The sequence below is a fragment of the Mesorhizobium sp. BR1-1-16 genome, assembly GCF_020165495.1.
Taxonomy (GTDB): Bacteria; Pseudomonadota; Alphaproteobacteria; order Rhizobiales; family Kaistiaceae; genus Kaistia.
In genome coordinates, this window is the sequence record NZ_JAIUIE010000005.1 from 1 (window position 1) to 230,686 (window position 230,686).

The window sequence follows — 230,686 nt, forward strand, 5'->3', positions numbered from 1 at the left end:
GATGCAAGCGGCGTGCAGAGGGAAGTATTTCGCACGATTGCGCCGGCCGCCGCATGAACCGGCTATCACCCGAGGCGATAACGTGGAATCGTCGGTGGATTGGTTCTTTGGGGGAAGAACTTAGTTCCCCGGTGGAGATCCATGATCAGCTGGGGGGCTCTATGCATATTCTGCGCACATTGCGGCGGCAGTTGCGTGCCGTCGGCGGCCACGACTTCTTCGAAAAGCCGGACATTCAGATCCCAAACCAGCATTACGGCTCGGCCTATGGCGGCTGGTGCATCATTCCGGAGGGGATCAAGCCAGATTCCGTCGTTTATTCGTTCGGGATCGGCCACGACGCGTCTTTCGACATCGCCATCATCGAGCAGCTCGGCGTCACCGTCGAGGCGTTCGATCCCACGCCGTCATCGGTGGAATGGGTCGAGGCGCAGCATTTTTCCCCGAACTTCCACATGCATGCCTATGGCCTGGCCGATATCGACGGCCTCGTGACCTTCAACCCGCCAGAAGATGCCCATCACGTCTCGCACACGATGCTGGACCGGCCGTCGACGGCGGCGCACGCGGTGACTGTGCCGGTGAAGCGGCTGGCGACGATCACCCACGAACTCGGCCATGACCACGTTGACATCCTCAAGATGGACATCGAGGGCGCCGAATATCAGGTCGTCACCGACCTCCTCGCCTCGACGATCAGGCCGAGCCAGTTGCTGGTCGAATATCACCACCGCTTCCCGGGTGTCGGCATCGCAAGGAGCAAGGCGTCCATCGCTGCGCTGCGTGCCGCCGGTTATGCCCTGTTCGCCGTCTCGGCCACGGGTGAGGAATACAGCTTCGTGTTCCGGGGCTTGAAGTCGCTGCACTGAGCGCGGCGCGCGCTTCCATCGCCGATTACACTGCCGACGCCTGCGACGACCTCGCCGGTCGCGACAGGCGCATGCGGCTTTGACCACGTCTTGCTATGGGGGTAGAACCGCTCTAGTTCAGAGAAGCGCGACACTTACGTGAACGTAAGCGGCAGGAGGATTGAACCCATGTCGAACGCCGAGGCGAAGACGAGCCGGCCGCTCTCTCCGCACCTGCAGATCTATCGCTGGCCGATCACGATGCTGATGTCGATCCTGCATCGCGCCACCGGGATCGCCCTTTATGCCGGCACCCTGCTGCTGGCCTGGTGGGTCATCGCCGCGGCCGCCGGCCCCACTTATTTCGATGTCGCCAGCGGCGTGCTCGGATCATGGATCGGGCGCCTCGTGCTGTTCGGATACACCTGGGCGCTCGTGCATCACTTGCTCGGCGGCATCCGGCATTTCATCTGGGATGTCGGCGCGGGCTTCTCCAAGCCCGCCCGCGACAATCTTGCCCGCGCCAACATCATCGGCTCCGTCGTCTTGACGATCCTGATCTGGATCGTCGGCCTCGCGGTCAGCTGAGGAACAACGCCCATGTCGATGCGAACTCCGCTTTCCCGCGTCCGCGGCCTCGGCTCGGCCCGCGAAGGCACCGGTCATTTCTGGTATCAGCGCCTCACGGGCCTCGCCCTCGCCTTCCTGACGACAGCTTTCATCGTGCTGGTCATAGTGCTCGCCGGAAGGCCCTATCCGGAGGTCGCGCATGCGCTCGGCAATCCGTTTGTCGCGCTGCTGATGATTCTCATGGTCGGCGCCGGGGCCTGGCACATGAAGATCGGCATGCAGGTGATCATCGAGGATTATTTTCATGGCAACGCCAGGCTGATCGCCCAGATCGCCAATACATTCTTCTCGGTCGCCATCGCCGTTGCATCGGCGGTCGCCCTTCTCAAGCTCAGCTTCGGAGTCTGACATGGCTGAGGCCAATGGCAGCGCGCCGGCCACCAATGGCCGCGCCTATCCCTTTATCGACCATACGTTCGACGTGATCGTCGTCGGCGCCGGCGGCGCAGGCCTCCGCGCCGCGCTCGGCGCCAGCGAGGGCGGTCTCAAGACCGCCTGCATCACCAAGGTGTTCCCGACCCGCAGCCACACCGTGGCGGCGCAGGGCGGCATCTCGGCCGCGCTCGGCAATATGGGCGAGGACGACTGGCGCTTCCACATGTACGACACCGTCAAGGGGTCGGACTGGCTCGGCGATCAGGACGCGATCGAATATCTCGTTCGCAACGCGCCAGCCGCCGTCTATGAACTCGAGCATTTCGGCGTGCCGTTCTCGCGCACCGAGGCCGGCAAGATCTACCAGCGCCCGTTCGGCGGCATGACGACGAATTTCGGCAAGGGCATCGCGCAGCGCACCTGCGCCGCTGCCGATCGCACAGGCCACGCGATCCTGCACACGCTCTACGGACAGTCGCTCCGCCATTCCTGCGAGTTCTTCATCGAATATTTCGCCATCGACCTGATCATGGAGGATGGCGCCTGCCGCGGCGTGGTCGCGCTCTCGATGGAAGACGGCACGCTGCATCGCTTCCGCGCGGCGAAGACCATCCTCGCCACCGGCGGCTACGGCCGTGCCTACTTCTCGGCGACCTCGGCCCATACCTGCACCGGCGATGGCGGCGGCATGGTGCTGCGCGCCGGGCTGCCGCTGCAGGACATGGAATTCGTGCAGTTCCATCCGACCGGCATCTACGGCGCCGGCTGCCTGATCACCGAGGGTGCCCGCGGTGAAGGCGGCTATCTCACCAATTCCGAAGGTGAGCGCTTCATGGAGCGCTACGCGCCCTCGGCCAAGGATCTCGCCTCACGCGACGTCGTTTCGCGCGCGATGACGATGGAGATCCGCGAAGGGCGCGGCGTCGGCAAGGCGAACGATCATATTCACCTTCATCTCGACCATCTCGATCCGGCGCTGCTGCATGAGCGGCTGCCCGGCATTTCCGAGAGCGCCAAGATCTTCGCCGGCGTCGACCTGACCAAGGAGCCGATCCCGGTCTTGCCGACGGTCCATTACAACATGGGCGGCATCCCGACCAACTATCACGGCGAAGTGCTGACCAAGGTTGGCGGCGATCCCGACAGCGTCGTCCCGGGCCTGATGGCTGTCGGCGAGGCGGCCTGTGTCTCCGTGCATGGTGCCAACCGTCTCGGTTCCAATTCGCTCACTGATCTCGTCGTGTTCGGCCGCGCCGCGGCGCTCCGTGCGATCGAGACCGTTCAGCCGGGCGAGAAGCAGCCGGAGTTCGCGAAGGAGGCGGGGGCGGCGGCGATGGCCCGCTTCGATCGCCTGCGCTATGCCGACGGCGCGACGCCGACGGCGGCGCTGCGTCTCCGGATGCAGAAGGTGATGCAGTCGAACTGCGCTGTCTTCCGAACCGGCGAAGTCCTTGATGAGGGTCACGAGCTGATCCACGACGTGTGGCGCGATGCGAATGACGTCCGTGTCACCGATCGCTCGCTGATCTGGAATTCCGACCTCATCGAGACGCTCGAATTCGAGAACCTGATCGTTCAGGCGGTCGCGACGATGGACTCGGCCCAGAACCGTCAGGAATCGCGCGGCGCCCATGCCCGCGAGGATTTCCCGAACCGTGACGACGTCAACTGGATGAAGCACTCCCTCGCCTTCGTCGACACCGTGGCAAAGACCGTGACGCTCGAGGACCGGCCGGTGCACACCTACACGATGTCGAACGACATCGCCTATATCGAGCCGAAGGCCCGCGTCTACTAGGCACGCCCGGACCAGCATCGTGAGCGAAATCCAGCCAGCAGCCGGCTATTCGAAGCGCTCCCTGCCCGAGAAGCTTGGCTTCAAGGTGGGCATGGAGATCGCATTCGTGGCGCTGCCGGAGGGTCTCGCAACGCTCGCCGATGCGGCACCGTTCAAGCGGGTCGTCCAGACCGGCACATGGTCAGCCAATCTCGGCGCGCCGCGATCCTTCGATGCGATCCACGCCTTCACGATCGCCCGCGCCGAGATGGAGATGCACCTGCCGAGACTGCAGGAAGCCATCCGCCGCGACGGCATGATCTGGGTGTCCTGGCCGAAAAAGGCGTCGAAAGTCGCCACCGACGTGACCGAGGATGCCGTTCGCGACGCGGCGCTGGCGTTTGATCTCGTCGACGTCAAGGTCGCGGCCATCGATCCTATCTGGTCCGGGCTCAAGCTGATGATCCGCAAGGATCGGCGATGAGCAGAAGTCCTCTCCCCGCCCGCAACCTTGGAGCCGCCAAAAATACTCTTCCTTCGAGCGCGTTTTGGTCAAATGCACGCAGGATCGGCGTCAAGACTCCTCGTCATACGTCGCGGATGATCTATGGTTGTGCGGCCATGCCAGTCGTCGACGGGCGTGCAGTGCACGGGGATGCCTCGACCAAGAGAAAACAAACAAACGCTGATCGAGCGCATCGCCACGACGAAGGGAGAGACGTCGTGCATGCCATATCGAGTTTCAGTCAACGGATGCGGCCGGAGCGAGCAGCGGGCGGCTTTCCGCGGGACGATGGGTCGCTGGATTTCTACATCCGCATCGATGCGCTGCTGACGCCGGACATGGTGGTGCTCGATCTCGGCGCCGGTCGTGGCGCGCAGTTTGATCGCGACACCTATGTCAGCCGCAAGAGCCGGCTGCGCGGGCGGGTCGCGCGCCTCGTCGGCTGCGATGTCGACCCGGTGGTCATGAGCAATCCGGGCCTCGATGAGGCGCATGTCATCGAACCGGGCAAGCCGCTGCCTTTTGCCGACGCCTCGTTCGATCTCGTTTATTCAGACTGGGTACTGGAGCATATCGAAGATCCGGCAGGCTTCGCCGCGGAGGTCGATCGTATCCTGAAGCCCGGCGGCTGGTTCTGCGCCCGAACCCCCAACAAATGGGGCTATGTCGCCATGGCCGCGCGGCTGTCGCCGGACAAGGTGCAATCGGCGCTCCTCAAGATGGTGCAGCAAAACCGTCTCGAGCATGACGTGTTTCCCAAATACTACCGCGTGAATACGCTGGCCGCGCTTGAACAACACTTCCCGCCCGGCCGTTTCCTCCACGCCAGCCACACGGGCAATCCCGAGCCCGCTTATCATGGCGGCCGCGTCTGGATGTATCGCCTCATCGAACTGTTCCAGGGGCTGCCTCTGCGGACATTCGACACCGTCATCTTCGCCTTTCTTAAAAAGACTGACTCGAATGCCTCGGCGCATGCCGGGAGGCCAAAGGATTAGCGCATGGTCCAGCTCACGCTCCCCAAGAACTCGACGATCAACGAAGGCAAGGCCTGGCCGCGCCCGGCCGGCTCCAACAATGTCCGCGAGTTTCGGATCTATCGCTGGAATCCTGATGACGGCGCCAATCCGCATGTCGACAGCTATTTCGTCGATCTCGACGATTGTGGGCCGATGGTCCTCGACGCGCTGATCAAGATCAAGAACGAGGTCGACCCATCGCTGACGTTCCGTCGCTCCTGCCGCGAGGGTATCTGCGGCTCGTGCGCGATGAATATCGACGGCTCCAACACGCTCGCCTGCACCAAGGGCATCGAGGATGTGAAGGGCGCGGTGAAGATCTATCCGCTGCCGCATATGGAGGTGATCAAGGACCTCGTCCCCGACCTCACCCATTTCTATGCGCAGCACCGCTCGATCGAGCCTTGGCTGAAGACCGCGACGCCGGTGCCCGAGAAGGAATGGCTGCAGAGCCATGCCGACCGCGAGAAGCTGGACGGGCTCTATGAGTGCATCCTCTGCGCCTGCTGCTCGACCTCCTGCCCGAGCTACTGGTGGACTGGCGACCGCTATCTCGGCCCGGCCGTGCTGCTGCAGGCCTATCGCTGGCTGATCGACAGCCGCGACGAGGCGACCGGCGACCGGCTCGATAATCTCGAGGATCCGTTCCGCCTCTATCGTTGCCACACGATCATGAACTGCGCGCAGACCTGCCCGAAGGGCCTCAATCCGGCGAAGGCGATCGCCGAGATCAAGAAGATGATGGTGGAGCGACGCGTCTAGGCAGGACCAAGCCGCAGGCGCGGCGGGAACCTTCGTCGGCCATCGGTCATTTCCTCCGAGGACGGGAAGCGGAGGAGGACGCCATGACCAATCTCGGCAATACTCATGTCAGCGATGCGGCGCCGCGCTGGACGGTCGAGGCGATCGGCCGGTTGCGCGAACTGGCCGGGGAAGGTGTTCCGGCCGAAGTGATCGCGCAGGCGATGCACCGGCCGATCGGCGAGATCATCGGCAAGGCGGCCGAACTGGGGCTTGCCATAGAGCCGGAGCCGAAAACGAATTGACCGGTGCATGCCGCGCCGGCTGCACGGGGGACGCAGCATGGCGGGGACGATCGATCATTTCGGCTTTCAGGTCAGCGACTTTTCGAGGTTGCTGGCCTTTTATGAGCCTGTGCTGGCGGCACTCGGGATCACCAAGGTGATGGATATTCCCGCGGAAGCCGGCTTCAAGGGCGCCGGCTTCGGTGCTGGCGGCAAACCTGATTTCTGGATCTGGGAAGGCGGCAGGACGGCCCCACACCTGCATGTGGCCTTCTCGGCACCCCATCGTGCGGCTGTCGACGCATTCTACGCGGCCGCCTTGGCAGCCGGCGCCCGCGACAATGGAGCGCCCGGCATCCGGGCGCATTACCACCCGAATTACTATGCGGCCTTCGTGCTCGACCCGGACGGCCACAACATCGAAGCCTGCTGCCACGGCGCCGAGTGACGGACTGGCAGGCGCGGTTTTTCTGCGACTGTTGCTTCCTGTGCCTTGTCGATGCCGGCGAGATGCCGTAATGCGCCAACGAAACCCGCCGACTTCAGGCGCAGCGAAGCAGGCCACCAACGGAGAGATCCGGCAACAGGGATGGTCCGCCTTCAAAGCGGCCTGATTTCATGGCCAGCTTGGCGATGGCCAACTCCGCCGAGGCCAGATTGAGCCCGCGACCGATGAAGGAGAATGCAATGCGTCTCAGCCGTCTTGCGCCGATCATGCTGACTGCGGCGCTCGCCGGCTGCGGCTCGTTCGGCGCTGTTGGGCTTGGCCCGATGGATCAGCCGCGGCCCGTCGACAACGACACGCTGCCCCCCGTGGCTTCCGCCCCGGTCGAGAAGAGCGCTCTGCCGCCGCCCCCGGTCGACCCGAACGCCCAGACATTGCCGCCAAGCCCGCCGTCAAGCGCCACGCTGCCGCCCGCCGACGCTGCGAGCCTGCCGGCCACCACCGCACCACAGGGCGCACCCGGCGCGACGGTGGCGCGGGCTGAGCTTGGCCGGACCGATCTGCTCGGCGGCTGGTCGCTGCGGTCCGGCTCCGAGAGCTGCCAGCTCTTCATGACATTGACCTCCTGGACCGGCGGCTATCGGGCCTCGACCCGCGGCTGCCAGTCGCCGACGCTGAAGGGCATTTCGGCATGGAGCCTCAATGGCTCGCAGGTCGTTCTCGCCGGCGCGGGTGGTGCCCCGGTGGCTCATCTCAATGCGGCCGGCACCAATTCATTCGCTGGAACGGCTGATTCGGGCCAGCCGATCGCCTTCTCGCGCTAGGCATCAAGCGACTTCGGGAGCAAGCGCGTGAGCGAGGGGCTGCCGGTTCGCGCCAGCGTCGCCGAGGCGTATGAGCGCCTCGTCACCGATGGCGAGATCGAGGGCGATCCGGCGCAGCGCGCGCTGGTCGCCAAGCTCGACCGCCTCAACGAGCATCTCGCGACACGACGCCTCGCCCATAAAGGCAGCTCGCTCGGCTGGCTGTTCGGCAAGCGCCAGCGCGAACGCGAAACGGTGCGTGGCCTCTATGTCCATGGCGCGGTCGGCCGCGGCAAGACCATGCTGATGGACCTCTTCTTCGCCGAGGCGGTGCCCGAGCGGAAGCGTCGCGCGCATTTCAACGACTTCATGGCCGACGTTCATGCCCGCGTCTTTCGCGTGCGCGAGGCCATCAAGGCCGGCACGCTTAAAGCCGACGATCCGATCGTCCCCGTCGCGGAGGACATCGTCCGCGAGACCGAACTCATCTGTTTCGACGAATTCAGCGTCACCGACATCGCCGATGCGATGATCCTTGGCCGTCTGTTCACGCGACTGTTCGAAGCCGGCGTCGTGATGGTGGCGACCTCGAATGTCGCGCCGGACGACCTTTATCGCGGCGGCCTCAACCGCGATCATTTCTTGCCGTTCATCAAGCTCCTGAAGGCGCAGACCGAGGTCGTCGAGCTCGGTGCGCGCACCGATTATCGGCGCGAGAAGCTGGAGCAACTGCCCGTCTATCTGACGCCCCTCGGCCCGGAAGCCGACGCGGCGATCGACACGGCCTTCGCGCGTCTGACGGCAGGCGGCACGCCGCAGCCGACGACGCTTTCCGTGCTCGGAAGGGATCTCCAGGTACCGGCAGCAGCGCAGGGTGTCGCCCGCTTCGATTTCGTGGATCTCTGCGCACGGCCGCTCGGCCCGAGCGATTTTCTGGCCATCGCGCATGCATTCAACACGGTGGTGATCGATCACATCCCGGTGATGGACGAGAGCCGCCGCAACGAGGCCAAGCGCTTCATCACGCTGGTCGATGCGCTCTATGACGGCCATGTCCGGATCATCGTCTCCGCTGCAGCCGAGCCGGACGAACTCTATCGGGCGAGCGAGGGAACCGAGGCATTCGAGTTCGCGCGCACGGCCTCGCGGCTGACCGAGATGCGATCGCTCGATTACCAGAAGGCGCCTCACAAAGGGTTCATCGTCGAGACATGACGCGCACGTAAGCTCTCGGCATCGATGGCGGAATTGTGCGGCTCATGGCTTTTGTTCGACTTGCGCCCGCGACCCAATCGCGCTATGCCGCCCCCGTTCCGGCAGCCATCCGACTGTGGACCTTACGTTTAGGTAAACCTCTCCCGGGAGACCTTGCACATGGCTCGAGCCAAGATTGCCCTGATCGGTTCCGGTCAGATCGGCGGCACCCTCGCACTTCTCGCCGGCCTTAAGGAGCTCGGCGACATCGTCCTGTTCGACATTGCCGACGGCGTGCCGCAGGGCAAGGCGCTCGACATCGCCGAGGCCTCGCCGGTCATCGGCTTCGACTCGGCGCTGTCAGGCGCATCGTCCTATGCCGCGATCGAAGGTGCCGATGTCGTCATCGTCACGGCCGGCGTGCCGCGCAAGCCTGGCATGAGCCGCGACGACCTGCTCGGCATCAATCTTCAAGTGATGGAACAGGTCGGCGCCGGCATCAAAAAATATGCCCCGAACGCCTTCGTCATCTGCATCACCAACCCGCTCGACGCGATGGTCTGGGCGCTGCAGAAGTTTTCGGGCTTGCCGGCGAACAAGGTGGTCGGCATGGCCGGCGTGCTCGACAGCGCCCGCTTCCGCTATTTCCTCGCCGAAGAATTCAAGGTCTCGGTCGAGGACATTACCGCCTTTGTGCTTGGCGGCCACGGCGACACGATGGTGCCGCTCATCCGTTACTCGACAGTCGCCGGCATCCCGCTTCCCGATCTCGTCAAGCTCGGCTGGATCGAGAAGGACCGCCTTGAGCAGATCGTGCAGCGCACCCGCGACGGCGGCGCCGAGATCGTCAACCTCCTGAAGACCGGCTCGGCCTTCTATGCCCCGGCGGCCTCGGCCATCGAAATGGCGGAGAGCTACCTCAAGGATAAGAAGCGCGTTCTCCCGGCAGCCGCGATGCTGGACGGGCAGTACGGCATCAAGGGCCGCTACATCGGCGTTCCCATCGTCATTGGCGAAGGCGGCGTCGAGCGCATCATCGAGATCAGCCTCGACAAGTCCGAACAGGCCATGCTCGACAAGTCGGTTGCTTCGGTCGAAAGCCTGGTCGAGGCCTGCGTCAAGATCGTCCCGGCGCTCGGCGCCTGATCACCGGCCGTCTCGGCTCCGATCCCCAGAAGGCGGAACGCACTCCATGAACATTCATGAATACCAGGCCAAGGCCCTCCTGAAGGGCTTCGGCGCGCCGGTCTCGAACGGTGTCGCGATCTTCACGGCAGCCGAGGCGGAAGCTGCGGCGCGCGAGCTTGGCGGCCCGCTCTGGGTCGTCAAGTCGCAGATCCATGCCGGTGGCCGCGGCAAGGGCAAGTTCAAGGAAGAAACCGCCGGCGAGAAGGGCGGCGTCCGCCTCGCCAAGTCGATCGACGAGGTCAAGGCCTTCGCGGGCCAGATGCTCGGCTCGACGCTGGTGACTGTGCAGACCGGCCCGGCCGGCAAGCAGGTCAACCGCCTCTATATCGAGGATGGCTCGGACATCGAGAAGGAGTTCTACCTCTCGATCCTCGTCGACCGCGCTACCTCGCGCATCGCCTTCGTCGTTTCGACCGAAGGCGGCATGGATATCGAGGAAGTCGCTCATTCGGCGCCTGAGAAGATCAAGACCTTCTCCGTAGACCCGGCCACCGGCATCATGCCGCATCATGGCCTGACGGTCGCCAAGGCGCTCGGCCTTTCCGGCGCGCTTGCCAAGGAAGCCTATGACGTCGCTTCCAAGCTCTATGCGGCCTTCGTCGCCAAGGATATGGCGATGCTCGAGGTCAACCCGCTGATCGTCACCAAGGACGGCCACCTCAAGGTGCTCGACGCCAAGGTGTCGTTCGATTCGAACTCGCTCTACCGTCATCCCGATGTCGTCGCGCTGCGCGACGAGACCGAGGAAGACCAGAAGGAAATCGAGGCCTCGAAGTTCGACCTCGCCTATATCGCGCTCGACGGCACGATCGGCTGCATGGTCAACGGCGCCGGCCTCGCGATGGCGACGCTCGACATCATCCAGCTCTATGGCGAAAGCCCTGCCAACTTCCTCGACGTTGGCGGCGGCGCCAGCGAAGAGAAGGTGACGGCGGCCTTCAAGATCATCACATCTGATCCGAAGGTGAAGGGCATCCTCGTCAACATCTTCGGCGGCATCATGAAATGCGACGTCATCGCGCGAGGCGTCATCGCCGCCGTGAAGGCCGTCGGCCTCCAGGTGCCGCTCGTTGTCCGGCTCGAGGGCACGAATGTCGAGCTCGGCAAGCAGATCATCCGCGAGAGCGGCTTGAACGTCATCCCCGCCGACGATCTCGACGACGCCGCCCAGAAGATCGTCAAGGCCGTGAAGGAAGCCGTCTGATGTCCATCCTGATCGACGCAAACACCAAGCTCATCACCCAGGGCTTCACCGGCAAGAACGGCACGTTCCATTCCGAGCAGGCGCTCGCTTATGGCACCAAGCTCGTCGGCGGCACGTCGCCCGGCAAGGGCGGCCAGACGCATCTCGGTCTGCCGGTCTTCGACACCGTGGCCGAAGCGCGCGCGGCGACCGGCGCCGATGCCTCCGTGATCTATGTGCCGCCGCCCGGCGCCGCTGATGCGATCTGCGAGGCGATCGACGCCGAGATCCCGCTGATCGTCTGCATCACCGAGGGCATCCCCGTTCTGGATATGGTGCGGGTCAAGCGCTCGCTCTCGGGCTCCAAGTCGCGGCTGATCGGGCCGAACTGCCCGGGCGTCGTGACAGCAGGCGCTTCGAAGATCGGCATCATGCCGGCCAATATCTTCAAGACCGGCAGCGTCGGCATCGTTTCGCGCTCGGGAACGTTGACCTACGAAGCTGTATTCCAGACGACGAATGAAGGCCTTGGCCAGACGACCGCTGTCGGAATTGGCGGTGATCCGGTCAAGGGAACCGAATTCATCGACATTTTGGAAATGTTCTTGGCCGATGATGCCACCACGTCGATCGTCATGATCGGCGAGATCGGCGGTTCGGCGGAGGAAGAGGCGGCCGAGTTCATCAAGGACGAAGCGAAGCGTGGCCGCAAGAAGCCGATGGTTGGCTTTATCGCGGGCCGCACCGCTCCGCCCGGACGGCGCATGGGCCATGCCGGCGCGATCATCTCCGGCGGCAAGGGTGGCGCCGAGGACAAGATCGCGGCCATGGAATCGGCCGGTATCAAGGTGTCGCCCTCCCCCGCGCGCCTTGGAAAGACCTTGGTTGAGGTCTTGAAGGGGTGAGGGCAAAGACCGACATTCCGGGGCAGGAATGACGGGGAAAATGTAACGGCGCGGCGTCCTTGCCGCGCGATCAGGGAGAGAGGAGCCAAGGGGCTCCTCGCTTGGACCATGTCACGCGAACAAGCCAACGCGGCCTTTCAATCGTCTTCGTTTCTCTATGGCGGCAATGCCGCCTATATCGAAGACCTCTACGGACGCTACGAGAAGGACCCCGCCTCGGTCGAAGCCGAATGGCGGGATTTCTTTTCTGCGCTGAAGGACGATCCGGCCACGGTAGCGGCCGAGGCGCGCGGCGCGACATGGGAACGATCCGACTGGCCGGTGCATGCGAATGGCGAACTCGTCTCCGCCATGGACGGCAACTGGGGCCAGATCGAACGTATCGTCACCGACAAGCTGAAGGCCAAGGCCGAGGGCGCCGCCAGCAAGGCGCCGGCCGGCGCAGCTGCGGCCCAGCCGGTCTCGGAAGCGGCGCTGCAACAGGCCGCGCGCGACTCGGTGCGTGCGATCATGATGATCCGCGCTTACCGGATGCGCGGACATCTTCACGCCGATCTCGATCCGCTCCATCTCGCCACCGCCGGCGACCATGAGGAACTGCACCCGTCGAGCTACGGCTTCACCGAGGCCGATTACGACCGCAAGATCTTCATCGACCACGTGCTCGGGCTCGAATTCGCCACCATCCCGGAGATGCTGGCGATCCTGAAGCGCACCTATTGCTCGACGCTCGGCGTCGAGTTCATGCATATCTCCGATCCGGCCGAAAAGGCCTGGATCCAGGCTCGGATTGAGGGGCCGGACAAGGCGATCTCCTTCACCAATGAAGGCAAGAAGGCGATCCTCAACAAGCTGATCGAGGCCGAAGGCTTCGAGAAGTTCCTCGACGTCAAGTTCACCGGCACCAAGCGCTTCGGCCTTGATGGCGGCGAGGCGCTGGTTCCTGCGCTCGAGCAGATCATCAAGCGCGGCGGCAATCTCGGCGTGCACGAGATCGTGCTGGGCATGGCGCATCGCGGCCGCCTCAATGTGCTGACGCAGGTGCTGGCCAAGCCGCACCGCGCGCTCTTCCACGAATTCAAGGGCGGCTCCTATGCGCCCGACGACGTCGAGGGCTCGGGTGACGTCAAGTATCACCTCGGTGCCTCGTCTGACCGCGAGTTCGACGGCAACAAGGTCCACCTGTCGCTGACGGCCAACCCCTCGCATCTCGAGATCGTCGATCCGGTGGTGCTCGGCAAGGCGCGCGCCAAGCAGGACCTGCGCAAGGACTATGTGCGCTCCGAGGTTCTGCCGCTGCTGATCCACGGCGACGCGGCCTTTGCCGGCCAGGGCGTCGTGGCGGAATGCTTCGGCCTGTCCGGCCTCAAGGGCCATCGCACGGGCGGCTCGGTGCATTTCATCGTCAACAACCAGATTGGCTTCACCACCAATCCGCGCTTCTCGCGCTCCTCGCCCTATCCCTCCGACGTCGCCAAGATGATCGAGGCGCCGATCTTCCATGTGAATGGCGATGATCCGGAAGCGGTCGTCTACGCCGCCAAGATCGCGATCGAATTCCGGCAGAAGTTCCACAAGCCGGTCGTCATCGACATGTTCTGCTATCGCCGGTTCGGTCACAACGAGGGCGACGAGCCGGCGTTCACACAGCCGCTGATGTACCGCACGATCCGTAGCCATCCGGCGATCGTCGACATCTATGCCGGCAAGCTGGTTGCCGAGGGGCTTGTCTCCGCCGCCGAGGTCGACACGCTGAAGGCCGAGTGGCGCGCCAAGCTCGAGACCGAGTTCGAAGCCGGGCAGTCCTACAAGCCGAACAAGGCCGATTGGCTCGACGGCGCCTGGGCCGGCCTCAAGGCCGCTCAGCAGGACGACGAGCCGCGCCGCGGCAAGACCGGCCTCGAAATCGACGAACTGAAGCGCATCGGCGAGCGGCTCACCGCCGTTCCCGCCGATTTCCGCGTACACAAGACCGTCCAGCGCTTCATCGACAATCGCAAGAAGGCGATCGAGACCGGCGTCGGCATCGACTGGGCGACCGCCGAGGCGCTCGCCTTTGCCTCGCTCGCCGTCGAGGGCCATCACATCCGCCTGTCCGGCCAAGATGTCGAGCGCGGCACGTTCTCGCAGCGCCATTCTGTGCTCTACGACCAGGAGAGCGAGGAGCGCTTCATCCCGCTCAACAACATCCAGGAAGGCCAGGGCAATTTCGAGGTCATCAATTCGATGCTCTCGGAAGAGGCCGTGCTCGGCTTCGAATATGGCTACTCGCTGTCGGAGCCCAACACGCTGACGCTCTGGGAAGCGCAGTTCGGCGATTTCGCCAACGGCGCCCAGGTGGTGTTCGATCAGTTCCTGTCGTCGGGCGAGCGCAAGTGGCTGCGCATGTCGGGCCTCGTCTGCCTGCTGCCGCATGGCTATGAGGGCCAGGGCCCCGAGCACTCCTCGGCCCGCCTCGAGCGCTGGCTGCAGATGTGCGCCGAGGACAACATGCAGGTGGCGAATGTCACCACGCCGTCCAACTACTTCCACATCCTGCGCCGCCAGCTGAAGCGCGACATCCGCAAGCCGCTGATCCTGATGACGCCGAAGTCGCTCCTGCGCCACAAGCGCGCCGTCTCGCACATCGCGCAGTTCGGGCCGATCTCCTCGTTCCATCGTCTCCTGTGGGACGATGCCGAGTTCCTCAAGGACCAGGTGATCAAGCTCGCGCCGGACGACAAGATCCGCCGCGTCGTCGTCTGTTCCGGCAAGGTCTATTACGACCTCTATGAGGAGCGCGAGAAGCGCGGCATCGACGACGTCTATCTGATGCGCGTCGAGCAGCTCTATCCCTTCCCGCTCAAGGCGCTCGTCGGCGAATTCGGCCGCTTCAAGAATGCCGAAGTCGTCTGGTGCCAGGAAGAGCCGAAGAACATGGGCTCGTGGAGCTTCGTCGAGCCCAATCTCGAATGGGTGCTCGCCCAGGCCGGCGGCGCCGCCAAGCGGGCGCGCTATGTCGGCCGCCCCGCCTCCGCCGCAACGGCGACGGGCCTGATGTCGAAGCATCTTGCCCAGCTCGCCGCCTTCCTGGATGAAGCCTTCGCCTGATCGGGCGGCGCTCTGGCGCCGTCCCTCACATCCACACGATCCGCGTCCCTAGACCAGAACCGCAGAGACCCCGTCATGGCAACCGAAATCCGCGTACCCACCCTCGGCGAATCCGTGACAGAGGCCACGATCGGACGCTGGTTCAAGAAGATCGGCGAGGCGGTGGCGGTCGACGAGCCGCTCGTCGAGCTCGAAACCGACAAGGTGACGATCGAGGTCCCCGCGCCGGCCGCAGGCGTGCTCGAGGCCTTCGCTGCCAATGACGGCGATACCGTCGGCGTCGGCGCCCTGCTCGGCACCATTGCCGAAGCCGGCGCCGCGGCTGCCAAGCCCGCCGCAAAGGCAGAACCGCAGAAGAGCGAAGCGCCGAAGGCCGAGCCGGCCAAGGCAGAACAGGCCAGGCCCGCGCCGGTTGCAGCGCCTGAAAAGCCCGTCGCCGCCGACGCGAATGGCCCGGCTGTGGCCAAGCTCGCTGCCGAGAACGGCGTCGATGTCGGCGGAGTGCCGGGATCGGGCAAGGACGGCCGCGTCACCAAGGGCGACCTGATTGCCGCGATCGAGCGGGGCCCCGCCCCGGCGGCGCCCGCCGCGCCGGTCCAGATGCGCGCGCCCTCGCCGGCTGACGACGCTGCGCGTGAGGAACGCGTGCGGATGACCAAGCTGCGCCAGACGATCGCGCGCCGCCTGAAGGATGCGCAGAACACCGCCGCCATGCTGACGACCTTCAACGAGGTCGACATGGGCGCGGTGATGGCGCTCCGCGCACAATACAAGGACGTGTTCGAGAAGAAGCACGGCGCCAAGCTCGGCTTCATGGGCTTCTTCGTGAAGGCCGTCATCGCGGCGCTGAAGGACATCCCGGCGGTCAATGCCGAGATCGACGGCACCGACCTCGTCTACAAGAATTTCTACCACATCGGCATCGCTGTCGGCACGGACAAGGGCCTCGTGGTCCCGGTGGTGCGCGATGCCGACCAGCTGTCGCTCGCCGGCATCGAGAAGACGATCGCCAGCTATGGCAAGCGCGCCCGCGACGGCCAGCTCAAGATCGACGAGATGCAGGGCGGCACCTTCACGATCACCAATGGCGGCATCTACGGTTCGCTGATGTCGACGCCGATCCTGAACGCGCCGCAGTCCGGCATTCTCGGCATGCACAAGATCCAGGAGCGGCCGATGGTCGTCGGCGGCAAGATCGAGATCCGCCCGATGATGTATCTGGCGCTCTCCTATGATCACCGTGTCGTCGACGGCAAGGAGGCTGTCACCTTCCTCGTCCGCGTCAAGGAAAGCCTGGAAGACCCGCAGCGCCTGATCCTCGATCTCTAAGCGCCGCGTTCCGGGCGCCGCCCCGGCGGCGCTCGCGATGCCCGCCAGCCGCCGAGCCAAGAGTAACAAGCGAATGTCCTACGATCTCATCGTCATCGGTTCCGGTCCGGGCGGCTATGTCTGCGCGATCAAGGCGGCCCAGCTCGGGCTGAAGGTCGCCGTGATCGAGAAGCGGGTCACTTATGGCGGCACCTGCCTCAATATCGGCTGCATTCCTTCCAAGGCGCTGCTCTATGCCTCGGAACAGTTCGATCATGTCGGGCATCTGGCGCCGCTCGGCGTCAAGGTCGGCGCGGCGGAGCTCGACCTGCCGGCGATGCTGGCGCACAAGGACGCGACGGTGAAGTCGAATGTCGACGGCGTCGCCTATCTGTTCAAGAAGAACAAGATCGACGGCATCATCGGCACCGGCGCGATCCTCGCCCCCGGCAAGGTGCAGGTGACGAAGGACGACGGCTCGGCCGAAACGCTGGAGACCAAGGCGATCGTCATCGCCACCGGTTCAGACTCGACGCCGCTGCCAGGCGTCGAGATCGACGAGAAGCGCATCGTCACCTCGACCGGTGCGCTTGAGCTGCAGAGCGTGCCGAAGAAGCTGATCGTCGTCGGCGCGGGCGTCATCGGGCTCGAACTCGGCTCCGTCTGGCGCCGCCTTGGCGCCGAGGTGACCGTAGTCGAGTTCCTTGACCGCATCCTCCCCGGCATGGACGGCGACGTCGCCAAGCAGTTCCAGCGCATGCTGCAGAAGCAGGGCCTCGTCTTCAAGCTCGGCGCGAAGGTCACGGGCGTCGACACCTCCGGCGAAACGCTCAAGGTCAGCGTCGCGCCGGCGAAAGACGGTGCCGGCGAAACCGAGACGCTCGAAGCCGACGTCGTTCTCGTCGCGATCGGTCGCCGTCCCTATACCGAGGGCCTCGGCCTTGAGGCCGTCGGTGTCGCGCTCGACGAGCGCCGCCGCGTCAAGGTTGATGCGCATTATCAGACGACCGTACCGGGCATCTATGCGATCGGCGATGTCATCGCCGGTCCGATGCTGGCGCACAAGGCCGAGGACGAGGGCGTCGCCATCGCCGAGATCCTTGCCGGTCAAGCGGGTCATGTGAACTACGGCGCCATCCCCTCCGTCGTCTACACCAACCCGGAAATCGCCACGGTCGGACGGACCGAAGAGGAACTGAAGGCGGCTGGCATCGAATACAAGGTCGGCAAGTTCCCGTTCTCGGCCAATGGCCGCGCGCGGGCGATGCTGGCGACCGAAGGCTTCGTCAAGATCTTGGCAGATGCCAAGACCGACCGCGTGCTTGGCGGCCATATTGTCGGCGTTGGTGCTGGCGAGATGATCCACGAGATCGTCGTGCTGATGGAGTTCGCCGGCTCGGCCGAGGACCTCGGCCGCACGACGCATGCCCATCCGACCATGTCGGAGAGCGTCAAGGAAGCCGCGCTCGGCGCCTGGTTCAAGTCGATCCATTTCTGATCGGGCGGGCGCCCTCGCTCAGGCGAGCGGCGCCCCCTTCGTCTCGACATCGATCAGCGCGGCGCAGACCGCTCCGATGAGCAACAGCGCCGCGAACATCGCCAGCGCCACGTTGAAGCTGTAACCGACCACGATCCCGACCAAGGTCGGCGCCAGCAATCCGCCGAGCCGCGCCATCGCGCCCGCGATTCCCATGCCGCTGGCCCGGAGCGTCGTCGGATAGAGCTCAGGCGTGAAGGCATAAAGCGCGCCCCAGGTGCCAAGCAGCGCGAAGCTCATCAGCAGCATGGCGCCGGCGATCGGGCCCGGATCACTCAAGACCGCGTAGAGGAAGCAGCCGGCTGCCGACAGCAGCAGGAACGCGATCAAGGTCGGTTTGCGGCCGAAGCGCTCGACGCCCCAGGCCGCCAGCGCATAGCCGGGCAGCTGCGCGATCGCGAGCAGCACCAGGAAGCCATAGCCGCGCACGAAGCCGTGCCCTTCGCTCACCAGCTTGCCCGGCAGCCAGGTGAAGACACCGTAATAGGCGACCGAGACCAGCAGCCAGGCGGCGAGGATGAGAGCGCTGCGGCGACCGATCGGCGCAGCGAACAGCGCCGAGAAAGGCGGCTTGGCGACGGGCTCGACCGTCAGCCGGCCGGGCAGCACACGCCCGCCATTGGCAAGCGCCATGCGATCGAGCACGGCCTTCGCCTCGCTCTCGCGGCCGCTGCGGGCGAGGTAATAGGGCGATTCGGGAATGAGCAGGCGAAGACCGACGCCGACGAGAGCCGGCAGCGCGGTGATGATGAAGATGAACCGCCAGGGCTCCGCGAAGCCGGCGCTGGCCGCGTACCAGGCGGCGAGCGCGACGACGAGCGTGCCGAGCGCCCAGAAGCCTTCGAGCGCCACCAGCCAGCGGCCACGGCGCCGCGTCGGCAGGAACTCGGCCATCATCGCGTAATCGACCGGCAGCGTGCCGCCGACGGCAAGGCCGGTCATGAAGCGGAAGGCGGCCAGCACGATGAAATTCGGCGCGAAGGCCGAGGCGAGACCGAAGATCGCATCGATCAACACCGTGACGATGAGGAGATTCCGCCGCCCGATTCGGTCCGCGAGCCGGCCGAAGGCAGCAGCCCCGATCAGCATGCCGACGAAGAACAGCGTGCCGGCCTGAAGCGCCTGCGGAACCGTCATGCCGAAGCTCGCAGCGATCGATGGCGCCGTGAAGCCAATCGCGAGGACCTGCATCGCGTCCGCGGCCCAGACGAGCCCGAAGATCGCCAGCAGACGGCGCTGGAAGGCGCCGGTGCCGGCGGCGTCCAGCGCCGCATCGATGGTGATTCCGCCTGGCCGTGTTGTCGCCATTGCCATCCGCCCCGTCCTCCGCCTGCCATTTCGCCCGCACAACAGCATCAATGCGCGCGGAGCGAAAGTCGTTACGCCCGATGACGCGCATTCGGGCTTGATCTCGGCTCTCGATGCCACTAACCAGACCAGCCCTTTTCCCGAGAGATCGGTTCCCCGACAGGAGCGACGCCATGACAGCGTGCGGCCTCGATTTCGGCACGTCCAATTCGACGCTCGGTCTCGCCTCCGCGACGCCGGCCCTCGTCGCCCTCGAAGGCGACGACGTCACGCTGCCAAGTGCCATCTTCTATGCCCGCGACGCCGCCCCGCTGGTCGGCCGCGCGGCGATCGCTGCCTATGTCGACGGGCATGACGGGCGTCTCATGCGCAGCCTCAAGGCCGTGCTCGGCAACCCGCTCATCAACGAGACGACGCAGGTCGGCCGCGCCCGCGTCGGCTTCCGTTCCGTGATCGCCCATTTCATCGCCGTGGCGAAGCGCCGGGCCGAGGCGCGAACCGGCTATCAGCTCGAACAGGTGGTGCATGGCCGCCCCGTGCATTTCGTTGATGGCGACGCGGAGGGCGACCGCAAGGCCGAGGGCGTGCTCGCCGAGATCGCCCGAGAGGTCGGCTTCTCCGAAATCTCGTTCCAGTACGAGCCGATCGCCGCCGCGCTCGATTACGAGCGCCAGGTGAATGGCGAGGAAATCGCGCTCATCGCCGATATCGGCGGCGGAACGTCCGACTTCTCGATCGTCCGGCTTGGCCCGGAGCGTCGCGGCCGCGCCGAGCGCGCCGACGACATCCTCGCCAATGACGGCGTGCGCATCGGCGGCACGGATTTCGACCGCCAGCTCAATCTCGGCACGGTGATGCCGATGCTCGGCTATCGGAGCGCCATGAAGCGCGCTGGCCTGCCGGTGCCCTCGGGCTATTTCCACGACCTCGCAACGTGGTCGACGATCAACCGGCTTTATGAGCGCGGCGTGATGCAGCAACTGAGCGAGGTGCGCCGCGAGGCCCGCCATCCCGAGATGATCGAGCGTCTGATCCGCGTCGTCGACGAGCGCGGCGGCCACCGTCTGGCGATCGAAGTCGAGGCGGCGAAGATCGCGCTGTCCGACACGCCGGCCGCCGATATTCCGCTCGACTGGATCGAGCAGGGCCTCGAAGCTCGGGTGACCCGCGACACGCTGGTCATGGAGACGGCGGCGCTGGCCGCCGCCATCGCTGATCGGATTAAGGGCTGCCTCGCCGCGGCCGGCCTCAAGGCCGAGGCGATCGACGCGGTGTTCCTGACCGGCGGCTCGACGCGGCTCGCGCATGTCCGCAAGGCCATCCTCGCGGCGGTGCCGGAGGCGCGTCCCGCCGAGGGCGACACGTTCGGCTCGGTCGGCATGGGCCTCACCATCGAGGCGGCGAACCGCTACGGCGCCGCCTGAGCCGCTTCGATCGGTTCCAGAACGACCAGCTTCCATTCGGGATGGCGCGCCGGCTGCAGCGTCGTCTGGCGAAAGGCGATCCGCCCATCCGCCGGATGATCGAACAGCCGCAGCCCGCCTTCGCGCTCGACGACGGCATGCGCTTCCCAGGCCTCAGCGAAAAGCGGGCTGCCCTCGGCAAGCTGCCCGACGAGAGCGCGCATTTCCGGCGCTGCCAGATGGCGGCTGTAATCGGCGCGGAATTCGGCCGCGACCCGCCGCGCGCGGATGTCCCAATCGGCGATCAGCCGCCGCGCCGCCGGATCGAGAAAGATGAAGCGGAGCAGATTGCGTTCGCCCGCCCCGTCGAGCCAGCCTGTGAAGAGCCGTGCCGCGGGGCCATTCCAGGCCCGCGCCGTCCACGCGCGATCGATGAGATAGGCCGGCATCGCGAGCGCCGCGACGATCGGCGCCAATTCCTCCGGCATCGCGTCGTCGTGGGCTTCCGCCTGTTCCGGATCGGCCCGCCCCGCGACGGCGAAGAGATAGGACCGCTCAGCCGGCGACAGCCGCATCACCCGCGCCAGCCGCACCAGCGCCGATGGCGAGACGGAGAGTTCGCGGCCCTGTTCGATCCAGGCGATCCAGGTCGCGCTGACACCGGCGAGCCCCGCCAGTTCCTCGCGCCGGAGGCCCGGCGTGCGGCGACGGCTGCCGGGATCGAGACCAAACATCGCCGGCCGCAGCCGCTCGCGATGCGCGCGTACGAATTCGCCGAGCTCGCGCCGCCTTGTATCGTCGCTGGTCATCATGGTGAGCTTTATACCAGGATAAGATCGGAACTGGTAACAGGGTATTATGCGCAGCTATCCAGAGAGCCGGCGCCCTGTCGCGCCCTCACCACGGGATCACCACCATGACCGATACATTGAAAGAGACCACGCTCGGCGGCCAGGCAAGCTTGGCCGAGCGCCAGTTCGGCAGCCAGGCCAATGCCTATGTGACGAGCCGCGTCCATGCCGAGGGCGAGGATATCGCCGAGCTCGCCGGACTGGCCGCGACGATCCCCGGGGCGCGCGTGCTCGATCTCGGCTGCGGCGGCGGCCATGTCAGCTATGCCGCGGCGAAGGTCGCGCCGTCGGTCACAGCCTATGATCTCTCGGCCGACATGGTGGCCGCTGTCGCGCGCGAAGCGGCGGCGCGCGGCCTCACAGGCATTGAAACCGTGCAGGGGCCGGCCGAGCGCCTGCCTTTTGCCGATGCGAGCTTTGACGTCGTCTTGTGCCGCTTCACGGCGCATCACTGGCAGGATGTTCGGGCCGGCCTCCGCGAGGCGCGGCGCGTTTTGAAGCCATCGGGCGTTGCCGGCTTTGCCGACGTCGTGGCCCCCGAACTGCCGGTATTCGACACGTTCCTGCAGACCTTCGAAATGCTGCGCGACCCCTCGCATGTCCGCAACTATGCGGTCGCGGAATGGATCGAGATCGCGGGAGAAGCCGGGTTCAAGGCAACCGCCCTGACACGCCGCCGCCTGCCGCTCGGTTTCAAGAGCTGGATCGAGCGGATGCGCACGCCGCAGGTGTTCGCCGAGGCGATCCGCGCCTTGCAGAGCGCGGTCTCGGACGATGTTCGGCGCTATTTCGAGATCGATGCGGACGGGAACTTCGTCATCGACACGATGGTGGTGACGCTGAAACCGCTCTGATCAGCCTGGCCGGCGTCGCGCGCGCGGATGCGTTTCCTCGAACACGGCGAAGAGGCGCTCCGTGTCGACGCCGGTATAGATCTGCGTCGTCGAGAGGCTGGCATGGCCGAGCAGTTCCTGGATGGCGCGGAGATCGCCACCACCAGCCAGGAGATGCGTCGCGAAGGAATGGCGGAGCGCATGCGGCGTCGCGCTGTCCGGCAGGCCGAGCGCACCGCGCATTTTCGCCATCGCAAGCTGGACAATGCGTGGCCGGAGCGGCCCGCCGCGCACGCCGATGAAGAGCGGGCCGTCCGCTTTCGGCGCGAACGGCGCGAGGCGAAGGTAATCGGCGATCGCTTGGGCGACCACGGGAAGCACGGGCACCAGCCGCGTCTTGCCACCCTTGCCGGTGACGCGAAGTACCCCCTCGCCCGAAAGCGGCGCATCGGCGCGGCGGATGCCGAGCGCCTCGGAAATACGAAGGCCTGAGCCATAGCAGAGCGCCAGCACAGCCGCGTTACGCGCCGCGACCCAGGGCTCGTCGTCGAGTTGCTCCTCGGCTTCCGTGACGCGCACGGCGAGCGTCGGCGACAAGGGCTTCGGCAATGTCTTCGGCTGCCGCGGCGTTCGCATGGCACGGAAGGCGGCGCCATTGGCCAGTCCCTCCCGTTCAAGGAAGGAAATGAAGGAGCGAATCCCGGCAAGCCCCCGCGCCAGCGTCCGCGCGCCGGCGCCGCCCTGCCGGCGGCTCGCCATGAAGCCGCGAATGTCGCCCATGCGGAGATCGGCCAGATCGGCGATCGTCGGCGGATTGCCGATATGCAGCGTGATGAAGGAGAGAAACTGCGCGAGATCGCGGCCATAGGCCTCGAGCGTCTTCGGCGACAGCCGCCGCTCACCCCGCAGATGCTCCTCCCAGGCATCGATCATGGCGATCGTGTCGGGCGCGGCGAGGATCAGGGGCGGCGCAGCGGTCATGCCAAAGGATAGCGATCGGCGCGGTTAACGAAGGCTTAAGCCGCTAGAGCAGCGTTCCCAGCGCATTGCCGGCCTGCAGCGCGATGGCTGGCCACAGACTGCCGGAGACGAAGCGGAGAATGCCGGCCAGAAGACTGAGCAGCAGGATGCTGTAGAGCATCACCGGCTCGATCCCCGTTGAGTCCGCCACGAAGAAACTCGGCATGCGGAAAGCCAGCACGACGACGGCGGTCAAGGGGATTGCGACCTTGGGCCCGAACAGCTCGGTCAGCCGCGTCTGCAGGATGCCGTGGAAGAGGACTTCGTTGAGCAGGATCCCGCCAAGCATGAAGACATAGATCTCGACTGGCAACACGGAGAGCAGGCCGCTCGGCGGACGGCCGAGCGCGACGCGGAGCGCATGCCAGCCGAAGATCGCGATGAAGGTCGCAGCCGTGATCGCGAGCGCCCGATGGCCGATCGGCAGAAGACCGACAAAGGTGAGCAGCTTCGGCTTCTGCCAGACGGCCCAGAGCGCGATCGCCCCGATCCACAACAGCAGCGGAAAGATCTGCCGCGCCCACCCATCGGAGGGCGGCAGCTGCCGCAGCCAGAAGATTGAGCCGGCCCAGACGAGGAACAGCCCACCGAACAGCGCCGCGAGCGGCAGCATGGCGGCGAGCGATGGAGCGGTTGGCAGGCTGCGCTTCGATTCGGTCATGCGCGAAGCTAATCCGGCCACGACCCACCGGCAATCCGCCGTCGATATAGCCAAAGCCGCGTTCGGGAGGCATAGTCCGCCGCATGTCCGAACCGAGCACGTCCGCACCCGCCGCCGCCCCTTCCCGCCCGATCGGGCCGGGAAGCCATGTCTTCCTGGTCGATGGCTCGTCTTATATCTTCCGCGCCTACCATGCGCTGCCGCCCCTGACGCGCAAATCGGACGGCCTGCCGGTCGGCGCCGTTGCCGGCTTCTCCAACATGCTGTGGAAGCTGCTGAAGGAGGCCAACGAGGTCGGTGTCCGGCCGACCCATCTCGCGGTGGTGCTCGACCATTCGGCCACTACCTTTCGCAACGAGATCTACAATCTCTACAAGGCACAGCGCCCTGAACCGCCGGAGGACCTGCGCCCGCAATTCGGCCTGATCCGCAAGGCGGTGCATGCCTTCAACGTCGCCTGCATCGAGCAGCAGGGCTTCGAGGCCGATGACCTGATCGCGACCTATACCGGGCAGGCAGTCGCCGCCGGCGCCGACGTCACGATCGTCGCATCCGACAAGGACCTGATGCAGCTCATCCGGCCCGGCGTCCTGATGCTCGATACGATGAAGGGCAAGACGATCGGCCGCGACGAGGTGATCGAGAAATTCGGCGTGCCGCCGGAAAAGGTCGTCGACGTGCAATCGCTGGCCGGCGACAGCGTCGACAATGTTCCGGGCGTGCCCGGCATCGGCGTCAAGACCGCCGCGCAGCTCATCGAGACCTATGGCAGCCTCGAGGCGCTGCTTGAGAACGCCGCCGAAATCAAGCAGCCGAAGCGGCGCGAGGCACTGATCAATTTCGCCGAGCAGGCGAGAATCTCGATGCGCCTCGTGACGCTCGACCAGAACGTGCCGCTCGCAACGCCGATCGAAGAGCTCGCCGTGCGCGCGATCGAGGGCGAACGGCTGATCCGCTTCCTGAAGGCGATGGAATTCACCACGCTGACCGGCCGTGTCGCTGCCGCGACCGGCGTCGAGCAAGCCTCGGTTGCGCCCGACGCGGAGCTTTCCTCGCCCGCGGCCGCCGCCATGCTGTCGCAGTCGCTGTTCGGCGACCAGCAGAACCCGCCGCCGCCGGCCGAAGCCGCCGCCGTGATGGCGGTGCCGGAAACACGGACATCAGCGCCAAGCGGCGGACTTTCACCGGCCGCGCTGGTCGAGGCCCGTGCGCGGGAGGCTCGCGAAACGCCCGTCGACCGATCGACCTATGAGACCGTGACGACGGTGGACAGGCTGATGGCCTGGACGGCGGAAGCGATGGAGCGTGGCCTCGTCGCTGTCGACACCGAGACGACCTCGCTCGATCCGATGCAGGCCGATCTCGTCGGCGTTTCGCTGGCGCTGGCGCCGGGCAAGGCCTGCTATATCCCGCTCGCCCATCGTGGCGATGGTGACGGCCTTTTCAATGAAGGCCTGCTCGATGGCCAGATTCCGATCCCCGAGGCGCTGGCGGTCCTGAAGCCGATGCTGGAGGATCGATCGGTCCTCAAAGTGGCGCAGAACCTCAAATATGACTGGCTGGTGCTGGCCCGTTACGGCATCGAAGTGGCGCCTTTCGACGACACAATGCTGATCTCCTATGTGCTGGACGCCGGGCGCGGACCGCATGGCATGGATCCGCTTTCGGAAAAATGGCTCGGTCACACGCCGATCACGTTCGATGATGTCACCGGCAAGGGCAAGGCGCGCATCACCTTCGACCGCGTGGCGATCGACCGCGCCACCCAATATGCCGCCGAGGACGCCGACGTCACGCTGCGCCTGTGGCTGGCCCTGAAGCCGCGCCTGGCCGCTGAGGGCATGGCGAATGTCTACGAGACGCTGGAACGGCCGATGGTGCCGGTTCTCTCCGCGATGGAGCGGCGCGGCATTTCCATCGACCGCAACATGCTCTCGCGCCTCTCGGGCGATTTCGCGCAGGCCGCCGCCGGGCTCGAAGCCGAAATTCACCAGCTTGCCGGCCAGCCATTCAATATCGGCTCGCCCAAGCAGCTCGGCGACATTCTCTTCGGCGTGATGGGTCTGCCGGGGGCGTCGAAGACCGCCACAGGCGCATGGGCGACCGGCGCCAGCATCCTCGAAGAGCTTGCCGAGCAGGGCTACGAGCTGCCGCAGCGCATCCTCGAATGGCGCCAGCTCACCAAGCTGCGCTCGACCTATACCGACGCGCTGCCGTCCTATCAGCACAAGGAAACCGAGCGCGTCCACACCTCCTATGCGCTCGCGGCGACGACGACCGGCCGCCTCTCCTCATCCGAGCCCAACCTGCAGAACATTCCGGTCCGCACCGAGGCCGGCCGCAAGATCCGCAAGGCCTTTATCGCCGCGCCGGGCACCAAGCTCGTCTCGGCCGACTATTCGCAGATCGAACTGCGCCTGCTGGCCGAGATCGCCGATATCCCGGCGCTCCGCCAGGCCTTTCGCGACGGGCTCGACATCCACGCGCTCACCGCCTCGGAAATGTTCGGCGTCCCGGTGGAAGGCATGCCGTCCGAAGTGCGCCGGCGCGCCAAGGCGATCAATTTCGGCATCATCTACGGCATCTCGGCCTTCGGCCTCGCCAATCAACTCGGCATCGGCCGCGAGGAAGCCGGCGCCTATATCAAGCGCTACTTCGAGCGCTTCCCCGGCATCCGCGCCTATATGGAAGAGACGAAGCGCATCTGCCGCGACAAGGGCTACGTCACGACGCTGTTCGGACGGCGCTGCCATTATCCCGAGATCGCGTCGAAGAACGCGTCTGTCCGCGCCTTCAACGAGCGCGCCGCGATCAATGCCCGCCTGCAGGGCAGCGCCGCCGATATCATCCGCCGCGCCATGATCCGTGTCGCACCGGCGCTTTCGGATGAGCGGCTCAATGCCCGCATGCTGCTGCAGGTGCATGACGAATTGATCTTCGAAGTGCCGGATGACGAGGTCGAGCGGACCCTGCCGCTCGTCACATCCATCATGGAGCGAGCGCCCGAGCCTGCCGTTGCCCTCTCCGTCCCGCTGAAGGTCGACGCCCGCGCAGCCGACAACTGGGACGAGGCGCACTAGGTCTTGAGGACTCCCGGCGGCGCCCTCTGTGCGCGCGCGCGGAGGGAATCGTAGATCGGCGGATTGCCAAGCACGGTCGTCACCAGCATGGCGCAGAAGGTGGCGCCGAGCATCGGCACCAGCAGCGTCGTGCTCGCCGTCATCTCGGCCACGAGAACCAGTCCGGTGAGCGGGGCGCGCACCACGCCAGCGAAGAAGGCCGCCATGCCGACAAGCGCAAAGCCGCGCGGATCGATCCCCAGGCCGGGCAAGAGCGTGGAGGCGACGAGCCCCACGCCGAGGCCGAGATCGGCGCCGAGCACCAGCATTGGCGCGAACAGGCCGCCGGGCGTTCCAGCCGCATAGGAAACGGCGCCAAGGACGAAGCGGATCGCGAAGATGAGCGCCGTTCCGGCAAGGGTTCCCTCGCCGAGCAGCGCGTTCTGCGTCAGCGGATCGCCGCCACCGACGAGTTCGGGCGCGAACCAGGCGATCAGGCCGACCAGCACGCCGACCAGCGCCGCCTTGACGACGACGGGAACGCCGCTGAAACGATCGAAGGTGTTGAGCGCGCCGAGGATGCTCCGGTTATAGGCGATCGCGACCAGGCCTGCGATGCCGCCGAAGATCACATAGATCGGGAAACTGGCGGTCGAGGGCGGCGCCAGGGCGGCTATCGTGAAATCGTGCTGGTCGCCGAGGATGGCACGCGAAACGGCGATGGCCGTCGCCGATGCCCCAAGCGCCGCAATGGCGATCCGCGTCTCGAAGCGGCGCACCAGCTCCTCCAGCACGAAGATGGCGCCGCCGATCGGCGCATTGAATGCGGTGGCAAGGCCGGCGCCGGCACCGGCCGCGAGTAGCATGCGGCAGTCGTCCCAGTCGCAGCGAAACCATTTCCCGATCAGATGAGCCAGCGTCGCGCCCATCTGCACGCTCGGTCCCTCGCGACCGAGCGCCAGACCGGAGCCGATGGCGAGCCAGCCACCGATGAATTTCACCGGGATGAGGCGGAACGTTCCCTGCTGCGCCTTGCCCTGCAGGACGAGTTCGACATGCGGAATGCCGCTGCCGGAGGCCTCGCGGGCGAAGCGCTGGACGAGAAAGGCTGCAACCGCCGCCGCCAGCGCAGCGAGAAGAATGATGCCGAGGAAGCCGGCGAGCGGTATGCCGTGCGCCGCCGAAATAACGACGCCGCGCCACGTATCGGCCTGATCGAGCCCGGCCCGGAACAGCGCCCCGAGCGCCCCAGCCAAGGCTCCCGCCAGCGGGGCGAGCAAAGCAATGGCGAAAAGACTGCCTTTTGGCTCATCCTCGCCGGCTTCGAGGTCGGTTTCGTTCATGCGCTTTCAGCCCGATTCACGTGTCCGCAATCATGTGTCGAAAAAGGATGGATCGAAACAGGCAGAGCGCGCTAAAGTCGAACCGTGCACCAACAGCACGCGGATGCGTATGTCGATCACCACCGAGCATAGCGGCTACCAGATTCTTTATGTCGAGGCAGACAATATCTGGCGCTGTCCGCAACTAGGACTCGCTGCCTCTTCGCTGTCCGACCTTCGCCAGGAGATCGACGCCGCCGATGCAGCGACCCGGCAGCTGAACATTCCGGCCTTCCTGCTCGATCACTCAGGCTTCTCGATCACGCCCGTGCTCGTTGTTCGAGCGGACCGTGACGGGGAGCATGTTTGGGTGATCAACAAGGTCGAGGACCCGCGCAACGAGCGGCGCGAAAAGGTCAGCCTCCACCGCCTTGTGGAGGACACCATGGAAAATCGCCGATTGCTGCTCGACTGGCGCGACGCGTCGCGCTCGGTCTATGAGGAAGGCCAGCGCGTGTCGCAGCGGCGCGACGCCATTCCGCGCATGGATGCCCTCATCCTGGGACCGGCGGCGGGAAGCCGCGACAAGGTCGAGTAAGGCCAGACGAGGCCAGCGGTAAGCCGCCAGCCTCGTTCGCTGGCTTATTGGGCCGGAGCAGGCGCCGAGACCAGCGTCACGGTGGTCACGCCCGCGGCGAGGTTGAAGCCTGATTCGCCTTCAACGGTGAAGGGCTGCAGGGCAATCGACTTGTCATTGCCACCCACCAGCACATTGGCGCCGAGACCCTTGACGATCGCGACATCCGCGCCCGCGCCGGCAAAGTCACCCGCGAGCGTGCCCGGGCCGGGAACGGTGTTGGTGGCGGTGATCACACCCCAGATCAGGACGCCCTGCTTCACTTCACCGAGCGCGAGACCGTATTCGGCGATCTTGCCGGTGTAGTAGTCCTTCGCCGATCCGTCCTGCGGCGTGAAAACACACTTCATCGTCTGCTTTTCGACGACGAAGAAACCGACGCCCGCTGAAACGTCGCATTCGAGCTTGCCGACGGCCGCCTGCTGGGCGAACGCCGGGGTGGCGGCGGCGAGGACGAGCGGCGCGGTGGCCAACACCGCAGCCAGCACGAAACGGGATGCAGACATTCTGTGTCTCCTTCTCGAAGGGAATTTGCGAATCACGGCATCGCCGGGCGCGCCCAAGCTAGCAAACTTCAGCAACACCCGCGAAGGCCGCGCCGGTCAACGCTCGTTGGCCGGCCCGACCCGCTGCATCATCGAGAACAGGAAGGCGACCGTCAGCCCGAACATCATGACGCCGACCAGCGCCTCGAGCGCGCCGAGCATCTGCCAATGCGGCGCCAGGAAGAACGCGTCATGAGCGAAGCTCGTCTGCGCCTCCATGGAGAACAGCATCGCCGTGCGCGGGTCCGGCAATGCGCCGAGCGCCACATAGGCAATCGCCCAGAACATCGCTTCGGCCGCATGCAGCAGCACGGCCAAGAGCACGGCGCCGCTCATCACGAGAATGAAGCCGAGCCGCGCCCGAACCGCGAACCAGGGCAGCCGGGCGACACGCACCAGGTTGCGATCGAAGATGCCGAGCCAGACAACGTGGGCGACGAGCGTAATCACGGTCAGGGGCACGCCCCAGACCCAGTCGACGCTCCACGCGCTGATATCGGCGATGGCGCCGTTATTCACGGTGCGATTCGAGGAACCACAATGCCTTGTCGAGCGAGCGCGACGCCGCGGTGAAGATGTCCGCGGTATCGGCGTCGCCGGCCTCGTCCGAGGTGTCGATTGCGCTGCGCACCGCGTTGGCCGTGGCGGCATAGCGCTCGATCAGCGCATCGAGATGATCCGGGATCTTGCTGATATCGGTCGGATAGGGCTTCAGCGACGTGTCCTCGGCAACGACCTGCGAGGTTCCGAGCGCGATGCCGCCAAGCTGGGCGACGCGTTCGGCGATCGTGTCGGTATGGACATCGAGATCCGCGCGGAACGTATCGAGCATTTCGTGGATGGCGATGAACTGGATGCCCTTCAGGTTCCAGTGCGCCTGCTTGGTGATGAGCGAAAGGTCGATCGCATCTGCGAGACGGGCGTTGAGCAGCTCGATCATCGCCGTTTTGGTGTTGGAAGCGAGGTCGATGCGCGAGGAGAGTTTGGTCACGGCGATCATCCTTCTATTGACCTTGGGAGCGGGCGCGAAGGCGCGCGCCTGTCATAGGCGAACGGGCGCCGCCGGTCCATGTCCGCCTGCAGCGCCCAAGCTTATGTAATGCTCCGGGCAGCTGAGCGTTCCGCGCGACGCCTCGCCGCAGGCGGCGACGGCAAGGCTGGACAGCGGCGGCGGCCGGGCGGAAAGTCGGGTTTGCAGACAAGGAGCATTCGATGACGAAAGTGAAGTTGCCGCCCGATCCCTGGCAGCGGACGACGACCGAACACGGCTTTGCCGCCGACGAGGTGATCTCGGCCCTGCAGAAATCGCTGCGTCGCGGCCTGCTCGACAATGCCCTGCTGCTCGGCTGGGAGATGTTCCTGACCAGCCTGGAGATGGAGGAGAAGCTCTGGTCGCGACTCTGCGTGATCTCGGTCGAGGATGTCGGCTTCGGCAACCGCGACGCCCCGGTCATCGTCGAGACGCTCTATCAGATGCATCATCGCTATCCGCGCCCGGTGGGCGACCGTTTCCTCTTCGCAGCGCATGCGATCCGCCTGATCGCGACGAGCCCGAAGGAGCGCTCCTCCGACGACATGGTCAACTGGGCGATGCGGGGCACGGCGCTCGGCGAGCTCAAGCCCGAGATCATCGATCCCGCCCTCGACATGCATACGCTGAAGGGACAGGAAATGGGCCGCGACTATCTCTATTTCATGCAGGAAGCATCGAAGGTCGAACCGCAGAGCAATGAGCGCGAGCCGAAATACCGCGAATGGATTCTCGCTGCGCTGGCGGACGGCCGGCTGAGTTGAGCAGCCCACGCTGATGTGACCGCCGGCACGTCGACAGCATCGCGGCCGGCGGCTAGAAGCGGACGGCCTGACCGGGACAACAGCCTCGGTCAGCCCGGCACCTGGTATGCACCGGCGACCCATAGACCCGAAACGACCGACCTGGACCAAAGCATGGCCGACGGCAAACGCCTCTTCTACGCAGGACTGGGCTTCCTTCTCGGCCTCGCGGCCATCGCGGGCGCCTGGGCCTTCCAGCTCATCGGCGGCTATGTGCCCTGCAAGCTCTGCCTCGAGCAGCGTATTCCCTATTATGTTGGCCTGCCGCTCTTTGCCATCGCGATCGTGCTGATGATCCGCGACACGCAGATCGCGCTGGCGCGGACACTGCTGCTGCTCGCCGGCCTCGCCTTCCTGATCGGTCTCGGCCTCGGCATCTATCATTCCGGCGTTGAGTGGCATTACTGGCTCGGGCCGGCCGATTGCGGCGGGGGCGTCGCGACAACAGGCAATGCCGGCGATCTCCTCGCCCAGATCGGCCATACCAAGGTGGTGAGTTGCACCGATGCGGCCTGGCGCCTGTTCGGCCTCTCCTTCGCCGGCTGGAATGCCGTCGTTTCGGCGCTCGTCGCGTTGCTCGCGCTCACCGCCGCGCTCGGCAGCGTCCGCCGCTGAGTCAGTCGCGGCCTGCGGTCAGGTGATGCAGCACGATGCCGCTGGTCGTCGCGACATTGAGCGAATCGACGCCTTCGGCCATGCGGATGCGCACGGTCTCAGCGCGCTCCATCAGCGCCTCCGCAAGGCCGGGTCCCTCGGCGCCCAGCATCAGCGCGACGCGCCCGCCGCGTGGGACGTCATGCAGATCCGTTGCGCCTGAAGGCGACAGCGCCAGCATGCGGAAACCGGCAGCCGCCAGCATCGCGGCCATGTCGGCGCCCCGCGGCAATCGCACGAAAGGCAGCGTCAGGCTGGTGCCGACCGAGACGCGGATCGCCTTGCGATAGAGCGGATCGCAGCAATCCGCATCCAGCACCACGCCAGCCGCGCGGAAGGCCGCCGCATTGCGGAAAATGCCGCCCATATTGTCGTGATTGGCGATCGCCGAGAGCGCGACGATGACAGCATCAGCCGGCGCGTCCCCGAGCAGCCGCTCCGGCGCAAGCGGCGGCGCCGCAATGCCATGGGCGAGGATTCCGCGATGAAGCGGAAAGCCGGCAATCGCGTCGATCACGGCCTGCGTGGCGGCATAGATGGGCACATCGGGCGCAAGCTTTGCCAGCAGCGGGCCGAGGCTCTCGACCCGCTTGGCATCGATCAGCAGCGAGGCGGCACGGTGTCGCTTTGAACGAACCAGCATCGACAGCACCACCTCGCCCTCGGCGATGAACTGGCCCTGCCGGCCGACGAGATCGCGCTCGCGGATATCGCGATAGGCGGCGATGCGCGGATCGGCGTGGTCGTCGATAGGGATGGCAGCGATCATGGCAAGGCGGGCTCGGCCCGCCAGAGGCAGGCATCACTACGGATCGAGTTCGGTATCCCAATAGAGATAGTCGAGCCAGCTGTCGTGCAGATAGTTCGGCGGGAATGCGCGGCCGTTATTGTGCAAGTCAGAGACCGATGGCTGGAACGGCATTTGATGCGGCCACATATGCGCGTCGGCCGGATGCAGGCTGCCTTTCCGCAAATTGCAGGGTGAACAGGCCGCGACGACATTTTCCCATGTCGTTTGTCCACCGCGCGAACGGGGGATGACATGGTCGAAGGTCAGATCCTCGCGCGCGCCGCAATATTGGCACTGGAAGCGATCGCGCAGGAACACGTTGAACCGCGTGAAAGCCGGATTCCGTGCCGGCTTCACATAGTTCTTCAGACAGACGACGCTCGGCAGCCGCATATGGAAGGACGGGCTGCGGACATCGACATCATATTCCGAGACGATGGTGACCCGATCGAGAAACACCGCCTTGATCGTGTCCTGCCAGGACCAGAGCGAGAGCGGGTAATAGCTCAGCGGCCGATAATCGGCATTGAGCACAAGGGCGGGATTTGCACCAGCAGGCAACGCTATCGTCAAGACTGGCTTCTCCGGTGAGCAGCGCCGAACCTCGAGATAAGTCCGATTAGTCTATAGGCTGTGTGTCACCCTTGTGAAGCCATTGCAGCGTCGCGCCAGAACACCCGGCAATCAGACCGTGACGTCGGCGAAAACCTGTCGCAGAAATGCCGCGCCAGCCTTGAGCCCGACCGCGTCGATGCCATGGCCGAGGCCCGGCCGCTCGATCGTCTCGACGGTGAAACCGGCAGCGCGCAGCGCCGCAGCCGTCTCGACCACAGCCGCGACGGGAATCACCTCATCGAGAACGCCATGCACCAAAAGGACCGGTGCCCGGCTGACCGTCTCGCTGGCCAGTCGCTCCACCCCTGCGATGCGGCCGGAATAGCCGATGATCGCAGCCGGCGGGTGCGGTCGCCGCGGCGCGACCTGCAACGCCATCATGGTGCCCTGGCTGAAGCCGACGATCGCCAGATCCGAATCGGCGAGCCCAAGTCGCGCCAGTTCGGCATCGATGAAGGCATCGAGCTTCGGCGCCGCGGCTGCCGCCCCCTGCCAATATTCATGCGGATCACGGACTGTCAGGCGAAACCACTGATAGCGGGTCGGGTCCCAGTCACACGGATCCGGAGCATTCGGGGCGACAAAGGCCGTATCGGGGAAGAGCGGCGCCCAGTGGCGGCCGATATCGATGAGATCCTGTCCATCCGCGCCGACGCCATGCAGCAGCACGACCAGCTTCGTGGCGGGGCGCCCGGAGAGGGGTTCGATGCGAGGACCGTCGAGCATGGCATAGGTTCCGGGTGAGGTGGCGAATCGTACGCCATGCTAGCAATGCCGCCGCAGGTTCCGCCATCGCGGCATGAGCGGGCGGCCCGAACGTCAGCGCGTCGCGGCGACCAGCAGGAACATCGGCCTGTCGCGCTCTTCTTCAAGTTCGGGGCGCGCGGCGATCTGCGCCTCGGTCGGACAGAATTCCTCGACGTGATCGAGCCGGAATCCGGCGGCGATCAGGAGGTTCAGCGTCGTGCCGAGCGTGCGATGATGCTTGATGACGCCATCCGCGAGCCAGTCGGTTGTTCGCGGACCTTCGACGAGATAGCGATCGAGCGGCCAGATCCGCCGTCCCTCGCCGTCCGATGTGAAGCCAGGCCGTGACGGCGCCATATAGATCGGGTGTTCCGTCGAGAAGACGAGCCGCCCGCCAGGCTTGAGGCTCCGATGAATCTCGGCCAGCAGGCGCCCTGCATCCTCGACATAGTGCAGCGCCAGCGAAGAATAGACGAGGTCGAACGCCGCGGCGGGGAGTTCGAGCCTGTCGAGATCGCCGCGCTCATAGCGCATGGACGCGCTGACACCTTCGGCGCGGGCCCGATCCAGCATGCGTTCGGAGAGATCGATACCGAGAACCGAGCGCGCGCCCTCGCCGGCTGCAAAGCGGCAGAACCAGCCATAGCCGCAGCCGAGATCGGCGATGTCCAGACCTGCAAGCGGCGGCAGCAGGGCCCGCATCGCCGGCCACTCGGTCGCGCCGTCCAACCCCTCGACGGATCGGGGGAGCTTGCTGTAGCCCTCGAAGAAGGTGGGTTGATCGTAGATATTCTGGGCCATGGCTCGGGATGCTCCTCTCCCGCCGAGATAGAACCGGTCATCGACGGTGACAACGGCCCACGCATGAAAACCTTCCGCTTCGCCCCGAGCCCGAACGGTCCGCTGCATCTCGGCCACGCTTATTCGGCGCTGCTGAACGCCGATCTGGCCAAGGCGAGTGGCGGCCGCCTGCTGGTGCGGATCGAGGATATCGACCAGGAGCGCTGCCGCCCGGAATTCGAGACCGCGATCCTCGCCGATCTTGATCGGCTCGGCATCGCTTATGCACGCCCCGTGCGGCGGCAGTCGGAGCATTTCGAGGATTATCGCGATGCGCTCGCAAGGCTTGAGGCGATGGGCCTCGTCTATCCGGCCTTCCTGACCCGCGCCGAGATCCGCGCCCGAACGGACGATCCGGACTGGCCGCGCGACCCCGATGGCGCGCCGCTCTATCCGGGCGATGATCGTGCGCTGCCGCACGCCGAGGCGCTGGGGCGCATCGCTTCAGGGACGCCCTATGCGCTTCGTTTGAGGATGGATGAAGCGGTGCGCCGCATGGGCGAACTCCGCTTCGAGGAGGCCGGCGCCGGGCCCGATGGCAAGGCCGGCCTTCTCACGGCCGAACCCGGCCGCTGGGGCGATGTCATCCTGGCGCGCAAGGACACGCCGACCAGCTATCACCTCTCCGTCGTCGTCGACGACGCGCTGCAGGGCGTCACCGATGTGGTGCGCGGCGCCGATCTCTTTCATGCCACCACCGTCCACCGCCTGTTGCAGGCGCTGCTCGGCTTCGACGCGCCGCGCTATCATCACCACCCTCTGGTCCGTGACGCGCACGGCCGCAAGCTCTCGAAATCGGAGGGCGATACCGGCCTTTCGGAGTTGATGGCAGGGGGTGCGAGCACGAATGATATCCGCCGCCGCGTCGGCTTGCCGCCCGCTCAGCCAACGCCGAGTACATAGAGCCAGATCGTGATGGTGAAGAGGCTGATCAGCGTCGAGAGCGAGACAGAGCTCGCGGCACTGGCAACGCCAGCTCTATAGTGGCTCGCCAGAAGATAGGCGTTGACGCCGCAAGGCATCGCCGCGAACACAACCGCCACGCCGGCCCAGACCGGCGGCATCGGCAGAACCCGCGTCAGCCCGAACACGAGCAGCGGATGAACCACCAGCTTCAGCGTGCTGATCGTGAGCGAAGCTGCGAGATCGCCGGCAAAACCGTAGCGTCGCAGCGCGAGACCCATCGACACCAGCGCGCAGGGTACGGAGGACGCGGCGACCATGCCGACCACCTGGCCGGATACCCCTGTCGCCTGGAAGCCCGTAAGCTTGGCGATGGCGCCGGCATAGATGCCGATGAGGATCGGATTGCGCGCCAGGGCCTTGCCGAGACGGATGAGCGTCGCGCGGGAAACGCCGGATTCGGCGCCTTCGGCGAGGATCGTAGCCGCGGTCGTCATGATCGGCAGGTGAATGGCGATCAGCAGGAACAACGGCACGGCGCCCGCCTCGCCAAACGCCTTCAGGATGATCGGCACGCCGACAAAGACGGTATTGGCCTGCGCGCCCGTGAAACCCTGCATCACCGCTTCGAGATGGCTGCGACGGAAGACCCTGACCGCGAGCAGGAAGCCGATTGCGAACACGATGAAGGCGCCGGTGAAATAGGCGATCCAGTAGCCCCAGGGCTGCCCGTCCGCCGGAAGCTTTGCTTCCGACAGCGTCTTGAAGATCAGGACCGGCACGGCCAGCCCGAAGACATATTCCGAGAGGCCATCGGCGGCGCGCTCGCCAAGATGCTTCGTCCAGCCGGCGAGATAGCCGACGCCGATCAGCGCGAAGATCGGCAGCACGATGAAGGCGATGTCGGCGAGACGCCCGATCACGGCAGGCGACCCTGACGAGGCAGTGAGGGCGAGGAAAGAGATGGAGATGGCATGGGCGAATCCGCTGGTGCCACCGACCATAGACCGGAGTTCGCCGGTGTGCGAACCGTGCCGGGCGGCAGCATCGAGGTTTTCCGCAGCGGTCTTTGCGAGCGTCGCTCCCCTGTCCGGCCAAGAGCACGTCCATTCCGCGGCATCAAATCTGTCTGGTGTCCAAAGTCGTTGCAGCTATGCTGTTCGCGGGTGATGGAGGTCCGCATGATGCTTCCGGTTCGTTTTCAGTAACCGTCCTTAAGCATTGCGGCCGCCGACACGCACTTGATTTCGAAGTCCTCTCCTGGAACCAGATAGGAAGCTGAATTGGCCGGCTTGAGCTGCGTGCGACTGTTCTGCCGCGTCCTGATTTTGTGGGTTCTGGTCCTCAGCGGCACGCCAGCCGCATGGGCCGAGGCCGTGCCGACTGGCGCGATCGACGAATCTTTCCCGCTTCGAGCCGCCGACACGACGAGCCCGCGCGATGCCTTGACCACATTTCTGCGCGACTTCCGCAACAGCGCCGAAGCCTGGCGGGCGGGCAAAAGCCGGGACGTGATCGACCGCGCGTTGGCCCGCGCACGCGACACCATCGACTTCAGCGACGTTCCCGCACTTGGCTATGGTGCCGCGACCCTCATCGACATGGCGCTCCTCAGCGAAGTGCTCGATCGGGTGGCGCTTCCGCCTTTGGCCGATATTCCCGGCGACGCCGATCTCAAGACCGGCAGTGACGACGAACTCACGCGCTGGGTGATCCCCAATACCCGGCTTGAGATCGTGAAGATTACCGACGGGCCGCGCGCCGGCGAATATCTGTTCTCGAAGGAATCGGTCGCGGACCTTCGCAGCTATTACAGCCTCGTGAAGGACATTCCCTACCAGCCCGGCGCTCTCGCCGGCATCTATGAAGACGTTCTGTCGAGCCCTGGGGACTGGGTGCCGGAGAGGTTCCGCGACACGCTGCCGGCATGGGCGCTCTCGGTCGCCGCCGGCCGTGCTATCTGGCAATGGATCGCACTGGCGGTCCTGATGGCCATAGCCCTGCCGCTCGTCCCCCTGATCATCCGGGCTGGCATGCACTGGGATGCCAGACGACGCTCGGCCAGCCCGTGGCTCCGTTTCGGAACGCCGGTCGCGCTGATCCTTGTCGTCGCTTTGGCCGGCCTCTTTCAGAATCTCGCCGAGAAGGTGATCGGGCTTCTCGAATTGCCGATGGAAATCATCAGCTTCATGGTGCTCGCCGTCCAGGCGGTGGGCCTCGCCTGGCTGGTGTTCGTGGTGTCCAACAGGCTCGCCGATGCGATCGGTGGGATCAAATACGGGGCCGACGGACAGTCTCATCTCGACGCGGCGATGACGAGAATGCTGTTTCGCCTCATCAGCCTCGGCATCATGATCCTTCTGGCCGCTTTTGCCGCCAGCAGGATCGGCATTCCGGTCGCGCCACTCGTGGCGGGCCTCGGCGCAGGTGGTCTCGCGATCGCACTGGCAGTGCGGCCGACGCTGGAAAACATCATCGGCGGACTGACGCTTTTTGCCGACCGGCCGGTACGGGTTGGCGATTTCTGCCGCTATGGCGACGATGTCGGCACCGTCGAGCAGATCGGACTGCGCTCCACGCGCATCCGCACCTTGGAGCAGAGCCTCGTTACCGTTCCCAACAGCGAATTCTCGCAGATGCATCTCGACAATTTCACGGCGCGCCCAACGCGCCTGTTGCAGACGCTGCTGCATATCCGCCATGGAACCACGCCCGATCAGATGCGCCTCCTACTCACAGAGATCCGCAATCTTCTCGATGCCAATCCGCTGGTGACGCCCGATTCCTCCTATGTCCGCTTCGTTGGCTACGGCGCCTTCTCCAAGGATATCGAAGTTTTCGCCTATCTGCGCTGCGAGGACGAGCGCGCCTTCCTGGCGACCCGGGAAGAGCTCCTTCTCAACATCGAGGAAATCGTCCAGCGGGCCGATGCAGGCTTCGCCGTCCGGACCGGAACTCCATAACCGCTGCAGCAAAGACCGCGAACACACCGCTGTTCGGCGACGGGAATGAGGCTGCGGGCGCCATGCCTGACTCCGCGCTCCATCATCACCGGCATGGCCATGCGAAGTCATGATAGCGGCGCCCCTCGGGGCGCCCCTCGACGCGGGAACGGGATCAGCAGGCAGACCATCCGCTGGCCCATGACGGGTTCTGAATCGTCAACCCACAAGCGAGGGCTAACCCCGATGTGGCGCCGACTGCACGACGCGCCCCGAGCCATGAATTTCTGCAATCCCTGCTCGCAACCCGGTGATATTTGCCGCCATTCGTGTTTTCCTACCACAGGGATTCGGGTTAATGCCTGTGGGTGGGGGACTCTACACGGCAGGCGCGCAGTGTTCGCGAGGGGGGCCGCGTGAAGTCCAGGGGAATTGTCGGGCTGCTTGCTGCAGCCGTTCCAGCGCTCGCTTGGCCAGGGGTCGCTTGCGCCGGGAGCTTTCTGGAGCCTGCGGGGCCGATCGCCGCGGGACAGATCGCGCATTTTGGCGTGATCAGCACGCTGATGCTGATCGTCATCGTGCCGATGTTCGTCGCGTTGCCGATCGTGCTGCTGCGTTACCGTCGCGGCGGCAGGGGCGCCTATCGGCCGGACTGGGAGTTCAACTGGGTCCTGGAGATTCTCATCTGGGGTGTCCCGGTCGTGCTTGCATTCGCCCTTGGCACGGCCCTTTGGAAACATACGCTGCAACATGACCCCTATCGTCCGCTCGGTCCCGAGCCGCTGGTGGTCGAGGTCGTGGCGCTGGACTGGAAATTCCTGTTCCTCTACCCCGAGCAAGGCGTGGCGACGCTCGATCTGCTCGCTTTGCCTGAAAACCGTCCGGTCACCTTGAAACTGACCAGCGGCACGGTGATGCAGTCCTTCATCATTCCCAGTCTCGCCGGCCAGATCTATGCGATGGCGGGCATGCAGACGCAGCTCAATGTGCTTGCCGACAAGACCGGCGACCTCGTCGGCCGCAACACCCAGTATAACGGCCTCGGCTTTGCCACCCAGTCCTTCAAGACCAGTGTGATGAGCCAGGAAGCGTTCGAGGCCTGGGTCGAGGCGACGAAGGCTCAGACGGCCGCGCTCGATGCCGCCGGATATCAGGCCCTGCTCAAGCCCTCGGTGGTCAGCGAACCGGTGCTCTATGGCAATTTCACGCCAGGCCTGTTCGACCAGGTGATCGCAAGCTTCTCACCCGGCATGGCACAAGGGCACGCCCATGCGGGAATGTCCGCCTCGACGCCGCCCCACCACGACCATGATCACATGCAGGAGGCTGGCCGATGAACTGGGAGCTGATATTCGGCCAGATCACCTGGAACTCCTTTGTTTTCGCCGGGGCGATCGAGAACCCCTCGCTCAGCGAGTTCATCGCCTCGGGCGCGGGAACGGTCGCGGTGCTGGGGGCGCTTGCCAGCGTCATCCTGTTGACCGTCAAGCGATGGTGGGTGCCGCTGTGGCGGGACTGGCTGACCAGCGTCGACCACAAGAAGGTCGGCATCATGTACATCGTCACAGCGCTGGTGATGTTCGCCCGCGCGGTCATCGAGGGCGCGCTGATGCGCGCCCAGCAGCTATCTGCCGTCGACAACAGCGGTTTCCTGTCGGCGGACCATTTCGGGCAGCTCTTCAGCACCCATGGCACGATCATGATCTTCTTCGTGGCCATGCCTTTCATCACCGGGCTGATGAACTACGTGATGCCGCTGCAGATCGGCGCACGCGACGTGTCCTTCCCGCTGCTCAACGCCATCTCGCTGATGCTGACGATCGCCGGCGCGATCCTGATCATGGTCTCGCTGGTGATCGGCCAGTTTTCCACCGGCGGCTGGACGGCCTATCCGCCCTTTACCGGAATCCATTTCAGTCCCGGCGAGGGTGTCGACTACTGGATCTGGGCGGTGTCGCTGGGCTCGATCGGCTCGACGCTGACGGGCCTCAACTTCGCCGTGACGATCTACAAGAAGCGCTGCCCCGGCATGACGCTGTTCCGCATGCCGCTGTTCTGCTGGACGACGCTGTGCACCTCGATCCTCATGATCTTCGCGATGGCGCCGCTCACCGTCGCGACGGTCATGCTCGCCCTCGACCGCTATGCCGGCTTTCACTTCTTCACCAACGGCGCCGGCGGCAACATGATGAACTATGCGAACCTCTTCTGGCTGTTCGGCCATCCCGAGGTCTACATTCTCATCCTGCCGGCCTTCGGCGTCTGGTCCGAGGTGGTCTCCACCTTCTCCAGCAAGCGCATCTACGGCTACACCTCGCTGGTCTACGCCACGATGTGCATCGCCGTACTCTCGTTTGCAGTGTGGCTGCATCACTTCTTCACCATGGGCCAGAGCGCCGATGTGAATGCCGTCTTCGGTATCGCCACGATGGTGATCGGCGTGCCAACGGGTGTGAAAGTCTATGACTGGCTGCTGACCATGGTGGGCGGGCGCATCCGCTTCACCACGTCGATGCTGTTCCATATCAACTTCCTGCTCACCTTCATTCTCGGCGGCATGACCGGCGTGCTGCTGGCCAATCCGGGCATCGACTTCCAGGTTCACAACACGCTGTTCCTGGTGGCCCACTTCCACAACATGATCATTCCCGGCGTGTTGTTCGGGATGTTCGCAGCCGTGCAGTTCTGGTTCCCGAAAGCGTTCGGCTTCCGGCTGCATGAAGGTCTGGGACGAGCCTCGTTCTGGTGCTTCGCGCCGGGCTTCCTGCTGGCGTTCTTCCCGCTCTACTGGCTCGGAATGATGGGCGCCACGCGACGCACCTATATGTGGACGGATCCGGCCTATCTGCCCTGGCTCGCACTCGCCATGGCCGGCGCCGTCCTGATCCTCACCGGCTTCGGGCTCATGGTGACGCAGATCGTGGTGTCGGTTCGCCGGCGCGCGGAGCTCGCCGCGCCGCTCGGCGACCCATGGGACGGGCGAGCGCTCGAATGGTCGATCCCCTCCCCGCCGCCGGCCTGGAACTTCGCCGTGCTGCCGGATGTGTCCTCGCGGGATCCGTTCTACGAGGCCAAGAAGGCCGGCACCGCCTATCGCTCGCCAGAGGCCTATGAGGATATCGAAGTGCCGCGCAACACCGCGACGGCGCCGCTGATCGGCCTGTTCGCCTGCGCCTGGGCCTTCGGGCTCGTCTGGCACATCTGGTGGCTGGTGGTGGTGTCCTTCGTGCTGATGTGGGCCGTGGTCATCGCGCGCTCCTTCGCGAGCGACACCGAGGAGACCGTTCCGGCCGCCATGGTGAAGGCGGCGAACGAGGCATTCCTCGCCGCTGTGCGTGCCACCCCTGGCGTGACACGCGACCAGGAGATGACCGCTGCCAATCGGGGCCGGGCCATCCCGGAAGGTTGGGAGGGCGGCGCCAGCATCCTGACCTCCGGCGCTGCCGTGGGGGTGTCGCGATGAGCCTTTCCGACCGCCTCCATCCCGGCATCAACCTCGCCGGAACAGATCCCGAAAGCCATGAAGCCGCGGAAGAGGTCCTGTTCGGCTTCTGGATCTTCCTGATGAGCGATCTGGTGCTGTTCGCAGTGCTGTTCGCGACCTATGCCGCGATGAGCGTCCAGGGCATCGCCGCAGGTCCCGGTCCCGCGGAGGTCTTCGACCTGACCGCCGCCTTCCTGGAAACGCTGCTGCTGCTGCTCTCCAGCTTCGCCTTCGGTTTCGCTTTGCTGGCGATGAAATATCGTGAAAACCGGCGCAGCGTTCTGGCCTGGCTCCTCGTCACCGGGATACTCGGCCTCGCCTTTGTCGGCATGGAACTGCACGACTATTATGTGATGGTCACCGCGCATGGCGCGACCCCGCAGGTGAGCGGCTTCCTCTCGGCCTATTATCTCCTGACCGGCACGCACGCGCTGCATGTGTCATCGGGGCTCGTATGGATGGCGATCATGGCGATCCAGGTCGCGATGTTCGGCTTCGACAAGCGGGTAAAACTGCGCCTGATGCGGCTCGCTCTGTTCTGGCACATGCTCGACGTGGTCTGGATCGGCATCTTCACCTTTGTCTACCTGTTCGGGGTCACGTCATGAGCAACCGGGTTCCCGCCGACATCGTACCGGGCGCCTATGCGGAGGAGCGCCGCGAGCGGCTCAGCTATGTGATCGGCCTCGTCCTGGCGCTGGCGCTGACGGCCGGCGCCTTCGCGGTGGTCGGGCTGGGCCTGCTGAGCGGAGGCGCCGCGCTCGCCGTGCTGGGGCTGCTCGCCTTCATCCAGGCGGTCGTGCACCTGCGCTTCTTCCTGCATATCGATCTCGAGCGCTCGCATCGCGACGACCTGATGCTGATCCTGTTCACAGTGCTGATCCTGCTCATCATGGTGTCGGGCACGGTCTGGATCCTCTACGATCAGCACGTCCGAATGATGCCCTGAGTGTCGCGCTTCTAGCCTCGGCCAAAAAGCGGATCACCCTGGATTGACGGGCAAAGTCGATCTGGTAACGTTTGGCTCTACCGAGTTCAACGACGGCCATTGGGGCCAGACACCTCCGGGATATCTGGAGGGGTCACCCCATGTCGTTCAACGTTCCCACCATAGACATCAGCGCTTATGTCGAGCATCGCTCCGAAGATGAGCGGGCTGCCGTCGCTGCAGCGCTTGACGTGGCCTGTCGGGAAGTCGGGTTCATGCAGGTCGTCGGCCACGGGGTTGCACCTGCGGTGCAAGCCGGCCTCGCATCGGCGCTGGACGACTTCTTCGGCCTGACGCTCGACGAGAAGAAGCAATATCGGGTGCCGGATTCGAACCGCGGCTACAGCCCACCCAAGAGCGAGTCCCTGTCGCTGAGCCTCGGGGTGGAATCGGCGAGCCGGATGAACGACTTCTTCGAAGCGTTCAACATCGGCGCGGAAGCCCGGTCCTTTCCCCATCTCGCTCTCGACGAGCGCGACTATGGCATCAACCTGTGGCCGCGCCTGCCGGATTTCGAGGCCCGCGTCAGCAGCTATTTCGGCGAGGCCCAACGGGTCGCGCGCACCCTGACCAGGATCTTCGCCGATGCGCTGGGGGCTGGGCCGCATTACTTCGACGCCCTCACCGACCATTCGATCGATGTGCTGCGCATGAACAACTATGCCCTGCCGCCGGGCACCGACATCAGCCTGGACGGCGACCTGACCGGCATGGGCGAACACACCGATTTCGGCATCGTCACCGTCCTCTGGGCCGATCAGGTGGCGGGGCTGCAGGTGCTGGACCGGGATGGCCTGTGGCACGACGTCATGCCGGCCGAAGGCGCACTGCTGGTCAATCTCGGCGATCTGACCGCCCGCATGACCAATGACCGCTGGATGTCGACGCTGCACCGCGTCAAGCCGCCTGTGGTGAACGGCACCATCAGGCGGCGCCGCTCCGTCGCATTCTTCCACGACGGCAATGCCGATGCAGTGGTCAGCACGCTCGATCGCCTGCTGGATCTTGGCGACGGCCTCGCCTATGAGCCCATCACCGTGCGCGACCACGTGGCCGCCAAGCTGGCCGGCTCGCGCCAGGGCCGCAAAAACCTCGCCGCTGTCCGCGAAGCGGCGCGCGTCCTCGCCTCGGCAGGGCGACAGGCATGAGCCGCCCCGCCTTTCTGCTGCTGCATGGCGCCTGGGCTGGCCGGTGGGTGTGGGATGCCGTGGCGCCGCTTCTCGGCGCGGCCGGCCATGCCGTTATTGCGCCGGACCTGCCCGGAAGGGCTCCCTGGGCCGATGGCGACGGCGTCACGGTAAGCGACATGGTGGACCATGCGCTGGCGGCGCTCTCCGGGATGGAGGGCCCCCTTATCGTCGTCGGCCATTCTGGGGGTGGCATCGTCGCCACCATGGTCGCGGAACGGCTGGTAGCCCGGCAACCCGGCAGCGCGGCCGGGCTGGTCTACCTCGCCGGAATGATGCTGCCGAGCGGCATGGCATTCCCCGAAGCGTGCACGATAGCCGGCGCGCCGCCTCCGCAGGGCATCGAGCCGTTCCTGACGCCCACGGCCGACGGCTTGGGGACGTGGGTGCCCCCGGATGCCGCCGAGGACATCTTCTTCCAATGCGCCGATCCTGCCGCCGCCCGCGCCGCGGCCTCCCGGCTCAATGCGCAGCTGAATACCAGCTGGATGATCGCGCCGCACTGGACCGCCGAGGGCGCGGGAACGGTGCAGCGCCTCTATATCGAAGCGCTGCAGGACCGCTCCGTGCCCATAACCGTTCAGCGCACCATGCAGCGCCTCGTGCCGGGGGCGCGGATCGCCACCCTCGACACCGACCATGCGCCGCAACTGTCCTGCACGGATCGCGTGGCAGCGATATTGCGCGATTTTGCCGGCAGCCACTTGGAATGAGGCAACCTCCTCCCGACGCGGCAAACGAACGCGGCGCAATTTGCTCGATCAATCAGACCTGGGCCTGGCCGCCGTTGACAAAGTCAGATTGGGCGCTCGTGATTGATCGCGATGGAGATAGCATCGGCGGATGAGTACCGGTTTGTGCCCAGTCTACCTTTTTAGGCGCTCCGGCTTCGCTCCGTCTGGCGATACCGTGGTCAGTGTTGCCCCTTTGGACCGGGTTGTTGCGGTCTATGGTAAAGGAGGCGTCGTTGGCGAAGGCGGCCTGTCTTCCTCGTTCGGCGGTGCAGCGGTCTTCAAGAACGATGCCTCTGGAGCATGCTTCATCGGCGTATGGGGAGCGCGTAACGCTTCTCGGTTTCGCAGTGAACTTCGCGCTCACATGCCAATCGATGTCATCAAGGAAGCGCCAGACGCCCGACTTGCTTTCTGGGGCGTGCGATCGCGCCATCGTCCTGTTGGCGGTCCTTCTTGAGGTTTCGAAGCACAGGTCAACCTATTGACCCTCCCTTTGGGCAGCGGATGCATGCGCCCGAGAGTAGGTCATCGGAGGCGTTCCCACGCTTCTGGCAAACGCGACGCTGAATGTGCTCTGCGAGCTGTAGCCTACACGCGCCGCGATCTGTCCAACGTTAAGCTTGTCGTTGCGCAGATGGTCTTTGGCGAGTGCCATGCGCCAGTTGAGCAGATACTCCATCGGCGCAACGCCGACCTCGCGCTTGAAGCGATCGAAAAATGTGGATCGCGAGAGCGCGGCCTCCTTAGCTAAGTCGCCGACCGTCCACGCTTTCGCGGGCTCGCCGTGAATGCAGCGCAACGCCGCCGCGACGCGCTCGTCCGCCAGTCCACGTAGAAGCCCGGGCGTTGCGATCCCTCCGGTCATCGTGCGAAACGCCTCGATCAGCAGAACCTCGAGAAGTCGCATGAGGACGATGTCGCGACCGGGACGAGCGGCGCGGGCTTCATCGCTCAAGAGCTGCACCAGTGTCGTCAGACGCTGCTCGCCGCGCACAACGACCAGCCTTGGCAGCAGCGAAACGAGCAGAGCCGCGTCGTTGGCACCAAACGTACAGTAACCGATCAGCATGCGCGTATCGGGTTCGCCCGGCTCGCCCAGATGAAATACCCCCGGACGGACCTCGGTTGGCACCAGTGCCAAAATATCGGAAGGCGTGTTTGGACCGGCGACTGTGAATTCGTAGGTCGCCGGGATCAGCACGAAGTCCCCGGCAGACATCGTCACCGGCGGGGAGCCGACCACCGTCAGCTCTACTTCACCCTCAAGCAGGGCCGCATAAAAAGGGCCCTCGCGGGGTGGAGAGACGGCCCACGGGCGTCTGGCAGTGACGAACTTCGAGAAAGAGGCGCGCGGCTGCAGCAGGCCGACTATTTGGGCAAGGGGGTCGATCAATGTCGGACGATCTCAAACGATGTGCGGACAGAAGCACATAGCACGTCTGGCACCCTAGGCCTAATCTCCTTAAGACAATCAAAGGAGACTTGCTATGAAAACCGTTCTCATCACCGGGGCATCGACTGGCTTCGGCCGCGAGACCGCAGCCTATTTCCTCGCGCAAGGGTGGAACGTCATCGCCACGATGCGCGATCCTGCCACCAACGCACTGCCTGCTTCTGATCGACTGCGCGTCCTGCCGCTGGATGTCACCGATGCGACCAGTATTCGCGATGCGGTCGCCGAAGCGGGGCCTATTGACGTCCTGGTGAACAATGCGGGTATTGGCTGGCTGAACACCGTCGAAGGCACCTCAATGCAGATGGTGCGCCACATATTCGAGACGAACACTTTCTCGACGATCGCAATGATGCAGGCTGTACTGCCCGGCATGCGCGAGCGTCGCCGGGGAGTGATCATCAACGTCAGTTCCAGCGTGACGATCAAGCCGCTGCCTCTTCTTTCCGTTTACCGGGCGAGCAAGGCGGCGGTGAACGCGTTCAGCGAGGCGGCCGCGCTGGAACTGGCGGAATTCGGTATCCGGATATCGACGATCCTGCCCGGTGCGGCCCCCACTACGCATTTCGGTAGCACCGCGCGGGCGCGGATCGAGGAGAATGGCGGGTTTCCCGATGCCTATGCGCATTTCGCCGAACAGACGATCGCTGGCATGCAGCAGGCCGCGAGCGGCCCGGTAACGACCGCGCAGGATGTTGCCGAAGCGGTGTTCCAGGCCGCCACCGATACTCAATCGCCGGCAACACTACCGGCCGGCGCAGATGCAAAGAGCTGGTTCGCTGGGCGCTGAGCCTGCGACTTCCGGGCGCGCTGTGACGTTAGGAGGCCCAAAACCAGGCCGGACAGACAAACTTGCGCAGCGCCGGCCGAGAACCGCGGCTTGCCGCCGACCGTTGCCCCGAACCGGACCGTCCGGTCGCGGCTTCGGTCCGCGAGCCCGCACGGGCAGCCATGCTCACGGCCCTCATGGACGGTCGCGCATTGACGGCGAGCGAACTGGCACCAGTCGCCATCACTTGGCGGGCCAGCCCGCAGGCCGTTACCGTGGCCGATCGGTCAGTTACCGGATGGGCCGGCTTGAAACGCTTGAAAGATGCCGCGTCGAGTCGGAGCGCGAGAACGAGCGGCGCGTCGTCCATCCGGTCGCCGACAGAGTGTCGAACTCCGCCCCCCAGACGCACGCGGTCCGAAAGTTGCTGCGGATGGCGCGCGCCGTGCCGCGCGATCGGCTGCCGTGCCGCTTGGTCGCAAGGCCGGCGGCGAACTCATCAGCGCAGTAGGCCGTCCAGATCGAAATCGTCCCAGCCTTTCAGCGGCGTCTTCTCCTGGCCAGCGCGGCCCTCAGCCTTCGCGTTATCCGGCAGCTTGCCGGACTTCTTCAGCGCGGCCTTCTGCCGGCCGCGCCGGCGGTTCTCGGCCGCCGCCAGCGCGTCCTCCTCGCGCCAGATGTCCGGCAGGTTGCGGTCGAGGATGTCTTCGATGTGGCGCGGCTCGAAGACATGGAAGGTGATCTTTCGCGCGCGGCCGCGCAGCTTCACCGTCCGGGTGCCGGCGCTCTGCAGCCGACCGTCCTTCAGCCAGCGGTGTCGCTCGGCCGTCTTGATTGAAAGGATGTCTTCGATCTCGCGCGGGATGATCGGCAGATCCTCGATGCCGGACAGTGTTCGAATGATGATGGCGGCCGTGGCCGCATGAGGATCGGGATCGTCTTCCGGGACGCGCAGCACAAGTGCGCCGGCTTCCACGTCGACCAGTCTCCGCTCGATAAACGACAGCTGAGCCCGCACCTCGAGCAGGATACCCCGCGTCCGGACAGCGGATCCCAACGTAGCCGCCGTCGACAAAGGCCATTGCTGGACAAGTCGGGTGGGGACTTTCGGCTTGGACGAGCGCGGCATGGACTTGAAATGGCGATGCACATCGACCCCTTCAACCAGTTCGGCCGCGCTCCGCCTACTGCGGGAGGGTCTTCCAGCAAGGTCGAGTTGGGAAGGAGGCTACGGCAGCACTCGGGCGTCCAGATGCGGCTCGGTCGCTCGCAGACCGGGAACGCAGTGCGCGATAGCGAGGTCGCACGCTTGGCGCACCATTCTCGCAGCCGCTTCTTCGCATGGAAACTGCTGCTTTATGCCGATCGTGGACAGGGCCGCGAGATAGAAAGCATCAGATCTCCATCTAGGCGGTGGGCAGCATGCCGCCATCCAGCCGCAGGTTGGACCCGGTTATGTACCCGGCCCTGGGGCTTACCAGGAACGCAATTGCATCGGCGATCTCCTCCAATGTCCCAACCCGGCCCAGTGGCACCTGTGCAAATATTGGCAACACCGTCTGCTCGATTTCGTCCCAGGGCGCATCCTCGGCGATACCGTTGGCGAGCGCTACCGTTCGAAATCCGGTTTCGAGACTGATGCTACGAATGGTTCCGGGCGATACGGTGTTGACGGTAATGCCGTCGAGCGCGACAGCCTTTGCCATTGATGCGGTCATCGCAATCATGGCTGCCTTCGCCGCCGAATAATCGGGCCTCGCGGCGGGCGGCATCATGCCGGCCAGACTGGAGATGTTGATGACCCGTCCCCATTTAGTCGCTCGCATATGCGGCAGCAACAATGACGTCACCCGCACCGCTGCCAGCACGTTGCGATCGAAGGAGGATGCCCAGGTGGCCGCATGTGTCGTCGACTAGTCCTCGGCTCCGCCCGAGCCGCCCGCATTATTGACCACGATATCGATCGGACCGACCAGGGCCTGAGCTTCGGCCACGAGGCGCTCAACGTCGGCGTCCAGCGTCAGATCGCCGACAACCGCATGGGCACGCCCACCATCGGCGACGATTTCCTTGGCGACCTGCTCCGCCTTGAAGCGGTCACGCCCATGCACGATGACGATAGCCTTCTCCCGAGCGAGCCCGCGGGCCACAGCTTCGCCGATACCCTTGCTGCTCCCGGTGATGAGTGCGGTCTTGCCGTCTAGTTTCAAATCCATGCCCTGGCACCTATCTTGAGGTCTCAGCGCATAGATCGGACTTGCGGATGGCCCAGGCAATTACGCACTTAAAAGTGCCTACTCGGCATCAGGACCGGTCGGAGTGCCTGGGGCCGGACGGCTCAGCGGCTCAGGTCATCAGAGTGCTGGCCATGGTCAGCGGGCGCTGGAAACTGCCCATCCTGTTCCGTCTTTATGAGCAGCCGAAACTGCGAAACGCCGAACTCAAACGAGACATGCCGAACGTCTCGCAGAAGATGTTGACGCAACATTTGCGGGAACTGGAGGAAGACGGATTGATCAGCCGATTGGATTTCGGTGAGCCGCGGCCTCGCGTTGAATACAGCCTCACGCCTGGTGGACTGGCGCTCATACCCGTGCTGGCGGCGGCCAAGCGATTCTCGGAAAGCCATCAGAGCAGCCGGCTGTAGTTCCAGAGTTGATGTCTTCCTCGCTGCCGTCTGCATCGCTGCTACCGAAAGAAGCTGAAAATCCAGCAGTTATCGGACATCGCTCCCGTCTGGATATCGCCTCGCTGGTGCTGTATAGGACCTTCCGTCTATCCTCAGGGGGTTGGCAGCCAAGGGGATCAGCACCGTGCGGGTGTGGTGGAACTGGTAGACGCGCCGGACTCAAAATCCGGTTCCGAAAGGAGTGTCGGTTCGATTCCGACCACCCGCACCACCTCTTCAACAGTTGCAGGGCTCGTCAGAGAGCCTTCTCTCCGACTTTATGTTCGCGAAGTCGGTTGAAAGGGTCAGAGCCTCCGAGTCGGGCGTTTGCCATTCGGGCGGCCGCCTTCCCGTGAAGAACAGACTGGCTTCCAAACTCGACCGGCAGTTCTTCCAGCGCGACAAGTGTCAGAATTGCACCCGCGCATGTCACGAACCGCCGATCGGCGGCTGGGTGTCGGTATGGAGCCTTGCCTGATACCGAATCAAGAGCCTCCCGGCTGGGCTCTGGCCGGCATGTTTTGGACGAGCGGCCCGCAGCGCAGGCCGGCGGCGAGGCGATGCCACGCCCCCCTTCGGCGCCTGCGCACCACCTCTCGGCCGCACTCGGCGCGCGGTCGGTCATCGCACCGTTGCCGGCGCCGAACAGCCGCATTGGAAACGACACTCGGCCCGGCTACCCGGCCCGGTCCGCTACTCCATCACGCCCGCGGCGCGCGCGACCTTCTTGATGTGGGCGAGGCCGCGGCGATAGCCCTCCACGTCGAAATGCTCGAGCATCAGCGGAACCTCGCCGCTGAGACCGGCAATCGCTGTCACATAAGCGGTGTAGTCGAGATTGCCCTCGCCCGGCACGACCTCATCGAGATGGAACGAGATCCGCCCCGGGCCGCCCTTCATCACGAGATCCTTGGCATGGCACGAAACGATCCACGGCCCCAGCAGGGCGAAGGCATCGCGGATCATCTTGCCGGTATTGAAATAGAGCCGTGGCGTGATGATCAGGTTGGCGGCGTCGATATGGGCCCCGAACTGCGGCCGGTCGATCGCCTTCAGCAGCTTCAGATAGTTCTCGGGCGTATCGGTCACCAGCCAGGGGACCATCTCGAGCGAGAAACGGGTGCGCTTCGGCTTGACGGCGTCGATGACATAACGGGCGGTATCGACTGCGCGCTGGAAGCCCGCCTCGCTCTGGTTATCCGGATGAGGGCCATAGTCGTAGTTGTCGCTGAGCTGCCAGGGATCCCCGGGATGCCCGACTGTGCCGTGAAACGCGACGCAGGCGCGCGCGCCCAGCTCGTCGGCCAGCGCCAGCTGGTGCACGGCATAGTCGAGATTGGCCTTCCGCTTGTCCTCGTCATGGGCGATGAGGTTCTTCCAGGCGCCGCCCTCGGCGAAGATCACGTCGGCGGCGGCGGCCGCATCGACGAGCCCTGCGATCTCCTCGCGGCTGTCGAGACTGATATTCGGCATGTAGGCGGCGTTGTAGCCGAACTCCACATGCGCACGGATATAGGCGTCCGGGTCGCCCTTGTATTCGATGCCGTAGCCGCCGAGCCTGAAGGTCATGTCAGTTTCCTTGCTTGATCTGCAACCGGCGCCGCCGCGTCGCGCGGCAGCGCCTCCCATCCTCAACCGTGGTCAGCGCGGCTCGGCCGCGCCCGGATAGAGCAGCACCTTGCCGCAGTTGCAGGATTCCTGCAGCGCGAAGGCGCTCGCCACATCCGACATCGGGAAGCGGTGCGTAATCAGCTTGTCGAGCAGCGGGCGCGCCTCGCGCACGCGCTGCATCATCTCCGCGCCATGCGCCTCGTGGTTCCAGTGCCAGCAGCCGAAGATATCGACACCCTTGCCGGTGATGCGGTTCACCGGAAGCGAGCCGCTCCACGTCACGAAGGAGAGCCGGCCCCGCGCCCGCACAAGCTCCAGCACCACGGGCGGGGCCGCCTCGTTGTTGCTGGTGTCGAGCGCGGCATCGGCGCCATATCCGCCGGTGGCGGCGCGCACCTGCTCGATCAGGTCCGGCGCCCGCGGGTCGATCACCAGCTCGGCGCCCAGTTCCCGGGCCAGCTCGGCCCGATAGGGCTGCAATTCAAGCGCGATGACGCGGGCACCGATGGTTCGGGCATTGACGATCGCCCCGAGCCCGACGGCGCCGCAGCCGGAGATCAGCACCGTCTCGCCCGCCGTCACCTGCATGCGCTTCATCGCCGTGAAGCTCGGCCCGAGACCGCAGATCGCCATTGCGGCGTGATGCGTCTCGATATCGTCGGGCACGAGTTCCAGCAGATAGTCGGGCTTCAGCAGATAGTCGGAATAACAGCCGATGCCGCTGCCGGAGCTGGTCTCGGCCAGCAGGTTTCGCTGTTCCGTGCAGTGGATATGTTCGCCCGACCGGCAGGCCGGGCAGATGCCGCAACCGGCATGCGGCATCACCACGACGCGGTCTCCCGCCTTCAGCCGCTTGGACTGCGCGGCGTCGACGACGACGCCGACGGCCTCGTGGCCTAGCTCATGCGACTGTTTTCCAGCCCGCCACGATTGCCACTCGGTGCACATCGGTGCCACCAGGACCTGGATCTTGACGATGTCGCCCGCAGCCTGGGGCTCGGGCTGCTGCGACAGCTGCGCCTCGCGCGGCCCAAAGATCTCTACGCTGAGAATTTTCTGAACTCCTGATGATGCCGGCACGAAATCGGGGGGATCAACCCTTGAGCGCGCCCAGGGAGAAGCCGGTCTGAAGATGCTTCCTGAACGCAAGATAGAGGATGAGCAGTGGCAAGCTGGCGATCACGACGGCCGCGAAAAGGAAGCCGAAATTGAACGAGAGCTGCCCCTTGAGCAGGCTGAGGCCCACTTGTACCGTCCGGATCGACGAGTCCGACGACATCATGTAGACGAGAACATATTCGACCCAGCAGGCATGAAATGTAAAAATCGCGATCGTCGTTATGATCGGCCGCGACATTGGCAGAACAATCAGCCTGTAGACCTGAAGATAGTTCGCACCATCTATCTTGGCGGCCTCGATGACTTCATTGGGAATTGACCGCACGAATGAAGCGGCGAGATAGACGGCGAAGGATATGTTGAACGCCACATAGGGAATGAGGATGCCGAGATAGGTATTCGTCAGCCCGAGATAGTTGGCGGCGATGAAGAGCGGCACGATGGAAGACGAGATCGTGACGAGCAGGCCAAGCCCGATGAAGGAGAACCAGAGCCGCGTCCATCGCGACGGAATCTTCGTGAAGGCAAAGGCCGCCGAGAGCGACAGCAGCACGACCACAACCGTCGTCACGACGCAGAAGATGAGGCTGTTGACGAAGAGATGGCCGAACTCGCCAAGCTGCCAGGCCTGGACATAATTGCGGACGGTCCAGTTGACCGGCAGCGCCACCATATTGGCGACGATTTCCTGCTCCGGCTTGAACGACGTATAGCCAAGCCAGATCAGCGGGAACAAGGTGAAGACTGTGAAGAAGGCCAGGACGACATAGGAAACGATGGTAAAGGGCAAGGGCACGCGGGCGCGGCCAGATTTCCATTCGTGATCCGCCATGTCACGTCGCTCCCTGTTCAAAGCGGCGCGAGAAGCGGGCGGCGATCGATGACAGGATCAGGATCATGAACACGCTGAGCAGGATCACGACGATGGCGATCGCGCTGCCGAAGCCGTATTTATAGAACGAGAACGTGTTCTGGATCATGTAGAGGCCGAGTACATTGCTGTAATAACTCGGACCGCCATTTGTCATGATCCACAGGATCTCGAAGCTCTTCAGGCTTCCGGCCACCGCATAGATCGCCGAGGTCAGGAAGACCGGGATCTGTTGCGGCACAATGAGCGATTTCAGGATGTTCCACTCGCTCGCGCCATCGAGAACGGCCGCCTCGAGCATTTCGGGGCTGGTCTTCTGCAGGTTGGCGAGGAAGATGATGAAATAGATGCCCGTATACATCCACAGCAGCACGATCAGATAGGGGATGATCGCGGTGTTCTTGGTGTTGAAGATGGTCAGCGAGAACATCGGGTTGCCGGTCGCACGGCCGATCATCTCCGCCACGAGCCCGCTCGGTGCAAAGACGACGCCGAACAGCAGTGCAACCACCACGGGGCTCATCAGGGCAGGAAAGAAGATCACCGCCTCGAAGAAACCAGAATGCCGGACCAGCCGCCGGTAGATGACATAGGCAAGGAAAAAGCCGAGCGGGATCTGACCGATCAGCGAGACCAGCACGACGAGGCCATTGTTGCGCAGGCCCCACCAGAAGATCGGATCGGAGAACATCACGACGTAATTGGTGAAGCCGACGAAATTCGGCACACCCATGCCGGCCCAGTCCGTGAAGCTCAGCACGAGGCTGTACAGCACCGGCACGACGATCACGAGGCCGTAGATGACGATGGCCGGTCCTGCGAGCAGCGCGTAGCTGGCGCGGTTGGATCTGGCTGCGAGAACCACTTCAGTCTCCCTTGCCGACCTCTATCGCCGGCTCCCGGGTGTCGCGTGAAATCGGGGCCAGCGCCGATTGGGGTCGGCGCTGGCCGGCAGCCGCAAGGGGGAGGAACCGTCGCGGCCGCTCGCTGTGCCGATGGGCTTATTTGGCCTTCCGGTTGCTGTCGTTCGCAGCCACCCAGGCCTCATATTTGGCCGCGAGGTCCTGCGGCGTGACGGAGCCGAGGACGAGCTCCTGCAAGCCGGCATTGATGACCTGCGTCACGCCCTCGGCATCGAGACGATCGTCGAGCACAGGAAGCACATCCTTGATCGACGAGGAGAAGGCATAGCTCGACTTCGCCAGCGGGTCGGTCAGCATGTCGGAAATACCGACATCGGACGTATAGATCGGCAGCATTCCGTATTTGACGTCGATGTCCTTGTTGGACGGATCGAGATTGAACTTGATCCACTTCCAGGCGGCCTCCGCCTTGTCGTCGTCGAGCTTAGCCGACATGCCGAAGCCGGTCGCCGGCTGGCCGGAGGACGAATCGACGCCGGCAAGCGCAGCACCCGCCACGGCCGGAAGCGGATGCATCTCGACGGCATCCTTCATGTCAGCCGGCAGAGCCGAAGTGAGGTTCACCACCTCCCAGATTCCGCCGATCAAATAGACGCTGCGACCGCTGACGAAGGTCGACAGCGCCTGCTCGCGCGTCGTCGACGGCTCGCTGACATCGATGAAACCGGCATCGACCATGTCCCGGATCTTCTGAAGTGCGTTCACGAAGGGCGGATCGGTGAAGCCGGCGCCGTCCTTGCCCGCAAGCGCATTTGCAAACCATTCCGGCGTGCCAAGGCGGCCCACCAGGACGGAGAGCAGGCAGGACTGCAGCACCCAGTTCGACTGATCGCCGAATACCGCCGGCCGATAACCGGCCTCACGAATGGCCTTGGACTGGCCCATCAGTTCCTCGAGCGTCGCCGGGTACTTGAGCCCGAGCTGGTCGAGAAGCTTGCGGTTCACATAGACGACATTGGTGAAATTCACATAGGGGACGCCGATCTCGTAGACATCGCCCGACGGAGCCTGCGCCTGTGTGAAGACGGGGCGCAGCATCTTGTCGACGCCATCGCGCTGGATGAACGGGCGCAGATCCTTGGCATAGCCGCGATTGGTCAGATAGCCGGTGCGCTTGCCGGGCCAAAGGGTCAGGACGTCTGGCAGGTTGCCGGAGATCGCCAGCGCCTGCATCTTGTTGTGATAAGCGTCGTGATCGAGATAATCGAAGTTGATCGTGATATCGGGATTGGCTGCGTGGAACCGTTCATAGGTTTCCTGAAGGCGGCCATAGTCCGGGTCGATCTTCGTGTAAGGAACGATCGCCGACAGCGTGACATCTGCATAGGCCAATGCTGTCGAACCGAAGCTCAAAGCTGCGGCGACTGCCATGGTCGATACGCGGCAGGCCAGCCTGCCAAGCGGGAACGTTTTCCCAAGCGGGGAATTCATTGTTATCTCCTCTCAAATTGGCGTTTCGCCCGAATTCAGACCGAATTGTTCTGCCCCCGAAGCGGGCCGGCCTGCCTAGCAACGGGATTCGAAAGTCAAAAGCTGGTTGCTGATGGCGCGACCCTTCCGGTCACGGCCCTCCATGCGCCCGCCCGGCAGCGCAAACGTCAGCGCAGGCCAAGGCAGCGACCGTGATCGATCCTCTCCTCTCCTTCCGGCTTAGTTCTCCCCACCCCGGCGGATGCGCATCTTCACGCGATCCGTAACGTTAAGAATGCGAGTTCTGAAACAGTTGTCAATCGCAAATTGTCAGAGATGCGCCCTTTAATGCGCATTGCTGCCGGCGCGATCCCAAACGTTACGGATCAGAGTTCAGGGCTTGAGGATATGGCTGCCATGGTCGATGAAGTCGGCCTGGACGACCTGACGCAGCCCAGCATAATCCTCGCCATCGATCGCGCGCACGAGCATGTCGGCCAGAAGGTCCGCGATCTCGAAATGCGAATAATAGAACGCGCTAGTTGGCGGGCTGAGGAAGTCGTGCAGCCGGGCACCGCCATAGGTGACAACGCCGAAATCCTTGCCGATCTGGCGCCCCGCCTGGTGCATGGTGGTGATGAAGCCGAGGCCGGCCTCGTCGGACGCCACGAAAGCGCCCGTCGCCTCCGGGTGTCGGCGCAGCACGTCGCGCGCCATCTCGACACCGCTTTGCGGCGTGGTCGCCGAGAAATGGATGAGTTCGTCCGGCACCGTGATGTTGCGGGCGTTGAAAGTCTTCGTCCATCCTTTGACGAACTGCAGGCTGTAGCTGAACTGGCTCGAGGGCGCGAACAGAAGCGGCGCCGGATGACCGTTGTCGAGCAGCAGCCGCGCCGCCTCGGCCCCGATCTGCTCATGGTCGAGATCAACATGGGGATGAGGACTGAGCAGTTCCGTTCGCCCGAAAGTGACGAAGGGCACGCCGACTTCGAGCAGATATTTGACGCGATCGTCCTGCGGCCTCGTATGGGTGATGATGACGCCGTCGACCGAGCCCTCGCGGACAAGATTGCGGACGATCTCGACCGGATCGTCATGCTCGAGATGTGGCACAATGCCGGTGCGATAGCCCCGCGCCTTCATCGCGGTCGAGACGCCGACAAGCAGCGAGGCCGTCACGATGTTGAGCTGGTCCTGCCGCTCGAACGAGAGCACCATGGCCACGGATTGCGAGCGCCCCGTGCGCAGGTTCACGCCGCCCATATTGGGTCGGTAGCCGAGCATCTCGGCCGCGCGCTTCACGCGGTCGATTGTCTCGGCATTCACTTCCGGGCCATCCTTGAGGGCGCGGCTGACGGTCGTGGCAGAAATCCCCAGATGCTTTGCCACCGTATGCAGCGTGGTTCTGCGACTGCGCTTGTTCATGTGGAGGCACCGGCGGGCAAGGGGCGGATCGGCAGCGTCGTTCGGCGTGAGCACTGCTCCCGCCTGCTGCCGGTTTCGCCCAATCAGCCGGAATATACAATCGGTGACCGCCGATCGGCCTCGAAATCGCACCGGCCACGGCTCTGGCGGGACCGAATCCCGGGTAAGCCGCCCCTCCGGTGCTCCCGAGGCCCCTTCAACGCCTGAAGCGCCGCCGCTTCAGCATATAGGCATCAACCGCCAGCGCGCAGAGCAGGACCATGCCCTTCACCACCATCTGCAGGAACGACGAGACGTTCAGGATGCTCATGCCATTGTCGATCGTGGCGAGCAGGACCGCGCCGGCAATGGCTCTCCCCACCGTGCCGACGCCGCCGCGCAGCGATGTCCCGCCGATAACGGCGCCTGCAATGGCGTCGAGTTCGAGGAAGAGGCCCGAGCTCGCGGTGGCGGCGCCGAGGCGGGCCGTGATCAGGACGGCCGAGACGCCGTAGAGAAAGCCCATGAGCACGAAGCCGAGGAAGAGCTGGCGGCCGAGCGCGATGCCAGCCAGCACGGAGGCCTCCCGGTTGGAGCCCACGAGATAGGCGTTGCGGCCGAATTTCGTTCGCATCATCAAGACGGAGAGGACCAGCCCGACCGCCGCCACCCAGACGAGCGCCATCGGGATGCCCAGAAAGCCTCCAAAGGCCCAGGCGAGGATCGCCGTCGCAAGCAGCAGAACGCCGAGGCGCACAAGCGTCTGCACCAGATCAGCATTCCCGGCGCGCGCCCGACGCCAGTGCCCGCGCAAGATGAAGGCAGCGGCCACGACCAGAACCACAGCAAGGATCGCCATCGAGACGGGCTTCGGGATGAAGCCTTCGCTGAGAAAGCTGAACGACTTCGTGACCGGCGAGATCGTTTGCGCGTTGCTTGCCCAATAGCCGATGCCGCGAAAGGCGAGCAGGCCCGAAAGCGTCACGACGAAGGATGGCACGGAGATGCCCACCACCCAGACGCCTTGCCATGCGCCCAGCGCCATGCCAACCGCCAGCGTCGCCGCAACGGTGAGCCCGGTGCCGACGCCGTAATAGCTCTGCAATCCCGCCGCGACCACGCTGCACAGATAGACTGCGCTGCCGATCGACAGGTCGATCTCGCCCATGATGATCAGGATGGAGACGCCGGAGGCGGCGACGGCCACGATCGACGCCTGGCGCAGCAGCAGCGAGACATTGCGGGGGCTGAAGAAGATGCCGTTCGAGGCGATGTTGAAATAGACCACCAGCAGCACGAAAACCACCAGCAGCGACAGTGTCCGCGTGTCGCCGATACGCCCGAGGAGCGAGGCCCTGCCGCTCCGGTCTGCGGTGGAGGGTGCAAGCCGCGCGGCGGCGGCCTTCGGCGATGTTTGGTCGCTCATGTCAATCTCCCCTGCCGGTAGCGGCGGCCATCAGGGCATGTCGCGACGCCCCCTGTTCGAAGGAGCCGTTGAGCCGGCCCTTGTACATCACCAGAATTCGATCGCATTCGTCCGCAACCTCGTTCAGATCGCTGGAGATCATCAGGATTGCGTGTCCCTCGTCGGCCATTTCGCGAATGATCCGATAGATCTCGAAGCGCGCGCCGACATCGACGCCCAGCGTCGGTTCGTCGAGGATGAGCACCCGCGGATCGATGGCCAGCCAGCGCGCCAGCAGGATCTTCTGCTGGTTGCCGCCGCTGAAGGCCTCGACCGGGAAATCGAGACGCGGCGGCCTGACATCCAGCTTCGTCGCGAGCGCCGCATTGCGACTTCGTTCCTTGGATGGATCGATAAAGACCCGGCCGCTCACGCCGTCGAGGCTCGCGGCGCTGATATTCGAAAGCACCGTCTGGCCCTCGATCAGGCCCGTCTGCTTGCGGTCTTCCGTCAGCATGCCGATACCGCGGTCAATCGCCTCACGCGGCGACCGCGGCCATCCGCTGCGGCCGTCGATCTGCAATTCACCTTCGACCGATCCCTCCCAAGCGCCGAAGATCGCCTGTGCCAGCTCGGTTCGGCCGGCGCCGACCAGGCCGAACAGCCCGAGAATCTCGCCTCGCCTGAGCTCGAGATCGACATTGTCGACGCGCACGCGCTCGGTATTGGTCGGATCGCGCAGCCGCGCGTTCCGAAGCGACAACGCGACACCGGCGCCGGGTTTCGGCGCGCGCTTCTCGGCCCGCTCGGGATCGCGTCCGATCATCGCGCGCACGATCTCGGCACGGTTGCCCTGCGCGGTGTCGAGGCGCTCGACCACGCTGCCGTTGCGCATGACGACGACACGGTCGGCAATCCGCTCGATCTCGTCCAACCGATGCGAGATATAGAGGCATCCGACGCCCTCGGCCTTGATGCGCCTGACATGGACGAACAGCTGTTCCGCCTCCTGGTCGGTCAGCGCCGCCGTCGGCTCATCGAGGATCATCAATCGCGCCGACTTGGCGAGCGCCGCCGCGATCGTCACCAGCCGCTGCTCGGACGGGCTCAGCATCGCGGCGGGGGCTTCCGGCCGGATCTCGATGCCGAAAAAGCGCAGCCGCTCCAGAGCGAGCGCGCGCAGCTGCTCATCGTCAACGAAGCCGAACCGGCCGGGCAGCCGCCCCATGAACATGTTCTCGGCAACACTGAGCCGCGGTGCAATGTGCAGCTCCTGCGGCACCAACACGATGCCGGCCGCCTCGGCGTCGCGGACAGTGCGGAAGTCGCGCCGCTGTCCATCGACGACCACGGTGCCGTCAAACGTCCCGGCAGCATAGATTCCGGACACGATCTTCATCAGCGTCGACTTGCCGGCGCCGTTCTCCCCGACCAGCCCCACCACCTCGCCGGGCCTTACGACGAGATCGACATCCTTCACCGCCAATACGCCGGCAAAGGACTTGCTGATGTTGCTCATTGCCAGAATCGGCGTGGGGAGGTCGGCCGTGCCATCTCCCACCGGGGGGAGATCGCGGGTCAAGGGATCGATAGACATCTGGAGTGCCTCACTGCGATCATGACGGGCACTGGGATGCGCCGGGCGGGCAGGCCCGCCCGGCGCATCACAGCCAGGCTGCGTCGCGCGTGCGCCTATTTGCAGGCGTCCGGATTGTCCGGCCAGACCTCGCTGATTTCAGCCCAGCCCTTCGGAGCGAGCTTGGTGACGAATTCGCAGAGATTGTCCTTGTTCACCTCCGAGACCGCTACCTGATAGGCGGGATAGGGGCCGGCGCCATCATCGACCATCACGGTCGGCATGTCGGGCTTCTGGCCAAGCGCCAGCGCCACCGCGGCATCGATTGCCGCCTTGTCCTGCGTGGCGAGATCGCTCCAGACGGTCATGGTCTGTGCCCCGTCGGCGATCAGCTGCAGGCTCGCCGCTTCGGCATCGAGACCGGAGATGAACACCTTGCCTTCGAGGTTGCGGCCGCGCACGGCCTGGGCGACGCCGGTCGCCATGCCGTCATTCGACACCACGAACGCGTCGACCTTGTCGCTCTGGGCGCTCAGGACGTTTTCGGCGACGGATTGCGCGGTCTTCGGATCCCAGTTGGTCGTGTACTGGTCGTAGACGATCTTGATGTCCTTGTTCGTCCCCAGCACCTTGGCATAGGCGTCGGCGATCGAATGGGCGACATTGTTGGCCGGATCGCCCTTGATCAGGGCATACGTGCCTTTCGGCGAGAACTTCAGAGCCGCATTCGCTTGCACCACGCCGACCTGATAGTTGTCGCGCGTCACCTTGAAATCGAGCTTGGCGCCGGGAATGTCCACGTCATAGCTGATGACCGGGACATTCTGCTGATGCGCCTCATCCACCAGCTTCGCCGCCGCGGCGGCGTCGACCGGAACCATGATGATCGCATCGACATTCTGGCTGAGCAGGTTCTCGAACTGCGAGGCCTGGTCGGTCGGGCTGTCATTCGCCCATTGGAAGATCAGCTTCACGCCGAGCCGATCCGCCTCGGCCTGCATCTGCGCCTCGTCGAGCGCCCAGCGGCGTTGCGCGCGCGTCTTCATCGACAAGCCGATGACGACATCCTTGACCTCCTTGGCCAGCGCCGGCGCGGGCACCGCACCAAGGAGACCGAGCGCGAAGATGGCGGCCGTGCTGCCAAGGGCCAGCCGCCGGATGGTCAACCGGCTGCTGCCGGTCTTTGAAAAGCCGAACATCATTCCATTCCTCCCTGAGTTATTCATTCTACCTCTCCTCCGAACGCCCCTCGTCAGACGAGCGCTTCAACTCCCCGGTCGAGACCGTTGATGGAATCCCTCTCCCGCTCAGGCGAAATGCCCCGGCTTCGTCGCGGCGGCGATGGGCTCCGGCCGCGCGGCGCGGCTCTTGATGGCGATCGCCTGCCCCTGCGATCGCTCCAGCGCCGTCATGATCTCGAGCGCGTGCAGCGCCAGTTCGGCCGAGACGCGGTGCGGCCTTCCGGATCGATAGGCGTCGACCATTTCCGCGGCCCCGAGGCCGCGCAGGCCGAGACGGCCGGGAACGCCTTCGACATAGGGATGATCGACGGGGCAGTGCTGCCAACCGGCACCGCCGCGCCGGAAGATCTCGACGTCGCCTGTGAACATGTTCGGATCGGGCGTGATCATCGAGCCTTCCGACCCGTAGATCTCGATCTGGTTATGCTTGTGGGCGACGATGTCGAAACTGGCGATGATCGTGACCGTCGTGCCGTTTTCAAACTCGATCACGCCGGTCGTATGCGTGGGTACGTCGACCTTGATGATCTCGCCGCGCCGCGGCTCGCTGAGGACCGGGCGCTCGGCGCGGGTCCGCTTGGCCATGCCGACGACACGCGTCGCCGAGCCGAACAGCGCGATCAGGTTGGTGACATAATACGGCCCGACATCCAGCATCGGCCCGCCGCCGCGCGCATAGAAGAAGGCCGGGTTGGGATGCCAATGCTCGTGACCCGGCTTCAGCAGCAGGGCAGTGGCGGCGACAGGCTGGCCGATCGCGCCCTCGTCCAGAAGCCGGCGCGTCAGCTGGTGGCCACCGCCGAGAAACGTATCCGGCGCGCAGCCAAGGCGAAGCCCGCTGCGGCTGGCGATCGCCACCAGCTCCTCGGCCTCCTCCATGGTGATGCCGAGCGGCTTCTCAGAATAGACATGCTTGCCGGCCAGCAGCGCCTTCCGGCTGATCGCCGCATGCGCAACCGGCGTCGTGAGGTTGATGACGAGTTCGATCTCCGGATCGTCGATCAGCGCGTCGAGCCCGACGGCATCGATGCCGAATTCGCCCGCAAGCCCTGCCGCCGCGGCGCCGTTCAGATCGGTGACAGCCTTGACGCGAACGAAGTCGAACATGTGCAGCGTGGCGACATAGGTGGCCGAGATATTGCCGGTGCCGACGATGCCGACCTGCACGGGTCTTTCCGAATGCGTCATGTCCCGCCTTTCCTGATATCGCGTGCGGCGTCGGAATCGCGCCCCGCCGAGGGGCGCCAACGTGACGGCGCCTTGCCCTGCCCGCTCCCCGCCGACCATCGCCGGAACCGCGAGCCATGAATTCGTAACGTTACAAATCCCTCTCTCGATCATCCTGTCAAGAGCGAAGCGTATGACCGTTTATCAATGATTTTCGTCGCCTTCGAAACGAAATGCCGCTCCAGCGCGCCAAACGCAACGTTACGATTTTTGCTGCATCGCGGTGGCTGTTTGGACAAGTCCGCCAGCCGGCTCGCAAAAGTCGCCGCGTGCGACGCACAAAGTGCGGCCGCCAACGGGCCGACCGGGCCCTGCGCGAAGTGACCGCTGCATCGGAGACGGGTTGGCGGGTCGTAGGCTAGGCGACCTTGCCGGGACGTCGGTCCGGCAGCACGCCCGGCGCCAAATGGCTCTGGTGGTCGACGAACACGGCCTCGGCGACCTCGCCGAGCCCCACGGCCGATTCGCCCTGGATCGACCGCATCAACAGGGCCGCCAGCCGCTCGCCCGTTTCGAAATTGGAATGAATGAACGCGCTGAGCGGCGGTGTGACGAAGCCATGCAGCTGCGTGCCACCATAGGTCACGATCCCGAAGTCACGTCCGACCACGCAGCCGGCGGCATAGAGGCCCGCCACGACGCCCATGGCCGACTCTTCGCCAGCGATGAAGGCTCCGGTCGCTGCCAGTTCGGGTCGTAGCAGCAAGCCAGCGACGTCGCGGCCGCTGTTTGGCGTCACGGCCGAAAAGAAGACGTGGCTTTCGCTGTAGTCGCGGTTCGCGTCGAAGTGTGCCGCCCGCCATCCGCGCAGGAACTGCTGGCTGTAGGTCTGCTGCCGGGGTGGCGCGACCAGGATCGGCTGCCGATGACCGGCGTCGAACAAGAGCTTCGCGGCGCGGTAGCCGATCGATTCATGATCGATATCGAAAAAGGGATGCGGCGTGAACAGCTCGGTCCGTCCGAAGGTCACGAATGGAAAGCCAACCTCGAGCAGATACCGGACCCGCTCATCCTGGGGCAGCGTGTTCTTGATGATGATGCCGTCGACCGACTTTTCGCGGACGATGTCCTGCACGGCCCTGAGCGCGCTGGTCTTCTCAAGGACGGGAACAACGGTCGTCCGATAGGAAACCCCGGTCAGATAGGCGGATACGCCTTCGATCAGCGCGCCGCCCAGATTGTTGATTTCGCCGGATCGTTCGAGCGGCAGAAAGACGCCGACGGCATGCGTCCGCCCCGTCCGCAGGTTGATGCCCGCCAGATGCGGCCGATAGCCGAGCGCCTCGGCCGCCGAGGCGACCTTTTCGCGCGTTGCAAGCTGAACCTCCGGGCCATTCTTGAGCGCTCGCGACACCGTGGTCACCGATAGGCCGAGATGGCGGGCAACCGTCCGCAGCGTCACTTTCGACGCCGGGTCACCGGCTGTCTGCTGCGCCGGACCAGCGGCCGGATTGGACAGGCCGCCAGCATTTCGATTCTTGCTCATGTCCCGTCCCAGGAGCGATTGATCATGCGCCGCGATGGAAAGCGACCGCGACACGGATGCGCTCGATGCCGCCCTGCATCCCGGATCCAGATCACCGCGTGGCTTCATCATGGGCAGGACCGCCGCCGGCCACAAGGGGCTCCTCGACTTGACAGCCCTCGGCCAGCCGATATTTGTAACGTTACGATTTTGGCAGCTGGATCGTGATGACGTGACAAGAGACGGCCGGGCCGACATGCCTCCAATCGTGGATCCGCATCATCACCTGCAGGATCTCGACATGTTCTGCTATCCGTGGCTCTCCCCCGCGATCGCGCCACCGGCGATCTTCGGTGACGGCTTCGCGCGGTTGCGGCGGAGCTATGGGATCGCGGACTATCTGGCGGAATTCGGCGGCCTCGACGTCGTCAAATCGGTTCACATCCAGAACGGCTGCCTGCCGGAGCAAGCCATCGCGGAGACGCGCTGGCTGCAGGCCATCGCCGACCGACATGGCTTCCCGCACGGCATCGTGGCGCATGTGGCGCTGCAGCACGAGAGCGCCGACGAGCAGCTGGCGGAGCATTGCCGCAGCGCCAACATGCGCGGCATCCGCCAGATCCTCAACGCGCATCCTGATCCGGCGCTCGGCTTCATCGCCGAGCGTGATCTGATGGCGAATGCCGCCTGGCGCCGCGGCTTCGCGGCCCTCGCGCGGCGGGGCCTGAGCTTCGATCTGCAGATCTATCCCCACCAGATGGCGGAAGCGCTCGAAGTCGCCCGCGCCTTCCCCGGAACCTCGATCATCCTCGACCACGCCGGAATGCCGCTGCGCCGCGATCGCGACGAGATTGATCGATGGCGCGGGGCGATGACGGATCTTGCCGCTGCCGACAATGTCGCGGTCAAGATCTCCGGCCTGGCGCTTGGCCAGGGCGGCTGGTCGGCCGAGACCATCCGCCCGATCGCGCTGGCGACGATCGAGATCTTCGGCATCGACCGCTGCATGTTCGCCAGCAATTTCCCTGTTGACGGCCTGTTCTCCTCATATCGCGCCCTGTTCGACGCGTTCGGCGCCGTCACGCAGGAGCTGACGGCCGGTGAACGCGCCGCGCTCTTCTCGAAGAACGCCGAACGCCTCTATCGCATCTGAGCGCCGCACGCGACCAGCCAACCGAAGCCGACAGGATCCCACCCATGACTGCCTTGCCGAAACGTCACCTCGGACCGGTCGCGGTCACCTCGCTCGGGCTTGGCACCGGCGCGCTCGGCGGTTTCGGCCGCGCCTTCAGCTATGATGAATTCGAGCGGGTGGTGCTTGAGGCCTTCGATGACGGCATCCGCCATTTCGACACCGCGCCGATGTATGGCTACGGCAAGTCCGAGCACTATCTGGGGCATGTTCTGCGCGTGCACGGGCTGCGCGACGAGGTCACCCTCAGCACGAAGGCCGGGCGGATCCTGCGGCCCGCCGCCCCATCGGCCGGCACCGGCGCCGAGCGCATCGCCTGGGTCGACAGCCTGCCTTTCCGTGACCGGTTCGACTATTCTTATGACGGCATCATGCGGTCGTTCGAGGACAGTCAGCAGCGACTAGGGCTGGATGTGATCGACATCCTGTTCGTGCATGATCTCGGGCGTGCCTGGCATCAGGAAGCCGGCGATTTCCATCTCGGGCAGATGCGCAGCGGCGGGTACCGGGCACTGGACGCGCTCCGCGCCGGCGGCGCCATCGCGGCGGTCGGCCTCGGCGTCAACGAGACGGAGTCCGTGCTGACGGTTTCGAGCGAGTTCAAGCTCGATTGCGCCTTGATCGCAGGACGCTACTCGCTGCTCAACCATGCCCCGATGCACGATGCCTTCCCCGCGCTGCAGGAAAGGGGTGTCGGCATCGTCGCCGCCGGTATCTTCAATTCCGGCATCCTGGCGGCCGGAGCCCGGAACGGCACCGGCAACTACGATTACGCGCGGGCACCCGAAACCATCGTGCGACAGGTGCGCCGGATCGAGGCCGTCTGCGAGGAGTTCGGCGTGCCTCTGGCGACCGCCGCCATCCAGTTTGTCCATGCCCATCCGTCCGTCACATCTGTTCTCATCGGCGCTGAATCGGTCGCCGAGGTTCGGCAGAACGTCGCCGCCCTTGATGCCGCCATACCGGAGGCGTTCTGGGATGCTCTCAGGACTGCCGAGCTGATTCCGGCCGATGCGCCGACGCCATCGTCCTCGCTGTGACGGGAACATTACTTCGTTCCGGTTGCAGTCACGTCTTCACGCCGATGTTCTCGCCCCCGCAACCCAGGTCTCGCTGACCTTGATTGCTGAGATCTGCTCGGGGGCCGTCGTGTATGGATCGCTCTCGAGAAGGGTCAAGTCTGCCTCCTTGCCCGTCTCCAGCGTACCGATCATGGCGCCCATGCCGAGCTGACGGGCTGCATGGACCGTGATGCCGCGCAGCGCCTCATCCACGGTGAGCGCCAGATCCGCGCCGAGCACGGAATTGTCGGTCATGCAGCGCCGCGTCACGGCCGTCTCGACCAGACGCAAGGGATTGAGCGGCAGGCCGGCCGCCGGATTATCGGTGTGGAGCGAATAGCCGATCCCTGCCTTGGCCGCGGCGCCGACCGGCACCATGAAATCGGCCCGGGCTGCGCCGAAGAGCTTGTCGCGATAGTCAGCGCCGTAGAGATGAATGAAGTCTGTCATGAAGCTCGGCTCGCATCCGAGCGTCTTCATCCGCGCGATCTGGTCGGCGCGGGCCATGGTGGCGTGCTCTACCCTGTTGAGACCGGTGACCGGATGGGTGCCGTAGACTGTTTCGATGGCGTCGAGAATCTGATCGATGGCGGCATCGCCCTGGCTGTGGACAAGGATGGTCCAGCCCGCTTCCTTCGCCTTGGTGCAGAGGGCGACCGCCTGCGCCGCCGTGTAGCCGAGGCTGCCGCGCTTGTCGGTTCCGAGATAGGGCTCTGTCTGGGCCGCCGTCTCGGCCTGATTTGAGCCATCACCCCAGTATTTCATGCCGTAGAGCGAGAACCGGCTGCCGGGAACAATGCGCGCCTCGCTGGACGGTCCGAGCGCCGCGAAGGCCTTGCTCTCGTCCCCCATATCGGTGCTGAAGCTGGCGCTGTAGCGGATCGGCAGACTGTTCGAGAGCTTCGCCAGCATCTCCACCCATTCCGGCTTCACGGTGCCGGGTTCATGGAGGGTTGTGAGGCCAGCGGCGGCAGCCTGCCGCGCATAGGCCGCAACGGCCTTGGCGAGGTCCTCGGGCTTCGGCTTTGGAACCGCGATGTCGAGGAATTTCAAGAGCGCCGGCTCGTTGTAGATCATGCCGTTCAACGAGCCGTCGGCGCTGCGGCCGAAGAAGCCGCCTCCCGGCAGATCCCCGGTCGCCGCTGTCACGCCGGCGCGCTGGAAAGCCAGCGTGTTGGCTGCGCCGACATGGCCATTCACATAAAGCAGGAAGAGCGGGTTGGCGGGGGCCACGGCATCGAGCTCCGCCATCGAGACGTCGCCGCCCTGGAGCAGGTTGTCATAGAAGCCGAAGGCGAGCCATTCGCCGGGCTTCGCCTTCGCAGCGGCCGCCTTCATCGCCGCCACCGCCTCCGCTCTGGTCCGGTATCGCGCGAAACCGACGTCGATCAGCAGCATCGCGAGCAGTGCCGTGAGTGAGACGTGATTGTGCGGATCGATGAGGCCCGGCAGCAAAGTGCGGCCTCGGAGGTCGACAACCTGAGTGGCGGCGCCCCGGAACGCCATCACGTCGCTCTCGCTGCCGACAGCGATGATCTTGCCGGAGGCGACGGCGATCGCTTCGACCTTCGCTCCCGGCGACGACATCGGATAGATCGGGCCATTGTGGAAGATGGTGTCGGCGGTTCCGGTGGCCGCAAGCGCGCGCACATCCAATCCCGCCACCGCCGCGATCGCCGCGGTAAAGGCAAGGAACTCGCGGCGATTGGCTGTCAGCCCCGCTGTGATGCGGTCCGCTACGGCGGAACGATTGCACCACCGACACATGCTCTTCCCCCAATGATCGCGATACCGATCTTAGCGCATCGGCGAGGAGAATGTCTTCTGTCCGCCGGCGGTCAGGCTTGCTGCTTGTCCCCGCAGACGCATCTGACGCTCGACGGGGCTTCATCGAGAGCGGGCGAAGCTATGTGGCGCTTCGCCGACCGCATCAGCACAGGATTTCGAAGGACGCCGACGGACTGCGCCCATCAGGTCAATGGCTCTGAAGCATCCGTCATTCGGGCGGAGGCGTTGCTGACGCCGAATCGTATCGCAAAAGGTTGGTGATTTGCCGCAGCGCGATCAGCGACGAACAGGCAACCGATCTGCTAGTCTTTCGACGATCGAGGGAGGAATCGTGAGCGGCACATCACCGAAAGCCCGGTGGTTTGCAGCGCTGGCTTTGACGCTGGCGTTGGCGCTTCAGGCCGTCTTCACCTCACTCGCGCTCGGCAAGACCGACGAACAGCCGAGGCTCGATCCGTTCGGACATGTGCTCTGCCTCAGCGGGGGCGAGGCCTCGGATGAAGGCGGCAGCAGCCCGCATGGTCACGGCAATCTGCCCGATTGCTGCACCTTCGCCTGCAGCATGTTCTGGCCGCAGCTTCCAAGCCCCGATGGCCAGTTGGCCTTCCGCCTGCCGCTGGTCATTGAGACAGTGGCGCTTGCGGTTCCCAACGAGCGCGTCTCCTCGTCATTTCTCGACCATCGCCGCAGCTATCCCCGTGCGCCCCCGATGACGGCCTGATCCGCGGCTCGCCGCGTCTCCAGCTGATTCATCACACCGGTCATCCGCCGCCTCGCGGCGTGGTTGCCTATGGGGAGCTTTCCTATGTCTGTCTCTGTTCACGGCGCGTCTCCGCGCGCCCTTTCGCATTCGATCGCGCTTGCGCGCCGCCTCGCAAGGCCGCGCTCTCTCGAGGAGTGCCTTGGCCTGGCCATGCTGGCTGTCGCCTTCACCGTAGTCTTCGGCCAAAGCGCCTTCGCACATGAGTCCAAGGCCGGAGATATCGAGATCGTCCATCCCTGGTCGCGCGCGACGCCTGCCAATGCCGAGGTGGCCGCCGGCTATCTCACGCTGAAGAACGAGGGCAAGACGGCCGACCGCCTGATCGCGGCGACTGGCACGATCGCCAATGTCACGCAGGTCCACGAGATGAAGGTCGACGACAAGGGCCTCATGACCATGAAGGAAGTGCCCGGCGGCCTCGAGATCCCGGCCGGCGGCGAGGTGACGCTGAAGCCCGGCTCCTACCACATCATGTTCATGAAGCTGAAGGAACCGGCCAAGGAGGGCCAGAGCTTCGAGGGCACGCTGACCTTCGAGAAAGCCGGCACGGTGACCGTCGAATACACCGTCGAAGCGATGGGCAAGGACATGGAGATGGGAGGCGGACATGACGACCACGCCAAGTGATGGTCGCCCTCCGGTCTGGCGGCGGCTCCTCTTCCCGGCCGTCGTGGCCGTGATCGCCATCGGCGCCGCAGTGGCGACACTCGCCTATCTTCGACCCGGCAGCAGCGATGCGATCGCATCGATTGGCGGGCCGTTCACGCTGACCACGCAGACGGGTGCCAAGCTTTCCGACACGGATCTGAAGGGCAAGCCGTTCGGCGTGTTCTTCGGCTTCACCCATTGCCCGGAGGTCTGCCCGACGACGCTCACCGAGATGACGCAGTCGCTGAAGGAACTCGGCCCCGAGGCCGACAATCTGAAGCTCCTTTTCATTTCGGTCGATCCGACGCGCGATACGCCCGAGTTCCTCTCGCTCTACCTGCAGTCCTTCGATCCGCGCATCGTCGGGCTCACGGGCACCGAGGCGGAGATTGCGGCGGTCGGCAAGGAATACCGCGCCTTCTGGGAGAAGGTCCCGCTCGCCGATGGCGACTACACCATGAACCACACGGCCACGATCTTCCTGATGGATGCCAAGGGCCGGTTCACGGGCACGATCGCCTATGGCGAGGACGTGAAGACGCGCGTCGCCAAGCTGAAGCGGCTGGTCGTCGGCAGCGCCTGAGACGGCAGCACTGCCGCCGCAGTTGCCCATTCCTCCGAAGAACGCGGCCGCCCGTGCGGCGGCCGCGCGGACCTTTTCATCCCTTTGCTCGGGCGCCGACGCGGCCGCCCCGGAGAAAACACGATGTCGACGACAACCTTTGCGCCGAGCGCGCCGCAGGATGCGGCAGCCGGTATCCGCCTCTATCGCGCCGTCTGGCGTTGGCACTTCTATGCCGGCCTGTTCGTGGCGCCCTTCCTGCTGGTGCTCGCCTGCACCGGCCTGATCATGGTCTATGGCAACTCGGTCGAGACCTTCCTCGGCGCCAAATACTATGTCGCGCCCGGCGGCGAGCGGACGTCGCTCGTCGATCAGGCCGCTGCTGCAGCGGCCTCGGTTCCGGGCAGCATGGTGAAGTTGATGGTGAGCCCGGAGAGCCCAGACCGTGCCACCGTTTTCGTGCTCTCAGATGAAGGCGTCGAGCGCGTCGTCTCCGTCGATCCGCACGGGGCCCGCGTTGTTGGCGACATCGTGAAGGATGACACCTGGTTCTATTGGGCCAATCACATCCATGGAACGCTGCTTGCCGGCGACTTCGGCGACCGGCTGCTGGAGATCGCCGCCGGCCTCGGCATCGTCATGATCCTCTCCGGCCTCTATCTCTGGTGGCCGCGCGGGGACAGAGGCTTCCTGCGATCCTTCATCCCCAATCTCACGGCGCACGGCCGCGGCTTCTGGAAGGAGATCCACGGCGCGCTCGGATTCTCGATCTCGATCGTCCTGCTCTTCTTCCTGATCTCCGGCCTCGCCTGGACCGGCATCTGGGGCACGAAGATCGTGCAGGCGTGGAGCACCTTCCCGGCGGCGAAGTTCGACAATGTCCCGCTCTCGGACAAGACACATGCCAGCATGAACCATGGTGCCATGAAGGAAGTGCCCTGGGCGCTGGAGCAGACGCCGATGCCGGCCTCGGGCTCGATGGCTGGCATGACAGGACTGCCCATGGGCAGCCCCGTCAATCTCGACACGGTCGCAGCCTTCGCGCGGCAGATCGGCTTCGATGGCCAGTTCCGGGTGAACCTGCCGCATGGCGACGACGGGGTCTTCACGATCTCGGCCGATTCGATGGACGGCGACACCCACAATCCGGCCGGTGACCGGACCGTCCATGTCGATCGCTTCACCGGCAAGATCCTCGCCGATGTCCGCTTCGCGGATTACAGCCTTCCCGGCAAGGCGATGGCGGTCGGCATCGCCTTGCACCAGGCCAATCTCGGCTGGTGGAACACGCTGCTCAACCTCGCCTTCTGCCTCTCCGTCATCACGATGGTGATCTCGGGCGTCGTGATGTGGTGGAAGCGCCGGCCGGCCGGCAAGGTCGGCGTGCCGCTCTATCCGCGCGACTGGCGCGCGCCGGTCGCGATCATCGTCATCGCGCTCGCCGTCTCCATCGTCTTCCCGCTGACCGGCATCGCCATCATCGCCTTCGCTGTGATCGATTTCCTGCTGCCGAAACGCTGGAAGGAAGCGAGCGGCCGTACCGCCACGACCTGAACCAGTCTGCCCGGCCGGTCATGTCGGCTGGCCGGGCAGGACACGGGTCTTCGTCGCGGCGATCGCCCGCCTCGATCGTCCAACCACCAGAGGAACACTCATCATGCATCGCCTTTTCGTCACCCTGGCCTTCGGCCTCGGTCTCCTTGTCCTGCTCCCGGCCGCGCCGTCTTTCGCCGATGAGGCGGCCGATGCTACGACGGTAAAAACGCTCCTGAACGACATGTTCGCCAAGCCCGACCAGCCGGTATCGGTCGATCCCGTCACGGTTTCCGGCGATATCGCCATTGCCGGCTGGTCGCAGGGCGACATGGCGGGACGCGCGCTGCTGAAGAAGAAGGACGGCCAGTGGGTCTTGACCCTCTGCAGCGGTGACTCGCTGAAGGAAGCGAGCGGCCTCAAGACGTTCGGCCTGCCGGCGGAACAGGCCGAGGCGCTCGCCGCCGCGGTCGTGGTCGCCGAAGCGCAGCTCGATCCGGCCCGCGTCGCCAAATTCGCATCGTTCGATGGCGTCGTGCGGATGGACGGCGCGCCCGAGCAGCCGGCGAAGTAGAGCTCACAAGCACGCCATGCGCCGCCGCCAAGACCCGGCGGCGGCGCATCGGCGCCTTCATCCGCCGGGGTCCATCATGCCGAAGATCGCCACGAGCAGTATGGCCGCGAGGCCGAGCCCGATCTCGACGATCGTGCCGATCGCGATCGCCCGAACCGCCCTGTCCTTGTCGGCGCCGATCCGCGGCACGAACCCGTAGCGATTGAGAAGTGCGATCGCGGTCATCGTCGCGACGACCGCAAGTTTCGCCGTCAGCAAAGCGCGGTAGGGCGGCGACAGGCCGAGCGGCCAGCCAACGATCATGAAGCTGTTGAAGATCCCCGTGACGACGACGAGTGCGACCGCGATGTGGCCACCGGTCGAGAAGCGCTTCAGCGCAAGCGCGGCATCGGCGCGCCAGCCGGCGGTGGAGAGTCGCGCGAGGATCGGCAGCAGCGGAACAAGGGCGCCGAGCCAGGCGCCGGCCGCGAGCCCATGCAGGGCATCATTCGCCGGATGGATGACCGCCTGCCAACCTTCGTTCATCCGCGCATGCCCGCCAGCAGCGAGCGCCACGACCGCCATCCCGGCCAGCAGCGCGGTCGCGCCTGAATGGAAGCGGCACCGGGGGCCCAGCGTCAGCAGTAGCGCAGCGGAGGGAATGGCCTGCCACAGCCAGGCAGTTCCGACGCTCGTCCCCGTGACGACATCGCGCAGCATCGCGCCATCGAAGGCATCCGCCCAGCCGTCGCCGATAAGCGCGGTCTGGATTGGCAGCGCAGCGAACACGGTGGCAGCGGCGACAAGGATGGCAGCAGTCCGGAGCCCGGATAGCCGGCCGGCAATATCGTCGGCGAGGCGGCACGGGACGAGGAGGACCAGATAGCCGAAGGCGCCCCAGAGCAGCATCGCCGCTGCATCATGGAGGAAGCGGCAGGCCGAAAGCGCAAGTTCGGGTGTCATTTCGTCGTTCCGACGATGAACGGGTGCCGGCGGCGCGGTCCGCCGGCAGTCGGGATGGCGGGCCGCTCGGCGCGACCCGCCGCGCCCTCAGGGCTTCACGGTGAAGCTATAGGAGCCGTGCGTCTTGTGGCCGTCCTGCGAGAGGGCATGCCACTCGACCGTGTAGGTTCCGGCGGCGAGGCCGGCCGGCAGCGACACCATGAAGGTCTTGTCGCCGCCCATCAGCATGGCGTCATCGGTCTTGACTTCCTTCTTGTCGGGACCGGTCACCTTGACGCCGGTGAACTTCAGATTGAGTTCCTCGCTGAACTTCAGATCAAGCTCTGTCGGCGCTTTCGCGACCGTGCCGTTGATGGCGGGAAGCGCCGCTTCGAGATGGGCATGCGCATAGGCGCTGGCGGGAAGGGCGAGCATGGAGGCGGCCACAAGGGCGGCCAGTCGGATCGTCTTCATGATAGAATCCCTTTGCCCTGCAGGTCCTGTCGACCCGGGGCGGAAAATTGTCGGCTTGGTCGCGGGAACGGGTTCGCCGCGCGTCAGGACATGAGGGGCGGCGGGCCGCGCGGTCGCACGGGAAGCCAATCCGGCCGCGCGATGCGCAGGCTGACCAGCATCGGAGCGGCATTGCTGAGAGCATGCGGCGCCGAGCGCGCCGCGGGCGGCAGGGGCGCAAGGAGAACTGCCGCATCGAGAGATGTGCAGCAGAGGCAGCAGGCACAGCCGAGCGGATCGCCGCCGCCATCGGGCCGGTGCCCGTCGGGGTGGCTCGTACAGATGATGCGGCCGAACGCATCACGAGGCGCCGCCGAGGCAGCATCCGCCGTCGAGACGACGGCAACAAGGCTCTGCAGCAGCAGGAAGAGCGCTGCGAGCACTGTCACGCCGATGGGGAAGCGTCTCAGCATGCGATGCCTGGCCCGCTGCTTCTAGTCCCGATGCTCATAGCATGACAAACCAGGAGCCGGGAGGCCCCGCAGGACGTCGGCGGCGCGGCAATGGGAGGCATGGCGCCGGTCGCCCGGATTGGAAGCGCCCTTCCTTGCAGCCCCTAGAATCCGGTCGCGACCCGCAGATGGCTGTGGGCATGGCTCGGCTGCTCGTCATGCGCATGATGCGCCGCGTCTTCCGTGACGGGCACGAGGCTCAGCGATCCGTGCATCACGCCGCGCTCCAGAAAGAGCGCTTCGGCATAGGCGGAAACCTCACCGACCTGACCGCGCATGACGGTGACGTCGATCGATGTTCGGTGATCGATCGGCACCGACAGCGCCGAGACGATCTTGTCGTGCCGATCGAGCCGTCCCTGCGGCACGCGGACCGCGAGATTGCGGACGGATTGATCGACGGCACAGCTGAGGATTCCGAAGCAGCGTGCGTCGGCCGGCGCATCAGGAAGCGCCGACAGGCCACGCCTGACGAGGTCGCGGATGACCTCGGAACGACTCATCGCTCCGGTCGCGCTCATATAGGCGTCCACCTTGGCGGCAAGGTCGTCGTCGATGGAGATCGTGATCCGTTGCATCCAGACGCTCCCTTCAGTGATCGCAGTGCCGACTGTAAGGGCCCGCCCAGAATTTCACCAGCGTGGCGAACCTATGCCTCTTGAACAGGTGTCCGGCGGGTGCGTATGCTGATTTTGTCATTTCTTCATACGGAGTGGATGCTTGTCCCGCCTCGCTGCTGCCGTCTCGATTGGCCTTGCGGGCCTCGTTGGACTTGCAGGCCTCGTGGGGCTCGCCAAGCCGGCTTTCGCGCATTTCCAGGAGATCATTCCCTCAGCCGATGTGCTGCCGGACGGAGGCACGGTCACGGTCGACCTCGTCTTCACGCACCCGGTCGAGGGTCAGCCGGTCATGGAGATGAAGAAGCCCGTCGCGGTCGGCGTGCTTTCGGGCGGCAAGAAGACCGATCTCACCGCGTCAATCAGCGAGAAGCCCGTTTCCGGCAAGAGGGCGTGGACGTTCAGCTATGACCTTCCCGAACCCGGCGCCGCCATCTTCTATGTCGAGCCACAGCCTTACTGGGAGCCAGCCGAGAACAAATACATCGTCCACTACGCGAAGGTGCTCGTCGACAGCTACGCTTCGGGCGAAGGCTGGGACGAGCTGGTCGGCCTCCCCGTCGAGATCCGGCCGCTGACACGGCCGACCGGGCTGTGGACCGGCAATCTCTTCTCGGGCGTGGTGCTGAAGGATGGCAAGCCGCTTCCCTTCGCCGAGATCGAAGTCGAATTCATCAATGATGGCCGCGTGACGCCGCCGAACGACGCCTTCATCACGCAGGTGCTCAAAGCCGACGCCAGCGGGACGTTCTCCTATGCGATCCCTCTGTCGGGATGGTGGGGCTTCGCAGCCCTCACCGAGGCCGACAAGCCGATGAAATCGCCTGATGGCAAGGACGTGCCGGTCGAGGCCGGCGGCCTGATCTGGGTCAAGGCCACCGATATGGCGGCGAAGAAGTAGCGGATCGGGTCCGGGCAAACCATGGCGCATATTCCTGACGGCATCCTGTCCGCGCCTGTCCTGATCGGCGGGGGCGTCGTCGCGGCCGGCGGTGTCGCCCTGGCGCTGCGCCAGCTGGATGACCGGCTGATCCCGCGCATCGCCGTTCTGTCGGCGGTCTTCTTCGCCGGCTCGCTGATCGCCGTACCGGTCGGCCCGTCCAGCGTCCATCTGCTGCTCGGCGGCCTGATGGGGATCATGCTCGGCACGGGAACCTTCCTCGCGGTCCTGGTGGCGCTGATCCTGCAACTGACGCTGTTCGGCTTCGGCGGGCTGACGACGCTTGGCGTCAACACCATGAACATGGCGCTGCCCGGCGTGCTGCTGGCCATCGCCTTCGGCCCGGTCATCCGCCAGACGACGAAGCCGGCCGTCCGCGCTGTGCTGGCGGGCCTCGTCGGCGCGCTCGCCGTCCTAGGCACCGGCGGCATGGTCAGCCTCTCGCTCGGTCTTTCGTCGCCGCACTATGTCCCGATCGCGAGCGTCGTTATCGCGACCTACCTGCCGCTCGCGCTCGGCGAGGCCTTTGTCACCGCCGCCATTGTCGCCTTCCTCGCGCGCGTCCAGCCTGACGCCCTGAAGCCGGCCCTCTCATGAAACGCTTCTTGCTGTCGCTGGCGCTGCTCCTTGCCGTCCTCGGTCCGGCCGAGGCGCACAAGCTCAAGGTCTTCGCGGCGGTCGAGGGCAATTCCATCCATGGCTATGCCTTCTTCATCGGTGGCGGCCGCGCCGAGAACACGTCCTACCTCGCCAGGGACGCTGACGGAGCGCAACTCGCCGATGGCCTGACCGACGACAACGGCGCCTTCGCCTTCGATCTCTCCAAACCGCCGGCCTCCGACGTGACGATCACTGTCGACACGCATGAGGGGCACATCGCCTCGGCGACGCTGGCCGCCTCAAGGTTCGGCGTGACCACCTTGCCTGCAGCGGCGTCCATGCCCGCGACGAAGGGGCCGCAGCCGGAAACCGCGCCGGCGCCTGCCGCTGCTCCCGGCAATGCGGAGATCGCTGCGCTGGTCGACGCCGCCGTCCAGCGGCAGGTCGAGCCGTTGATGGAGCAGATCGACCAGATGGATTCGCGCCTTCGCCTGACCGACGTGGTCTCGGGCGTCTTCCTGATCCTCGGGCTTGCCGGCATGGCGAGCTGGGCACTGGGTCGCCGGAAGTGACGGCGCCGCGCGACCTGCGACTGCGCGTAGTGGCGGCCTTTGTCCTGATCTTCTGCATCTCGCAGGTCCATTGGCTGCCGGTCGCGGTGGCGGTGCTTGCCTGGACGGCAGTGGCTGCATGGTTCGCGGGCCTGGAAAGGCATCTCTGGCATCGGCTGCTGCATGTCGAGGGCTTCATGCTGCTGCTCTTCTTGACGCTGCCGCTGACGATGCCGGGACAGCCGATCTTCTCGATCGGCGTCGTCTCGGCCAGCCTCGAGGGGCTCGGCCGGGCCACGCTCATCGCCTCTAAGGTTTCCGCCTGCGTTCTCGTGCTCATGGTGATGCTCGGGGACGTCGAGCCAGTGCGCCTCGGCGCGGCGCTGCGCGATCTTGGCCTGCCGGAGCCGATCGCGCGGCTCATCGCCATGACAGCGCGCTATCTCCAGCTGATCCGGGATGAAGCCCGCCGGCTGCACGACGCCATGCGCGCGCGCGGCTTTCGCGCCGGCTCCAACCGTCACACATGGCGGAGCTACGGCAATCTGATCGGCATGCTCCTGGTGCGCGCGCTCGAAAGGTCGCGCCGCATCGAGGAGGCGATGCTGTGCCGCGGCTATGGCGGACGCTTTCCGCGCCGCGCGCAAGCGCCGCCGTCCAGATCGGACTGGATGCGCTTCGCCGCGCTCGCCGTCTTCGGGATCGCTGTGATCGGGGCAGACAGATTGTGAGCGCGCTCATCGCCTTGGAGGATATCCGCGTCGCGCGCGACGGCACCGCCGTGCTGCACGGCGCCACCCTCAGCCTTGTCGCCGGCGAGCGCCTCGCGATCGTCGGCCCCAACGGCGCCGGCAAGACGACGCTGCTGCGCACGATCGTCGGCCTCGAAACGCCGGCGAGCGGCACGGTGCGGCTGTTCGGAGCTGCCTGCGCCGAAGAACGCCAGTTCCGGCAGTACCGGCCGCGGATCGGCTATCTGTTCCAGGACAGCGACGATCAGCTCTTCTGCCCGACGGTGATCGAGGACGTCGCCTTCGGGCCGCTCAATACCGGTTGCGACGAGAGGGAGGCGGAACGACGCGCCGCGACGGCGCTTGCCGATCTCGGCATCGGCCATCTCGCCGAGCGCGTCAGCCATCGTCTGTCAGGCGGCGAGAAGCGCCTCGTCTGCCTCGCCGGCCTCTTGGCCATGAAGCCGGACGTGCTGCTGCTCGACGAGCCGACCAATGGCGTCGACAACGAGAACGGCCGTCGCCTGCGCGACGCGCTTCGCGCCTTTCCTGGCGCGATGTTGCTCGTCTCACACGACGCCGCCTTCGTGGCCGACCTCGCCACGCGCGCCATGATCATCGACAAAGGTGCGCTCCAGCCAGCCGAGATTCACGCACACACGCACGCGCACACCCATCCGCATCTGCACCCGATCTCGTCATCGGCCTGACAAGCAGGAGCTTCGGACGACCATGAACCCAACGAAGATCCCGTAGAACCGACATTGATGGTTCTACCGCACCAGCACGCCGTCCGCCGTCATTGCCGGGTTAGCCCGGCAATGACGGAAGAAAATGACAGCGATCGGCTGACTGTCGATCGGTCCTAGCCGATCACGACGACCTCATGATCGAGGAGCTTCTCGACGGTGAAGACGAGTTCATCGCCCTCTTGCGTGGCGGGAACGGCCTTGCCGCTGACACGCAGATCGACGGTGGACGCGGATTGTCCGGTGCGCAGGCGTATCTCGATCGGCCCGATCGGCACGAGGTCATACTGGCGGCCCGGTACACGAGACAGCTGGAGCCGATTGTTCAAATGCAGGATATGGCGGTCGCCCTGCCGGTAGTGTTCGGCCGTCACGACGCCATGGCCACCCGATATCGAGACCGTGACCCGATCGCCCAGCGACCAGCGCACGGCATTGGCCAGCAACAACGCATGCTCGAAGGACTCGTCGCGGGCAAAGCAGCGGTCGAGATCGGCGACGAACCAGATCAGCTTGCCGCCTGATGGCGCGGTCTTGACCGTGATGGCCGGAAGGTCGGTCCTCGGTTCGCGCATCCACGATGTTTCGGGCGGAAAGATCGGGAAGTCACGGATATAGGTCGCCAGGACCTCCACATCCTCGTCCGCACTCATGACAGGCAGATAGCCGCCGAAGGGCAGCGTGTCGGTCCGCTCGAGACCCTTCAGGATCGGGTGTCGCTCAGACTCGCTCGCAGGCGCCGTGGCATCCCCCGGACCATAAACGCCGGCTCGGTTTTCCGGCGACAGCCGCAAATAGCTGTGCCGCGACCAGTTTTCGATATTGGCGTCGATCTCGCCCGTTGCGCCGTGGCTTCCTTCCCCGCGGCGCAGGCCGAAGAGCTTGGCCAATGCCAGATCGCCGCGCGCATCGCCATAGGTCGATACGGCGGACGTCTCGCCCGTCGCGATCACCGAGCCGCCTGCGGCGACATAGTCTTCGACGTGACGGAGCTGATCGTCGCTGAGGGCGCCGACATTGGGCAGGACGATGACGCCGACACGCTCGATAGCCCCGGCGATATCATCGGCGTGGAGCGGCAAATAAGGGATGCCCGAGCGATCCATCGCTTTCACCACGCCCCGATAGGGCGCCATGGTCTTTTCCCTGGCGTCGTCGCGCCCATAATAGTCATGGTTCTGCTGCGACCAGACGATACCGACATCGGGCCGGATCTCGCGGTCTACCAGAATATCCTGGTTGGCCTCGTGCCACAGGAACAACGGCTCGGCGCTCCTGTATTGCCGGCGGTCTTCGTGCAGCGAACCGATATGGTGCCACCAGGGCTGGATACCGCCGGCAAAGCCGGATGTCGCCCACAGGCGCACTTCGGGTTCAGGCATGCTCGACAGGCGGAACGCAGGTTGGCCCAGCTGATATTGCGGCATGGATTCCGGTATCAACTTGTCCCAGCCTGCCATTTCATGAAGACGTTTGCCGGCTTCGGTATTCTGCTCGAAGCCATCAAAGGGGTTTCGGCGCTGGTGGTCGAGCATCACGATCGCGCACTGGGCCAGGATCTGCTGCAGGTCGATGAAGCGCTGCGAGTTGTGCAGCACCTCGCCGCTGATCATGCCCATCCAGGCGCAATCCGGCCCCCCGGCCGCCGTCGTAACGCGATTGTTGAGGGCCCAAAGATCGGTCCGGCGCTGGAAGTTCCAGCGGATCCAGTCGCGATAGCCCTCATCGGACCAATCCCGACGAGATGGCAGCTCACGCTGCGCAAAGTCGTTGAACTGGGCCCGGCAGTGTTGGCAGTAGCAGATCTTGTCGCGTGAAAGGCCGGCCCAACTATTGTCGGCAAAGCCATCGGGCTGGCTTCGCTCGATGATCTCTTCCATCACGCCGGGAAGATATTCCGTGTAGTAGGGCGAGCCGATGCAGGTGACGAATTTGTCGCCTTGCGTATAGGGCTCCCCATCGATTTTCCGGCAGATCCAGTCCGGATGGGCTTCGAAGAAGTCCTGCGCCACGCGGTTGGAATCCATGCGGGCGATGACCTTGAGCCCCTCTTCGCGGGCGGCGGCGACCACCTCGCCATAGAGGTCGCGCTCGCCCAGTTTCTCGGCGCGATGGTGCAGTTCGAACTTGGACGGGTAGTAGGCGACGATGCCCCCGGCATTGACGATGACCCCTTCAACGCGGGTCTTGCGCCAGTGTTCGCGCCACCATTCCTTGTCGTAGCGCGCGGGGTCGCATTCCACGAGATTGGTCTGACCCCAGCGCATCGTCGTCTTGTACCAAGGCTCGGCGGGCATCGAATTCCTCCGTTCAAAGTTCGCATTCGAACCGAAGGCCTAGCGCAATCGCGCGGGCCGAGGAGGACGTCCAGTTCGGTCTTTCCGCGATGCGGAAGGATTTTCGTGGCGCCGGGCCAAGACTTCCACGATGCGGAAAACGAGGCAGAGCTTGCCTTGACCGATTTTTTTACCGGGCGCTACCGTCGCGGGATACGTGGCAGCTGCATGCTCATCAAGAGGCCGTCAAGGCAGGAGGCAGCGGAAGCGACGCGCGCAACGGGAGGATGAAAATGCGGGTCACCAGACGAAATTTCATCGGAGGAACGGCTGCCGCCATCGCAGGCATGAGCCTGACGTCGGTCTTGACCGGCAAGGCTTTCGCCCAGGGCAGCGATACGCTGAGGGTCGGGTTTGCAGCGCGCGGCCTGCGCACCATCGACCCGCACAAATCCATTCAGGGCGTCGACAACTGGGCGATCATCGCCCTTTACGACAAGCTGGTCGATCTGCCGCGCTGGAATTTTCCCGCGAGCCAGGATGAACTTGTGCCGCGCCTCGCGACCAGCTGGCAAGGCTCGGAAGATGCGAAGACCTGGACCATCCAGCTGCGCGAGGGCGTCCAGTTTCACAAAGGTTATGGCGAGATGACGTCCGAGGACGTCAAATACACCTTTGACCGCGTGACCGATGCGAAGCGTATCGGCGGCGTACGGGCCAAGTTCACCAACATCGCCAGTGTCGAGACCAAAGGCCCGCACACGGTCATCTTCCATCTGGAACAACCGGACCCGTTGTTCATGCTCGGCGCCCTCAGCGACTATGACGGCGCCATCATGAGCAAGAAGGCAATCGAGGAGAAGGGCGACGAGGCGATCGGCACCGACCCGATCGGGACGGGTGTCTATGTCCTCGAAAAGGTGGCGACCGACCCCTCGCAGGGGATCACCCTGGCGGCCAATCCCGATTATTGGGATACCAAGGCCGCCACGCCGAAACTGCAGTTCCTCTACATTGCAGACACTACGGCCCGCACCCTGGCCATTCTCTCGGGCGACGTGCACATCATTGAGGGCGTTCGTGCGCCTGGTTGGGCCGATTCGATGGCCCAGCGCGATCCGAACCTCATCTTCGACGTGGTGAGCCCGGGCAGCTTCTTTACCATCCAGTTCAATCTCACCAAACCGCCGTTCGACGACATCCGTGTCCGCCAGGCGCTGTTCTATGGGATTGACCGCGACGAGATCACTACGGCCATCGCGCCGATTTCCAAGCGCACCTACGGGCTCAATCCGCCCTCGTTCCCCGGCGGTTTCACAGCGGAAACCATCCCGCCGGAAGTTGCCTACAAATACGATCCGGAGAAGGCGAAGGCATTGCTCGCGGAAGCCGGCTTCGCCAATGGCCTTACCTTCACCAACGCCACATCCCAGCGCGAGGATTTCTCGGCGATCATGCTGATGATCCAGGACCAGTTGCGTCGCATCAACGTCAACATGGAACTCAGCATCAAGGACCACACGGCCTTCCATGCCGACCAGAATATCGGCACCAACACGCTGAGCCAGCAGTCCTCAGCCATGCCGCCGGTACCGACCCAGGTCATCCTGACCTACCTGCCATCAGAGGCAGAGGTCAGAGCTGACGGCAATGGCGGCGCCAACATGAGTCATTATGGCGTGGCGATTCCCGGCATCGACGATCTGCTCGCGAAGGCCTTGGCCGAGCCGGATCTGGAAAAGCGTATCGCCATCGTCCAGCAGATCGAAGTCAAGGCGCTGTCGGACGCGGTGATCCTGCCGGTGTCGGACAACGGCTTCATGATGGTGCGATCCAACAAGGTTGATCTCGGATTCCCTGTCGTGTCCGGCTACGTCAACTGGCCGCTTTCCCAGGCGAAATTCAACTGATCGCCACAGATCTCGCGGCTTCGGCCGCGAGCTCGAACGACTTTTTTCCGCTCGAAAGGCATGTGAACAATGAGCGCGGTCCGTACCGTTTCCATCATCATCCCGACAGCGCTCAGCGACGCCGACGGCCCCGTTGCCTGGGCCGCGAGCGAGTTGATCGAGGCCCTTCGGCAGCGCGACGTCACGGCGGCGATAGGGGAAGCCCCCTCCTCCGGCCTGACCGTCGAGGTCGCCGGCAACGGCTCTGGAAACGACCCGTACCCGCAAGTGGCCGAAGCCATGGCCCTCGTGCGCGATGGCGAGCACATCCTGGCATGGGGTTATGACATCAGGGGCATCGTCTATGCCCTGACGGAACTCGCCGATCGCGTGCGCAACAGCCTCGGCGATGACCTGTTCGAGGGTACGTTCCCGCTTGTCGAGCAGCCGACTGCCCGCATTCGCTCCATGGCCCGCCTGTTCTGCGCCGAAGAAGAGGATAAGGTTTGGTTCTATGATAAACAGCAGTGGCGGGATTACCTGACCATGCTGGCGTCGAACCGCTTCAACCGCTTCTCGCTCACCTTGGGCATGGGCTACAATTATCCCTATCACAACCCATGGATCACCGACGTCTACTTCTATTTTCCGTATCCTTTTCTGCTGAAGCTCGATGGCTATGACATCGACGTCAAGGAGCTCAGCGCCGAGGAACGCGACGACAATCTCGAGATGGTGCGCTTTATCGGCAGGGAAGCGGCCAAGCGCGGACTTGAGTTCCAGCTGGCATTGTGGACCCAGCGCTATGATTTCGACGACGTCCCGCGGGCCAACTACACGGTGCGCGGCGTTACTGACGAAAACCTCGCGCCCTATTGCCGGGACGCGATCACCGCGCTGCTGAAGCACGTCCCCGAGATCACCGGCCTGACTTTCCGCGTCCATGTGGAAGGCGGCATTGCCGAAGGCGAATATGGCTTCTGGGAAGAGGCCTTCGCCGGCGTCGCCGCAGCCGGCCGCCCGGTCGAGATCGACATGCACGGCAAGGGTCTCGATCACAAGATGATCGACATCGCCCGAAAGTCAGGCATGCCCGTTGCTGCGTCGCCTAAATACCTCGCCGAACATATGGGACCGCCCTATCACCAGTCGGCCATCCGCGAAAAAGAATATCCGCCGGAGACAGCGCGCAGCGAACGCGAGCAGTTGAGCGAAGGCTCGCGCAAGTTCCTCCGCTATTCCTATGGTGACCTGCTCTCCAAGGACAAGGACTACAAGGTCATCTATCGCATCTGGGCGGGCACCCAGCGCGTTCTGCTTTGGGGCGATCCGGTATTTGCCGCCGGATATGGCAAGAGCTCGATGTTCGCCGGTTCGGACGGCGTTGAATGGTGCGAGCCGCAGAGCTTCAAGGGACGCATGGGCACCGGCATGCCGGGGCAGCGCTTCAATTATCAGAAGCATGGCCTCGCCACCCGGCAGGACTGGCGGAAATACGACTACCAATACCGCGTCTGGGGCCGGCTGCTTTATAATCCGGAAGCGCCGCGCCAAAGCTGGATGCGCTGGCTGGACCGCGAATGCGGCGACGTCGCGGAGGCTTGTGAACAAGGTCTCTCCTTCGCCAGCCGCGTCCTTCCGCTGATTACCCTCGCCCACGGACCATCGGCGTCCAACAACCATTATTGGCCAGAGATCTACACCAATCTCGCTTTGGTCGAGGGCTCCGGCAAGCGGGCTTACGGCTTCGACATGGAAGGCCCGACGCGCTTCGGAAATGCACCAACCTTCGACTCCGCGCTGTTCGCATCTCCCCGGGAATATGCGGAGCTGCTGCTCGCGGGAAAGCCAAGCCACCGCTACACGCCGATCGACGTCGCCAACTGGCTGGACGAGATGGCCAGGGGCTGCGAAGAGGCCCTTGCCGAGGCGCGCAGCGCCGAGGACTTTGGACGTGCCGAGCCGCAGCGGATTCTCACGGACGTGGAAATCCTCGGTGGCATTGCCCGGCACTTCGCCGAAAAGTTCCGGGCGGCCTGCTGGGCGGAACTGTTCATCGCCAGCAAGGCCTCCGTCCTGATCGAGCCCATGCTTGACCATGCGAGGCGTTCGGTCGCTGCGTGGCAGCGGCTGTCGGCTGTGTCCCGCGGCGTCTACCACGACGATCTGACCTATGGCCCGCAGTCATGGTTGCGCGGGTCCTGGCATGCGCGCCTGCCGGAGATGGAGGCGGAACTGCTGGACCTGGAGGCGCTCCGCGGCTTTGGCGGCACCGAGTCGGTGCCTGCCACGCCGGCCGTCGAGAAGGCCATGTCGGCGCTCCGGGCCCAACGCCCGACAATGGCTGATCCTGACACAGGAGCGGTTATCGCGAGCTTCACCGGCGGTGAGCCTCTGACGATATCGGTGCCGACGGAAGCGGATGAGCCGCCGATCCTGCATTTTCGCCACGTCAATCAGGCGGAGCGGTGGCAGTCCATGCCGCTTGAAAGCGGCCCCGATGGTTATGTCGGGACAATCCCGTCCGCCTACACGCGCTCAGACTTTCACTTGCAGTATTTCATAAGCCTTAAGCGCGATGGCCAGTCCGTGCTGGTGCCAGGGCTGCAGGCAGACCTCGCGAACGAGCCATATTTCACAGCACTGCAACGATGATCGACAGCAGCGCACCCGCCATGCGTAGCGCTGCTGGACACAGATGATCGGTGGGAGGCGAGAATGTCGCGATACCTTTTGTTCCGACTGGCCGACGCGGTGCCCACCGTATTTCTGGTGCTGTTGCTGGTGTTCATCGCCATGCGGATTTTGCCTGGTGACCCGGCGATCGCTGCACTGGGCGATATGGCCACGGCCGAACAACTGGCCCTGTTTCGCGAGCGCATGGGCCTGAACGATCCGCTTTGGCTGCAGTTCATCATGTTCGTCAAAGGCGTGCTCACCCTCGACCTGGGCAACTCGATGATGAGCAACCAGAGCGTGGTTGGCCTCATCCTCTATAATCTGCCCTACACGATCGAACTGACCATCGTCGCGATGCTGATGGGCCTCGCTGCCGGCGTGCCGCTGGGCGTCCTCGCGGCGACCCATCGCAACAAGCTGCCCGATAGCGGAGTCAGGGTGTTCTCGCTCGTGGGCTATGCCATCCCCGACTTCTATCTTGGCGCTCTGCTGCTCATCACCTTCGCGCTCAATCTGGGCTGGTTCCCGATCAATGGCGGCGGCACCGACTTCGCCAGCCGCATGTACCATGTCTTCCTCCCGGCGCTGACCCTCGCCTTCGTCAAGGCCGCCTTCATCGGCCGATTGACGCGAACCTCGCTGCTCGAGGTGCTGAGCAAGGACTATGTCCGCACAGCGCGCGCCAAGGGCGTCCAGGAAAGACGGGTGATCTATCGGCACGGGCTGCGCAATGCGCTGCTGCCGCTCACCACCGGCCTTGGACTGAGCATGCTGGCCACCCTGTCAGGCTCGGTGGCGATCGAAATGGTGTTCAACCGCCCCGGGATTGGCAAGCTCTTGATCAACGCCATCGCAGAGCGCGACTACGCCGTCATCCAGGGGGGCATCGTTGTGTTCGCCATGTTCGTGGTGGTGATCAACCTGCTGATGGACCTCCTCTACATCGTCGTCGATCCCCGCATCAGGATGAATTGATGAGCTCGATTTACGAGACCTCCTCGCAGCTGCTGCCGCCGGAGCCGTCCCTGCTGCGAGCCATCAAGGGCGTGATGTTCGGACGGCCTGGCACGATTGCCGCCGTCGTCATCATCGCGATGCTCGTCATCGTCGCCGTGCTCGCTCCCGTGCTCGCGCCCTATGATCCGCTGTCCCAATCCATGCTCAAGATCAATCGCCCGCCGAGCTGGGCCAATTGGCTGGGCACCGATCAGTTCGGCCGCGATGTGCTCTCCCGCATGATCTACGGCTCGCGCAATTCCTTGATCTTCGGATTGATTTCGCCGTTCAGCGCGGCGCTGATCGGCACCACGCTCGGCGTGATAGCGGGCTATTTCGGCGGCATCATCGACCGGGTCATTTCACGCGTGGTCGACCTTCTACTTGCCTTTCCCGAGCTGCTGCTGGCCATCATGATCGCGGCCGTGCTCGGCGGCGGCTTCTGGAACGTGATCATCGTGATCACCATCGCCTTCGTGCCCGGCTTTGCCCGGGTGGCCCGCGCGCAGACGCTGTCCATCAAGCACGAACCCTATGTGGAAGCCGCAATTTCGGTTGGCGTCCGGACGCCGGTCATCATCTTCCGGCACATCGTGCCCAACATCATGGCGCCGATCGTCGTGTTGATGATGCTGTGGGTGGCCTCTGCCATCCGCCTCGAAGCGTCGCTCAGCTTCCTGGGAATAGGCACACAGGCTCCCAATCCGAGCTGGGGCAACATCATCAAGGACGGTCTGAACAATATCTTCGGCTCGCCGTGGCCGATCATCGGGGCCGGGACGGCCATAACGCTGGTGGTGCTGGCTTTCAATCTGGTCGGCGACGCCGTGCGCGATGCGCTCGACCCGTCCACTTCGCAATAGCGATCCTCACAGGAGCACAGCCATGACTGACATCGGCAGCGCCCCGATAGCCGATCGCGAGCCAGTCCTCAGCGTGCGGGACCTCAGGACCTCGTTTCAGACCAAGTCGGGCTGGATCGAAATCGTGAAGGGAATCTCCTTCGCGATCGGCGCCGAGGAAACGCTCTGCGTGGTCGGCGAATCCGGCTCCGGAAAGAGCGTGACGGCGCTCACCATCATGCGTCTCCTCGACCCGGCGCAGAGCCGGGTAGAAGGATCCGTCAAGCTCGGCGGCCGCGAATTGCTGACGCTTCCAGAATCGCAAATGCGCACGGTCCGCGGGCGCCAGATCGGAATGATCTTCCAGGAGGCGCTGACCAGCCTCAACCCACTGGTGAGCATCGGCGATCAGATCGCAGAGACGCTCATCGTCCATGGCCAGATGAACGGCGCCGCCGCGAAGGCAGAGGCCGTCCGGATGTTGGAGAAGGTCCGCATCCCCGGCGCCAAGTCCCGCGCCAGCGAACTGCCGCACAATCTCTCGGGAGGAATGCGCCAGCGCGTGATGATCGCCATGGCGCTCGCCTGCAAACCGCAGCTTCTGATTGCCGACGAGCCGACCACCGCTCTCGATGTGACCATCCAGGCCCAGATCCTGCAACTGATCAAGCAGTTGCAGAAAGAAGAGGGCATGGGCGTGCTTTTCATCACCCATGACATGGGTGTCGTCGCCGAGATTGCCGACCGCACGGTCGTGATGCTGGGTGGGCAGGTGGTGGAGCAGGGCCCGACGGCAGCCATCTTCAACAACGCGCAAAGCGCCTATACCAGATCGTTGATCGCCGCCGTTCCGCGCCTCGGTTCCATGACGGGAAACGGGCAACCCGAGCATTTCCCGGTGGTCGATCGCAAGACCGGGGTGCTGCGGGTGGCCGAGCCTCGCCCCGATACGGTCGATCACGCCAGCCAGCCGGCGCTGTCGGTGAGGAACCTGGTCAAGCGGTACGACCTGATCAGCGGGCTGTTCGGAAGCGTGCATCGGCGGGTGCATGCCGTCGAAAATGTCTCCTTCGATATCCAGCCGGGTGAAACGCTCTCGCTGGTGGGAGAATCGGGCTGCGGCAAGTCGACCACGGGTCGCGCGATCATGCGGCTGACCGAACCGCAGGCCGGGCAGATCTCGCTTGGCGGGACCGACATCATGGCGCTCGACCGCGAGCGGATGCGCGACATGCGGCGCCACATCCAGATGATCTTCCAGGACCCGTTTGCCAGCCTCAATCCGCGCATTCGGGTCGGCGAGGCGGTGGCCGAACCTTACCTGACGCACCGGCTGGGCACCAAGCGGCAGGCCCGCGAAAAGGTGGCGGAACTCCTGGAGCAGGTCGGCCTCGATCCTGATGTCGCCAACCGTTATCCGGCGCAGTTTTCCGGTGGCCAGCGGCAGCGCATCTGCGTCGCTCGCGCATTGTCGCTGGGACCCAAGGTCATCGTGGCGGACGAGTCGGTGTCGGGGCTTGATGTCTCGATCAAGGCACAGGTGATCAACCTGATGCTCGACCTGCAGCAGAAATTCGGCCTCTCCTATTTGTTCATTTCCCACGACATGGCCGTTGTCGAGCGCATGAGCCACAAGGTTGCCGTGATGTATCTCGGCGAGATCGTCGAAATGGGACCCGCCGCGATGGTGTTCAAGAACCCGCAGCATCCCTACACCAAACGCCTGATCGCCGCCGTGCCGATCCCCGATCCTTCCCGGCGCAATCAGGTGCGCCAGATCGCGACCGAGGAAATCAAGAGCCCGATCCGCGCATCGGACTATGAGCCGCCACAACGGACCTACACGACCGTGTCGCCGGGGCATGTGGTGCAGGACTGGGACCTGAATTGGGGGGTCTAGAGCGTTTCGTCGAGCGAAGTGGGTTTCCGGTTCGCGTGAAGAAACCGCGTTCAAGCAATAACCAAGAGCCTGTCCGACGATCCGGACAGGGTCTGACCTAGCTGAGGCTCAACGCGGCTTCGGGCTGCCGGGCCGCCTGCAGCGTGCCATGGCGGTCGGTGCTTGCCCGCCGCATGATCTCGAAGCCGAGATCGACCACCGGCGGGCCAACGTCGCCCCCGTCCAGTTGGTGACGGACAGCCATCATGGCTTCGTTGCCGCATTTCCAGCGGTGGATGCGCACGCTGCTCAGCGCAGGATAAGCAGCCTCCATATAGTCGAAATCGTTGAACCCTGCGATGCCGATGCGTTCGGGCACCGGCACGTTGCGGGAGTGCAGCGCAAAGAGCGCCCCAATCGATAGCACGTCGTTATTGCAGAAGACGGCCTCCACATCGGGTCTGCGATCCAGCATGTCGAGCATCAGTTCTCGCCCCATCACGGCGGTCGAGAACTGGTGAAAGTCCTTGATGGAGCCCCGGCTCGCATGCGGGTTTTCATTGCCCATCTGCCCGATCAGGTCCGGGTCGAACAGGTTCGCATTCTCGAGCGCCGTCCTGTAGCCCAGCAAACGCTGCTTTGACCGCGCATTCATCCAGCCGGAAAAAAACGCGACGCGACGGTAGCCTGAATCGATCAGGTGCTGCGTCATATCCAGCCCCGCCCGGAAATGCGAGAACCCGATAACCTTCTGGATCGGATCGTCGCAGAGATCCATGATCTGGATCACCGGACATCCCGCATTGGCGAGCATCGTCCGCGTAGCAGGTGTCTGTTCAGTTCCCGAAATGATGATGGCGGCAGGCCCGTGCCTCAGGGCTGCATGAACCTGCTGTTCTTCGATCGCGCTGCTGTAGCGCGTATTGTTCAGTTCGATCCGAAGCCCGCTGTCCTCCACCCCGTCATAGATGCCGCGCAGCACGTCGGAAAAAATGTTCTGGGTGAGGGATGGGACCAGGACGACGACGATATCGGTTCGCCTGGACGCGAGGGCGCGCGCATTGAGATCCGGCACATAATTGAGTTCGCGCACCGCCGCGGCGATCGACGCCCCGAGCGCCTCCGAAACCTTCTCTGGCTGCCGGAGGAAGCGGGACACCGTAATGGCCCCGACGCCCGCGCGCGCCGCGACGTCGGCGATGGTCGGGCGACCGGTTGAAATGCGTTTTGCCATGGGCGTCTATCCACTTGCTCGTTTTGGCCGTCCCGACGCCAATGTTGCGATCATATCCAAACATAGCCGATTGACCAGCATCCTTGGTAGCGCTACCATAACTGTCGCAGAGTGTGTTGTCGAGTTGAGGAGCGCGACAACGCCAGTGATCTGCCAGTCTTGAGGAGGGACTGACATGACCAAGTCACTCGATGGGCGCGTTCAATCCGTTGACCGGGCGATGCTGTTGATGGAGTCATTGAGCGATGCTGAAGGCGGCCTGCGACTAACCGAATTGGCGCGCCGCACAAAGCTATCGCTCACCACAGTGCACCGACTTCTGACTACGCTGGAGCAGCGTCACTTCGTTCGGTTTCTCCCCAAGGACAATCTCTGGCATATCGGCCAACAGGCCTTCACCATCGGCAATGCTTTCGTGCGCGATCGCAGTTTCGTGGCGCCTGCTCAGCCCTATCTGCGACTGCTGCGTGAACACACCAAGGAAACGGCGAATCTCGGCGTCGTGGACAAGGGCGAGATTGTTCTCGTCGACCAGCTGGAAAGCCGCGAAATCACCCGCGCCCTGTCCCGCGTGGGTGGCCGCACGCCGATGACAGCGTCAGGGATGGGCAAGTCGATCCTCGCGACCTATTCCGGCAGCGAAGTCAATTCCCACCTGAATCGCCATGGCATGCGGCGGGCGACCGTCAAATCCTTGACCTGCAAGGATGCCCTGAATACGCAGTTGGCCAAGATCCGCAGCGACGGCTATGCGGTTGACGACGAAGAGTATGTGACGGGCCTCCGCTGCGTGGCGGCGCCTGTCTATAATCAGCATGCGGACGTGGTCTGCGCGATCTCCGTCTCCGGCACCGTCTTGCGCATGAACACGACCCGCCTTCCGGTCATCGGCCGTCTGGTTGCCGAGACGGCCGCGGCGATCACACAGGCCATTGCCGGCAATCCTGCCCATTAGGGAGCCGGGAGCCATCAGCGACACGGCTAGGACTCGGTCTCGCGCTATCGCGCCATAGAGCCGCCGCACGTCCTCGGCGAGCGGCTTCCATGCAAGGCGGCATCGAGATGAGACAGGGGAGGTAGCGCTCGTCAGCAGCGGTTGCGTGAACGCGGCCTAGCGGAGCTTGGCGATCCCGATGCCGTCCAGTTTGGCGCGGTCCTTGATGGATTCCTCGCTGCGCGTCATGGCTTTGGAAATCGCCTTCAGCGCCATGCCCTTCCCGGCGAGCAGCTTCAGCTTCTGGAGTTCTTCAGCGGTCCAGGCTTGGCGATGCCGTTCAAATCGTTCGGTCACGGTGGTGTCCTGCTCGGTCTTGAGATTCGGGCGTTGGTGCCGCTTTTTACGATGATCGCGACGAGCCGGCCGGGGCGTTTCATGCGCTGATCCCGGCCCGCCGCCCACCCCGAGGCGGCGCTGGATTGCCGCCGAATAGAGGACATTCGGCTTCACACCGCAAGCGGCGATCAGTTTCCCACGCTACAACAGACCGTCGAGGCGCTTCAAAGGCTGCAGAATGATATCGGCGATTGCTGATTGTCCAACCTTGAACGCAACCTGGTATTCGGGATCAGCAACCATCGCCGCGAATGCGGATCGGCGCGGATACTGAACGAGGACGACGGCGTCCCACCCCTCTGCCTCACCGGTCGTGAGCACCGGCAGGCCATCGCCGCCCAACAGGATCTTGGCGCCAAAGCGAGCCAGGATCGGCTCCGCCATTTCCAGGTATTTCAAATATCTCTCGCGGCCGCCATCAGGCGCGAAGCGCAAGAGATTCAACATGACAACGGCTGTGTCGTCGTCTTCCTTGAGGAAGGCATCGAACGCGACAGGCGAAAATGAAACCATTTGTCGTTCCTTTGACAGGGCACCAGCAGTGAGTGCGGCCGTCGTCAGATAACGTCGCGTGGTGTCAGAAACTGTCAGGATCAAACGCCGGTCCCGATGACGTCTCGGCCATCGGCGGCTCTTGCCGCCATGATGGCTCCGTTGCGGCTCTCAGAACTGGATCGAAAGGGGCTTGCCGGTCTCCAGCAGCGTCTTGATGCTGGACACGATCATCGGCCAGCCATTGCGGCTGTCCTCCAGCGAGGCGTCCGGTAACCGCTCCTGGTATTCGCCATGCTCGACGGTGAACTTCACCATGTCTTCCGACGGTTCGATCCGGAAGGTCAGCAGCGAGGGCGGCAGCTTGCGCATCTCCTCATGCCATTCGACATGCCAGGTCAAGGAAAGGAGCCGCTCGGTCTCGACGGCGATCACCTCGCCGAGCACATCGAGCACGCCGCCTTGCATGAAGACGCGCATCTCGTCGCCCTTCTCGAAGCCGGATTGAATGCGGCGCCCGCCGAAATAGAGCGCCATGCGGTCCGCGTCGGTGATGGCCCGCCAGGCCTCGGCCGGCGTCGTGGCGATAAAGGCCGTGTAGGAGACGGAACGGGGCGAGAATGACGACATGAAGGGGTTTCCAAACGGAGTTGAACAGTCGGCCCTTGACCGCACCGGCGGCGGGGCCTGAACCATGAAGCGCTGCACGATGAAGCCAAGCGCGACGATCGGCGGCCCAGCCGATCGACCGCCTCAGCTCGCCGCCTAGCGAAACCGGCTCTCCCTGGTGTTCATCCACATGTCCGGGTTCGGACCCAGCTTCAGCTTCACGGCCTCAGCGATCGCCGTCATGCGGTCCAGCGTTTCTGAACTGGCCTTGCGGTCGAGCGCCGCGGCGTTCTCGGTGATCTCCTGCGGCGTCCGCGCACCGGTCAGCACGACATCAATGCCGGGCTGAGCCAGCGCCCACTGGATGGAGAGATCGGCAAGGCTCTGCCCTTCGGCCTTTGCGAGTTCCCGTAGCTCAGCAATCGCGGCGAAGACCTCGTCCTCAGCCCCGGACTCGCCGTGGCCACCGTCGCTGTAGAAGCGGGTGACGTGCAGGCCCTTGGGCACATCGCTGGCCGAACCGTAGCGACCGGTCAGGAGGCCCTGCGCCAGCACCGAATAGGCAACGCCGGTCGCCCCCAATTCCCGCGTCTTCGGCAGGATCTCGTATTCGCAGGCGCGCCAGAACAGGCTGTAGGGAATCTGGTGCAGCGAGAGGACGGGCTTGCCCTTGACCTGCTCCAGTTCCGAAAGCGTCACCGGTCCCGCATTGCAGATGCCGGCCGAGCGGATCTTGCCGGCCTGAAGGAGCCGGTCGAGCCCCTCCACCGATTCCGCCACAGGAATCTCCGGATTGGGCCAATGAATGTAGAAGCTGTCGATATAATCGGTGCCAAGCCGCTTCAGGCTTGCCTCGCAACCGCGGACGACCCCTTCCCGGCTGCGGTCGCTATAGACCTTGGTCGCGATGATGGCCTTGTCGCGCCGTCCCTTGAGCGCACGGCCGAGCACTTCCTCGGAACGGCCATCGGCATAGCCTTCCGCGGTGTCAATGAAATCGATTCCGTGCTCCAGCGACGCCGAAACGGTGTCGATCGAGGCTTTCTCGTCCTGCTCGCCCCAGACCGGGTCGTTGCCGAAGGCCCAGGTTCCGAGCGACAGCCGCGATACGGATATATCGGTGCCGAAGAGTGTGGTTCGTTCCATTCCGAGAATGTCTCCAGTCGCGCCGGTGATTGCGCACGGCCTAATTTGGCTAGATGAGTTCAATGACGAGGATGGACCGACGCAGCCAAAGCGAATTGCGACGATCGCAAAGGGAACCGGCTGGTATCCAGAGCCGCGCCGATCGGTTATGCGCCGTTGCTCGGCGCCTCAAAGCGCCAGCTCAGTGAAATGTCGCGGATGACGGGGGGCGCCTCGAGGCGATCTCGACAGCGGCGATCGATGGCCAGCACGCGCAGAACTCTGACACGAGCCTCGTCTTCACGTTGATTTCCCCTCCCGGGCATAGCCTCATATGGCTATTTTCTTTTTCAACGCGATCTTAGTGCAAAAGGGACGTGCAGCGCTGACCATATTTTGGCAATTAGGTCAAAGGTAGCCGACAGCGCCAAATACCAATGCTAGGCGAATCGCCGGATTTTGTCATGGAAAATCAAATGCTTTACTAGAGTGCCGCTTAGGTGAAACACGTTGGCGGTCTAAATTAATCGGGCTAACATCTAGCCTAATTAGCGCGTGAGAGCGGCATGGCCGAGCGTCAGTCACTGACGGATTTCATCTACGAGCAGATCACCAACCGCATCCTTTCGGGCAACTATGTCGCCGGCTCGAAGCTGCCGACCGAGGAGGCTGTCGCTCAGGAATTCGACGTCTCACGCGCAGTCGTTCGCAACGCCTTCGCCCGGATGAAGCGCGAGAAGATCCTCCAGTCCAGGCGCGGCTCCGGTACGACCGTGATCGGCATGTCCGGCGCGCGCCGCCACAGCTTCGGTCCGGTCGACAGCGTCGAGGACATCTGGAAGTGCTTCGAATTCCGCCTGGTATTCGAGCCGGGGACGGCCGCCATCGCGGCCCTTCAGCGCCTTGACCATGACATTGCGGCCATCGAGACGGCGCTCCAGAAGCTCCGCATCTTCCGCAGTTCGGACATGCTCGAGACAGTGGAGCTCGACATGGAGTTCCACCGCGCCGTCGTGGCCAGCAGCCACAACCGCTATGTCGAGGGCACCTACGCCGCCTGGGAACCGCAGATCCGCTTCACCAGTTCCATGTCGGCAAATCTCTCCCAAGCAGCCTCGCTGCAGCGCCAAAGGCGCATCGTCCATGATCACGAGAGGGTGCTGCAGGCGATCGTCAGCGGCGATCCCAAGGCGAGCGCGGAGGCGATGCGGCAGCATATAGAGGCTGCGCGCGACACCATCTTCCGCAGTCGCTTCGGCGGCGGACCGGCGCCAACCCTTCAGACGATGCACATGCCGCCATCGGCGACGACGCCTGTGCCGACGAAATAGCGCGCTTCCGGCGAGACGAGATAGGCCGCGATGGCGCCGATTTCGGCCGGCTCGGCGATCCTGTCGGTCAACTGCAGCGCGCGAACCTCGTCCTCGGTGATGACGCCGCGCGCAATCGAATCCGCCGTGATCGGTGTCCGCGTCGGGCCGGGACAGATCGCGAGGACGCGGATATTGCGCGGCGCCAGCGCAACGGCCATGTCGCGCGTCATCGCCATCACCGCCCCCTTCGAGGCGACATAGGCCGTGTTCATGCCCATCAGGGGCCGAAAGCTCGCTACCGAAGCGCAATTGAGGATCACGCCGCCGCCCTGCCGCTCCATCTCGGGAATGGCTGCCTTCGAGCACAGGAACATGCCCTTCACATTGATCGCGAACAGGCGATCCCATTCCTCCTCGGATGTGTCCTCCATCGCCTTGTCATATTGGATGCCCGCATTGTTGAAGAGGATGTCGAGCCGTCCGAAGCGCTGGATCGCGGCACCGACCATCGCATCGACCTCGCCCTTGCGCGCAACATCGGCGGCGACGGCCAGCGCTTCACCACCGGCGGCGCGAATGGCGCTGGCGCAATGCTCCGCCGAGGCGTGGTGAACATCGGCTACCACGACCGATGCCCCGCGTGCCGCCATTGCCGAGGCCGAAGCGGCGCCGATTCCCCCGCCGCCGCCGGTCACGATCGCCACCTTGTCCTGCAGATCTTTCAACGCAAAGCTCCTCCATCAAACGGAGATGCAGCATTTGCGTCGGCAGGCGTCGGGTCAATCACTCATTTGGCCTAATTTGGCTACTTCGCCTTGAGGCGACGAGCAGCTTGCGACGCTGTCCGCGCCTCGTCGGCGTGATCGTGCTGCCGGACGTGCCCGACAGGGCCGGCGCGCCGTCAGCGGTAGTGGCGGCCCTCCGCCCGACCATCCTCCACAGCCTCGAGAACAATGCCGCGACAGATCGTGGCGACATTGTCGAATCCGAGCGTGCCACTGCGAATTTCACCGGCCGAATCGACCAGATTTTGCGGATCGGACCGAAGTTTGAAGATCGCGATATCGGCCTCGGAGCCGACATCCAGCCGTCCGAGGTCGTTTCGGCGGACGATGGAGGCAGGCGCAAAAGTCACGCGGGTAAGCACCTCATGCATGTCCATGCCGAGCGCGATGAATTTGGCCATCACCGTCGGCAAATCGAACACCGGCCCGTCGACATTGTGTGCGTGCAGGTCGGTGCTGATCGCGTCGGGTAGCAATCCCTGATCCATGGCGATCTCCGCCACACGGAACGAAAAGCTTCCGGCGCCATGTCCGACGTCCATCTTGACGCCACGCGCCATGGCATCCCTCACCGAGGCTTTGAGCTTGCCCGCCCCATCGAGAACGCACCCGCCAACGCTCTGATTGTAGATATGCGTCAGGATATCGCCCTCATGCAGGAATGGCAGGACCTCGTCGATGGTCGGCGGAGCGGTGCCGACATGCACCATGAGCGGCACGCCGAGCATGTCTGCCGCTTCGCGAGCGAGCGGCAGGGCGAGGGCCGAATGGGCGCCGGTGGCATTGTTGCTGGCGCGCAGCTTGACGCCGACGATCTCGGAGGCAAATGCCGAACCGACCCGCTTGAGTTCGCCAAGATCGGCGAAGCGCCAGTCGAACAATTCCCCGACATCGATGCTGAGATTGCCGGCCGCCGTCAGGCCGATATAGGACAGGTTGATGAAGGGCAGGATCCTGACGCGGCTTCGCCGGATCACGTGGTGATAAAACCCCTCGAAGGTCGCCGCGCCGCTCGTGCCGCAGTCGACCCAGGTGGTGACGCCGGTGCGCGGGCCGATCTTGTCAGCATTGACGCCGAGCAGCGCCCCGCCCCAATAGGCGTGCGTATGCAGGTCGACGAGCCCCGGAACCACCAGCATTCCCGCCGCGTCGATGATGCGACTACCACCCGGCGCGAGATCGCGGCCGATCGCGACGACCTTCCCGTCGGCGATCGCCAGATCGGCCGGCTGGTCAAACCCTGAGGCAGGGTCGATCACCCGGCCGTTCCTGATCAGCAAAGATCCGTTCATCGCGTTCGCCCTCGGGTCGCCTGATCGGCCTCAGCGCAGCACGACGCTGTGCCTGCGACCGATCGCGGCCGGCGCCCGTTGCTAGCGCCCGCGCGGAGCATAAGCGTCCGCCAGCCAGTCCATCGTCTCATCCTTGGCGGAATCGACGATCTTCCATTTCGGGTTGGCATCGAACCAGGCCATGATCTCGCGCGCACCCTCGGCGAACGGCGTCGTGCAGATGAATTCCGGCACCAGCGACTTGAGCTTGCTGTTGTCGAAATAGATGCTGTGCGCCATGTCGCCGAGCAGGGCATCGCCCCAGGCCCGATCGACCATCGCGATGGCGTCGGACGGCACATGCACGATCTTCGGATCGTCGACGCCGGCGGCTCTGGCGAGGGTCCTGACGATGGCGTTCCAGTTCGGCGCCTCGTCCGAGGTGATGTGGAAGGCTTCGCCATAGGCATAGGGATTGGCCAGCAGACCGGCGAAGCCCTTGGCGAAATCGCGGGCATGGGTCAGCGTCCATAGCGAGGAGCCATCACCATGCACGATCACTGGCTTGCCGGCGCGCATGCGCGCGATCGAGGTCCACTGACCGATCATGGGCACAGAGCCCTGATCATAGGTGTGCGACGGCCGCACGATGGTGATCGGGAAGTTCTCCTCGCGATAGGCTTTGACCAGCACATCCTCTGCAGCGATCTTGTCCTGCGAATAACGCCAGACCGGATTGTGCAGCGGCGTCGATTCAAGCACCGGCAGCCGGGCTGGCGGCGTCTGGTAGGCCGAAGCCGAACTGATGAAGACATACTGCCCCGCATGGCCGCGGAAGATCTCGAGATCTGACGTCACGTCGGCAGCCGTATAGGCGACGAAATTGACGACGACGTCGAAATCGAGGCCCTTCACCGCGGCACGCACGGAGGCCGGATCGCGCGCATCGCCCTTCAGATATTGCGCGCCGCCGGCGACCGGCCGCATCGCGGTCTGCCCCCGGTTGAGCACAAAGACCTCGAACCCCTTCGCAAGGGCGCTGTCGACGCAATGGGCGCTGATCCGGCCCGTGCCGCCGATGAACAGAACTTTCTGCCGAGACACTCGATTCACTCCTTGATCATGTCGGGTTTGGCTACTCGCCGTGCAGCCGTCCGGCGCACCAGTCCTCGAAGCCGTTCTCGGTCACGCCGATCAGGATGTCTTCCTTGCGGATGCCGATCGCGACGAGCCGGGTGACGATTGCCCTGTAGAGGCCGCGCTTCTGGTCTGCGCTGTACCTGTGGACCATCAAGATCTGGATGAGCACCAGGTTCTGGCGGTTGCCGAGGCCGTAATCCGGGTCGAACACCAGCTCGCCCTCATCGCGCGGCCGGAAGACCTGGAATTTGTCGAGAGGATTGACGTCGAGCGCTTCGATGAAAGCCTGCTGCAGTTCCACGCTCATCTGCTTGGCGTGGGCCTCATACATCTTGCGCGACATGTCAACTTGGACGAGGGGCATGAAAACTCCGGATGTCAGGAATGGGGCGGACAGGGGCATCCGCTTCAGGCGGATGCCGACGGATTCCGGCAGCGTCTAGTCCTGGTCGTCCCAGACCGGCGATTTGGCAGGATCGATGCGGCGATGGCCGCGATTGAGGGCACGCATCCGGTCCATCTCCTCGGGCGTCAGCGTCACGCCGAGAGCGGCGAAATTCGCGCGAAGATTGGCCTCGCTGCCCGAAGCTGGGATCACGATGTGCCCTTCGCCCATCAGGAAGGCCAACGCGATGGCTGACGGCCCGACGCCATGCGCCGCCGCGATGGCACTGATCGTTGGATCGTCGTTGACCATGCCCTTAGCGAGCGGCTGATAGGCGGTCAACGGCATGCCCATGTCGCGCGCATAGTCGCGAAGCTTCGGTGTCTGCAGGAAGGGATGGATCTCCATCTGGTTGGTGGCAATCGCACCCTCGCCCAGCAATTGGCGGCTGCGCTCCAGATCGGCGATCGGGAAATTCGAAACGCCGATCAGCCGTGTCAGCCCCCGTGCCTTGGCCTCCGCCAGCTCAAGCATATACTCGGCGAACGGCACCTGGTCGTTCTGGCTCGGCCAATGGATCAGCAGGAGATCGACCTGATCGACGCCGATCGCGGCAAGGCTGCGCTCGACGCTCGGGAGAAAATTCGCCTTTTCGAGCATCGTGTCGGCGACCTTGGTGGTGACGAACAGATCGCCGCGCGAAAGCCCGGAACGGCGCATCGCCTCGCCGACCTGCTTCTCCGTATCGTAGGTCTGCGCCGTATCGAGATGGCGGTAGCCGATCTCGATCGCCTTCAGGATCGCTTCGGTGCCGGCATCGCCGGTGCGTCCGAAGGTGCCGAGCCCGAGTTGCGGAATAGGTCCGGAATAGATCATCTTCACCCCTTCGTGGCACCGGCGGTCAGTCCGCCGACAAACATCTTCTGGAATACGAGGAAGAGCAGCGCGATCGGCACGGTCATCACCACCGAGGCAGCCATGACCGCGCCCCAGTCGGTGTTGAACTCAGTCGAGAATTCGGCAAGCCCGATCGGCAATGTCTTGACCGAACTATCCGTGGCGAAGCAGAGCGCGAAAATGAACTCGTTCCAGGTCGTGACGAAGGCATAGACGATCACCGCGACCAGCCCCGGCAGTGACAGTGGCAGCGTGATCCGGAAGAGGACGCCGAGGCGTGAGGCGCCATCGAGGATCGCCGCCTCTTCCACTTCGACAGGAACCGCTCGGAAATAGCTGGTCAGCATCCAGACGCTGAGCGGCAGCGTCACGATCATATAGACCAGAATCAAACCCCAATAGGTATTGACGAGGCCCAATACCCGCAACGTGATGAACAGCGGAACGATGATCGCCGCTGTTGGCAGCAATTGCCCGACCAGGATGAAGGCCTGCAGGTATGGCTTGCCCTTGAAGTCGAAGCGGGCAAAGCCGTAGCTCGCGAAGATCGCCAGAATCAGCGCCAGCCCCGTCGATCCGACCGAGATGATGACGCTGTTGAGGAAGTATCTCGGAATGTTACTTTCGAACAAGACCTTGTAATAATTGTCGAAGGTCGGGACAGCCGGCCACCAGATCGGTGGCACCGAATAAAGCTCCTTCAGCGTCTTGATCGACGACAGCCCCATCCAGACGAACGGGAACATGCAGACGACAAGGACAAGGATCGAGCCGATCAGGATGATGGGCCAGCTGAGGCCGGGTTTCTTCATCTTCGGCTGCGCTATGACCCGCGTTGCTGATGCGGTCATTTCGCCTCTCCCGGCTGCGCCGACAGCACCTTGATGTAGATAAAGACCACCACGATGGCGACGCCGAAGAAGATAACAGACAGCGCCGCCGCCTGATTGAACTGGAAGCTCTCGAATGCCAGACGGAAGATCTGGATCGGTGTGATCAGCGTCTTGTTCGCCGGCCCGCCGCGAGTGATCGCATAAATGATGGTGATCGAATTCAGGCCCCAGATCACCAGGAGCAGCGTTACCGCCGTGATCACCGGACGCACCGAGGGCAGCATGACGTACCAGACCTCTTCCCAGAAGCTGGCGCCATCGACGCGGGCGGCCTCATAGAGATCGTTGGGAATCGACTGCAGCCCGGCCAGCACCATGATCGCTACGAACGGGAACAGCTTCCATACATTGATGGCGATCAGGACCGGCATGACCGTGTCCTTGTTGGTCAGCCAGCCGATCGGGCTCTGCAGCACGCCGGAGCCCGTCATCATGTAATTGATGATGCCGAACTCGGTATGGAACATCCAGGCCCAGGTCGTCGCCGCGACGATGCCCGGCACCACCCACGGGATCAGCGTGATCGCCCGCAACGCCCCACGGCCGAAGAAGCTCTGGTTGAGCAGGATCGCCGTCAGCGTGCCCAGCACGACCTGGAAGACGATCGAGCCGAACACCCAGTAGATCGTGTTGATGAATGCCTGCGTCGTCACCCGCGGCTTCAGCACCGCTGCGAAATTCTTGAACCCGACGAGGTGGCCATTGCCATCGGTGACGCTGAGCAGCCCCGTATAGGCCACCGGATAGGCAATCAGCATGAACAGGACAATCAGCGCCGGCAGGACGAACAGCAATCCGGTCTGCGATTTCATGGGGGCCTTCCTGATCTGCCGAGGCTTGGCAATGCGCGCCGCAATGCGACGCGACGCGAGCCGTGGCGAAGACGAACGTCCGGGGACGGCTCCCCCAGGCACGGATGCCCAGAGGAGCCGCGGGAGGACCGTGTCAGCTGTCGAGAAGCGCCTGGATCTCTTCGTTAGCCTGATCCATGGCTTCCTGCGGGGTCTGGTCGCCAAGCATGATCCGCTGCAGGCCGTCGAAATAGGCCTGACTGATCTGGACCCAATTCTTGTGGATCGGCACTGGCCGAGCAAAAGGCAGCATCGACTTGAAGACGGCCAGGATCGGATCGTTGAAGCGCGGCTGCGCCTGAGACGAGATGCGGACCGGGAACGTATCCGTAAAGAAGCCCTGGTTTTCCGAAGTGTTCATAAACTGCAGGAACTTTTTGGCCTCGCCCGGATTCTTTGCGTCCTTCGGAATGATATAGCTCCAGCCGCCCAGAACACCCGCCGTTTCCTTGCCATCGGGATGCGGCGTCTGGAAGATGCCGATGTCGATGGCGGGATTCTCGGTCCGGATCGAGGGAATATCGAACTGGCCGCCGAGATAGGAGGAAACGGCGCCGGCAATGAACAGGCGCCTCGCGGCGGTGCCGTCATTCTCGAGCGTTGACGCCGGCGACAGGCCCTTTTTCAGGAAGTCGGTATAGAAGGTCACCGCTTCGACTGCCGCCGGCTGGTTGACCGTCGCCGTGGTCATGTCGTCGGAGATGATGCTGCCGCCATTCATCCAGATATAGGGCAACGAGCCAGTGATCGTGTTGCCCATCTCGCCGCCGCCGGTGATGGCGAAGCCCGACTTGCCGTTACCGGTCAGCTTGGTCGCGGCGTCGACGAACTCCTTCCAGGTCTGCGGCGGATGGTCAGGATCGAGGCCGGCGGCCTTGAAGTCGGCCTTGTTGAAGACGACCGCGCGGGTTTCCATCCGATACGGAATCGCCCAAAGCTTGCCGTCCCAGCTGACATAGTCGATCGCAGCCTTGGCGTAGTCGTCCTTGTCCTGGATCGTGTCGTCGAGCGGAATGATCAGCCCGTTCTGGGCATAGCCGTTCACCCAGCCATGCTGGACTTCGATGATGTCGGGCGCCCCTCCAGACTGCAGGGCCGTCAGCACGCGCTGCGGCAGGCCGTCCGAGGTCGTGACTTCCATCTTGATGGTGATGCCGGGATTGGCGGCCTCAAACTTGCCCGCCAGTTCCTTGGCGCGCGCCTCACCCCAATTGGGCGTCCACCATACCACTTCGCCAGCAAAGGCCGCCGTGCTCAGCGTCAGCGCCGAGACGGTCAAGGCAAGCAGGGCTGCTGTTCTCTTGGATCGCATGTCATCCTCCCATAAGGCCTCAGAGCCGTCCTCCCCGAGACGAATACGCGACCACGCTTCCCGAAGATCCGGGCAGGGTCACGCTTCCTCTCGCCGCGGCGAGGACATGAGTCTTTCGAAAATTTCGAAGCTCATGTTGTGATTTTCGGGAAGGCTACCGAACCACCTCCGAAGCGTCAAGGCTGATATCCTGGCAATTTCGCTCGGATATGCCGGTCTTGCCAAGTGGTTCGACATTGGCTATCTCGAAACTGCGAGATCGACTTACGACATCTTTCGCAATATTTTCGGTGTATTTCGAGGATTGAGGCGGGGCTTGCGCGGCGTCGCGGAGAGGCTCGATATAGGTCGCAGGACGGCGCGGTCGCCGTGTCGGCAAAGTGGCGGGACTGGAATGACGCGAAGCCCGAGTCTTCGTAAGGGGCAGCAGGACGGAAGCCGGCGCGTGACCATGGCGGAGGTCGCAGCCGCCGCCGCCGTTTCGGTGCCAACAGTGTCCAAGGTGCTGAACGGCCGCTTCGACGTTGCCCTTGAAACGCGCGAGCGGGTGGAAGCGGTCCTCAACCAGTCGGGCTACGCCCGCGGCAAGCGCAAGAGAGATGACGCGCCGTGGCTGATCGACCTCGTCTTCCCGGAATTCGGCCCCTACGCGATCGAGATCATCAGAGGCGCGGAAGAGGCGGCGCTGCTGAACAAATGCCGCATCGCGGTCTCGGCCCTCTCCGATGATCCCAAGGAGACGCGGTGGCTCAGCAATATCGGCTCGAGCCGCACCGATGGCGTCATTCTCGTCTTCGCCGAATTGACACCCCTGCATCGCGAGCGCCTGAAGGCGCTGGCCGTGCCGGTCGTGATCGTTGATCCGCTCGGCCATCCTGACCCCAGGACGCCGTCCATCGGCGTCACCAACTGGGCCGGGGGGATGACGGCGACCGACCATTTGATCGGCCTTGGTCACAAGCGCATCGGCATCATCGCCGGCCGCCCGGCGATGCTCTGCAACCAGCAACGCCTCGACGGCTATCGCGCTGCTCTGATGAGAGCCGGCATTCCGGTCGATCCGGCGCTGATCTTCACGGGCGCCCATCACCACCCGACGGCCCTCAATGCCGCCTCGGCGATGCTCGACCTGGCCGATCCGCCGACCGCCATCTTCGCAACCAACGATCTTCACGCCATGGGTGTCTATGAGGCGGCGCGGCTGCATGGCCTGCGGCTGCCGGACGATCTCAGCGTCGTCGGCTTCGACGATATCCCGATGGCAGAATGGGTCTCCCCACCCCTGACGACCATGCGCCAGCCGCTCGCCGAAATGGCCGCGCTCGCAATCAACATGCTGCTTGGCAAGGAATCGTCCGAACTCAGCCACCGGATCGAGTTGGCGACCAGCCTGGTCGTCCGCTCGAGCACCACGCCGCGACAGGATCGAAGCTAGCTCCGGCTTGGCGGGACAGTCGCCGCGCAAACCCGCGAACAATCGAGAACATTCCAATGAACGATCGCTTCCTGACCGTCAGCGGCACGAAGATCCTGGATGGCACGAGCAAGGCCGTGTCGCTGCGCGGATACAATATCGGCGGCTTCATGAACATGGAGAACTTCCTCACCGGGTTCCCCTCCACCGAAACACTGCAGCGAGAGGCGCTGCTGCGCGCGCTCGGGCCCGATCGCTATGCCCTCTTTTTCGAGCGTTTCATGGCATCGTTCTTTTCCGACGAGGACGCCCGTTATTTGGCCTCGCTCGGCATGAACCACGTGCGCATTCCGTTCAGCTACCGGCATTTCGAGGATGACGATCGCCCCTTCGAAATGAAGGAGGCCGGATTCACGCTGCTCGACAGCGTCATTGCCATGTGCGAGCGCCATGGCCTCTATGCCATTCTCGATCTGCATGCGCTGCCAGGCGCGCAGAACATGCACTGGCACAGCGACAACGCCACCCACAAGGCGCTGTTCTGGCAGCACCGGCATTTCCAGGACCGCGTCGTCAATCTGTGGACCCAGCTGGCGCTGCGCTACAAAGGCAATGCGACCGTCGCCGGCTACAACATCATGAACGAGCCCGGCGACGCCTCCAACGCCAGGATCAAGCCGTTCTACGACCGCGCCATCGACGCCATTCGCGCCATCGATCCCGACCACATCATCTTCCTCGACGGCAATCGCTATGGCCAGGATTTCAGCGCCTTCGAGGGTTTCGAGCCCTATCCGAACACCGTCTATGCCGCGCATGACTACAAGCTGCCGGGTTATTCCTATGGTGGTCCCTATCCGGGCATCACCCGCGGCGTCTATGTGGATCGCGCCAATATCGAGGAGACCTTCCTGAAGCGCACCGAGTTCATGCGCAAGACAGGGACGCCGATCTGGATCGGCGAGTTCGGCCCTGTCTTCACCGGCGATCTCGACCGCGATGCCGACCGTTACCACCTGCTCGAAGACCAGCTCGACATCTACAACGAACACGACGCCCACTGGTCGCTCTGGGCCTACAAGGATATCGGCGGCCAGGGCCTCGTCTACGCGGCTGCGGAATCGCCCTGGCGGACGCGCATCAAGCCGGTGACCGACAAGAAGGCTCGGCTCGGCGTCGATAGCTGGGGCTCGAGTGATGCCGATGTCCGCTACATCATGGGACCGGTCGAGGAAACGATCGCCAAGGAATATCCGGCCTTCGACCCGTTTCCGTTCGGACAGCAGAACTGGGCCCAGCAGCTCGTTCGCAGCATCCTGCTCGGCGAACCGATGGCCGAGGATTTTGGCAGGCTTTTTGCTGATATCGACGATGACGCGACCGTCATCGCGCTCGCCGAATCCTTCGCGCTTGGAAACTGCGTCCGCCGCCAGCGCCTCGCCGATCTGATCGCGGCGCGAACCGGTGATGCGTCGGCGACGCCCTGATCGAGGAGCCGCTTCTTGGACATCCTGATCCTTGCCGACGATCTCCCCGGCGGTGCCGACTTCACGGCGGCGAGCAACTGGGGCTGGTCGCGCCGTCCTGGCTCGAGCGAGGCCGGACGCTCATCGATGCGTTCGCCACGCTGCATGGTGGCGGACGCGACGCCCCCTCATCCCTCCAGATCCCGCATGGATCCATGACCCTTCCCACGATTGCCATCACCATGGGCGATGCCGCCGGCGTCGGGCCGGAAATCATCATGAAGAGCCTCGCGCATCGCGCGCTGTTCGAGGAATGCCGGCCGATCGTCATCGGCGACGCCGCCCGACTGCGCAAGGCGAGGGCTCTGCTCGGCAGTCAGTTGGCGGTGCAGGCGATCGCTTCGGTCGAGGAAGCCGATATTCGCCCCGGCATCGTCGCGGTGATCGACCTTCCGCTCATCCCCGATGATCTCGTCTGGGGCGCGCTCTCCGGGGTAGCCGGCGATGCGGCGTTCCAGTTCATCCGCAAGGCTGTGGAATTGATGACCGCAGGCGAAGTGGATGCCATCTGCACCGCCCCCTTGAACAAGGAGGCGCTCCACGCCGGCGGGCATGCCTTTCCCGGCCATACCGAGATGCTGGCGGCGCTGACCGGCACCGAGGAAGTGTCGATGATGCTGATGACGCCGAAGCTGCGCGTCATCCATGTGACCACGCATATCGGCCTGGTCGATGCCATTGCCCGGATCGAGCCGGGTCTGGTCGAGCGCACCATCATGCGTGGCCACGCGGCGCTTGTCCGTGCCGGCATCCCGAAGCCGCGCATCGGCGTTTGCGGCATCAATCCGCATGCCGGCGAACACGGCCTGTTCGGTCATGGCGAAGAGGAAAGCAAGATCATCCCCGCGGTCGAGGCCCTGCAGGCGCGCGGCATCGATGTCGAAGGGCCGCTGCCCGCCGACACGCTGTTTTTCCGCGCCCAACGCGGCGACTTCGATCTGGTGGTGGCCATGTATCACGACCAGGGCCATGGGCCGGTCAAGGTGCTTGGCATCGAGGACGGCGTAAACGTCACCGTGGGACTGCCAGTCATTCGCACCTCGGTCGATCATGGCACGGCCTTCGATATCGCCGGGACCGGCAAGGCCGACGAGCGTAGCCTGCTCGCGGCGCTGAACCAGGCGATCGTGCTGGCGCGCCGCGGCTAATTCCAGGAGGAGGAGAGAGTGCCATGGCTGAGGATCTGCGCATCAAGCGGTTGAGCGTGCACCAATACAAATGGCGCGCCCGCGAACTCGGCGCTGACTACAACGGCTTCAACCACATCTATCTGCAAGGTTCGACCGCCGAGCAGGTCGGCTATGTCTTCACGATCGAAACCGAAGCCGGCATCACGGGGGAATATGTCGGCGGCAATGGCGTCTCCTATGCACAGGTGGCCATGGTCGCGCATTATCTGATCGGCAGGAACGCGCTCGAGCGCGAGCTGATCTGGAACGATCTGAAGCGGGCGCTGCGCAAGCAGGATCGCTTCGGCATGGCGCCGATCGACGTTGCGCTGTGGGATATTGCGGGCAAGGCGGCGGGCTTGCCAATCTATGCGCTGCTCGGCGGCTGGCGCAAACGCTTGCCGGCCTATGCCTCGACCTATCATGGCGACGAAAACGGCGGCCTCGACAGCCCCGAGGCCTTTGGCGACTTCGCCCAGCAATGCAAGGAAATGGGCTATCCGGCCTTCAAGATCCATGGCTGGGGCAACGGACCGATCGAGCGCGAAGTGGCCACGGTGCTGCAGACACGCAAAGCGGTCGGCGACAGTATGGACCTGATGATCGATCCGGCCTGCGAATATGAGACCTGGGCCGATGCGCTCAAGGTCGGCAGGGCCTGCGACGAGGCGGGCTATTTCTGGCTCGAAGACCCCTACAAGGATGGCGGTCAGTCGGCCTTCGCCCACAAGAAGCTGCGCCAGATCATCAAGACCCCGATCCTGCTCGGCGAGCATGTGCGCGGCATGGAATTACGCGTCGACCAGATCATCGCCGAGGGAACCGACTATGTCCGTGCCGACGTCGACTATGACGGCGGCATCACCGGCGTTATGAAGCTGGCGCATGTGGCGGAAGGCTTTGGCCTCGATTGCGAGATCCACGCGCCGGGTCCCGCCCCGCGCCACTGCATGGCCTCGATCCGCAATACCAACTACTATGAACTCGGCCTGGTACATCCCAAGGTTCCGGGGCCTTCGACCCAGTGCCGCATCTTTGCCGACGGCTATTCGGACGATCTCGACGCGGTCGACGCAAATGGCTGCGTGGCCGTACCGGAGGGTCCCGGCCTCGGCGTCACCATCGATTGGGATTGGCTGCAGAGGCACGAAACCGGAAAGACGGTCTACGAATAGGCCATTCTTTGCCGGCGAAGCGTCGGGGCGGAGCGCCGCCCCGCCAAGCCACATGGCAGATGTAAGGTCGAGGCGTCAACGCCTGCCAGATGCCACCGGCAGGCGAGCGTCATCATCACGGACTGCCCGGCGCCGCGATCAACATTGTGCCGGAACAGACTGCCGTCCTCCCGGCGGCGACCTCAGGCCCCCAAGGATGAGCGTTGGATATCGACATGCATAGAATCGGAATTCTCGGCGCCGCCGGCATTGCGCCACGCTCGATCATTGCCCCGGCGCGGCGCCGCAGCGACGCGATCATCCATGCCGTGGCTTCGCGCCGCCCCGGCGCGGCCGACGCCTATGCCAAGATCCACGGCATCGAAGCAGCCTATGAGAGCTACGAGGCGCTGCTTGCCGATCCGGCGATCGACATCGTCTACAACGCCCTGCCGCCGGCCGGCCACGCGGAATGGACCGAGAAGGCGCTGGCGCATGGCAAGCATGTCCTCTGCGAGAAGCCGCTCGCCATGAATGCGACCGAGGCCGCGGGCATGGTGGCCGCTGCCGCACGTCATGATCGCGTGCTCGCCGAAGCCTTTCACGACCGCTATCATCCGGTCTTCCTGCATCTGCTGCAGCTCAAGGACGCCGGCGCGTTCGGCGCCATCCGTTCACTCCGCGCCGAGTTTCATGTCGATATCCCGTTCGACCCAAAGTCCATCCGCCATGATCCCGGCCAGGGCGGGGGTGCTATGATGGATCTCGGGTGCTATCCGGTTCATTGGCTGCGCGCCTTCATGGCCGAGGAACCCGCCGTGATCTCGGCGGTGGCCGAGCCAAACCCGCTCGGCACGGACCAGCGCATGGTGGCCGAACTCATGTTCCCCGGCCGTGTAACGGCTCACCTCGTGGCCGATATCGCCAGCCCGCCATTTCGGGGATTGCTGCGCATCGAGGGCGAAAGCGGCACAGTGGAACTGGATAATCCCTGCCTGCCGCACCGCGGCCATTCGCTGCGCGAGTGGTTCGGTACCAGCTATCGCGAGCACACGATGGCCGGGGGAACGACCTATGACTATCAGCTCGAAGCCTTCATAGCCGCGGTCGACCAAGGGACACCGCTGCCTACTGGCGGCGCCGACTCGATCGGCAATATGAGCACGGTGGACGCTGTCTACGACAAGGCGATCGCGGCGGGCACACTCGCGTCGCGGCCCGCCAGGGGCGTGGCCACCCAGCCGTGACCGAAGCCTCTGACGCGCGGGTCCGCCGTCACAGCGGACCTTGCGCGTCGGCGCCGATCAGTCCCGGAGAGCCGGGACGGCTTCGGCGATGCCCTTCAGCGGCACTTTGAGGGCGATCGCCTGCCCGGTGGTCGCAACGAATGTCACGGTCGCCTCGCTAGCCGCGCCCAGTTCGCGGGACAGCGCATTGTCAAACGCGCCGGCGGCTTCGCAGCCCTGCGGGTCGCAAAGGACAAAGTCGATCTTGTGAGGCTTGCCGCCAGCGACCGTCAGCACGATCCCCGGCCGGGTCAGGATGCCGAGCGGCACGCGGAGCGCGAAGGTCGGCTTGCCGGCCGCGTCGTTACCGATCTCCCAGACCAGCAGGTTCTGCTGCGTCTTGTTGTTGACGATCCTGAGATTGGCCGCGCAGGTGCGCTTGGCATCCTTTGACAGGGTGTCGTTGCAGGTCACGGTCCAGTTGTCATAGACCACTGTCTCCGTCCGCTTGGGAGCGCTGACCTCGGGCTTTGGCGCAGGGGTCTGCGCCGAAGACGACGAGACGATCAGGCCGGCACAGAGAGCGATTGCGACGCCGGCCAAGCGGGCCGGATGAACGAAACCAAGCGCGCGTTGCATCTGAACTTCCTTGTTTACGCGAGACCGGCGGTCGCGAGCGGAAACGACGCCGTCGATGGAGGGCGGGCCAACCTCGAAAGGTCGGCCCGCTGTCTGCCGTCATGAGGGGCGCTGAACTACCAGTTGTAGCGCACGCCCGTCAGCGTCGTACCCGAGGTGAACTCGTTGCTGAACTTCACATCCGCGTTCAGGAAGCCGCTCCAGCCGCTGTCCTTGCCGAAGAGGTTGAGGCTGCCGCCAACTTCGCCGAAGGCACCGCCGAAATTATCCGTAGCCGTGAACGGCGTGCCGGCGTTGAGGATCGTGGCGCTGTTGTCGCCATCGAACTCGTACCACAGGCGCCCGACAGCCGACGCTTCGATCCAGTAGCTCTCGGCGTCATAGACCCGTCCGCCGAAGCGAGCTCCGATGGCACCGCGCAGGCTTTCCCCATCATTGAACTCAACGACGCTGTTCGAAACGCTGGCCATATTGTCGATGCTCGCATTGACATAGGCGAGCGTGGCGACCGGCTCGAAGAAGATCTGCGGCGTCCACTGGACGCGGTAGCCCGAGTCGATGACGAAGCCGAGCGATGTCACGTCGGACGACCCGCTCGACGCTCCGTAGCCCGACAGCGTCGGCGCGGTGTAGTCGAGATTGAGGAAGTCCGCCTTGACGAGGCCGTCGAGGAAGAAGCCGCCATTGATGTAGGTGCCGTAGACACCGACCGTGCCGCCGCTGTAGTCGCCCGATGTCGGTGACTGGCCGAAATCGAGCTGCGAGGTGACATAGCCACCGAGGACACCGAACAGCAGCGCCGACTTGTCGGTGACGTTGCCGCCGATATCGGCGCCGGCCATGAAGCCATAGGTGTTCTGGTTGTAGGACGTGTCGAAATCGAAGTTCTTGTCGAACACGCTGTAGCCGGTATTGCTGTCCCGGTTCATCCAGCTGCCGACGGCCTTTGCCCATACGCCCGGCGTCAGGCTCTTCTGAGACGCGGCGACCGCTCCCGTTCCGAGCTTGGACGACCCATCATCCGGCGTCGCCGGAGGCGGGTTGATGAAATAGGAGCGAAGGTCGGCCTGGCGATCGAGCCAGAGGCCCGCGGTCTCATGCCAGATCGTCTGCGCACCGGTGACGAAGGACGGGAATTCCAGAGCTTCCTGATCCGGCAGACCGACAAGAAGCTGCGTCGTCCCGGTCGCCGTCGGCGCCGTCGCGAGATCGTAGAAGAACAACCCCTTGTCGATGATGCCGCCAAACCGGCTCGAATAATTGGCCGAATTGGGATCGATCACGAAATTGCCGGGAGCGATCGTACCGTTCTGGGACTGGACTACTGCGATACCCGTCGGGTTGAACGCGCCGGGTCCTGAATTGACGTCATTGACCAGGATCTGCGTCGTTCCGTACGCCACCTGACCGGCGATCGGATTGCCGTTCACATCGAGGCCGCCGATCAGCAGCGTATCGGACGTCGAGCCGGGACCGGCGAGATAGGCATCGACGGCCAGCGTGCTGTTTCCAACGCCGGTGAACGTCCCGCTGGTATAGGTGACGTCACGGTTGGCATTGTAGGCAAGCTGGCCAGCCGTCTCGTCGCTGAGGGTCACCAGACCGACGCCGGCGCCGGATGGATCGCCATTCACAAAGCTTTCCAGCGAGGAAAGGTTGGTCTGCTCAGCGACAGCGCCGTTGAGGGCCGTCTGGATCCGCCCGGGATTGTTGAGCGTGTCCGAACCGCCGCCGAAGCTGTTGTCGCCGACGACGACCCAGGTATTCGAGCTGTAGTTGTTGAAGATATCGGCGTTGTCGGTGAGGCCGATCCGGCCGACCAGCGTGCCGTAGTTATTGATTGTGGTCGCGCCGCCATCTGTGTCGATGGCGATGCGGCTCGCGGCGGTTGCGAGATCGTTGTTCGCCGGGCTGCTGCCATCGAAAGCCCACGAGGTGACAAGCGCCCCGGTAGCGATTTCGATGCTCGTCGCAGTGTTGCTCGTGACAGAGAGCACGGCATTGCCCCAGTCCGTGCCCGAGCCAGACACCACGGCGTTGGCGCCGACGCTGACGGAGGCGACATCACTGCTGGTGATGGCGATGCCTCGGCCCGTGCCGGTCTCGCCGCTGTCGCCACGCAGATAGCTGCCGCTGCCGACGGAGACGGTGGCGTTATCGGCGCTGGAGACCGAGACGGCGTCGGTACCGGCCTTGACGGAGGCGTTGCTGCCGACCGTCACGAATGCATCGTCGCTGCCCCCGCCCACGGCGTTGGTCGCGACGATACCCGTGCCGCCCGAAACGACTGTGCTCTGCGAGCCGGTGGTGACGGAGACAATGCCAGAACCGCCGGACAGCTTCGTCGCAGCGATGCCGGTGCCGGCAGCCGAAACCGTCGTTCCCGCCGCCGTGGCAATGGTCGCATCGCCATCCTGCGCTTCGCCATAGGCGATCAGGCCGTCCTGTCCGTAGACATTGGCGTTGGTGACGATGGAAATGTCACCCGCTCCGTCCGTCTTGGACACGGTCACGCCGGCTGCACCGGCATTGATCGTCGCCCACGTCGTCACGAGAAGATCGCCATCGCCGGACTGATGGTCGACGCTGATGCCATTGCCGCCCGCCGTGATGGCGCCGGCCGCATCGACGATCACCGCGTTGGTGCCGTCGCCGTCGCCATAGGACTTGCCGACCGAGATGCCGTCACCCGACGAGACGATCGTTCCGTTGACGGTGCTCGTCACCTGGACGAGGCCCGCCCCGCCGACATTGACCACCGACACGCCGTCGCTGCCCGTTGCCGCACCCGAACGGCCGCTGATCGGGCCATCGAGATTGATGGTTGTGTTGCCGTTGCCGCCGTTGAACGCGAATACGCCCAGCCCGTCGGACTGCACAGAGCCGAGAACGTCGATGTTGACGTCACCGCTCCCGATACTCGCCCCGACGACGCCGATGAGGTCAGCCGCCACGGTGCCCGTGGTGGTGACATTGACCGTGTTGCCGTCGCCATAGCTGGCGCCGGCGACACCGACAACACCAGCCATGACCGTGCCGTTGTTGACGACATCGATATCGCTGTCATCGCCAACGCCGACACCAATCAAGCCAGCAAGACCAGCAGTGACCGTCGCGTCGTTGGTGACATCGACAGAGTTGCCGTTGCCGACAGCAAGGCCGCCGACACCAATCTGACCGGCCGCGACCATGCCCTCGTTGTCGACCTGGAGGTCGTTGTCATCGCCGATGCCAACGCCGAGCACGCCGGCAAAGTCCGCATTGACCGTGCCATTGCTGTCGTTCAGCACGGCCACGGAATTGTCATTGCCGACGGCGAGGCCGCCGACGCCAACCAGGCCCGCAGTCACCGCACCGCTATTGGTGCTGCTGATGACGTTGTTGTCACCAATGCCGATGCTGAAGACGCCAGCAATGTCCGGATCAACCGTGCCGTAATTCGTCGTCGTGACAATGTTATCGTTGCCGACTGCAAGGCCACCGACACCGAAGAGACCGGCAGTCACCGTGCCCTTGTTGGTAGTGGTGACCGTGTTGTCATCGCCGATGCCGACGCCAATCACACCCGCGACGCCGGCGTTGACCATGCCAGAACTGTCGTTCAGCACCGTCACCTGGTTATCGTCGCCATAAGCGATACCGCCGACGCCAACGAGGCCGGCTGTGACCATACCGCTGTTGCTGGCGGCGACCGTGTTGTCGTCGCCTGCGCCCATGGCGAGGACTCCGGCGACGTCCGAGCCGACCGTGCCATAGTTGATCGCGTTGACGATGTTGTCGTCGCCGATGACGAGACCGCCAACGCCGACCAGGCCAGCTGTCACCGTGCCGCTGTTGCCGATCCCGACGACATTGCCGTCACCGACGCCAACGCCGATCACCCCGGCAAGACCCGCATCGACTGCGCCTGAATTGGAATTCAGCACCAGGACCGAGTTGTCGTCGCCGATGGCGAGACCGCCGACACCGACGACGCCGGCTGTCACGGTCCCAATATTGGTGGTGCCGATCACATTGCCGTCGCCAATGGCCATGCCGATGACACCGGCAGTGTCTGCATCGACGTCGCCGCGGTTCCGCACATCGATGGCGTTGCCATCGCCAACAGCGAGCCCGCCGACGCCAACAAGACCGGCCGTCACCACACCGCTGTTCCCGACGCCGATCGTGTTGTCGTCGCCGATAGCAACGCTCATCACGCCGGCGATATCCGCATCGACCGTGCCGTGGTTTCTGGTCTCGACAATGTTGTCATCGCCTACGACCAAGCCGCCGACACCGACAAGGCCCGCCGTGACCGCGCCGTTATTGCCGACGCCGACGATGTTGCCGTCACCAGAAGCAACCCCGATCACGCCAGCGATGTCCGCGTTGACCGTGCCGTGGTTCCTGACATCGACGGTGCTGTCATCGCCAACGGCGAGGCCACCGACTCCGACCAGACCCGCCGTCACCGTGCCATCGTTGCGGACATCGATCGCGTTGTCGTCGCCGATAGCGACGCCCATCACGCCCGCGACATCCGCCGTCACGCTGCCGTTCCAGGCATTGTTCACCGTCACATAGCTGTCGTTGCCATTGGCGAGACCGCCGACGCCGACGAGACCCGCCGTTACTGTGCCGAAATTGCTCGCGCTGACAAAGTTGTCATCGCCGGCACCGACCGCGATCAACCCGGCAACATCCGCGTCGATGCTGCCGCTGTTCCTCACGCTGACGCTATTGTCGTCACCGACGACAAGACCACCGACGCCGACCAGGCCGGCCGTGACCGTGCCACTGTTTCCAACGCGCACCCGGTTGTCATCGCCAATACCGACGCCGATGACGCCAGCGAGACCGGCGTTGACCGTGCCATCGCCGCCATTCGCCACCGTCACCCGGCTGTTATCGCCGACGGCAAGGCCGCCGACGCCGAAGAGGCTAGCCGTGACCGCGCCATTGTTGCCGACATCAATGACATTGTCGTCGCCGACGCCGACGCCGATCAGACCGGCAACCCCAGCATTGATCGTGCCGAAATTCGTCGCATCGACGCGGTTGTCATCGCCGACCGCTAGACCACCGACGCCGACAAGACCGGCCGTCACCGCACCGCTGTTCCCGACAGCGATCGTGTCGTCGTCGCCGATGGCGACGCCCATCACACCCGCGACATCGGCCGTTACAGTACCGTTCCAGGCATTGTTCGCCGTCACATGGCTGTCGTCGCCATAGGCAAGACCGCCGACGCCGACGAGACCAGCCGTGACCGTCCCGAAATTGCGGGCGCTGACAAAGTTATCATCACCGACACCGACCGCGATCAAGCCGGCAACATCAGCGTCGATCGTGCCGCTATTCTTGACGCTGACGCCATTGTCGTCACCGACGACGAGACCGCCGACGCCGACCAGACCGGCCGTGACCGTGCCGCTGTTTCCAACGCGCACCCAGTTGTCATCGCCAATGCCGACGCCGATCACGCCAGCGAGGCCGGCATTGACCGTGCCATAGCTGTCATTCGTCACCGTCACCCGGCTGTCATCACCAACGGCAAGACCGCCAACACCGACGAGGCCAGCTGTGACCGTGCCATTGTTGCCGGCATCGATAACATTGCCGTCGCCGATGCCGACGCCAAGCACGCCAGCGATGTCCGCATTGACCGTGCCGAAATACTCGTTCTGAGCGCTGACCGAATTATCGTCGCCGACACCGAGCGCACCGACGCCGACAAGCCCGGCCGTGACCGTGCCGCTGCTGGTGGCCGAGACGGTGTTGTTGTCGCCGATGCCGATCCCGAAGACGCCGGCGATGGCCGGATCGACTGTGCCGGAATTGGTCGTCGTAACCGTGTTGCCGTCGCCGACGGCGAGGCCGCCAACGCCAAAGAGACCCGCCGTTACGGTGCCCTTGTTGGTGGTCGTGACCGTGTTGTCATCACCGATGCCGACGCCGATCACACCGGCGAGGCCAGCGTTGACATTGCCGAAGCCGTCATTCGTCACCGTGACCGAATTGTCGTCGCCAACGGCAAGACCGCCGACGCCGACGAGGCCGGCCGTGACGTTGCCGATATTACCGGCCGAGATGGTGTTGCCGTCGCCGATGCCGACGCCGAGCACGCCAGCGATGTCCGCATTGACCGTGCCGAAATACTCGTTCTGAGCGCTGACCGAATTATCGTCGCCGACACCGAGCGCACCGACGCCGACAAGCCCGGCCGTGACCGTGCCGCTGCTGGTGGCCGAGACGGTGTTGTTGTCGCCGATGCCAACGCCAATCACGCCAGCAAGGTCCGCATTGACCGTGCCGGAATTGATTGTCGTAACCGAGTTGCCGTCGCCGACGGCGAGGCCGCCGACACCGACCAGGCCGGCCGTGACGTTGCCGATATTACCGGCCGAGACGGTGTTGCCGTCGCCGATGCCGACGCCGAGCACGCCAGCGATGTCCGCATTGACCGTGCCGAAATACTCGTTCTGAGCGCTGACCGAATTATCGTCGCCGACACCGAGCGCACCGACGCCGACAAGCCCGGCCGTGACCGTGCCGCTGCTGGTGGCCGAGACGGTGTTGTTGTCGCCGATGCCAACGCCAATCACGCCAGCAAGGTCCGCATTGACCGTGCCGGAATTGATTGTCGTAACTGTGTTGCCGTCGCCGACGGCGAGGCCGCCGACACCAATGAGACCCGCGGTAACGGTGCCCCTGTTGGTGGTGGTGATCGTGTTGCCGTCACCGATGCCGACGCCGAGGACACCGGCGAGGTCGGCATTGACGTTGCCATAGCTGTCGTTCAGCACCGTCACGGAGCTGTCGTCGCCATAGGCAAGACCGCCGACGCCGACGAGGCCGGCGGTGACCGTGTCATTGTTGCCAGCGGAAATGGTATTGTTGTCACCGACGCCGACACCGAGCACGCCAGCAACGTCGGCATTGACCGTGCCGAAATACTCGTTCTGCGCGCTGACCGAATTACCGTCACCGACACCGAGCGCACCGACGCCGACCAGGCCAGCCGTGACTGTGCCGCTGCTGGTGGCCGAGATGGTGTTGTCGTCGCCGATGCCAACGCCGAGCACGCCGGCGAGGCCAGCGTTGACATTGCCGAAGCCGTCATTCGTCACAGTGACCGAATTGTCGTCGCCAACGGCAAGACCGCCGACGCCGACCAGGCCGGCCGTGACATTGCCGTTGTTGCCGGCCGAGACGGTGTTGCCGTCGCCAATGCCGACGCCAAGCACGCCGGCGATATCGGCATTGACCGTACCGAAATACTCGTTCTGGGCGCTGACCGAATTATCGTCACCGACACCGAGCGCGCCGACGCCGACAAGCCCGGCCGTGACCGTGCCGCTGCTGGTGGCCGAGACGGTGTTGTTGTCACCGATGCCAACGCCGATCACGCCAGCAAGGTCGGCATTGACCGTGCCGGAATTGATCGTCGTAACTGTGTTGCCGTCGCCGACGGCGAGGCCGCCGACACCAATGAGACCCGCGGTGACCGTGCCCTTGTTGGTGGTCGTGACCGTGTTCTCATCACCGATGCCGACGCCGAGGACACCGGCGAGGCCAGCGTTGACATTGCCGAAGCCGTCATTCGTCACAGTGACGGTGTTGTCGTCGCCGACGGCGAGCCCGCCAACACCGACCAGGCCGGCCGTGACGTTGCCGATATTACCGGCCGAGACGGTGTTGCCGTCGCCAATGCCGACGCCAAGCACGCCGGCGATATCGGCATTGACCGTACCGAAATACTCGTTCTGAGCGCTGACAGAATTATCGTCACCAACGCCGAGCGCACCGACGCCGACAAGCCCGGCCGTGACCGTGCCGCTGCTGGTGGCCGAGACGGTGTTGCCGTCGCCGATGCCGACTCCGAGCACGCCGGCAAGGTCCGCATTGACCGTGCCGGAATTGATCGTCGTAACCGTGTCGCCATCGCCGACGGCGAGGCCGCCGACACCAATGAGACCCGCGGTAACGGTGCCCCTGTTGGTGGTGGTGATCGTGTTGCCGTCACCGATGCCGACGCCGATCACACCGGCGAGGTCGGCATTGACGTTGCCATAGCTGTCGTTCAGCACCGTCACGGAGCTGTCGTCACCATAGGCAAGACCGCCGACGCCGACGAGGCCAGCCGTGACCGTGCCGTTGTTGCCAGCGGAAATGGTATTGTTGTCACCGACGCCGACACCGAGCACGCCAGCAACGTCGGCATTGACCGTGCCGAAATACTCGTTCTGCGCGCTGACCGAATTACCGTCACCGACACCGAGCGCACCGACGCCGACCAGGCCAGCCGTGACTGTGCCGCTGCTGGTGGCCGAGATGGTGTTGTCGTCGCCGATGCCAACGCCGAGCACGCCGGCGAGGCCAGCGTTGACATTGCCGAAGCCGTCATTCGTCACAGTGACCGAATTGTCGTCGCCAACGGCAAGACCGCCGACGCCGACCAGGCCGGCCGTGACATTGCCGTTGTTGCCAGCGGAGATGGCGTTGTTGTCACCGACGCCGACGCCGAGCACGCCAGCAACGTCGGCATTGACCGTGCCGAAATACTCGTTCTGGGCGGAAACGGTGTTGCCGTCGCCATAGGCAAGACCGCCGATACCGACGAGTCCAGCCGAGACGGTGCCGCTGTTGGTCAGCACCATCTCATTGTTGTCGCCAACGCTGAGGCCCCCGACGCCAATCAGATAATTGTCGATCGTCCCAGTGTTCTTGACGTCGACGTCTGGCAACGCCGAGGCGTTGCCGTCGCCAACCTTGACCGCGCCGACACCGAGCAGCGCCGTCGCCGAACTGGAGCTGACATCACCATTATTGTTCACGACGGCCCGGCCGTCGCCGATATTCGCGGAGATGACGCCGATGACATCCGCGTCGACCGTGCTGCCGGCCGCCGTATTGGTGGTTGCCGTACCATTGCCAATCGTCAGCGCGGCCATGCCGATGAGCGGCGGATCGATATCGCCGTTCAGCGTCGCCGTTGCGTCGCCCTGGTTGGAGATCGCGGCGACGCCAACGAGGCCGCCCGAGATCTTGCCATTGGCGGTGACATTGGTATTGCCGTAGGTGTTGAAGCCGACGACGCCGGCATAGCTGCCGGAGACATCGCCAGTGGTGACGTCGACGGTACCGGGCGTTCCCCCCGTCGCAAGCGAACCGGCGAGCACGCCGAAGCCGTTGTTGCCGACAACGGCACCACCGGTGGTGTCGACGCTGACCTCGTTGCCGCCATTGCCGATACCGAGCGCAATCACGCCGCTGCCATTGGTGCCGGTGATGTCGCCCGACGTATTGACGTCGACGATCGCCTTGCCATTGCCAAGCGGGAGCCTCGAGGGATCGGAAATATCGAGCGAGCCGAGATCGAGCGCGGTCGGGTCGACTGCCACGCTGCCGGCAATCGCCAACACGCCGACATCGTTGCCGGTGATATCGGCGGAGCCGGTCACGTTGGTCTCGGCGATGCCAGGCGTGCCGCTGAGCGCGCCGCTCGCCGCGATGGCGGAAATGCCGATACCATTGGTGCCGGTCACGGACGTGCCGTCGGCATTCACCGTCGTCCGCGCATCCATGTTGGCGCCGAGGGCCAGCGCGTTGATGCCGTTCTCATTGCCGAGAACCGTCGAGGTGCCCGTGGTGGTGATATTCGTAGCGCCACCGAAACCGAGGGCCCCAGTCGAGGTCGCCGCGATGCCATCACCGGATTGACCCGTCACGGCGCCGTTGTTGACGTAGACATTGGCGCCACCGCCCACCGTGAGCGCGTTGATGCCATTGTCTCCGCCGGTGACAATGGTCCCATGGGTCGTGATGTCGGCAGCAACGCCATTCACATTGATGCCGTTGCCGGTCGTGCCCGTGACCGAGCCACCCGTCAGGTCGAACGTATTGGTCCCGCCGAGCGCGTTGATGCCGTTGCTGCCGCCGACAACGGTCGTTCCATTGGTGGTGACGTTGTTGAGGAGGCCGTTGGTGACAATGCCGTCACCGGCGGTGCCGGTCACAGTGCCGCCCTTGAGATTCAGCGTGTTGGACGTGCTGAGGGCATTGATGCCGTTCTGGCCGCCCGTGATGTCGGTTCCGTCTGTCGTGATGTTGGCGGAGACGCCGCTGACATTGATGCCGCTGCCGGTCGTGCCCGTGACCGACCCGCCCGTCAGCTTGACAGTGCTCACGCCGACAAGCGCATCGATGCCGTTAGTCCCGCCGACAACGGTCGTTCCGTTGGTGGTGACATTGTTGATGAGGCCGTTGGCGACGATGCCGCTGCCAGCGGTGCCGGTCACGGTCCCGCCCGTCAGATTGAGCGTGTTCGTCGCACTGAGAGCGCTGATGCCGTTCTGGCCACCGGTAACGTTGGTCCCGTTGGTCGTGATGGAGGTGCTGACGTCCAGAGCGCCACCATCGGACAGGATTCCGTCGCCGGTCGTACCGGTAACGGATCCGCCCGTCAGATTGGCGCTGTTGATGGCGCCATTGAGCCGGATTCCGTTGTTTGAGCCAACGACGACAGTATTTGTCGTCGTGACATTTGCTGAACCGATGACGGGCACAGTCGAACGGACGCTGATGCCATCGCCATTGTTGCCCCTGACGGTCGTGGTGCCGCCGAGCGCGCCGTTGATCGTGACGGATGCGCTGGTGCCGACGGCATTGATGCCCGTATTGGCGCCCGTGACGGTCGAGCCCGATCCGCCCGTATAGGTAGCCGAGCCGAGCGTTGCGCCAAGGACATCGACGCCGTTCTGGCCGGAAATCGTGCTCGTCACCGAGCCGTTGTTCTTGAAGGCGGCGATCGGCGCCAGGGTTCCACCCTGAACACCCGCGCCAGCCCCCGTCACCGAGACCCCGCTGTTGACGGTCACGGTCACGGTGCCCAACTGCAGGCCGGCCGGCGATGTGAGGCGATTGCCCGTCGTCGTGGCGACACTGCTGCTGTAGGTTTTGTCCGCGCGGGCCGGCCCGGCGCCGCCGATCATCAAGGCAAGCGCGAATGTGGTGGCAATGCCCGTCGAGCATAAAAGCCGGGCCCGAGAATCGGCTAGCCGACCAGTTCTCGGCGCCACACTCGAGACAACGCTTTTCGCCCGTGCAGAATCCACCATTCCATCCCCCCACGCATCCAATCAGCCGCTGACTACCCAGCACCCGACGATGCCTAATTGAGAGGCGGACGGTGATGTTCGGTACGGCAGCGGCGAGCCTATCTCTGATTGCATCTTAACCGAAAGTGGTAGGCTGGACGAATTGCATCACAACGGTGGCATAGTTTGGCACTGTGGCGATTACGCAACAGACATTGCCTGAAGCGGCACCGCCAGCGGACAGCGAACGGTCTTTCAAATTCGACGTTGCCGCTTTCATCACTTGCTGGCCAAGGCTGAAAGCTCATTCGTCGATATCGAAAAAGCCAGTATAATCAATATTTTATACCAACGACGACTTGGTTGAGATCGAGGCGGCATGATCGAGCAATGGGCAGGCGTCGAGTGAGATGAAAGCTTGGCGAGGATGGCCGGCGCCACCTGGAATCAGCGATGCCCTTGGTGAGACCAAGGGTTTGTATTCGAAAGTGGTAGACGGTTGCACGGCAGGATTGGGGCGCACCTGCGGCCGGTAATCGAGGGGCCATCGACGACGATGGGGCGCGATTTCGCGCCGCCCTAAGCGGCGGTAGCGCGATACCGTTGGTACTGACCCCGATCGTCGATCTCGCCTTAGTCGAGCGGCGATCTCGGCCCGCGCAGCGCCGGGCCGGCCGGCGCGCGCCGGCTGGCAAGCTCTTCATCTGGCCGTGAGCGTAGCGGTGGGGCGTCGTTCGCCTGTTCAGCTCGGACGCCCCGCCGGGGGATCATCGGACCTGTACGTGGACCGCTGCGCCCGAATAGCTGACCGCCTGGCCGCTGTCGGCGGTCATCGGCGACACGCCTGGCCCAACGCGGTGCACGACGAAGCGTCGCTCGCCATGCATGCCCGGAAAGCTGCCGCGACGCTCGCCAACCGTGAGTTGGCCGGCCTTGTCGTCCCATGTCAGGGGGATGATCGAGGACGACCCGGTCTCATAGCCATTGTCGAGCCCCTGATCCTCATAGAGATCAAGCGTCGCATCGCGTCCCGGGAAGACATAGAGATCGATCGTGTCGTTTCCGGCATCGGCGGTCGACTGCAGCACCGGCCCGACGGGAAGAATGCTTCCTGCCCTGCCATGCAGCGGGATCCTGTCGAGCGGCGTCGGAACGAGATGCTCCTGCCCGCCGGCCCTCCGCTCGCCCGTCCACAGATCGAACCATCCGCCCTCGCTTTCCGGCAGGTAAACGGACCATTCGTCGACACCGGGCTCGAAGACCGGCGCGACATGCAGAGCACGGCCGAACATGTAGCTGTGCGCCTGGTCGAGCGCGCGCGGATCATGCGCGAAATCGAAGACCAGCGGTCGCATCAAGGGCACGCCGGTGCGCGACGTCTCGGCTGCCATGGCATAGATATAGGGTAGCAGCCGGTAGCGCAGTTCGAGATACTGGCGCGAGACCGTCTCCACGTCCTCGCCATAGCGCCAGAACTCGGTGTTCGTCTGGTAGCCGTGCACGCGCAGCATCGGCAGGAAGGTCGCGTACTGGAACCAGCGCAGGAATCGCTCCTGATAGGCGGGATCGGTGTATTGGCCGTCGCCAGGCCGAAAGAAGCCGCCCGCATCGACGGTCCAGTAGGGATAGCCGGCCGCCGCCATGTTGAGGCCGGCCGGAATCTGCCGCTTCAGCGTCTCCCAGTCGTGGCCGACATCGCCCGACCATGTGACCGCGCCATACCGCTGCTGTCCGAGGAAGGCGCAGCGCGTGAGGATCATCGCCCGCTCGTCTGGAACGATCGCCCGCCGTGACTCCCAGACCGCCCTGGTCACCTGCAGCGGATAAATGAGGCGGATACGCTCGCCACGACCCGCGGCGGTCATCCGGCCGTCGAGATCGTCATTCTCCGGTTCGGTCGCGTCCTGCCACCACGCGTCGACCCCATATTGTCCTAGCCCTTCCTCCTGCGAGGCGCAGTAGAACGCGACGGCCTCGGGATTGAAGAAATCGACCCATTCGGTATCGGGAATATAGAAGCCGCGCCGCGCGATCTCCTTGCCGAGTTCGGTATCGCGGCCGACACGCGACCAGACCGACAGCATCAGGCGGGCCTGACGATTGTGCAGTTCACGAACGAGGAACGCCGGATCCGGATAGTGGTCCTCGTCGAAGCGCATCGCGTTCCAGCCATGCTTGCCCCAGTACTGCCAGTCCTGGACCATGACGTCGACAGGGAGACGGCGCCGGCGGAACTCATCAAGCGTCTCGATGATCTCGTCCGTGGAATGAAAGCGCTCGCGACAATGAACATAGCCATAGGCGTAGCGCGGCAGCACCGGCGTCGCGCCGAGCAGGTCGCGATAAGTGCCCATGACGTCGCCGGCGGCCGGTCCGGCGATGACGATATAGTCGATCGCATCGGCGACGGGCGCGCGCCACACCGTCTGATCCGCCGCGGGGCCGAAGAAAAGCGACGGCGCATCGGTGTCGTTCGCCTCGACCGTCACGCGGTGCTCGCCCGGGGCGAGATCGGCGAAGAAGCTCATCGTCGGCGGCAGCCAGAGATTGGTGAAGTCGACACAGGTGACGCCGTCAATGTCGACCCGGTAGCGCGATCCCATCTTGCGGCCGATATCGAGGAGGAAGGCATGCCGGCCGCCGGTCTCGACGGTCAGCGTGCCTTCGAAGGTCGCGAGACGACGGGTCACCTCGGCGTTGCCCGAGATGGTGGTGACATTGTCGACCTGCGAGCCGCCCTTCGAAACCTCAGCCAGTGCCAACCGATTGGCCGGCATGTTGAATTCGGCCATGCCTCGGTTGTGCCAGAGCAGTCCATAGCCGCGGCTCGACAGGATGAATGGCAGGCTGATCTGGCTGTTGACCTGGGTCAACCGGCGCGGCAAGCGGCGAATGTCGAGGGCACCGTCCTGGAAACAGCCTGTGCCATAGATCCGCTCGTCGGCGGGAGATTCGAAGCGCTGTTCGGCGATATATACGATCTCGTCGCCGAGGCGGCTCTCGCTGAGGTCGCGCCCCGCGACGGCTTCGGCCAGGAGCAGCCGGCCTTCGCTATCGAAGAACCGCAACCGGCCGGAGGCCGTGTCGAGCTCGCATTTTATGAAGGGCAGGGCAAGACCGACAACACCGTCCCCGCGGAATGTCGACAGACCCGCTGGTGGCGGGCTGTCGAACAGGATGTTGCTCGGCGGCACGTGGTCGTCGCCGCCGGATGGCTGGAAGCGAACCCGGAACGCACGGTCGCCCAATGCGATTACCTGGAGCTGTCCATCGGGAAAAGCTTCTGAAAGATCGGGCCGGCGGCCGGCGCTGCTGTTCGACGCTGAGGTCAAGTCGCACTCCATGGCGTGGTTCGGGCGGAAGGGAACAGAACTGCCGCTAGGGCAGGTCGGGAGAAAGTGGCGCGGGCCGAGCCCCGCACTGACAGTCAAGCACCTCGCGTCCGAGAACGCCCTCGACCAGCGCAGTTCGGCTCAATATGGATGAACGGCCGTCTTGCCGGCGGTCGCCGGAATCACAAGCGCCAACGGCAGGGGCTGTCGTGTTGCGCATTATGCTCGACCATCTCGATGGGATGATATATCAAATGGATGGTTCTACTAGACCAGCCTTGTCGTGGGGATCAAGAGGTGGGCGGTAAGATTCCGCGCAAGACGGCGCAGGAAGCCGGAAACGGGCGCCTCCTGAGCGATGTCGCCTATGCGCGCATCCTACAGGTTCTGTTTGAGCGTCGGCTGCCGGCAGGCGCTTTCGTTTCGCAGGCAGATCTGGTGGCGCTGACGGGGATCCAGACCGGCCCGCTGCGTGACGCGCTTCGCATCCTCGAAGTCGAAGGCGTCGTCACGATCCATCCGCGGACCGGGATCCAATTCGTGAAGCCGGGCCTCGAGCTTGCGCGGTCGACCTATCAATTCCGTGAGTTGATCGAGATCGCGGCCCTCGAGGCGTTCATCGCGTCGGTATCGGATACAGAGGTCGATGCCCTGATCGAGCGACACCGCGAGGTCATGGACCAGCTCGAACGGGACGGGCTGACCGATGCGGTCATCGATGAGGTGGAGCGCCTCGAACAGCTCTTTCACGGCACCATCGTGGCCAGCCTCGAGAACAGGCTGATCGATTCAAGCTATCGCCGCATCGACAACTATGTCCGCCTGCTTCGGCTGGAGCGGCGGCTCACACCGAAGCTGGTCCTGCATTCCCTGCGGGAACATGTCGAGGTCCTCAAGGCGACCCGCCAGCGTAAGCCAACAGCCGCGATAGCCGCCATGCGGGCCCATTTCTCGGCCGCATTGCAGCGCAGCCTCGGCGTCTATCGCGCTTGAGGTGACGAGCGCTGAACACCCCGCCGCAGCCCTCACCAAGCCGTTTTCAGCATCGCCTTTGAAAGATCATCTATCGAATTAAATCGATCATCCCGCCGGATTGATCGACTAGTCTTGCTTGAATGGATCTCTCCTATATCATCCCGCCAAGCCCGAGCGGGCGCACGGAGGAGAGATGGATATGAGGAAACATGTTCTCGCGGGCGGGCTGGCGGTGGCCATGGCCGCGCTCGCCACGGCCCCTGGCCAGGCGCAGGAGCCGGTCACGCTGACCTATCTCACCAGCCAGGGCTGGTCTCTCGACGCCCATCAGGCGCTCGCCGAGAAGTTCAAGCAGGAGACGGGGATCACGATCGACACCCAGATCGTCCCGGCGGACCAGTATGCGAGTGTCCTCAAGGCGAAGCTCAATTCCGGCGAAGGTCCGGACATCTTCGGAAGCCAGAGCGGCGGCACCGAATTCCTGAACTACAATGTGGAGAAGAATGCCGTCGATCTTTCCGGGGAAGCGTGGGCCAAGCTGGAGGATCCGCTGGTCGCTGCCCAGGCAACCGTCAACGGCAAGCTCTACGGCCTCACATTCTGGGATTCGCTCGGCCTCGTCTGGGTGGTGAACTACAGCAAGCCCATCTTCGCCAAATACGGCCTCACGGTCCCCAAGACCTATGAGGACCTGAAGGGCACCTGCAAGACCCTGCTCGATAACGGCATCCAGCCGATCTTCGAGCCGTTTTCGAATGGTTGGCACCACGTGCTCTGGTTCGCCGAAGTCGGCCCGCGTTACGAGCAGTTGCAGCCTGGACTCGCCGCCGAATTGAACGCCAACAAGGCGACATTCGCGGGCAACGAGGCCATGCGCGCAAACCTGACACAGTTCAAGGAACTCTACGACCTCGGCTGCATGGGTCCAAATGCCCTCTCGGACAGCTGGGCCGACAACACAAAGATGCTCGGCACCGGTGCCGCGGCCATGGTGGTGGCACCCCTGGCCTTCCCGATGGCGGTCAAGCGCGACTATCCCGACTTCAACCCCGATGACGTCGGCTTCTTCGTGATGCCGCTCAGCGACAATCAGATCCTGAACGTCAATCCGGCCGGCCCGACGATGCTGATCTACAAGAATTCGCCGCATATCGCCGAGGCCAAGAAGTATTTCGACTTCCTGACGCGCCCTGAGAACATCCAGTTCTTTCTCGACAACGCGCCGGAAGCCCTGACGATGCCGTTCCCGAACGTCAAGGACAAGTTCAGCCCTGCGCAGAAGGCCTTCATGGAGGCCTATAAGGACAATCGCGGCACGGTTTATCAGACGGCGGTCACCTATGTGGTTCCGCAGTGGATGGACATGGGCAAGGACATCACGGCGCTCGTCACCGAAGCGATGTCGCCCGACGACGTTCTCGACAGCGTGGACAAGCGGCGCAGCGAACTCGCCGCCGCCGCTCGCGATCCCGCCTGGAAATAGCCCCGGGCGCTGTTGATCGAAGAATGGCCCCAGCCTGCTTGGCCGGCTGGGGCTGAACTGGTTATCGAGGACAGGTGGAGACAGTGAGCAGTAGCCGATACCCCGTCTATTTTGTTCTGCCTGCCATTGCGCTTTATATCATATTTTTCATCATACCAAGCATCTCGGGCATTGCTTATTCGTTCACCGACTGGAGCAGCTATTCCGACGAAATAAACTATGTCGGCTGGCAGAACTTTCAGAAGATATTCTCGCCCAGTGAGAGATATCTGACCTATATCTGGAACACGCTCGTCTTCACCGGATTGACGATCGTACTCAAGACGGTCTTCGGCCTCGGCCTCGCGCTGCTCCTGAATGAAGGGGTGCGCCGCTTCGTCAATCTCTATCGCGTCCTGATCTATCTGCCGGCGATCCTGCCGACCCTTGTGGTCGCGCTGATCTTTCGTTCCATCCTCAATCCCGCCACGGGCCTGCTCAACAACGTTTTGCGCTTCGTCGGCCTCGATGCTCTGGCGCTGCGCTGGCTGGTCGATCCGCATATCGCGATGCTGTCGGTCGTGGCCGTCGATACCTGGAAGGGCATCGGCTATATCATGGTCATCCTGTTGGCCGGCCTGCAGACCATTCCGAGGGATTACTATGAGGCGGCGCAGATCGACGGCGCCAATGCCTGGTCCCGCTTCCGGTATATCACGCTGCCGCTGCTGATGCCGGCGATCATGGTCGTCACGGTCTTGAATGTCCTCTATGGCCTGCGCGTTTTCGACATCGTCTACGCCTTGACCAATGGCGGGCCGGGCTACGCGACCGAGGTCATCTCGACGGAGATCTTTAAGGCGTTTTCCAAGGGCCAGTATGGCCTCGGCACTGCCGTGTCGAGCATTCTGTTCGTCATCCTGCTTGTGGCCGGCTACTTCGTCATCCGCCTGCTCGAACGCGACCGAAACAAAGAGGAAGCATCGTGATGCAGGGCGGGAGACTGCAAGCTGCGGGAGCTCACATCCTGGCAATCGCGGCCAGCCTGATCATGTTCGTCCCGGTCTATCTCATCGGCGTCAACGCGCTCAAGTCGCGGGCGCAGGCGAGTTCGATGGGGCTCGAATTCCCGACTGAGCTCAATTGGGAGAATTTCCTCGTCGCCATCGAAAAGGGCAAACTGGCGAGCGGCTTCATCAACAGCGTTCTCTATTCGTCGCTGTCGACGATCATCGGAACGTTCATCGCCGCCATGGCCGCATTCGTCCTGTCGCGGCGGCGCACCAGGATGAACCGTTTCCTCTATCTCTTCCTGATCATGGGCATCGCGCTGCCGATCAACTTCTTCACGCTCACCACGATCATGCAGGTGACACATCTCATAAACACCAGGACGGGCATGGTTGTACTTTATTCCGCCATGCAGGTGCCGTTTGCCGTGTTCCTCATCTATGGCTTTGTGGAATCGATTCCGCGCGAACTGGACGAGGCCGCGATCATCGACGGCTGTGGCCCGTTCCAGCTGTTCTTCCGCATCATCCTGCCGCTGCTGACCCCCGTACTGGTGACCGTGGGAATCCTCAATTTCCTCGGCACGTGGAACGACTTCCTCTTCCCGCTCTACTACCTCAGCAGCAGCGCAAACTGGCCGATGACACTCTCCGTCTACAATTTCTTCGGCCAGTACCAGCAAAGCTGGAACCTGGTCTCCGCCGACATCCTGCTGACCGTCGTTCCCGTCATCGTCGTCTATCTTGCCGGCCAGCGCTTCATCCTCTCCGGCCTGACAAGCGGATCGGTGAAGGGCTAAAGCGCGCGGGGGCGGCCGAGGCGTCCTTGTTCGCAATGCGCGACGGACGGACCGGCCTCCCCTCAGGCGAGGCTCAATAAAGGCCGAGGCTTCGTTGCAGGGCGGCTGAAAAATGCGCCTGCAGCGCCGCGACCGCCTCGGCCGGGTTGCGACGTCTGCACGCATCGAGGATCGCGGCGTGCTCGCGCAGCGAGCGCAAGACCAGTGGTCCTGTCATCCGCCGGTCCAGCCGCAGCAAGCGCAGATAATTGCGGACACGGCGATAGCTTGAATCGATCAGGACATTGTCGAGACTGGCGACAATGGAGCCATGCAGCAGATTCTCCAGCGCCTCGAGCTCCGCGACGAATGCAGGCGCAAAGCCTTCCGTCTCTATCTGCGCGATGACCTTGAGATGACGCGACTCGAGCTCCGCAATGTCCGCGTCAGATGCGGTATCGGCGAAGGTCGCCACCGCCGCGGACTCGATGATGCCCCGGAACTGGTACGTCGAGCGCGTCAGCTCCATCCCCGGCTTCACGAACTGGATGCCCGTGCGCGGGTGGATGGTCACCACACCCTCGCCTTCGAGCACGCGCAGGGCATCTCGTAGCGGGCCTACCGGGACGCCCGTGAGCTCCACGAGATCGGACTGGGAGACGAACGCGCCGGCAGGAATGCGGCGTTCGAAGAGCGTCTCGAGGATGCGGGCATACGCGACGTCGCTGAGCCGCGAACCTTCACCCGGGGCCGCGACTGTCTTTCGCGGATTTTTGTTTGCCACCCTCTTCCGTCGCCCCCGTTACTGGTCTAGTACAACTGATGTTTGATATATCAATGAGCGCATAATGTCGATCAATACCCGGCTCGCCTCCTTTGAGATAACCCGCTTCCAGTTCGCACGCGATCGCGTGATCGGCGACAGTCAGGTACGCACCGACACTGTCAATATCGCTGCTCTGGAACTTTGCACCGACAGCGGTCTGAAGGGTCTTGGATTCATCCAGACCCTGTTTCATCCCCTGCCGGATCAGGATGAGATCCGGCGCGTCTTCGAGGACGAAGCGTGGCCGGCACTTGTGGGACAGGAGCCGATGGCGCTGATCCACCGGGTTCATCGTCCCCGCGGCGGCAACCAGCGCGCCTACACACTGCCATTTCACGAGGCTCTGCAGGTCGCGCTCTGGGACCTCGCCTCCAAGCAGGTTGACCTGCCGCTGCACCAGTTCCTCGGCAGTCGTCGCAGCCGTGTCCGCGCCTACGCGTCGGGCCTCGACTATCATCTAAGCGATTCCGAGTTCGAGGCCTTGTTCGCCCATGCCGATTCGCTCGGCTACAATGCCTTCAAGATCAAGGTCGGCCACCCCGATTTCGATCGCGATCTCGCACGGCTTCGGCTCCTCGCCGGAGCGGTCCGTCCTGGCGCACAGATCATGATCGATTCCAACGAGGCCTGGGGCGCCAAGGAGGCCGTGGTCAAGCTCGAAGCGATCCGGCGCGCCGGCTACGATCTGCTTTGGGTCGAGGATCCCATCCTTCGAAACGACTTCGAGGGTCTGCGGCTGCTGCGCGAAAGCGCGCCATGGACGCTCATCAATTCGGGCGAATATCTCGATGCCGCCGGAAAGCGCCAGCTGATGCTGGCCGGCGGCACCGACATTCTCAACGTGCATGGACAAGTCACCGATGTGATGCGCATCGGCTGGCTGGCTGCCGAGATGGGCATCCCCGTCACGCTGGGAAATACCTTCCTCGAAGTCGGCGTGCATATGGCCTGCGCCCTGCCCGAAGTGGAATGGCTCGAATACTCGTTCCAGAACTTCGATCATTTGGTCGAGCAGCCCATGGAGATCCGCGACGGCTGGATCTACGCCCCCGATCGTCCCGGGCATGGCCTCGTCCTGTCGGAGGCGGCGCGTCGCGAATGGGCGCGGCCAAATGTACTGCCACGCGCCGAACTCGGCGCCGCGCCCCACAATCCGAGGCTTCGCCTCGAGGCACCGTAGGTCGAACCCCAACAACAATCGGTCGGCCGCAAACAATCGCGATAGGAGGACACGATGAAGACACTGCGCATAGCCTTGCTGCTCGCTACAGGGCTGGTTGCCGGTCCGGCCATGGCCGCGGACGCCAGCAAAGAGATCACCGTATGGGTCGACGCAACCCGTCAGCCGGCGGTCGAGGTCTTCCAGAAGGCTCACCCGGAGATCAAGGTCAACATGGTGGTGGACGACGGCTCCTCGGGAGCATCGGGCACCTTCCAGACCAAGATCGGGCTTGCCGATCAGGCCGGCGAGGGCTGGCCTGACGTGGTGTTCTCGACCCAGAACAACGACGCCGCCTGGGCGGCTAAGGAAACCAACGGGGTGCAGGCCTTCGCCGCCGCCCTCAACAAGGACATCCTCGACCAGTCCTTCCTCGATGGCTTCACGCCGGGCGCGCTCGACCCCGTGACCATCGATGGCAATGTCTATGGCCTCCGCAACGACCTGGCACCGGTGCTGTTCTGGTACAACAAGCCGCTGCTCGATCAATTCGGCTATGACATTCCCAAGACCTGGGAGGACTATCAGGCGCTCGGCGACAAGCTGGCCAAGGATCATCCCGGCTATTTCCTCGGCTCGATCGGCGACGCCTTCGAGGGGCCTTATATCTATTACTGGAGCGGCCAGGCCCCGATCTTCCAGGTGAAGGGCGACGAATTCGTCTCGAATGTCGACGACCCGAATGCCGCCAAGGTCACAGCGCTGCTCGACCATATGCTCAAGAACGGCACCGTGACGCAGGAGAGCGTCTTCAGCGCGCCGTTCGCCGCCAAGGCCGATCATCTGGTCGCGATCCCCGGCCCCGCCTGGTATTCCGGCGCCATCTTCCAGAACCCTTCGTCGGTGAACGCCAAGCCGGGCACCTGGGGCGCCGCCCCGCCGCTCTACTGGGAAAAGGGTGACAAGGTGACGGGCAATGTCGGTGGCGGCGTCTGGTACGCTTCGAGCCACACGCAAAATCCCGACGCGGTGAAGACCTTCCTTGAATTCGTCATCACCAATGACGAGACCGCCGGAACCGGCGGGCTGCCGGCCTACCAGGCTGCGGCGGCGAAGTGGCTCGACAAGCAGGCATCGGCCGGCTTTTACGTCGGCGACTTCAAGAACGCGGTCTCGACTGCGGCCTCCACCGTCTGGGACGGCTGGGCCTATCCGAACTTCTCGCCTGAGACCGCCTGGGCAAAGGTGATCACCCCCGCTCTGGCCGCCGGCAAGTCCATCTCCGATGTCGCTGCCGACTGGCAGAAGGAGATGCAGAACGAGGCGCAGGTCGTCGGCTACACCGTCAACTGATGGCGTCTCGCTTCTCGGAAACGGACAATTGACCACCAACCCGGAAATCCCCGCCCGCCCCGCAAGGGGCGGACGGTCGCCCGGACGAACGGGGCACGCGGAGGCGGCACAGTCCCGCGTCGCTTGGCTGTTCGTCGGCCCCTATACGCTGTTCCTGCTGGCCTTCGGTCTGCTGCCGCTGATCTATACGATCTTCCTCGCCTTCACGAAGCGCGGGGCCTTTGCCGGCATCACCAACTTCGTCAAGGTTTTCAAGGACTACCGTTTCCTACCGGCCGTCGAGCATGTCGGGCTGTACCTCGCCGTCTGGCTCGTCAGCCTCGTCGTGCTCGTCGTGCTCCTCGCCGTGATCGTGCATGCCATCGGGGTCCGCTGGCTCTCCACCACGGTTCGCTTTCTCTTCTATATCCCCGGTGCCGTCGCCGGAGCCTCGAGCGTCATGCTGTGGCTGTTCGTGCTCGACCCGACCGTCAGCCCGGTCGCCTTCATCCTGCACGGGCTCGGACTGAACTCATTCGTGGAAGCCGTACAGGCCGATCGCCTTCCGGTCGTGCTCGCCGTCATCGCGTTCTGGACCGGTGCCGGAGGCTGGATCGTGGTGATGTACGGAGCGCTCAACAATATCAGCCGCGAGGTCATCGAGGCCGCGCGCATCGATGGCGCCGGACCGATCCGCATCGCCTGGTCGATCCAGATCCCGCTGCTGCGCAAATGGATCTCCTACATGGTGATCCTGTCCTTCGCCGGCGGCACGCAGCTCTTCGTCGAACCCCGCGTGCTGGCTCAAGCGAGCCGCGGCGTGGTCTCGCAGGACTATTCGCTCAACCAGCTCGCTTTCCTCTATGCCTTCAAGCAGAGCGACTTCAACGGTTCGGCGGCGATCTCATTGATGCTGCTGCTCGTGGCGCTTGTGCTGAGCGTGGCCTTCGTCTTCCGGGGAGGGCTCTTTGAGCGGACATGATCACAGCCGGCGGAACCGTGACGCGGCGCCGCCCTCGCCGGGCTCGTGGCTTGGCCGAGTCCTGGCCACACTCGTCCTCACCGCATTCGCGCTCTTCTTCATCGTGCCGCTCGCCTGGCTGCTGCTTGCGCCGACAAAGACGGATCGTGAGCTGCTGCTCGATGCGCCGTTTTCGATCGGCACCCTTTCAACGCTCGTCGACAACTGGACCAGCCTGCTCGCCTTCCAGCGCGGTCTGCTGTGGGTCTGGCTCGCCAATTCGGCCTTCTACTGCCTCGCGGCTCTGGCGATCACACTCGCCATCAGCATTCCTGCCGGCTACGCGCTGGCGCTGATCGAATTCCGCGGTCGCAAGACCTTGTTGGCAGTCACGCTGGTCGTGATGCTGATCCCCAGCACGGCGCTGGTGCTGCCGATCTTTCTCGAGCTCAGCGCCGTGCGCCTGATCGGCAATCCGCTGGCTGCGATCCTGCCGTTCTCTTTCTTTCCGTTCGGCGTCTATCTGACCTACATCTATTTCTCGACAGCGATCTCGCGCGATCTTCTCGACGCCGCGCGGATCGACGGCGCCAACGAATTCCAGGTTTTCCTGAAGGTTGCGATGCCGCTGGCGACGCCAGTCATCGCCCTCGTCGGCTTCTTCAGCTTCACGAGCAACTGGAACAACTATTTCCTGCCCTATGTGACGCTGCCGGGCCGCAAATCGCCGATCCAGGTCGGCCTGGCGGAACTCTTGTCCAACGTGCCGGCCTTCAACCCTACCAATGCAGCATCGACGACGATTTCGCTGTCGGCGCTCGCGCTCGCCACGCTGATCGCCGTCGCCCCAGTCCTGATCGTCTTCATGTTCGCGCAGCGGTTCCTGGTCACCGGGATGACCGCAGGCGGGACCAAGGGATAGGGCGCCTCGTCCTGCCCCTTCGGCAGTGATGCCGGCCCATGCTCAGCCAAGCCTTCGGGCCTTCATCACCCTGCCCAAGACCGCCTGGGTCGACGGCTAGGCGGACGGCGCCGGGCCGGCGGCCGTCATCTCCTCGCGACGGGCCGCCCAGGTAAGCAGCGCATCCAGAGCCGGGCACAACGCCTGCCCCCAATCCGTGAGGCAATACTCGACCTTTGGCGGGACCTGATGATGGACGATGCGGCGGACGATGCCGTCACTCTCCATCTGGCGAAGCTGCTGGATCAGCATCTTCTGCGAGACAGCCGGAATCGCGCGCTCAAGGTCGGAAAAGCGCAGGATCTGGCCGCCGAACAGGTGGAACAGGATTACCAGCTTCCACCGGCCCTCCAAGAGCTTCAACGCCTGCTCAACACCTTCGGCAGCGGTTTCGCGCGTGAACATGCCAACCTTACTTTCGGGTGGGTTCCTTACTTTTTCGTGCGTTCTTGCCATTTCGTAAGTCTAGTCCGATCTCTGTGCGACAACAACCGCAGAGGACATCAGATGACGATCACTTTCCCTCAGCCGATCGCCGACTATTACGCCGCTGACCGCGACAAGGACAGCGACGCCGTGGCGCAATGCTTCACCGAAGATGCGACGATCGTCGACGAGCGCCAGACCTTTCGCGGCCGCGAGGCAATCCGTCAGTGGAATGCCAATGCTTCGGCCCGGTTCGACTATTCCGTCGATCCGTACGCACTAACCGAGGCCGGCAAGACGGTTCGGGTAACGGCCCGTGTCGCCGGCAATTTCCCCGGCAGCCCGGTCGATCTGCGCTACGTCTTCGAGCTTGATGGCGAACTGATCCAACGCCTGGAGATCGTCCCGTGAACTTCGATCTCGGCCTTGAAGGGCGTCGCGCGCTGGTGACCGGGGGCACCAAGGGTATTGGTGGTGCCGTCGTGGCCACGCTGCACGCAGCGGGCGCCGACATCGCTGCGACGGCACGCAGCCTCCCCGTCACGCCTTTGAACAAGGTTCATTACATCGTGGCCGATCTCACGACGGCCGACGGATGCGCCATCGCCGCCAGCGAGGCGCTGGAGCGGCTCGGCGGCATCGACATCATCGTCAACGTGCTCGGCGGATCCGATGCGCCGGCGGGCGGCTTCGCAGTCGCCGACGACGCGGTTTGGCAATCAGAACTGAACCTCAATCTGATGTCTGCGGTGCGGATCGATCGTGCCCTGCTCCCGACCATGATCGCCAACGGCTCGGGCGTCATTGTCCATGTCACCTCGATTCAGCACCAGTTGCCGCTGCCGGATTCGACTACGCCCTATGCCGCGGCCAAGGCGGCCCTGTCGACCTACAGCAAGAGCCTCTCGAAGGAGGTAACGCCGAAGGGCATCCGGGTCGTCCGGATCTCGCCGGGCTGGGTCGAGACCGAAGCGGCAACGGCGCTTGTGCACCGCCTCGCCGCGCAGGCAGGCACCGACTATGACGGCGGCAAGCGCATCATCATGAATGCGCTCGGCGGCATCCCGCTCGGCCGCCCCGCCAGGCCCGAGGAAGTCGCCGACCTCATCGCCTTCGTCGCGTCGTCACGGGCGGGCGCGATCAGCGGGACCGAATTTGTCATCGATGGCGGCACGATCCCGACCACTTAGGCGAGCGATCGGAGGCGGGCTCAAGCAAGGTGACCGCCCCCATTCGGTGAGAAGCGCGGCTTGATGGAGCGCCATCGGCCCGGCTGCGGCCACGCCAACCGGGGGCCTGCGACGTCATTGGCTCATCATCTGCGCCATGTGATCGAGCCGCATTCCTCCATCTGTTTGGTCCGACGAGCAGGCGTGGTCGCCGATTGCCGCCTGCCAGACTGGACCGCCCGCCAAGCCGAAGCAGTCCAGTCGCGATCACACAGTCGTGAAACAGCGGCCGGTAACACGCGCTGGCCGCCCTCCGAAACACTGATGTGCGCCTGAACAGGGGCGCGACACAGTCGTCAAATCGGAGAATCTCATGTTTGCAAAGACCGCCGTCAGCTCGCTCGTCCTCGCCGGTGCGCTCACCACCGCGCTTGCTTCGATGGCCGCGGCTGGCCCGCTGACCAAGGCAGAGGTCAAGGCCGCCATGGGCGCCCACAAGGAAAAGTGCTTCGGCGTCGCGCTGAAGGGCCAGAACGATTGCGCGGCCGGTCCCGGCACGACCTGCCAGGGCACCTCGACGGTCGATTTCCAGGGCAATGCCTGGAAGTTCGTCAACGGCGGCACCTGCACCTCGATCGTCCTGCCGAATGGCGGCCACGGCACCCTGAAGGCGATGTGATCGCCATCAGAAACAGCCGAGCCTATTGACCGGAAGGCGGAGATCCCGATGAACGCAATAACCGAAATCCCGGCCCCGGCGGCCATGGGTCCCCTCCGCTTTCCGGCCTATCCCATCGCCGGGCTCGCCGGCACGAGCTTCAAGCCCGAGCATTTCGCGGCGATCCTCGAGGAGGGCCAGCAGGATGGCTTCTTCGAGGTCCATGCCGAGAACTATATGGGCGCTGGCGGCCCGCCGCATCGGGCGCTCGAAGCGATCCGCCGCGACCATCCGCTGTCCCTCCACGGCGTCTGCATGTCGATCGGCGGCCCCGGCCCGATCGACAAGACGCATCTTGGACGGTTCCAGGCCCTCGTCGAGCGCTATGAGCCGGCCCTCGTCTCCGAGCATCTCGCCTGGTCGACACATGAGACGACCTTCTTCAACGACCTGCTGCCGCTGCCCTATACCGAGGCGACGCTCGCCCGCGTATGCGAGCATATCGACGAGGTCCAGGCAGCGATCGGGCGGCTGATCCTGCTCGAGAACCCCTCGACCTATGTCCGTTTCCCCGAATCGACGCTGAGCGAGACGGATTTCATCCGCGCCATTGCCCGGCGCACGGGCTGCGGCCTGTTGCTCGACATCAACAATGTCTTCGTCTCGGCCACAAATCACGGCTTCTCGGCGCTCGATTATCTTGCCGACTTCCCGCTCGAGGGCGTCGGCGAGATCCATCTGGCAGGTCACGCCGAACAGGCCGACGACGAGGGCGATCTGCTTCTCATCGACAGCCATGACGGGCCGGTCAGCGATGCGGTCTGGAAGCTCTACCGGATCATCATCGGCCGATGCGGGCCGATCCCCACGCTCGTCGAATGGGACAGCAGTATTCCGGACTGGCCGATCCTGAAGGCCGAGGCCTCCGCTGCCCGTACCATGCTTGAGGGCGCACGCGCCGCAACCAGGCGGGAGCAAAGCCATGCAGCCTGAAGCGATCGAAGGAAGGCCGTCGCATTCCGACGGCCTCACCTATGCGGGCGCTTTCTGTGCCGCCCTGACGGACCCGGCCAAACCGACGCCCGCGCTCGTGGCTGGCCCCGGCGGCAAGCAGGCCGCACGGCGCTACAATGTCTACCGCAACAATGTAACGGTCAGCCTCATCGACGCGCTCGCGGCAACCTTTCCCGCCGTCCTGCGCATCACAGGGGAGGACTTCTTCCGGGCAATGGCGCGCTTCCACATCCGCGAGACGCCGCCAACCTCCCCGCTGCTGTTCGAATACGGCCATGACTTCGCCGCCTTCATCGCGCGCTACGAGCACGCCCGCTCGATGCCATGGCTCGCGGATACGGCTCGCATCGAGCGTGCCTGGCTCGACGCCTATCACGCGGCGGATGCCGAGCCGATCGAGGCCGGGGACCTGGCGTCGGTTCCGCCCGACCGGCTGGCGGAGCTCGTGTTCTCGCCGCACCCGGCCACGCGGATCGTCCGCTCGCCCTATGCGGCCGTCACCATCTTTGCTGCCAACCGCGGCGACGGCCCGGTCGAACGCATCGATGCCAGCCTCGCCGAGGATGCATTGATCACGCGTCCGGAGGCCGATGTCTTCGTCCATCACCTTCCGCCCGGCGCCGCTCTTTTCCTCAAGGCCCTCGTCGACCGCAGCCCACTCGCCGAAGCCGCAGGCATCGCGCTCGAAGCCGAACCCGCCTTCGATATCGGCGCCTGCGTCGCCGCGATGATCACAGCCGGCGCCTTCACATCCTGCACGCCTGGAAATCCGTCATGACATCCATGGATCACCCCATCTCGGCCGACAGAAGAACCCGGCCCATCGTCGCCCTCGTTGAGCGGGCCGACGCCCTGATACGGGCATTTGCCCAACCCTCCTTCGTCCAGCTCGTGGTGCGCTTCGCTCTGGCTGTTCCGTTCTGGCGGTCGGGCATCCTCAAATGGGACGGGTTCCTCCAGCTCAGCGACACCGCCGTCTATCTCTTCAGCGATGAATTCATGCTGCATCTGCCAGGCGGGCCCTATCCCTTCCCTGCCCCCGCCGTCGTCGCCTTCCTCTCCGGCACGGGCGAGATCGTCCTGCCGATCCTTCTCGTGCTCGGGCTCGGCACGCGCTTTGCCGCGCTCGGACTGCTGGTCATGACCCTGATCGTCGAGCTCACCGTCCCCGACGGCTGGCCGATCCATTTGACCTGGGCCGCCATGGCGCTCGGACTGATGGCTTACGGCCCGGGCAGGATCTCGCTCGATCACATCATCGGGCGAATCGCACACAAGCCCGCTCCGCGACTTGCCGGATGACGGTGGAAGTCCAAGTTGTTGCAGCATGGCGCGACCAAGCCGCGCCCTGCGTTCCTGAAGCAAAGGATGCTCCATGACCAACGTTTCCCTTTATGTCGAACTTCAAGCCCGTCCCGGCAAAGAAGAGGAAGTCGCCGCCTTCCTCGCCAGCGCGCGCAGCCTGGTCGAGGCCGAAGCCGGCACCGTCGCGTGGTTCGCGGTGCGTTTCGGCCCGGACAGGTTCGCCATCTTCGACGCCTTCGACGATGAAGCCGGCCGCAACGCGCATCTCGCCGGAGAGGTCGCCGCCGCCCTCATGGCGAACGCCGAGACGTTGCTGGCCTCGCCCCCACAGATCCGAAAGGGCGATGTCCTCGCGGACAAGTTACCGGGCTGACATCGTGTGGTGATAAACTGAGCCGATAGCGCGTGATGTCGAGTTCACCGATCGGCACGCGTGTCGTCCTCGCCCGGAGCGAGGCGTGCGGCAGCTGCATTCGGCGCCGTTGCATCAGGGCGGCGGCGATCAGAAGGAAAATCCATGATCCGCTTCTATTTCCACCCTTCGCCCAACCCGGCGAAGGTCGCGCTTCTCCTCGAGGAAGCCGGCATCCCCTACGAAGTCGTGCCGGTCGATACCAGCAAAGGCGAGCAGCACAGCCCGGCCTTCCGCGCCATCAACCCGAACGGCAAGGTGCCAGCCATCGTCGATACCGAGGGTCCGGACGGCGGCGAGGCGCGCGTCTTCGATTCGACCGCGATCCTGCTCTATCTCGCTGAAAAAAGCGGCCAGTTCCTCGGCAAGCCGGCTGACCGGCCGGAACTGCTGTCCTGGCTGCTCTTCATCGCGTCCGGCCTCGGCCCCTATTCCGGCCAGTCCGTCCACTTCCAGTTCGCCGCGCCCGAAGGCCTCGGCTATGCCGTCAACCGCTATCGGCGCGAGGCCGAGCGGCATTATCGCGTGCTCGACGATCATCTCGCCGGACGCGACTTCATCGTCGGCGAGAGCTACACCATCGCCGACATGTCGGCATGGGGCTGGCTTGACCGCGCCTCGCGCGTCCTGAAGGGCGAGGTCGATCCGCTGGCGCCATACCCCCATCTGAAACGCCTCTTCGAGCGGGTCGATGCGCGCCCCGCCGCGGCACGAGCCCGTGCGGTGGCCAAGGATCATCCCTTCAAGAGGGACAATGACGAGGCAACCCGGCGCGCCCTCTTCCCGTCCAATTACCCCGACGCTCGATAGCCGAGGCCGCTGTCAGGGGGAGTTCGGATGCGGGCCGCGCGTCCCCCTGCCTCCGGTAGCGCCCGCGCAATGGCGCCGAAGCGCGTGGTCGCAACCCACCTCGACAGGAATAGGCAATACGCAGAGAGTCAGGGCTGACGGCGGGCCGCCGCGACACCTGACTCGAGCGGCACGATCGCCGACGCAGTCATTGCTGGCCAAGAGCCTCGCTCAGCAGTGACCGGGCGCTGCTGTAGAAGAGGCTGCTCTCGCCGAGCGGCGTCGCCTCAATCCCGACATGGCCGTCATAGCCGGCATCGACAAGCCAGCGCAGTTCGCTGACCCAGTCCTGCGTCCCGGTGCCGAATTCATGACGGCCCGGCACGTCGGCCGCCTGGATATGGCCGATCCGGTCGATATCGGCCGCGATCGCCGATCCGAGTGGCTCGCCGTTCAGGATGGCGTGATAACGGTCATAGAGAAATCGCACATTCGGACGATCGAGCGCCCGCAACAGTGTGAGCGCGCTCGCCGAGTCCGGCAGCAGCGCGTTCGGCGCCTCGAATGCGCGATTGACCACCTCGACGAGCAGTTCGACCGGCAGGTTCGCGATCGCGTCAGACGCGCGCGCTAGCGCTTCGGACGCGATGGCTCGCTGTCCAGCGATATCGTCGCCGGAACCAACATCCCCGGCGAGCACGACGATCTTCGGCACGCCGAGGTCGCAGGCGACCTTCGCCGTGTCGAAAACGCGGCGCACGAACGCCGCATGCGATTGCGGATCCGCGAGCTGGCACTTGTCGCGCCAGTCCTCGGCGCAGAGCGTGAGCAGCCTGACGCCCGTCCCATCGAGCGCCTTGGCGAGCGCTTCCAGCGGTTTGTCGCGCCAATCCCAGATCTCGACGGCGCGAAATCCGGCATCCGCCGCGGCGATGACGCGATCGGGGAAGGGACGATCCCCTTCCCCGAAGGCGAGTTCGATGCAGACGCTGAAATCGATCACGAGCGCGCGCGTTCGACGACCGCCCGGCCGGCGTCGAGCGCGGCGACAGGATCCTGCGCGGCATCGAGTTCGAGCAGCACCGTCGCACTGCCCGGCGTTGCCAGCATCGCATCGGACCAGCCGTTCCAGTCGACCACGCCGGCACCGAAATCGACCATGAAGCGCTGCTGCTGCGTGAAGATGGTCGCGTCGATCACGAGATTCTCGGTGATCGGCCCGACGGCATCCTTCCAATGCGCAAGAATGATGCGCTGGTTGTGGCGCTGCGCCACGCGGATCGGATCGCCGCCGCCAAGCGTGATGTGGCACGAATCCGGGCAAAGCCCGACATAGCGCGGGTCCGTGAAGGCCATGAAGAGATCGATATCGCGCTCATACCAGAGTGCGCTGTTCGATTCGGTGTGAACCGCGAGCTTGATTCCCTCGGCCGCGACGGCCTCGCCGATGGCATGGGCGATGGCGGCAGCGTGGCTCATAAAGGCCGCGTCGATGAAGAGCGGCGGCTTGACGCCGACGGTCCGCCGCATCGGGAGGCCCGTCACGAGGATCGACCCGCCCGCCTCTCCCACAAACGCCGCCCGCCGTTCCGCATCGGCAATGATGGCGGAGAGGTCCGCGTTTTCTGTCCAGGAGGGCGCGTCGGCCATGAAGGCGCTGACGACGGCGAGACCGCGGCTTTCGAGCGCGCTGCGGAACGCCTTGGCGCTGCCGAACCCCTTCAGCACATTGTCGATGCTGGCGGGCCCAAAGGTCAGCTCGATCGCGGTGACGCCTGCCTCCGAAAGGGTGTTCATCACCTTGTCCCAGAAGGCATCCGGCTTGGCCGAGGCGAAGGCTTCGAGTTCCTCCATCGTGCCGAGACCCCAGAAGCCCGGGTGGTAGAAGGTGATCATGTCGGTCGCGAACAGGGCGGTCATGGAGCGTTTTCCTCTCGGGGGGACTGGGGGCTATTTGAGCCCGGTGGCGGCGATGCCGCGAACGAAGTAGCGCTGCAGGAAGACGAACAGGATCAGCACCGGCAGCAGCACGACGATCGCGCCGGAAAGCAGCAGGCCGTATTCGGTCGATTTCGCGCCCTGTGAGGCGACGGCGAGACCGACGGGCAGCGTGAAGGTGTCCTGGTTCTGGGCGACGATCAGCGGCCAGAGGAAATAGTTCCAGGAATTGAGGAAGGTGATGATGGCGACGGTGGCGATCGCCGGCCCGACCAGGGGCAGGAAGATGCTGAAGAAGATGCGGAATTCGCCCGCGCCATCGAGCCGCGCCGCCTCGAGAAGCTCGTTCGGCACCGAGAGGGCGAACTGGCGCATGATGAAGACGCCGATCGGCATGACGGCGATGGGCAGGACGATGCCGGTCAGCGTGTTCAGGAGGCCCATCTGCACGATGATGAAGAAGGACGGCACGAAGAGCGCGATATAGGGGATCATCATCGCCGCGATCACGCAGCCGAAAACGAACCGGCTGCCCCTGAACGCGATCTTGGCGAGCGCATAGCCGGCGAGCGAGCAGAAGAAGACGTTGCAGATGACCGTGAGGCCGGAAACGACGAGCGAATTGCCGAGATAGGTGCCGAACTGCCGGCGCTCGAAAAGCTCGATGAAATTGCTGAAATCGGTGAAGCTGCGCGGCAGCCAGGCGCCCGGCGCCGCGAGAATCTCCGCCTGCGACTTGAAGGCGCCGAAGAAGACCCAGGCAAAGGGCAGCAGCATCAGCGCCGCGACCAGAGTGAGCGCCGTATAGAGAAGAGCCGCGCCGCGGACATTGCCCTCGCTGGTCATGAGGCGGTCCTCAGCATGCGCAGCTGCAGCAGGCCGAGAAGGGCGACGATGACCAGCATCACGTAGGAGCCGGCCATCGCCGCGGCGATGTTGCCATGGCCGAACTGCTCATAGACCCAGAGCGCCACCGAGCGCGTCGCGCCGAGCGGGCCGCCCTTGGTGAGGAGGTAGGGCTCGTCGAAGATGTTCATGTAGGAGACCGTCATCAGCACCGTCACCAGCAGCGTCGCGGGCTTCAGCAGCGGCAGCGTGATGTGGAGGAAGCGGCGACGCGCCGAGGCACCGTCGATCGCCGCAGCTTCGTAGACATCGCCGGGAATGCCCTGCAATCCCGCGAGGAACAGCACCATGCAGGTCCCGACATTGCGCCATGTGGTTAGCAAAATGACGGTGGTGATGGCCATGTCCGGGTTGCCGAGCCAGTTCGGCCCCTGCAGACCGAGTGAGGCCAGGAAAGTGTTCACCGGCCCCCGCAGCGTGAACGCGTATTGCCAGATGACGGCGGCCGCGACGATGTTGGTGATCACCGGCAGATAGAACGCCGCGCGATAGGTGGCGCGCAGCCGCTTGATGCCGCTGTTGAGGGCAAGGGCCAGCGCGAGGCCGATCGCCATGGTCAGCGGCACGCCGATGACGACGAAGATCCCGGTCGTGACCAGCGACTTCAGGAACCCAGCATTGGTGAGGACGCGGGCGAAGGTGGCGAAGAAGGTGAAATTGACCGAGAGCGGGTGCCGGATATCCGCCACACCGATATCGGTGAAGCTGTAGATGAGCGCGATCAGCGCCGGGATCGCCGTGAACACGAAAAAGATCACAAGGAAGGGCGCGACGAAGATCCATGCCGTCGCGGATCGCCATCTATTCGACGGGTCGGGCCTGATATCCGCGTGGCTCAAGGCAAAGTCTCCACGGGTGAGCGGACGGCGGAAGCGTTCGGCCGGCGCTCACCCTCGAACGCAGTTGCTGTGGACCCGCGCCCGGCTTACCCCCGCGCCGGCGAAAACGGCTAGTTGCCGAGGCCAGCCGACTCGGCAAATGACTGGACGTCGTCCAGAACCTGCTTCGCCGATGCCTGGCCGCGCGCGACGAGCTCCATCTGCTGGCCCAGATAGGTGCCGACCTGGTTCCAGGTGGGCACCTGGGGGATGTCGACCGCCGTCTGCAGAGCCTGACGCTCGGCGTCCAGCAACGGATTGCCGGCGATTGCCGGATCATCCCACGCGGCCTTGACGGCCGGCAGGCTGCCAAAGGCCTTGTACCAGGCGACCTGGACGTCCGGCTGCGTCAGGTAGCGCACGAGCTTCCAGGCGGCATCCGGATTCTTGCCGTCCTTGAGCACGCCGAGGCTGCCCGAACCGAGCGCGGAGAAGCTGCCCGAAGGACCGGCCGGCATCAACGCCGAGGCGAGCTTTGCGTTGACCCAATCCTGGCCGTTGGCCTGCACCAGCCACTGCTCGAACCAGGGCCCGATATCCTTGCTGGCGATCTCGCCAGAGGTAAACCACGGCACCGTGTCGAGGAATTTCGGGCCGTCAGGGGAGGCGAGGCCTTCGGTGAAGAGCGAGCCCCAGAATTCGAGCGCCTTGATATTGGCCTCGGAATTGATGGTCCACTCCGTCTTGTCGGCGTTGAGGAAACTGCCACCGTTCTGGTGGACGAATTCGTTGAGACCCTGGGCATTGTAGATGTCGTAGCCGACATCGGCGGAAAAGCCCCAAGTCGCGCCCTGGGTCTTCATCGCCTTGGCGAAGGTCTTCAGCTCGTCCCAGGTCTTCGGCGCGGCGAGGCCGGCCTTGTCCGCCAGATCCTTGCGATATTGGAAGGTGGTCGCATAGGCGTCCCACGGCACGCCATAAGCGACGCCATCCTTTACATTCGTCTCATAGGCGCTGGCAAAAAAAGCGTCAGGCTTCACCAGCCCCTCGGGGACCGCCGCGAAAGCGCCCGTCGCCATGAGGCTCGCCTGGCTCTGCGAAAAGAGGCGCACGACATCGGGCACCGTACCGGCGGCGATGGCGGTCAGCAGCTTGGCGTCGGCCTGGTCCGAGGGGATCTGGGTGATCTGGACCTTGAGATCGGGATTGGCCTTCTCGAAATCGGCGAGGAAGGCCGGGAGCTTGTCGCCTTCGGCGCCGCCGATCCAGATCTGCAACGTCCCGGTCGCGGGAGCGGTGTCGATCGGCGCGGCGAGCGCACTGCCGGCGAGCAGGGCCGGAAGCGACGTCACCGCTAGCAAGGCGGCAGAATGGACGATGCGGTCAATGAACATGGAACCCTCTGTCTGGAAGCCGGGATAGGCATGCAGGTCAGGTCCTTCGGCCAGCTGATTTTCTTGTTTCCGTGGACCAGATTAGCGTGGCAATCGATTGCCATCCCTACATTGATTGCATATGCTCTTTTTGTACGCAAGCGGGATTTGTGCCCAAGCCATAGGCGGTAGCGCTTCGGTAAAGCCGCCGTTTCCTGGCCATCCCGTCTCACTCCGCCGGCCGCCCTCGGACGCCGGCAGCGCATCGGAATGGAGCAAGCCGCGATGGCGGATATCGAATTTGACGCCCTGGTGGTCGGATCGGGAGCAGCCGGAATGTTTGCTGCGCGCGAATTGACTGCGCAGGGCCTTTCGGTCGTGCAGCTCGAGGCGGGACCGGAAATCCGACCTGCCCATTTCGACGCAACGAAAAATCCGCGCCAGACGGAGATCAATCTTTGGCAGAGGGCCAAGGCGACGGCGCTCGGGCAGGCCATCCAGGCCCGCGCCGCCTTCTTTGACGGGCGGATGCGCCGCCTCTTCGTCAATGATCGCCGAAACCCCTATTCGACGCCGCCGGACGCGCCCTTTCTCTGGATTCGCGGTCGCCAGGCTGGCGGTCGGACCCACACATTCGGCCGCGTGCTGGTGCGTTGGACCGATGACGACTTCAAGATGCGCAGCCGGACGGGCAAGGGCGTCGACTGGCCGATCGACTACCGCGCTCTGGTGCCCTTCTATGAGGAAGTCGAGCGCGTGCTGCAGCTCTATGGGCAGGTCGAAGGCGTACCGACCATGCCGGACAGCATCTATGCGCACCGGTCGGAACTGACCGAGGCCGAACGCCTGTTCAAGCAGGCGGTGGAAACGCGATGGCCGGAGCGCCCCGTCGTCACCTGGCGCTATCTCGGGCCGGAGCCGACGCGCGTGCTGCAGCCGATGCGCGATGCGCTCGCTAGCGGGCGACTGGTCATCCGCTACGACACCATCGCCAGGAAGATCCTCACCGACGAGAGCGGCACGCGGGCCATCGGGGCCGAGATCATCAACGCGCGCACCGGCCAGGCCGAGACACTGCGCGCCCGCTCAATCGTCGTCTGCGCCTCGCCGATCGAGAGCATAAGGCTGCTGCTGAACTCAGCGTCATCTAGCCATCCGAACGGACTCGCCAACAGTTCGGGGGCCCTTGGTCGCTATTTCATGGACCAGGTACCGATCGTCGCGGCGGGGGTCTTCCCGGCGGCGCGCGGCGCTGCCACGGCCGACACCGCGCCGGCAGATCCCTTCTACGGCCCATCGGGCGGCATCTTCCTGCCACGCTTCATCGGCGCGGACGGCGTCTCCGGCACCGGCGACTACGCATTCCAGGGGTCAGTCGGTCGAATTCCGCCTTCAGCCTCGGGCCTGTCGCGGTTCAACTTCTTCGGGTTCAGCACGATGGAGCCGGACGCCGAGAACCGCATCACCCTCAATCCCGGCCGCAAGGATCGCTGGGGCATCCCGATCCCACATATCCGCTGCAAGATGGGCCCGGTCGATACGGAAACGGCGAAGCGCGCCATGGCGGCGCTCGAAGAGACGGCCGAAGGCGCCGGCTGCGAAGTCGAATTCGTCGGCTCGCCGCTCGGACTCAATGAAAAGGGCCGCGGCGCCTATCCGGATGCCGACTTGTTCAGCCGCACGGCCTTCCGCGCACTCTTCCGCCGGACGATCGCCATGGGCGCCGCGATCCATGAGAGCGGTGGCGCACGGATGGGCAACGCGCGCGCCGACTCAGTCCTCGATGGCTGGAACCGGAGCTGGGACGTTCCCAATCTCCTCGTCACCGACGCCAGCGCCTTCGCCGGCAGCGGTGTGGCTGGAACGACCCTGACGATCATGGCGATGACCGTTCGCGCCTGCCGAAATCTCGCGGGACAATTGAAGGAAGGAAACCTTTAGCTGAAGCGGCAAGGGGCTCGATCGCGTCGCGACCGTGCGACGCGCCGGCGACGGGGAGAAGCGCTATAGAGTCGTGACGATTCGTGACAATTCAGCCCTCTAGGGCGCGACGAGAAGCCGATGCCGAAACAGACGGACAACCGGGCGCCGGGCCCCTCCATCGCCGATGTCGCACGCGAAGCCGGCGTCGCGACATCGACGGTCAGCCGGGCGCTGACCATTCCCGGCCGGGTGGCGGAACCGACGCGGCTCAAGGTCGAGGCGGCGGCGCGCAAGCTCGGCTACACGGCCAATCAAACGGCACGCAACCTGCGCGTCGGCACCTCGCGAACGATCATGATCGTGCTGCCCGAAGAGATTTATACCGGCGCGTCGCAGACCGTCTCAGAAGTGCTGAGGGCGACGGCGCATACCCTTACCGCGCGTGGATTCTCTCTGCTCATCGCCAATGTCTCGCGCGCGGCGGAGACCGACGCGCATATTCTGGCGGTCGCACAGGGCGGCACCGTAGCCGGCGTACTTCTTATGGCGGCCGATATCCCGGCGGCGAACGGGCGCAGCCTCGCCGATGTGGGACTGCCCATCGTCTCGCTGCATTTCGATCTTTCGGGTGAAGGCATCCCGAGCGTCGTCAGCAACGATCGCGACGCCATCATCGAGGGAACGGCAGCGCTGATTGCGCGCGGCCACCGGCGCTTTCTCTATATCCGCGGCCGCCTCGGCAATTATCACGAGATCGAGCGGCTGGCCGGGGTGCACGCGGCGCTCGGCGCGGCCGGCCTGCCCGACGCAGCGCTGAGGCTGCATCAGGGCGATTTCGAATTCACCGGCGGCATGGCTGCGGGAGAGGCGTTTCTCGCCATTCCCGCAGCCGAGCGGCCGACCGCTGTCATCTGCGCCAATGACGATACCGCCATCGGCTTCATCAAGACGGTCATCGATGCCGGCGTCGGCGTGCCGGGCGACGTGTCGGTTCTCGGTTTCGACGGCGCGGCGATCGCGCCCTTCCTGACGCCTTCACTGTCGACCATCCAGCAGGATACCGCCGGGCTCGGCCGTCAGGCCGCCGATCTGGTCATGGACAGGGTGCTCGGCGAACCCGTTGAAAGCCGCCTCAGTCTGGTGGTTCCCTGCACGCTGGTGATGCGGGGCAGCGTCAGTCCAGGGCCTGCCGTCGACGTCGGATCGGGCCATGAGGAGGCGCGCCCACTTGTAGCGACGCCCGCGGCCCCTCAGCAACGCGAGACATCGTAGCTGGAAGGCAACCGCCGGCGCCCGCTTCTCACACACGCAGATCGGCGCAGGACTCGCCGAGGATAATCTTCGGCGGCAAGATCATGCGCCGCGGCGGGATCGCGGCCTGATCACGGCTCTCGATGCGTTCGAGCAGCCATTTGATCGCGACCGCCGCGAGCTCGTGCAGAGGCTGGATCGCAAAAGTCAGACGCGGCTTGACCAAACCCATCCACGGCACGTCGTCGATGGTTGTCAGCGAAATGTCCTGCGGACAGCGGAAGCCGAGATCGATCATCGCCTGCAGCGCGCCGAGCGCCATGACATTGTTCGACGCGAGGATCGCCGTCGGGCGCTTCGGCCCGGTCAAGAGCCGCGTGGTTTCACGATAGGCGACGTCGCCCTCGTAATTCGCGATCAGCATCAGATCCTCGTCGATCGGCAGGCCGGCTTGATGCATCGCCGCAACGAAGCCCTCGCGGCGACGCTCCGTCGTCCAAAGTCCCGGCTGGCCGCCGATGAAACAGATCTGCCGATGGCCGAGACGCAGCATGTATTCGGTCAACATCCGGGCGGCGAGTTCATTGTCGGTGCCGACATAGTCACGCTCAAGGCCCGGGACGAACTGGTCGAAGGTGACGAGCGGCACGTCGATGGCTTCCAGATAGGCGCGATATTCGGGGCCTGTTCCTTGCGGGTTTATCAGCATGCCGGCGACGCGCTGCGCCTTCAGAAGCTCCAGAACGGTCTGCTCCCGCGCGACTCCATGCGTGTTGGAGACGATGATCGCCCGGTTGGCGGCAAGCGCGTGTTTCTCGATGACCGTCAGCCAGTTGCCGAAGAATGGATTGGTGATGTCGCCTGGGACCAGCGCGATCAGGCGGCTGCGGCCGCTCTTCAGGCTCTGCGCCAGCAGGTTGGGGGAATAGCCAACCGCGCGCGCTGCATCGGTGATACGGCGCTTCGTCTCGTCACTGACCCTCCCCTCGTTGAAGGCGGCGGAAACGGTCGAAATTGAAACGCCGGCTCGTTTCGCCACATCACGGATGGTCGCCATCTTGTCCCTTCGGTTCGAACCGTTTCGATCGACGTTTTGCCAGTGTTCCAGAGACTAGTCCATGCCGGCACCGCACACAAAATGCTACTGTTTGTGCTGCATTGCGAAGAGATACGAGGTTCGCCGCGCTGCATTTTCGGGGATTGCCAAAGCTCGGCATTGGATGCTTAGTTCAGTTTGTCGAAACGGTTCGGCAACCACCGTTCGATGGACCGCCCCTGCGAAGGGCCGGTTCGGGAGGGTTTGGCTGCCGTCTTTGCGGCCCAGAATTCGGGGCCGGCCGACGGCTGCGTTGGAGGATGAGACGATGGCGTCCGATCTTCGGTCTCTGGCCCTGCCGGAGGACAAGAAGGCGTGGTTCACGCATGACCGGCTTGGGATGTTTGTTCACTGGGGCCTTTATGCCCTGCCGGCCCGGCATGAGTGGATCAAGAATTACGAGCAGATCAGGGATGAGGACTACCAGACCTATTTCGAGCATTTCGATCCCGATCTCTATGACCCGGTAGACTGGGCGCGCCGCGCCAAGGCAGCTGGCATGAAATATGTCGTGCTGACCACGAAGCACCATGAGGGCTTCTGCCTCTGGGATAGCAAGCACACGGACTACAAGGTCACCAATACGCCCTACGGCAAGGATTTGCTGACGCCCTTCGTCAATGCCGTCAGGGCTGAAGGATTGCGGGTCGGCTTCTACTATTCGCTGATCGACTGGCACCATCCGGATTTCCCGATCGACCCGCATCATCCTCAGCGCAACGCGCCTGACGCTGCAAAGCGCAATGAAGGCCGCGACGTCAGCCGCTATGCCGCCTATATGCGCGACCAGGTCCGCGAATTGCTGACCGGCTTCGGCAAGATCGACGTCATCTGGTTCGACTTTTCCTATCCACAGCGCGAACTGAACGGCCTCAAGGGCAAGGGCCATCTCGACTGGGAGAGCGAGGCGCTGGTTCGGACCGTGCGCGAATTGCAGCCGGACATCATCATCAACAACCGGCTCGACCTTGCCGGATTGCCGCCCGACATCGTGACGCCCGAGCAATATGTGCCGCGGGCCTGGCCCGAGCGGAACGGCAAGCGTGTCACCTGGGAAGCCTGCCATACGCTGTCGGGATCCTGGGGCTATCACCGCGACGAAGCCACGTGGAAGAGCCCGGAACAGCTCGTGCAGCTCCTCATCGACAATGTCGCGATGGGCGGCAACCTCTTGATGAATGTCGGGCCGACCGCGCGCGGCACGCTCGACCACCGTGCCAAGGCAGCGCTCGAAGTCTATGCCGACTGGATGGCAGTGAACGGGCGCAGCATCTATGGCGCCACGGAATCGAAGCTGCCGGCGCCGCGCGACTGCCGGTACACGCAAAACGGCAATCGACTCTATCTCCATATCTTCAACTGGCCGTTCCGCCACATCCATCTCGATGGCCTCGGCGGCGGCAAGGTGGAATATGCCCAGTTCCTTCATGACGGCAGCGAGGTAAAGTGGCTGCCGCCGTCGGAGCTGACGCTCTGGAGCAATACGGAGATGGAAATCCGCTCCGACTCGCTGACGCTCGAGCTGCCGGTCAGGAAGCCGCCCGTCATCGTTCCCGTGATCGAGATTTTCCTGAAGGCCTGAAAGGGCCGATCGCTGCGGGGCTCCGGAGAGGTCGGCCGCCCCGACAGCCAACAGCAAGAGCCGCATGAACGGCCTGCGTGATGATCGCCTGTCCAGCTGGAGGAAATCGAATGGACATCTTGAAGAATGCCGCCCGGCTTGCCGCCGCGGCGGGTTGCGCGCTGGTGATGAGCACCGCCGCGCGCGCCGAGCCGGTGACACTGACCTGGTTCATGTGGTCCGGGTCGGATGCCGAAGTCGCAGCCTGGAAGCATGTTGCCGGGCTCGTGACCGAGAAATATCCCGACATCACCATCGAGTTCCAGACGGCGTCCTGGCCGGACTACTGGACCAAGCTGCCGGCGCTCGCTGCCTCCGGCCAGTTGCCGGACATCATCAGCCTGCAGAGCATGCGCACGCCGGGCTTCGCCAATCTGTTCGAGCCGCTCGACGCCTATGCCAAGAAGGACAGCTTCGATCTCGGTGAATTCGATACCTCGATCATCAACGGCCTGACGGATGACGGCGGTCTTCGCGCACTGCCCTACGATTTCGGCCCGATGGTCATGTTCTACAACCAGGACATGTTCCAGAAATACAAGGTCGAGGAGCCCAAGGTCGGCTGGACCAATGACGACTTTCTGAAAGCCGCCAAGGCCCTCACCGTCGATGGCAACTACGGTACGGCCCAGTCCGTCCCCGACGTCTTCTTCGCCTATGCCCGCTCGGCCGGCGCGAATTACCTGAAAGACGGCGAACTCGACCTGACCAATGAGCCACTCAAGGCGGCCTTCCAGAGCTATGTCGATGTCGTCGCCAAGGACAAGGTCGCCCCGCTCTTCCCGGCCAGCGGCACGCCATCAGGCGCGCAGGCCAATGGCCGCTTCGTCGCCGGTTCAGTCGGCATGTATGTCGATGGCCCGTGGAGCCTCATCAACGTCAAGGACTCCGTGAAGTTCAAGGTCGGCATTGCGCCGCTCCCGGCCGGCGCCGCGGGCAGCATCAGCCTGTCGGCGGGCTCGGGCTTTGGCATTTCCAGCTCCAGCAAGCACAAGGACGAGGCCTGGAAGGCGCTTCAAGTGCTGACCGGCCCGGAAGCCGAGGAGTATCTCGCCTCGAACGGCCGCGCCTTCGCTGCCCGCAATGCCCAGCAGAAGTTCTGGTACGATTCTGCTGCCAAGGGCGTTGCGAACGCTCAGGCCACCATCGAGGCGGCGCTGAAGACGGCGGAGCCGTACAAGACCACCGCCGAGTGGAACACCGTCTCGCAGCTGTTCGAACAGTATGCGCCGCTCGCCTTTGCCGGCTCGCAATCCGCCGGCACGACGCTCGACCAGATCCAGCAGCTCTCCACCCAGTGATCTGATGGATCCGCGGGGCGGTTCCTCCCGCCGCCCCGCGCCCTCCCACAGGTAAAATGTGAGGATTGCATGCAGTCGAAGCCGTCGGCAGCCCCGTCACGGGCCGGCACGGGTCGTGCGAAAGCGATGTTGAGGGACGATCGCAGGGCCGCCTTCTGGTTCCTGCTGCCGAGCTTTCTCGGCCTTGCCGTCTTTCTGCTGCTGCCGCTCGCAGCCTCCCTGGCGCTGAGCTTCACCAATTGGCAGCTCATCGGCCAATCGAAATTCGTCGGCTGGCGCAACTACGTCAATCTGCTGACCATCGATCCGAGCTTCTGGCAGATCCTCCGCAATACGTTCCATTTCACGATCGAATATCTCGTCCTCAACATCGTGATTTCGCTCACGATGGCCGTCTGGATTTCCAATTTGCGTTGGGGCAAGCGGTTCTTCCGGCTGATCTTCTTCCTGCCGACCTTCACACCTCTGATCGGCTCGGCGATCGTCTGGCTGCTGATCTTTACGCCGGGCGGCTTTGCCGACTGGTTCTTCTCGGCCCTGCACCTGCCGATCCCCAATCTCCTGACGAGCCCCGACTTGGCCATCCAGGCGATCGTCATCGTCTCGCTCTGGTCGGGCTTCGGCTACAACCTGCTCTTGTTCGGCGCGGCGCTCGAGGCGATCCCCAGCACCTATCTCGATGCCGCCGCGATCGATGGCGCCTCGTCCTGGCAGCGCTTCTGGCGCATCAAGCTGCCGCTCATCTCGCCGACATTGTTCTTCGGCACGGTGATGACCGCGATCACCAGCCTGCAGGTGTTCGACCAGGTCTATGCGCTGACGCGCGGCGGTCCCGGCTCCGCGACGGCGACTCTCGGCTTCTCGATCTACCGGACCGGCTTTGCCGCCTACAAGATGGGCTATGCCTCGGCGATCGCCTGGGTTCTGTTCGTCATCATCATGGCCCTGACGATCCTCCAGCTCCGCGTTCAGCGCCGGTGGGTGCATTATGACCTCTGAAACCCTCGGACGCTCACAAGGCCAGCGAACCGGCAGCTTTCTCCTTCATGCCGGGATGGTGCTGGCCGCGCTCGCCTTCCTGTTCCCGTTCTTCTGGATGGTTACCAACGCGATCCGGCCGAATGCCGAGGTGCTTGCGGTGCCGCCGCAACTGCTGCCGAGCGACTGGCAGTGGTCCAACTTTGTCTATGCCTGGCTCTATCTGCCGTTTGGCCGCTTCTTCCTCAACAGCATCATCGTCGCCGGCGGCATCACAATCCTGACGCTCGCAGTCTCGAGCATGGCCGCCTATGCCTTCGCCCGGCTGCGGTTTCCCTTCAGCGGCAGCCTCTTTGTCGTCTATCTCGCGACTCTGATGGTGCCGCAGGCGGTGATCGTCATTCCGCTCTTCCTGATGATGAGCTGGCTCGGCTGGATGAACAGCTTCCAGGGGCTGATCCTGCCGATGGCCTTCTCGACCTTCGGAACCTTCATGCTGCGGCAGTATTTCCTGCAGATTCCGAAGGAACTCGAAGAGGCGGCGATGATCGAAGGCTGTTCGCGCCTGACAATTTTCCTGCGCATCATCCTGCCGCTGTCGCGGCCGATGCTGGGACTGCTCGCCCTTTTCACCTTCACCGGGCAGTGGAACTCGTTCCTGTGGCCGCTGATCATCGTCAACGGCCCTGAATATTCGACGATACCGCTCGGCCTGACGCTCTTCCAGAGCCAGCAAGGCGTGCAGTGGAACTACATGATGGCCGGTTCGACGATCTCGATGCTGCCCGGCATCCTGCTGACGCTGGCGCTGCAACGCTACATCTTCAGCGGCATCGCCATGGGCTCGGGCTTCGGCGGACGCTGAAAGAAGCCCGCCAGAAAACCGCAGCCATCACTTGAAGATAAACGGCGCCGGCCGAAGCCGGCGCCGCAAGGCCGATCAGACGCCCTCGAGAACGAGCGCGCTGTGAATATGCAGGCGCGGCAGCGTCACCTGCACCCGGCCGTCATCCAGCATCCGCCAGTCGACATCGGCGCCGGTCATGGCGTCATAGATGCGGCCGGGCTTTGCCGGCAGGCGGAGGCTCGCCGTCACCGGCCCGATGGCCGGAATGTCCTCGATCATCTCAAGAACACGCTTCTGGCCACGCTCGAAGGCTGTCGGCACAGCCTTGCCGCGCACCTGCGGCGAGCCATAGAGAAGATGCAGGACGTGCCGGTTTTCCGCCGCTTGGTGGGCGAGCGCCACGCGGCCCGACGAGGGCAGATCGGTCTCCAGCACCGGATCTGGCATCAGCCGGCGGATCAGGCCGCGCACGATGTACTTGTAAAGCGGCTGCCCATAGGCGTGGTACATCTCGAAGATCGGGAAGGCGATATAGCCGATCCCGCGATATTCCGTGACGCCCGCGCCGATCGTGCCGGCGGTCGGATCATCAGGCGTGTGCTGGTGCGAGCAATAGTGCCGGTAGGTCCGATTGAAATAAGACGGCACGATCGAGGCAAGCACCGTTGCGGCGCCGCTGACGATCGTCTCGCCTGTGCCATACATGACGAACGGCGATGCCGGCAGACCGGCGTCGAGAGCGTCCGGATCGGCCCGAAGATAAGACGGGTTGAACGCGACCGGCCCCTTGGCTGCCTCAAGCCCGAGATCGAGGGCGAACCCGTCGTCGTTGAGGCCAGAGGTTCCCGACAGGATCAGCTTGCCGCCCTTTGCGACAAAGGAGTCGAGCCGCGCCGCCAGTTCGGCGTCGATCGGGATCGAGTCCGGCAGGATCACGAGACGGTAGGGATCAAAGGACGCTGTTCCATCGAGCACGTCGAAGGGCAGCTTCAGCTCCTGCAGCATCTGCGCCGCGCCGTCGTCGCTCTGGTTGTTGCGCGCGCCGACGGGGTGATAATATTCGGCCGCGAGAATGGCGATCTCCGACACCTGCTTCGCGCCTGCAAGGTAAGGCTCCAGCTTGGCAATCCGCTCATAGGCCGGCGCAATCGACTTGTAGGTGTCGTGATTGATGGCGCCGTTCGGATGCAGCTGATCGCCGACCAGGCATTTGGCGCCGAGCGCGACCATCTGTGCCGTCTCATAGATCAGCGCCTGCTGGCTCTTGAAGCCGCCGAACTCGCCCCATGATGTGTGGAACTTGCCGGTCTGACCAAGGAAATCGAAGCCGAGCGGCGCGGCATAGCGGGCACTCGACGGGAAGTGATCATAGCCCCAGCCGCCGGTCGGCAGGCTTTCGAGTTCGAGATGCGAATAGGTCGCGAAGCGCTTCTGACCCTGCTTGTGGATATGGCCGCAATTGTAGAAGACGCGCAGTCCTGGATATTCGGCGAACAGGGCATCCGAGATATAGCGGCGGAACTCCTCGTTGACCGCCTCGTCATTCTTCAGCCGGTCATCGGCATTCTCGGGGTCGAGGCCTTCGGCGATCATGCGGCCGATGCAGGCCGAGCAGACGCAGCCGGGCGTCAGCACGATGTCGAAGAAAAGGCCCGGCGTCTTGTAGTTCGACGCCACTTCGCGCGCCTGGGCGAGGATATAGTCGCGGAAGCCCTGATGGTTCAGGCAGATCGTGTGCCAGGCCGGGCTCAGCTGCTTCAGGCTGGAGATATCGTCCGGCTTATCGTGCTGGAAATGATTATCGGCGGCCATTACCCGCCATTCCGGATGCTCGCGCGCCGTCAGTTCATCCCACTGCACGGAGATATAGACCGGCACCTCGATATCCGCGGCGGCGCAGGCCTTGATCATGTCGCCCATCAGGTCCGGCCGCGTCATCTGCGGATGCGGCTTGCCGACCTTGGTCGGATAATACGACCAGCCATGATGGCATTTGGCGAAGACAGTGATCGAATCGACATTGGCCGCCTTCAGCGTCGCGACGAAGTCGTCCGGATCGAAGGCGGAACCAACGCCCGGAATATGTTCCGATGTGTGGAAGTCGAGATGAATCTGGCGGTAGCGCAGCGGCTTGAACGGCGTCGCGGGCATTTCTTTCCCCTCGAGACTGTGTTGTCGGCGCCCGGAAAGGCGAACCCTCCGGCGGCGAATGGTGGACCGAACGGGCGCCGACCGAAGGTCTGGCTGTCCGTTGCCCCGGGTCGATCGAGACGAGCAGGAAATCGGGGCGAGCGCGCCGGGGCGCCGCCCAATTCCGCTTCTCGCACGCTCCTCCCAGAAGCGTTCGAAGGCAAAGGCAGTGATGCCTTTGCCTCAAATGAAACGATATCAACTAACGATGGCGATGAGAAGGCGGAGGGGCGTGTTTCAGCGACTCGACCGTGCTTTTGGCGGAGAAATTGGCCGAGGCAACGGCCGCGGCGGAAGGCCCTTGCCGAGCGCAGGCAACGCGGCGCACAGGCGCCGGGCTGACATCATTGATTGCCATAGGCCGCCGGGCACCCGGCCGCCATTCAGGGACAGGCAGCGCCGCTCTTGACCCAAGCCGCGACCAGGGCGCCAGCTTCCTTCTGCGTCCCGGGCGCCGGCGTGCGGCCGACGCCGGGGTGCCAGGCCCAGCCAACCAGCGTATCGGCGCCAATATGGTCGATCAGGTCCTCGGGTGTGCGGCCACCATTGCGCGCCGGATCCTTGATCTGCTGGCAGATTTCGGTGAGCGTCCTGCCCTGCCAGCCCATTTCGATGGGCGCCAGATGCCAGGCGGGATGGCCCGGAATGCGGCCCGGATCGAAATTCGCGCCCTGATGGCAGGTGCTGCAGCGCATGCTGACGAGACCCATGCCGTCGGGACCGCGGAACACCGGCGGCTCATGCGGCCGCATCGTGTCGCCCTGGCTTGGGCGGTTGCCGACCGGATGACAGTTGAGGCAGCGCGGGTTCTGCAACACCTTGCCGAGTTCGGTGAAATAGGCGGCCGACCGCTGCACCGGATCGGTGATCGCGGCGAAGCTCTCGGGCGAGGCCAGCGTTCGCGACGCGTCGGACGAGACAGCCATTCCGGTCGCGGCGAACACCAGCGCGTTGGCGAGCAGCGGCACCAGGAGCAGGAGCAACCATTTCGGTCTCGTCATCGCTTCCTCCGCGGCACGCCGCTCATTCCAACTCATGTCGAAGAGGCCATTCGGCCCAAGCCGGCCGTCAGATCAGATAGCGATCCGCACCGGCGAGGATCACGGCGCGAACCGCCTCGTGATATTTGACATAGCCCGTGCAGCGGCAGAGATGCCCGTCGAGCGCCTCCGCGATCACCGTCTCGAGCGTCGCGCGCGGCACCGGCGTCTTTTCGAGCCGTTCCAGCAGGACCTGGCTCTCGTTGAGAAAGCCCGGCGTGCAATAGCCGCACTGGAACGAAAAGTGCTCGATGAAGGCGGTCTGCAGCGCGGTCAGAACACCGTCCTTGGCATGGCCTTCGATGGTGCGGATGGCTTTGCCATCGAAATTCACTGCCGGAACGACACAGGTCGGGTTGGTGTGGCTCGAACCATCCGGCATGTCGACGATGACGGCGCAGCTGAGGCACTGCGCGGCGCCGCAGCCGAATTTCGTCCCGGTCATGCCGAGTTCTTCACGCAGGAAATCATTCATCGTGAGGTCGTCGCGGACCTCGAACGGGCCGAGCGCGCGGCCGTTGACGCTGAGCGACAGGGTCGTCACGCGAGCACTCCCTTGATGTGAGCCGCCGTCACCGGAAGCGCGGCGAAGCGGTGGCCGGTCGCGTCGAAGATGGCGTTTAGTAGACCCGGCACCACCGGGATCATGACGACCTCGGCCATGCCTTTCGGCGGCTCCTTCGGCGAAAGCGGCGGCAGGATCTCGACCTCGAGATCGTTCACCGGCAAATCGGAGGCACGGGCGAGCCGGTACTGGCCAAGATTCCACTGCCCGTTGCCCGGGCCGTCCTCGAACGGTGGCAACGTCTCCAGCAGCGCGTAGCCGACACCCATGGCAAAGCCGCCCTGTGCCTGGCCTCTCACGACTTCCGGCACCAGCGCCTCGCCGCATTCCAGCACGCTATAGGCCTTGGCGATCCTGACGATACCGGTGGCCCGTTCGATCTCGATGCGCACCAGCGTACCGCATAGCGAGGTGAAGGCCGTGCCGATCCTGTTGTAATCGGCCGGCGGGAACGCCACGGCGCTCCGTTCGATCGGTTCGAAATCGCCATCCCCGCGCCGGATGGCGAGCGCATCAATATCGGCCGTCACATCCTCGCCTCCGACCGTGAAGGTCGCCTGCGCCCAGGCCCAGCGCGAGAACGCATGCGCCATCGTTCCGGTAATGCCGTTCATGGCGTGCGCCTTGGCGGCGATCGCCTTCAGGGGCAGCGGCGATAGGCCGGACATCAGCAGCATGCCGTCCTGCCAGAACGCCTCGTCCCACTGTTTGGCGCGCGGATCGTTCTGCGGGATGCCCCAGATCGCCAGCGCCGCCGGCCACAGGCCGAAGCGAAACAGCACCCGTGCTGCCTCGGCGGCAGCCTGCGTGCCCACATGGGCGCCGATCGACGCGCTGGTCGCCGAGCTGATCGCGGGCACCCAGCGGGGATTCTTCGCCGCCTCATCCTGCGCCGCCTGCGTGGTGCTGTAGGCGTCGCCCGAAGTGAACAGACCGAGGGCATCGAAGGCATCGATCTCGGACACGCCGACGCGATCGGCAACCACGCCGAGATGCGCCGCGACGCGGTTGGCGATCGCCGTGCCGATGCCATTGCCCATCTCGACAGCGTCGCCATGCACGGAGACGCGGCCCTCCGCATCGATCTCGACCCGGCCGAGCGAGCAATCGGCGCCAGTGCCGTAATCCTTCGTACAGACGGCGACGCCCGTGCCGACGAGGAAACCGGGTTTGGCGGCTGCCTTTTCCATGGCGCGATCACGCCAGATCGGATGCGCCTCGAGCTTCGCCAGGATCTCCGGCGTGCGCACCGAAACGGAATAGGGATTGCCGGTCATGGTCCGGCCGCCGGTCGCCAGCGCATTGCGGCGGCGGAACTCGATCGGATCGAGCGGCAGCGCGGCGCAGACTTCGTCGACCAGAACCTCGATCGCCGTCATGGTCTGCAGCGTGCCATAGCCCCGCATCGAGCCGGCGGTTACGCCGCGCGAATGCAGCGCCACCGTCGTGACATCGACTTTCGGGATCGAATAGATGCCAAGCGCACCCGTGGCGCCGACGACCGCGACGCTCGCCGAATAATTGGCCATGCCGCCGCCGTCGAGGACGTGGTCGGCCGCGAAACCGGTGATCAGCCCGCTCTTCCGGTCGACGCCGATCTCAGAATGCATCTTGAAGGCATGGCGCTTCACACCGCCCTGGAATTGCTGGAAGCGATCATGGGCGAGCCGCACCGGCCGCCCGGGAAGGAACAGTCCCGCCAAGGCGATATAGAGCGAGAACGGCGTATGGTCCTTGCCGCCGAAGCCGCCGCCGACATACGCGAACTGCGCATTGATCGTAGCCGGCTTGTGATCCGCGTCCGCCTCACCGAGGAGGAACGCGATCGCTGAAGCCGCCTCGAAGGGCGATTGCACACCCAGCACGAGTTCGAGATTGCGCTTCGCCGGATCGTACCAGGCGAGGCCGCATTCCGGCTCCAGAAACACGGGATCGATCGACTGGGTCTCGAAGTCCTGCTGGATCACCAGCGTCTCGGGATCGGGCGCATCGAGCTCGGCGCGGATCGCGTCCCCGAACGTCGCGCCCTTCACATATTCTCCGCCCTTGGCGACCGGCAGCGGCTTCCAGATCGGCCGGCCCGTACTTTCGAAGAAGCCGGGACTGACCCAACCCTCCTGGATCGGCGAATAGAGATCCGGTCCATCCGGCGTCGGCCCGGCAACGCGCGTGAAGCGGAACGCGCCGTAGTTGGGTCCTTCGGTCGGACCCGTCTCAGCGCCAAATTTGAGGTAGTTGCCATCGCGAAGCGCGACGCGGACCCGATCGAAATCATCGAAGCTCGCAAAGATCAGCAGCGCCAGCGGCTGTCCGAGAAAGAACGGCGTCTTGCCGACCGGACAAAAGAGATCGCCAGCGTAGAATTCCGGTACGCGAGCCCCGATCCGCGCGACATCCTCCGCCGTCACCACGACGGTCGGCTTGGCGATCAGGGACAGACGATCGAGATCGATGCCCTCATAGATATGGCTCGCATCGGGCGAGCGGACGAACAGCGCATGCGCCGTCTCGCTCGGCCAGCCCGGCATGTCCGCGGCACGAAAGTCCGAGGCATAGAGCTTGGCGCCGGTCACCTTGGCGACGCCGTCGACACGGCCGAGCCTCGGCCTTGCGACACCGCGCCCCGGCAGCGTCTCGCGAGATGCAAAGCTCGGCGCATCGGCGCGTGCCATCGGCGTCACCGCAACCGCGATCCCGCTGGCCATCATCAGCTTCACGAAATCCCGTCGCGAAGGCCTCATCCGCTCCACCCCCTCGCGCCCGCCTGTGGCGCACATCGCCGACGGCCGGAATCGCTCCGTCACCTCGGCAATGAACGTTAGAGAAGCTCCAGACGGCACGCCATGGCCACAAGTCTCAGCGCGCGAATAAATGCTACGCGGAAAGCACCTCCACTCGGGCCCGCCAAGATGTAGGCAACGGATCGCCTTCCTTCTTCTCAGCGGGTTCCAGGTCCTAGCGGGAAGGCGGCCCCCTCACCCATCGATTGATCCTCCGTCTCATTGATCTGGCGCATGCCGTGTTGCTTGAAGATATTCCAGACTAGTGACGTCCTGAGCCGAAGGGGTCGACATGATGGCGCTGCGAATGCCGGTTTCGGGTGGCCGGCTCGGCTTGGTGGCGGTCGCGCTGTTAGGGCTCATCGCGGGCTGTGCCGGCCTTTTGCTCGGCGCGACCTGGGCTGGGACTGTCTTCGCGCTGGCGACCGTTCCGGTGCTGGCCGCCCTGCTGGTTGAAATCGCCGTCAGCCTTCGAAAGGGTGATGTCGGGCTCGACATCGTCGCCGCGCTTTCGATGTCGGCGGCGCTCGCCTTCGGGGAGCCGCTCGCTGGCAATGTCGTCGCGCTCATGTATGCCGGCGGGCAATTGCTGGAGAGCTTTGCCGAGGGCCGGGCCCGCCGCGAGATGACCGCGCTTCTCGGGCGCGTCGCCCGAACCGCCATGCGGTTTGCCGGGGGCCGGCTCACCGAGGTGCCGATCGAAACCCTCCGCACCGGCGACGCTATCCTCATCCGGCGCGGCGAGGTGGTGCCGGTCGACGGCATCCTGGTCTCCGAGGCGGCTGCATTCGACCAGTCGGCACTGACCGGCGAGAGCCTGCCAGCCACGAAGCATGCGGGCGATGAAATTCTCTCCGGCATCACCAATGCCGGCGACGCCGTCGAGATCAGGGCGACACATCCTGCGGCCGAGAGCACCTATGCCAGCATCGTCCGTCTCGTCGCTGGCGCGGCTGCGAGCCGGGCACCGAGCCTTCGCATCGCGGACCGCTACGCGATCGGCTTCCTGGCGCTGACGCTCGCCATCGCAGGCATCGCCTGGCTGGCATCGGGCGATGCGATCCGCGCGCTTGCCGTGCTGGTGGTGGCGACGCCCTGCCCTCTGATCCTGGCGCTTCCCGTGGCCATCATTTCCGGCATGTCGCGCGCCGCGAAGAATGGCGTTCTGATCAAGACGGGCGGCGCACTCGAAGCGCTCGCCAATGTCCGAACGGTGATCCTCGACAAGACCGGCACGCTGACATTCGGCATTGCCAGCGTGACCGCGATCCGGTCGGCCGGACGTTTCGAGCCGAACGAGTTGCTGCGCCTCGCCGCCTCGCTCGACCAGGCGTCTGGCCATGTCGTGGCCGCAGCGCTCGTCGCCGAGGCGAAACGGCGCAGCCTCGCGCTCGCGGCGCCCGCCGATGTGAGCGAGGATCCCGGCGCTGGGCTGACTGGCACCGTCGCTGGCCATAGCGTCGCTGTCGGCAGCCTCGCCTATGTGCTCGACCACAGCGGCGGAACGGCGGCAGGGCTCGACGACGGCATCGAGGCGGGCAGCGCCATCGTCGCGGTGGCGGTCGACGATTGCTTTGCTGGACTGATCCTGCTTGCGGACGGACTCCGGCCGGATGCCCCGGCGATGATGGCGGTGCTCGGCCAGTCCGGCGTCGACCGGATCGTGCTCGCCTCGGGTGACCGGACCGAGATCGTCGTCGCCGTGGCTGGCGCGCTGCCGGTCGACGCAGTCTTCGGGGACCTTTCGCCAGCCGACAAGCTCGCGCTTGTGCGCCGCGAAGAGGCGCGGGCGCCGACCTTGATGGTCGGCGACGGCATCAACGACGCCCCGGCGCTTGCCGGCGCCAGTGTCGGCGTCGCGATGGGCGCGCGCGGCGCCGCCGCGTCATCCGAGAGCGCCGATGTCGTCCTTTTGGTCGATCGCGTCGACAAGCTGGCACTCGCGCTGCAGATCGGCCGGCGAACGCGGCGGATCGCACTCGAAAGCGTGCTTGTCGGGCTCGGCCTTTCGGTCGCTGCGATGATCTTCGCGGCGTTCGGCCTGCTGCCGCCCGTCGCCGGCGCGCTGCTTCAGGAAGCGATCGACGTCGCGGTCATCCTCAACGCGCTCCGGGCGCTCAACTGATCAGACGCCAATATCGATGATCGCCTTGATCAGGCCTTCCTTCTGATGCGCCCAGCGCGGCAGATCCTCGACGACGCCGGGAAGCGTCGTGCGATGCGTCGCAAGCGCCGCCTGCGAGACGAGGCCATTCCGCATCGAGGTCATCACATGCTCGAAATCGGCGCGCGTCGCATTGCGGCTCCCGATCAGCGTCATCTCGCGTTTGTGGAATTCGGGGTCGGCAAAGGAGATGCGATCCTTGACGACGCTGATCAGCACATAGCTCCCGCCATGCGCCACCAGCGTGAACCCCGCCTCGATCGCCTTGGCATTTCCGGTTGCGTCGAACACGGTGCTGAACCCCTCGCCCCCGGTGTGCGCCATCAACTGCGCCTCGGCATCGGCGCCGGTCTCGAACACCGACGTGAAGCCGAGCGTGTCGCGGGCAAAGGCGAGCCGTTCGGCGCTGGAATCGAGCAGTGTCACTTCGAGCCCGGCAATCCTGGCGAAGATGGCCGCGCCGAGCCCGATCGGGCCGATCCCGACAACGAGTGCGCGCTGGCCAGGTTCGGGACGCGACCGCCGGACGGCGTGGGCGCCAATCGCGAGAAACTCCACCATGGCCGCATCGCGCAGCGACAGCCCGTCGGCCGGATAGAGATTGCCAGCCGGCATGACGATGCGCTCGGCCATGCCGCCATCGCCATGCACGCCGAGCACATTGATCGACATGCAGCAGTTCGGCTTGCCGTTGCGGCAGGCGATGCAGTGGCCGCAGGAAATATAAGGATTGATCACCACCGGCGTGCCGATTTCGAGATCGACGCCCGCGCCGACGGCGGCAACGACGCCCGAAAGCTCGTGGCCCATCACCCGCGGATAGGCCAGGAACGGATGCTTGCCCTCGAAGATATGATAATCGGTGCCGCAAATGCCGACATGGCGGATATCGACCGCGGCTTCGCCTGGACCCGGCGCCGGCGGCAGCGGACGATCGACGAGTTCGAGCCTGCCGGGCTCAAGGCATAGAACGGCTTGCATGAAGAGACTCCCGGCCGGCGTCTGCAGCTGACGCCGGCGCATGTGACACAATCGGACTTGAGCACACTAGAGGCGCTGATCGCCATTCGGGACGCAGCAAATCGTCCTAGCGGCCGCGGCGGCGCAACTGGTCGAAATAAACGATGACGATGATCAGGCCGCCGGTGATGATGCGCTGCCAGAACGAGTTGACGTTGAGCAGATTGGCGCCGTTGTTGATCGTGGCCAGGATGAACGCGCCGATCAGCGGCCCATGCACCGAGCCGACGGCCCCGAACAGGCTGGTGCCGCCGATCACCGACGAGGCGATCGCCTGCAATTCCCAGCCCTCCGCCTGCGTTGCATTGCCGATGCCGATGCGCGTCGCAAGCAGCACGCCGACAAAGGCGGCGCAGATCGAGCACAGGGCATAAGCGAGGTAGATCACGCGGTTGACCCGCACGCCGGACAGGCGCGCCGATTCCGGATTGGAGCCGACGGCGAAGAGATAGCGGCCCCAGCGCGTGTGATTGAGGAACACATAGGCCGGAATCGCAATCACGACGACCATCCAGAACAGACTGGGAATGCCGAGGAAATCGAGGGTCGCGAACCGGGTGAAATCCTCGTTCTGGATCGAGATGGTGGAGCCATTGGTCATCAACAGGCCGATGCCGCGCAGCGAGGTCAGCGTCGCCAGCGTGATGATGAAGGGTGGCAGGCCCATCTTGGTGATGCCGAAGCCGTGAAAGAGGCCGATGCCAAGCCCGACCAGCAGCGTGATCAGGATCGACGCCCAGACTGGAACGCCGGCCTGCAACAGGAGCGCGATCACCACCGTTGAAAATCCGACGACCGCACCGACCGAAAGGTCGATGCCGGCGGTAATGATCACGAAGGTCTGGCCGACGGCGAGAATCGCGATCATCGCCCCCTGGCGCATCAGATTGGGGATGTTGCGATCCGTGAAGAAATTCGGCGTCGCGAAGGCGAGCACGACCCAGAGCAGGACCAAAAGGCCGAGCAGCGTCAGCGCGAACAGGAAATTATAGTTGCGTCTTGGCTGAGCGGCCTTGGCCGACGCGGCATCCACCGTTGACATCTCGTACTCCCCCTAGACGCCGATCGCCTCGGCGAGGACTTCTTCATGGCTGGCGCCGCGGAAGCCGTTGGTGCCAACCAGCTGGCCGGCGCGAAAAACATGCAGCGTGTCGGAGAGTTCGTACACTTCCGGCAGATAGCTGGAGATGAGCAGGATACCGGCGCCCTCCTTGAGCAACTTGGCGAACAGGCGGTAGATCTCGGCCTTGGTGCCGACATCGACGCCAACCGTCGGTTCGTCGAAGATGAACAGATCGGCGCCGTGATTGAGCCATTTGCCGATGACGATCTTCTGCTGGTTGCCACCCGACATGGACGAGGCGAGCGACTTGCGGCTTGGCGTCTTGATCGAGAGATCCTTGATCTGCTGGTCGGCGCGCCGCGCCTCCTCGCGGCTCGAGATGATTAGGCCGCGCGAGAGGCGGTCATAGATCGGCAGGCTGAGATTGAGGCCGATCGGCAGGTTCAGATTGAGACCCTGGTCACGACGGCTCTCGGGCGCCAGCGCGATGCCAAGCCCGATCGCGGTCCGCTCGTCGGCGATGTCGACCGGCTTGCCCTTCCAGAAAATCTCGCCGGCAGTCTTCGGATTGCGACCGAAGACGCTCAGTGCGAATTCGCTGCGGCCGGCGCCGATAAGGCCATAGAGGCCGACGATTTCGCCGCGCCGAACGGTGAGGGAGACATCCTTGAAGCCCTTGCCCGAGAGATTGCGGGTCTCGAGCAGCACCTCGCCGAACGGAATGTGTTCCTTGTGGTAGATCTCGTCAATCGTGCGATTGATCATCATCGCGACGAGCTCGTTGTCGTTGGTCGCTGCTATATCGCGCGTACCGACCATCAATCCGTCGCGCAGGACCGAGACACGGTCGGCGATCTCGAAGATCTCCTCCATGCGGTGGGAGATATAGATGATGGTGACGCCTTCCGACTTCAGACGCCGGATGAGCGCAAACAGCTGCGCAGCTTCCTGGCGTGTCAGATAGGCAGTCGGCTCGTCGAAGATCAGGAACTTGGTCCCGCGCAACGCTGCGCGCGCCGTCGCGACCAGCTGCTGCTGGCCGATCGTCAGCGTATCGAGCTGGACGCCGGCGGGCAGATTGAAGCCCATGTCGTCGAGGATGCGCTGGGCGGCGCGTGTCATGTCGCGCTTCTGCAGCAGGCCGAATTTCACGGTCTCGTCGCCGAGAAAGATATTGGCCGCGACCGTCAGGTGGCGGCAGAGCACGACCTCCTGATGCACGGCATTGATGCCATGGTCGATCGCCTCCTGCGGATTGGCGAGCCCGACCGGGGCTCCGTTCCAGAGCACATCGCCGCCGCTGCGCGGTATCACGCCGGTCAGGAGCTTGATCAGCGTCGACTTTCCAGCGCCATTCTCGCCGACGATGGCGTGGATCTCGCCGCGGCGGAACGCAAGGCTCGATGGCTTCAACGCCAGAACCGGTCCGTAGCTCTTTTCCAGATTGCGCAGTTCGAGGATCGTGTCGTCGCCCGAAGCGGGCGCCGCGTTCCCGGATGCGGGAGCGGCTGCGGCAACGCCTGATACGCTCATGGTCTCGTCCTGCTCAAGGAGCGGCGAAAGCCGCATCGGCCAGGAGGCTGGCCCGTCGTTGGTTTGGCGCGCCCCCCCCCCCCCCGGGGCGGCGCGCCGCGTCGCCTTACTTCACCTTGGGATTGAGAAGAGCCGCGTTCTTCGGCTCGTCCATATTCGCCTTGGTGATGAGATTGGCGCCGGTATCGACATTGGCCTCGACCTTCTCCTTCTTGGAGGCGGCAAGCGCGGTCTTCACGCCGTCATAGCCCATCCGGTAGGGGTCCTGGACGACGAGCGCCGCGATGGTCCCGTCCTTCAGGAAGCCGACCAGCTTGTCGTCGTTGTCGAAGCCGATCAGCGCGACCTTGTCGGCCACCTTGTTCTCGGCGATCGCCTGGCCCGCGCCCTGCGCCATGATCAGGTTCGAGGCGAAGATGCCGACGAGGTTCGGATTGGCGGTCAGGAGGTCGGTCGTGATGTTGAGGCCGGTGGTGGCCTGGCCGTCGGCGACCTTGTCGGCGACCAGCTTCAGCTCGGGATATTTCGCGAGCTCTTCCTTGAAGCCCTTGGCGCGCTGGTCGAGCGAACCGACGCCCGGCAGGGCGGTGATCATGGCGACGTCGCCGGCTTCCTTGCCGGTCTTCGCCTTGACGGCGGCGGCAAGGCCGCGCGCGGCGACGCGGCCGCCCTCGACATTGTCCGTCGTAAGGAACGACGTGAAGGCCTTCGAATCGGCGGCGCTATCGATGCCGATGATCGGGACCGACTTGGCGGCTTCGTCGATCGGCTTGCCGAGCGCCTTGAACTCGGTCGGCGAGATGACGATCGCGGCCGGCGCGCCGGCGACGGCGTTCTCGAGGATCGTGATCTGGCCGTTGATGTCGGCTTCGGACTGGGCGCCGAGCTCGGGCACGTTGACGCCGAGATCCTTGCCGGCCGCGCGAGCGCCCGCCAGAACGATCTGCCAGTAGAACGACGTCGTATCCTTGACGATGATCGGGATCGTCACATCGGCAGCAGCGGCGGGACCCGCCTGCATCAGGCCGGCAGCCACCACAGCCGCGCCGGCCATCAGGCCAAGACCACGGCGGGTGACGCTCTTGTTGTTGAAAGACATTGGTTTCCTCTCCCTAGAGCGCGTGCTCCACCCAGGACGTAGTTCAGGACGCGCTCGCCTCTGCTACGTCTTTTATCGTTATAAGACTGCGGCAGCGATCTAAGACATAGACGACGCAGCTTTGCAATACGAGATGATACTCTCCATTCGGGGGAAAATCTGCCGCGAATGCTTTGCAGAGCAACAATTCGCATCGACGGAATTGTGCGATGCAAAGAGCATCATGCTTGTTATCGATAACAGACCAGATATGTTCGCCCGAACCCGGGCGGCTGTCCCTCGGTGCCTTTCGCCACGATACGACCGTGGCCGCATTCATGGTTGCCGATGAGCAAGCGCGATACCGTCTTCAAGGAGGCCTACAACGCCAGCCTCGGCATGCTGGAGGTCGGCGCCGTTCTTCCCTCCGAGGCCGAGCTCGCTCGCCGCCTTGGCATCAGCCGCACCACCGTGCGCTCGATCCTCGACGCGCAGGCCGCGGCCGGGCTGATCGCGTGGAACCAGCGTCACAAGGAGGTGCTGCGACCGCCGGAGCCGGACGACTATTTTCCCGCCGACGAGACCGACACCGTGTCCTCGATGGTCGAGCGCGCCTTCATGCGCCGCGTGCTCTCGGCCGATGCGCAGCCGGGCAGCCAGTTCAATGAATCGGACTTTGCGCGGGAGGTCGGCGTCAGCACATCGGCGGTGCGCGAATTCCTCATGCGTTTCAGCCGCTTTGGTCTCATCGAGAAGCAGCGCAATCGCCACTGGGTGCTGAACGGCTTTACCGAGGCCTTCGCGCTCGAATTGTTCGAGGTGCGCGAGATGTTCGAGCTGCGCTCGGCGCGCGCCTTCGTGCGGCTGCCGCGCGACAACCCGGCCTGGTCGGCCCTTGATGCCATCGAGGCTGAGCACAGGGCCTTTCTCGGTCAGCCGGGCGCCCGGATGCGCGCCTTTCCGGACCTCGACGACCGCTTCCACCGGCTGATCCACAGCGCGTCGCACAACCGCTTCATCACGGACTTCTATGACGTCATCTCGCTGATCTTCCATTTCCATTATCAATGGAGCAAGGCGGACGAGATCGACCGCAACGCAACCGCGCTCCGGGAGCATCTCGACTATATCGGCGGGCTCCGCTCGGGCCATGAACTGGATGCCGAATTCTACTGCCGCAAGCATCTCGCCTCCGCCCGCCTGACCCTCCTGCGCGCCATCAAGAGCCCGCATGTTCCGCCGCCGGACGGAACCTGAGAGCCGTTGCGGCCGAACCGCTGCCGGAACGATCAACGCGCGGTCTGGCGAAGCCGTCGTTTTCCTCACCATCCGGCATCGCCGTCCATGCCCACCCCAAGCGCCGCAGGATTATTGATATACTAATCGACATTTTGATGTCGTTTCGTCATGTTGCCGAAGGCGCGCGCTCTGGCTATTCGTCGGAAACCGCACGGATGATCGCGCGGGAGGCGCAGCGAGGGGATGACGGGACATGGCGCAGGCGGGGCTGACGCTGATGAAGACGCGCTCGACAGCCCAGAGCGTCTATGAGCTGCTACGCGGCGAAATCATCATGAATGCCTTGAAGCCGGAGGAGGCGATCCGCGAGAGCGCCATCGCCGAGCGCCTCGGCGTGTCGCGGACCCCTGTGCGCGAGGCGCTGCTTCGCCTCGCCGATCTCGGCCTCGTCGATATCTTTCCGCAGAGCGGCACGCGCGTCGCACCGATCCGCATGGGCAAGGTCCGCGCGGCCCAGCTGATCCGCGAGGCCGTGGAGGTGGAAGTCGTCGGTCGGGCTGCCGGAGCCGCCACCGCCGCCGACATCAGCCGCCTCGACATCATCATCGACGACCAGATCAGGGCGAGCGAACGCGGCGACATGCGCCGCCTGTTCGAACTCGACGAGGATTTCCATCGCGCGATCTTCACGATTGCCGGTTGCCTCGATGCCGCGGATGAACTTGAGGACGTCAAGCTGCATCTCGACCGTCTGCGCTATCTCTCGGTCGACTGGCCGCGCAGCGCCAGCCACATCGTCGCCGAGCACCGCATGATCCGCGACGCCATCGCGGCAGGCGACGCAGCCGCGGCGGCGGCTGCGATGCGCACGCATCTTCGCGCCATCCTGGTGCCGCTCGACCTGATGTCGCGGCGCGCCGAGGCTGCCGTCGCTGGCTGAAGACATTTGGGAGAAGAAACGACATGACGACCAAGGGCGAGTTTGACGGCAAGGTGGCGCTGGTGACCGGCGCAGCGATGGGCATCGGCGGAGCCGTCGCCGAACTCCTCGCCGCGCGTGGCGCCAGCCTCGTGCTCGTCGATCGCGACGCCAAGGCCCTCGCCGCCATGGCCGAGCGAACCGGGGGCGAGGCCGTGGCCGGTAACATCGCCGATCGCGCGACGCTCGAAGCCGCGATCGACCGCGTCCGCAGCCGCTTCGGCCGCCTCGATGTTCTTTCGAACAATGCCGGCATCCAGCGCTACGGTACGCTCGAGACGACGACCGAGGCGATCTGGGACGAAGTGTTCGACATCAACCTGAAGGCGATCTTCCGGCTGTCGGCCCTCGCCATTCCGCTGCTGCGCGAGTCGCGGGGCGCGATCGTCAACATGGCCTCGGTGCAGGGCCTCGCCTCGCAGGCGAATGTCGTCGCCTACACCGCCGCCAAGCATGCGCTGATCGGACTGACGCGCGCAGCGGCCGTGGACCATGCGCCGGAAGGCATCCGCGTCAATGCCGTCGCACCGGGCTCGGTCGATACGCCGATGCTGCGCGCCACCATTGCCATGGCGGACGATCCGGCCGCCCTCAATGCCGCCATCGACGGCATGCATCCGCTCGGTCGTCGCGCCGCCGCCAGCGAAATCGCCGAGGTCGTCGCCTTCCTGGCCTCGGACCGCGCGTCCTTCGTGACCGGCGCCGTCTATGTCGCCGATGGCGGCTTGACCATCCCCCTCGGCGGTGCGCCGAAGCCTGCCGAGACGTCGCGCGGGTAAGACACTGCGAATCATACCAAGCCGGCTTCCGGAAATCCGAATCCGGCTTGGTTTGACTGCGCCCGCCAATGGTCTCCGCCGGTGAATGGACGGCGACCATGGTTAACCCAGCCTTAAGCGACAGCGCCGCAAGCTCGTGGTCGGAGTGGCCACCCGGCCGCATGCGAGCGAATCTGAGGGCGGTCTGTGACGAAACTGGCGCGGCATGGCAAAGCGAGCCTTCGGCGCGCCGCGTTGAAGGCATGGCCCGCGGCCGGCGCCCTATTGGCCACCGCGGCTGCGCCTATGCTCGCGCAGGGCCAAACGATCTGGACGCAGCCTGGGGCCGGCAACTGGACGACGTCGTCCAACTGGTCGCCGGAAACGGTTCCCGAGGCGACGACCGACGTCACGATCGACAATGGCGGCGAGGCGCAGGTTACCTTCGCCGGAGCAATGGCGGCCGGGCTGATCGTGGGTGGCGCGGCAGGATCGTCGGGCACGCTCACCATTACCTCCGGCGGCACCCTCGCCACCGCATCATCGACGCCCGTCATCATCGGCCAGAATGGCACCGGCACGGTCACGGTCACACGCAGCGGCTCGGCCTGGACCAATGAAGGCAGCCTCATCGTCGGCGACGCGGCCGGTTCTGCAGGCAGCGTCACCGTCGACATGGGCGCCACGGTTTCGACGGGCACCGCGGCCGGTACGACGACGATTTTCGCCAATCAGGCAGGTTCCATCGGCGGTCTTTCCGTCGATGGCAGCGGATCGATCTTCGCGACCGGCAACACGCTGATCGCAGGCAATGGCGGCAGCGCGAGCGTGCGGGTCTCCAGCGGTGGAACCCTCACCGATATCGACGCAGTGCTCGGCGCATCGGCCGGCGGCTCCGCGGTTGCCGTGGTGACGGGGCTCGGCTCGTCCTGGCAGACGGCCGGAACCTTAACGCTCGGCGGCGCCGGCAATGCCAGCCTGACGGTCGAGGCCGCAGCGACGACCGATGCCACCGCTCTCACCGCTGGCGCGGAGGCGGGCGGCAGCGGCACGATTAAGGTTTCCGGCAACGGCTCGGCCGTGAATGTCGATGACGAGCTCACGCTCGGCGCGAGCGGCACCGGCGAACTGACCGTCGAGAGCGGCGGCGCCGTCACCGCCGATGCCGTGACACTGGGAGCGGGCGCCACCGGCGCGGGCAGCGCCAAGATCACCGGCGCGGGTTCCAGCCTCACCGCGACGAGCGAACTGACGCTCGGCGCTTCCGGCACCGGCAGCCTCACCGTTGAGGCTGGCGGCGAAGCCACTGCTGCCTCAATGACGCTCGGGGCCGAAACGACCGGCTCTGGAGCCCTGACCGTGACCGGCGAGGGTTCGACCGTTGCTGCGGACGCGGTCACCATCGGCGGATCGGGCATTGGCTCGGCAACGATCGAGGCCGGTGGCGCCTTGGTGAGCGGCGAGGCGACGCTGGGCGCCAACACGGGCGGCAGCGGCGCCGTCACCGTCAACGGCACCGGATCGACCTGGACGACCTCTGGCGAACTCACCATCGGCGCCGACGGCAGCGGCAGCCTGACCGTTGTTGGCGCCGGCACGGCCACGAGCGCGACGATGACGCTCGGGAGCGGCACCGGGGGGAGCGGTGCGCTCGCCGTCTCGGGCAGCGGCTCCGACAGCACCACCTCCGGCATCCTCACCGTCGGCGCGGCCGGTGCCGGCAGCGCCAACATCTCGCTTGGCGCCAGCCTTTCGGCGGGATCGGTTGTCATCGGCAGCGAGGCCGGCGGATCCGGCAGCGTGCTCATCACCGATAACGGCTCCGCGCTCGATGCAGGCGCAAGTCTGACGGTCGGCGATGCCGGCTCCGGCACGCTGACACTCGCTAATGGCGGCACGGCTGTCGCGGAGACTGCCAGCATCGGCGCGTCGGCAACCGGCACCGGCGACGTCACCATCACCAATCTCGGCTCGACCCTTGCCATCGACGGTGCGATCACGGTGGGGGCCGCGGGCAGCGGCACGCTCGCTATCCTCTCGTCCGGCACCATGACGAGCGGCGACGCCACGCTTGGCGCCGAAGCTGGCGGAAGCGGTCTCGCCACGGTCACCGGCGCCGGATCGGATTGGTCCGCAGGCGCGATGACAATCGGCGGCCTCGGTGACGGCACGCTGCAGGTGACGGCCGCCGGGACGCTCGAAAGCGGCGCTGCCGTCATCGGCGCCTCTGCCGGCGGGCAAGGCACCGTCACGGTCGACGGTGACGGCTCGGTCTGGACAACGACCGGCGATCTCGTCATCGGCGCGAGCGGCACCGGCAACCTCCTCATCAATGCGGGCGGCACGGTCAGCGTCCAGGACGGCGGCGGCGCCGTCACGCTCGCAGCCAATGCCGGCAGCACCGGTGTCCTGCAGATCGGCACCGGCGCCGGAGCAGGGACACTCGACGCGGCGTCGATCACGGGTGGCGACGGCACCGCGCTCGTCGTCTTCGACCATGGCGAGGCCGGCTACACCTTCGCGCCGCTGATTGCCGGTTCGGCGGCCGTGTCGCTGATCGGCTCCGGCACGACGATCTTCACAGCCGCGAACACCTATGACGGCACGACCACGGTCGATGCCGGCACGCTTCAGGCTGGAGGCACCGATGTCCTCAGCCCGTCCTCGGCGCTCTCGGTTGCCAGCGGCGCGACGCTGGACCTGGCCGGCTACAGCCAGGTCGTGTCGAACCTCGCCAATTCCGGGACGGTGACGACCGCCGGCAGCGTGGCCGGCACGACGCTGACCGTCAGCGGCGACTATGTCGGCACGAACGGCGCATTGGTGCTCGGCGCGGTTCTCGGCGGCGATGGGGCAAGCACCGATCGGCTGGCGGTCGCGGGCGATGTCTCGGGCACCACCCGGCTTGCGATCATCAATCTCGGCGGCACGGGCGCACAGACCACCGGCGACGGCATCGAACTGGTCAGCGTCGGCGGCGCCTCCGCTTCCGATGCGTTTTCAACCGGGCGCATCATTGTCGGGGCCTATGACTATCGGCTCTATCAAGGTGGCGCGGCCGAAAACGACGGCAACTGGTATCTCCGCAGCGATCTATCGCTGGCCGCGCAGACCTATGCGGCCATGCCGGCCACGCTGGTCAATTATGCGCTGTCCAGCATCGGCAATTATCGCCAGCGCACCGGCGCCTGGAGCTACGGCCCCATCGGTTCCTCCGGCGACGCCTGGATGCGCGGCGCCGGCAACTGGCGCAGCGCGTCGCCAGATGGCGCCTCGCCCTATGACCAGGGCCTGCAGTTCGGCCAAGCCGGATTCTCGGCCGAGCTTCCAGCGGCCCTTCAGGCGCCGGGCGAACTCAGCGCCGGACTGATGGCGACCTTCGGCCGTTCGTCAACGACGGTGACGGAAGCGACGCACGGGGTTGCGGGGTCCGGGTCGATCGACACCAATGCCTGGGGTATCGGCGGCAATCTGACCTGGACCGGTTCGGGACCGGGCTATGACGGGCTCTATGCCGACGCCGTCGGTCAGCTCACCTGGTATGACGCCGATATCGGCATCAGTGACGGCGGCGGTTCTTCCGGCAATGGCGCGTTCGGCGGCGCCATCAGCCTCGAAGTCGGCAAATGGATAGAGATTTCCAAAGGCTGGGCCATCGTGCCACAGGGCCAGCTCGTCTACGCGGTCGCGAGCGGAGACGCCTTCACCGATGGCGACGGCACGCGGGTCGACAATCTCACCGGCAACAGCCTTGTCGGCCGCGCTGGCCTTCGGCTCGAACATGGCGGCGTCCTTGGCGGCGGCGTGACCGACACGATGCGTCTCAATGCCTATCTGCTCGCCAACCTCGCTTATGCCTTCACAGGCAATTTCAGCGTCGATGTCGGCGGCACGCCGATGGACGCCGATCAGGCCGCTCTGATGGGCGAGCTTGGTCTCGGCGCCACGCTGCAGATGACCGCCGGCGCCGCCCTCTATGGCGAGGCGAGCTACGCCGCCGCCGCATCGGGTGGCAGCGATCAGCGCTGGTCGGGCAATTTCGGCGTCCGCATGGACTGGTAATCCGTCGCTCCGCAGCAGGGGCTCGGCTATAGTCCTCGCGCGAAGAGCAGGGAGAGCGTTCCATGGCGAAGGTGAAGGCAGTTCTTGGCACGGCGAACTATGCCGTCTCAATCGAGGCCGGACCGCATGCGCTCTCCGCCGACGAGCCGTCCGAGCGCGGCGGCCACGGCACGGGTCCGGGTCCCTACGACCTCGTGCTTGCCGGCCTTGCCGCCTGCACGGTCATCACGCTGCGCATGTATGCCGAACGCAAGGGCTGGGAGCTCGGCTCCATTCATGCCGAGCTCACGCACAGCAAGATCGACAAGCGCTCGCATATCGTCCGGACGCTTTCCTTCGAGGGCATGCCGACCGAAGAACAGGTCGCTCGCCTCCTCGAGATCGCCGGGAAGACGCCGGTGACGCTGACGCTCAAGGAAGGCGCCGAGATCGTCACGCATATCGCGCCTGCGCATCACGCCGAAACGCCAGCCGAACTCGACGAGCGCCTCGACGAAGCGCTCGAAGAGAGCTTCCCGGCCAGCGATCCGCCGAGCGTTTCGCCCGGCGAAGGCTGATCAGCCGGTCAGAAATGAATTCCGACGCCGGCGAAGACGCCTTGCTGCGTCGTGTCGTAGACGAAGCCGCCGCTCTCATAGTCCTCATAGATCGCGCGATAGCCGATCGAGGTCGAGACCGTCTTGGTCCAGTTGTAGCCGAGGGCGCCGAAGGCCTGCCAGGTCAGGTTGGAGCCGACGCCGAAGCCGCCGATATCGCCGAGCGCGTTGATGAACCAGCGGTCGTTGATGTCGTAATGCGCGTAGAGACCGACGGTCGGATCGATCCACTGCACCGCGCCGGAATCGCCGACCGAGATCGGCAGGAGGTTCGGACCGACGGAAAGATCGGCACTGAGGTTCTGATAGCGGAAGCCCGCGGTCGCGCTCAGCTGCAGATTGGTGACGCCGAGCGGAAGCTGGTACCCGACAAGGCCCTGGATGGTGATCTGGGTCTGGCTGTAGTCATAGCCATAGCCGGTGTCTCGGATGTCGCCGTCCTGGCTGATCTTCGCCCACATGAAGTCGGTCAGGATCATCCAGTTTTCGTGAGTGGCGCCGAACGAGGCCATCACCGCGCCGTCGAGATCCTTGATCGCATCGATCGGCGTGACGTCGATCTTGACCGGGCCAAGGCCCCTCACGCCGACATTGCCGTCAATCCCTGACAGCCAGCCATAGAACGTCGCCTGGAAACGCCAGTCGCTGGCAACCGGGAGCGGAGCTGCATCCACCGGCGCTGGCGTGACATCGGCCGCGATCGCCGGGCTGGCAAGCCCGAGCACCAGACCAAGAGCTGCAAAAAACCTGGAACGCATCGACAACCCCCGTCTACGTGCGACCTCCGGACGGTAGCACGCGAATGGGTCGGCGTTGACAGTTCGGAAAGGAAGTCCCGATAGCGCGACAGATCGTTGCAGGAATATCACGCGCGGCATCGCAGACGCGGCGCCATCTCTGTTCTTCGCGCCCTTAAGGCTGGGGCGGGGAGCAGCTGCGTCGGCTCCGCCGCAGAGCACTCCCTTGCAATCGACCCCGGTTTTGCTGCACTGCATCCTCGGTCTCATCAAGCGAGTACAGCGACGATGGCAGCCTATCCGGAATTTCCCCCCCGTCTCCTGCGTGGTTACACCGCGTTTCGTGAAAACCGCCTGCCGCACGAAAGTGCGCGCTACCGCATCCTCGCCGAAGCTGGCCAGCGCCCGCGCACCATGCTGGTCGGCTGCTGCGACAGCCGAGCCGCGCCCGAGACGATCTTCGACGCGGCCCCAGGCGAACTCTTCGTCATCCGCAACGTCGCCAATCTCGTACCGCCCTATGATCCGGACGGTGAGTATCACGGCACCTCGGCCGCGATCGAATTCGGCGTGACGGGTTTGAAGGTGCGCTACATCCTGGTGATGGGCCACGGCCGCTGTGGCGGCGTCCAGGCCTATATCGCGAACCGCGATGCGCCAGAGGGCGCGGATCTGGGAGGCGGCGCGTTCATCGGGAAGTGGATCTCGCTGATCGCGCCGGCCGAACAGCTGGTTTGCGAAGATCCCGGCGACGCGGCCGCGCGCCAGCGCGCACTCGAATTCGCCTCCGTGCGGCAGTCGATCGAGAACCTCCGCACATTTCCTTCGATCAGAAGCCTCGAAGAGATCGGCGAGATCGAGCTGCATGGCGCCTGGTTCGACATCTCGACCGGCGAACTGCACGTCCTCGACCAGGAAACCGGACGTTTCTCCGTCGCGGCGCCATAAAAAAACCGGCGCCCGCCTTGGGCGCCGGTTCGATCTTTCCTTCATCCAACCCTGCGGCGCAACCGCGCCGCCGGGCTTCAGGCTGCCTTCTTCCGCGGCTGGATCAGCTTGCGGTTGACCAGCACCTCGGCGATCTGGACGGCGTTGAGCGCTGCGCCCTTGCGCAGATTGTCGGAGACGACCCAGAGATTGAGGCCATTCTCGACCGTCGCGTCCTCGCGGATGCGCGAGATAAAGGTCGCGTCCTCGCCGGTCGCCTCATAGGGCGTGATGTATTGGTTCTCTTCCGGATTATCGATGACGAGGCAGCCAGGCGCCTCGCGCAGGATATCGCGCGCTTCCTCGGCGCTGATCGGCTTCTCGAATTCGATGTTGACCGACTCGGAGTGCGAGATGAACACCGGGACGCGCACGGCCGTGCAGGTAAGCTTGATCTTCGGATCGAGGATCTTCTTGGTCTCGGCCATCACCTTCCACTCTTCCTTCGTGTAGCCATCCTCCATGAAATTATCGATATGGGGAATGACGTTGAAGGCGATGCGCTTGGTGAACTTCTCCGAAACGATCGGATCGTTGACGAAGACGGCGCGGGTCTGCGTGAACAGTTCGTCCATCGCTTCCTTGCCGGCGCCGGAAACCGACTGATAGGTCGAGATGACGACGCGCTTGATCGTCGCCACATCATGCAGCGGCTTCAGCGCCACCACGAGCTGTGCGGTCGAGCAGTTCGGGTTCGCGATGATGTTCTTCTTGGCAAAGCCCTTGATCGCGTCGGCATTCACTTCCGGAACGATCAACGGCACCTCGGCGTCGTAGCGCCAGGCCGAGGAATTATCGATCACGACGCAGCCCTGTGCGCCGATCCGCGGCGACCACTCCTTCGAGATCGTGCCGCCCGCCGACATCAGGCAGATATCGGTGTCGGAGAAATCATACTGGTCGAGCGGCTTGACCTTCAGGGTGCGGTCGCCGAACGAGACCTCGGTGCCCTGGCTGCGGCGCGAGGCGAGCGCCACCACCTCGTCGGCGGGAAACCCGCGCTCGTCGAGGATGTTCAGCATCTCACGGCCCACATTGCCCGTGGCACCGACGATTGCGACCTTGTAGCCCATGATAGCCTGTTCCTTCGTTTCATCGCTCTCCCGCGCCGGCCTGCCGCATCGGCAGCAACCAGCCGGCTGTTCTCCCCCTCGAACCCCGGGGAGAGACCGTAGGGTGCGGGAGGGACGATCAGCCGGTCGTCGCGGTTTTCGGGTTCGTCGTTGCTTTCGTCCCCGTGAGGACGGCCACGATCAGGGCAGCCATAGTCGGCCCGGTGACGGCAGCCACCAGGCGGACTAGGATTTGACTGGCATTAAAATGCGCGGCCATCGGCAAGCCCGATTGAGAATGCCGCGTTTCTGACGCCAAAATGGCGCGGAAGTCAACACTGCTGCAGAGGCGCACCATGTCGATCATCGGTCAATGGACCCGGCGCGCCGCGGTCCTCGCCCTCGCAGCGCTCGCCCTTGCGATGGCCCGTCCCCCGGCCGAGGCCGGCGAGCGCCTCACGACGGAGGAGATCACGAAGACATTCAGCGGCATGACGCTCGACGGAATCTACCACGACGGCGAATTCTTCAGCGAAACCTACCGCGACGACGGCTCGATCCGCTATCACGGCGCCGACGCGGCGGACATGGGCGAATGGTCGGCCTCGAACGGCCGCTTCTGCACCTTCTATGAGGCCTCCGAGGGTGGCTGCTTCTTCGTCGATCGCGACGGCGCCAATTGCTTCACCTTCACGGTCGACGAAGGCATTGCCCATCCACGTCCCGCGCGAGACTGGACGTCGCGCGGCTGGGACCGGACACGCCCTTCGACCTGCCCCACGGTGCCCGAGGCCCGGACATAGCGGGGGCAATTCCCACCAGCCGGGGCATGGTTTCCTCGCGGATCGTGGCGCCGTATCCCTCAATAGGTGCATGCCGACTACTCCAACTGGCGACCTTTCGGCCGGGCCCTGTTCGCGTTAGCGTTGCAGACGCAACCCGATTAGCCAGGGAGGTTGCCATGGCCCTGACATCGAGCGCGCTGGCTGCGGATTCCGCCAGCAACCGCTATCGTTCGGCGCGGTTTCGCATGTTCCTCGATATCGTCGATCGAACCCTGGCCGAGAAAGACCGGTGCACGATCCTCGACGTCGGCGGGACAGCTGCCTATTGGACGGTGTTCGGTGGCGCCATGGATTGGTCACGCGTCAAGATCACGCTCCTCAATCTCGAATATGCTCCCAGGGATGGCGCCGATCACATCGCACAGGTCGTCGGAGACGCCACCGACATGCACGGCTATGCTGACAACAGCTTCGACATCGTCCATTCGAACTCCGTCATCGAGCATGTCGGGCTCTGGGTCGCGATGGAGGCGATGGCCAAGGAAGTGAGACGGCTGGCGCCGCAGTATTTTGTGCAGACGCCTTCGTTCTGGTTTCCCATCGAGGCCCATGCGCGGGCCCCCTTCTTTCAGTTGCTGCCGGAACCGCTGCGCGTGTGGATCATCATGCGGCGCAAGCTCGGCTATTGGGAGATGGCTGGAGATGTCGGCGAGGCCACCCGGACGGCGCAAAGCGCCATCCTGCTCAACAAGCGCCAGATGCGATACCTCTTCCCCGACGCTGAGGTGATCACGGAAAAAGCCTACGGCTTCACGAAATCCTATATCGCGATCAGACGACAAACCGTCCAGTGACGTGGGCCTGACGGCCACGCTTCTCCGAGCGGCATATCCGGCAGCTAAGGGCTCTCGACAAGCAAGGCATCGACCTCGGCCTTTTCGGCCGCGGTCAGGGTCCAGCCTGCCGCGTTTACATTGGCCACGATCTGCTCCGGGCGCGTCGCGCCGGCGATGACCGAGCCGACCACGTCCTGCGACAGCAGCCAGGCAAAGGCGAGATCGATGAGGCTATGCTGCTTCGCCTCGGCATAATCCGCGAGCCGGTCGACGAGCTTCATGTTGCCGGGGGTGAGATAGCGCTCGCCAAGCGCCGGCCATGCCTGGAGACGGCTGTTCTCGGGTTTGGCGCCACCGCGATATTTGCCGGTCAGCAGCCCGCTCGCGAGCGGGAAATAGGGAATGAGCGACAACCCTTCCGATTCGATTGCCGGCAGAAGCTCTTTCTCGATCGAGCGCTCGACAAGGCTGAGTTCGTCCTGGCTTGAGACGAAGCCCTGCCATCCCTCGCCGCGGGCCGCCGCCTGCGCCGCCCGGAGACCTTCCGCGCTGAAGTTCGAGGCGCCATACCAGCGGATCTTGCCGCTCTCGACAAGTTCCTCGAGAGCCCCGAGCGTTTCCTCGATCGGCGTCTCCTCGTCGGGCCGATGCATCTGATAGAGGTCGATCCAGTCCGTCTGAAGCCGCCGCAGCGAATCCTCGACCGCCTTCAGCACATAGCTGCGCGTGCCGCGCCGATCGACATTGCTGCCTGGAAGCGGCGCGCCAAACTTCGTGGCGAGGATGACCTTGTCCCGACGCCCTTCGAGGATTTCGCCGATCAGGGTTTCCGACTTGGTCTCGGCGTAGATGTCGGCGGTATCGAAAAACGTGATGCCGTGATCGAGCGCGGCGTCGATCACGCGCCGCGAGGCGGCCGCATCGATGCGTCCGCCGAAATTGTTGCAACCGAGCCCGACGACCGAAACATCGAGATCAGACCTGCCCAGACGGCGGGTTTCCATGCGCGCTACTCCCTTGGCACTTCGTGGATGCCAACCAGCATAGCGCGAGATGCTCAGGCCGCCATACTTTCCGCGCGTGTCTCGTAGACGTGATCGACCAGCCCCCAGGCCTTGGCCTGTTCGGCATCCATGAAATTGTCGCGATCGAGCGCCTGCTCGACCTCCTCGATCGTGCGGCCACAATGTTTCGCGTAGAGCGCGTTGAGGCGGCGCTTGGTGCGAACGATGTTCTCGGCATGGCGCTCGATATCGGAGACGACGCCCTGGAATCCACCCGAGGGCTGATGGACCATGATGCTGGAATTGGGGAGCGCGACGCGGCGGCCGCGCGTACCGGCCGCCAGCAGGAAGGATCCGGCCGAGCAGGCCGTTCCCATGCAGACGGTGGCGATCGGATTGCCGATGAACTGCATGGTGTCATAGATCGCAAAGGCGCTCGAAACCGACCCGCCAGGCGAATTGATGTAAAGCGCGACCTCCCGCGTCGTGCTCTCGGATTCAAGAAACAGCAGCTGCGCGCAAACGAGCGCCGAGACGGTGTCGTCGATCGGTCCGTTCAGGAAGATGATCCGCTCGCGCAGGAGGCGAGAGTAGATGTCGAAGGCACGGTCGCCACGGCTTGATTGCTCGACGACCATCGGCACGAAACTCATCATCGCTTTGTCCTCGATTGGTCCACGCGTTCAGGCGGCAAGCCGCATCAATGTCGGCATTGCGCCATGGCTGAACGCCGCCGGGCGGCGCCTCCGCGCGATGCGCCGACGCATCAGCGCCGCCATCGGCAGCAGCACGATCATCTCCTCCTCCGCCGGCGCGACGGCATCGACCGGCCGGTCCGCGGCGACGACGAAGCCTTCATGGGCGAGTTTCAGCCGCGTGCCGCCCTCCGGCCGCGCCGCAAGATCGAAGCGCACCACCGTGTCGAGCGCGGGCTCGGTCTCCGTCGCAGCCTTCTGCCAGCGATAGGCGAGGCGTCGCGGCGGATCGCTTTCGATCACAGTGCAGTCGATCGTCCCGAGCGCCGCGCCGCCGTCCAGATTGAACGCCGCGCCAGCCTCTGCCGCCATGCCGCCCGGAAGCAGCCAGCGCGCGACCAGCGCCGGATCGGTGATCGCCCGCCACACCGTATCGATCGCGGCGTCGAGATCGGTTTCCATCACCAGCGCGACTGTCTTCGTCGCATCGCTCGCAGCGGCCGCGTCATCATGGGCGATGTCACTCGCGGTTTCCGTCATGGCTCCAGCCCTTTCAGCACATCCTTGAGGCGATCGATCCGCTCCGGCCAGAAGGCGCGATAGCGGTCGATCCAGTCTACCAGCGGCGCCAGGCCTTCCGGCGCCACGCGATAATAGGAGAAGCGTCCCTCCCGCCGCTCGGCAACGAGGCCGGCCGCCTTCAGCGCGGCGAGATGCTGCGAGATGGCCGGCTGCGACACGGAAAAGCGCGCCTTCAACGCCGACACGCTCATCTCGCCCGAGGCCAAGCGCTCGAACACCGCGCGGCGCGTCGGATCAGCAAGGGCACGGAAGATGTCGGCTTCGATCATGAACATTAGATAAGCGGATGCTTATGCGATTCGCAAGCAGTTTCGCGATCCGTCACCGGACAGCATTGACATCCCGCCCGTAGCACTCCTAAATGCGAATAATTCTCATTAGCAGGAATTGAGTGCGACGACATGCGCGTGCTGGATGAAACGGAAGATCGCGGCGACGGATCGGGCTGGCGGCGCGAGCGTGGCCTGCCATCAATGTCGGAAGTGCATGGTTCGATCGCAGTCGCCGCCTCCGGCACGAACTGGCGGAAGGCTGCTGCCTTCCTCGGGCCCGGCTATCTTGTCGCCGTCGGCTATATGGATCCCGGCAACTGGGCGACCTCGCTCGCAGGCGGCTCGTCCTTCGGCTATGCGCTCTTGTTCGTCGCGCTCCTGTCCAACATCATGGCGATCATCCTGCAGGCGCTGGCCGCGCGTCTTGCGGTCGCCACTGGCCGCGATCTCGCCCAGGCCTGCCGCGACGCCTATCCCGCGCCAGTCGCCTTCGTGCTGTGGATCCTCGCCGAGATCGCGATCTGCGCAACCGATCTTGCCGAGGTGATCGGCACCGCGATCGGCCTCAATCTCCTGTTCGGCATCCCGCTCGAGATCGGCGTCATCATCACGGCGCTCGATGTGTTCCTGGTGCTTTACCTGCAAACCAAGGGTTTCCGCTTCGTCGAGGCGCTGGTGATCACGCTGCTCGGCGTCATCGCCATCTCGTTCCTGATCCAGATCCTGATGGCGAGCCCGGACTGGGGCGCGGTCATCAAGGGCTTTGCGCCGACCACCGACCTCGTCACCAATCCCAACATGCTCTATCTCGCGCTCGGCATCATCGGCGCGACGGTCATGCCGCATAATCTCTATCTGCACTCGGGCATCGTGCAGACACGCGCCTATGCCACCGACGACCAGGGCAAACGCGAGGCGATCCGCTTCGCGACGATCGATTCGACCGTGGCGCTGATGTTCGCGCTGACGATCAATGCCTCGATCCTGATCCTTGCCGCCTCGGCCTTCCATGCGCACGGCCAGCACGACGTCATCGAGCTCGACAAGGCCTATGCGCTGCTGCACCCGCTGCTCGGCTCGGCCCTCGCCCCGACGCTCTTCGCAATCGCACTGCTGTGCTGCGGCCTGAATTCGACCGTGACCGCGACGATGGCCGGCCAGATCGTCATGGAAGGCTTCATCAATATTCGCCTGCAACCCTGGCTGCGGCGGCTCATCACACGCGGCATCGCCATCGTCCCGGCCGCAGCGGTGACGATCCTCTATGGCGCCGCAGGCACCGGCAAGCTGCTGATCTTCAGCCAGGTCATCTTGAGCCTGCAGCTCCCCTTCGCCGTGGTGCCGCTGGTGATGTTCACCGCCGAGCGCCGCAAGATGGGCAAATTCCGCTCGCCGCGCTGGCTGACCGTCATCGCCGCCGTAACAGCGGTGATCATCATCACGCTCAACCTGAAGCTGCTCTACGACGTCGCGATGGGGTAAGCGGAGCTGGACCCGAAAAGAAAAGGCCCGGTCGAAGCCGGGCCTTTGGGTCTCACATCACGGCGCCGATCTGCCACGGCACGAATTCCGAATCGCCATAGCCGAGTTCTTCCGATTTCGAGCGCTTGCCTGAGGCGACGGCGACGATCTCCTCGAAGATCTCCTCGCCCTTCTTTTCGATCGAGGCGCCGTCGAGGATGTCGCCGCAATTGATATCCATGTCGTCGGTCATCCGCGCATAGAGATCGGAATTGGTGGCGAGCTTGATCGAGGGCGTCGGCTTGTAGCCGGCGGCCGAACCGCGGCCGGTGGTGAATACGATCATATTGGCGCCGGACGCGATCTGGCCGGTCACCGCCGCCGGATCATAGCCGGGGCTGTCCATATAGACGAAGCCGTGCGTATTGATCGGCTCGGCATATTTGTAGACGCCGCGCAGCGTCGCGGTGCCGCCCTTCGCAGCCGCTCCGAGCGACTTCTCCAGAATGGTGGTCAGCCCGCCCGCCTTGTTGCCCGGCGAGGGATTGTTGTTCATCTCGCCCTGATTGCGCTCGGTATAGTCTTCCCACCAGTGGATCAGGTCGACCAGCTTCTCGCCGACTTCGCGATTGGCGGCGCGGCGCGTCAGGAGATGCTCGGCGCCATAGATTTCCGGCGTCTCGGAGAGGATCGTCGTGCCGCCATGCTTCACCAGCATGTCGGAGGCATAGCCGAGCGCCGGGTTGGCAGTGATGCCCGAATAGCCGTCCGAGCCGCCGCATTGCAGGCCGACCATGATCTCGGAGACCGGCGTCGGCGTGCGATAGTGCTTGTTGGCCGCCGGCAGCATCTCGCGGATCATGTCGACGCCCCACTCGATCGTCTTGCGGGTGCCGCCGATGTCCTGGATCGTCATCGTGCGGAAGCCCTCGTGCTCGACGAGATTGTAGGACTTCATCAGCCGGGGGATCTGGAACACCTCACAGCCGAGACCGACCACGAGGACGCCGGCAAGGTTCGGATGCGTGGCATAGCCCCACTGCGTGCGCTCCAGCGTCTCATAGCCCTCGCCCGAGCCGCCCATGCCGCAGCCGGTGCCATGCACGAACGAGACGACGCCGTCGATATTGGGGAACGCGTCGAGGAGGTTCGAGCGGTTGAAGGCTTCCGCGATGTGGCGGGCCACCGTCGCCGAGCAGTTCACGCTGGTCAGCACGCCGATATAATTGCGCGTTCCAACCTTGCCGTTCGGGCGGTGATAGCCGTCGAACATGCGCCGCTCAGCGAGCGGCAGCATGCCGTCATCGTGCGCCCCTTCCGCGAACTGGTAGTCGCGGTCGAAGTCGTGCATGCCGCAATTATGCTCATGCACATGTTCGCCCGGCGCGATGGTCGCCTTTGCGAAGCCGATGATCTGGCCAAATTTGAGGACCGGAGCGCCCTCGGCAATCCCGGTGACCGCCATCTTGTGGCCCTTCGGGATGCGCTGGATAGCGGCGATACCCTCGACCAGAGAGCCCGGCATGATCGTGTCGATCGCGACGCGAACATTGTCGGCGGCGTTGAGACGGAGGGTGCGGGGCGGGGCAGCGGTGGTGGCGCTCATCGGGATCTCGAAATGCTGGCGGGTGAAGCCGCGTCTTCCACAACATATCGGCGTCGCGGAACGCGTCCGCAACCCAAACACCCTGCACAGGCGCAGAACTCATTCACTGGTGATCGGATCGCAGCCAAGTCATAGCGGAAACGTCGCCAGCTTGTCACGGAAAACAGCGCGGCGCGGCTCAGGCGTTGGATGAGGGCCCGCTGAGCGCAGCCTCGATCTCGGCCCGGCGCGGGAAGCTCGGCTGCGCGCCCTCCTTCGTGCAGGAGAGCGAGCCGGCGGCGGCGGCAAATTGCAGCGCCGTCTCCAGGCTCTCGCCTTGGTCAAGCAGGGCAGCGAGCACGCCGGCAAAGGTATCGCCCGCTCCGGTGGTGTCGACGGGCACGACGGCCAGCGCCGGGACGAGAATCTCCGCGCCATCCACGGAAGCGACGGCGCCGTCGCTGCCAAGCGTGGCGATGACGGTTTTGCCCAGTGCCTTCGACAGCGTCGCCACGGTCTCGGCGCCGCCGGATCCGGCCTCAAGGCCGAGATGGCGCGCGAGATCCGCCGCCTCGGTCTCGTTGACGAGGATGATATCGACCTCGGCAAGGGCCGACCGCTCGATCGGCAGGAAGGGCGCGATGGAGAGCAGCACCCGTGCACCCGCCGCGCGCGCCGCCCGCGCCGCCGCCAGGCTTTCTGCGAACGGCACTTCCATCTGCAGCAGCAGTGTGTCGCCTTCGCCCGGGGAAGCCGAGACAAGATCGGCGGCCTTGAGGCGGGCATTGGCGCCGGGAGAAAGAACAATTGTGTTCTCGGCGCCATCGTCGACGGTGATGATCGCCATGCCCGTGGTCGGCCCGCGGCGTACGAGAGCCGTGAGATCAACACCGTCCTTCTCAAGCTCGCCGAGGGCGATCGCGGCCATGTCGTCGGCGCCGACGGCGCCGATCATGCGCACGCTGGCGCCGGCGCGCCGCGCCGCCAGCGCCTGGTTGGCGCCCTTGCCGCCGGGAATCAGCTGATAGTCCGAGCCCGGTACCGTCTCGCCCGGGCGCGGCAGATGCGACGTCCGGCAGACCAGGTCGATGTTGATGGAGCCGAATACCGTGATCATGCGCGTCTTCCCCAGATGTCGTTCGCACGTTTCGTTCGCGCGAGGGTGGTCAGGCGGGCCGGCGCGGTCAAGATACAGGTCCGCATCGCCTGATCATTTCGGATAGCCCACGGCGACGAAACGTCGCGAAGCCGCCTTTGCAGTGCCGCATGGAGGATTTCGCATGCGCGAGAATGTCGCTAGGATCGCCAAGGCCCGTTGAACCGCCGTCCCCCGGCGAGGCGGCGGCCGCGCGAGCCATCGACGTGTTTCGCTAAATCGGCTACGGCTTTAGCCGTTGCGGAATTTAGTCTTGGTTCCACCACACCGCCCCGTTACTGCGCCCCATCGTCGGGATCAGACAGAAGAAAATGATGACACCATCGTATAAGCTTACGCGGCGGCGCCTGCTCGCATCGGCCGCAGCGACAGCCGCGGCGGCGGCGATTGGCACGGTCCTCCCCGGTGAGGCGCTGGCACAGGCGACCAACGTCGCCGCCTCGCTCGCCACCGACGGGCCGTTCACACGCTCGACAGTCTCGGAGATTGCGCGGCGCCTGTCGCGGGTGCCTTTCGCAGCCCCCGCCTCGCGGCTGCCGGAAGTCTTGCAGAACCTCACCTACGACCAGTATCGCGACATCCGCTTCAAGACTTCGGCGTCGATCTGGCAGGGCTCGGGCCTGCCCTTCACGCTGCAGCTCTTCCATCCCGGCTTCTATTTCAAGGAGCCGATCGAAGTCGCGATCGTCAAGGACGGCGTCGCCAAGCATCTGCCCTATTCGACCGACCTGTTCGATTTCGGGCCGCTGGTGCCGAAGGGCATTCCCAACGCCGATATCGGCTTTGCGGGCATCCGTCTGCATGGGCCGCTGAACCGGCCGGATTATTTCGACGAGGTCGTCGTTTTCCAGGGCGCAAGCTATTTCCGCTCGCTCGGCAAGGGACAGGCCTATGGCATCTCGGCACGCGGCCTTGCCGTGAAGACCGCCGAGCCGGAAGGCGAGGAGTTCCCGATCTTCCGCGCCTTCTGGGTCGAAACGCCGGTCAAGGACGGCGACACCATCGTCCTTTATGCCCTGCTCGACAGCCCGAGCGTCACCGGCGCCTATCGCTTCACCATCCGCCCGGGCGTCACAACGACCATGGATGTCGAGGCCGACCTGTTCCCGCGCGTCGACCTCGCCAAGGTCGGGCTGGCGCCTGGCACCAGCATGTTCTTCTTCGGCCCGAACGATCGGCAGGGCGTCGACGATTTCCGCCCCGAAGTGCACGATTCCGATGGCCTCCTGATGGTCAACGGGCGCGGCGAGCGGCTGTGGCGGCCGCTGTCCAATCCCGCGACGCTGCAGATCAGCGCCTTTGTCGATGCCGGGCCGCGCGGCTTCGGCCTCATTCAGCGTGACCGCAACTTCGTCACCTATGAGGATCTCGAAGCCTTCTACGAGAAGCGGCCGAGCCTCTGGGTCGAACCTGTCGGCGACTGGGGCTCGGGCGCCGTCACGCTGGTGGAGATTCCGACCAATTCGGAGATCCACGACAACATCGTGGCCTATTGGCAGCCGAAGGATCCCATGCCTGCGGGCTCCGAATATTCCTTTGCCTATCGTCTTTCATGGGGCGGCGACCCCACTTTTGTTGCCGGCGGCATGGTCGTCAACGGAACCATGGTCGGCCGGTCGACATTGGATGGCGACAGCCCGAGCCGGCGCTTCGTCGTCGACTTCGCTCCGCAGCAACTGCTCGAAGGCAAGCCAGCCGAAGAGCCGAAGGCAACGGTGACCACTTCGGCGGGCAAGATCAGCAATGTGGTGGTGATCCCCAATCCGCAGATCGGTGAAGGCCAAGGCTGGCGCGTGAACTTCGAGCTCGATCCTGACAATGCCAATCTTATCGAACTGAGGACCGTGCTGACCTTCCCGGACGGCCGCGCCTCGGAGACCTGGGTCTATCGATGGACGGCGACGGCGTGACGGCAGTCCTGGCAGAACGGGGGGCCGAGGCGGACACCGTCTCGCCCTCTCTGCCTGATGCCGAAGAGACCGCCTCGCCCCCGGCGCCCGCCGCGACCCTGCATGGCATGCCGCCGGAAGTCCCCTCGGACATGCCGATCCAGTCGCTCTGGCGGTTCCGGCGGCGCAACCGCCGCCGGTTCATCGATCCGCGCCATTCCCGTTCGTCCTTCTTCCGGCGCATCTCGGTCCTTGGCGGCGCCTTCGCGCTCGCGGCGATCGCCGTCTTCGAAATGGAGCAGGTGCTCGAAGTCGGCGGGCTGACGCCGATCGAGATCGCGGTGCTCATTCTGTTCGCGCTGAATTTCGGCTGGATCGCCATGGCGTTCATGAGCGCGATCGCCGGCTATGGTCTCGTTATTGGTCGCATCGGCCGTCCGAAGCGCACGCCGTCGGGGCCGCTCGCGGCGCGCACCGCCGTCTTGATGCCGACCTATAATGAAGACCCCTCGCGCGTCTTCGCTGGCATCGAAGCGATGGCCGAAGGGCTGCATGCGCTCGGCCAGGGGCCGGCCTTCGACTGGTTCGTGCTCGCCGACACCACCGATCCCGACGTCGCGCTCGCCGAGGAGGCGGCGGTCGTCGCGATCCGCGCACGCCTCGCCGGCAAGGCCAACATCTACTACCGCCGCCGCCGCCGCAACGTTTCGCGCAAGGCCGGGAATGTCGCCGACTTTTGCATGCGCTGGGCCGGCGCCTACGAGCAGATGCTCGTCCTCGACGCCGACAGCCTGATGGCGCCCGAGACGATCGTGGAGCTGGCGCGCCGCATGGAGGAGGACCCCGACGCCGGCCTCATCCAGACCATCCCCGCCCTCGTCAACGGGACCACGATCCTGGCGCGGCTGCAGCAATTCGCCGGCCGCGTCTACGGTCCGATCGTCGGCGCCGGCCTCTCCTTCTGGACCGGCTCGGAAGGCAATTACTGGGGCCACAACGCGATCATCCGCACCCGCGCCTTCCTCGAAGCGGCGGGACTGCCCGACCTGCCCGGCAAGCCGCCCTTCGGCGGCCATATCCTCAGCCATGATTTCGTCGAGGCAGCGCTGCTGCGCCGCGCCGGCTGGACTGTGCGGATCGCCGACGATCTCGCCGGTTCCTATGAGGAGAGCCCGCCCTCGATCGTCGATCTCGCCGTCCGCGACCGGCGCTGGTGTCAGGGCAATCTGCAGCATCTCTTCGTGCTGCCGGCGCGCGGCCTTCACTGGGTCAGCCGCATCCACCTCCTGACCGGCATCGGGTCCTATGTCGCCTCGCCGCTCTGGCTGCTGCTGATCCTGGCCGGCCTGGCGCTGTCGCTGCAGGCCCACTTCATCCGGCCCGAATATTTCACCGAGGACTTCCAGCTCTTTCCGACATGGCCGGTGATCGACGCCGAACGCGCCCTGCGGCTGTTCGCCCTCACAATGGCGATCCTGTTCGCCCCGAAGGTCATGGGCCTCGTCGCCTTCCTGCGCGACCGCGATGCGCGCCGCTCGGTCGGCGGCTTCCGCACCATCCTCTCCTTCCTGTTCGAGATCATCGTCTCGGCGTTGATCGCGCCCATCATGATGCTCGTCCATACCGGCGCGATCGTTTCCATCCTGGTCGGCCGCGATTCGGGCTGGACGCCGCAACGCCGCGACGATGGCGGCGTGCCGCTCCGGTCGTTGATCATCCGCCATCGCTGGCATGTGTTGATGGGCGTCGCGCTGCTGGCAGCGTCCTGGCTCGATTCGCTCGTGCTGGTCGCCTGGATGTCGCCGGCGATCATCGGGCTCATTCTCGCGGTGCCGCTCTCCCGCATCACGGGATCGAATCGCATCGGCCGCGTCATCAAGCGCATCGGCCTGCTGCGGACGCCCGAGGAAGCCGCGCCGCCACCGATCGCCGTGGCCGCGGCCGCGCTGCGCCCCGTCTATGAAGCAGCCGTGGGCGAACGACCGTCGATGGCGGATCTTGTCGCGGATCCGCGCTGGCGTGCGCTGCATCTCGCCCTTGTCGACCGCGTGCCGGAACGGCCGCGCGGCGTCGTCGACAGCATCGAGGCGCTGGCGGCGGCCAAGATCTCGGAGGCCGACACCGCCACCGAGGCAGTCGCCTTCATGACGGAAAAGGAGCGTGCCATGGTTCTGGCGACACCTTTCCTTCTCATCCGTCTTGCGGAGCTGCCGGCTGAATAGCGGCCGGGGGTCGCGGCACGTTACCGCGCCGCAGCGCAAATGACCGATCTTTTCGCACTCGCACAAACCGGCTAATAATGGAGCACGTCCGCCGCGCCCCGCGCGGACTGACATCGGGGGTTCTGGTGGCCATCAAGAAGATTCTCGTTGCAAACCGGTCCGAAATTGCGATCCGGGTGTTCCGTGCAGCCAACGAGCTGGGACTGAAGACGGTCGCCATCTTCGCCGAGGAGGACAAGCTCGCCCTCCACCGCTTCAAGGCGGATGAAGCCTATCAGGTCGGCAAGGGTCTCGGGCCGATCGAGGCTTATCTCAACATCGCCGACATCATCCGTATCGCCCGCGAATGCAAGGCCGACGCGATCCATCCTGGCTACGGCCTGCTCTCAGAGAGCCCGGAATTCGCCGAGGCCTGCGCCGAGGCCGGGATCACCTTCATCGGTCCCTCGCCGGATACGATGCGCATGCTCGGGAACAAGGTCGCCGCCCGCAATCTGGCCATCGCGGCGGGCGTGCCGGTCATGCCGGCCACCGACCCGCTGCCCGATGATCCGGAATTCATCAAGTCCGAGGCGAAGCGCATCGGCTATCCGCTGATGTTGAAGGCCTCTTGGGGCGGCGGCGGGCGCGGCATGCGCGTCATCCGCGACGAGGAAACCCTGCTGAAGGACGCCGTGACGGCGCGGCGCGAGGCCAAGGCCGCATTCGGCAAGGACGAGATCTATCTCGAGAAGCTCGTCGAGCGGGCGCGCCATGTCGAGGTCCAGATCCTCGGCGACCGCCACGGCAACATCGTCCATCTCTTCGAGCGCGACTGCTCCGTGCAGCGCCGCCACCAGAAGGTCGTCGAGCGCGCGCCTGCCCCATATCTTGCGGAAAGCGAGCGCAAGGAAATCACCGACTACGGCATCAAGATCGGCCACGCCTCGAATTACTACGGCGCCGGCACGGTCGAGTTCCTGATGGATGCCGACACCGGCAAGTTCTACTTCATCGAGGTCAATCCGCGCATCCAGGTCGAGCACACCGTCACCGAGCAGGTGACCGGCATCGACATTGTCAAGGCGCAGATCCACATCGCCGAGGGCGACGCGATCGGCACGCCGGCATCGGGCGTTCCTGCTCAGGCCGATATCCGCCTCAACGGTCACGCCCTGCAGTGCCGCATCACGACGGAAGATCCGGAGCAGAACTTCATCCCGGATTACGGCCGCATCACCGCCTATCGCGAGGCCTCTGGCTTCGGCATCCGCCTCGACGGCGGCACGGCCTATTCGGGCGCGGTGATCACGCGCTTCTATGATCCTCTGCTGGAGAAAATCACTGCATGGGCGCCGACGCCCGAGGAGGCGATCGCCCGCATGGACCGTGCGCTGCGCGAATTCCGCATCCGCGGCGTGGCGACGAACCTCACTTTCGTCGCCAACATCATCAACCACCCGAAATTCCGCGACAATTCCTATACGACGCGCTTCATCGACACGACGCCGGAGCTCTTCACCTCCGTCCGCCGCCGCGATCGCGCCACCAAGCTGCTGACCTATATCGCCGACGTCACCGTCAACGGCCATCCCGAGACGCGCGGCCGCACCAAGCCAAAGGCGGATGCGCTGGCCAAGGTCATCCCGCATTTTGCGGCCGAACCGGCGCCCGGCACCAAGCAGTATCTCGAGGCGCATGGTCCCGAGGCGCTGGCGAAATGGATGCGAGCCGAGACACGCACGCTCGTTACCGACACGACGATGCGCGACGCGCACCAGTCGCTGCTGGCAACCCGCATGCGCACACATGACATCGTCGGCATCGCCGACAGTTATGCGCGCGGCCTGCCCGGCCTGTTCAGCCTTGAATGCTGGGGCGGCGCGACTTTTGACGTCGCGATGCGCTTCCTGACCGAGGACCCGTGGGAACGCCTCGCGATGATCCGCGAGCGCGCCCCGAACATCCTGCTGCAGATGCTGCTGCGCGGCGCCAACGGCGTCGGCTACACCAACTATGCCGACAATGTCGTCAAGTATTTCGTCAAGCAGGCCGCGGCCGGCGGCATTGACGTTTTCCGTGTGTTCGACTGCCTAAACTGGACGGAGAACATGCGCGTCTCGATGGACGCGGTGCGCGAGGAAGGCAAGGTCCTCGAGGCGGCGATCTGCTACACCGGCGACGTCCTCGATCCCGATCGTGCCAAATACGACCTCAAATACTATGTCGGCCTCGCCAAGGAACTGGAAAAGGCCGGCGCCCATGTCATCGGCCTCAAGGACATGGCCGGCCTTCTGAAGCCTGAGGCGGCGAAGAAGCTGATTACGACGCTGCGCTCGGAGACCGAGCTGCCGATCCACCTGCACACGCATGACACGTCTGGCATAGCGGCCGCGACGGTCCTCGCCGCCGTCGAGGCCGGCGTCGATGCCGTCGACGCAGCGATGGACGCGCTGTCCGGCCTCACCTCGCAGCCCTGTCTCGGCTCGATCGTCGAGGCACTGAAGAGCACCGAGCGTGACACGGGCCTCGATCCCGGCGCGATCCGCAAGATCTCGTTCTATTGGGAGGCGGTGCGCGCGCAGTATGTCGCCTTCGAGAGCGATCTGCGGGCCGGCGCGTCGGAGGTTTACCTGCACGAGATGCCAGGCGGCCAGTTCACCAATCTTAAGGAGCAGTCGCGCTCCCTCGGCCTCGACACGCGCTGGCACGAGGTGGCGCAGGCCTATGCCGACGTCAACCAGATGTTCGGCGACATCGTCAAGGTGACACCGTCCTCGAAGGTCGTCGGCGACATGGCGCTGATGATGGTCAGCCAGAACCTGACCGTCGCCGATGTCGAGGACCCGACGCGCGACATCGCCTTCCCGGATTCGGTCGTGCAGATGATGCGCGGCGATCTCGGCCAGCCGCCGGGCGGCTGGCCGGCTGCGATCCAGAAGAAGATCCTCAAGGGCGAGACCCCGTCAACGGCGCGGCCGGGTGCGCTCATCAAGGCGGCCGATCTCGACGCCGAGCGCAAGACTGCCGCCGAGAAGACCGGCAAGAGCGAGATCGACGATTTCGCGCTCGCCTCCTACCTCATGTATCCGAAGGTCTACACCGACTTCGCCAAGGCTGAAGACACCTACGGTCCTACCAGCGCATTGCCGACAGCCGTCTATTTCTACGGTCTGCCGGTTGGCGAGGAGATCCTGGTCGAGCTCGAAAAGGGCAAGACCATGGTCATCCGCATGCAGGCGATCGGTGATTCGGACGAGGAGGGCCTGATCCGCGTCTTCTTCGAGCTCAATGGCCAGCCGCGCGTCGTCAAGGTGCCGGACCGTGCCAATGCCGGCTCGATCATCGCCAAGCGCAAGGCCGAGGAAGGTAATCCCAACCACGTCGCCGCGCCGATGCCGGGCGTCGTCTCGACGCTTGCCGCCCGCGCCGGCCAGCCGGTCAAGGCTGGCGACGTGCTGCTCTCGATCGAGGCGATGAAGATGGAGACCGCGATCCACGCCGATCGCGATGGCACGATCGCCGAGGTGCTGGTTCACGCCGGCAGCCAGATCGACGCCAAGGATCTTCTGGTCGTCTTCGGCTGAGACCAACGCGCTTTCCGATCCAGACCATGGCGCCGGGGCTTTTGTCCCGGCGCTTTGCCATGCGATAGGAAGACGAGGCGCCGAACGCGCGCATGTCACAAGGGATGGAACGCCAATGTCAGCTCACGGGAAGATCGCGCTCGTCACGGGCGGCGGCTCGGGGATCGGCAAGGCCGTGGCTCTCGTCCTGGACGGCGCCGGCTATCAGGTGGTGATCACCGGGCGCACACAGGCTTCGCTCGACGCAGTTGTCGCGGAATCGGGCGGCGGCATGGTGGCCATTCCCGCCGACATGACGGACCCGGCCTCCGTCGCTGCGCTCTTCGCCGCTATCAAGGAGCGCTTCGGCCGCCTCGACCTTCTCTTCAACAATGCCGGCACCAGCGCCCCGGCGGTCCCGCTCGAGGAGCTGAGCTACGCGCAATGGAAGGCCGTGATCGATACCAATGTCAGCGGCGTCTTCCTCTGCACGCAGGAAGCCTTCCGCATCATGAAGGACCAGAGCCCGCGCGGCGGCCGCATCATCAACAACGGCTCGATTTCGGCGACGACGCCGCGGCCGAATTCCGCGCCCTATACGGCTTCCAAGCATGCGGTTCTCGGTCTCACCAAGTCGACTTCGCTCGATGGCCGCAAATATGACATTGCCTGCGGCCAGATCGACATCGGCAATACCGCGACGCCGATGGCGGCGCAGATGTCGAAGGGCGTGCTGCAACCCGATCTGTCGGTGCAGGTCGAGCCCACTTTCGATGTCCGCCATGTCGCCGATGCCGTGCTTTACATGGCGGGACTGCCGCTCGACGCGAATGTCCTTAATTTGACCGTGATGGCAACCAAAATGCCGCTTACTGGTCGTGGCTGAGAGACCAACAATCCAATTGACTCAGCCTGAGCAGGGGTTATTTACCTCGCGTTCTCGCATCGGCCAGCAAAATGGCCGAATCGTGCGAGATGTGAGTCCCGTCCCGGCGTGAGATCGATGAGTTCTTGATGCGGATCGACGAACATCAGATTGCGCCGATGCCAGGCGATGACGATGCAATGTTCGACCTCGCTCCGATTCCGCTCTGGCTTGAAGACTACAGCGCGCTCAAGGCGCTGTTTGATCAGTGGCGGTCGGCCGGAATTTCGGATCTCGAAACCTTCCTGCGCGCCGATCCGGCCCGGGCGCTGCTCTGCTCGAGCAATATCCGGCTGATCAAGGTCAATCGCCAGACTCTGAAGCTCTATGGCGCGGCCGATGTCGGCGAACTCGAGCGCAATCTCGACCGCGTCTTCCGCGATGAGATGCTGGACAGGCTCATCGACGAGATGGTCCAGCTCTGGAAGGGCGGCCTCGAATTCTCAAGCAATACGATCAACTACACGCTGTCGGGCGAGAGGCTGGATATCCAGCTGCGCGCCGCGCTGCTGCCGGGTTCGGAGGAGAGCTGGAGCCGCGTCCTGGTCTCGACCGAGAATGTGACGCCGCTCGAATCCGCCTATCGCTGCCTGCAGCACAGCGATGCCTATGCGCGCGGTCTCTTCGACCACTCGCCGGTTTCGCTCTGGGTCGAGGACTTCAGTGCCGTCAAGCAGCTGCTCGATGAGCTGAAGCAGCGTGGCATCGTCGATTTCCGCGTCTTCACGGACGTTCATCCCGAATTCGTGCTGCGTTGCATCACCGAAATCCGCGTCATCGACGTGAACCGCCATACGCTTGAGCTGTTTTGCGCCCCGGACAAGGCGACGCTGCTGAACCGCCTCGGCGACGTGTTCCGCGATAATATGGAGCCGGCCTTCCGCGAGCAGCTCATCGATCTCTGGCAGGGGAAGCTGTTCCAGCAGCGCGAGGTGGTCAACTACACGCTCGACGGCCGCGAACTGCATGTGGTGCTGCAATTCTCGGTTCTGCCCGGCCACGAGCATGACTGGTCGCTGGTCCAGGTGGCGCTGACCGACATCACGGCCCGCAAGGCAGCCGAGGCCTATCTCGAATTCCTCGGCAAGCACGACGCGCTCACCAAGCTCTATAATCGCTCGTTCTATATCGAGGAACTCGCCCGGCTGCAGCGCAACGCCCCCTTCCCCGTGACCATCATCGTGGCCGACCTCAACGGGCTGAAGGAGACCAATGATCGCCTCGGCCATGCCGCGGGCGATGAATTGCTGCGCCGGGCCGGCGAGGTGCTCGACAAGCTGATCGAGAGGCCGGGGCACGCCGCGCGGATTGGCGGCGACGAATTCGCGATCATCCTCCCCGGCGTCGATGAGGCCGGCGCAGAAGCGATGATCGACAACGTCCATCGCTTCGTCGAACTCAACAATCAGTTCTATTCGAGCCTGCCCTTGTCGCTGTCGATGGGCGCCGCGACGGGACGCAAGGGCGAGCGGCTCGAAGAGGTCGCCAAGCGCGCCGATGCCCTGATGTATGAGGCAAAGCGCGCGTTCTACCTGATGGCATGAGGCTTCAGCCGCGCGGGCGCGGCGAAGGCTCGGGTGGTTCTGGCGGACGCGTCACTGCAGGCGGCGAGGCGGCCGCCGGCGCGGGCGCTGCCTCTGCCTTGCGGCACACGCTCCCGAACAGATAGTCCGGAAACGGCATCCCGCGAATGCCGACGAGATCGACCAGCCGCGGCAGCCAGAACACGACCGCCTTGCCGAACCGCCACGCATAGTCGCGGTCGCTTCCGAGCCGGGCGAGATCGACCGGCGGCCCGAAGGAAGGACCACCATCATCCAGCACGACGGGCGCGCTGCAAGGCGTGTTGTTCAGTTGCACGAAGAGGATGCCGACCCCGAAGAGGCAATAGAGGAAGACAAGCCGGACGAGGGACATCAGGGCGCGCTCCGCGGCCGCCAACGGGAAAAGGCACGAACCGGCCTCACTCGAAGCGAACCGGCATCGTCCTCACTATCAGAAGAGGCCGGTCGCATGCGACGCCCAGCGATAGACGATCATTCCGAGCTCCGCCCCGAAGAACACGATGGCGGTGTTCCAGACCAGCGCAATCACTGAAAGCACTGCGCCGACCAGGATGGCGATCCCGTCGCGCTCGATGAGCCCGAAGGCAAAGGCGATGACCGCCAGGGCCGGAAGCTGGTTGCCGAGCGGGATCGGCAGCAGGATCATGACCGCATGCACGAAGATCGGCAGCGCCAGCACGAACTGCGCGGTGCGACCCGAAAGGCCGTGCAGCCGCGGGCGCAGCATCCACTCGACCTTTCGAAACCACGGCGCAATCCAGGCTCCGCCCTTGACGACCGGATCGCGCGGCAGGCTGAACTTTCGGATCCAGCCCGGCAGGAGCAACTGGTCGGCACCGATCATCACCTGCAATGAGAGGATCGCGAGCGCCGCGCCGAAGACGACGCCGGTCGGCAGGCCGGGGATCGGGACGAAGGAAGGCAGCGCCAGCATCAGGATGGTCAGGCCGAGGCCTGATTTGCCCAGCGCGTCGAAGAAGGCACCGACCGAAATGCGCTCGCCTTCGAGCACCGCGCCGAGATTGGCGAGCAGCGTGGAGGCCGAGCGTTCGCGCGCGAAAGCCGCAGCCGCCGGCGATGACATGTCTTCGATCGTCAAGCCCTGCTCCAACCTTTGCCGCGGCCGTGTCGTCAGCGCCATATAGGGCGGGAGGACCGGAGCCGCCATATCGGCGCACCGTCTCGATCTCCATGGGAACCTACTTGCAATCCGCGCGTCCCTAATGTCGTCATCATTGGCCGCGAGGAGTGGTGTCGGCCGGCGAGGCGGGAGTGCGTGAATTGCTGCGAGGATCGGGCCTGGCGAAGGGGTTGCGGCGAGGCGTGCTGGCGCTGGCGCTGCTGGCAGCGGCGCTGGTGTCGCTGGACCTCGAGGCCGCCCCCGCGATCGCCCAGAGCGACGTTACGGCAGACACTGACGACGCGCAGACACGGCTCGACCGCTGGAACAGCGACCTGACGCGGATCGACATGGCGCTCGACCGTGTCAATGTATCGGACTTCGACCTCCGCGGGCTTCGCGATGAAACGCTCGCCATCGTCAATTCGGCGACCACCTATGCCGAGACGCTCGGGCCGAAGGTCGATGCGGCGATGGCGCAGGTCAAGGAGCTGTCGCCGATCGAGGGCGCCGACGCCACGGTCTCCGATGCCATCAAGGACAATCTCACCGCCGCCCAGAAGCTGCTCGGTGATCTCTCGGGCAGTCAGAAGCAGGCGCAGGCCATCGCCGCGCATGGCGCCTACACGACGACCCAGATCAATGATCGGCGGCGGCGGCTCTTCACCGGCCGCCTGCTGGAGCGCAATGCCAGCCTGATCGACCCGACCCTCTGGAGCGATGCGGCGAAGGAATTCCCGAACGTCGTCAATCGCGGCAGCGACATCATCACCGGCTGGTTCAACATCCTCCAGGACCGCAATGATCGCGCCGCCGTGGCGGTCGTCCTCGGCGTGCTCGCCGCCATGCTGGCGCTCATCGTTCCCGGTCGGCGTTTCGTCATCCGCCATCTGAGGCTCAGACCCGCGCGGCCAGACGAACGGAGCGGCCGCGAACCCAAGGTGATCGCGGCGGCGACCGTGGTGGCGCTCAACACGCTGGTGCCGGTCGGCGTGCTCATTGGCGGCCACGCCATCCTCAATGCGCTCGACCTCTCGCCAAGCCGCATCGATCAGCTCTTCTGGGGCGTCACCTCCGCCGTCGCGCTGTTCTCGCTCGGCTTTGGCGTCTCGCGCGCGCTGCTTGCGCCGGGCCGGCCGGATCTGCGGCTCGTCGAGATCGAAGAGGCCGCGGCGACGCGGATCTTCAATTTCACGGTCGTGATCGCCGCGATGCAGGGCATGGCGGTCTTCATCGAACGCTTCTCGACCATCGCCTATACCGGCCTGCCGGTGATCATCGCCGCCGACGGCCTGATCTCGACCATATCGGCCATCCTGATCATCCTCACGGTCCGCACCATCAATCATCGCGACCCGGCCGAGGAAGACGATGACGACCCCGCGACCGAGGGACCGATCTTCCGCCGTCTGGCGCTGATCGGCGCCAGCATCATGGCTGCGGTCTCAATCGTCGCCGACCTGATCGGCTATGTCTCGCTCGGCCGGTTCATCACCACGCAGATCGTGTGGATTTCGATCGTCATCGCCCTCCTGGTGCTCCTGATGATGCTGGTCGACCAGCTGACCGCGGCGTGGTTCCGCCGCGAAGGCGTTGTCGGCAGCCGCCTGATCGCCTCGGTCGGCTTCGCCCCGCGTTCGCTGACGCAGGTCGGCGTGTTGTTCAACGGGCTCATACGCGCACTGATGGTCGGCATGGCAATCCTGCTGATCATCGCGCCCTGGGGCGTCGATTCGACGTCGGTGTTCGAGAGCATCCGCCAGCTCTTCTTCGGCTTCCGCATCGGATCGATCTCGATCTCGATCTCGACGATCTTCGCCGGCATCGCGGTCTTCGTCGTCGGCGTCGTCGTGACGCGCGCGCTGCAGGGCTGGCTCGATACCCGCTTCCTGCCGACGACGCGGCTCGATTCGGGTCTCCGGAACTCGATCCGCACCAGCGTCGGCTATATCGGCATGATCACGGCGGCGACGATCGCCTTCGGCTATGCCGGACTCGATCTCTCCAATATCGCCATCGTCGCCGGCGCACTTTCGGTCGGCATCGGCCTCGGCCTGCAGGCGATCGTCAACAACTTCGTCTCCGGCCTCATCTTGCTCGCCGAACGGCCGATCCGCGCCGGCGACTGGATCGCGGTCGGCGCCGAGGAGGGCATCGTCAAGAGGATCAATGTCCGCGCCACCGAGATCGAGACCTTCGACCGCGCAACGTTGATCGTGCCGAATTCGAGCCTCATCACCGGCACGGTCAAGAACATGGTGCTGCGCGACCGCTCGGGACGGATCATCATCCCGGTGACCGTCGCGAAATCCTCGGACCCGGAAAAGGTCCGAAGCGTCCTGATCGCCGCGGCGAAGGCCCATCGGCTCGTGCTCGCCTATCCCGAGCCAAGCGTCCTGTTCAATGCGTTCTCGGCCGCCTCGCTCGACTTCGAGCTGCGCTGCTACCTGTCGGATATCAGCCAGGGCGCACAGGTCCGCTCCGATCTTCGCTTCGAATTCCTCGCCCGCTTCCCGGCCGAGGACATCGCGTTGCCGTGACGACATTGCCGCGCGGCCGCAAATCAGCCAACACTGCCGGCAGAACGGCCCCATCCGCCAAGAAGGTGTTTCGATGAACAGTTTGATCCGGCGCATGGCGCCGATCGCCACGGCCGTGTCGCTGGCGTTTGTGCTCGCCGGTTGCACCAAGACCACGGTGGAAGCGCCGCGCTCGCCGGTCTTCTACGACCGGCTCGATGCCGCAGGGGCAGCAGTCAGTCCTGAAGCCGCCGCCAGCATGATCTCCGGCTATCGCGCCGGCCACGGCCTCGGCCCGGTCGCCGTCGACCCGCTCCTCAACAAGATGGCCGCGGACCAGGCGCGCGCCATGGCCGCTGTCGATCAGGTCGGTCACGACGTCAAGGGCGGCGGCAGCTTCGCGCGGCGCCTGACGGCGTCTGGCTTCGATGCCGGCCTTGCAGTCGAGAATGTCGGCGCCGGCTACCGCACGCTGGCAGAGGCTTTTTCCGGCTGGCGGGATTCGAAGCCCCACAACGCCAATATGCTGAAGCCCGGTGTCACCCGGCTCGGCATCGGCACCGCCTATGCGCCGTCGAGCAAATACAAGGTCTACTGGTCGCTGATCCTCGCCAAGCCGTATGAGCCGCCGCCAGTGTCGAGCGTTCCCTTGCCGGCTGACGGAAGCACCGTGGTTTCGATCGGCGGCTCGGTCGTCGCTAGGTAGCCTCGCGCGCCGTCTCGCCGCAGCGAGGCATATCGTCATACCAATGGGTTGACTGCACTCTCCTTGCCTCCGCTATGCGGGAGCGGGCTGCCTTCTGCAACGTGAAGCAATTCGTCATTGACGGAACGGCCGGACCGCCGCTAGCTAGCAACTCCCGACGCGCGAGCGAACCTTTGCCGCCGATGGAGCCACAGCCTCATCAGCACGCTTGAAATACGATCGGGAGTCGAATTAAAAGAGCCGTGCGACTTGCCCGAGGAACGCCCGGGCTCCAAAGGTCGTACCATTCGGGAGAGAGATATCGTGAAGCTTTATAAAACCGCGATCGCCGCGCTTGCGCTCGGCGTTGTCGCCCTGTCGCCGTCGGCTCATGCCGAGGACAAGGGTCTCGTCGGCGTCCTCATGCCGACCAAGACCTCGCAGCGTTGGATCAATGACGGCGACGCCGTCAAGTCGCAGCTCGAGGCCAAGGGCTACACCGTCGACCTGCAATATGCGCAGGACGATATTCCGAACCAGCTCAGCCAGCTCGAGAACGAGATCACCAAGGGCCCGAAGGCCCTGATCATCGCCTCGATCGACGGCACGACGCTGTCGGACGCCCTGCAGAAGGCTGCTGACGCCGGCGTGGTCGTGGTGGCCTATGACCGCCTGATCAAGAAGACGCCGAATGTCGACTACTACACGACCTTCGACAATTTCGGCGTCGGCGTCATCCAGGCCAACTCGCTCGTCAAGGGCCTGAAGGAGCGCTTCCCCGATACGAAGCCCTGGAACGTCGAGCTCTTCGGCGGTTCGCCGGACGACAACAACGCCTTCTTCTTCTACAACGGCGCCATGTCGGTCCTGCAGCCGCTGATCGATGACGGCTCGATCAAGATCGTGTCCGGCCAGACCGGTATGGACAAGGTCGGCACGCTGCGCTGGCTCGCCGCCACCGCCCAGGCCCGCATGGACAACCTCCTGTCGGCCAACTATTCGGATGGCAAGCGCGTCGACGGCGTGCTTTCGCCCTATGACGGCCTGTCGCGCGGCATCATCGCCTCGCTCCGCGGCGTCGGCTACGGCACCGCCGACCAGCCCTGGCCGATCATCACCGGCCAGGACGCCGAGACCGCTTCGGTCAAGGCGATCATCGCTGGCGAGCAGTATTCGACCGTGTTCAAGGACACGCGCGACCTGGCCAAGTCGACCGTCGAGCTCACCGACACCGTCCTTTCGGGCGGCAAGCCGGCCAATCTCGACACGACCACCTATAACAATGACGTCAAGGTCGTTCCCTCGATCCTGCTGACGCCCCATGAGGTGGACAAGTCGAACTACCAGGCGCTCGTCGTCGACTCGGGCTACATCAAGGCCGACGAACTCAAGTAATATTCGAACGATAAGGAGAGGCTCCGCCAAGGCGGAGCCTCTTCGCTACCTGCCGTTGTTTCAGCCAAATCCCTTCGAATTCGTCTTGCCGGTGCGCCGCGCCGGTCGCTCGCCAGCGATGGCCGTTGCCGGAACCCGTTCCAGCGAGGGAACAGGCGACGCGGGCATGCGCGGGCAACGGATGAAGGTCGAATGAGCGTTGATATCGTGGAAGCGCCGCCTGCCGGCGCAAATGTCCTGTAACCCGGAGAGAGAATCTTGGGTCTGTCAAAGATGATGCTCGGCGCACTGGCGCTCAGCGTAGCTGCCCTGTCGACGGCCGCTCATGCGGAAGACAAGGGAACGATCGGCGTCCTGATGCCGAGCAAGACGATCCAGCGCTGGATCAATGACGGCGACTTCGTCAAGTCGCAGCTCGAGGCGAAGGGCTACACCGTCGACCTCCAGTATGCGCAGGATAACATTCCGAACCAGCTCAGCCAGCTCGAGAACGAGATCACCAAGGGCCCGAAGGGCCTGATCATCGCCTCGATCGACGGCACCACGATGACCGACGCGCTGCAGAAGGCTGCTGACGCCGGTGTGGTCGTCGTGGCCTATGATCGCCTGATCAAGGGCACGCCGAATGTCGATTACTACACGACGTTCGACAATTTCGGCGTCGGCGTCATCCAGGCCAACTCGCTCATCAAGGGCCTGAAGGAACGTTTCCCCGACACGAAGCCCTGGAATGTCGAGCTGTTCGGCGGTTCGCCCGACGATAACAACGCCTTCTTCTTCTACAATGGCGCCATGTCGGTCCTGCAGCCGCTGATCGACAACGGCACCATCAAGATCAAGTCTGGCCAGACCGGCATGGACAAGGTCGGCACGCTGACCTGGCTCGCCGCAACGGCCCAGGCCCGCATGGACAACCTGCTTTCCGCCAATTATTCGGACGGCTCGCGGGTCGACGGCGTTCTTGCGCCGAATGACGGCCTTGCGCGCGGCATCATCGCCTCGCTCCGCGGCGTCGGTTACGGCTCTGCCGACCAGCCCTGGCCGATCATCACCGGCCAGGACGCCGAGACCGCCTCGATCAAGGCGATCATCGCCGGCGAGCAGTATTCGACCGTGTTCAAGGACACGCGCGATCTCGCCAAGTCGACCGTCGACCTGCTGGATACCGTCCTTTCGGGCGGCAAGCCGACCGGCCTCGACACGACCACCTACAACAACGACGTCAAGGTCGTCCCGTCGATCCTGCTGACCCCGGTCGAGGTCGACAAGGCCAACTATGAGAAGCTCGTCGTCGACTCGGGCTACATCAAGCCGGCCGATCTGAAGTAATACTAGAGTGACACGGGAGAGGCCCCGCCAAGGCGGAGCCTCTCCTCATTCAGCGGGCGAAGGGCACAGCTCGTCGCATTCGCAAGCCTGAGCGGGAGCGGCCGTCCATGCCGTCATACATTCTTGAGATGCAGGACATCACCAAGACCTTTCCAGGGGTCAAGGCGCTGTCCAACGTCAATCTTAAGGTCGAGGAAGGCGAGATCCACGCCATCTGCGGCGAGAACGGCGCCGGCAAGTCGACCCTCATGAAGGTGCTCTCGGGCGTCTATCCGAGCGGCGACTATGAAGGCAAGATCATCTATCGCGGCGAGGAATGCCACTTCAAGGGCATCCACGACAGCGAGGAAAAAGGCATCGTCATCATTCACCAGGAATTGGCCCTGGTCCCGATGCTGTCGATCGCCGAGAATATCTTCCTCGGCAACGAACACGCGCATTGGGGTGTCATCAACTGGCACGCCAACGAAACGCGCACACGTCAGCTTCTCGCGAAGGTGGGCCTCAGCGAGGACCCGCAGACGCTGATCACCAATATCGGCACTGGCAAGCAGCAATTGGTGGAAATCGCCAAGGCGCTCAGCAAGGACGTCGAACTCCTGATCCTCGACGAGCCGACGGCGAGCCTGTCGGAGAAGGATAGCCAGGCGCTGCTCGATCTGCTGCTCGAGTTCAAGCGACAGGGCATCACGTCGATCATCATTTCGCACAAGCTGAACGAGATCAATCGCGTCGCCGACCACGTCACCGTCATTCGCGACGGGCGGACGATCGAGACGCTGGATCGATCGCAGATCAGCGAAGACCGGATCATCACCTCGATGGTCGGCCGCTCGCTGGAGGATCGCTATCCGCCGCGCGATCCGAAGATCGGCGAGCCGATCTTCGAAGTGAAGAACTGGTCGGTCTACCATCCGCAGCATCCCGAGCGGCAGGTGATCAAGAATATCGACATCACCGTTCGCAAGGGCGAGGTCGTCGGCATCGCCGGGTTGATGGGCGCAGGCCGCACCGAATTCGCGATGAGCCTGTTCGGCCGCAGCTATGGCCGCAAGATCACCGGCGAGGTCTTCCTGCATGGCAAGGCAATCGACGTTTCGACGGTCGGCAAGGCTGTCGATCGCGGCCTTGCCTATGTCACGGAGGACCGCAAGGTCTTCGGGCTCAACCTGATCGATACGATCAAGAACAACATCACGATCGCCAATCTGCCGGGCGTTTCAAACGTCGGCGTCATCGACGAGTTGAAGGAACTCGACGTTGCCAACGATTACCGGCAAAAGACGAATATCCGTTCGCCAAGCGTGTTCCAGAAGACCGGCAATCTCTCCGGCGGCAACCAGCAGAAGGTCGTGCTGTCGAAGTGGCTGTTCTCCAGCCCGGAAGTGCTCATCCTCGACGAGCCGACGCGCGGCATCGATGTCGGCGCCAAATATGAAATCTACACGATCATCGCGCGCCTCGCAGCCGAGGGCCGCGCGATCATCGTCATCTCGTCCGAAATGCCCGAACTCCTTGGAATCTCCGACCGGATCTACGTGATGAACGAAGGCCGCATGGTTGGAGAAATGGCCGCGAGCGACGCCAGCCAGGAGAAGATCATGCGCGCCATCGTGCGCGGAGAAGGAAAAGCTGCATCATGACCGATACCGCTCCAACACCGCAGACCGGCGTTGCGCAGGATGTGTCCGGCGGGCCGCGGGTCCCCGTCTCGTCGCTGGCGTCCAACCTGCGCGAATACGGGCTCGTGCTGGCGCTGATCGCCATCATGGTGTTCTTCCAGCTGACGACCGGCACCCTGTTCAAGCCGGTCAATCTCAGCAATCTCGTGCAGCAGAACAGCTTCATCATCGTGATGGCGCTCGGCATGCTGCTCGTCATCGTCTCGGGCCATATCGACCTTTCGGTCGGATCGGTCGCCGGTTTCATCGGCGCGCTGGCGGCGATGATGATGGTGATCTGGCCACTCGGCGGATTCCTCGGCAACCCGCTCGTCGTCTCGATCATCTGCCTCGCCATCGGCGGCGCGATCGGTGCGGCGCAGGGCTACTGGATCGCCTACCACCGGATACCGAGCTTCATCGTGACGCTGGCCGGCATGCTCGTCTTCCGCGGCATGTGCCAGGGTCTTCTCGGTGGCGGCTCGTCGGTCGGCCCGCTTCCGGACAGCTTCAAGGCGCTGAGCTCCGGCTTCCTGCCTGAACTTCTCGGCACCTGGACGCTGATTCCCCCGACGGTGAACGCGGCCGGCAAGACGATTTTCGGCAGTGGCGTCACGCTCAACATGACCACGGTCGTGCTCGGGGTCATCGCGGTCCTTGCCTATGCGATCTCTGGTGTCGGCGCCCGCCGGACGCGCGAAAAGCATGGCTACGCGGCCGAGCCCTTCGCGCTCTTCCTCGTCAAGACCGTCGTCATCTCCGCTCTGGCGCTGTTCTTCGTGTACCAGTTCGCCGTCTATCGCGGCTTCCCGATCGTCCTCGTGGTGATGGGAATCCTGGTCGCGATCTTCGTCTTCATCACGCGACACACGACCATTGGCCGCCGTGTCTATGCGATGGGCGGAAACATCAAGGCGGCACAGCTTTCCGGCATCAAGACGGAGCGGCTGACGCTGTATGTGTTCGTCAATATGGGCGTGCTCTCCGCGCTTGGCGGGCTGATCATCGCCGCCCGCCTCGGCCAGGCGGTCCCAGCTGCCGGCCTCGGCAGCGAGCTCGACGTCATCGCGGCAGTGTTCATTGGCGGCGCGTCCGCGATGGGCGGCGTCGGCCAGGTGATCAGCACGGTCGTCGGCGGCTTCATCATGGGCGTCATGAACAACGGCATGTCGATCATGGGCGTCAATGTCGACTGGCAGCAGGTCGTCAAGGGCCTGGTGCTGCTCGGCGCCGTCATCTTCGACGTCTACAACAAGAACAAGGGCTGAGGCCCCTCGCTGAGCCGCGATGGCGGCTCAGCCTCCCTCGGGATCAGGTCTTGCCGGCCTTGCCGTAGTAATAGTTCGCGGCGCGGCCAAACAGGGCCGCGCGCAGCATCCGCCGCATGGCCTCGCCGCGGCGGAGCGGCTCCAGCGGCAGCCGCGCGACGTCGTAGAGTGCCACCTTGGCGCTATCCAGCCAGCGGCTTCGGCCAGGGGCGGGCTGCGGCAGACCGAGCCGGCGCAACACAGCATTCGCGAAATAGAGTTTGTTGAGCCTGAGACCCTCTGGCGTCTTCCAGGTGATGGCCATCGAGATCGACCAGTCGGCGCCGGTCTCGACCCAGTGCGGCCAGGTGTAGGGCAGGAACATGCCGTCGCCCGCCTCGAAGGCGAACACCCGTTCGCGACTCGCGAAGCTGTCCTCAAAGCGATGGTTGCGGTGCTTGCCGGGGAAGGTCTCGAGCTCCTCCTCGTCGAGGATCGACCGGTCGCGGTTGTCGAACACATGCATCGCCTTGTCGCCATGCAGATGCATGAACAGATTGTCTTCATAGTCGAGGTGAAACGGCGTCACGGAATGGGCCGAAGACACGAAGATGAAGCCCATCGGCTCCGTCATCCCGGCGCTCTTGCGATCCCTATGCCCTGACGCACAGGCGGCCTCATCGAGAACCGCCTCGACCAGGCGTCCATATTCGGGAATCGTCTCGACATTTTTCAGGACCATCCAGGCCCCGGCCGTCTCAATCTGGCGCACGATCTCGGCCGGCTCCAGATCGACCGCGGGCGTCTCCTCCGGCTTCTGGTCGACCTTCAGGCGCCCCGAATTATATTCGAGCCGGTCGCGTGGCATCCGCGCGGCGAGCGCTGCCAGCGCATCCAGCTGCAGCAGCGGATGCGCAGCGAGAAAATGGCGGTAGGCAAAGGGTTCGGCAGGAAAGCCATGCGCCATCTTAGCCGGATCGAGCGCGATCAGGCCGGCATCGCATGCCCCCCCCAAAGCCGCGTCGCACGCGGCGGTCGCTGCCGTCATGACATGTCTTTCCTTGCCTTCGCGATCGTCACGACCGCCGGATCAAGGCACGCAGTTCACTACGCGCCCTCAGCTCCGTTTCCGCAAGAAGGACGCCAAGCGCGAAGGCAGCCCCACCGCCACGTGGTCCTATGGTTAAAGTGCCGATCGCCTGACGGTCCGGCCACAGCCGATCGATCATCGGATGATCGGCGCTCGCCAGCGAATCGACGAGCCGCAGCGACGGATCGGCAGCGAACGCCCCCGAGGCCTCGAGCATGACCTGCACGCCGGGCGAGAAGCGCCCGAGGCTTTCGTCATGCGCGATCTTCCACGTCACCAGCGTGCCACCGCTGCGAAAAGACGCCAGCATCGCCGCCGGCCGATCTCCAACAGCAAGCGAATCGATCCGCATCTCGCCGGGTTCCGCCGCCGAGGCAACCGCCCGCACAAAGGCGAGCGCCTCGCTCTTCATCGCCAGAGCCGTGCCGCGCGCACCCTTCCAGCCGCTCTGCTCCAGCGCCAGGAAAGCCTCGAGCATCGGCTGCAGGTCCGGCCCGCCCGTCGTCGCGGAAAAGGCCAGCGGTCCGAGATCGCCGAGCCGCCGCAGCTGGCGGCCGAGTTCCTTGCGTGTCTTTGCCGACAACGCCGCGCGGACGCCACCAGCGAGCAAAGCGGGGCGGAGGACCGCCCGATGATGAGTGCCGAAGACGCGCACGGGCCGGCCAGAGCTTTCGGCATGCCGGCGGAGCGCCTGCGCGGCGACACCATCGAGTGGCAGGTCGGGGAATATCAGGATGCGCCGGCCGGGCCGGTCGCCATCCATTGCGGCAATGAGGTGTACGATCGCCGCATCAGGATCGGCCGGATCGATTAGCGGCGTTCCAAGCGGACCATAAAGATGGGTCCAGACGGAACGGGCCGGGATGAGACGACCGAACCGAATTGGCACCACCGGCGCCAGCGCAATGAGGCGGCCAGCGTCAGTTCTTGGCGCAACCAGGGTCACCGAAGCCGGAGCCAGAGTATGGAGCGCGGACTGAAGGACGGTCGGCGCGAAGAAGGGATTGGCGTCAGGCGACGTATTCGCAAGCGAGCGCCAGGCGGCCAGCAACTCGGCCGGAAGCGCTACCCGAACCGATCTCGCTGAGGGCGATACCCCGGCATTTGCCGCGCCGCGCGGGCTCACCGCGATTCTCCGTCTCGCACGGCGATCGACGATCCCGGCACCAGCACATGCAGGATCGAACAGCGCAGCCGCATCCTCCAGCGCACGGCCGCATAGACGGCGATCGATTCGACCGTCAGCGCCGTCGTCGTCGCGACCGCCGCGCCCTCAAGGCCAAAATGCGGAATCAGCGAATAGTTGAGTCCGAGATTGACGACGAAGGTCGCCGCATAGACCGCGGCGCAGATGCGTTGCTCACCCGCCATCGTGAGAATGCTCTCGGCGGGACCAATCGAGGCGCGGAACAGGAGGCCGATCGAAAAGATGAACAGGAGCCCGTAGCCGGCTGTAAAGCTCGGCCCGAAGAAGGACAGCAGCAATCGTCCTGCGACCAGCAGCACGATCACCGCGCCGACCGAGGGCCAGAAGGTCCAGTGCAGCGAATCCTTCACCACCGCTTCGAAGCGCACGCGGTCTCCCGCGGCATAGTATTGCGAGAAGCGGGGCATCAGCGCTGCGCGGACTGCAAAATAGACAAAATGCACCAGCGCGAGCGTCTTTACCGCCGCGAAATAGACGGCGACCTCTTCGGGAGGGCGCAGCTGGCCAACGATCAGAATGTCGACATTGGTCAAGAGGTTAAAGAAGCCTTCGACCAGGAAGATCGGCAGGGCGATGGTGATCCAGGTCAGCGATCGATACCGCCGGGCCCCGCCAGGTACCACGCGCGCGGTCCGACGTCGGATCGCCAGCATCTGCCAGAGGGCGGTCGCATAGGTCGCGACGATGGCAGTGGCTATCGCCGTCGTGGCGTCCGGTGCCGCGCCGAGCCAAATCGCCCCTCCTGTGAAGGCGATGATCAGGATCGGCCGAACAATGAATGTCGGCCAGAGCGCGAGATCCGGCCAGTTGAAGCCACGGGCGAGTCCATCCTGGATTTCGCCGATCGCTAGCATCGGAATGCAGATCGCAGCGAGATAGAGCGGAACCACGTAATAGCTCTCGACGCGATCGCCGAGCAGCCAGAGACCGAGGATGCCGAGGCCGGCGATAGCCGTGGAACTGGCCATGCCCTGCACGCGGCTGCCGACGATGATGCCCCGTAGCAGTTCGAGCTCGCGCTGTTCGCCATATTCGGGGATGAAGCGGACGATCGCTGTCTGGATGCCGAAGCAGGCGAGGCCGCCGATGATCACCGCGCCGACCCAGACGACGACATAGACGCCATAGTCGAAATCGCCCATCCAGCGGGCGAGCAGGACCTGACTGAGATAGGCAATGAAGGCGCTGACGATGCGCACGAGAAAGGTCGTGACGGCGATGCGCTGCGTGACCGCGCGCTCGTCCTTGCCGGCGATAAGCGCATCGATGCCGGTGGCCAGTTGCCGGAGCGGCTTTTTCACAGTGGACGGCGCCCAGCGCTCGACCAGGCCAGTGAAGGAAAGGCGCAAAGGGAACCGGCTCCTCGTCAACCATGGCCCACCCGCTCGGGATCGGCAGGCGCTGAAATCTCTACAATTTTCTGCTTTAAGAAAGCGTTGGCCGGCCGCTTTGCTGCGGGAGCGACGGGCAACGTCGCTAAGATAGCGTAAAGGAGAGGCTGTGCCAGACGAGATACCGCAGCTCGATGCGATCGGCCTTGCCTGTCCATTGCCGGTCCTCAGAGCGCGCAAGCGGCTTGCGGCGATGCGGCCGGGGGAGCGGCTCGCCGTGCTCGCCAGCGATCCCATGGCGGCGATCGACATCCCGCATCTTTGTCATCAGGACGGTCACGTCCTCCTGGAACGCAGCGATAGCGAGGTGAACGGTCTGCGCATCCTCCGTTTCGTCGTGGAGCGCGGCCCGAACCGCGTCGCCTGATCTCGACCCCCGAAGCTATTGCGCCTAGGTTCGGGCGGAAGCCGGCGCGGCCGGTCAGGACCAGGACAAGCGGACCGTCGCCGACGGTGCGGAGGGGATATGACAAGACGAAAGATCGCCATCATCGGGCTCGGGAAGATCGCGCAGGACCAGCACCTGCCGGTAGTCGACAAGAACCCGGCCTTTGAGCTGGTGGCGGTGACAAGCCAGCGCGGCATCACCCATCGCGGTTTGCCGACCTTCAAGACGCCAGCCGAGATGTACAAGGCGATTCCGGATATCGAGGCGGTCGCGATCTGCACACCGCCGGATGTGCGCCATGCCATCGCCATCGAGGCGCTCGACGCCGGCAAGGATGTGCTTCTCGAAAAGCCGACCGCCGCGACCCTTGCGGAAGCCGCCGATATCGAGGCGCATGCGCGAAAGCGGGGCCGCGTCATCTTCGCCACCTGGCATTCGCAGTATAATCCGGCGGTCGAAGAGGCGAAGTCGATCCTCGCCGGTGCGGGCGTCAAATCGCTCAAGATTTCCTGGCGCGAGGACGTCCGCAAATGGCATCCAGGCCAGGATTGGGTCTGGGAGCCCGGTGGCTTCGGCGTCTTCGATCCCGGCATCAATGCGCTGTCGATCTTCGTCAGGATCCTGCCCGTAACGCCCTTCATCAAAAGCGCCGAACTGACCTATCCGGCCAACCGGCAGACCCCGATCGGCGTCCAGATCGTCTTTTCAAGCACCGATCCGGATGCCCCGGCCCTTGCCGCCGATTTTGACTGGCGCGAGCAGGGCGACGAGAAGTGGCATATCGAGATCGAGTCCAAGGGCGGCCACAAGCTGCGGCTGTTCCGCGGCGGCGCTTCGCTCAGCGTCGACGGCCATGTCACCGTCGAGCAGCCGAGCGAGGAATATGAGCGGATCTATGAGCGCTTCGCCGAGCTGCTGCAGAGCAGGCAAAGCGACTTCGACATCACGCCCCTTCGCCTTGTCGGCGATGCGATGATGATCGGCAAGCGGCTGACCACCGAAGCGTTCGACTGGTAACAAGGCAACCGACACCGTCCTGCGCCGTTGGAGCTTGGCGAGCGGCGCAGGAGGATGGCCATTGCAGTGGAAAACAGGCGCGCAGGCCGCTGCGGCATCGGCGATGATGATGCTGTCCATATCCGCTTTCGCGCCGTTGCCCGCCATCGCGCTGACGCCGGGTGAATTGCTGCAAAAGATCATCCCGCGCAGCGACCAGCCGCAGCCGCACAAGCGCTCGCGCATGAAGGCGGCGCCAAAGCAGGCGCCTGCACCTGCAAAGCCGCCTCTGCCGGCGGCGAAGCCTGACACTGGCACAGCGAGCCCTCAGGCCGAGACGCCGGAGAAAGAGACGAAGCCGACGGCGCCGACGGTCCCACCGATTCCCGAGCCCTCTCCCGTGCCCGAGCCGGCGACAGCCTCTCCGCCGGCTGCCCACGATCAGAAACCGAGCTTTGAGCCGGAGGCGGCGTCGTCGCCGGAGCCAAGCCCGCCGAAGGCTAGGCCCGCCGCGCCGGCCGCCGAGCCGCCGGCATCGGCCGTCATGACTGTCGAGCCCACAATTGCGCCGACCCCGCCCTTGGGCGAGCCCATGCCGCCCGCGGGCACCGTCATTGCTCCCGCCGATGCGCTCGGCACGGTCATCCCACCCGTCCAGCCATCGATTCTGCCGCCGGCCGCGCCCTTGCCGGTAGCTCCCCCGGCAACAGAGCCCGCTGCGCCGCTGCCCGAGGAGAAGCCCGAGGCAGCTAACCAGGGTCCGCCGCGCCCGGAGCCGAACGTCGAAGAACTGGCCGCCTGCCGTGCCAGCCTCGCAAGCCTTGCCGTCGCGGCCGAAGCAGAGCCGCCTTTGGTCGAGGGCGAATGTGGCGCGCCCGATCCGTTCAAGGTGACAGGATTTCAGGCGAATGCGGTGACGCTCGCGCCGGCCGCGACGATCGACTGCGCCGCAACGACGGCCCTGACCCACTGGGTTCTTGAGGATGTTCAACCGGCGGCCAAGGCCGCCTTTGGCGCGCCGGTCACGAAGATCGCGGTTGCCGGGTCATACGGCTGTCGCGGCCGCAACAATGTTCCAGGCGCCCGCCTCTCCGAGCACGCCTTCATGAACGCGATCGACATCAGCGGCTTCACCATCGCCGGCCGTCTGATCACGGTCACGGAAACGGACGGTCAATCGGCCGAAGATGGCGCCTTCATTGCAACGGTCCGCAAAGCCGCCTGCGCACGCTTTACCACCGTGCTCGGCCCCGGTTCAGACCCCGAGCATGCGACGCATCTTCATCTCGATGTGCTGAAGCGTGGCCGGAACGGCGACTATCGGATCTGCGAGTGATGATGGGCGGCTTGGCGGCGATATCGCCGATCTTGTAACGTCCCGCAATGTCCGACGCCCGCCCTCGCCAACGTTCGATCCTCATCACCGGCGCCTCTTCCGGCATCGGCGAGCATGCCGCGATGACGCTGCAGGCGCGTGGCTGGCGCGTCTTCGGGACCGCCCGCAAGGATGACGATCTCGACCGGCTCCGTGTCGCCGGCATCGAGGCACATTTCCTCGACTATGCCGACGAGCCCTCGATCGAGCGCACTGCGGCGGCGGTCCTCGCGGCGACCGGCGGCCAACTCGATGCCCTGTTCAACAACGGCGCCTATGGCCAGGTCGGTGCGGTCGAAGACCTTACCACCGCAGTGCTCCGGCGGCAGTTCGAAGTGAACGTCTTCGGCTGGCATACTCTGACGCGGCTGGTGCTCCCGGCGATGCGGCGGGCCGGCTCTGGGCGGATCGTGCATTGCTCGTCCGTGCTTGGCATCGTCGCCGGCAAGTATCGCGGCGCCTATGTCGGCTCGAAATTCGCGCTGGAGGGACTCGCCGATTCGATGCGGATCGAGCTTGCCGACACCGGCATCCACGTCGTTCTGATCGAACCGGGACCGATCGCCACGCGCTTCACGCAGAATGCGCTCGCCAACTTTCATGCGACCGTCGACATCGCATCCTCCGTCCACCGCGCCGGCTATGAAGGCCAGCTCGCGCGGCTGACAGGTGGACGGAAGCCATCGCGCTTCAAGCTCGGACCGGAAGCCGTGACCGCGGCGCTGATCCATGCGCTTGAAAGCCCCCGACCACGCATCCGCTATCGCGTGACCACGCTGACCAAACTGGCAGCCCTCATGAAACGCCTCCTGCCGGCGCGTTGGCTTGATGCGCTCATCGGACGCAACTCCTGAGAGGAACGAACGCCGCAAACCGGCGTTCAGGTTGCTGGTTCTCTCAATTGGTGTCTTGATGACAACGAGCTTCCCCGGCGCGAGTCCGCCCAAATTGCGCGCGAGTCGATTTCCAATCATCAGTTTGATCGTCTGCCTGCTCGTCTGCTTCGCGGTGGCGGCGATCGGCTCGGCTGCGACGCTGCCGTCGATCCCTGGCTGGTATGAGGGGCTTGCCAAACCCGACTTCAATCCGCCCAACTGGCTGTTCGCTCCGGTCTGGACGATCCTCTATGCGATGATGGCTGTCGCGCTCTGGCGCGTGATCAACAGCGCCGATGGCAGCGCCCGCCGGCGGGCTGTCGGGATTTTTGCCGTTCAGCTCATTCTCAACGCCGCCTGGTCGGTGATCTTCTTCGGGCTGCAATCGATCACGGGCGGGCTCGTCATCATCGTGCTGCTCGACATCGCGATCTTCGCGACGATCGCACAGTTCGGCCGGATCGACCGGCTGGCCGGCTGGCTGCTGGTGCCCTATGTCATCTGGGTCAGCTTCGCCGCTCTGCTCAATCTCGCGATCTTCATCCTGAACTGACCGATTGGTAAGTCCGCGGCGGCGCAGCTAGAGTGGCGCGCGTTGCGCAGGCTGCAATTGGTCGGAGCTTATGAGCACCCTCTTCCACTTCCTTATTCCGATCGCCCTCGCAGCGGTCGTGATCGTGCTGTTGCTCGGTCTCTTCAACATGCTGCGTGGCGGATCACCCAATCGGTCGCAGCAATTGATGCGGCTGCGGGTTCTTCTGCAATTTGTGGCGCTCTGCATCATGATGCTCGCCCTTTATTTCTCCTCACGCTGAGGTCGCCATGGTCGCGCTCAACCGCATCTACACCCGCACCGGCGATGACGGCACCAGCGGCCTCGTCACCGGCGAGCGGAGACCGAAATCGGACCTGCTGTTCGAGTGCATCGGAACGGTGGACGAGGTGAATGCCGCCATCGGCGTCGTGCGCACAGAACTCGAGGCAGAGCCCACCGTCGATGCGATGCTCTCACGCATCCAGAACGACCTGTTCGATCTCGGCGCCGACCTCGCGACACCCGAGGAGAGCCTGAAGCCCGGACGTCCGGCCCTTCGCGTCAGTGACCGCGAAGTCGAGCGCCTCGAAGGGGAAATCGACGAACTGAACGAGGTGCTGGAGCCGCTGCGCTCCTTCGTCCTCCCCGGCGGATCGCGCGCCGCCGCAGCGCTGCATGTCGCGCGGACGGTCGCGCGGCGAGCCGAGCGGCTGGCCGTGGCTCTGGCGGCGAGGGAGCGCGTCAATCCGTCCGCACTGCGATACATTAACCGCCTGTCGGATTTTCTTTTCGTCGCGGCCCGATTCGTGAATGATCGGGGTACAGGCGATGTTCTCTGGGTGCCTGGCAAGAATCGCTGAGCTCTATCGCTGAAGGCGCCCGATGTTCGTTCCGCTGCACGACCAGAATCCGCTGCGCTACATCAAGTTTCCCTGGGCGACGCGCGGCATCGTCGTGCTCAACGTGCTGGTGTTCATGTTCTACCAGCGCGGTGGCAATGCCGACGCCGAAGCCGCGTCGGTCATGGCCTTCGGCCTCATTCCGTCGACGCTGATGGGCATCCATGTCCGCACGCCCGGCATCTTCCACGCGCCGGAATGGATGACCTTCATCACATCCAGCTTCCTGCACGGCGACATCTGGCATCTGGCCGGTAACATGCTGTTCCTCTGGGTCTTCGGCGACAATGTCGAGGACGCGATGGGGCACTGGCGCTTCATCCTGTTCTATTTCCTCTGCGCGATCGGCGGCGGCCTTGCCCATGTCGCCGTCGCACCCGGCTCCGACATGGCGCTGATCGGAGCCTCGGGCTCGGTGGCCGGCGTCATCGCCGCCTATTTCCTGCTGCATCCGCGCGTGAAGATCTGGATCCTGCTGCTGTTCCGTATTCCACTGCGGCTCCGGACCGTCTGGGTGCTCGGCTTCTGGATCCTGCTGCAGCTCTACAATTTCCTGTTCGGCCCGCCCGGCGAAATCTCTTGGGCAGCCCATCTCGGCGGCCTGACCACCGGCGCGGTGCTGATCCTGATGATGCGGCGCCATGGCGTGCCGCTGCTGGCGCGCGAAGAGCCCGAACTCATCACCGCCGAGCCCGTCGTCTGACGGCTGCCGCTGCGTTGACTCGCCGTTTTGCCGCCGATACCGTCCGCGGCCGTTGATAAGGGCAGCCTCGCCCCCCGAACGAGAGCGACATCCGACAATGAAGATTCTGGTGCCCGTCAAGCGGGTCGTCGACCGCAATGTAAAGGTTCGCGTCAAGGCGGATGGCAGCGGCATCGACCTCGCCAACGTCAAGATGGCGATGAACCCCTTCTGCGAAATCGCGGTTGAAGCGGCGCTACGCCTCAAGGAGGCCGGACAGGCGAACGAGGTCGTCGTCGTTTCCGTGGGCAGCGAGAAATCGGCCGAGACGCTGCGCACCGGCCTCGCAATGGGCGCGGATCGCGGCATCCTGATCAAGACCGACGCCGAACGTGTCGAACCGCTCGCTGTCGCCAAGCTGATCAAGGCGCTGATCGCGAGCGAGACGCCCGGCCTCGTCATTCTCGGCAAGCAGGCGATCGACGACGACAGCAACCAGACCGGCCAGATGCTAGCTGCGCTGCTTGGCTGGCCACAGGCGACCTTTGCCTCGAAGATCGAGCTTGGCAGTGACACGATCGAGGTGAGCCGCGAGGTCGATGGCGGCGCCGAGACGCTGAGTCTCGCCATGCCGGCCGTGGTCACCACGGATCTTCGCCTCAACGAACCCCGCTACGCCTCGCTGCCCAACATCATGAAGGCGAAGAAGAAGCCGCTCGACGAGACGACGCCGGAAGCGCTCGGCGTCGATATCGCCCCGCGCCTCGCCGTGCTGAAGACGGTCGAGCCGCCGCGCCGCGCCGGCGGTATCAGGGTCGCCTCGGCCGCCGAGCTCGTGGCTCGGCTCAAGGAAACGGGAGTGCTCTGAGATGACGACGCTGCTGATAGCCGAACATGACGGACAGAGCCTCAACCAGGCAACCGCCAAGGCGTTGACCGCCGCCCGCGCCCTCGGCGCGCCGGTCGATATTCTCGTGGCCGGCTCTGCCGTGCGTCCGATCGCCGAGGAAGCTGCGAAGCTTGAGGGCGTCGCCCGCGTACGCCTCGCCGATGATGCAACGCTCGCGCATGCGCTGGCCGAGCCGCTGTCGGAACTGGTCCTGTCACTCGCCGCGGATTATGACGCGATCGTCGCGCCTGCGACCGCAAATGGCAAGAATCTCCTGCCACGCGTCGCCGCGCTGCTCGACGTCATGCAGGTGTCCGAGGTCACGGCCGTCCTGGCGCCGGATACGTTCGAGCGTCCGATCTACGCCGGCAACGCGATCGAGACCGTTCAGTCGCGCGATCCGGTCCGCGTCCTCACCATCCGCACCGCCGCTTTCCCTCCGACCGAAACAGGCAGCGCCGCGGCACCGATCGAGACCGTCGGCGCCGCCCCGACCCCGCCGCGTTCCCATTTTGTCAGCGAGGCGCTGACGACATCGGAGCGTCCCGAGCTTGCCGGGGCGCGCGTCGTCGTCTCGGGCGGCCGGGCGCTTGGCTCAGCCGAGACCTTCGAGGCCGTCATCGCCCCGCTGGCCGACAGGCTGAAGGCCGCAATCGGTGCCTCGCGCGCTGCGGTCGATGCGGGTTATGCGGGAAATGACCTGCAGGTCGGCCAGACCGGCAAGGTCGTGGCGCCTGACCTTTACATCGCCGTCGGCATTTCCGGCGCGATCCAGCATCTGGCCGGCATGAAGGATTCGAAGGTCATCGTCGCCATCAACAAGGATGGCGAGGCACCGATCTTCCAGGTTGCCGATTATGGGCTGGTCGAGGATCTCTTCACGGCGGTTCCGGCCCTCGTCGCGGCGCTCGGCGACTGAGGCGATGCTGCGGTTTGGCTTAGACGGGGCGGATGCTTTGCTCTAAGCTTTCCGCGAGCCCAGAACTGCCGAAAAAGAGGCGTCCGCCAGGACCATGAACAACGCGATTTCGACCATCGGCGTCATCGGCGCCGGCCAGATGGGCAACGGCATCGCCCATGTCAGCGCGCTTGCCGGCTTCGAGGTCTATGTCCACGACATCGCGGAGGATCGGGTCCGCAAGGGCCTCGCCACGATCGACGGCAACCTCTCGCGCCAGGTCCATTCCGGCCGGATCAGCGAGGAAGACCGCAAGAGCGCGCTGGCCCGTGTCAAGCCGGCGGTGACGGTCGACGCGCTGGCCAGTTGCGACCTCGTCATCGAGGCAGCGACCGAAGACGAGGCGATCAAGAGGAAGATCTTCTCCGGCATCTGCCCGGCGCTTCGGCCCGACGCGATGCTGGCGACCAACACGTCCTCGATTTCGATCACCCGCCTCGCCTCGGCCACGGATCGGCCCGAGCGCTTCATCGGCATTCACTTCATGAATCCGGTGCCGGTGATGCAGCTCGTCGAGCTCATCCGTGGCATCGCAACGGAAGACGAGACCTTTACGGCCGCCAAGACCTTCGTCGCCAAGCTCGGCAAGACGGTGACCGTTTCCGAGGACTTTCCGGGCTTCATCGTCAACCGCATCCTGCTGCCGATGATCAACGAGGCAATCTACGTGCTCTATGAGGGCGTTGGCTCGGTCGAGGCTATCGACGCCGCGATGCGGCTCGGCGCCAACCATCCGATGGGGCCGCTGCAGCTCGCCGATTTCATAGGCCTCGATACCTGCCTGTCGATCATGCAGGTGCTCTATGAGGGCCTCGCCGATTCGAAATACCGGCCCTGCCCGCTGCTGGTAAAATATGTAGAGGCCGGCTGGCTCGGCCGCAAGACCAATCGCGGCTTCTACGACTATCGCGGCGAGCACCCCGTCCCGACGCGGTGAGGGCGCGTCGCCCCCGCGAGGGTGTCCTCGCCGCTCACACGCCTTTTCGTGCCGCCGTAATCAGAGCCTTGGCATCATCCGAGTCCCATTCGGCCGGGCCGGACATCACACCGAGCGCGCAGCCCTTGCCATCGACCAGCACGGTCGTCGGCAGGCCGACCGCCATCGCCTCGCTTTTGAGGCCGGAGAAGATCCGCGTCGTCGGATCGGCATAGAGCGGCAGTGCCTTGACGCCGATCTGTTCGAGAAAGGCCTTCGGCTTGCTGGGGTCCTGCGTGTCGATCGAAACGGGGACGACGGCGAAGTCGGGTCCGACTTCGCTCGCCGCGAGGCGGTCGAGGGCCGGCATTTCCTTGCGGCAGGGCACGCACCATGTCGCCCAGAGATTGAGGAGCACCGTCTTGCCACCAAAATCGGCAAGGCTCGCAGCAGTTCCGTCGCCCTTCTGGAAGGCGAGATGACTGAGCGAGACCGGACGATCGGCGACCTGGAAGCCCGCGACTTCGCCTTTTGCGAGCGGCTTCAGCAGCCCCGCGGCCTTGACGGCCGGCGAACAGTCGCCGCTTGCCAGCGCGCCAACATTGCCATCAGCGCCTCCCCTCACGTATACGACCGCCAATCCCGCAGCGATGCCAGCCACCGCCGCGAGCCCGATCACCAGGGGAAGGCGCATCCTGCCGCCTCTATCAGCCATTCCGGTTCTTTCCTGAGAGAGCGTTCATGAGCAATTCGATGTGGGGCGGCCGCTTCTCGCAGGGACCTTCCGCGATCATGGAAGAGATCAACGCGTCGATCGATTTCGACAAGAAGCTCTACCGCCAGGACATCGCCGGCTCGAAGGCCCATGCGATGATGCTCGCACGCCAGGGAATTATCGGCGCGGACGATGCCGAAAAGATCGTCGCCGGTCTAGACACGATCCTGCGAGAGATCGAGGACGGCAGCTTCACCTTTTCGCGGGCGCTCGAGGACATCCACCTCAATATCGAGTCGCGGCTGAAGGAACTGATCGGCGAGCCCGCCGGCCGGCTGCACACCGCCCGTTCGCGCAACGACCAGGTGGCGACCGACTTCAAGCTGTATGTCCGCGACTGGCTGGACGGCGTCGACGCGGCCCTCGCCGGCCTGCAATCGGCGCTCGCCGACAAGGCCTTTGCTCATGCCGGCCTCGCCATGCCGGGCTTTACGCATCTGCAGAGCGCACAGCCGGTGACTTTCGGCCATCATCTGCTCGCCTATGTCGAAATGCTGGCGCGCGATCGCGGCCGCTTCCGCGATGCCCGCGCGCGGCTGAATGAGAGCCCGCTTGGCGCTGCGGCGCTGGCTGGAACCTCGTTCCCGATCGACCGATTCGATACCGCCGCAGCGCTCGGCTTCGATCGCCCCACTGCCAATTCGCTCGATAGCGTCTCCGACCGCGACTTCGCCATCGAGGCGCTTTCGGTGGCGAGCCTCTGCGCGCTGCATCTCTCGCGCTTCGCCGAGGAGATCGTCATCTGGTCGTCAGCGCAGTTCCGCTTCATCCGCCTTTCGGATCGGTTCACAACCGGCTCCTCGATCATGCCGCAGAAGCGCAATCCCGATGCCGCCGAACTCGTGCGCGCCAAGACGGGCCGCATCATCGGCGCGCAGACGGCGCTGATGATCGTCATGAAGGGCCTGCCGCTCGCCTATCAGAAGGACATGCAGGAAGACAAGGAACAGGCCTTCGACGCTTTTGAAAGCCTGGAGCTTGCGATCGCCGCGACCGACGGGATGGTGCGCGACATGGAACCGGAAGCCGCGACGCTGAAGAAGGCAGCCGGATCCGGCTTTTCGACCGCGACCGACCTTGCCGACTGGCTGGTACGGGCGCTCGGCTTGCCTTTCCGCGAAGCTCACCACGTCACCGGACGCATTGTCGGCCTCGCCGCCAACCAGGGCGTCGAACTCGCCCGCCTGCCGCTCTCGGCCATGCAGGCGGTTCACTCCGCCATCGACGACCGCGTCTATTCCGTGCTCTCCGTCGACAAATCGGTCCGCAGCCGCACCAGCTATGGCGGCACCTCGCCAAAGAATGTCCGCGCGCAGGCGAAGCGCTGGCAGCGGGCGCTGGAGCGCGAGCAGCGCACGAAAAGTTAGGGGTGACGGCCGGCCGCGATCGTCTAAGATCGCCGCGCCCACCTGTCGGCACTCCCCGCCGATCGCGTTAGTTCGACACCGACCTGGAGCTGCCCCTTGGCCGCGCTGACCCGCCTGATCCTCATCGCCTCCGCGCTGGCGCTCGCCGGCTGCGGCGTCAAGGGCGCGCTCGAGCCGCCGCCGGGCGGTCTTCAGGCCAAACAGGCCGAGGAAGCGTCAAAAGCCGGGCAAAAGGTCGATACCTCCGTCCCGCTCGTGCCGGATCGCAAGCTCTGGATCGATCACCTGCTCTGACGCCGCGGTCGCGGCCCGAAGGCCCTTCGGGGTAGACATCCATGAACCATTTCGAATATCGCGACGGCGTCCTCTTCGCGGAGGACGTTCCGGTCGAGGCCATTGCGGCCGCAGTCGGCACGCCTTTCTATTGCTATTCGACGGCGACGCTGGTGCGCCACTATCGCGTCTTCCGCGATGCGCTCGCGGGGCTCGATACGCTGATCTGTTACGCCATGAAGGCGAACTCGAACCAGGCGGTGCTGAAGACGCTGATCCGTGAAGGCGCGGGCATGGATGTCGTCTCGGAAGGCGAACTGCGCCGGGCGCTGGCGGCCGGCTGCGAGCCGGCGAAGATCGTCTTTTCAGGCGTCGCCAAGACGGAACGCGAGATCGCCCTGGCGCTCGATGCCGGCATCCACGGCTTCAATGTCGAGAGCGAGCCCGAACTCGCCCGTATTTCTGAGATCGCAGTCGCCAAGGGCGCCACGGCACGCATCTCGATCCGCATCAACCCCGATGTGGACGCCAAGACGCATGCCAAGATCACGACCGGCAAGGCAGAGAACAAGTTCGGCATTCCCTGGCAGCGCGCCCGCGCCGTCTATGCCGAGGCGGCGCGCCTGCCCGGGCTCAAGGTCTCCGGCGTCGACATGCATATCGGCAGCCAGATCACCGACATGGCGCCCTTCGACGAGGCCTATGGCCTGCTCGCCGAACTGGTGATCCAGCTTCGCGAGGACGGCCACGCGATCGATCATGTCGACGGCGGTGGCGGCCTCGGCATTCCTTACAAGCTCGGCGATCCGCCGCCACCCGATCCCGCGGCTTTCGCGGCGATCGTCAAGAAGAGGCTCGGCAATCTCGGCGCGAAGATCCTGTTCGAACCTGGCCGCATGATCGTCGGCAATGCCGGCATCCTTGTCGCGAGCGTCGTCTATATCAAGGAAGGCTCGTCCAAGACCTTCGTCATCGTCGACGCCGGCATGAACGACCTCATCCGCCCGACCCTCTATGAGGCGCATCACGACATCCAGCCGGTGCGCCTGCCTGCTGCCGGCACGCCGGAGATCATCGCCGATGTCGTCGGCGGCGTCTGCGAGACCGGCGACTATCTGGCGCTCGACCGCACCATGGCGGCGCTCGCGCCGGGCGACCGGATCGCCGTCATGACGGCCGGTGCCTATGGCGCCGTGCAGGGCTCGACCTACAACACCCGCCCGCTCGCCGCCGAAGTGCTCGTCGATGGCGACCAGTTTGCCGTCATCCGGCCGCGCCAGAGCTATGACGCACTGATCGGCATGGATGTAGTCCCGGATTGGCTCGCCTGAGCCGGGCGGCTCGCTTCGGAAAAAAGTGCGGCGCCCTGTCGCGCGCGTAAGCTTCCATTCGTCTAGAGTATGGCGGCCATCGAGCCGCCGCCTCGGCGAAGCGGATCTCGGGAGCGGGCGCCATGACAGTTTCCTATCGTTGGACCATCGTTGGCCTCGGCGCGCTGATGGGATGCGTTGCCATCGGCGCCATGTTCTCGCTGGCGGTGTTCCTCGAGCCAATGGCCGTCGATACCGGCTGGTCGCGGGCCGGCATATCGAGCGCCATGACGCTCAATTTCCTCGTGATGGGCGTCGCGGGCTTTGGCTGGGGCGCCGCGAGCGATCGCTTCGGTCCGCGCATCGTCGTTCTTGCCGGCGCAGTCCTGCTCGGACTTGCCTTGGTGCTGGCAAGCCGAATGCATTCGCTCCTCGCCTTCCAGCTCACCTTCGGCGTCCTGGTCGGTATCTCGGCGAGCGCCTTCTTCGCGCCGATGATCTCGGCGGTCACCGGCTGGTTCGACACCAATCGCAGCCTCGCCGTCTCGCTGGTTTCGGCTGGCATGGGCATGGCGCCGATGACGATCTCGCCCTTCGCCCGCTGGCTGATCACCGATTATGACTGGCGCTTCGCCATGCTGGTCATCGGTATCGGCGCCTGGGTCCTGCTGCTGCCGGCGGCGCTCCTTGTTCGCCGGCCGCCAGCCGTTCCGATGCCGCAGAGCGGAGCCGGCCCGATGGCTGAGCCCGAGATGTCGGCGCGATCAGCGCTTCGCTCGCCGCAGTTCCTGGTGCTCGGGCTCACCTTCTTCGCCTGCTGCGCCGCGCACTCGGGACCGATCTTCCACATGGTCAGCTATGCCATCGTCTGCGGCGTAACGCCGATGGCAGCCGTGAGCATTTACAGCGTCGAGGGCCTGGCCGGGCTCGGCGGCCGCCTGCTGCTCGGCGTCCTCGCCGACCGCATCGGGGTCAAGCCCATCCTGATCGGCGGTCTGGCCGTCCAGGCGCTGGCGATCGCCGCCTATAGCGCCATCGGCGAACTTGGCCAGTTCTATGCGCTGGCGATCATTTTCGGCGCCGCCTATGGCGGGGTGATGCCGCTCTATGCCGTGCTGGCGCGCGACTATTTCGGCCAGCAGAATCTGGGCGCCGTGCTTGGCGCTGCCGGGCTGCTGTCCTCAATCGGCATGGCCCTCGGACCCGTGCTCGGCGGCTGGATCTACGACACGTTCGACGGCTATGCGTGGCTGTTCATCGGCTCCGCGATCGTCGGCCTCGGCGCGGTCGCCATCGCGCTTGCCTTCCCGCCCGTCGGGCAGAAGGCCCTCCAGCCTGCATAGGCTCGGCAATCGACAGGAGACGCAATAATGATCCCCAATGCGATCGAGGTAGTGACGCTGTTCGTCGACGACATCGCGGCCGCCAAACAGTTTTATTGTGATGTGTTCACGACGGAAATCCTCATGGAGGACGACCAGTCAGCGCTGCTCTCGTTCTCCGGCGCAATCGTCAATCTGCTGGCGGCCAGCAACGCGTCGACCCTCGTCGAGCCTCTGCCGGTCGCGCCTGCCAAGGCCGGAACCCGCGCGATGTTCACCGTCCGCGTGGACGATGTCCGGCAGACCTGCGCGAGGCTGACCGAGAAGGGCGTGACGATCCTGAACGGCCCGATCGACCGTCCCTGGGGTCGCCGCACTGCCGCCTTTGCCGATCCTTCAGGCCATGTCTGGGAAGTGGCCGAGGAGATTTGAACGGCGCGCGCCCTTCCCTTCGCCCTCGCATCGCCCCATCTCGCCTGCTAGACTTCCCTTCGGGCGGGCTTTGAGGACGAGTGGAGCGGCCATGACCGAGCCTGCCGGCGACAGGCCCATCATCGACGTCGACGCGGCCAACCAGCAGGGGATTGCCGAGGCAGCGGCGCGGCAGCGCATCGCCGACGCCACGCGGCGCGCCCGCTATGCGCTTGCCTTCGAAACGATCTGGCCAAAGATCGTTCCGCTGCTGACGCTCGCCGGGGTTTTTCTCGTCGCCTCCTGGCTCGGCCTCTGGTCCCTGCTGCCCGATATCGTACGCTTCGGGCTTCTCGGGCTGTTCGCAACTGTCGCGCTGTTCCTGCTCGTCCCGCTCTTGCGGGTCCGCTGGCCGAGCCGCGATGCGGCGATGAACCGTGTCGTGCGGGAGAGCGGCACGCCGCACAGGCCCGCCGCGGCCTTTGCCGACGAACTCGCGCTGCCGACCGAGGATCCGCTGACGCTGGCGCTCTGGCGCGCCCATCGAACGCGCCTGCTTCAGGGTCTCGGACGCCTCAAAGCGGGCTGGCCGTCGCCCGGTATGAATGCGCGCGATCCCTATGCGCTGCGCTATATCGTGCCGCTTTTGCTCGTCGTCGCGTTCATGGCAGCCGGCGCCGACAGGGAGACGCTGATCGCCGATGCGCTACGAGCGGGCGTCACCGCGCCGGCCGAGGCCGCGCCGCGGATCGACGCCTGGGTGACACCGCCGGCCTATACCGCGCGGCCGCCGATCTTCCTGACCGGGGAAGCGGCCCGCCTTGCTGCGATCGACGGGCCGATCACCGTTCCCGAGGGCTCGATCGTCACGATCCGCATGCCTGAAGACGGCACCATGGCCGTCAATGCCGCCACCCTGGACGGCAAGCCCGTGCCGCTGGAGCTGACGCGCACCGAGAGACCGGCATCCACGACGACGGCAGCGCCCGGCCAGACGGTTCAGGGCGAGCGGCGCTTTGCCCTTTCCGAGCCCGGAACCGTCGAGATCGTGCGGAGCGGCACCGCGCTGGCGCGCTGGCAGTTCGCCGTCACGCCGGACAAGCCGCCGACCATCAAGCTGACGCGCGAACCCGGCGCCACAGCCAGCGGCGCGCTCTCGCTCGCCTATGAAGTGTCGGACGATTACGGTGTCGCCTCGGCCAAGGCCGAGATCACCAGCGCCGAGCCGCCGCCAGCAGGCGACGCAGCGCGGCCCCTCGTGGCAGCCCCCGAAGTTCCCCTCGGCCTGCCGCGCCTCAGGATGCGCGAGGGCGCCGGCGAAACGATCCGCGACCTGTCTTCGCATCCCTGGGCCGGCGCCAAGGTGCGCATGGCGCTCGTCGCCACCGACGAAATCGGCCAGACCGGACGCAGCGCGCCGGTCACCTTCGTTCTGCCGGCCCGCAATTTCTCGAATCCGCTGGCGCGCGCCGTGGTCGAGCAGCGGCGGATCCTGGCACTCGACGCCGGCAAGGCAGGCTATGTCGCCAGCGCGCTCGACGCGATCACGCTCGACCCGACCAAGTTCAAGGATGATGGTGTCTATCTCTCGCTGCGCGCGGCCTATCACCGGCTGACCGGCGCGCGCGACGACGAGGACCTCGTCTCGGTCGTCGATTTCCTGTGGCAGATCGCACTCGGTATCGAGGATGGAGACCTCTCGCTGGCGGCGCAGGATCTGCGCGCCGCACAGGAGCGGCTGAAGAACGCCATCGAGAACAACGCCAGCGATCCCGAGATCGACAAGGCGATGCAGGACCTGCGCGAGGCGATGAACCGCTATCTGGAGGCGCTTGCCCGCAACGCCCAGCAGAACCCCCAGAACGGCCGCCAGCAGCCGAACCAGAATGCGCAGACGCTGACGCCTCAGGATCTCAAGAAGCTGATGGACAAGATCGAGAATCTCGCGAAATCAGGTTCGCGCGAGGCGGCGCAGCAGATGCTGTCCGAACTGCAGCAGATGATGGAGAATCTCGAGGCCGGCCGCTCGCAGCAGGCCGGCAAGAGCGGCCCGATGGATCAGGCGCTCGACAAGCTCGGCGACATGATCCGCCGTCAGCAGGAGCTGATGGACAAGACCTTCAAGCTCGATCCGGATACCGATGGCAGCGGCGCAGAACAGCAGCCGATGACGCCCGAGGAGCGCCAGCAGGCGCTCGACGCCCTGCGCCAGGGTCAGCAGGATCTCGCCAAGGCGCTCGAGCAGCTGCAGAAGGACATGCAGGGACAGGGCATGCAGGGCGACGGCAAGCTCGGCCAGGCAGGCCGCGCGATGGACGGCGCAGCGCAGCAGCTGGGCGAAGGCCAGCCGGGCGCGGCGGTCGGCCGCCAGGGCCAGGCCCTGCAGGCGCTGCGCGACGGCGCGCGCGGCCTTGCCGAGCAGATGGCGCGCCAGAACGGGACCGGCACGCGCCAGGGCGCCAATGGTAACCCGTCCGGGCAGGATCCGCTTGGCCGCGAGCGCGAGCGGCAGGGCCGCAACACCGATCTCGGCTCGTCCGTGAAGGTTCCCGACGCGATCGATACCCAGCGAGCTCGCGAGATCCTCGACACGATCCGCAAGCGCCTCGGGGACGCTGCCCGGCCGCTGTTCGAGCGCGACTATCTCGAACGGCTGCTACAGCGCTACTGAGCGGGAATTCTACGCAGCCTCAGTCGTGCGATTGCGGCCCGCGGCGAGCGCGCCGCCGACAGCGGTGCGGATCTCGGCCAGTGAGAACGGCTTCGGCACGACGTCGTGAACGATGAGGTCGAGGCCATCAGCGCGCTCGCGCTGATCGGCGAAGCCCGTCATCAGCAGGATGGTCAATTCCGGAAACTGCGGCGCGACCTCCATAGCGAGCGCGATGCCGTCCATCATCGGCATGCGGATGTCGCTGAGCAGGAGATCGAACGCGCCCGCCTCGGCCTGCAGCCGATCGAGCGCATCGGCACCGTCCTCGGCCGTCGCGATCTGATGACCATCGAGTGAGAGGGCCCGCGCGACGAAAGCGCGGACCGAATCATCGTCTTCCGTGACCAGGATGCGTGCCATGCCGCTTCCCCGCTCCTCTCAATCCTCGACCACACCGACAAAAGGCAATTCGCGGAAGGCATGCGCGGCGTCCATGCCATAGCCGACCACGAAGAGGTCGGGACAGACGAAGCCGACATGATCGGCCTCGAAGGAGACCACGCGCTTGCCGGGCTTTTCGAGCAGCACCGCGACACCGACCCGTGCCGCGCCGCGCTCCTGCATCAACGCGCGGGCGAAGGACAGCGTGCGGCCGGATTCGAGAATGTCGTCGATGAGCAGCACATCGCGGCCGGCGACATCGCTCTCGATATCCTTGACGACGCGCACCTTGCCGCTCGATTCCGTTCCCGCGCCATAGCTCGACAGCGAGATGAACTCGACTTCCGGCGCAAGGCCCGAGGCGTGCAGCGCGCGGATGAGATCGGCGGCGAAAACGAAGCTGCCCTTGAGGATCGAGATGACGAGCAGATTGTCATAGCCGCTCGCCGCGATCTCGGCCGCCAGCTCGCGATTACGCCGGTCGATCGTCTCGATGTCATAGAGAATGCGGATCGAGCGGTCGCGCACGATTGGCATGAGGTTATCCCTTCGTCTCGGGCAGCGCGAAGCTCACCGAGACCTTTCTGGCTGGATCGGGCGGCGTTGCAAGCCGCGTACGGAATTTCTGCGAGGCGCCGGCGTCGAGCCGCCGCTGGTCGGGCTCGGCCTGCCAGCCGCCGACGCGCTCCCCCGCGCCATCGATGAGCACGAGCCGCAGCGGCGGAACATCGACGGCAGCATCGGTCACATTGCGGATCGCGCCTTCGACCACGAGCCCCGCGGCGCCATCGGCGACATCGCGCAGCGTATGGACATCGTCGAAGGCGAGCCCCGTGCGGTTCACGTCGAGACCGATACGTCGGTAGAGACCGGCAAGGCCAGGCGCAGCGGCAACGAGCGGCTTGCGGAGCAACACCGCGCCCCCCGCGACCGCGACCAGCAGAGCAAGCGCGACCAGCGTCCGACCGTCAAAGGCCCGCCACCGTCCCGCCGCTTCAACCTCGATCCGGTTGGCCACGTCCTTGAAGTCCGCTCATAGGGCGCGCTGACTGGCGCCGAGATCAGTTTGAACCCGATTCGCCGGGGCTGCATAGGAGGGCATCGCCCCCTCCGCCGCCCCGTCTTTGCCTTGATCGGATGCCATTTCATCGTCATGAACCACCGGGCGTTCGTAAATCGTTAACGCTGATGTCGGCAAGGTCGCAGCAGAGACAGACGGCGGCGGCAAGGCCCGCCGATCTTCCATCGGCTATCAGGCGGAAACGGGAAAACTGCGGTGATCCGCTTTGAAAATGTCGGCCTGCGCTACGGAATGGGGGCCGAGGTCCTGCGCGATCTCTCCTTCCAGATCGCTCCGCGTTCGTTTCAATTCCTGACCGGCCCGTCCGGGGCCGGCAAATCGACATTGCTGCGCCTCCTGTTCCTGTCGCTCCGGCCGACGCGTGGCCTGATCTCGATCTTCGATCGCGATGTTGCGACACTGCCGAAATCAGATCTGCCGGCCCTGCGCAGGCGCATCGGCGTCGTGTTCCAGGATTTCCGCCTGCTTGATCACCTGACGACGTTCGAGAATGTGGCGCTGCCGCTGCGGGTTCTCGGCCGCGAGGAGGCGACCTACCGCGCCGACGTGATCGAGCTTTTGAAATGGGTCGGCCTCGGCGACCGCGTGCAGGCGCTGCCTCCGATTCTTTCAGGCGGCGAAAAGCAGCGCGCTGCCATTGCGCGGGCGCTGATCGGCCAGCCCGAGATCCTGCTCGCCGATGAGCCGACCGGCAATGTCGACCCGCCGCTCGCCAAGCGGCTGCTGCGCCTCTTCGTCGAACTGAACCGGCTCGGGACATCCGTGGTGATCGCCACCCATGACATCGGGTTGATGAACCAGTTCGACGCCCGCCGCCTCGTCCTCCATGAAGGGCGCCTCTCCGTCTATGAGTGAGACACACCCTCAACGAGAGCTCGCGGCCACCCCGGCCCGCCGGCAGGGCCCGCGCGCCACGCCGCCCGGCCCGATCGTTCCGGCTGGATCGATCGCCGGCCGCTCGCTGACCATCGTTGTGGCGATCATGAGCTTTCTTGCCTGCCTGACGCTCGGCGCGGTGACCCTCGTCCGCGACGCCTCGCTCGACTGGCAGTCGGACATCGTGCGCGAGATCACGATCCAGGTTCGACCGGTCGACGGGATCGACACCGATGCCGAAGCGCAGAAGGCGACCGATCTCGCCACGCGGACACCGGGCGTCGCCAGCGCGCGCCCGCTCTCGGCCTGGGAGAACGCCCAGTTGCTCGAGCCGTGGCTGGGAAGCGGGCTCGACATGAGCGATCTGCCGATCCCGCGGCTCATCGTCGTCGAACTCGCCAATCCCGATGCCGTCGATCTCACCGCGCTCTCGGCCCGCCTGACGAAGGAAATCAAAGGTGCCAGCCTCGACGATCACCGGACCTGGACCGACCGGTTGAAGGCGATGGCCAATGCCACGGTGATCATCGGCTTCTCGATCCTCGCGCTCGTCTTCGTCGCCACCGTGCTCTCCGTCGTATTCGCGACGCGGGGCGCCATGTCCTCGAACCGGGATATCGTCTCTGTGCTGCACTATGTCGGCGCCGAAGCGGGCTTTATCGCGCACGAATTTCAGCGCCATTTCCTCATTCTCGGCCTCAAGGGTGGCCTCTGGGGAGCGGCCGGGGCGACTTTGATGTTTCTGGTGCTGTCGTTCCTGTTCGGACGCTCGATCGCGACGCCGGAGGGCGACCAGGTGTCGGCCCTCTTCGGACGGTTCGCGATCGGCCCGACGGGCTATGTCGGCGCGCTTGGCATCGCGATCCTGATCGCCCTGATGACCGCCATCACCTCGCGGCTCACCGTCTTCCGTCATCTGGCTTCGATCGAATGAGAACCGGACGCGGTTCCAAAACGTTGAGTGAATGCTTGTTGCCAAGATCCGGCTCGATTCTGCTAGCATCATGGAAAGCATGACCGACGCGGCCCGATCTGAAATTGCCGTTACCGGCCGCTCCTCCCCTCGGGGACGGGCGACATATCGCGCGCCTGCGCCTCAAGGCCATCATCGCCTGCTGTCGCCTCGCTTCTTCATTTTTGCCATCCTGTTCCTGCTTGGCCTCATTGCCTTTGATTTCGTTCGCTTTTCCGATGGCGTCGCGCGCCTGGCGGCGCCTTCGGGCATCAAGGCGGAGGGGATCGTGGCGCTGACCGGCGGCACGGCGCGCATCAATGGCGCGCTGGCGCTGCTCGCCGACGGCCGTGGCGAGCGGCTGCTGATATCGGGCGTGAACCCCTCCGTGGGCAGGCGGGAGATCGCCCGCGCCGTCGATGGCGAATCACGCGAAGCCTTCGACCAGAGCGTCGATCTTGGCCATGCAGCCCGCGATACGATCGGCAATGCCGATGAGGCGAAGGCCTGGGCGCGAAAAAACGGCTTCCGCTCGCTGATCGTCGTGACCAGCGACTATCACATGCCCCGCAGCATGATCGAACTCACTGGCGCGATGCCGGATGTGGCACTGATCCCCTATCCGGTCTCGAACCCCAATCTCGACATGGCCCGCTGGTGGCACCACGCCGCTGCCGTCAAGCTTCTCTTGGCCGAATACCTGAAGTATACGCTGGCGCGGGCGCGGCTCGCCGTCGAGTCGCCGTGGGGGACGACGGCCGCCACGGTCGATACGGCGGACGGATCGCGCTGATACGCACCCCCGGCGCCGAAGCAGGATCGTCCGAATGCTGATCGTCCGTTCGTTCCTGTTCCAGATCGTCTTCTACGCGCTCATGGCCGTCATCATCCTGGTGACGCTGCCCTTCTATTTCTTCCTGCCGCACCGCGCCGCCATCTTCGTCGTCAAGACCTGGACCGCCGCGACGATGTGGGCGCTCCGCGTCGTCGCCGGCGTGAACATCGAGATTCGCGGCCGCGAGAGGCTGCCGAAGGGCGCCGCGCTCATTGCGCCGAAGCACCAGTCCGCCTTCGAGACCATGGCTTTGTTTCCGCTGCTGAAGGACCCGGCCTTCGTGATGAAGCGGCAGCTCATGATGATCCCGC

Annotated in this window: 204 protein-coding genes, 1 tRNA gene and 2 pseudogenes (1 of these 207 cut by a window edge); 124 read left to right on the forward strand and 83 right to left on the reverse strand. The window is 64.6% G+C overall.

The window, feature by feature from the left end; all coding sequences use genetic code 11:
• The 17 genes from LB518_RS12635 to lpdA all read left to right on the forward strand — a co-directional run.
• The coding region (locus tag LB518_RS12635) for an FkbM family methyltransferase (protein ID WP_224577874.1) at nt 1–869 on the forward strand (869 nt) is incomplete at its 5' end.
• A 168-nt stretch (nt 870–1,037) separates the two neighbouring features.
• Nucleotides 1,038–1,436 (forward strand): succinate dehydrogenase, cytochrome b556 subunit, encoded by a 399-nt coding sequence (gene sdhC, locus LB518_RS12640; protein WP_224577875.1) that lies wholly within the window; start codon nt 1,038–1,040, stop codon nt 1,434–1,436.
• An 18-nt stretch (nt 1,437–1,454) separates the two neighbouring features.
• Nucleotides 1,455–1,826, forward strand: a complete 372-nt coding sequence (gene sdhD, locus LB518_RS12645) for a succinate dehydrogenase, hydrophobic membrane anchor protein (protein WP_224578186.1) — start codon at nt 1,455–1,457, stop codon at nt 1,824–1,826.
• A gap of 1 nt (nt 1,827) precedes the next feature.
• Nucleotides 1,828–3,651, forward strand: coding sequence for a succinate dehydrogenase flavoprotein subunit (gene sdhA / locus LB518_RS12650; protein WP_224577876.1), 1,824 nt, complete (start codon nt 1,828–1,830; stop codon nt 3,649–3,651).
• Between the two features lie 28 nt (nt 3,652–3,679).
• The gene (locus LB518_RS12655) at nt 3,680–4,114 is read left to right on the forward strand and encodes a DUF3052 domain-containing protein (RefSeq protein ID WP_224578187.1); all 435 of its coding nucleotides are present in this window, start codon (nt 3,680–3,682) and stop codon (nt 4,112–4,114) included.
• Between the two features lie 239 nt (nt 4,115–4,353).
• Nucleotides 4,354–5,133: a class I SAM-dependent methyltransferase gene (locus LB518_RS12660; RefSeq protein WP_224577877.1), complete on the forward strand. Its 780-nt coding sequence runs from the start codon at nt 4,354–4,356 to the stop codon at nt 5,131–5,133.
• A 3-nt stretch (nt 5,134–5,136) separates the two neighbouring features.
• Entirely contained in the window at nt 5,137–5,916 is a 780-nt protein-coding gene (locus LB518_RS12665; RefSeq protein WP_224577878.1) for a succinate dehydrogenase iron-sulfur subunit, read from the forward strand.
• A gap of 83 nt (nt 5,917–5,999) precedes the next feature.
• Nucleotides 6,000–6,200, forward strand: coding sequence for a hypothetical protein (locus LB518_RS12670; RefSeq protein ID WP_224577879.1), 201 nt, complete (start codon nt 6,000–6,002; stop codon nt 6,198–6,200).
• Between the two features lie 37 nt (nt 6,201–6,237).
• Nucleotides 6,238–6,627: a VOC family protein gene (locus LB518_RS12675; RefSeq protein ID WP_224577880.1), complete on the forward strand. Its 390-nt coding sequence runs from the start codon at nt 6,238–6,240 to the stop codon at nt 6,625–6,627.
• Nucleotides 6,628–6,866: 239 nt separating this feature from the next.
• Entirely contained in the window at nt 6,867–7,448 is a 582-nt protein-coding gene (locus LB518_RS12680; protein WP_224577881.1) for an AprI/Inh family metalloprotease inhibitor, read from the forward strand.
• Nucleotides 7,449–7,475: 27 nt separating this feature from the next.
• Nucleotides 7,476–8,642: a cell division protein ZapE gene (zapE, locus tag LB518_RS12685; protein ID WP_224577882.1), complete on the forward strand. Its 1,167-nt coding sequence runs from the start codon at nt 7,476–7,478 to the stop codon at nt 8,640–8,642.
• A gap of 159 nt (nt 8,643–8,801) precedes the next feature.
• A complete protein-coding gene (gene mdh / locus LB518_RS12690; protein ID WP_224577883.1) occupies nt 8,802–9,767 on the forward strand; it encodes a malate dehydrogenase in 966 nt (321 codons plus the stop codon).
• Nucleotides 9,768–9,813: 46 nt separating this feature from the next.
• Nucleotides 9,814–11,013, forward strand: coding sequence for an ADP-forming succinate--CoA ligase subunit beta (gene sucC, locus LB518_RS12695; RefSeq protein ID WP_224577884.1), 1,200 nt, complete (start codon nt 9,814–9,816; stop codon nt 11,011–11,013).
• Nucleotides 11,013–11,897, forward strand: a complete 885-nt coding sequence (gene sucD / locus LB518_RS12700) for a succinate--CoA ligase subunit alpha (protein ID WP_224577885.1) — start codon at nt 11,013–11,015, stop codon at nt 11,895–11,897. The genes sucC and sucD overlap by 1 nt, the downstream gene beginning before the upstream one ends.
• Nucleotides 11,898–12,005: 108 nt before the next feature.
• Complete coding sequence (locus LB518_RS12705) at nt 12,006–14,987, forward strand: 2-oxoglutarate dehydrogenase E1 component (RefSeq protein WP_224577886.1); 2,982 nt, start codon at nt 12,006–12,008, stop codon at nt 14,985–14,987.
• Nucleotides 14,988–15,062: 75 nt separating this feature from the next.
• Nucleotides 15,063–16,316 carry a 2-oxoglutarate dehydrogenase complex dihydrolipoyllysine-residue succinyltransferase gene (gene odhB / locus LB518_RS12710; RefSeq protein WP_224577887.1) on the forward strand — a complete coding sequence of 418 codons (1,254 nt, stop codon included), beginning with the start codon at nt 15,063–15,065 and terminating at the stop codon, nt 16,314–16,316.
• A 73-nt stretch (nt 16,317–16,389) separates the two neighbouring features.
• Nucleotides 16,390–17,793 (forward strand): dihydrolipoyl dehydrogenase, encoded by a 1,404-nt coding sequence (gene lpdA, locus LB518_RS12715; RefSeq protein ID WP_224577888.1) that lies wholly within the window; start codon nt 16,390–16,392, stop codon nt 17,791–17,793.
• An 18-nt stretch (nt 17,794–17,811) separates the two neighbouring features.
• On the opposite strand, the gene LB518_RS12720 is transcribed toward lpdA, so the two are convergent.
• On the reverse strand, nt 17,812–19,146 hold the full coding sequence (locus LB518_RS12720) for an MFS transporter (protein WP_502845827.1): 1,335 nt from the start codon (nt 19,144–19,146) through the stop codon (nt 17,812–17,814).
• A 167-nt stretch (nt 19,147–19,313) separates the two neighbouring features.
• On the opposite strand from LB518_RS12720, the gene LB518_RS12725 reads away from it, so the two are divergent.
• On the forward strand, nt 19,314–20,564 hold the full coding sequence (locus tag LB518_RS12725) for an Hsp70 family protein (protein WP_224577889.1): 1,251 nt from the start codon (nt 19,314–19,316) through the stop codon (nt 20,562–20,564).
• Here LB518_RS12725 and LB518_RS12730 read toward each other — a convergent pair.
• A complete protein-coding gene (locus LB518_RS12730; RefSeq protein ID WP_224577890.1) occupies nt 20,549–21,355 on the reverse strand; it encodes a helix-turn-helix transcriptional regulator in 807 nt (268 codons plus the stop codon). The two genes, LB518_RS12725 and LB518_RS12730, sit on opposite strands and share 16 nt — an antisense overlap.
• A gap of 104 nt (nt 21,356–21,459) precedes the next feature.
• Between LB518_RS12730 and LB518_RS12735 the strand changes: the two genes are divergently transcribed.
• A complete protein-coding gene (locus LB518_RS12735) occupies nt 21,460–22,248 on the forward strand; it encodes a class I SAM-dependent methyltransferase (RefSeq protein WP_224577891.1) in 789 nt (262 codons plus the stop codon).
• Here LB518_RS12735 and LB518_RS12740 read toward each other — a convergent pair whose 3' ends face one another.
• On the reverse strand, nt 22,249–23,208 hold the full coding sequence (locus LB518_RS12740) for a tyrosine recombinase XerC (protein WP_502845828.1): 960 nt from the start codon (nt 23,206–23,208) through the stop codon (nt 22,249–22,251). It lies immediately after the preceding gene.
• A gap of 43 nt (nt 23,209–23,251) precedes the next feature.
• The gene (locus LB518_RS12745; protein WP_224577892.1) at nt 23,252–23,908 is read right to left on the reverse strand and encodes a CPBP family glutamic-type intramembrane protease; all 657 of its coding nucleotides are present in this window, start codon (nt 23,906–23,908) and stop codon (nt 23,252–23,254) included.
• Between the two features lie 83 nt (nt 23,909–23,991).
• Here LB518_RS12745 and polA point away from each other — a divergent pair, with 83 nt between their 5' ends.
• Nucleotides 23,992–26,988, forward strand: a complete 2,997-nt coding sequence (gene polA / locus LB518_RS12750) for a DNA polymerase I (RefSeq protein WP_224577893.1) — start codon at nt 23,992–23,994, stop codon at nt 26,986–26,988.
• Here the strand turns inward: polA and clcA are convergent.
• On the reverse strand, nt 26,985–28,310 hold the full coding sequence (gene clcA, locus LB518_RS12755; RefSeq protein WP_224577894.1) for a H(+)/Cl(-) exchange transporter ClcA: 1,326 nt from the start codon (nt 28,308–28,310) through the stop codon (nt 26,985–26,987). The two genes, polA and clcA, sit on opposite strands and share 4 nt — an antisense overlap.
• Before the next feature lie 109 nt (nt 28,311–28,419).
• Here clcA and LB518_RS12760 point away from each other — a divergent pair, with 109 nt between their 5' ends.
• Nucleotides 28,420–28,887: a hypothetical protein gene (locus LB518_RS12760; protein WP_224577895.1), complete on the forward strand. Its 468-nt coding sequence runs from the start codon at nt 28,420–28,422 to the stop codon at nt 28,885–28,887.
• Nucleotides 28,888–28,931: 44 nt separating this feature from the next.
• On the opposite strand, the gene LB518_RS12765 is transcribed toward LB518_RS12760, so the two are convergent.
• The 3 genes from LB518_RS12765 to dps form a co-directional block, all read right to left on the reverse strand.
• Entirely contained in the window at nt 28,932–29,432 is a 501-nt protein-coding gene (locus LB518_RS12765) for a DUF992 domain-containing protein (protein WP_224577896.1), read from the reverse strand.
• 96 nt (nt 29,433–29,528) lie between these two features.
• Nucleotides 29,529–29,990: a hypothetical protein gene (locus tag LB518_RS12770; protein ID WP_224577897.1), complete on the reverse strand. Its 462-nt coding sequence runs from the start codon at nt 29,988–29,990 to the stop codon at nt 29,529–29,531.
• Nucleotides 29,983–30,471 (reverse strand): DNA starvation/stationary phase protection protein Dps, encoded by a 489-nt coding sequence (gene dps, locus LB518_RS12775; protein WP_224577898.1) that lies wholly within the window; start codon nt 30,469–30,471, stop codon nt 29,983–29,985. The genes LB518_RS12770 and dps overlap by 8 nt, the downstream gene beginning before the upstream one ends.
• 212 nt (nt 30,472–30,683) lie before the next feature.
• Here dps and LB518_RS12780 point away from each other — a divergent pair, with 212 nt between their 5' ends.
• Nucleotides 30,684–31,265 (forward strand): AAA family ATPase, encoded by a 582-nt coding sequence (locus LB518_RS12780; RefSeq protein WP_224577899.1) that lies wholly within the window; start codon nt 30,684–30,686, stop codon nt 31,263–31,265.
• Nucleotides 31,266–31,418: 153 nt separating this feature from the next.
• The gene (locus LB518_RS12785) at nt 31,419–31,919 is read left to right on the forward strand and encodes a disulfide bond formation protein B (protein ID WP_224577900.1); all 501 of its coding nucleotides are present in this window, start codon (nt 31,419–31,421) and stop codon (nt 31,917–31,919) included.
• 1 nt (nt 31,920) lies between these two features.
• On the opposite strand, the gene LB518_RS12790 is transcribed toward LB518_RS12785, so the two are convergent.
• The 4 genes from LB518_RS12790 to LB518_RS12805 form a co-directional block, all read right to left on the reverse strand.
• Nucleotides 31,921–32,727 (reverse strand): TrmH family RNA methyltransferase, encoded by an 807-nt coding sequence (locus LB518_RS12790; protein WP_224577901.1) that lies wholly within the window; start codon nt 32,725–32,727, stop codon nt 31,921–31,923.
• A 36-nt stretch (nt 32,728–32,763) separates the two neighbouring features.
• Entirely contained in the window at nt 32,764–33,321 is a 558-nt protein-coding gene (locus LB518_RS12795; protein ID WP_224577902.1) for an HNH endonuclease, read from the reverse strand.
• Nucleotides 33,322–33,432: 111 nt separating this feature from the next.
• A complete protein-coding gene (locus tag LB518_RS12800; protein ID WP_224577903.1) occupies nt 33,433–34,089 on the reverse strand; it encodes an alpha/beta hydrolase in 657 nt (218 codons plus the stop codon).
• 93 nt (nt 34,090–34,182) lie between these two features.
• On the reverse strand, nt 34,183–34,911 hold the full coding sequence (locus tag LB518_RS12805; RefSeq protein ID WP_224577904.1) for a class I SAM-dependent methyltransferase: 729 nt from the start codon (nt 34,909–34,911) through the stop codon (nt 34,183–34,185).
• Nucleotides 34,912–34,974: 63 nt separating this feature from the next.
• Here LB518_RS12805 and gluQRS point away from each other — a divergent pair, with 63 nt between their 5' ends.
• Nucleotides 34,975–35,853, forward strand: a complete 879-nt coding sequence (gluQRS, locus tag LB518_RS12810; protein WP_224577905.1) for a tRNA glutamyl-Q(34) synthetase GluQRS — start codon at nt 34,975–34,977, stop codon at nt 35,851–35,853.
• Here the strand turns inward: gluQRS and LB518_RS12815 are convergent.
• On the reverse strand, nt 35,832–36,776 hold the full coding sequence (locus LB518_RS12815; protein WP_224577906.1) for an AEC family transporter: 945 nt from the start codon (nt 36,774–36,776) through the stop codon (nt 35,832–35,834). The two genes, gluQRS and LB518_RS12815, sit on opposite strands and share 22 nt — an antisense overlap.
• 360 nt (nt 36,777–37,136) lie before the next feature.
• On the opposite strand from LB518_RS12815, the gene LB518_RS12820 reads away from it, so the two are divergent.
• The 7 genes from LB518_RS12820 to LB518_RS12850 all read left to right on the forward strand — a co-directional run bounded on the left by LB518_RS12820 (nt 37,137) and on the right by LB518_RS12850 (nt 45,167).
• Nucleotides 37,137–38,816 carry a mechanosensitive ion channel family protein gene (locus tag LB518_RS12820; protein WP_224577907.1) on the forward strand — a complete coding sequence of 560 codons (1,680 nt, stop codon included), beginning with the start codon at nt 37,137–37,139 and terminating at the stop codon, nt 38,814–38,816.
• A gap of 395 nt (nt 38,817–39,211) precedes the next feature.
• Nucleotides 39,212–40,132 (forward strand): COX aromatic rich motif-containing protein, encoded by a 921-nt coding sequence (locus LB518_RS12825; RefSeq protein ID WP_224577908.1) that lies wholly within the window; start codon nt 39,212–39,214, stop codon nt 40,130–40,132.
• Nucleotides 40,129–42,258: a cbb3-type cytochrome c oxidase subunit I gene (locus LB518_RS12830; protein ID WP_224577909.1), complete on the forward strand. Its 2,130-nt coding sequence runs from the start codon at nt 40,129–40,131 to the stop codon at nt 42,256–42,258. The genes LB518_RS12825 and LB518_RS12830 overlap by 4 nt, the downstream gene beginning before the upstream one ends.
• Nucleotides 42,255–42,887, forward strand: coding sequence for a cytochrome c oxidase subunit 3 (locus LB518_RS12835; protein WP_224577910.1), 633 nt, complete (start codon nt 42,255–42,257; stop codon nt 42,885–42,887). Before LB518_RS12830 ends, LB518_RS12835 begins: the two co-directional genes overlap by 4 nt.
• Nucleotides 42,884–43,228 (forward strand): cytochrome o ubiquinol oxidase subunit IV, encoded by a 345-nt coding sequence (gene cyoD, locus LB518_RS12840; RefSeq protein WP_224577911.1) that lies wholly within the window; start codon nt 42,884–42,886, stop codon nt 43,226–43,228. Before LB518_RS12835 ends, cyoD begins: the two co-directional genes overlap by 4 nt.
• A 140-nt stretch (nt 43,229–43,368) precedes the next feature.
• On the forward strand, nt 43,369–44,415 hold the full coding sequence (locus LB518_RS12845; RefSeq protein WP_224577912.1) for an isopenicillin N synthase family dioxygenase: 1,047 nt from the start codon (nt 43,369–43,371) through the stop codon (nt 44,413–44,415).
• The gene (locus tag LB518_RS12850) at nt 44,412–45,167 is read left to right on the forward strand and encodes an alpha/beta fold hydrolase (RefSeq protein WP_224577913.1); all 756 of its coding nucleotides are present in this window, start codon (nt 44,412–44,414) and stop codon (nt 45,165–45,167) included. Before LB518_RS12845 ends, LB518_RS12850 begins: the two co-directional genes overlap by 4 nt.
• Before the next feature lie 499 nt (nt 45,168–45,666).
• Here LB518_RS12850 and LB518_RS12855 read toward each other — a convergent pair whose 3' ends face one another.
• Nucleotides 45,667–46,581: an AraC family transcriptional regulator gene (locus tag LB518_RS12855; protein ID WP_224577914.1), complete on the reverse strand. Its 915-nt coding sequence runs from the start codon at nt 46,579–46,581 to the stop codon at nt 45,667–45,669.
• A gap of 94 nt (nt 46,582–46,675) precedes the next feature.
• On the opposite strand from LB518_RS12855, the gene LB518_RS12860 reads away from it, so the two are divergent.
• Complete coding sequence (locus tag LB518_RS12860; RefSeq protein ID WP_224577915.1) at nt 46,676–47,431, forward strand: SDR family oxidoreductase; 756 nt, start codon at nt 46,676–46,678, stop codon at nt 47,429–47,431.
• Between the two features lie 125 nt (nt 47,432–47,556).
• Nucleotides 47,557–47,643, forward strand: a pseudogene (locus LB518_RS24895) (ArsR family transcriptional regulator); the annotation flags it as partial.
• Nucleotides 47,644–47,909: 266 nt separating this feature from the next.
• Here the strand turns inward: LB518_RS24895 and LB518_RS12865 are convergent.
• Together LB518_RS12865 and LB518_RS12870 are read right to left on the reverse strand one after the other, a co-directional pair.
• Entirely contained in the window at nt 47,910–48,539 is a 630-nt protein-coding gene (locus LB518_RS12865; protein WP_224578190.1) for a hypothetical protein, read from the reverse strand.
• 277 nt (nt 48,540–48,816) lie between these two features.
• Nucleotides 48,817–49,626: pseudogene (locus tag LB518_RS12870) on the reverse strand (SDR family NAD(P)-dependent oxidoreductase).
• Nucleotides 49,627–49,673: 47 nt separating this feature from the next.
• Between LB518_RS12870 and LB518_RS12875 the strand changes: the two are divergent.
• Nucleotides 49,674–50,057: a winged helix-turn-helix transcriptional regulator gene (locus LB518_RS12875; RefSeq protein WP_224577916.1), complete on the forward strand. Its 384-nt coding sequence runs from the start codon at nt 49,674–49,676 to the stop codon at nt 50,055–50,057.
• Nucleotides 50,058–50,225: 168 nt separating this feature from the next.
• Nucleotides 50,226–50,310: transfer RNA gene (locus tag LB518_RS12880), tRNA-Leu, on the forward strand.
• A gap of 461 nt (nt 50,311–50,771) precedes the next feature.
• Here the strand turns inward: LB518_RS12880 and LB518_RS12885 are convergent.
• From LB518_RS12885 to LB518_RS12935, 11 genes are all read right to left on the reverse strand, one after another.
• Nucleotides 50,772–51,647 (reverse strand): sugar phosphate isomerase/epimerase family protein, encoded by an 876-nt coding sequence (locus LB518_RS12885; RefSeq protein WP_224577917.1) that lies wholly within the window; start codon nt 51,645–51,647, stop codon nt 50,772–50,774.
• A gap of 72 nt (nt 51,648–51,719) precedes the next feature.
• Nucleotides 51,720–52,769 carry a zinc-dependent alcohol dehydrogenase gene (locus LB518_RS12890; RefSeq protein ID WP_224577918.1) on the reverse strand — a complete coding sequence of 350 codons (1,050 nt, stop codon included), beginning with the start codon at nt 52,767–52,769 and terminating at the stop codon, nt 51,720–51,722.
• Nucleotides 52,770–52,782: 13 nt separating this feature from the next.
• On the reverse strand, nt 52,783–53,640 hold the full coding sequence (locus LB518_RS12895; RefSeq protein ID WP_224577919.1) for a carbohydrate ABC transporter permease: 858 nt from the start codon (nt 53,638–53,640) through the stop codon (nt 52,783–52,785).
• Nucleotide 53,641: 1 nt separating this feature from the next.
• The gene (locus LB518_RS12900; RefSeq protein ID WP_224577920.1) at nt 53,642–54,544 is read right to left on the reverse strand and encodes a carbohydrate ABC transporter permease; all 903 of its coding nucleotides are present in this window, start codon (nt 54,542–54,544) and stop codon (nt 53,642–53,644) included.
• Between the two features lie 136 nt (nt 54,545–54,680).
• A complete protein-coding gene (locus LB518_RS12905; protein WP_224577921.1) occupies nt 54,681–56,033 on the reverse strand; it encodes an extracellular solute-binding protein in 1,353 nt (450 codons plus the stop codon).
• Between the two features lie 372 nt (nt 56,034–56,405).
• Entirely contained in the window at nt 56,406–57,437 is a 1,032-nt protein-coding gene (locus LB518_RS12910) for a substrate-binding domain-containing protein (protein WP_224577922.1), read from the reverse strand.
• 196 nt (nt 57,438–57,633) lie between these two features.
• Nucleotides 57,634–58,842, reverse strand: a complete 1,209-nt coding sequence (locus LB518_RS12915; protein WP_224577923.1) for a sugar ABC transporter permease — start codon at nt 58,840–58,842, stop codon at nt 57,634–57,636.
• Between the two features lies 1 nt (nt 58,843).
• Nucleotides 58,844–60,340, reverse strand: coding sequence for a sugar ABC transporter ATP-binding protein (locus LB518_RS12920; RefSeq protein WP_224577924.1), 1,497 nt, complete (start codon nt 60,338–60,340; stop codon nt 58,844–58,846).
• A 173-nt stretch (nt 60,341–60,513) separates the two neighbouring features.
• Nucleotides 60,514–61,596, reverse strand: coding sequence for a substrate-binding domain-containing protein (locus LB518_RS12925; protein ID WP_224577925.1), 1,083 nt, complete (start codon nt 61,594–61,596; stop codon nt 60,514–60,516).
• A 108-nt stretch (nt 61,597–61,704) separates the two neighbouring features.
• Nucleotides 61,705–62,826: a Gfo/Idh/MocA family protein gene (locus LB518_RS12930; RefSeq protein ID WP_224577926.1), complete on the reverse strand. Its 1,122-nt coding sequence runs from the start codon at nt 62,824–62,826 to the stop codon at nt 61,705–61,707.
• A 397-nt stretch (nt 62,827–63,223) separates the two neighbouring features.
• Nucleotides 63,224–64,351 carry a LacI family DNA-binding transcriptional regulator gene (locus LB518_RS12935; protein WP_224577927.1) on the reverse strand — a complete coding sequence of 376 codons (1,128 nt, stop codon included), beginning with the start codon at nt 64,349–64,351 and terminating at the stop codon, nt 63,224–63,226.
• Nucleotides 64,352–64,586: 235 nt separating this feature from the next.
• Between LB518_RS12935 and LB518_RS12940 the strand changes: the two genes are divergently transcribed.
• Nucleotides 64,587–65,483 carry an amidohydrolase family protein gene (locus LB518_RS12940; RefSeq protein WP_224577928.1) on the forward strand — a complete coding sequence of 299 codons (897 nt, stop codon included), beginning with the start codon at nt 64,587–64,589 and terminating at the stop codon, nt 65,481–65,483.
• A gap of 44 nt (nt 65,484–65,527) precedes the next feature.
• Nucleotides 65,528–66,562 (forward strand): aldo/keto reductase, encoded by a 1,035-nt coding sequence (locus LB518_RS12945; protein WP_224577929.1) that lies wholly within the window; start codon nt 65,528–65,530, stop codon nt 66,560–66,562.
• A gap of 36 nt (nt 66,563–66,598) precedes the next feature.
• Here the strand turns inward: LB518_RS12945 and LB518_RS12950 are convergent, their stop codons facing one another.
• A complete protein-coding gene (locus tag LB518_RS12950) occupies nt 66,599–68,350 on the reverse strand; it encodes an amidohydrolase (protein WP_224577930.1) in 1,752 nt (583 codons plus the stop codon).
• A 352-nt stretch (nt 68,351–68,702) separates the two neighbouring features.
• On the opposite strand from LB518_RS12950, the gene LB518_RS12955 reads away from it, so the two are divergent.
• From LB518_RS12955 to LB518_RS12975, 5 genes are all read left to right on the forward strand, one after another.
• Entirely contained in the window at nt 68,703–69,092 is a 390-nt protein-coding gene (locus LB518_RS12955) for a DUF2946 family protein (protein ID WP_224577931.1), read from the forward strand.
• An 84-nt stretch (nt 69,093–69,176) separates the two neighbouring features.
• On the forward strand, nt 69,177–69,761 hold the full coding sequence (locus tag LB518_RS12960) for a copper chaperone PCu(A)C (protein ID WP_224577932.1): 585 nt from the start codon (nt 69,177–69,179) through the stop codon (nt 69,759–69,761).
• The gene (locus tag LB518_RS12965) at nt 69,742–70,365 is read left to right on the forward strand and encodes an SCO family protein (RefSeq protein WP_224577933.1); all 624 of its coding nucleotides are present in this window, start codon (nt 69,742–69,744) and stop codon (nt 70,363–70,365) included. The genes LB518_RS12960 and LB518_RS12965 overlap by 20 nt, the downstream gene beginning before the upstream one ends.
• A 123-nt stretch (nt 70,366–70,488) precedes the next feature.
• Nucleotides 70,489–71,898, forward strand: coding sequence for a PepSY-associated TM helix domain-containing protein (locus LB518_RS12970; RefSeq protein WP_224577934.1), 1,410 nt, complete (start codon nt 70,489–70,491; stop codon nt 71,896–71,898).
• 103 nt (nt 71,899–72,001) lie between these two features.
• The gene (locus tag LB518_RS12975; RefSeq protein WP_224577935.1) at nt 72,002–72,451 is read left to right on the forward strand and encodes a copper uptake system-associated protein; all 450 of its coding nucleotides are present in this window, start codon (nt 72,002–72,004) and stop codon (nt 72,449–72,451) included.
• Between the two features lie 57 nt (nt 72,452–72,508).
• Here the strand turns inward: LB518_RS12975 and copD are convergent, their stop codons facing one another.
• The 4 genes from copD to nikR all read right to left on the reverse strand — a co-directional run bounded on the left by copD (nt 72,509) and on the right by nikR (nt 74,915).
• Nucleotides 72,509–73,393: a copper homeostasis membrane protein CopD gene (copD, locus tag LB518_RS12980; protein WP_224577936.1), complete on the reverse strand. Its 885-nt coding sequence runs from the start codon at nt 73,391–73,393 to the stop codon at nt 72,509–72,511.
• A gap of 87 nt (nt 73,394–73,480) precedes the next feature.
• On the reverse strand, nt 73,481–73,846 hold the full coding sequence (gene copC / locus LB518_RS12985) for a copper homeostasis periplasmic binding protein CopC (protein ID WP_224577937.1): 366 nt from the start codon (nt 73,844–73,846) through the stop codon (nt 73,481–73,483).
• A gap of 83 nt (nt 73,847–73,929) precedes the next feature.
• Nucleotides 73,930–74,298 carry a DUF2946 family protein gene (locus LB518_RS12990; RefSeq protein ID WP_224577938.1) on the reverse strand — a complete coding sequence of 123 codons (369 nt, stop codon included), beginning with the start codon at nt 74,296–74,298 and terminating at the stop codon, nt 73,930–73,932.
• A 143-nt stretch (nt 74,299–74,441) separates the two neighbouring features.
• Entirely contained in the window at nt 74,442–74,915 is a 474-nt protein-coding gene (gene nikR, locus LB518_RS12995; protein ID WP_224577939.1) for a nickel-responsive transcriptional regulator NikR, read from the reverse strand.
• A 142-nt stretch (nt 74,916–75,057) separates the two neighbouring features.
• On the opposite strand from nikR, the gene LB518_RS13000 reads away from it, so the two are divergent.
• Genes LB518_RS13000 through LB518_RS13020 form a run of 5 tightly spaced genes read left to right on the forward strand, consistent with a single transcriptional unit; the run spans nt 75,058 to nt 78,486 of the window.
• On the forward strand, nt 75,058–75,855 hold the full coding sequence (locus LB518_RS13000; protein ID WP_286198691.1) for a DUF4198 domain-containing protein: 798 nt from the start codon (nt 75,058–75,060) through the stop codon (nt 75,853–75,855).
• Nucleotides 75,856–75,876: 21 nt separating this feature from the next.
• Complete coding sequence (gene cbiM / locus LB518_RS13005) at nt 75,877–76,491, forward strand: cobalt transporter CbiM (protein WP_224577940.1); 615 nt, start codon at nt 75,877–75,879, stop codon at nt 76,489–76,491.
• Nucleotides 76,488–77,066 carry a NikL family nickel/cobalt ECF transporter subunit gene (locus LB518_RS13010; RefSeq protein WP_224577941.1) on the forward strand — a complete coding sequence of 193 codons (579 nt, stop codon included), beginning with the start codon at nt 76,488–76,490 and terminating at the stop codon, nt 77,064–77,066. The genes cbiM and LB518_RS13010 overlap by 4 nt, the downstream gene beginning before the upstream one ends.
• Nucleotides 77,063–77,776: a cobalt ECF transporter T component CbiQ gene (gene cbiQ, locus LB518_RS13015; RefSeq protein WP_224577942.1), complete on the forward strand. Its 714-nt coding sequence runs from the start codon at nt 77,063–77,065 to the stop codon at nt 77,774–77,776. Before LB518_RS13010 ends, cbiQ begins: the two co-directional genes overlap by 4 nt.
• Nucleotides 77,773–78,486 (forward strand): energy-coupling factor ABC transporter ATP-binding protein, encoded by a 714-nt coding sequence (locus LB518_RS13020; RefSeq protein ID WP_224577943.1) that lies wholly within the window; start codon nt 77,773–77,775, stop codon nt 78,484–78,486. The genes cbiQ and LB518_RS13020 overlap by 4 nt, the downstream gene beginning before the upstream one ends.
• A gap of 155 nt (nt 78,487–78,641) precedes the next feature.
• On the opposite strand, the gene LB518_RS13025 is transcribed toward LB518_RS13020, so the two are convergent.
• Nucleotides 78,642–80,822 carry an alpha-amylase family protein gene (locus LB518_RS13025; RefSeq protein WP_224577944.1) on the reverse strand — a complete coding sequence of 727 codons (2,181 nt, stop codon included), beginning with the start codon at nt 80,820–80,822 and terminating at the stop codon, nt 78,642–78,644.
• Between the two features lie 89 nt (nt 80,823–80,911).
• On the opposite strand from LB518_RS13025, the gene LB518_RS13030 reads away from it, so the two are divergent.
• From LB518_RS13030 to LB518_RS13050, 5 genes are all read left to right on the forward strand, one after another.
• Nucleotides 80,912–82,711: an ABC transporter substrate-binding protein gene (locus LB518_RS13030; RefSeq protein ID WP_224577945.1), complete on the forward strand. Its 1,800-nt coding sequence runs from the start codon at nt 80,912–80,914 to the stop codon at nt 82,709–82,711.
• 69 nt (nt 82,712–82,780) lie between these two features.
• Nucleotides 82,781–85,345 (forward strand): hypothetical protein, encoded by a 2,565-nt coding sequence (locus LB518_RS13035; protein ID WP_224577946.1) that lies wholly within the window; start codon nt 82,781–82,783, stop codon nt 85,343–85,345.
• Nucleotides 85,346–85,408: 63 nt separating this feature from the next.
• A complete protein-coding gene (locus LB518_RS13040) occupies nt 85,409–86,344 on the forward strand; it encodes an ABC transporter permease (protein ID WP_224577947.1) in 936 nt (311 codons plus the stop codon).
• The gene (locus LB518_RS13045; protein WP_224577948.1) at nt 86,344–87,228 is read left to right on the forward strand and encodes an ABC transporter permease; all 885 of its coding nucleotides are present in this window, start codon (nt 86,344–86,346) and stop codon (nt 87,226–87,228) included. Before LB518_RS13040 ends, LB518_RS13045 begins: the two co-directional genes overlap by 1 nt.
• Nucleotides 87,229–87,250: 22 nt before the next feature.
• Nucleotides 87,251–89,107, forward strand: a complete 1,857-nt coding sequence (locus tag LB518_RS13050; RefSeq protein WP_224577949.1) for an ABC transporter ATP-binding protein — start codon at nt 87,251–87,253, stop codon at nt 89,105–89,107.
• A gap of 97 nt (nt 89,108–89,204) precedes the next feature.
• Here LB518_RS13050 and LB518_RS13055 read toward each other — a convergent pair whose 3' ends face one another.
• The gene (locus tag LB518_RS13055; protein WP_224577950.1) at nt 89,205–90,320 is read right to left on the reverse strand and encodes a LacI family DNA-binding transcriptional regulator; all 1,116 of its coding nucleotides are present in this window, start codon (nt 90,318–90,320) and stop codon (nt 89,205–89,207) included.
• 175 nt (nt 90,321–90,495) lie between these two features.
• Between LB518_RS13055 and LB518_RS13060 the strand changes: the two genes are divergently transcribed.
• The gene (locus tag LB518_RS13060; protein ID WP_224577951.1) at nt 90,496–91,275 is read left to right on the forward strand and encodes an IclR family transcriptional regulator; all 780 of its coding nucleotides are present in this window, start codon (nt 90,496–90,498) and stop codon (nt 91,273–91,275) included.
• A gap of 156 nt (nt 91,276–91,431) precedes the next feature.
• Here the strand turns inward: LB518_RS13060 and LB518_RS13065 are convergent, their stop codons facing one another.
• From LB518_RS13065 to LB518_RS13080, 4 genes are all read right to left on the reverse strand, one after another.
• Complete coding sequence (locus LB518_RS13065) at nt 91,432–91,767, reverse strand: hypothetical protein (protein ID WP_224577952.1); 336 nt, start codon at nt 91,765–91,767, stop codon at nt 91,432–91,434.
• Nucleotides 91,768–91,794: 27 nt separating this feature from the next.
• The gene (locus tag LB518_RS13070; RefSeq protein ID WP_353619954.1) at nt 91,795–92,250 is read right to left on the reverse strand and encodes a DUF1330 domain-containing protein; all 456 of its coding nucleotides are present in this window, start codon (nt 92,248–92,250) and stop codon (nt 91,795–91,797) included.
• Nucleotides 92,251–92,316: 66 nt separating this feature from the next.
• Nucleotides 92,317–92,775: an SRPBCC domain-containing protein gene (locus LB518_RS13075; RefSeq protein WP_224577953.1), complete on the reverse strand. Its 459-nt coding sequence runs from the start codon at nt 92,773–92,775 to the stop codon at nt 92,317–92,319.
• 135 nt (nt 92,776–92,910) lie between these two features.
• Nucleotides 92,911–93,900: an aldo/keto reductase gene (locus tag LB518_RS13080; RefSeq protein ID WP_224577954.1), complete on the reverse strand. Its 990-nt coding sequence runs from the start codon at nt 93,898–93,900 to the stop codon at nt 92,911–92,913.
• A gap of 545 nt (nt 93,901–94,445) precedes the next feature.
• Between LB518_RS13080 and LB518_RS13085 the strand changes: the two genes are divergently transcribed.
• Nucleotides 94,446–95,210, forward strand: coding sequence for a FadR/GntR family transcriptional regulator (locus LB518_RS13085; RefSeq protein ID WP_224577955.1), 765 nt, complete (start codon nt 94,446–94,448; stop codon nt 95,208–95,210).
• On the opposite strand, the gene LB518_RS13090 is transcribed toward LB518_RS13085, so the two are convergent.
• From LB518_RS13090 to LB518_RS13125, 8 genes are all read right to left on the reverse strand, one after another.
• Entirely contained in the window at nt 95,159–95,917 is a 759-nt protein-coding gene (locus LB518_RS13090) for an SDR family NAD(P)-dependent oxidoreductase (protein WP_224577956.1), read from the reverse strand. The two genes, LB518_RS13085 and LB518_RS13090, sit on opposite strands and share 52 nt — an antisense overlap.
• A gap of 176 nt (nt 95,918–96,093) precedes the next feature.
• Nucleotides 96,094–97,269, reverse strand: coding sequence for an amidohydrolase/deacetylase family metallohydrolase (locus LB518_RS13095; RefSeq protein WP_224577957.1), 1,176 nt, complete (start codon nt 97,267–97,269; stop codon nt 96,094–96,096).
• Between the two features lie 81 nt (nt 97,270–97,350).
• Nucleotides 97,351–98,352: an NAD-dependent epimerase/dehydratase family protein gene (locus LB518_RS13100; RefSeq protein WP_224577958.1), complete on the reverse strand. Its 1,002-nt coding sequence runs from the start codon at nt 98,350–98,352 to the stop codon at nt 97,351–97,353.
• 31 nt (nt 98,353–98,383) lie between these two features.
• The gene (locus tag LB518_RS13105) at nt 98,384–98,752 is read right to left on the reverse strand and encodes a tautomerase family protein (RefSeq protein ID WP_224577959.1); all 369 of its coding nucleotides are present in this window, start codon (nt 98,750–98,752) and stop codon (nt 98,384–98,386) included.
• A gap of 75 nt (nt 98,753–98,827) precedes the next feature.
• Nucleotides 98,828–99,649, reverse strand: coding sequence for an aldo/keto reductase (locus LB518_RS13110; protein ID WP_224577960.1), 822 nt, complete (start codon nt 99,647–99,649; stop codon nt 98,828–98,830).
• 2 nt (nt 99,650–99,651) lie between these two features.
• Nucleotides 99,652–100,521, reverse strand: coding sequence for a carbohydrate ABC transporter permease (locus LB518_RS13115; RefSeq protein WP_224577961.1), 870 nt, complete (start codon nt 100,519–100,521; stop codon nt 99,652–99,654).
• Nucleotides 100,518–101,375, reverse strand: coding sequence for a carbohydrate ABC transporter permease (locus LB518_RS13120; protein ID WP_224577962.1), 858 nt, complete (start codon nt 101,373–101,375; stop codon nt 100,518–100,520). The genes LB518_RS13115 and LB518_RS13120 overlap by 4 nt, the downstream gene beginning before the upstream one ends.
• A gap of 133 nt (nt 101,376–101,508) precedes the next feature.
• Nucleotides 101,509–102,726, reverse strand: a complete 1,218-nt coding sequence (locus tag LB518_RS13125) for an ABC transporter substrate-binding protein (RefSeq protein WP_224577963.1) — start codon at nt 102,724–102,726, stop codon at nt 101,509–101,511.
• 451 nt (nt 102,727–103,177) lie between these two features.
• Between LB518_RS13125 and LB518_RS13130 the strand changes: the two genes are divergently transcribed.
• From LB518_RS13130 to LB518_RS13155, 6 genes are all read left to right on the forward strand, one after another.
• Entirely contained in the window at nt 103,178–104,161 is a 984-nt protein-coding gene (locus LB518_RS13130) for a LacI family DNA-binding transcriptional regulator (protein WP_224578193.1), read from the forward strand.
• 56 nt (nt 104,162–104,217) lie between these two features.
• The gene (locus LB518_RS13135) at nt 104,218–105,627 is read left to right on the forward strand and encodes a glycoside hydrolase family 5 protein (RefSeq protein ID WP_224577964.1); all 1,410 of its coding nucleotides are present in this window, start codon (nt 104,218–104,220) and stop codon (nt 105,625–105,627) included.
• Nucleotides 105,628–105,642: 15 nt separating this feature from the next.
• Complete coding sequence (locus tag LB518_RS13140; RefSeq protein ID WP_224577965.1) at nt 105,643–105,825, forward strand: hypothetical protein; 183 nt, start codon at nt 105,643–105,645, stop codon at nt 105,823–105,825.
• A complete protein-coding gene (gene pdxA, locus LB518_RS13145; protein ID WP_224577966.1) occupies nt 105,822–106,814 on the forward strand; it encodes a 4-hydroxythreonine-4-phosphate dehydrogenase PdxA in 993 nt (330 codons plus the stop codon). Before LB518_RS13140 ends, pdxA begins: the two co-directional genes overlap by 4 nt.
• A 23-nt stretch (nt 106,815–106,837) precedes the next feature.
• The gene (locus LB518_RS13150; RefSeq protein WP_224577967.1) at nt 106,838–108,010 is read left to right on the forward strand and encodes an enolase C-terminal domain-like protein; all 1,173 of its coding nucleotides are present in this window, start codon (nt 106,838–106,840) and stop codon (nt 108,008–108,010) included.
• Between the two features lie 215 nt (nt 108,011–108,225).
• On the forward strand, nt 108,226–109,236 hold the full coding sequence (locus LB518_RS13155; protein WP_224577968.1) for a Gfo/Idh/MocA family protein: 1,011 nt from the start codon (nt 108,226–108,228) through the stop codon (nt 109,234–109,236).
• A 57-nt stretch (nt 109,237–109,293) separates the two neighbouring features.
• On the opposite strand, the gene LB518_RS13160 is transcribed toward LB518_RS13155, so the two are convergent.
• The 3 genes from LB518_RS13160 to LB518_RS13170 form a co-directional block, all read right to left on the reverse strand.
• Nucleotides 109,294–109,854: an invasion associated locus B family protein gene (locus LB518_RS13160; protein WP_224577969.1), complete on the reverse strand. Its 561-nt coding sequence runs from the start codon at nt 109,852–109,854 to the stop codon at nt 109,294–109,296.
• 116 nt (nt 109,855–109,970) lie between these two features.
• Nucleotides 109,971–120,833, reverse strand: coding sequence for a hypothetical protein (locus tag LB518_RS13165; RefSeq protein WP_224577970.1), 10,863 nt, complete (start codon nt 120,831–120,833; stop codon nt 109,971–109,973).
• A gap of 869 nt (nt 120,834–121,702) precedes the next feature.
• Nucleotides 121,703–124,267, reverse strand: a complete 2,565-nt coding sequence (locus tag LB518_RS13170) for a glycoside hydrolase family 31 protein (protein WP_224577971.1) — start codon at nt 124,265–124,267, stop codon at nt 121,703–121,705.
• 297 nt (nt 124,268–124,564) lie between these two features.
• On the opposite strand from LB518_RS13170, the gene LB518_RS13175 reads away from it, so the two are divergent.
• The 4 genes from LB518_RS13175 to LB518_RS13190 all read left to right on the forward strand — a co-directional run bounded on the left by LB518_RS13175 (nt 124,565) and on the right by LB518_RS13190 (nt 128,514).
• Nucleotides 124,565–125,260: a GntR family transcriptional regulator gene (locus tag LB518_RS13175; protein ID WP_224577972.1), complete on the forward strand. Its 696-nt coding sequence runs from the start codon at nt 124,565–124,567 to the stop codon at nt 125,258–125,260.
• Nucleotides 125,261–125,441: 181 nt separating this feature from the next.
• Nucleotides 125,442–126,725: an ABC transporter substrate-binding protein gene (locus tag LB518_RS13180; protein WP_224577973.1), complete on the forward strand. Its 1,284-nt coding sequence runs from the start codon at nt 125,442–125,444 to the stop codon at nt 126,723–126,725.
• Between the two features lie 83 nt (nt 126,726–126,808).
• Nucleotides 126,809–127,693, forward strand: a complete 885-nt coding sequence (locus LB518_RS13185; RefSeq protein ID WP_224577974.1) for a carbohydrate ABC transporter permease — start codon at nt 126,809–126,811, stop codon at nt 127,691–127,693.
• Complete coding sequence (locus tag LB518_RS13190; protein ID WP_224577975.1) at nt 127,693–128,514, forward strand: carbohydrate ABC transporter permease; 822 nt, start codon at nt 127,693–127,695, stop codon at nt 128,512–128,514. Before LB518_RS13185 ends, LB518_RS13190 begins: the two co-directional genes overlap by 1 nt.
• 73 nt (nt 128,515–128,587) lie before the next feature.
• Here LB518_RS13190 and LB518_RS24845 read toward each other — a convergent pair whose 3' ends face one another.
• Nucleotides 128,588–129,277, reverse strand: coding sequence for a GntR family transcriptional regulator (locus LB518_RS24845; protein WP_224577976.1), 690 nt, complete (start codon nt 129,275–129,277; stop codon nt 128,588–128,590).
• Nucleotides 129,278–129,341: 64 nt separating this feature from the next.
• On the opposite strand from LB518_RS24845, the gene LB518_RS13200 reads away from it, so the two are divergent.
• Genes LB518_RS13200 through LB518_RS13215 form a run of 4 tightly spaced genes read left to right on the forward strand, consistent with a single transcriptional unit; the run spans nt 129,342 to nt 133,693 of the window.
• On the forward strand, nt 129,342–130,499 hold the full coding sequence (locus tag LB518_RS13200) for a mandelate racemase/muconate lactonizing enzyme family protein (protein ID WP_224577977.1): 1,158 nt from the start codon (nt 129,342–129,344) through the stop codon (nt 130,497–130,499).
• Nucleotides 130,500–130,553: 54 nt separating this feature from the next.
• On the forward strand, nt 130,554–131,831 hold the full coding sequence (locus LB518_RS13205) for an ABC transporter substrate-binding protein (protein WP_224577978.1): 1,278 nt from the start codon (nt 130,554–130,556) through the stop codon (nt 131,829–131,831).
• A 28-nt stretch (nt 131,832–131,859) separates the two neighbouring features.
• A complete protein-coding gene (locus LB518_RS13210; protein WP_224577979.1) occupies nt 131,860–132,792 on the forward strand; it encodes a carbohydrate ABC transporter permease in 933 nt (310 codons plus the stop codon).
• Nucleotides 132,779–133,693 (forward strand): carbohydrate ABC transporter permease, encoded by a 915-nt coding sequence (locus LB518_RS13215; protein ID WP_224577980.1) that lies wholly within the window; start codon nt 132,779–132,781, stop codon nt 133,691–133,693. Before LB518_RS13210 ends, LB518_RS13215 begins: the two co-directional genes overlap by 14 nt.
• Nucleotides 133,694–133,789: 96 nt before the next feature.
• Here LB518_RS13215 and LB518_RS13220 read toward each other — a convergent pair whose 3' ends face one another.
• Nucleotides 133,790–134,188, reverse strand: coding sequence for a winged helix-turn-helix transcriptional regulator (locus LB518_RS13220; RefSeq protein WP_502845829.1), 399 nt, complete (start codon nt 134,186–134,188; stop codon nt 133,790–133,792).
• A 51-nt stretch (nt 134,189–134,239) separates the two neighbouring features.
• On the opposite strand from LB518_RS13220, the gene LB518_RS13225 reads away from it, so the two are divergent.
• The 8 genes from LB518_RS13225 to LB518_RS13260 all read left to right on the forward strand — a co-directional run bounded on the left by LB518_RS13225 (nt 134,240) and on the right by LB518_RS13260 (nt 139,526).
• Nucleotides 134,240–134,569, forward strand: a complete 330-nt coding sequence (locus LB518_RS13225; protein WP_224577982.1) for a nuclear transport factor 2 family protein — start codon at nt 134,240–134,242, stop codon at nt 134,567–134,569.
• Nucleotides 134,566–135,348: an SDR family oxidoreductase gene (locus tag LB518_RS13230; RefSeq protein WP_224577983.1), complete on the forward strand. Its 783-nt coding sequence runs from the start codon at nt 134,566–134,568 to the stop codon at nt 135,346–135,348. The genes LB518_RS13225 and LB518_RS13230 overlap by 4 nt, the downstream gene beginning before the upstream one ends.
• Nucleotides 135,349–135,700: 352 nt before the next feature.
• The gene (locus LB518_RS13235; RefSeq protein WP_224577984.1) at nt 135,701–136,006 is read left to right on the forward strand and encodes a BufA1 family periplasmic bufferin-type metallophore; all 306 of its coding nucleotides are present in this window, start codon (nt 135,701–135,703) and stop codon (nt 136,004–136,006) included.
• A 48-nt stretch (nt 136,007–136,054) separates the two neighbouring features.
• Complete coding sequence (bufB, locus tag LB518_RS13240; RefSeq protein WP_224577985.1) at nt 136,055–136,978, forward strand: MNIO family bufferin maturase; 924 nt, start codon at nt 136,055–136,057, stop codon at nt 136,976–136,978.
• Nucleotides 136,968–137,777 carry an HvfC/BufC N-terminal domain-containing protein gene (locus LB518_RS13245; protein ID WP_224577986.1) on the forward strand — a complete coding sequence of 270 codons (810 nt, stop codon included), beginning with the start codon at nt 136,968–136,970 and terminating at the stop codon, nt 137,775–137,777. The genes bufB and LB518_RS13245 overlap by 11 nt, the downstream gene beginning before the upstream one ends.
• A complete protein-coding gene (locus LB518_RS13250; protein ID WP_224577987.1) occupies nt 137,774–138,301 on the forward strand; it encodes a DoxX family protein in 528 nt (175 codons plus the stop codon). Before LB518_RS13245 ends, LB518_RS13250 begins: the two co-directional genes overlap by 4 nt.
• Before the next feature lie 73 nt (nt 138,302–138,374).
• Complete coding sequence (locus LB518_RS13255; RefSeq protein ID WP_224577988.1) at nt 138,375–138,677, forward strand: putative quinol monooxygenase; 303 nt, start codon at nt 138,375–138,377, stop codon at nt 138,675–138,677.
• Between the two features lie 144 nt (nt 138,678–138,821).
• Complete coding sequence (locus LB518_RS13260; RefSeq protein ID WP_224577989.1) at nt 138,822–139,526, forward strand: glutathione S-transferase family protein; 705 nt, start codon at nt 138,822–138,824, stop codon at nt 139,524–139,526.
• A 187-nt stretch (nt 139,527–139,713) separates the two neighbouring features.
• Here the strand turns inward: LB518_RS13260 and LB518_RS13265 are convergent, their stop codons facing one another.
• The 5 genes from LB518_RS13265 to LB518_RS13285 all read right to left on the reverse strand — a co-directional run bounded on the left by LB518_RS13265 (nt 139,714) and on the right by LB518_RS13285 (nt 144,561).
• Nucleotides 139,714–140,508 (reverse strand): TIM barrel protein, encoded by a 795-nt coding sequence (locus LB518_RS13265; protein WP_224577990.1) that lies wholly within the window; start codon nt 140,506–140,508, stop codon nt 139,714–139,716.
• Entirely contained in the window at nt 140,505–141,425 is a 921-nt protein-coding gene (locus LB518_RS13270) for a sugar phosphate isomerase/epimerase family protein (protein ID WP_224577991.1), read from the reverse strand. Before LB518_RS13270 ends, LB518_RS13265 begins: the two co-directional genes overlap by 4 nt.
• A gap of 30 nt (nt 141,426–141,455) precedes the next feature.
• On the reverse strand, nt 141,456–142,289 hold the full coding sequence (locus LB518_RS13275) for a carbohydrate ABC transporter permease (RefSeq protein WP_224577992.1): 834 nt from the start codon (nt 142,287–142,289) through the stop codon (nt 141,456–141,458).
• Nucleotides 142,286–143,188 carry a carbohydrate ABC transporter permease gene (locus LB518_RS13280; protein WP_224577993.1) on the reverse strand — a complete coding sequence of 301 codons (903 nt, stop codon included), beginning with the start codon at nt 143,186–143,188 and terminating at the stop codon, nt 142,286–142,288. The genes LB518_RS13275 and LB518_RS13280 overlap by 4 nt, the downstream gene beginning before the upstream one ends.
• 110 nt (nt 143,189–143,298) lie before the next feature.
• Entirely contained in the window at nt 143,299–144,561 is a 1,263-nt protein-coding gene (locus LB518_RS13285; protein WP_224577994.1) for an extracellular solute-binding protein, read from the reverse strand.
• A gap of 264 nt (nt 144,562–144,825) precedes the next feature.
• Between LB518_RS13285 and LB518_RS13290 the strand changes: the two genes are divergently transcribed.
• Complete coding sequence (locus tag LB518_RS13290) at nt 144,826–146,481, forward strand: GMC oxidoreductase (RefSeq protein WP_224577995.1); 1,656 nt, start codon at nt 144,826–144,828, stop codon at nt 146,479–146,481.
• Between the two features lie 120 nt (nt 146,482–146,601).
• Nucleotides 146,602–147,735: a LacI family DNA-binding transcriptional regulator gene (locus LB518_RS13295; protein WP_224577996.1), complete on the forward strand. Its 1,134-nt coding sequence runs from the start codon at nt 146,602–146,604 to the stop codon at nt 147,733–147,735.
• Between the two features lie 28 nt (nt 147,736–147,763).
• Here LB518_RS13295 and LB518_RS13300 read toward each other — a convergent pair whose 3' ends face one another.
• Nucleotides 147,764–148,771 (reverse strand): LacI family DNA-binding transcriptional regulator, encoded by a 1,008-nt coding sequence (locus tag LB518_RS13300; RefSeq protein WP_224577997.1) that lies wholly within the window; start codon nt 148,769–148,771, stop codon nt 147,764–147,766.
• A 307-nt stretch (nt 148,772–149,078) separates the two neighbouring features.
• Here LB518_RS13300 and LB518_RS13305 point away from each other — a divergent pair, with 307 nt between their 5' ends.
• From LB518_RS13305 to LB518_RS13320, 4 genes are all read left to right on the forward strand, one after another.
• Complete coding sequence (locus LB518_RS13305) at nt 149,079–150,392, forward strand: alpha-L-fucosidase (protein WP_224577998.1); 1,314 nt, start codon at nt 149,079–149,081, stop codon at nt 150,390–150,392.
• 110 nt (nt 150,393–150,502) lie between these two features.
• Nucleotides 150,503–151,732 (forward strand): ABC transporter substrate-binding protein, encoded by a 1,230-nt coding sequence (locus LB518_RS13310; RefSeq protein ID WP_224577999.1) that lies wholly within the window; start codon nt 150,503–150,505, stop codon nt 151,730–151,732.
• A gap of 69 nt (nt 151,733–151,801) precedes the next feature.
• Nucleotides 151,802–152,731 (forward strand): carbohydrate ABC transporter permease, encoded by a 930-nt coding sequence (locus LB518_RS13315; RefSeq protein WP_224578000.1) that lies wholly within the window; start codon nt 151,802–151,804, stop codon nt 152,729–152,731.
• A complete protein-coding gene (locus tag LB518_RS13320) occupies nt 152,721–153,575 on the forward strand; it encodes a carbohydrate ABC transporter permease (protein WP_224578001.1) in 855 nt (284 codons plus the stop codon). The genes LB518_RS13315 and LB518_RS13320 overlap by 11 nt, the downstream gene beginning before the upstream one ends.
• Nucleotides 153,576–153,650: 75 nt before the next feature.
• Here the strand turns inward: LB518_RS13320 and LB518_RS13325 are convergent, their stop codons facing one another.
• From LB518_RS13325 to LB518_RS13340, 4 genes are all read right to left on the reverse strand, one after another.
• The gene (locus LB518_RS13325) at nt 153,651–155,708 is read right to left on the reverse strand and encodes an alpha-amylase family protein (RefSeq protein WP_224578002.1); all 2,058 of its coding nucleotides are present in this window, start codon (nt 155,706–155,708) and stop codon (nt 153,651–153,653) included.
• 422 nt (nt 155,709–156,130) lie between these two features.
• The gene (locus LB518_RS13330) at nt 156,131–156,673 is read right to left on the reverse strand and encodes an Isoquinoline 1-oxidoreductase subunit (protein ID WP_502845832.1); all 543 of its coding nucleotides are present in this window, start codon (nt 156,671–156,673) and stop codon (nt 156,131–156,133) included.
• A gap of 142 nt (nt 156,674–156,815) precedes the next feature.
• Nucleotides 156,816–157,331, reverse strand: a complete 516-nt coding sequence (locus LB518_RS13335; RefSeq protein ID WP_224578004.1) for a (2Fe-2S)-binding protein — start codon at nt 157,329–157,331, stop codon at nt 156,816–156,818.
• The gene (locus LB518_RS13340) at nt 157,328–160,093 is read right to left on the reverse strand and encodes a xanthine dehydrogenase family protein molybdopterin-binding subunit (protein ID WP_224578005.1); all 2,766 of its coding nucleotides are present in this window, start codon (nt 160,091–160,093) and stop codon (nt 157,328–157,330) included. The genes LB518_RS13335 and LB518_RS13340 overlap by 4 nt, the downstream gene beginning before the upstream one ends.
• Before the next feature lie 331 nt (nt 160,094–160,424).
• Here LB518_RS13340 and LB518_RS13345 point away from each other — a divergent pair, with 331 nt between their 5' ends.
• Nucleotides 160,425–162,257, forward strand: a complete 1,833-nt coding sequence (locus tag LB518_RS13345; protein ID WP_224578006.1) for a heavy metal translocating P-type ATPase — start codon at nt 160,425–160,427, stop codon at nt 162,255–162,257.
• On the opposite strand, the gene LB518_RS13350 is transcribed toward LB518_RS13345, so the two are convergent.
• The 4 genes from LB518_RS13350 to LB518_RS13365 form a co-directional block, all read right to left on the reverse strand.
• The gene (locus LB518_RS13350; protein WP_224578007.1) at nt 162,258–163,277 is read right to left on the reverse strand and encodes a zinc-binding alcohol dehydrogenase family protein; all 1,020 of its coding nucleotides are present in this window, start codon (nt 163,275–163,277) and stop codon (nt 162,258–162,260) included.
• Nucleotides 163,278–163,383: 106 nt separating this feature from the next.
• Entirely contained in the window at nt 163,384–164,358 is a 975-nt protein-coding gene (locus tag LB518_RS13355) for an ABC transporter permease (protein WP_224578008.1), read from the reverse strand.
• A gap of 12 nt (nt 164,359–164,370) precedes the next feature.
• Nucleotides 164,371–165,912 carry a sugar ABC transporter ATP-binding protein gene (locus LB518_RS13360; RefSeq protein WP_353619955.1) on the reverse strand — a complete coding sequence of 514 codons (1,542 nt, stop codon included), beginning with the start codon at nt 165,910–165,912 and terminating at the stop codon, nt 164,371–164,373.
• Between the two features lie 106 nt (nt 165,913–166,018).
• Nucleotides 166,019–167,011: an ABC transporter substrate-binding protein gene (locus LB518_RS13365; RefSeq protein ID WP_224578009.1), complete on the reverse strand. Its 993-nt coding sequence runs from the start codon at nt 167,009–167,011 to the stop codon at nt 166,019–166,021.
• 327 nt (nt 167,012–167,338) lie between these two features.
• Between LB518_RS13365 and LB518_RS13370 the strand changes: the two genes are divergently transcribed.
• From LB518_RS13370 to LB518_RS13390, 5 genes are all read left to right on the forward strand, one after another.
• Entirely contained in the window at nt 167,339–168,247 is a 909-nt protein-coding gene (locus LB518_RS13370; protein ID WP_224578010.1) for a GntR family transcriptional regulator, read from the forward strand.
• Between the two features lie 235 nt (nt 168,248–168,482).
• Complete coding sequence (locus LB518_RS13375) at nt 168,483–169,169, forward strand: GntR family transcriptional regulator (RefSeq protein WP_224578011.1); 687 nt, start codon at nt 168,483–168,485, stop codon at nt 169,167–169,169.
• A 23-nt stretch (nt 169,170–169,192) separates the two neighbouring features.
• Entirely contained in the window at nt 169,193–169,987 is a 795-nt protein-coding gene (locus LB518_RS13380; RefSeq protein WP_224578012.1) for an SDR family NAD(P)-dependent oxidoreductase, read from the forward strand.
• A gap of 285 nt (nt 169,988–170,272) precedes the next feature.
• Complete coding sequence (locus LB518_RS13385; RefSeq protein WP_224578013.1) at nt 170,273–174,028, forward strand: autotransporter outer membrane beta-barrel domain-containing protein; 3,756 nt, start codon at nt 170,273–170,275, stop codon at nt 174,026–174,028.
• Between the two features lie 62 nt (nt 174,029–174,090).
• On the forward strand, nt 174,091–174,585 hold the full coding sequence (locus LB518_RS13390; protein ID WP_224578014.1) for an OsmC family protein: 495 nt from the start codon (nt 174,091–174,093) through the stop codon (nt 174,583–174,585).
• Between the two features lie 8 nt (nt 174,586–174,593).
• Here LB518_RS13390 and LB518_RS13395 read toward each other — a convergent pair whose 3' ends face one another.
• On the reverse strand, nt 174,594–175,382 hold the full coding sequence (locus LB518_RS13395) for a hypothetical protein (protein WP_224578015.1): 789 nt from the start codon (nt 175,380–175,382) through the stop codon (nt 174,594–174,596).
• A gap of 267 nt (nt 175,383–175,649) precedes the next feature.
• Between LB518_RS13395 and LB518_RS13400 the strand changes: the two genes are divergently transcribed.
• A complete protein-coding gene (locus tag LB518_RS13400) occupies nt 175,650–176,309 on the forward strand; it encodes a carbonic anhydrase (RefSeq protein WP_224578016.1) in 660 nt (219 codons plus the stop codon).
• Nucleotides 176,310–176,386: 77 nt separating this feature from the next.
• Here the strand turns inward: LB518_RS13400 and LB518_RS13405 are convergent, their stop codons facing one another.
• Together LB518_RS13405 and LB518_RS13410 are read right to left on the reverse strand one after the other, a co-directional pair.
• On the reverse strand, nt 176,387–177,421 hold the full coding sequence (locus tag LB518_RS13405) for an aspartate-semialdehyde dehydrogenase (RefSeq protein ID WP_224578017.1): 1,035 nt from the start codon (nt 177,419–177,421) through the stop codon (nt 176,387–176,389).
• Between the two features lie 118 nt (nt 177,422–177,539).
• Nucleotides 177,540–177,767: a hypothetical protein gene (locus LB518_RS13410; protein WP_224578018.1), complete on the reverse strand. Its 228-nt coding sequence runs from the start codon at nt 177,765–177,767 to the stop codon at nt 177,540–177,542.
• Here LB518_RS13410 and LB518_RS13415 point away from each other — a divergent pair.
• Together LB518_RS13415 and LB518_RS13420 are read left to right on the forward strand one after the other, a co-directional pair.
• Entirely contained in the window at nt 177,757–178,203 is a 447-nt protein-coding gene (locus tag LB518_RS13415; RefSeq protein WP_224578019.1) for a hypothetical protein, read from the forward strand. The genes LB518_RS13410 and LB518_RS13415 overlap by 11 nt on opposite strands.
• A gap of 158 nt (nt 178,204–178,361) precedes the next feature.
• Entirely contained in the window at nt 178,362–179,039 is a 678-nt protein-coding gene (locus LB518_RS13420; protein WP_224578020.1) for a class I SAM-dependent methyltransferase, read from the forward strand.
• 44 nt (nt 179,040–179,083) lie between these two features.
• On the opposite strand, the gene LB518_RS13425 is transcribed toward LB518_RS13420, so the two are convergent.
• From LB518_RS13425 to LB518_RS13440, 4 genes are read right to left on the reverse strand one after another with little or no spacing between them, the layout of a single operon-like run.
• Complete coding sequence (locus tag LB518_RS13425) at nt 179,084–180,025, reverse strand: aldo/keto reductase (RefSeq protein WP_224578021.1); 942 nt, start codon at nt 180,023–180,025, stop codon at nt 179,084–179,086.
• Between the two features lie 53 nt (nt 180,026–180,078).
• Nucleotides 180,079–180,681, reverse strand: coding sequence for an ATP-dependent Clp protease proteolytic subunit (locus LB518_RS13430; RefSeq protein WP_224578022.1), 603 nt, complete (start codon nt 180,679–180,681; stop codon nt 180,079–180,081).
• Between the two features lie 27 nt (nt 180,682–180,708).
• Nucleotides 180,709–181,260 carry an SRPBCC family protein gene (locus tag LB518_RS13435; protein ID WP_224578023.1) on the reverse strand — a complete coding sequence of 184 codons (552 nt, stop codon included), beginning with the start codon at nt 181,258–181,260 and terminating at the stop codon, nt 180,709–180,711.
• A complete protein-coding gene (locus LB518_RS13440) occupies nt 181,257–181,571 on the reverse strand; it encodes an ArsR/SmtB family transcription factor (protein WP_224578194.1) in 315 nt (104 codons plus the stop codon). Before LB518_RS13440 ends, LB518_RS13435 begins: the two co-directional genes overlap by 4 nt.
• Before the next feature lie 132 nt (nt 181,572–181,703).
• On the opposite strand from LB518_RS13440, the gene LB518_RS13445 reads away from it, so the two are divergent.
• Complete coding sequence (locus LB518_RS13445; protein ID WP_224578024.1) at nt 181,704–183,056, forward strand: Nramp family divalent metal transporter; 1,353 nt, start codon at nt 181,704–181,706, stop codon at nt 183,054–183,056.
• Nucleotides 183,057–183,108: 52 nt separating this feature from the next.
• On the opposite strand, the gene LB518_RS13450 is transcribed toward LB518_RS13445, so the two are convergent.
• Both LB518_RS13450 and LB518_RS13455 read right to left on the reverse strand, forming a co-directional pair.
• Entirely contained in the window at nt 183,109–184,641 is a 1,533-nt protein-coding gene (locus LB518_RS13450) for a UxaA family hydrolase (protein WP_224578025.1), read from the reverse strand.
• A 178-nt stretch (nt 184,642–184,819) separates the two neighbouring features.
• Nucleotides 184,820–185,737: a ribokinase gene (locus LB518_RS13455; RefSeq protein WP_224578026.1), complete on the reverse strand. Its 918-nt coding sequence runs from the start codon at nt 185,735–185,737 to the stop codon at nt 184,820–184,822.
• Between the two features lie 353 nt (nt 185,738–186,090).
• Here LB518_RS13455 and LB518_RS13460 point away from each other — a divergent pair, with 353 nt between their 5' ends.
• The 5 genes from LB518_RS13460 to LB518_RS13480 all read left to right on the forward strand — a co-directional run bounded on the left by LB518_RS13460 (nt 186,091) and on the right by LB518_RS13480 (nt 195,901).
• A complete protein-coding gene (locus LB518_RS13460; RefSeq protein ID WP_224578027.1) occupies nt 186,091–187,686 on the forward strand; it encodes an OpgD/OpgG family glucan biosynthesis protein in 1,596 nt (531 codons plus the stop codon).
• Nucleotides 187,668–189,887, forward strand: coding sequence for a glucans biosynthesis glucosyltransferase MdoH (mdoH, locus tag LB518_RS13465; RefSeq protein ID WP_224578028.1), 2,220 nt, complete (start codon nt 187,668–187,670; stop codon nt 189,885–189,887). Before LB518_RS13460 ends, mdoH begins: the two co-directional genes overlap by 19 nt.
• A gap of 77 nt (nt 189,888–189,964) precedes the next feature.
• On the forward strand, nt 189,965–193,453 hold the full coding sequence (gene pyc, locus LB518_RS13470) for a pyruvate carboxylase (RefSeq protein ID WP_224578029.1): 3,489 nt from the start codon (nt 189,965–189,967) through the stop codon (nt 193,451–193,453).
• A gap of 115 nt (nt 193,454–193,568) precedes the next feature.
• Nucleotides 193,569–194,318, forward strand: coding sequence for an SDR family oxidoreductase (locus LB518_RS13475; RefSeq protein WP_224578030.1), 750 nt, complete (start codon nt 193,569–193,571; stop codon nt 194,316–194,318).
• A 128-nt stretch (nt 194,319–194,446) separates the two neighbouring features.
• Nucleotides 194,447–195,901, forward strand: coding sequence for a sensor domain-containing diguanylate cyclase (locus LB518_RS13480; RefSeq protein ID WP_224578031.1), 1,455 nt, complete (start codon nt 194,447–194,449; stop codon nt 195,899–195,901).
• Between the two features lie 4 nt (nt 195,902–195,905).
• Here LB518_RS13480 and LB518_RS13485 read toward each other — a convergent pair whose 3' ends face one another.
• Together LB518_RS13485 and LB518_RS13490 are read right to left on the reverse strand one after the other, a co-directional pair.
• Complete coding sequence (locus tag LB518_RS13485; RefSeq protein WP_224578032.1) at nt 195,906–196,274, reverse strand: hypothetical protein; 369 nt, start codon at nt 196,272–196,274, stop codon at nt 195,906–195,908.
• A gap of 78 nt (nt 196,275–196,352) precedes the next feature.
• On the reverse strand, nt 196,353–197,021 hold the full coding sequence (locus tag LB518_RS13490; protein WP_224578033.1) for an exopolysaccharide biosynthesis protein: 669 nt from the start codon (nt 197,019–197,021) through the stop codon (nt 196,353–196,355).
• Between the two features lie 173 nt (nt 197,022–197,194).
• On the opposite strand from LB518_RS13490, the gene LB518_RS13495 reads away from it, so the two are divergent.
• From LB518_RS13495 to mmsB, 6 genes are all read left to right on the forward strand, one after another.
• Nucleotides 197,195–199,582, forward strand: a complete 2,388-nt coding sequence (locus LB518_RS13495; protein ID WP_224578034.1) for a DUF3772 domain-containing protein — start codon at nt 197,195–197,197, stop codon at nt 199,580–199,582.
• A 73-nt stretch (nt 199,583–199,655) separates the two neighbouring features.
• Nucleotides 199,656–200,267 (forward strand): CAP domain-containing protein, encoded by a 612-nt coding sequence (locus LB518_RS13500; RefSeq protein ID WP_224578035.1) that lies wholly within the window; start codon nt 199,656–199,658, stop codon nt 200,265–200,267.
• 303 nt (nt 200,268–200,570) lie between these two features.
• Nucleotides 200,571–201,641, forward strand: coding sequence for a multiple monosaccharide ABC transporter substrate-binding protein (gene chvE, locus LB518_RS13505; protein WP_224578036.1), 1,071 nt, complete (start codon nt 200,571–200,573; stop codon nt 201,639–201,641).
• A gap of 273 nt (nt 201,642–201,914) precedes the next feature.
• Complete coding sequence (gene chvE, locus LB518_RS13510; protein ID WP_224578195.1) at nt 201,915–202,970, forward strand: multiple monosaccharide ABC transporter substrate-binding protein; 1,056 nt, start codon at nt 201,915–201,917, stop codon at nt 202,968–202,970.
• A 107-nt stretch (nt 202,971–203,077) separates the two neighbouring features.
• Nucleotides 203,078–204,613: a multiple monosaccharide ABC transporter ATP-binding protein gene (gene mmsA, locus LB518_RS13515; protein WP_224578037.1), complete on the forward strand. Its 1,536-nt coding sequence runs from the start codon at nt 203,078–203,080 to the stop codon at nt 204,611–204,613.
• The gene (gene mmsB / locus LB518_RS13520; protein WP_224578196.1) at nt 204,607–205,899 is read left to right on the forward strand and encodes a multiple monosaccharide ABC transporter permease; all 1,293 of its coding nucleotides are present in this window, start codon (nt 204,607–204,609) and stop codon (nt 205,897–205,899) included. Before mmsA ends, mmsB begins: the two co-directional genes overlap by 7 nt.
• A gap of 43 nt (nt 205,900–205,942) precedes the next feature.
• Here mmsB and LB518_RS13525 read toward each other — a convergent pair whose 3' ends face one another.
• From LB518_RS13525 to LB518_RS13535, 3 genes are read right to left on the reverse strand one after another with little or no spacing between them, the layout of a single operon-like run.
• Nucleotides 205,943–206,926 (reverse strand): cupin-like domain-containing protein, encoded by a 984-nt coding sequence (locus LB518_RS13525; protein WP_224578038.1) that lies wholly within the window; start codon nt 206,924–206,926, stop codon nt 205,943–205,945.
• A gap of 28 nt (nt 206,927–206,954) precedes the next feature.
• Nucleotides 206,955–208,094 (reverse strand): GNAT family N-acetyltransferase, encoded by a 1,140-nt coding sequence (locus LB518_RS13530; protein ID WP_224578039.1) that lies wholly within the window; start codon nt 208,092–208,094, stop codon nt 206,955–206,957.
• On the reverse strand, nt 208,091–209,524 hold the full coding sequence (locus LB518_RS13535) for a lipopolysaccharide biosynthesis protein (RefSeq protein ID WP_224578040.1): 1,434 nt from the start codon (nt 209,522–209,524) through the stop codon (nt 208,091–208,093). The genes LB518_RS13530 and LB518_RS13535 overlap by 4 nt, the downstream gene beginning before the upstream one ends.
• A 151-nt stretch (nt 209,525–209,675) precedes the next feature.
• Here LB518_RS13535 and LB518_RS13540 point away from each other — a divergent pair, with 151 nt between their 5' ends.
• The 11 genes from LB518_RS13540 to LB518_RS13590 all read left to right on the forward strand — a co-directional run bounded on the left by LB518_RS13540 (nt 209,676) and on the right by LB518_RS13590 (nt 218,100).
• Nucleotides 209,676–209,933 carry a sulfurtransferase TusA family protein gene (locus LB518_RS13540; RefSeq protein ID WP_224578041.1) on the forward strand — a complete coding sequence of 86 codons (258 nt, stop codon included), beginning with the start codon at nt 209,676–209,678 and terminating at the stop codon, nt 209,931–209,933.
• Between the two features lie 99 nt (nt 209,934–210,032).
• Nucleotides 210,033–210,971, forward strand: a complete 939-nt coding sequence (locus tag LB518_RS13545; protein WP_224578042.1) for a Gfo/Idh/MocA family protein — start codon at nt 210,033–210,035, stop codon at nt 210,969–210,971.
• Between the two features lie 61 nt (nt 210,972–211,032).
• Complete coding sequence (locus LB518_RS13550) at nt 211,033–212,286, forward strand: extensin-like domain-containing protein (RefSeq protein ID WP_224578043.1); 1,254 nt, start codon at nt 211,033–211,035, stop codon at nt 212,284–212,286.
• A gap of 47 nt (nt 212,287–212,333) precedes the next feature.
• Nucleotides 212,334–213,179: an SDR family oxidoreductase gene (locus LB518_RS13555; protein WP_224578044.1), complete on the forward strand. Its 846-nt coding sequence runs from the start codon at nt 212,334–212,336 to the stop codon at nt 213,177–213,179.
• A 124-nt stretch (nt 213,180–213,303) separates the two neighbouring features.
• Nucleotides 213,304–213,753, forward strand: a complete 450-nt coding sequence (locus LB518_RS13560) for a TspO/MBR family protein (RefSeq protein WP_224578045.1) — start codon at nt 213,304–213,306, stop codon at nt 213,751–213,753.
• A gap of 70 nt (nt 213,754–213,823) precedes the next feature.
• Nucleotides 213,824–214,015: a twin transmembrane helix small protein gene (locus LB518_RS13565; protein ID WP_073052979.1), complete on the forward strand. Its 192-nt coding sequence runs from the start codon at nt 213,824–213,826 to the stop codon at nt 214,013–214,015.
• Between the two features lie 7 nt (nt 214,016–214,022).
• Nucleotides 214,023–214,595, forward strand: coding sequence for a cob(I)yrinic acid a,c-diamide adenosyltransferase (locus tag LB518_RS13570; protein ID WP_224578046.1), 573 nt, complete (start codon nt 214,023–214,025; stop codon nt 214,593–214,595).
• Between the two features lie 22 nt (nt 214,596–214,617).
• Nucleotides 214,618–215,337: a rhomboid family intramembrane serine protease gene (locus tag LB518_RS13575; protein ID WP_224578047.1), complete on the forward strand. Its 720-nt coding sequence runs from the start codon at nt 214,618–214,620 to the stop codon at nt 215,335–215,337.
• 97 nt (nt 215,338–215,434) lie between these two features.
• Complete coding sequence (locus tag LB518_RS13580) at nt 215,435–216,184, forward strand: electron transfer flavoprotein subunit beta/FixA family protein (protein ID WP_224578048.1); 750 nt, start codon at nt 215,435–215,437, stop codon at nt 216,182–216,184.
• Nucleotide 216,185: 1 nt separating this feature from the next.
• Nucleotides 216,186–217,124: an electron transfer flavoprotein subunit alpha/FixB family protein gene (locus tag LB518_RS13585; RefSeq protein ID WP_224578049.1), complete on the forward strand. Its 939-nt coding sequence runs from the start codon at nt 216,186–216,188 to the stop codon at nt 217,122–217,124.
• 94 nt (nt 217,125–217,218) lie between these two features.
• Nucleotides 217,219–218,100, forward strand: a complete 882-nt coding sequence (locus LB518_RS13590) for a 3-hydroxybutyryl-CoA dehydrogenase (protein WP_224578050.1) — start codon at nt 217,219–217,221, stop codon at nt 218,098–218,100.
• A gap of 34 nt (nt 218,101–218,134) precedes the next feature.
• Here the strand turns inward: LB518_RS13590 and tlpA are convergent, their stop codons facing one another.
• Nucleotides 218,135–218,794, reverse strand: a complete 660-nt coding sequence (gene tlpA / locus LB518_RS13595; RefSeq protein WP_224578051.1) for a thiol:disulfide interchange protein TlpA — start codon at nt 218,792–218,794, stop codon at nt 218,135–218,137.
• 26 nt (nt 218,795–218,820) lie between these two features.
• Between tlpA and argH the strand changes: the two genes are divergently transcribed.
• From argH to LB518_RS13625, 6 genes are all read left to right on the forward strand, one after another.
• Entirely contained in the window at nt 218,821–220,221 is a 1,401-nt protein-coding gene (argH, locus tag LB518_RS13600; protein WP_224578052.1) for an argininosuccinate lyase, read from the forward strand.
• 96 nt (nt 220,222–220,317) lie between these two features.
• A complete protein-coding gene (lptM, locus tag LB518_RS13605; protein ID WP_224578053.1) occupies nt 220,318–220,515 on the forward strand; it encodes an LPS translocon maturation chaperone LptM in 198 nt (65 codons plus the stop codon).
• 41 nt (nt 220,516–220,556) lie between these two features.
• Complete coding sequence (gene lysA / locus LB518_RS13610; RefSeq protein WP_224578054.1) at nt 220,557–221,825, forward strand: diaminopimelate decarboxylase; 1,269 nt, start codon at nt 220,557–220,559, stop codon at nt 221,823–221,825.
• A 122-nt stretch (nt 221,826–221,947) separates the two neighbouring features.
• On the forward strand, nt 221,948–223,147 hold the full coding sequence (locus LB518_RS13615; protein ID WP_224578055.1) for an MFS transporter: 1,200 nt from the start codon (nt 221,948–221,950) through the stop codon (nt 223,145–223,147).
• 27 nt (nt 223,148–223,174) lie between these two features.
• Complete coding sequence (locus LB518_RS13620) at nt 223,175–223,558, forward strand: VOC family protein (RefSeq protein ID WP_224578056.1); 384 nt, start codon at nt 223,175–223,177, stop codon at nt 223,556–223,558.
• A gap of 91 nt (nt 223,559–223,649) precedes the next feature.
• Nucleotides 223,650–226,208 carry a TIGR02302 family protein gene (locus tag LB518_RS13625; RefSeq protein WP_224578057.1) on the forward strand — a complete coding sequence of 853 codons (2,559 nt, stop codon included), beginning with the start codon at nt 223,650–223,652 and terminating at the stop codon, nt 226,206–226,208.
• Between the two features lie 9 nt (nt 226,209–226,217).
• Here the strand turns inward: LB518_RS13625 and LB518_RS13630 are convergent, their stop codons facing one another.
• Genes LB518_RS13630 through LB518_RS13640 form a run of 3 tightly spaced genes read right to left on the reverse strand, consistent with a single transcriptional unit; the run spans nt 226,218 to nt 227,649 of the window.
• Entirely contained in the window at nt 226,218–226,610 is a 393-nt protein-coding gene (locus LB518_RS13630) for a response regulator (RefSeq protein WP_224578058.1), read from the reverse strand.
• Nucleotides 226,611–226,628: 18 nt separating this feature from the next.
• Nucleotides 226,629–227,168 (reverse strand): hypoxanthine phosphoribosyltransferase, encoded by a 540-nt coding sequence (hpt, locus tag LB518_RS13635; RefSeq protein WP_224578059.1) that lies wholly within the window; start codon nt 227,166–227,168, stop codon nt 226,629–226,631.
• Between the two features lie 4 nt (nt 227,169–227,172).
• Entirely contained in the window at nt 227,173–227,649 is a 477-nt protein-coding gene (locus tag LB518_RS13640) for an FxLYD domain-containing protein (protein ID WP_224578060.1), read from the reverse strand.
• Between the two features lie 258 nt (nt 227,650–227,907).
• On the opposite strand from LB518_RS13640, the gene ftsE reads away from it, so the two are divergent.
• From ftsE to LB518_RS13660, 4 genes are all read left to right on the forward strand, one after another.
• Nucleotides 227,908–228,567, forward strand: coding sequence for a cell division ATP-binding protein FtsE (gene ftsE, locus LB518_RS13645; RefSeq protein WP_073052992.1), 660 nt, complete (start codon nt 227,908–227,910; stop codon nt 228,565–228,567).
• Entirely contained in the window at nt 228,560–229,522 is a 963-nt protein-coding gene (locus LB518_RS13650; protein WP_224578061.1) for a cell division protein FtsX, read from the forward strand. Before ftsE ends, LB518_RS13650 begins: the two co-directional genes overlap by 8 nt.
• A 79-nt stretch (nt 229,523–229,601) precedes the next feature.
• Nucleotides 229,602–230,333 (forward strand): YdcF family protein, encoded by a 732-nt coding sequence (locus LB518_RS13655; RefSeq protein ID WP_224578062.1) that lies wholly within the window; start codon nt 229,602–229,604, stop codon nt 230,331–230,333.
• Between the two features lie 34 nt (nt 230,334–230,367).
• Nucleotides 230,368–230,686, forward strand: the 5' end (the start) of a protein-coding gene (locus tag LB518_RS13660; protein ID WP_224578063.1) for a lysophospholipid acyltransferase family protein. It continues 458 nt past the right edge of the window; the window shows 319 of its 777 coding nt (coding positions 1–319); its start codon is at nt 230,368–230,370; the stop codon falls past the right edge of the window.

Bases quoted from the DNA above. Each gene is read 5' to 3' on its own strand.
- LB518_RS12910 (WP_224577922.1), bottom strand. From the start codon at position 57,437: ATGAACAAGCGCAGTCGCAGAACCACGCTGCATACGGTGGCAAAGCAT.
- LB518_RS13130 (WP_224578193.1), top strand. From the start codon at position 103,178: ATGGCGGAGGTCGCAGCCGCCGCCGCCGTTTCGGTGCCAACAGTGTCC.
- LB518_RS12845 (WP_224577912.1), top strand. From the start codon at position 43,369: ATGTCGTTCAACGTTCCCACCATAGACATCAGCGCTTATGTCGAGCAT.
- LB518_RS13035 (WP_224577946.1), top strand. From the start codon at position 82,781: ATGAGCGCGGTCCGTACCGTTTCCATCATCATCCCGACAGCGCTCAGC.
- LB518_RS12950 (WP_224577930.1), bottom strand. From the start codon at position 68,350: ATGTGTCGGTGGTGCAATCGTTCCGCCGTAGCGGACCGCATCACAGCG.
- LB518_RS13040 (WP_224577947.1), top strand. From the start codon at position 85,409: ATGTCGCGATACCTTTTGTTCCGACTGGCCGACGCGGTGCCCACCGTA.
- LB518_RS13310 (WP_224577999.1), top strand. From the start codon at position 150,503: ATGGACATCTTGAAGAATGCCGCCCGGCTTGCCGCCGCGGCGGGTTGC.
- LB518_RS13315 (WP_224578000.1), top strand. From the start codon at position 151,802: ATGCAGTCGAAGCCGTCGGCAGCCCCGTCACGGGCCGGCACGGGTCGT.
- LB518_RS13650 (WP_224578061.1), top strand. From the start codon at position 228,560: ATGAGTGAGACACACCCTCAACGAGAGCTCGCGGCCACCCCGGCCCGC.
- LB518_RS13325 (WP_224578002.1), bottom strand. From the start codon at position 155,708: ATGCCCGCGACGCCGTTCAAGCCGCTGCGCTACCGCCAGATTCATCTC.
- LB518_RS13525 (WP_224578038.1), bottom strand. From the start codon at position 206,926: ATGACGGCAGCGACCGCCGCGTGCGACGCGGCTTTGGGGGGGGCATGC.
- LB518_RS12830 (WP_224577909.1), top strand. From the start codon at position 40,129: ATGAACTGGGAGCTGATATTCGGCCAGATCACCTGGAACTCCTTTGTT.
- LB518_RS13350 (WP_224578007.1), bottom strand. From the start codon at position 163,277: ATGCAAGCCGTTCTATGCCTTGAGCCCGGCAGGCTCGAACTCGTCGAT.
- LB518_RS12905 (WP_224577921.1), bottom strand. From the start codon at position 56,033: ATGAATTCCCCGCTTGGGAAAACGTTCCCGCTTGGCAGGCTGGCCTGC.
- LB518_RS13050 (WP_224577949.1), top strand. From the start codon at position 87,251: ATGACTGACATCGGCAGCGCCCCGATAGCCGATCGCGAGCCAGTCCTC.
- LB518_RS12865 (WP_224578190.1), bottom strand. From the start codon at position 48,539: ATGCCGCGCTCGTCCAAGCCGAAAGTCCCCACCCGACTTGTCCAGCAA.
- LB518_RS13260 (WP_224577989.1), top strand. From the start codon at position 138,822: ATGATCCGCTTCTATTTCCACCCTTCGCCCAACCCGGCGAAGGTCGCG.
- mdoH (WP_224578028.1), top strand. From the start codon at position 187,668: ATGGACGGCGACGGCGTGACGGCAGTCCTGGCAGAACGGGGGGCCGAG.
- LB518_RS13620 (WP_224578056.1), top strand. From the start codon at position 223,175: ATGATCCCCAATGCGATCGAGGTAGTGACGCTGTTCGTCGACGACATC.
- LB518_RS13080 (WP_224577954.1), bottom strand. From the start codon at position 93,900: ATGGAACGAACCACACTCTTCGGCACCGATATATCCGTATCGCGGCTG.
- LB518_RS12920 (WP_224577924.1), bottom strand. From the start codon at position 60,340: ATGAGCAACATCAGCAAGTCCTTTGCCGGCGTATTGGCGGTGAAGGAT.
- LB518_RS13030 (WP_224577945.1), top strand. From the start codon at position 80,912: ATGCGGAAGGATTTTCGTGGCGCCGGGCCAAGACTTCCACGATGCGGA.
- LB518_RS13570 (WP_224578046.1), top strand. From the start codon at position 214,023: ATGGTCGCGCTCAACCGCATCTACACCCGCACCGGCGATGACGGCACC.
- cbiM (WP_224577940.1), top strand. From the start codon at position 75,877: ATGGCGCATATTCCTGACGGCATCCTGTCCGCGCCTGTCCTGATCGGC.
- LB518_RS13545 (WP_224578042.1), top strand. From the start codon at position 210,033: ATGACAAGACGAAAGATCGCCATCATCGGGCTCGGGAAGATCGCGCAG.
- LB518_RS12895 (WP_224577919.1), bottom strand. From the start codon at position 53,640: ATGGCGGATCACGAATGGAAATCTGGCCGCGCCCGCGTGCCCTTGCCC.
- LB518_RS12680 (WP_224577881.1), top strand. From the start codon at position 6,867: ATGCGTCTCAGCCGTCTTGCGCCGATCATGCTGACTGCGGCGCTCGCC.
- LB518_RS13150 (WP_224577967.1), top strand. From the start codon at position 106,838: ATGGCTGAGGATCTGCGCATCAAGCGGTTGAGCGTGCACCAATACAAA.
- LB518_RS12735 (WP_224577891.1), top strand. From the start codon at position 21,460: ATGACCGATACATTGAAAGAGACCACGCTCGGCGGCCAGGCAAGCTTG.
- LB518_RS13345 (WP_224578006.1), top strand. From the start codon at position 160,425: ATGATGGCGCTGCGAATGCCGGTTTCGGGTGGCCGGCTCGGCTTGGTG.
- LB518_RS12965 (WP_224577933.1), top strand. From the start codon at position 69,742: ATGACGACCACGCCAAGTGATGGTCGCCCTCCGGTCTGGCGGCGGCTC.
- LB518_RS12740 (WP_502845828.1), bottom strand. From the start codon at position 23,208: ATGACCGCTGCGCCGCCCCTGATCCTCGCCGCGCCCGACACGATCGCC.
- bufB (WP_224577985.1), top strand. From the start codon at position 136,055: ATGAACGCAATAACCGAAATCCCGGCCCCGGCGGCCATGGGTCCCCTC.
- LB518_RS13365 (WP_224578009.1), bottom strand. From the start codon at position 167,011: ATGTCTTTCAACAACAAGAGCGTCACCCGCCGTGGTCTTGGCCTGATG.
- mdh (WP_224577883.1), top strand. From the start codon at position 8,802: ATGGCTCGAGCCAAGATTGCCCTGATCGGTTCCGGTCAGATCGGCGGC.
- clcA (WP_224577894.1), bottom strand. From the start codon at position 28,310: ATGAACGAAACCGACCTCGAAGCCGGCGAGGATGAGCCAAAAGGCAGT.
- LB518_RS13475 (WP_224578030.1), top strand. From the start codon at position 193,569: ATGTCAGCTCACGGGAAGATCGCGCTCGTCACGGGCGGCGGCTCGGGG.
- LB518_RS13245 (WP_224577986.1), top strand. From the start codon at position 136,968: ATGCAGCCTGAAGCGATCGAAGGAAGGCCGTCGCATTCCGACGGCCTC.
- LB518_RS13330 (WP_502845832.1), bottom strand. From the start codon at position 156,673: ATGGCTGTCTCGTCCGACGCGTCGCGAACGCTGGCCTCGCCCGAGAGC.
- LB518_RS13055 (WP_224577950.1), bottom strand. From the start codon at position 90,320: ATGGCAAAACGCATTTCAACCGGTCGCCCGACCATCGCCGACGTCGCG.
- LB518_RS12930 (WP_224577926.1), bottom strand. From the start codon at position 62,826: ATGACGCATTCGGAAAGACCCGTGCAGGTCGGCATCGTCGGCACCGGC.
- lpdA (WP_224577888.1), top strand. From the start codon at position 16,390: ATGTCCTACGATCTCATCGTCATCGGTTCCGGTCCGGGCGGCTATGTC.
- LB518_RS12835 (WP_224577910.1), top strand. From the start codon at position 42,255: ATGAGCCTTTCCGACCGCCTCCATCCCGGCATCAACCTCGCCGGAACA.
- LB518_RS13375 (WP_224578011.1), top strand. From the start codon at position 168,483: ATGGCGCAGGCGGGGCTGACGCTGATGAAGACGCGCTCGACAGCCCAG.
- LB518_RS12670 (WP_224577879.1), top strand. From the start codon at position 6,000: ATGACCAATCTCGGCAATACTCATGTCAGCGATGCGGCGCCGCGCTGG.
- LB518_RS12805 (WP_224577904.1), bottom strand. From the start codon at position 34,911: ATGGCCCAGAATATCTACGATCAACCCACCTTCTTCGAGGGCTACAGC.
- LB518_RS13110 (WP_224577960.1), bottom strand. From the start codon at position 99,649: ATGATCTATTCCGGACCTATTCCGCAACTCGGGCTCGGCACCTTCGGA.
- LB518_RS12765 (WP_224577896.1), bottom strand. From the start codon at position 29,432: ATGTCTGCATCCCGTTTCGTGCTGGCTGCGGTGTTGGCCACCGCGCCG.
- LB518_RS13450 (WP_224578025.1), bottom strand. From the start codon at position 184,641: ATGAGCGCCACCACCGCTGCCCCGCCCCGCACCCTCCGTCTCAACGCC.
- LB518_RS13225 (WP_224577982.1), top strand. From the start codon at position 134,240: ATGACGATCACTTTCCCTCAGCCGATCGCCGACTATTACGCCGCTGAC.
- LB518_RS13425 (WP_224578021.1), bottom strand. From the start codon at position 180,025: ATGGAAACCCGCCGTCTGGGCAGGTCTGATCTCGATGTTTCGGTCGTC.
- LB518_RS13500 (WP_224578035.1), top strand. From the start codon at position 199,656: ATGAACAGTTTGATCCGGCGCATGGCGCCGATCGCCACGGCCGTGTCG.
- LB518_RS12925 (WP_224577925.1), bottom strand. From the start codon at position 61,596: ATGTTCGGCTTTTCAAAGACCGGCAGCAGCCGGTTGACCATCCGGCGG.
- LB518_RS13010 (WP_224577941.1), top strand. From the start codon at position 76,488: ATGAAACGCTTCTTGCTGTCGCTGGCGCTGCTCCTTGCCGTCCTCGGT.
- LB518_RS13580 (WP_224578048.1), top strand. From the start codon at position 215,435: ATGAAGATTCTGGTGCCCGTCAAGCGGGTCGTCGACCGCAATGTAAAG.
- tlpA (WP_224578051.1), bottom strand. From the start codon at position 218,794: ATGGCTGATAGAGGCGGCAGGATGCGCCTTCCCCTGGTGATCGGGCTC.
- LB518_RS13205 (WP_224577978.1), top strand. From the start codon at position 130,554: ATGAAGACACTGCGCATAGCCTTGCTGCTCGCTACAGGGCTGGTTGCC.
- LB518_RS13430 (WP_224578022.1), bottom strand. From the start codon at position 180,681: ATGATGAGTTTCGTGCCGATGGTCGTCGAGCAATCAAGCCGTGGCGAC.
- LB518_RS12745 (WP_224577892.1), bottom strand. From the start codon at position 23,908: ATGACCGAATCGAAGCGCAGCCTGCCAACCGCTCCATCGCTCGCCGCC.
- LB518_RS13555 (WP_224578044.1), top strand. From the start codon at position 212,334: ATGTCCGACGCCCGCCCTCGCCAACGTTCGATCCTCATCACCGGCGCC.
- LB518_RS13160 (WP_224577969.1), bottom strand. From the start codon at position 109,854: ATGCAACGCGCGCTTGGTTTCGTTCATCCGGCCCGCTTGGCCGGCGTC.
- LB518_RS13340 (WP_224578005.1), bottom strand. From the start codon at position 160,093: ATGAGGCCTTCGCGACGGGATTTCGTGAAGCTGATGATGGCCAGCGGG.
- LB518_RS12990 (WP_224577938.1), bottom strand. From the start codon at position 74,298: ATGCTGAGACGCTTCCCCATCGGCGTGACAGTGCTCGCAGCGCTCTTC.
- LB518_RS13105 (WP_224577959.1), bottom strand. From the start codon at position 98,752: ATGCCCCTCGTCCAAGTTGACATGTCGCGCAAGATGTATGAGGCCCAC.
- LB518_RS13395 (WP_224578015.1), bottom strand. From the start codon at position 175,382: ATGCGTTCCAGGTTTTTTGCAGCTCTTGGTCTGGTGCTCGGGCTTGCC.
- LB518_RS12730 (WP_224577890.1), bottom strand. From the start codon at position 21,355: ATGATGACCAGCGACGATACAAGGCGGCGCGAGCTCGGCGAATTCGTA.
- LB518_RS12800 (WP_224577903.1), bottom strand. From the start codon at position 34,089: ATGCTCGACGGTCCTCGCATCGAACCCCTCTCCGGGCGCCCCGCCACG.
- LB518_RS13290 (WP_224577995.1), top strand. From the start codon at position 144,826: ATGGCGGATATCGAATTTGACGCCCTGGTGGTCGGATCGGGAGCAGCC.
- LB518_RS12860 (WP_224577915.1), top strand. From the start codon at position 46,676: ATGAAAACCGTTCTCATCACCGGGGCATCGACTGGCTTCGGCCGCGAG.
- LB518_RS13270 (WP_224577991.1), bottom strand. From the start codon at position 141,425: ATGACCGCCCTGTTCGCGACCGACATGATCACCTTCTACCACCCGGGC.
- LB518_RS13400 (WP_224578016.1), top strand. From the start codon at position 175,650: ATGGCAGCCTATCCGGAATTTCCCCCCCGTCTCCTGCGTGGTTACACC.
- LB518_RS12935 (WP_224577927.1), bottom strand. From the start codon at position 64,351: ATGAGCAAGAATCGAAATGCTGGCGGCCTGTCCAATCCGGCCGCTGGT.
- LB518_RS13630 (WP_224578058.1), bottom strand. From the start codon at position 226,610: ATGGCACGCATCCTGGTCACGGAAGACGATGATTCGGTCCGCGCTTTC.
- LB518_RS13190 (WP_224577975.1), top strand. From the start codon at position 127,693: ATGCAGGGCGGGAGACTGCAAGCTGCGGGAGCTCACATCCTGGCAATC.
- LB518_RS13025 (WP_224577944.1), bottom strand. From the start codon at position 80,822: ATGCCCGCCGAGCCTTGGTACAAGACGACGATGCGCTGGGGTCAGACC.
- LB518_RS12705 (WP_224577886.1), top strand. From the start codon at position 12,006: ATGTCACGCGAACAAGCCAACGCGGCCTTTCAATCGTCTTCGTTTCTC.
- LB518_RS12760 (WP_224577895.1), top strand. From the start codon at position 28,420: ATGTCGATCACCACCGAGCATAGCGGCTACCAGATTCTTTATGTCGAG.
- sucC (WP_224577884.1), top strand. From the start codon at position 9,814: ATGAACATTCATGAATACCAGGCCAAGGCCCTCCTGAAGGGCTTCGGC.
- LB518_RS13075 (WP_224577953.1), bottom strand. From the start codon at position 92,775: ATGTCGTCATTCTCGCCCCGTTCCGTCTCCTACACGGCCTTTATCGCC.
- LB518_RS13305 (WP_224577998.1), top strand. From the start codon at position 149,079: ATGGCGTCCGATCTTCGGTCTCTGGCCCTGCCGGAGGACAAGAAGGCG.
- LB518_RS13115 (WP_224577961.1), bottom strand. From the start codon at position 100,521: ATGACCGCATCAGCAACGCGGGTCATAGCGCAGCCGAAGATGAAGAAA.
- sucD (WP_224577885.1), top strand. From the start codon at position 11,013: ATGTCCATCCTGATCGACGCAAACACCAAGCTCATCACCCAGGGCTTC.
- LB518_RS13440 (WP_224578194.1), bottom strand. From the start codon at position 181,571: ATGATCGAAGCCGACATCTTCCGTGCCCTTGCTGATCCGACGCGCCGC.
- LB518_RS12970 (WP_224577934.1), top strand. From the start codon at position 70,489: ATGTCGACGACAACCTTTGCGCCGAGCGCGCCGCAGGATGCGGCAGCC.
- LB518_RS13125 (WP_224577963.1), bottom strand. From the start codon at position 102,726: ATGCGATCCAAGAGAACAGCAGCCCTGCTTGCCTTGACCGTCTCGGCG.
- copD (WP_224577936.1), bottom strand. From the start codon at position 73,393: ATGACACCCGAACTTGCGCTTTCGGCCTGCCGCTTCCTCCATGATGCA.
- LB518_RS13355 (WP_224578008.1), bottom strand. From the start codon at position 164,358: ATGTCAACGGTGGATGCCGCGTCGGCCAAGGCCGCTCAGCCAAGACGC.
- LB518_RS12915 (WP_224577923.1), bottom strand. From the start codon at position 58,842: ATGAGCGACCAAACATCGCCGAAGGCCGCCGCCGCGCGGCTTGCACCC.
- LB518_RS13220 (WP_502845829.1), bottom strand. From the start codon at position 134,188: ATGGCAAGAACGCACGAAAAAGTAAGGAACCCACCCGAAAGTAAGGTT.
- LB518_RS13480 (WP_224578031.1), top strand. From the start codon at position 194,447: ATGCGGATCGACGAACATCAGATTGCGCCGATGCCAGGCGATGACGAT.
- LB518_RS12850 (WP_224577913.1), top strand. From the start codon at position 44,412: ATGAGCCGCCCCGCCTTTCTGCTGCTGCATGGCGCCTGGGCTGGCCGG.
- LB518_RS13045 (WP_224577948.1), top strand. From the start codon at position 86,344: ATGAGCTCGATTTACGAGACCTCCTCGCAGCTGCTGCCGCCGGAGCCG.
- LB518_RS12790 (WP_224577901.1), bottom strand. From the start codon at position 32,727: ATGATCGCTGCCATCCCTATCGACGACCACGCCGATCCGCGCATCGCC.
- LB518_RS12940 (WP_224577928.1), top strand. From the start codon at position 64,587: ATGCCTCCAATCGTGGATCCGCATCATCACCTGCAGGATCTCGACATG.
- LB518_RS13360 (WP_353619955.1), bottom strand. From the start codon at position 165,912: ATGAGCGTATCAGGCGTTGCCGCAGCCGCTCCCGCATCCGGGAACGCG.
- LB518_RS13200 (WP_224577977.1), top strand. From the start codon at position 129,342: ATGTCGATCAATACCCGGCTCGCCTCCTTTGAGATAACCCGCTTCCAG.
- mmsA (WP_224578037.1), top strand. From the start codon at position 203,078: ATGCCGTCATACATTCTTGAGATGCAGGACATCACCAAGACCTTTCCA.
- LB518_RS12975 (WP_224577935.1), top strand. From the start codon at position 72,002: ATGCATCGCCTTTTCGTCACCCTGGCCTTCGGCCTCGGTCTCCTTGTC.
- LB518_RS12885 (WP_224577917.1), bottom strand. From the start codon at position 51,647: ATGACCTTCAGGCTCGGCGGCTACGGCATCGAATACAAGGGCGACCCG.
- sdhD (WP_224578186.1), top strand. From the start codon at position 1,455: ATGCGAACTCCGCTTTCCCGCGTCCGCGGCCTCGGCTCGGCCCGCGAA.
- LB518_RS12665 (WP_224577878.1), top strand. From the start codon at position 5,137: ATGGTCCAGCTCACGCTCCCCAAGAACTCGACGATCAACGAAGGCAAG.
- LB518_RS13615 (WP_224578055.1), top strand. From the start codon at position 221,948: ATGACAGTTTCCTATCGTTGGACCATCGTTGGCCTCGGCGCGCTGATG.
- dps (WP_224577898.1), bottom strand. From the start codon at position 30,471: ATGATCGCCGTGACCAAACTCTCCTCGCGCATCGACCTCGCTTCCAAC.
- gluQRS (WP_224577905.1), top strand. From the start codon at position 34,975: ATGAAAACCTTCCGCTTCGCCCCGAGCCCGAACGGTCCGCTGCATCTC.
- LB518_RS13285 (WP_224577994.1), bottom strand. From the start codon at position 144,561: ATGTTCATTGACCGCATCGTCCATTCTGCCGCCTTGCTAGCGGTGACG.
- LB518_RS13460 (WP_224578027.1), top strand. From the start codon at position 186,091: ATGACACCATCGTATAAGCTTACGCGGCGGCGCCTGCTCGCATCGGCC.
- LB518_RS13180 (WP_224577973.1), top strand. From the start codon at position 125,442: ATGAGGAAACATGTTCTCGCGGGCGGGCTGGCGGTGGCCATGGCCGCG.
- LB518_RS13410 (WP_224578018.1), bottom strand. From the start codon at position 177,767: ATGATCGACATGGTGCGCCTCTGCAGCAGTGTTGACTTCCGCGCCATT.
- polA (WP_224577893.1), top strand. From the start codon at position 23,992: ATGTCCGAACCGAGCACGTCCGCACCCGCCGCCGCCCCTTCCCGCCCG.
- LB518_RS13370 (WP_224578010.1), top strand. From the start codon at position 167,339: ATGAGCAAGCGCGATACCGTCTTCAAGGAGGCCTACAACGCCAGCCTC.
- LB518_RS12875 (WP_224577916.1), top strand. From the start codon at position 49,674: ATGGCCCAGGCAATTACGCACTTAAAAGTGCCTACTCGGCATCAGGAC.
- pyc (WP_224578029.1), top strand. From the start codon at position 189,965: ATGGAGCACGTCCGCCGCGCCCCGCGCGGACTGACATCGGGGGTTCTG.
- sdhC (WP_224577875.1), top strand. From the start codon at position 1,038: ATGTCGAACGCCGAGGCGAAGACGAGCCGGCCGCTCTCTCCGCACCTG.
- LB518_RS13235 (WP_224577984.1), top strand. From the start codon at position 135,701: ATGTTTGCAAAGACCGCCGTCAGCTCGCTCGTCCTCGCCGGTGCGCTC.
- LB518_RS13435 (WP_224578023.1), bottom strand. From the start codon at position 181,260: ATGACGGAAACCGCGAGTGACATCGCCCATGATGACGCGGCCGCTGCG.
- LB518_RS13385 (WP_224578013.1), top strand. From the start codon at position 170,273: ATGCTCGCGCAGGGCCAAACGATCTGGACGCAGCCTGGGGCCGGCAAC.
- LB518_RS12785 (WP_224577900.1), top strand. From the start codon at position 31,419: ATGGCCGACGGCAAACGCCTCTTCTACGCAGGACTGGGCTTCCTTCTC.
- sdhA (WP_224577876.1), top strand. From the start codon at position 1,828: ATGGCTGAGGCCAATGGCAGCGCGCCGGCCACCAATGGCCGCGCCTAT.
- LB518_RS13380 (WP_224578012.1), top strand. From the start codon at position 169,193: ATGACGACCAAGGGCGAGTTTGACGGCAAGGTGGCGCTGGTGACCGGC.
- LB518_RS13250 (WP_224577987.1), top strand. From the start codon at position 137,774: ATGACATCCATGGATCACCCCATCTCGGCCGACAGAAGAACCCGGCCC.
- LB518_RS13590 (WP_224578050.1), top strand. From the start codon at position 217,219: ATGAACAACGCGATTTCGACCATCGGCGTCATCGGCGCCGGCCAGATG.
- LB518_RS13255 (WP_224577988.1), top strand. From the start codon at position 138,375: ATGACCAACGTTTCCCTTTATGTCGAACTTCAAGCCCGTCCCGGCAAA.
- pdxA (WP_224577966.1), top strand. From the start codon at position 105,822: ATGACCCTTCCCACGATTGCCATCACCATGGGCGATGCCGCCGGCGTC.
- LB518_RS13415 (WP_224578019.1), top strand. From the start codon at position 177,757: ATGTCGATCATCGGTCAATGGACCCGGCGCGCCGCGGTCCTCGCCCTC.
- LB518_RS12725 (WP_224577889.1), top strand. From the start codon at position 19,314: ATGACAGCGTGCGGCCTCGATTTCGGCACGTCCAATTCGACGCTCGGT.
- LB518_RS13135 (WP_224577964.1), top strand. From the start codon at position 104,218: ATGAACGATCGCTTCCTGACCGTCAGCGGCACGAAGATCCTGGATGGC.
- LB518_RS13585 (WP_224578049.1), top strand. From the start codon at position 216,186: ATGACGACGCTGCTGATAGCCGAACATGACGGACAGAGCCTCAACCAG.
- LB518_RS13155 (WP_224577968.1), top strand. From the start codon at position 108,226: ATGCATAGAATCGGAATTCTCGGCGCCGCCGGCATTGCGCCACGCTCG.
- LB518_RS13405 (WP_224578017.1), bottom strand. From the start codon at position 177,421: ATGGGCTACAAGGTCGCAATCGTCGGTGCCACGGGCAATGTGGGCCGT.
- LB518_RS13320 (WP_224578001.1), top strand. From the start codon at position 152,721: ATGACCTCTGAAACCCTCGGACGCTCACAAGGCCAGCGAACCGGCAGC.
- LB518_RS13455 (WP_224578026.1), bottom strand. From the start codon at position 185,737: ATGATCACGGTATTCGGCTCCATCAACATCGACCTGGTCTGCCGGACG.
- LB518_RS13655 (WP_224578062.1), top strand. From the start codon at position 229,602: ATGACCGACGCGGCCCGATCTGAAATTGCCGTTACCGGCCGCTCCTCC.
- nikR (WP_224577939.1), bottom strand. From the start codon at position 74,915: ATGCAACGGATCACGATCTCCATCGACGACGACCTTGCCGCCAAGGTG.
- LB518_RS13485 (WP_224578032.1), bottom strand. From the start codon at position 196,274: ATGTCCCTCGTCCGGCTTGTCTTCCTCTATTGCCTCTTCGGGGTCGGC.
- chvE (WP_224578195.1), top strand. From the start codon at position 201,915: ATGATGCTCGGCGCACTGGCGCTCAGCGTAGCTGCCCTGTCGACGGCC.
- lysA (WP_224578054.1), top strand. From the start codon at position 220,557: ATGAACCATTTCGAATATCGCGACGGCGTCCTCTTCGCGGAGGACGTT.
- LB518_RS12720 (WP_502845827.1), bottom strand. From the start codon at position 19,146: ATGGCAATGGCGACAACACGGCCAGGCGGAATCACCATCGATGCGGCG.
- LB518_RS13095 (WP_224577957.1), bottom strand. From the start codon at position 97,269: ATGAACGGATCTTTGCTGATCAGGAACGGCCGGGTGATCGACCCTGCC.
- argH (WP_224578052.1), top strand. From the start codon at position 218,821: ATGAGCAATTCGATGTGGGGCGGCCGCTTCTCGCAGGGACCTTCCGCG.
- LB518_RS13390 (WP_224578014.1), top strand. From the start codon at position 174,091: ATGGCGAAGGTGAAGGCAGTTCTTGGCACGGCGAACTATGCCGTCTCA.
- LB518_RS13060 (WP_224577951.1), top strand. From the start codon at position 90,496: ATGACCAAGTCACTCGATGGGCGCGTTCAATCCGTTGACCGGGCGATG.
- LB518_RS13420 (WP_224578020.1), top strand. From the start codon at position 178,362: ATGGCCCTGACATCGAGCGCGCTGGCTGCGGATTCCGCCAGCAACCGC.
- cyoD (WP_224577911.1), top strand. From the start codon at position 42,884: ATGAGCAACCGGGTTCCCGCCGACATCGTACCGGGCGCCTATGCGGAG.
- LB518_RS13275 (WP_224577992.1), bottom strand. From the start codon at position 142,289: ATGACCAGCGAGGGCAATGTCCGCGGCGCGGCTCTTCTCTATACGGCG.
- LB518_RS13575 (WP_224578047.1), top strand. From the start codon at position 214,618: ATGTTCGTTCCGCTGCACGACCAGAATCCGCTGCGCTACATCAAGTTT.
- LB518_RS13445 (WP_224578024.1), top strand. From the start codon at position 181,704: ATGCGCGTGCTGGATGAAACGGAAGATCGCGGCGACGGATCGGGCTGG.
- LB518_RS13625 (WP_224578057.1), top strand. From the start codon at position 223,650: ATGACCGAGCCTGCCGGCGACAGGCCCATCATCGACGTCGACGCGGCC.
- hpt (WP_224578059.1), bottom strand. From the start codon at position 227,168: ATGCCAATCGTGCGCGACCGCTCGATCCGCATTCTCTATGACATCGAG.
- LB518_RS13300 (WP_224577997.1), bottom strand. From the start codon at position 148,771: ATGGCGACCATCCGTGATGTGGCGAAACGAGCCGGCGTTTCAATTTCG.
- odhB (WP_224577887.1), top strand. From the start codon at position 15,063: ATGGCAACCGAAATCCGCGTACCCACCCTCGGCGAATCCGTGACAGAG.
- LB518_RS12945 (WP_224577929.1), top strand. From the start codon at position 65,528: ATGACTGCCTTGCCGAAACGTCACCTCGGACCGGTCGCGGTCACCTCG.
- LB518_RS13565 (WP_073052979.1), top strand. From the start codon at position 213,824: ATGAGCACCCTCTTCCACTTCCTTATTCCGATCGCCCTCGCAGCGGTC.
- LB518_RS12780 (WP_224577899.1), top strand. From the start codon at position 30,684: ATGACGAAAGTGAAGTTGCCGCCCGATCCCTGGCAGCGGACGACGACC.
- LB518_RS12960 (WP_224577932.1), top strand. From the start codon at position 69,177: ATGTCTGTCTCTGTTCACGGCGCGTCTCCGCGCGCCCTTTCGCATTCG.
- LB518_RS12675 (WP_224577880.1), top strand. From the start codon at position 6,238: ATGGCGGGGACGATCGATCATTTCGGCTTTCAGGTCAGCGACTTTTCG.
- LB518_RS13085 (WP_224577955.1), top strand. From the start codon at position 94,446: ATGGCCGAGCGTCAGTCACTGACGGATTTCATCTACGAGCAGATCACC.
- LB518_RS13120 (WP_224577962.1), bottom strand. From the start codon at position 101,375: ATGAAATCGCAGACCGGATTGCTGTTCGTCCTGCCGGCGCTGATTGTC.
- copC (WP_224577937.1), bottom strand. From the start codon at position 73,846: ATGAAGACGATCCGACTGGCCGCCCTTGTGGCCGCCTCCATGCTCGCC.
- LB518_RS13295 (WP_224577996.1), top strand. From the start codon at position 146,602: ATGCCGAAACAGACGGACAACCGGGCGCCGGGCCCCTCCATCGCCGAT.